At 66.8% G+C, this 230,686-nt stretch carries 206 protein-coding genes, 1 tRNA gene, 1 other RNA gene and 6 pseudogenes (1 of these 214 cut by a window edge); 128 read left to right on the plus strand and 86 right to left on the minus strand.

Going from position 1 to position 230,686, the window contains the following annotated elements; all coding sequences use genetic code 11:
* Positions 1–193: 193 nt before the first annotated feature.
* Both AWC16_RS06135 and AWC16_RS06140 read left to right on the plus strand, forming a co-directional pair.
* Complete coding sequence (locus AWC16_RS06135) at positions 194–1,423, plus strand: IS256 family transposase (RefSeq protein WP_085264103.1); 1,230 nt, start codon at positions 194–196, stop codon at positions 1,421–1,423.
* Positions 1,424–1,481: 58 nt separating this feature from the next.
* Positions 1,482–1,853: pseudogene (locus tag AWC16_RS06140) on the plus strand (integrase core domain-containing protein); the annotation flags it as partial.
* Positions 1,854–2,926: 1,073 nt separating this feature from the next.
* Here the strand turns inward: AWC16_RS06140 and AWC16_RS06145 are convergent.
* From AWC16_RS06145 to AWC16_RS06165, 4 genes are all read right to left on the minus strand, one after another.
* The gene (locus tag AWC16_RS06145; protein WP_085263917.1) at positions 2,927–3,685 is read right to left on the minus strand and encodes a PE-PPE domain-containing protein; all 759 of its coding nucleotides are present in this window, start codon (positions 3,683–3,685) and stop codon (positions 2,927–2,929) included.
* A 605-nt stretch (positions 3,686–4,290) separates the two neighbouring features.
* Positions 4,291–5,994: a hypothetical protein gene (locus tag AWC16_RS25510; protein WP_165759172.1), complete on the minus strand. Its 1,704-nt coding sequence runs from the start codon at positions 5,992–5,994 to the stop codon at positions 4,291–4,293.
* A 662-nt stretch (positions 5,995–6,656) separates the two neighbouring features.
* The gene (locus AWC16_RS06160) at positions 6,657–7,049 is read right to left on the minus strand and encodes a type II toxin-antitoxin system VapC family toxin (protein ID WP_085263918.1); all 393 of its coding nucleotides are present in this window, start codon (positions 7,047–7,049) and stop codon (positions 6,657–6,659) included.
* The gene (locus AWC16_RS06165; RefSeq protein ID WP_085263919.1) at positions 7,046–7,291 is read right to left on the minus strand and encodes a type II toxin-antitoxin system Phd/YefM family antitoxin; all 246 of its coding nucleotides are present in this window, start codon (positions 7,289–7,291) and stop codon (positions 7,046–7,048) included. Before AWC16_RS06165 ends, AWC16_RS06160 begins: the two co-directional genes overlap by 4 nt.
* A gap of 127 nt (positions 7,292–7,418) precedes the next feature.
* On the opposite strand from AWC16_RS06165, the gene AWC16_RS06170 reads away from it, so the two are divergent.
* The 7 genes from AWC16_RS06170 (at position 7,419) to AWC16_RS06200 (ending at position 14,218) form a co-directional block, all read left to right on the plus strand.
* Positions 7,419–8,411 carry an alpha/beta hydrolase gene (locus AWC16_RS06170; protein ID WP_085263920.1) on the plus strand — a complete coding sequence of 331 codons (993 nt, stop codon included), beginning with the start codon at positions 7,419–7,421 and terminating at the stop codon, positions 8,409–8,411.
* On the plus strand, positions 8,411–9,280 hold the full coding sequence (locus tag AWC16_RS06175; RefSeq protein ID WP_085263921.1) for an SDR family NAD(P)-dependent oxidoreductase: 870 nt from the start codon (positions 8,411–8,413) through the stop codon (positions 9,278–9,280). Before AWC16_RS06170 ends, AWC16_RS06175 begins: the two co-directional genes overlap by 1 nt.
* Before the next feature lie 38 nt (positions 9,281–9,318).
* A complete protein-coding gene (locus AWC16_RS06180; protein WP_085263922.1) occupies positions 9,319–10,239 on the plus strand; it encodes a reductase in 921 nt (306 codons plus the stop codon).
* 12 nt (positions 10,240–10,251) lie between these two features.
* The gene (locus AWC16_RS06185) at positions 10,252–11,736 is read left to right on the plus strand and encodes a flavin-containing monooxygenase (RefSeq protein WP_085263923.1); all 1,485 of its coding nucleotides are present in this window, start codon (positions 10,252–10,254) and stop codon (positions 11,734–11,736) included.
* Between the two features lie 9 nt (positions 11,737–11,745).
* Complete coding sequence (locus AWC16_RS06190) at positions 11,746–12,525, plus strand: MerR family transcriptional regulator (RefSeq protein WP_085263924.1); 780 nt, start codon at positions 11,746–11,748, stop codon at positions 12,523–12,525.
* Positions 12,526–12,594: 69 nt separating this feature from the next.
* Positions 12,595–13,449 (plus strand): sigma-70 family RNA polymerase sigma factor, encoded by an 855-nt coding sequence (locus AWC16_RS06195; protein WP_085263925.1) that lies wholly within the window; start codon positions 12,595–12,597, stop codon positions 13,447–13,449.
* A gap of 34 nt (positions 13,450–13,483) precedes the next feature.
* Complete coding sequence (locus AWC16_RS06200; RefSeq protein ID WP_085263926.1) at positions 13,484–14,218, plus strand: DUF2652 domain-containing protein; 735 nt, start codon at positions 13,484–13,486, stop codon at positions 14,216–14,218.
* On the opposite strand, the pseudogene AWC16_RS06205 reads toward AWC16_RS06200, so the two are convergent.
* Positions 14,215–14,767: pseudogene (locus tag AWC16_RS06205) on the minus strand (TetR/AcrR family transcriptional regulator). The gene AWC16_RS06200 and the pseudogene AWC16_RS06205 overlap by 4 nt on opposite strands.
* Before the next feature lie 197 nt (positions 14,768–14,964).
* Between AWC16_RS06205 and AWC16_RS06210 the strand changes: the two are divergent.
* Positions 14,965–16,173, plus strand: a complete 1,209-nt coding sequence (locus AWC16_RS06210; protein ID WP_085263927.1) for a cytochrome P450 — start codon at positions 14,965–14,967, stop codon at positions 16,171–16,173.
* Positions 16,174–16,217: 44 nt separating this feature from the next.
* Here AWC16_RS06210 and AWC16_RS06215 read toward each other — a convergent pair whose 3' ends face one another.
* Positions 16,218–16,904: a cutinase family protein gene (locus AWC16_RS06215; protein ID WP_085263928.1), complete on the minus strand. Its 687-nt coding sequence runs from the start codon at positions 16,902–16,904 to the stop codon at positions 16,218–16,220.
* 19 nt (positions 16,905–16,923) lie between these two features.
* A complete protein-coding gene (locus tag AWC16_RS06220) occupies positions 16,924–17,556 on the minus strand; it encodes a TetR/AcrR family transcriptional regulator (RefSeq protein ID WP_085263929.1) in 633 nt (210 codons plus the stop codon).
* A 108-nt stretch (positions 17,557–17,664) separates the two neighbouring features.
* Between AWC16_RS06220 and AWC16_RS06225 the strand changes: the two genes are divergently transcribed.
* The 3 genes from AWC16_RS06225 to AWC16_RS06235 are packed head-to-tail and all read left to right on the plus strand — an operon-like array spanning position 17,665 to position 20,947.
* Entirely contained in the window at positions 17,665–18,693 is a 1,029-nt protein-coding gene (locus tag AWC16_RS06225) for a Rieske 2Fe-2S domain-containing protein (RefSeq protein ID WP_085263930.1), read from the plus strand.
* Positions 18,690–19,778, plus strand: a complete 1,089-nt coding sequence (locus AWC16_RS06230; RefSeq protein WP_085263931.1) for an NAD(P)H-dependent amine dehydrogenase family protein — start codon at positions 18,690–18,692, stop codon at positions 19,776–19,778. The genes AWC16_RS06225 and AWC16_RS06230 overlap by 4 nt, the downstream gene beginning before the upstream one ends.
* Before the next feature lie 35 nt (positions 19,779–19,813).
* On the plus strand, positions 19,814–20,947 hold the full coding sequence (locus tag AWC16_RS06235; protein WP_085264104.1) for an acyl-CoA dehydrogenase family protein: 1,134 nt from the start codon (positions 19,814–19,816) through the stop codon (positions 20,945–20,947).
* A 12-nt stretch (positions 20,948–20,959) separates the two neighbouring features.
* Here AWC16_RS06235 and AWC16_RS06240 read toward each other — a convergent pair whose 3' ends face one another.
* The 4 genes from AWC16_RS06240 to AWC16_RS06255 all read right to left on the minus strand — a co-directional run bounded on the left by AWC16_RS06240 (position 20,960) and on the right by AWC16_RS06255 (position 26,027).
* The gene (locus AWC16_RS06240) at positions 20,960–21,667 is read right to left on the minus strand and encodes an MPT63 family protein (RefSeq protein WP_085263932.1); all 708 of its coding nucleotides are present in this window, start codon (positions 21,665–21,667) and stop codon (positions 20,960–20,962) included.
* A gap of 144 nt (positions 21,668–21,811) precedes the next feature.
* Positions 21,812–22,855 (minus strand): MPT63 family protein, encoded by a 1,044-nt coding sequence (locus AWC16_RS06245; RefSeq protein ID WP_085263933.1) that lies wholly within the window; start codon positions 22,853–22,855, stop codon positions 21,812–21,814.
* Between the two features lie 129 nt (positions 22,856–22,984).
* Positions 22,985–24,787: a serine/threonine-protein kinase gene (locus AWC16_RS06250; RefSeq protein WP_165759173.1), complete on the minus strand. Its 1,803-nt coding sequence runs from the start codon at positions 24,785–24,787 to the stop codon at positions 22,985–22,987.
* A gap of 127 nt (positions 24,788–24,914) precedes the next feature.
* A complete protein-coding gene (locus AWC16_RS06255) occupies positions 24,915–26,027 on the minus strand; it encodes a cellulase family glycosylhydrolase (RefSeq protein ID WP_085263935.1) in 1,113 nt (370 codons plus the stop codon).
* Between the two features lie 149 nt (positions 26,028–26,176).
* On the opposite strand from AWC16_RS06255, the gene AWC16_RS06260 reads away from it, so the two are divergent.
* The 5 genes from AWC16_RS06260 to AWC16_RS06280 all read left to right on the plus strand — a co-directional run bounded on the left by AWC16_RS06260 (position 26,177) and on the right by AWC16_RS06280 (position 34,172).
* Positions 26,177–27,013: an SDR family oxidoreductase gene (locus tag AWC16_RS06260; protein WP_085263936.1), complete on the plus strand. Its 837-nt coding sequence runs from the start codon at positions 26,177–26,179 to the stop codon at positions 27,011–27,013.
* A gap of 20 nt (positions 27,014–27,033) precedes the next feature.
* Complete coding sequence (locus AWC16_RS06265; RefSeq protein ID WP_085263937.1) at positions 27,034–28,632, plus strand: class I adenylate-forming enzyme family protein; 1,599 nt, start codon at positions 27,034–27,036, stop codon at positions 28,630–28,632.
* Between the two features lie 160 nt (positions 28,633–28,792).
* Positions 28,793–31,141: a Tex family protein gene (locus AWC16_RS06270; protein WP_085263938.1), complete on the plus strand. Its 2,349-nt coding sequence runs from the start codon at positions 28,793–28,795 to the stop codon at positions 31,139–31,141.
* Positions 31,142–31,147: 6 nt separating this feature from the next.
* On the plus strand, positions 31,148–32,539 hold the full coding sequence (locus tag AWC16_RS06275; RefSeq protein ID WP_085263939.1) for an FAD-binding oxidoreductase: 1,392 nt from the start codon (positions 31,148–31,150) through the stop codon (positions 32,537–32,539).
* Positions 32,540–32,612: 73 nt separating this feature from the next.
* Positions 32,613–34,172 (plus strand): acetolactate synthase large subunit, encoded by a 1,560-nt coding sequence (locus tag AWC16_RS06280; protein ID WP_085264105.1) that lies wholly within the window; start codon positions 32,613–32,615, stop codon positions 34,170–34,172.
* Between the two features lie 6 nt (positions 34,173–34,178).
* Here the strand turns inward: AWC16_RS06280 and AWC16_RS06285 are convergent, their stop codons facing one another.
* A complete protein-coding gene (locus AWC16_RS06285; RefSeq protein WP_085263940.1) occupies positions 34,179–34,838 on the minus strand; it encodes a cutinase family protein in 660 nt (219 codons plus the stop codon).
* Between the two features lie 99 nt (positions 34,839–34,937).
* Entirely contained in the window at positions 34,938–35,627 is a 690-nt protein-coding gene (locus AWC16_RS06290) for a cutinase family protein (RefSeq protein WP_085263941.1), read from the minus strand.
* 513 nt (positions 35,628–36,140) lie between these two features.
* On the opposite strand from AWC16_RS06290, the gene AWC16_RS06295 reads away from it, so the two are divergent.
* Positions 36,141–37,664 carry an Hsp70 family protein gene (locus tag AWC16_RS06295; RefSeq protein ID WP_165759174.1) on the plus strand — a complete coding sequence of 508 codons (1,524 nt, stop codon included), beginning with the start codon at positions 36,141–36,143 and terminating at the stop codon, positions 37,662–37,664.
* A 3-nt stretch (positions 37,665–37,667) separates the two neighbouring features.
* On the opposite strand, the gene AWC16_RS06300 is transcribed toward AWC16_RS06295, so the two are convergent.
* Complete coding sequence (locus AWC16_RS06300) at positions 37,668–38,747, minus strand: class I SAM-dependent methyltransferase (RefSeq protein WP_085264106.1); 1,080 nt, start codon at positions 38,745–38,747, stop codon at positions 37,668–37,670.
* Positions 38,748–38,829: 82 nt separating this feature from the next.
* Between AWC16_RS06300 and AWC16_RS06305 the strand changes: the two genes are divergently transcribed.
* Positions 38,830–39,573 (plus strand): SHOCT domain-containing protein, encoded by a 744-nt coding sequence (locus AWC16_RS06305; protein WP_085263943.1) that lies wholly within the window; start codon positions 38,830–38,832, stop codon positions 39,571–39,573.
* A 180-nt stretch (positions 39,574–39,753) separates the two neighbouring features.
* Here the strand turns inward: AWC16_RS06305 and AWC16_RS06310 are convergent, their stop codons facing one another.
* From AWC16_RS06310 to AWC16_RS06320, 3 genes are read right to left on the minus strand one after another with little or no spacing between them, the layout of a single operon-like run.
* The gene (locus AWC16_RS06310) at positions 39,754–40,386 is read right to left on the minus strand and encodes an MBL fold metallo-hydrolase (protein WP_085263944.1); all 633 of its coding nucleotides are present in this window, start codon (positions 40,384–40,386) and stop codon (positions 39,754–39,756) included.
* Positions 40,383–41,468 carry an S-(hydroxymethyl)mycothiol dehydrogenase gene (locus tag AWC16_RS06315; protein ID WP_085263945.1) on the minus strand — a complete coding sequence of 362 codons (1,086 nt, stop codon included), beginning with the start codon at positions 41,466–41,468 and terminating at the stop codon, positions 40,383–40,385. Before AWC16_RS06315 ends, AWC16_RS06310 begins: the two co-directional genes overlap by 4 nt.
* A gap of 10 nt (positions 41,469–41,478) precedes the next feature.
* On the minus strand, positions 41,479–43,263 hold the full coding sequence (locus tag AWC16_RS06320; protein WP_085263946.1) for an N-acyl-D-amino-acid deacylase family protein: 1,785 nt from the start codon (positions 43,261–43,263) through the stop codon (positions 41,479–41,481).
* Positions 43,264–43,357: 94 nt separating this feature from the next.
* Here AWC16_RS06320 and AWC16_RS06325 point away from each other — a divergent pair, with 94 nt between their 5' ends.
* From AWC16_RS06325 to AWC16_RS06340, 4 genes are all read left to right on the plus strand, one after another.
* Complete coding sequence (locus AWC16_RS06325) at positions 43,358–44,401, plus strand: AraC family transcriptional regulator (protein ID WP_085263947.1); 1,044 nt, start codon at positions 43,358–43,360, stop codon at positions 44,399–44,401.
* A 71-nt stretch (positions 44,402–44,472) separates the two neighbouring features.
* Positions 44,473–45,807: a PE-PPE domain-containing protein gene (locus tag AWC16_RS06330; protein WP_085263948.1), complete on the plus strand. Its 1,335-nt coding sequence runs from the start codon at positions 44,473–44,475 to the stop codon at positions 45,805–45,807.
* A 20-nt stretch (positions 45,808–45,827) separates the two neighbouring features.
* Positions 45,828–46,652 carry a serine hydrolase domain-containing protein gene (locus AWC16_RS06335; protein WP_085263949.1) on the plus strand — a complete coding sequence of 275 codons (825 nt, stop codon included), beginning with the start codon at positions 45,828–45,830 and terminating at the stop codon, positions 46,650–46,652.
* Positions 46,653–46,777: 125 nt separating this feature from the next.
* Positions 46,778–47,299 carry a DUF3145 domain-containing protein gene (locus AWC16_RS06340; protein WP_085264107.1) on the plus strand — a complete coding sequence of 174 codons (522 nt, stop codon included), beginning with the start codon at positions 46,778–46,780 and terminating at the stop codon, positions 47,297–47,299.
* Positions 47,300–47,371: 72 nt separating this feature from the next.
* On the opposite strand, the gene AWC16_RS06345 is transcribed toward AWC16_RS06340, so the two are convergent.
* A complete protein-coding gene (locus AWC16_RS06345) occupies positions 47,372–48,277 on the minus strand; it encodes a diacylglycerol kinase (RefSeq protein ID WP_207572268.1) in 906 nt (301 codons plus the stop codon).
* Entirely contained in the window at positions 48,274–49,857 is a 1,584-nt protein-coding gene (locus AWC16_RS06350) for an FAD-binding oxidoreductase (RefSeq protein ID WP_207572274.1), read from the minus strand. Before AWC16_RS06350 ends, AWC16_RS06345 begins: the two co-directional genes overlap by 4 nt.
* A 56-nt stretch (positions 49,858–49,913) precedes the next feature.
* Here AWC16_RS06350 and AWC16_RS06355 point away from each other — a divergent pair, with 56 nt between their 5' ends.
* Both AWC16_RS06355 and AWC16_RS06360 read left to right on the plus strand, forming a co-directional pair.
* Entirely contained in the window at positions 49,914–50,492 is a 579-nt protein-coding gene (locus tag AWC16_RS06355) for a TetR/AcrR family transcriptional regulator (RefSeq protein ID WP_085263951.1), read from the plus strand.
* The gene (locus AWC16_RS06360) at positions 50,492–52,039 is read left to right on the plus strand and encodes a glycerol-3-phosphate dehydrogenase/oxidase (RefSeq protein ID WP_109561305.1); all 1,548 of its coding nucleotides are present in this window, start codon (positions 50,492–50,494) and stop codon (positions 52,037–52,039) included. The genes AWC16_RS06355 and AWC16_RS06360 overlap by 1 nt, the downstream gene beginning before the upstream one ends.
* A 10-nt stretch (positions 52,040–52,049) precedes the next feature.
* On the opposite strand, the gene AWC16_RS06365 is transcribed toward AWC16_RS06360, so the two are convergent.
* Complete coding sequence (locus tag AWC16_RS06365; RefSeq protein ID WP_085263953.1) at positions 52,050–52,616, minus strand: methyltransferase family protein; 567 nt, start codon at positions 52,614–52,616, stop codon at positions 52,050–52,052.
* A 101-nt stretch (positions 52,617–52,717) separates the two neighbouring features.
* Positions 52,718–53,587: a LysR family transcriptional regulator gene (locus AWC16_RS06370; protein ID WP_234812145.1), complete on the minus strand. Its 870-nt coding sequence runs from the start codon at positions 53,585–53,587 to the stop codon at positions 52,718–52,720.
* 106 nt (positions 53,588–53,693) lie between these two features.
* Here AWC16_RS06370 and AWC16_RS06375 point away from each other — a divergent pair, with 106 nt between their 5' ends.
* Entirely contained in the window at positions 53,694–54,443 is a 750-nt protein-coding gene (locus tag AWC16_RS06375) for an SDR family oxidoreductase (protein WP_085263955.1), read from the plus strand.
* Positions 54,444–54,449: 6 nt separating this feature from the next.
* Here AWC16_RS06375 and AWC16_RS06380 read toward each other — a convergent pair whose 3' ends face one another.
* The 8 genes from AWC16_RS06380 to aceE form a co-directional block, all read right to left on the minus strand.
* A complete protein-coding gene (locus AWC16_RS06380) occupies positions 54,450–56,912 on the minus strand; it encodes a sulfatase-like hydrolase/transferase (protein ID WP_085264109.1) in 2,463 nt (820 codons plus the stop codon).
* A 178-nt stretch (positions 56,913–57,090) separates the two neighbouring features.
* Positions 57,091–58,512, minus strand: a complete 1,422-nt coding sequence (locus tag AWC16_RS06385; protein WP_085263956.1) for an acyl-CoA carboxylase subunit beta — start codon at positions 58,510–58,512, stop codon at positions 57,091–57,093.
* Between the two features lie 48 nt (positions 58,513–58,560).
* Positions 58,561–59,829 (minus strand): 3-oxoacyl-ACP synthase KasB, encoded by a 1,269-nt coding sequence (kasB, locus tag AWC16_RS06390; RefSeq protein WP_085263957.1) that lies wholly within the window; start codon positions 59,827–59,829, stop codon positions 58,561–58,563.
* 34 nt (positions 59,830–59,863) lie between these two features.
* Complete coding sequence (gene kasA, locus AWC16_RS06395; protein ID WP_047319473.1) at positions 59,864–61,117, minus strand: 3-oxoacyl-ACP synthase KasA; 1,254 nt, start codon at positions 61,115–61,117, stop codon at positions 59,864–59,866.
* Positions 61,118–61,119: 2 nt separating this feature from the next.
* Positions 61,120–61,419 carry a meromycolate extension acyl carrier protein AcpM gene (gene acpM, locus AWC16_RS06400; RefSeq protein ID WP_024440584.1) on the minus strand — a complete coding sequence of 100 codons (300 nt, stop codon included), beginning with the start codon at positions 61,417–61,419 and terminating at the stop codon, positions 61,120–61,122.
* A 90-nt stretch (positions 61,420–61,509) separates the two neighbouring features.
* The gene (locus AWC16_RS06405) at positions 61,510–62,430 is read right to left on the minus strand and encodes an ACP S-malonyltransferase (protein WP_085263958.1); all 921 of its coding nucleotides are present in this window, start codon (positions 62,428–62,430) and stop codon (positions 61,510–61,512) included.
* 144 nt (positions 62,431–62,574) lie between these two features.
* Entirely contained in the window at positions 62,575–63,906 is a 1,332-nt protein-coding gene (locus tag AWC16_RS06410) for a PucR family transcriptional regulator (protein ID WP_085263959.1), read from the minus strand.
* Positions 63,907–63,950: 44 nt separating this feature from the next.
* A complete protein-coding gene (aceE, locus tag AWC16_RS06415) occupies positions 63,951–66,740 on the minus strand; it encodes a pyruvate dehydrogenase (acetyl-transferring), homodimeric type (RefSeq protein WP_085263960.1) in 2,790 nt (929 codons plus the stop codon).
* Between the two features lie 188 nt (positions 66,741–66,928).
* Between aceE and AWC16_RS06420 the strand changes: the two genes are divergently transcribed.
* The 4 genes from AWC16_RS06420 to AWC16_RS06435 all read left to right on the plus strand — a co-directional run bounded on the left by AWC16_RS06420 (position 66,929) and on the right by AWC16_RS06435 (position 68,710).
* Positions 66,929–67,516 (plus strand): hypothetical protein, encoded by a 588-nt coding sequence (locus AWC16_RS06420; RefSeq protein ID WP_234812146.1) that lies wholly within the window; start codon positions 66,929–66,931, stop codon positions 67,514–67,516.
* Positions 67,517–67,617: 101 nt separating this feature from the next.
* Positions 67,618–68,040 carry a DUF3052 domain-containing protein gene (locus AWC16_RS06425; RefSeq protein WP_085263961.1) on the plus strand — a complete coding sequence of 141 codons (423 nt, stop codon included), beginning with the start codon at positions 67,618–67,620 and terminating at the stop codon, positions 68,038–68,040.
* Positions 68,040–68,501 carry a peroxiredoxin gene (locus AWC16_RS06430; protein ID WP_085263962.1) on the plus strand — a complete coding sequence of 154 codons (462 nt, stop codon included), beginning with the start codon at positions 68,040–68,042 and terminating at the stop codon, positions 68,499–68,501. The genes AWC16_RS06425 and AWC16_RS06430 overlap by 1 nt, the downstream gene beginning before the upstream one ends.
* Positions 68,502–68,638: 137 nt before the next feature.
* Positions 68,639–68,710: transfer RNA gene (locus tag AWC16_RS06435), tRNA-Val, on the plus strand.
* 259 nt (positions 68,711–68,969) lie between these two features.
* On the opposite strand, the gene AWC16_RS06440 is transcribed toward AWC16_RS06435, so the two are convergent.
* Both AWC16_RS06440 and AWC16_RS06445 read right to left on the minus strand, forming a co-directional pair.
* Positions 68,970–69,122, minus strand: coding sequence for a hypothetical protein (locus tag AWC16_RS06440; protein WP_207572269.1), 153 nt, complete (start codon positions 69,120–69,122; stop codon positions 68,970–68,972).
* Between the two features lie 6 nt (positions 69,123–69,128).
* Complete coding sequence (locus AWC16_RS06445) at positions 69,129–69,545, minus strand: ArsR/SmtB family transcription factor (RefSeq protein WP_085263963.1); 417 nt, start codon at positions 69,543–69,545, stop codon at positions 69,129–69,131.
* A 119-nt stretch (positions 69,546–69,664) separates the two neighbouring features.
* On the opposite strand from AWC16_RS06445, the gene fadD8 reads away from it, so the two are divergent.
* Positions 69,665–71,257, plus strand: a complete 1,593-nt coding sequence (gene fadD8, locus AWC16_RS06450) for a fatty-acid--CoA ligase FadD8 (protein ID WP_085263964.1) — start codon at positions 69,665–69,667, stop codon at positions 71,255–71,257.
* A gap of 2 nt (positions 71,258–71,259) precedes the next feature.
* On the opposite strand, the gene AWC16_RS06455 is transcribed toward fadD8, so the two are convergent.
* The 5 genes from AWC16_RS06455 to AWC16_RS06475 all read right to left on the minus strand — a co-directional run bounded on the left by AWC16_RS06455 (position 71,260) and on the right by AWC16_RS06475 (position 74,918).
* Entirely contained in the window at positions 71,260–72,120 is an 861-nt protein-coding gene (locus AWC16_RS06455; protein ID WP_085264111.1) for an LLM class F420-dependent oxidoreductase, read from the minus strand.
* Positions 72,121–72,154: 34 nt separating this feature from the next.
* Positions 72,155–72,994 carry an SURF1 family cytochrome oxidase biogenesis protein gene (locus AWC16_RS06460; RefSeq protein WP_085263965.1) on the minus strand — a complete coding sequence of 280 codons (840 nt, stop codon included), beginning with the start codon at positions 72,992–72,994 and terminating at the stop codon, positions 72,155–72,157.
* Positions 72,994–73,473 (minus strand): low molecular weight protein-tyrosine-phosphatase, encoded by a 480-nt coding sequence (locus AWC16_RS06465; RefSeq protein WP_085263966.1) that lies wholly within the window; start codon positions 73,471–73,473, stop codon positions 72,994–72,996. Before AWC16_RS06465 ends, AWC16_RS06460 begins: the two co-directional genes overlap by 1 nt.
* On the minus strand, positions 73,466–74,119 hold the full coding sequence (locus AWC16_RS06470) for an HAD-IA family hydrolase (RefSeq protein ID WP_165759175.1): 654 nt from the start codon (positions 74,117–74,119) through the stop codon (positions 73,466–73,468). Before AWC16_RS06470 ends, AWC16_RS06465 begins: the two co-directional genes overlap by 8 nt.
* A 127-nt stretch (positions 74,120–74,246) precedes the next feature.
* Positions 74,247–74,918, minus strand: a complete 672-nt coding sequence (locus AWC16_RS06475) for a ribonuclease HI (RefSeq protein WP_234812147.1) — start codon at positions 74,916–74,918, stop codon at positions 74,247–74,249.
* A 118-nt stretch (positions 74,919–75,036) separates the two neighbouring features.
* Between AWC16_RS06475 and AWC16_RS06480 the strand changes: the two genes are divergently transcribed.
* Genes AWC16_RS06480 through AWC16_RS06490 form a run of 3 tightly spaced genes read left to right on the plus strand, consistent with a single transcriptional unit; the run spans position 75,037 to position 78,005 of the window.
* Complete coding sequence (locus AWC16_RS06480) at positions 75,037–76,170, plus strand: Nif3-like dinuclear metal center hexameric protein (protein ID WP_085263968.1); 1,134 nt, start codon at positions 75,037–75,039, stop codon at positions 76,168–76,170.
* On the plus strand, positions 76,167–76,901 hold the full coding sequence (locus AWC16_RS06485; RefSeq protein ID WP_085263969.1) for a zinc ribbon domain-containing protein: 735 nt from the start codon (positions 76,167–76,169) through the stop codon (positions 76,899–76,901). The genes AWC16_RS06480 and AWC16_RS06485 overlap by 4 nt, the downstream gene beginning before the upstream one ends.
* Before the next feature lie 6 nt (positions 76,902–76,907).
* On the plus strand, positions 76,908–78,005 hold the full coding sequence (locus AWC16_RS06490; protein ID WP_085263970.1) for a bifunctional RNase H/acid phosphatase: 1,098 nt from the start codon (positions 76,908–76,910) through the stop codon (positions 78,003–78,005).
* Positions 78,006–78,021: 16 nt separating this feature from the next.
* Here the strand turns inward: AWC16_RS06490 and AWC16_RS06495 are convergent, their stop codons facing one another.
* A complete protein-coding gene (locus AWC16_RS06495; RefSeq protein WP_085263971.1) occupies positions 78,022–78,597 on the minus strand; it encodes a helix-turn-helix domain-containing protein in 576 nt (191 codons plus the stop codon).
* A gap of 236 nt (positions 78,598–78,833) precedes the next feature.
* Between AWC16_RS06495 and AWC16_RS06500 the strand changes: the two genes are divergently transcribed.
* Together AWC16_RS06500 and AWC16_RS06505 are read left to right on the plus strand one after the other, a co-directional pair.
* Positions 78,834–79,955, plus strand: coding sequence for a YeiH family protein (locus AWC16_RS06500; RefSeq protein WP_085263972.1), 1,122 nt, complete (start codon positions 78,834–78,836; stop codon positions 79,953–79,955).
* Between the two features lie 73 nt (positions 79,956–80,028).
* Positions 80,029–80,655, plus strand: a complete 627-nt coding sequence (locus AWC16_RS06505; protein ID WP_085263973.1) for a class I SAM-dependent methyltransferase — start codon at positions 80,029–80,031, stop codon at positions 80,653–80,655.
* A 31-nt stretch (positions 80,656–80,686) separates the two neighbouring features.
* Here the strand turns inward: AWC16_RS06505 and AWC16_RS06510 are convergent, their stop codons facing one another.
* Positions 80,687–81,427, minus strand: coding sequence for a 2OG-Fe(II) oxygenase (locus AWC16_RS06510; RefSeq protein ID WP_109561307.1), 741 nt, complete (start codon positions 81,425–81,427; stop codon positions 80,687–80,689).
* A gap of 332 nt (positions 81,428–81,759) precedes the next feature.
* Here AWC16_RS06510 and AWC16_RS06515 point away from each other — a divergent pair, with 332 nt between their 5' ends.
* The 13 genes from AWC16_RS06515 (at position 81,760) to AWC16_RS06575 (ending at position 93,217) form a co-directional block, all read left to right on the plus strand.
* Positions 81,760–82,524: an MlaE family ABC transporter permease gene (locus tag AWC16_RS06515; protein ID WP_085263974.1), complete on the plus strand. Its 765-nt coding sequence runs from the start codon at positions 81,760–81,762 to the stop codon at positions 82,522–82,524.
* A gap of 38 nt (positions 82,525–82,562) precedes the next feature.
* Positions 82,563–83,372, plus strand: coding sequence for an ABC transporter permease (locus AWC16_RS06520; protein WP_276062571.1), 810 nt, complete (start codon positions 82,563–82,565; stop codon positions 83,370–83,372).
* A gap of 13 nt (positions 83,373–83,385) precedes the next feature.
* The gene (locus tag AWC16_RS06525; protein WP_085264114.1) at positions 83,386–84,657 is read left to right on the plus strand and encodes an MCE family protein; all 1,272 of its coding nucleotides are present in this window, start codon (positions 83,386–83,388) and stop codon (positions 84,655–84,657) included.
* Positions 84,654–85,682, plus strand: a complete 1,029-nt coding sequence (locus AWC16_RS06530; RefSeq protein WP_085263976.1) for an MCE family protein — start codon at positions 84,654–84,656, stop codon at positions 85,680–85,682. Before AWC16_RS06525 ends, AWC16_RS06530 begins: the two co-directional genes overlap by 4 nt.
* The gene (locus tag AWC16_RS06535) at positions 85,679–86,947 is read left to right on the plus strand and encodes an MCE family protein (protein WP_085264115.1); all 1,269 of its coding nucleotides are present in this window, start codon (positions 85,679–85,681) and stop codon (positions 86,945–86,947) included. Before AWC16_RS06530 ends, AWC16_RS06535 begins: the two co-directional genes overlap by 4 nt.
* Position 86,948: 1 nt before the next feature.
* Positions 86,949–88,253 carry an MCE family protein gene (locus tag AWC16_RS06540; RefSeq protein WP_272937807.1) on the plus strand — a complete coding sequence of 435 codons (1,305 nt, stop codon included), beginning with the start codon at positions 86,949–86,951 and terminating at the stop codon, positions 88,251–88,253.
* Complete coding sequence (locus tag AWC16_RS06545; RefSeq protein WP_085263977.1) at positions 88,250–89,368, plus strand: virulence factor Mce family protein; 1,119 nt, start codon at positions 88,250–88,252, stop codon at positions 89,366–89,368. The genes AWC16_RS06540 and AWC16_RS06545 overlap by 4 nt, the downstream gene beginning before the upstream one ends.
* A gap of 1 nt (position 89,369) precedes the next feature.
* On the plus strand, positions 89,370–90,806 hold the full coding sequence (locus AWC16_RS06550) for an MCE family protein (RefSeq protein ID WP_085263978.1): 1,437 nt from the start codon (positions 89,370–89,372) through the stop codon (positions 90,804–90,806).
* Positions 90,773–91,309: a tetratricopeptide repeat protein gene (locus AWC16_RS06555; RefSeq protein ID WP_109561308.1), complete on the plus strand. Its 537-nt coding sequence runs from the start codon at positions 90,773–90,775 to the stop codon at positions 91,307–91,309. Before AWC16_RS06550 ends, AWC16_RS06555 begins: the two co-directional genes overlap by 34 nt.
* The gene (locus AWC16_RS06560) at positions 91,306–91,770 is read left to right on the plus strand and encodes a hypothetical protein (protein ID WP_085263979.1); all 465 of its coding nucleotides are present in this window, start codon (positions 91,306–91,308) and stop codon (positions 91,768–91,770) included. The genes AWC16_RS06555 and AWC16_RS06560 overlap by 4 nt, the downstream gene beginning before the upstream one ends.
* A gap of 13 nt (positions 91,771–91,783) precedes the next feature.
* The gene (locus AWC16_RS06565; protein WP_085263980.1) at positions 91,784–92,275 is read left to right on the plus strand and encodes a CAP domain-containing protein; all 492 of its coding nucleotides are present in this window, start codon (positions 91,784–91,786) and stop codon (positions 92,273–92,275) included.
* A gap of 18 nt (positions 92,276–92,293) precedes the next feature.
* An RNA gene (rnpB, locus tag AWC16_RS06570) (RNase P RNA component class A) lies at positions 92,294–92,682 on the plus strand.
* A 145-nt stretch (positions 92,683–92,827) separates the two neighbouring features.
* Complete coding sequence (locus AWC16_RS06575; RefSeq protein WP_234812149.1) at positions 92,828–93,217, plus strand: hypothetical protein; 390 nt, start codon at positions 92,828–92,830, stop codon at positions 93,215–93,217.
* Positions 93,218–93,245: 28 nt separating this feature from the next.
* On the opposite strand, the gene AWC16_RS06580 is transcribed toward AWC16_RS06575, so the two are convergent.
* The gene (locus tag AWC16_RS06580) at positions 93,246–94,739 is read right to left on the minus strand and encodes a CYTH and CHAD domain-containing protein (RefSeq protein ID WP_085263982.1); all 1,494 of its coding nucleotides are present in this window, start codon (positions 94,737–94,739) and stop codon (positions 93,246–93,248) included.
* A gap of 144 nt (positions 94,740–94,883) precedes the next feature.
* Between AWC16_RS06580 and AWC16_RS06585 the strand changes: the two genes are divergently transcribed.
* A complete protein-coding gene (locus AWC16_RS06585) occupies positions 94,884–95,816 on the plus strand; it encodes a DMT family transporter (RefSeq protein ID WP_085263983.1) in 933 nt (310 codons plus the stop codon).
* On the opposite strand, the gene AWC16_RS06590 is transcribed toward AWC16_RS06585, so the two are convergent.
* On the minus strand, positions 95,813–98,155 hold the full coding sequence (locus tag AWC16_RS06590) for an MMPL family transporter (RefSeq protein ID WP_085263984.1): 2,343 nt from the start codon (positions 98,153–98,155) through the stop codon (positions 95,813–95,815). The genes AWC16_RS06585 and AWC16_RS06590 overlap by 4 nt on opposite strands.
* 222 nt (positions 98,156–98,377) lie before the next feature.
* Here AWC16_RS06590 and AWC16_RS06595 point away from each other — a divergent pair, with 222 nt between their 5' ends.
* Positions 98,378–99,616, plus strand: a complete 1,239-nt coding sequence (locus AWC16_RS06595) for a GNAT family N-acetyltransferase (RefSeq protein WP_085263985.1) — start codon at positions 98,378–98,380, stop codon at positions 99,614–99,616.
* A gap of 17 nt (positions 99,617–99,633) precedes the next feature.
* Here the strand turns inward: AWC16_RS06595 and panB are convergent, their stop codons facing one another.
* On the minus strand, positions 99,634–100,482 hold the full coding sequence (gene panB, locus AWC16_RS06600) for a 3-methyl-2-oxobutanoate hydroxymethyltransferase (protein WP_085263986.1): 849 nt from the start codon (positions 100,480–100,482) through the stop codon (positions 99,634–99,636).
* A 193-nt stretch (positions 100,483–100,675) separates the two neighbouring features.
* On the opposite strand from panB, the gene AWC16_RS06605 reads away from it, so the two are divergent.
* The 4 genes from AWC16_RS06605 to AWC16_RS06620 are packed head-to-tail and all read left to right on the plus strand — an operon-like array spanning position 100,676 to position 107,278.
* Complete coding sequence (locus AWC16_RS06605; protein WP_085263987.1) at positions 100,676–102,211, plus strand: alpha/beta hydrolase; 1,536 nt, start codon at positions 100,676–100,678, stop codon at positions 102,209–102,211.
* Positions 102,212–102,231: 20 nt separating this feature from the next.
* Positions 102,232–103,572, plus strand: a complete 1,341-nt coding sequence (gene glnA, locus AWC16_RS06610; protein ID WP_085263988.1) for a type I glutamate--ammonia ligase — start codon at positions 102,232–102,234, stop codon at positions 103,570–103,572.
* Positions 103,573–103,588: 16 nt separating this feature from the next.
* Positions 103,589–106,618 (plus strand): bifunctional [glutamine synthetase] adenylyltransferase/[glutamine synthetase]-adenylyl-L-tyrosine phosphorylase, encoded by a 3,030-nt coding sequence (locus AWC16_RS06615; RefSeq protein WP_085263989.1) that lies wholly within the window; start codon positions 103,589–103,591, stop codon positions 106,616–106,618.
* Between the two features lie 12 nt (positions 106,619–106,630).
* Positions 106,631–107,278: a PaaI family thioesterase gene (locus tag AWC16_RS06620; RefSeq protein ID WP_085263990.1), complete on the plus strand. Its 648-nt coding sequence runs from the start codon at positions 106,631–106,633 to the stop codon at positions 107,276–107,278.
* A gap of 15 nt (positions 107,279–107,293) precedes the next feature.
* Here the strand turns inward: AWC16_RS06620 and AWC16_RS06625 are convergent, their stop codons facing one another.
* Both AWC16_RS06625 and AWC16_RS06630 read right to left on the minus strand, forming a co-directional pair.
* Entirely contained in the window at positions 107,294–107,479 is a 186-nt protein-coding gene (locus AWC16_RS06625; protein WP_085263991.1) for a hypothetical protein, read from the minus strand.
* Positions 107,480–107,491: 12 nt separating this feature from the next.
* Positions 107,492–108,058, minus strand: a complete 567-nt coding sequence (locus AWC16_RS06630; RefSeq protein ID WP_085263992.1) for an ADP-ribosyltransferase — start codon at positions 108,056–108,058, stop codon at positions 107,492–107,494.
* A 168-nt stretch (positions 108,059–108,226) separates the two neighbouring features.
* On the opposite strand from AWC16_RS06630, the gene AWC16_RS06635 reads away from it, so the two are divergent.
* A complete protein-coding gene (locus tag AWC16_RS06635; RefSeq protein WP_234812150.1) occupies positions 108,227–108,976 on the plus strand; it encodes a hypothetical protein in 750 nt (249 codons plus the stop codon).
* A 15-nt stretch (positions 108,977–108,991) separates the two neighbouring features.
* On the opposite strand, the gene glnA (AWC16_RS06640) is transcribed toward AWC16_RS06635, so the two are convergent.
* Positions 108,992–110,437 carry a type I glutamate--ammonia ligase gene (glnA, locus tag AWC16_RS06640; protein ID WP_085263993.1) on the minus strand — a complete coding sequence of 482 codons (1,446 nt, stop codon included), beginning with the start codon at positions 110,435–110,437 and terminating at the stop codon, positions 108,992–108,994.
* Between the two features lie 124 nt (positions 110,438–110,561).
* Here glnA (AWC16_RS06640) and AWC16_RS06645 point away from each other — a divergent pair, with 124 nt between their 5' ends.
* The gene (locus AWC16_RS06645) at positions 110,562–111,029 is read left to right on the plus strand and encodes an RDD family protein (RefSeq protein ID WP_085263994.1); all 468 of its coding nucleotides are present in this window, start codon (positions 110,562–110,564) and stop codon (positions 111,027–111,029) included.
* 5 nt (positions 111,030–111,034) lie between these two features.
* Here AWC16_RS06645 and AWC16_RS06650 read toward each other — a convergent pair whose 3' ends face one another.
* Genes AWC16_RS06650 through sucB form a run of 5 tightly spaced genes read right to left on the minus strand, consistent with a single transcriptional unit; the run spans position 111,035 to position 115,782 of the window.
* The gene (locus tag AWC16_RS06650) at positions 111,035–111,787 is read right to left on the minus strand and encodes a DUF4191 domain-containing protein (RefSeq protein WP_085263995.1); all 753 of its coding nucleotides are present in this window, start codon (positions 111,785–111,787) and stop codon (positions 111,035–111,037) included.
* 43 nt (positions 111,788–111,830) lie between these two features.
* Positions 111,831–112,787, minus strand: a complete 957-nt coding sequence (locus AWC16_RS06655) for a lipoyl synthase (RefSeq protein WP_085263996.1) — start codon at positions 112,785–112,787, stop codon at positions 111,831–111,833.
* Entirely contained in the window at positions 112,784–113,479 is a 696-nt protein-coding gene (gene lipB, locus AWC16_RS06660; RefSeq protein WP_085263997.1) for a lipoyl(octanoyl) transferase LipB, read from the minus strand. Before lipB ends, AWC16_RS06655 begins: the two co-directional genes overlap by 4 nt.
* A gap of 21 nt (positions 113,480–113,500) precedes the next feature.
* A complete protein-coding gene (locus AWC16_RS06665; protein ID WP_409370684.1) occupies positions 113,501–114,403 on the minus strand; it encodes a TIGR01777 family oxidoreductase in 903 nt (300 codons plus the stop codon).
* A gap of 11 nt (positions 114,404–114,414) precedes the next feature.
* Positions 114,415–115,782: a 2-oxoglutarate dehydrogenase, E2 component, dihydrolipoamide succinyltransferase gene (sucB, locus tag AWC16_RS06670; RefSeq protein ID WP_272937808.1), complete on the minus strand. Its 1,368-nt coding sequence runs from the start codon at positions 115,780–115,782 to the stop codon at positions 114,415–114,417.
* A 152-nt stretch (positions 115,783–115,934) separates the two neighbouring features.
* Here sucB and AWC16_RS06675 point away from each other — a divergent pair, with 152 nt between their 5' ends.
* Positions 115,935–116,840 (plus strand): hypothetical protein, encoded by a 906-nt coding sequence (locus AWC16_RS06675; protein WP_234812152.1) that lies wholly within the window; start codon positions 115,935–115,937, stop codon positions 116,838–116,840.
* Here AWC16_RS06675 and AWC16_RS06680 read toward each other — a convergent pair.
* Together AWC16_RS06680 and AWC16_RS06685 are read right to left on the minus strand one after the other, a co-directional pair.
* Positions 116,837–118,396, minus strand: a complete 1,560-nt coding sequence (locus tag AWC16_RS06680; RefSeq protein ID WP_085264000.1) for a leucyl aminopeptidase — start codon at positions 118,394–118,396, stop codon at positions 116,837–116,839. The two genes, AWC16_RS06675 and AWC16_RS06680, sit on opposite strands and share 4 nt — an antisense overlap.
* Before the next feature lie 11 nt (positions 118,397–118,407).
* On the minus strand, positions 118,408–119,496 hold the full coding sequence (locus AWC16_RS06685; protein ID WP_085264001.1) for an adenylate/guanylate cyclase domain-containing protein: 1,089 nt from the start codon (positions 119,494–119,496) through the stop codon (positions 118,408–118,410).
* A 32-nt stretch (positions 119,497–119,528) separates the two neighbouring features.
* Here AWC16_RS06685 and gcvT point away from each other — a divergent pair, with 32 nt between their 5' ends.
* Complete coding sequence (gene gcvT / locus AWC16_RS06690; protein WP_085264002.1) at positions 119,529–120,623, plus strand: glycine cleavage system aminomethyltransferase GcvT; 1,095 nt, start codon at positions 119,529–119,531, stop codon at positions 120,621–120,623.
* 23 nt (positions 120,624–120,646) lie between these two features.
* Positions 120,647–121,753, plus strand: coding sequence for a branched-chain amino acid aminotransferase (locus tag AWC16_RS06695; protein ID WP_085264003.1), 1,107 nt, complete (start codon positions 120,647–120,649; stop codon positions 121,751–121,753).
* A 6-nt stretch (positions 121,754–121,759) separates the two neighbouring features.
* Here the strand turns inward: AWC16_RS06695 and AWC16_RS25515 are convergent, their stop codons facing one another.
* From AWC16_RS25515 to AWC16_RS06715, 5 genes are all read right to left on the minus strand, one after another.
* Positions 121,760–123,061, minus strand: coding sequence for a PGRS repeat-containing protein (locus AWC16_RS25515; protein ID WP_165759177.1), 1,302 nt, complete (start codon positions 123,059–123,061; stop codon positions 121,760–121,762).
* A 238-nt stretch (positions 123,062–123,299) separates the two neighbouring features.
* Complete coding sequence (locus tag AWC16_RS24260) at positions 123,300–123,458, minus strand: hypothetical protein (protein WP_165759178.1); 159 nt, start codon at positions 123,456–123,458, stop codon at positions 123,300–123,302.
* A 130-nt stretch (positions 123,459–123,588) separates the two neighbouring features.
* Complete coding sequence (locus AWC16_RS06705; protein WP_085264004.1) at positions 123,589–124,320, minus strand: adenosylcobinamide-GDP ribazoletransferase; 732 nt, start codon at positions 124,318–124,320, stop codon at positions 123,589–123,591.
* The gene (gene cobT / locus AWC16_RS06710; protein WP_085264005.1) at positions 124,317–125,381 is read right to left on the minus strand and encodes a nicotinate-nucleotide--dimethylbenzimidazole phosphoribosyltransferase; all 1,065 of its coding nucleotides are present in this window, start codon (positions 125,379–125,381) and stop codon (positions 124,317–124,319) included. The genes AWC16_RS06705 and cobT overlap by 4 nt, the downstream gene beginning before the upstream one ends.
* Positions 125,382–125,404: 23 nt before the next feature.
* Positions 125,405–126,028, minus strand: coding sequence for a DUF3043 domain-containing protein (locus tag AWC16_RS06715; RefSeq protein WP_234812168.1), 624 nt, complete (start codon positions 126,026–126,028; stop codon positions 125,405–125,407).
* A 126-nt stretch (positions 126,029–126,154) separates the two neighbouring features.
* Here AWC16_RS06715 and AWC16_RS06720 point away from each other — a divergent pair, with 126 nt between their 5' ends.
* The 3 genes from AWC16_RS06720 (at position 126,155) to AWC16_RS06730 (ending at position 128,852) form a co-directional block, all read left to right on the plus strand.
* Positions 126,155–127,282: a glycerate kinase family protein gene (locus AWC16_RS06720; protein ID WP_085264007.1), complete on the plus strand. Its 1,128-nt coding sequence runs from the start codon at positions 126,155–126,157 to the stop codon at positions 127,280–127,282.
* Between the two features lie 115 nt (positions 127,283–127,397).
* Entirely contained in the window at positions 127,398–127,754 is a 357-nt protein-coding gene (locus tag AWC16_RS06725; RefSeq protein ID WP_085264008.1) for a HesB/IscA family protein, read from the plus strand.
* Positions 127,755–127,877: 123 nt separating this feature from the next.
* Positions 127,878–128,852: a carbohydrate kinase family protein gene (locus tag AWC16_RS06730; protein ID WP_085264009.1), complete on the plus strand. Its 975-nt coding sequence runs from the start codon at positions 127,878–127,880 to the stop codon at positions 128,850–128,852.
* Positions 128,853–128,961: 109 nt separating this feature from the next.
* Here AWC16_RS06730 and asnB read toward each other — a convergent pair whose 3' ends face one another.
* A complete protein-coding gene (gene asnB / locus AWC16_RS06735) occupies positions 128,962–130,929 on the minus strand; it encodes an asparagine synthase (glutamine-hydrolyzing) (protein WP_085264010.1) in 1,968 nt (655 codons plus the stop codon).
* A 215-nt stretch (positions 130,930–131,144) separates the two neighbouring features.
* Between asnB and ctaC the strand changes: the two genes are divergently transcribed.
* From ctaC to AWC16_RS06755, 4 genes are all read left to right on the plus strand, one after another.
* The gene (gene ctaC / locus AWC16_RS06740) at positions 131,145–132,203 is read left to right on the plus strand and encodes an aa3-type cytochrome oxidase subunit II (RefSeq protein ID WP_085264011.1); all 1,059 of its coding nucleotides are present in this window, start codon (positions 131,145–131,147) and stop codon (positions 132,201–132,203) included.
* Between the two features lie 10 nt (positions 132,204–132,213).
* Complete coding sequence (locus AWC16_RS06745) at positions 132,214–132,633, plus strand: cytochrome c oxidase subunit 4 (protein WP_085264012.1); 420 nt, start codon at positions 132,214–132,216, stop codon at positions 132,631–132,633.
* Between the two features lie 139 nt (positions 132,634–132,772).
* On the plus strand, positions 132,773–133,636 hold the full coding sequence (locus tag AWC16_RS06750; RefSeq protein ID WP_085264013.1) for an MmpS family transport accessory protein: 864 nt from the start codon (positions 132,773–132,775) through the stop codon (positions 133,634–133,636).
* On the plus strand, positions 133,636–134,268 hold the full coding sequence (locus AWC16_RS06755; protein ID WP_085264014.1) for a DUF2561 family protein: 633 nt from the start codon (positions 133,636–133,638) through the stop codon (positions 134,266–134,268). Before AWC16_RS06750 ends, AWC16_RS06755 begins: the two co-directional genes overlap by 1 nt.
* A gap of 37 nt (positions 134,269–134,305) precedes the next feature.
* Here AWC16_RS06755 and AWC16_RS06760 read toward each other — a convergent pair whose 3' ends face one another.
* Genes AWC16_RS06760 through ctaE form a run of 5 tightly spaced genes read right to left on the minus strand, consistent with a single transcriptional unit; the run spans position 134,306 to position 139,265 of the window.
* Complete coding sequence (locus AWC16_RS06760; protein ID WP_109561310.1) at positions 134,306–134,932, minus strand: pyridoxine/pyridoxamine 5'-phosphate oxidase; 627 nt, start codon at positions 134,930–134,932, stop codon at positions 134,306–134,308.
* A gap of 58 nt (positions 134,933–134,990) precedes the next feature.
* Positions 134,991–136,619, minus strand: coding sequence for a cytochrome bc1 complex cytochrome b subunit (qcrB, locus tag AWC16_RS06765; protein ID WP_085264016.1), 1,629 nt, complete (start codon positions 136,617–136,619; stop codon positions 134,991–134,993).
* The gene (gene qcrA / locus AWC16_RS06770; protein ID WP_085264017.1) at positions 136,616–137,785 is read right to left on the minus strand and encodes a cytochrome bc1 complex Rieske iron-sulfur subunit; all 1,170 of its coding nucleotides are present in this window, start codon (positions 137,783–137,785) and stop codon (positions 136,616–136,618) included. Before qcrA ends, qcrB begins: the two co-directional genes overlap by 4 nt.
* The gene (qcrC, locus tag AWC16_RS06775; RefSeq protein WP_234812154.1) at positions 137,782–138,657 is read right to left on the minus strand and encodes a cytochrome bc1 complex diheme cytochrome c subunit; all 876 of its coding nucleotides are present in this window, start codon (positions 138,655–138,657) and stop codon (positions 137,782–137,784) included. Before qcrC ends, qcrA begins: the two co-directional genes overlap by 4 nt.
* A complete protein-coding gene (gene ctaE, locus AWC16_RS06780) occupies positions 138,654–139,265 on the minus strand; it encodes an aa3-type cytochrome oxidase subunit III (protein ID WP_085264018.1) in 612 nt (203 codons plus the stop codon). The genes qcrC and ctaE overlap by 4 nt, the downstream gene beginning before the upstream one ends.
* 171 nt (positions 139,266–139,436) lie before the next feature.
* Here ctaE and trpD point away from each other — a divergent pair, with 171 nt between their 5' ends.
* Positions 139,437–140,519: an anthranilate phosphoribosyltransferase gene (trpD, locus tag AWC16_RS24975; RefSeq protein WP_234812155.1), complete on the plus strand. Its 1,083-nt coding sequence runs from the start codon at positions 139,437–139,439 to the stop codon at positions 140,517–140,519.
* Between the two features lie 261 nt (positions 140,520–140,780).
* On the opposite strand, the pseudogene AWC16_RS06790 reads toward trpD, so the two are convergent.
* Positions 140,781–142,397, minus strand: a pseudogene (locus AWC16_RS06790) (DEDD exonuclease domain-containing protein); the annotation flags it as partial.
* 97 nt (positions 142,398–142,494) lie between these two features.
* Between AWC16_RS06790 and AWC16_RS06795 the strand changes: the two are divergent.
* The 4 genes from AWC16_RS06795 to AWC16_RS06810 all read left to right on the plus strand — a co-directional run bounded on the left by AWC16_RS06795 (position 142,495) and on the right by AWC16_RS06810 (position 146,041).
* Positions 142,495–142,761, plus strand: coding sequence for a hypothetical protein (locus AWC16_RS06795; protein ID WP_085264021.1), 267 nt, complete (start codon positions 142,495–142,497; stop codon positions 142,759–142,761).
* Between the two features lie 157 nt (positions 142,762–142,918).
* Positions 142,919–144,079: a peptidoglycan hydrolase RipC gene (gene ripC / locus AWC16_RS06800; protein WP_234812156.1), complete on the plus strand. Its 1,161-nt coding sequence runs from the start codon at positions 142,919–142,921 to the stop codon at positions 144,077–144,079.
* A gap of 25 nt (positions 144,080–144,104) precedes the next feature.
* Positions 144,105–144,908 (plus strand): hypothetical protein, encoded by an 804-nt coding sequence (locus AWC16_RS06805; protein ID WP_085264023.1) that lies wholly within the window; start codon positions 144,105–144,107, stop codon positions 144,906–144,908.
* Positions 144,905–146,041: a glycosyltransferase family 4 protein gene (locus AWC16_RS06810; RefSeq protein ID WP_085264024.1), complete on the plus strand. Its 1,137-nt coding sequence runs from the start codon at positions 144,905–144,907 to the stop codon at positions 146,039–146,041. The genes AWC16_RS06805 and AWC16_RS06810 overlap by 4 nt, the downstream gene beginning before the upstream one ends.
* A gap of 18 nt (positions 146,042–146,059) precedes the next feature.
* Here AWC16_RS06810 and AWC16_RS06815 read toward each other — a convergent pair whose 3' ends face one another.
* A complete protein-coding gene (locus tag AWC16_RS06815) occupies positions 146,060–147,862 on the minus strand; it encodes an AMP-dependent synthetase/ligase (protein WP_085264025.1) in 1,803 nt (600 codons plus the stop codon).
* Positions 147,863–148,015: 153 nt separating this feature from the next.
* On the opposite strand from AWC16_RS06815, the gene AWC16_RS06820 reads away from it, so the two are divergent.
* From AWC16_RS06820 to AWC16_RS06840, 5 genes are all read left to right on the plus strand, one after another.
* Complete coding sequence (locus AWC16_RS06820) at positions 148,016–148,411, plus strand: polyketide cyclase / dehydrase and lipid transport (RefSeq protein WP_085264026.1); 396 nt, start codon at positions 148,016–148,018, stop codon at positions 148,409–148,411.
* Positions 148,412–148,491: 80 nt separating this feature from the next.
* A complete protein-coding gene (locus tag AWC16_RS06825) occupies positions 148,492–148,929 on the plus strand; it encodes an SRPBCC family protein (RefSeq protein WP_085264027.1) in 438 nt (145 codons plus the stop codon).
* Between the two features lie 35 nt (positions 148,930–148,964).
* Positions 148,965–150,224 carry an ArsA family ATPase gene (locus tag AWC16_RS06830; protein ID WP_234812157.1) on the plus strand — a complete coding sequence of 420 codons (1,260 nt, stop codon included), beginning with the start codon at positions 148,965–148,967 and terminating at the stop codon, positions 150,222–150,224.
* Positions 150,221–150,610 carry a hypothetical protein gene (locus tag AWC16_RS06835; protein ID WP_085264029.1) on the plus strand — a complete coding sequence of 130 codons (390 nt, stop codon included), beginning with the start codon at positions 150,221–150,223 and terminating at the stop codon, positions 150,608–150,610. The genes AWC16_RS06830 and AWC16_RS06835 overlap by 4 nt, the downstream gene beginning before the upstream one ends.
* A gap of 134 nt (positions 150,611–150,744) precedes the next feature.
* Positions 150,745–151,479: a lysophospholipid acyltransferase family protein gene (locus AWC16_RS06840; protein ID WP_085264030.1), complete on the plus strand. Its 735-nt coding sequence runs from the start codon at positions 150,745–150,747 to the stop codon at positions 151,477–151,479.
* Here AWC16_RS06840 and AWC16_RS06845 read toward each other — a convergent pair.
* Complete coding sequence (locus AWC16_RS06845) at positions 151,440–152,711, minus strand: glycosyltransferase 87 family protein (protein ID WP_085264031.1); 1,272 nt, start codon at positions 152,709–152,711, stop codon at positions 151,440–151,442. The two genes, AWC16_RS06840 and AWC16_RS06845, sit on opposite strands and share 40 nt — an antisense overlap.
* A gap of 93 nt (positions 152,712–152,804) precedes the next feature.
* On the opposite strand from AWC16_RS06845, the gene AWC16_RS06850 reads away from it, so the two are divergent.
* From AWC16_RS06850 to AWC16_RS06860, 3 genes are read left to right on the plus strand one after another with little or no spacing between them, the layout of a single operon-like run.
* Positions 152,805–153,818 (plus strand): hypothetical protein, encoded by a 1,014-nt coding sequence (locus tag AWC16_RS06850; protein WP_085264032.1) that lies wholly within the window; start codon positions 152,805–152,807, stop codon positions 153,816–153,818.
* A 7-nt stretch (positions 153,819–153,825) separates the two neighbouring features.
* On the plus strand, positions 153,826–154,314 hold the full coding sequence (locus AWC16_RS06855) for a polyadenylate-specific 3'-exoribonuclease AS (protein WP_085264033.1): 489 nt from the start codon (positions 153,826–153,828) through the stop codon (positions 154,312–154,314).
* 34 nt (positions 154,315–154,348) lie between these two features.
* Positions 154,349–155,734, plus strand: coding sequence for a class II 3-deoxy-7-phosphoheptulonate synthase (locus tag AWC16_RS06860; RefSeq protein ID WP_085264034.1), 1,386 nt, complete (start codon positions 154,349–154,351; stop codon positions 155,732–155,734).
* 85 nt (positions 155,735–155,819) lie between these two features.
* Here AWC16_RS06860 and AWC16_RS06865 read toward each other — a convergent pair whose 3' ends face one another.
* Positions 155,820–157,004, minus strand: a complete 1,185-nt coding sequence (locus AWC16_RS06865; protein ID WP_085264035.1) for a protein kinase domain-containing protein — start codon at positions 157,002–157,004, stop codon at positions 155,820–155,822.
* Positions 157,005–157,056: 52 nt separating this feature from the next.
* On the opposite strand from AWC16_RS06865, the gene AWC16_RS06870 reads away from it, so the two are divergent.
* Complete coding sequence (locus tag AWC16_RS06870) at positions 157,057–157,461, plus strand: Rv2175c family DNA-binding protein (protein WP_085264036.1); 405 nt, start codon at positions 157,057–157,059, stop codon at positions 157,459–157,461.
* A 2-nt stretch (positions 157,462–157,463) separates the two neighbouring features.
* Here the strand turns inward: AWC16_RS06870 and AWC16_RS06875 are convergent, their stop codons facing one another.
* Positions 157,464–159,050, minus strand: coding sequence for an alpha-(1->6)-mannopyranosyltransferase A (locus AWC16_RS06875; protein ID WP_085264037.1), 1,587 nt, complete (start codon positions 159,048–159,050; stop codon positions 157,464–157,466).
* 16 nt (positions 159,051–159,066) lie between these two features.
* On the minus strand, positions 159,067–160,116 hold the full coding sequence (gene idsA2, locus AWC16_RS06880) for a bifunctional (2E,6E)-farnesyl/geranyl diphosphate synthase (protein WP_207572270.1): 1,050 nt from the start codon (positions 160,114–160,116) through the stop codon (positions 159,067–159,069).
* Positions 160,117–160,341: 225 nt separating this feature from the next.
* Between idsA2 and AWC16_RS06885 the strand changes: the two genes are divergently transcribed.
* Positions 160,342–161,259, plus strand: a complete 918-nt coding sequence (locus AWC16_RS06885) for a mycobacterial-type methylenetetrahydrofolate reductase (RefSeq protein ID WP_085264038.1) — start codon at positions 160,342–160,344, stop codon at positions 161,257–161,259.
* A 123-nt stretch (positions 161,260–161,382) separates the two neighbouring features.
* On the opposite strand, the gene AWC16_RS06890 is transcribed toward AWC16_RS06885, so the two are convergent.
* Entirely contained in the window at positions 161,383–162,090 is a 708-nt protein-coding gene (locus tag AWC16_RS06890) for an LppM family (lipo)protein (RefSeq protein ID WP_085264121.1), read from the minus strand.
* A 56-nt stretch (positions 162,091–162,146) separates the two neighbouring features.
* Entirely contained in the window at positions 162,147–162,773 is a 627-nt protein-coding gene (locus AWC16_RS06895) for a GNAT family N-acetyltransferase (protein WP_085264039.1), read from the minus strand.
* A 243-nt stretch (positions 162,774–163,016) separates the two neighbouring features.
* On the opposite strand from AWC16_RS06895, the gene AWC16_RS06900 reads away from it, so the two are divergent.
* The 17 genes from AWC16_RS06900 to AWC16_RS06980 all read left to right on the plus strand — a co-directional run bounded on the left by AWC16_RS06900 (position 163,017) and on the right by AWC16_RS06980 (position 183,161).
* Positions 163,017–163,418 (plus strand): DUF3040 domain-containing protein, encoded by a 402-nt coding sequence (locus AWC16_RS06900; RefSeq protein WP_085264040.1) that lies wholly within the window; start codon positions 163,017–163,019, stop codon positions 163,416–163,418.
* Positions 163,419–163,728: 310 nt separating this feature from the next.
* Complete coding sequence (gene mraZ / locus AWC16_RS06905; RefSeq protein ID WP_085262741.1) at positions 163,729–164,160, plus strand: division/cell wall cluster transcriptional repressor MraZ; 432 nt, start codon at positions 163,729–163,731, stop codon at positions 164,158–164,160.
* Positions 164,135–165,346, plus strand: coding sequence for a 16S rRNA (cytosine(1402)-N(4))-methyltransferase RsmH (gene rsmH / locus AWC16_RS06910; protein ID WP_085264041.1), 1,212 nt, complete (start codon positions 164,135–164,137; stop codon positions 165,344–165,346). Before mraZ ends, rsmH begins: the two co-directional genes overlap by 26 nt.
* Positions 165,343–166,437 (plus strand): cell division protein FtsL, encoded by a 1,095-nt coding sequence (ftsL, locus tag AWC16_RS06915; protein WP_409370682.1) that lies wholly within the window; start codon positions 165,343–165,345, stop codon positions 166,435–166,437. Before rsmH ends, ftsL begins: the two co-directional genes overlap by 4 nt.
* Positions 166,434–168,446: a peptidoglycan D,D-transpeptidase FtsI family protein gene (locus tag AWC16_RS06920; RefSeq protein WP_085264043.1), complete on the plus strand. Its 2,013-nt coding sequence runs from the start codon at positions 166,434–166,436 to the stop codon at positions 168,444–168,446. Before ftsL ends, AWC16_RS06920 begins: the two co-directional genes overlap by 4 nt.
* A gap of 592 nt (positions 168,447–169,038) precedes the next feature.
* A complete protein-coding gene (locus tag AWC16_RS06925; protein WP_085264122.1) occupies positions 169,039–170,598 on the plus strand; it encodes a UDP-N-acetylmuramoyl-L-alanyl-D-glutamate--2,6-diaminopimelate ligase in 1,560 nt (519 codons plus the stop codon).
* Positions 170,595–172,103 carry a UDP-N-acetylmuramoyl-tripeptide--D-alanyl-D-alanine ligase gene (locus AWC16_RS06930; protein ID WP_085264044.1) on the plus strand — a complete coding sequence of 503 codons (1,509 nt, stop codon included), beginning with the start codon at positions 170,595–170,597 and terminating at the stop codon, positions 172,101–172,103. The genes AWC16_RS06925 and AWC16_RS06930 overlap by 4 nt, the downstream gene beginning before the upstream one ends.
* Positions 172,100–173,179 (plus strand): phospho-N-acetylmuramoyl-pentapeptide-transferase, encoded by a 1,080-nt coding sequence (mraY, locus tag AWC16_RS06935; RefSeq protein WP_085264045.1) that lies wholly within the window; start codon positions 172,100–172,102, stop codon positions 173,177–173,179. Before AWC16_RS06930 ends, mraY begins: the two co-directional genes overlap by 4 nt.
* Position 173,180: 1 nt before the next feature.
* Complete coding sequence (gene murD, locus AWC16_RS06940) at positions 173,181–174,650, plus strand: UDP-N-acetylmuramoyl-L-alanine--D-glutamate ligase (protein WP_085264046.1); 1,470 nt, start codon at positions 173,181–173,183, stop codon at positions 174,648–174,650.
* The gene (gene ftsW / locus AWC16_RS06945) at positions 174,647–176,170 is read left to right on the plus strand and encodes a putative lipid II flippase FtsW (protein ID WP_085264047.1); all 1,524 of its coding nucleotides are present in this window, start codon (positions 174,647–174,649) and stop codon (positions 176,168–176,170) included. Before murD ends, ftsW begins: the two co-directional genes overlap by 4 nt.
* A gap of 3 nt (positions 176,171–176,173) precedes the next feature.
* Positions 176,174–177,319, plus strand: coding sequence for an undecaprenyldiphospho-muramoylpentapeptide beta-N-acetylglucosaminyltransferase (murG, locus tag AWC16_RS06950; protein WP_085264048.1), 1,146 nt, complete (start codon positions 176,174–176,176; stop codon positions 177,317–177,319).
* 61 nt (positions 177,320–177,380) lie between these two features.
* Positions 177,381–178,865 (plus strand): UDP-N-acetylmuramate--L-alanine ligase, encoded by a 1,485-nt coding sequence (gene murC / locus AWC16_RS06955; protein WP_085264049.1) that lies wholly within the window; start codon positions 177,381–177,383, stop codon positions 178,863–178,865.
* Between the two features lie 38 nt (positions 178,866–178,903).
* Positions 178,904–179,845 (plus strand): cell division protein FtsQ/DivIB, encoded by a 942-nt coding sequence (locus tag AWC16_RS06960; protein ID WP_085264123.1) that lies wholly within the window; start codon positions 178,904–178,906, stop codon positions 179,843–179,845.
* 250 nt (positions 179,846–180,095) lie between these two features.
* Positions 180,096–181,259: a cell division protein FtsZ gene (gene ftsZ, locus AWC16_RS06965; protein ID WP_085264050.1), complete on the plus strand. Its 1,164-nt coding sequence runs from the start codon at positions 180,096–180,098 to the stop codon at positions 181,257–181,259.
* An 18-nt stretch (positions 181,260–181,277) separates the two neighbouring features.
* Positions 181,278–181,985, plus strand: coding sequence for a peptidoglycan editing factor PgeF (gene pgeF / locus AWC16_RS06970; RefSeq protein ID WP_085264051.1), 708 nt, complete (start codon positions 181,278–181,280; stop codon positions 181,983–181,985).
* Between the two features lie 152 nt (positions 181,986–182,137).
* Entirely contained in the window at positions 182,138–182,800 is a 663-nt protein-coding gene (locus AWC16_RS06975) for a cell division protein SepF (protein ID WP_085264124.1), read from the plus strand.
* Positions 182,801–182,870: 70 nt separating this feature from the next.
* The gene (locus AWC16_RS06980) at positions 182,871–183,161 is read left to right on the plus strand and encodes a YggT family protein (protein ID WP_085264052.1); all 291 of its coding nucleotides are present in this window, start codon (positions 182,871–182,873) and stop codon (positions 183,159–183,161) included.
* Positions 183,162–183,192: 31 nt separating this feature from the next.
* Here the strand turns inward: AWC16_RS06980 and AWC16_RS06985 are convergent, their stop codons facing one another.
* On the minus strand, positions 183,193–183,969 hold the full coding sequence (locus AWC16_RS06985; RefSeq protein WP_085264053.1) for a DUF2249 domain-containing protein: 777 nt from the start codon (positions 183,967–183,969) through the stop codon (positions 183,193–183,195).
* Positions 183,970–184,506: 537 nt separating this feature from the next.
* Here AWC16_RS06985 and wag31 point away from each other — a divergent pair.
* Both wag31 and AWC16_RS06995 read left to right on the plus strand, forming a co-directional pair.
* Positions 184,507–185,313, plus strand: a complete 807-nt coding sequence (gene wag31 / locus AWC16_RS06990) for a DivIVA-like cell division protein Wag31 (protein WP_085264054.1) — start codon at positions 184,507–184,509, stop codon at positions 185,311–185,313.
* A 65-nt stretch (positions 185,314–185,378) separates the two neighbouring features.
* Complete coding sequence (locus tag AWC16_RS06995) at positions 185,379–185,732, plus strand: hypothetical protein (protein ID WP_085264055.1); 354 nt, start codon at positions 185,379–185,381, stop codon at positions 185,730–185,732.
* Here AWC16_RS06995 and AWC16_RS07000 read toward each other — a convergent pair whose 3' ends face one another.
* Complete coding sequence (locus AWC16_RS07000; RefSeq protein ID WP_085264056.1) at positions 185,733–186,410, minus strand: phosphoribosyltransferase; 678 nt, start codon at positions 186,408–186,410, stop codon at positions 185,733–185,735.
* A 386-nt stretch (positions 186,411–186,796) separates the two neighbouring features.
* Here AWC16_RS07000 and AWC16_RS07005 point away from each other — a divergent pair, with 386 nt between their 5' ends.
* Entirely contained in the window at positions 186,797–187,249 is a 453-nt protein-coding gene (locus AWC16_RS07005) for a hypothetical protein (protein ID WP_133055918.1), read from the plus strand.
* 264 nt (positions 187,250–187,513) lie between these two features.
* The gene (locus tag AWC16_RS07010) at positions 187,514–188,623 is read left to right on the plus strand and encodes a hypothetical protein (protein WP_133055919.1); all 1,110 of its coding nucleotides are present in this window, start codon (positions 187,514–187,516) and stop codon (positions 188,621–188,623) included.
* A 266-nt stretch (positions 188,624–188,889) separates the two neighbouring features.
* Here AWC16_RS07010 and AWC16_RS07015 read toward each other — a convergent pair whose 3' ends face one another.
* The 9 genes and pseudogenes from AWC16_RS07015 to AWC16_RS07060 form a co-directional block, all read right to left on the minus strand.
* Positions 188,890–189,597, minus strand: a complete 708-nt coding sequence (locus AWC16_RS07015; protein ID WP_234812159.1) for a hypothetical protein — start codon at positions 189,595–189,597, stop codon at positions 188,890–188,892.
* On the minus strand, positions 189,587–195,934 hold the full coding sequence (locus AWC16_RS07020) for a hypothetical protein (RefSeq protein WP_085264060.1): 6,348 nt from the start codon (positions 195,932–195,934) through the stop codon (positions 189,587–189,589). Before AWC16_RS07020 ends, AWC16_RS07015 begins: the two co-directional genes overlap by 11 nt.
* A 113-nt stretch (positions 195,935–196,047) precedes the next feature.
* Positions 196,048–196,791: a hypothetical protein gene (locus AWC16_RS07025; protein ID WP_085264061.1), complete on the minus strand. Its 744-nt coding sequence runs from the start codon at positions 196,789–196,791 to the stop codon at positions 196,048–196,050.
* Positions 196,788–197,633: a hypothetical protein gene (locus AWC16_RS24640; protein ID WP_234812160.1), complete on the minus strand. Its 846-nt coding sequence runs from the start codon at positions 197,631–197,633 to the stop codon at positions 196,788–196,790. Before AWC16_RS24640 ends, AWC16_RS07025 begins: the two co-directional genes overlap by 4 nt.
* A 746-nt stretch (positions 197,634–198,379) precedes the next feature.
* Positions 198,380–198,814 (minus strand): type II toxin-antitoxin system VapC family toxin, encoded by a 435-nt coding sequence (locus AWC16_RS07035; protein ID WP_012394840.1) that lies wholly within the window; start codon positions 198,812–198,814, stop codon positions 198,380–198,382.
* Between the two features lie 3 nt (positions 198,815–198,817).
* A pseudogene (locus AWC16_RS24980) lies at positions 198,818–199,272 on the minus strand (type II toxin-antitoxin system Phd/YefM family antitoxin).
* Between the two features lie 486 nt (positions 199,273–199,758).
* A complete protein-coding gene (locus AWC16_RS07050) occupies positions 199,759–200,337 on the minus strand; it encodes a carboxymuconolactone decarboxylase family protein (RefSeq protein WP_012394838.1) in 579 nt (192 codons plus the stop codon).
* Positions 200,300–201,472, minus strand: coding sequence for a zinc-dependent alcohol dehydrogenase (locus tag AWC16_RS07055; RefSeq protein ID WP_012394837.1), 1,173 nt, complete (start codon positions 201,470–201,472; stop codon positions 200,300–200,302). The genes AWC16_RS07050 and AWC16_RS07055 overlap by 38 nt, the downstream gene beginning before the upstream one ends.
* Positions 201,469–201,837: pseudogene (locus AWC16_RS07060) on the minus strand (hypothetical protein); the annotation flags it as partial. The gene AWC16_RS07055 and the pseudogene AWC16_RS07060, both read right to left, overlap by 4 nt.
* A gap of 275 nt (positions 201,838–202,112) precedes the next feature.
* Here AWC16_RS07060 and AWC16_RS07065 point away from each other — a divergent pair.
* From AWC16_RS07065 to AWC16_RS24985, 5 genes and pseudogenes are all read left to right on the plus strand, one after another.
* Entirely contained in the window at positions 202,113–202,637 is a 525-nt protein-coding gene (locus AWC16_RS07065) for a TetR/AcrR family transcriptional regulator (RefSeq protein ID WP_008256180.1), read from the plus strand.
* A gap of 53 nt (positions 202,638–202,690) precedes the next feature.
* Positions 202,691–203,128, plus strand: a complete 438-nt coding sequence (locus tag AWC16_RS07070; protein ID WP_041325313.1) for a PaaI family thioesterase — start codon at positions 202,691–202,693, stop codon at positions 203,126–203,128.
* Positions 203,128–204,039 carry an alpha/beta fold hydrolase gene (locus AWC16_RS07075; RefSeq protein ID WP_012394833.1) on the plus strand — a complete coding sequence of 304 codons (912 nt, stop codon included), beginning with the start codon at positions 203,128–203,130 and terminating at the stop codon, positions 204,037–204,039. The genes AWC16_RS07070 and AWC16_RS07075 overlap by 1 nt, the downstream gene beginning before the upstream one ends.
* A gap of 92 nt (positions 204,040–204,131) precedes the next feature.
* On the plus strand, positions 204,132–204,710 hold the full coding sequence (locus tag AWC16_RS07080) for a TetR/AcrR family transcriptional regulator (RefSeq protein WP_172827193.1): 579 nt from the start codon (positions 204,132–204,134) through the stop codon (positions 204,708–204,710).
* Positions 204,711–204,857: 147 nt separating this feature from the next.
* Positions 204,858–205,283, plus strand: a pseudogene (locus tag AWC16_RS24985) (IS1380 family transposase); the annotation flags it as partial.
* A 69-nt stretch (positions 205,284–205,352) separates the two neighbouring features.
* On the opposite strand, the gene AWC16_RS07090 reads toward AWC16_RS24985, so the two are convergent.
* Entirely contained in the window at positions 205,353–206,318 is a 966-nt protein-coding gene (locus tag AWC16_RS07090; protein ID WP_046188922.1) for a helix-turn-helix transcriptional regulator, read from the minus strand.
* A gap of 162 nt (positions 206,319–206,480) precedes the next feature.
* On the opposite strand from AWC16_RS07090, the gene AWC16_RS07095 reads away from it, so the two are divergent.
* The 7 genes from AWC16_RS07095 (at position 206,481) to AWC16_RS07125 (ending at position 214,280) form a co-directional block, all read left to right on the plus strand.
* Positions 206,481–206,801 (plus strand): 2Fe-2S iron-sulfur cluster-binding protein, encoded by a 321-nt coding sequence (locus AWC16_RS07095; protein WP_012394830.1) that lies wholly within the window; start codon positions 206,481–206,483, stop codon positions 206,799–206,801.
* 71 nt (positions 206,802–206,872) lie between these two features.
* Positions 206,873–208,213 (plus strand): cytochrome P450, encoded by a 1,341-nt coding sequence (locus AWC16_RS07100; RefSeq protein ID WP_046188902.1) that lies wholly within the window; start codon positions 206,873–206,875, stop codon positions 208,211–208,213.
* Positions 208,210–209,412, plus strand: a complete 1,203-nt coding sequence (locus AWC16_RS07105; RefSeq protein ID WP_012394828.1) for an NAD(P)/FAD-dependent oxidoreductase — start codon at positions 208,210–208,212, stop codon at positions 209,410–209,412. The genes AWC16_RS07100 and AWC16_RS07105 overlap by 4 nt, the downstream gene beginning before the upstream one ends.
* Before the next feature lie 261 nt (positions 209,413–209,673).
* Entirely contained in the window at positions 209,674–210,084 is a 411-nt protein-coding gene (locus AWC16_RS07110; protein ID WP_016889191.1) for an SCP2 sterol-binding domain-containing protein, read from the plus strand.
* A gap of 48 nt (positions 210,085–210,132) precedes the next feature.
* A complete protein-coding gene (locus tag AWC16_RS07115) occupies positions 210,133–211,749 on the plus strand; it encodes a fatty acid--CoA ligase (RefSeq protein ID WP_081288818.1) in 1,617 nt (538 codons plus the stop codon).
* Between the two features lie 46 nt (positions 211,750–211,795).
* A complete protein-coding gene (locus tag AWC16_RS07120) occupies positions 211,796–212,902 on the plus strand; it encodes an NDMA-dependent alcohol dehydrogenase (RefSeq protein ID WP_046188899.1) in 1,107 nt (368 codons plus the stop codon).
* Positions 212,903–213,179: 277 nt separating this feature from the next.
* On the plus strand, positions 213,180–214,280 hold the full coding sequence (locus AWC16_RS07125; protein ID WP_046188921.1) for a BtrH N-terminal domain-containing protein: 1,101 nt from the start codon (positions 213,180–213,182) through the stop codon (positions 214,278–214,280).
* A 333-nt stretch (positions 214,281–214,613) separates the two neighbouring features.
* Here AWC16_RS07125 and AWC16_RS25720 read toward each other — a convergent pair whose 3' ends face one another.
* A complete protein-coding gene (locus tag AWC16_RS25720) occupies positions 214,614–214,898 on the minus strand; it encodes a hypothetical protein (RefSeq protein WP_012394823.1) in 285 nt (94 codons plus the stop codon).
* On the opposite strand from AWC16_RS25720, the gene AWC16_RS25520 reads away from it, so the two are divergent.
* Complete coding sequence (locus tag AWC16_RS25520) at positions 214,866–215,243, plus strand: PaaI family thioesterase (protein ID WP_016889187.1); 378 nt, start codon at positions 214,866–214,868, stop codon at positions 215,241–215,243. The two genes, AWC16_RS25720 and AWC16_RS25520, sit on opposite strands and share 33 nt — an antisense overlap.
* 162 nt (positions 215,244–215,405) lie before the next feature.
* Here AWC16_RS25520 and AWC16_RS07145 read toward each other — a convergent pair whose 3' ends face one another.
* Positions 215,406–216,095, minus strand: coding sequence for a TetR/AcrR family transcriptional regulator (locus AWC16_RS07145; RefSeq protein WP_012394821.1), 690 nt, complete (start codon positions 216,093–216,095; stop codon positions 215,406–215,408).
* Between the two features lie 73 nt (positions 216,096–216,168).
* Between AWC16_RS07145 and AWC16_RS07150 the strand changes: the two genes are divergently transcribed.
* On the plus strand, positions 216,169–217,038 hold the full coding sequence (locus AWC16_RS07150; RefSeq protein WP_012394820.1) for a metal-dependent hydrolase: 870 nt from the start codon (positions 216,169–216,171) through the stop codon (positions 217,036–217,038).
* A 166-nt stretch (positions 217,039–217,204) separates the two neighbouring features.
* Here AWC16_RS07150 and AWC16_RS07155 read toward each other — a convergent pair whose 3' ends face one another.
* Positions 217,205–217,837 carry a TetR/AcrR family transcriptional regulator gene (locus tag AWC16_RS07155; protein ID WP_074319847.1) on the minus strand — a complete coding sequence of 211 codons (633 nt, stop codon included), beginning with the start codon at positions 217,835–217,837 and terminating at the stop codon, positions 217,205–217,207.
* Positions 217,838–217,966: 129 nt separating this feature from the next.
* Here AWC16_RS07155 and AWC16_RS07160 point away from each other — a divergent pair, with 129 nt between their 5' ends.
* The 10 genes from AWC16_RS07160 to AWC16_RS07205 all read left to right on the plus strand — a co-directional run bounded on the left by AWC16_RS07160 (position 217,967) and on the right by AWC16_RS07205 (position 230,429).
* Positions 217,967–218,833 (plus strand): SDR family NAD(P)-dependent oxidoreductase, encoded by an 867-nt coding sequence (locus AWC16_RS07160; RefSeq protein ID WP_012394818.1) that lies wholly within the window; start codon positions 217,967–217,969, stop codon positions 218,831–218,833.
* Position 218,834: 1 nt separating this feature from the next.
* On the plus strand, positions 218,835–219,758 hold the full coding sequence (locus AWC16_RS07165; RefSeq protein ID WP_012394817.1) for a hypothetical protein: 924 nt from the start codon (positions 218,835–218,837) through the stop codon (positions 219,756–219,758).
* Positions 219,755–221,254, plus strand: a complete 1,500-nt coding sequence (locus tag AWC16_RS07170; RefSeq protein ID WP_012394816.1) for a flavin-containing monooxygenase — start codon at positions 219,755–219,757, stop codon at positions 221,252–221,254. The genes AWC16_RS07165 and AWC16_RS07170 overlap by 4 nt, the downstream gene beginning before the upstream one ends.
* Positions 221,255–221,301: 47 nt before the next feature.
* Positions 221,302–222,819 (plus strand): flavin-containing monooxygenase, encoded by a 1,518-nt coding sequence (locus tag AWC16_RS07175; protein ID WP_012394815.1) that lies wholly within the window; start codon positions 221,302–221,304, stop codon positions 222,817–222,819.
* Positions 222,816–223,781, plus strand: a complete 966-nt coding sequence (locus AWC16_RS07180; protein WP_012394814.1) for an alpha/beta hydrolase — start codon at positions 222,816–222,818, stop codon at positions 223,779–223,781. The genes AWC16_RS07175 and AWC16_RS07180 overlap by 4 nt, the downstream gene beginning before the upstream one ends.
* A gap of 61 nt (positions 223,782–223,842) precedes the next feature.
* The gene (locus tag AWC16_RS07185) at positions 223,843–225,378 is read left to right on the plus strand and encodes a flavin-containing monooxygenase (RefSeq protein ID WP_012394813.1); all 1,536 of its coding nucleotides are present in this window, start codon (positions 223,843–223,845) and stop codon (positions 225,376–225,378) included.
* 115 nt (positions 225,379–225,493) lie between these two features.
* Positions 225,494–226,951 carry a cytochrome P450 gene (locus tag AWC16_RS07190; RefSeq protein WP_012394812.1) on the plus strand — a complete coding sequence of 486 codons (1,458 nt, stop codon included), beginning with the start codon at positions 225,494–225,496 and terminating at the stop codon, positions 226,949–226,951.
* Entirely contained in the window at positions 226,948–227,601 is a 654-nt protein-coding gene (locus tag AWC16_RS07195) for a transglutaminase-like domain-containing protein (RefSeq protein ID WP_012394811.1), read from the plus strand. Before AWC16_RS07190 ends, AWC16_RS07195 begins: the two co-directional genes overlap by 4 nt.
* Positions 227,602–227,615: 14 nt before the next feature.
* Entirely contained in the window at positions 227,616–229,241 is a 1,626-nt protein-coding gene (locus AWC16_RS07200) for a fatty acid--CoA ligase (RefSeq protein ID WP_016889183.1), read from the plus strand.
* 66 nt (positions 229,242–229,307) lie between these two features.
* On the plus strand, positions 229,308–230,429 hold the full coding sequence (locus tag AWC16_RS07205; protein ID WP_207572272.1) for an acyl-CoA dehydrogenase family protein: 1,122 nt from the start codon (positions 229,308–229,310) through the stop codon (positions 230,427–230,429).
* A 136-nt stretch (positions 230,430–230,565) separates the two neighbouring features.
* Here AWC16_RS07205 and AWC16_RS25000 read toward each other — a convergent pair whose 3' ends face one another.
* Positions 230,566–230,686 carry the end of a transposase gene (locus AWC16_RS25000; protein ID WP_078321963.1) on the minus strand. It continues 359 nt past the right edge of the window, so only the last 121 of its 480 coding nucleotides appear in the window; the start codon falls outside the window, past its right edge — the gene reads right to left on this strand; its stop codon occupies positions 230,566–230,568.

Raw genomic sequence — 230,686 nt, forward strand, 5'->3', positions numbered from 1 at the left:
GCAGTTTGCGTGCTGAATTCCTCAGTACACGAATGCCTTTCACTAACTTAAAGGCTGCACAGCAGGCGTTGGACGAGGGCGTGTCTCATTGACTGTGTAAGGGGTTGGGCCTGAATGGTGGTCAGGCATACTGACCGCCGGACAGGAGTGAGTGTTGTCCCGATCTGATTCACGTGACGAGGCGGCCAAGCGGCTGTCGCAAGTGTTGCCGCCGGCTGCGGTGGACGCGTTGTTGGCCGATGCAGAAGCCTCAGGCACCCCGATCGACGGCCCCGAGGGTCTGCTGGCCCAGATGACCAAGGCGGTGCTCGAACGGGCCCTTGATGTCGAGATCGCCGATCATCTCGGCTACGAACACGGCGATCCAGCCGGAAACGGGTCCGGCAATTCCCGCAACGGGCATGGCCGCAAGACCGTGCTGACCACCGCTGGCCCGGTCGAACTCGAGGTTCCCCGCGACCGCAACGGCAGCTTCACCCCGGCGATCGTGCCCAAACGCCAACGGCGCCTGGGCCAGGTCGAGGACATGATTCTGTCGCTGTACGCCCGCGGAATGAGCACCCGTGACATCACCGAGCACCTCGAGGAGGTGTACGGCGCGACGGTGTCGGCGGCCACGATCTCGCGGGTCACCGACGTCGTGCTTGAGGAGATCGCGGCCTGGCAGTCCCGACCGGTCGATCCGGTGTATCCGATCCTGTATATCGACGCGATCCGGATCAAGATCCGCGACGGCGGCGTGGTCGCCAACAAGGCCGCCCATATCGTGATCGGGGTCGATGTCGAGGGGATCAAGCAAGTCCTCGGGATCTGGATTCAGCAGACCGAAGGGGCCAAGTTCTGGCACGGGGTACTGACCGAGCTGCGCAACCGGGGCTGCCGGGATGCGCTGTTCGTCTGCTGCGACGGGCTGGCCGGCCTGCCCGAATCGATCGCCGCGGTCTGGCCGGATGCGGTCATCCAGACCTGCGTGGTGCATCTGCTGCGGGCCTCGATGCGCTACGCCTCCTACACCGACCGCCGCGCGATGGCTAAAGCGCTGCGGCCGATCTATACCGCGGCCACTGAAGAGGCCGCCAAGCTGGCCCTGGAGGATTTCCGGGCCGAATGGAAGACCAAATCTCCTGGAGCGGTGGCTGTTTGGGATCGGGCGTGGGCGGAGTTCACACCGTTTCTGGCGTTCCCGGTCGAAATCCGAAAGATCATCTACACCACCAACGCCATCGAGTCGTTGAACTACCAGCTGCGCAAAGTCACCAAAGCCCGCGGCTCATTCCCCTCCGATGCGGCCGCGATCAAACTGCTCTACCTGGCCATCCGCAACATCAACCAGAAACGAGGAAATCAAGGACAAGGAACCTACCGCTGGACCGAAGCGCTAAACACCTTCGCCATCCAGTTCCCCGACCGACTCCCGCTATAAGAACCGATCCACATGAAATGGTCCGAACTCCTTACACAGTTATCTTGACAAGCCCTCGGACGAGTGGGTTGACTATTACAACACCGCCCGCCCGCACCAAGGAATCGACATGATCACCCCGGTTGAGCGGTTCACCCCGGGCCCGGCGGGGGCACCGGCGCGGCCCAGCGCGCCGATGGTCGTCGATCGCAGCGGTGATGACTGGGTGTCACGTCGGGTCACCACCAACGGGGTCGTCAGCGTGGCCTGGCAGCAAGTCAGCGTCGGAGCCCACCACGCCGGCGCCCGCTGCGATGTCCACGTCGACGGCGACCTGCTGCGATTTTTCATCGGCGACGATCTGGTCAAGACCGCCGCGCGAACCAGCCACGGCGAGGTAAGAAACAAACGGGCCTTCCGCACCCGCGAACAGGCCCCATCATTAACCTAGGGTGTCAAGGATCAACCGAAGACGATCCGTCAAGGATCAACCGAGGTCGAACAGCCCTACCACAAAACAGCCCTACCACAAAACAGCCCCACCACAAAACACAGTTCAGAGCGGTTTGGACGAGACGTTGGCCGTCGGGTAGTTGCCAAACATGGTGCCAGCGCGTTGCCGCTTTATACCGTGCCCGCGGCCCGCTGAAACGGAACCCCGCAGGGTGCGCGGCGGCACCATCCCGACCATTGCCCTGGCCATCGGCGCGACCATGAACAGCGCGGCCATTTATCGCGCGACCCCGCAGGCCAACGCTAGTGCGATCGACGCTTGCAGTTCCAATCTGTCCAAGCGCAATTAGCCGACTCGCCAAGGAATCGCTTCGTATGCTTTCCCAATGGAGTTCGTAGTGCTTGTGCTGTTCTGGGGTGCGTTCTGGGGCGCGATCTCGGCGGTCGTCGGACAGCGCAAAAACCTGTCTGGTGAAGGCTCATTCTGGTGGGGGTTCTTCCTTGGGATCATTGGACTGGTGGTCGTCATTGCCAAACCGCCAGCACTCCCAGCGGCGCCGCCTGGCCTGTACGCGACAAAGTGCACACGTTGTAATGCCGTGCAGAACATTCCGATCCAAGCATCGACGTTCGAATGCTGGCAGTGCCATCTGACGATGACGCTACCCACACGACAGCCGCTATCACCGGCCAAACCGCGACCGTCACCGGATGGCCGCATCCATGTGACGTGCCTTCATTGCGGTGCCAAGTTGACAACGAAAGCGGAAGCAAAGCGCTTCAAGTGCGTGAAGTGCAATGAGACTTGTGCGCGCGTCACCTGTCCACAATGCGGAGCAAAGCTCACAGCAAGGGCAGGCTCAACACACTTCAAGTGCGCGAAGTGCAGTGAGCGAAGCCCGATGCCCGCCTAGCGGCGGAGCGGACCGCGCTCGCCGATCGCCTACATGGCCCCACGCGGCACCACACGCTCCAGCGACCTGCGAAAACGGCCGTCGAACACGGCTCGGCGGATGGCACCCGGTGCCTTGAGCCGAGCGCAGGCGCTCGGCTCAAGGCCTCACCCGCGCATCACACGTTAAAGAAAGCGCTGAATAGCGCTTGCCACAGCTCGGCGGTGGTGAGCATCGGAATCTCGTTGAACGTGGTCATTCCGTCGACAACCGAGGTGGCCGACGCGATTTGCTCGGCCGTCAACCCAAGGTAGGTCTGATGGAGCGCCAACCCGTACAGCAGTTCCTGCCAATTTGTGTTCCCGAACAGCAGGTCTATCCAACTTTGGCCTAGGGACGCCGCGAATGCGTCGCCTTGGATGTTGAAGACTTCGGTGGGGTAGAGGTCGGTGGGGACTGCGTCGGGGTTGGCGCCGAGCATCACGAAACGTAGAGCGTCGCTGGGGACGCCGGCTTCAGCGAGTTGCTCCTGGGCGTAGGAGGCGATGAGGCTGCTTTGTGAGTAGGTGAAGATGGTCAGCGGGTCGGTGCACACGCCGGAGGAGTCGCAGCCCATCTCGCCGGCGGCGTAGTCGGCGAGGATGGCGTCGACGAGGATGGTTTGCCCCTGCGTGACGCTGTCAAAGAAGTCCCAGCTATTCGGGATGGTCAGCGCTACCGTCGATGCGTCGGTGCCGCCGTATCCCAGCGGCTCGAGATACAGGTCGATCCCGTTGCTGATGTAGTTGGCGCTCGGTGTCGGGATGCCGGTCGGGCCCAAGACCAATGCGTCGGTTGAGCCGTAGAGGAAATCGTAATTGTTATTGGCCGCGTTGGCTCCAGCGGCCAGCGCCAGCGCGGCGCCACACAGAGCGGCGCCGACGATCACTCGCTTCATAGGTAACCCCTTGTTCGCATCGAGCACGGATGATCTCGTCCAGCGCTGTGCTGGACGGGCGATTACGTTGTTCGACATCCCCCGGGTAGATGTCGATCATGCGCTGCGAACCGGTTGCAACGACAGAATTATTACAACTGGAATCAATTGATTTCTGCGGAATCGAAATATTCGCCCCCGAAGACGATCGGCCCCCGCCGGAAAGGCGTTAAGCGTCGCCGTGCGGAGGACGCCTTGGGCGCGGTGTTCGGTGACGGCGTTGAATGCCAACCGATCTGGTGCTCCCCACGAAGCATCTGTCGACCAGAACGGTAGGCCTGGTGTTTCGTGCCGCAGCCGCGCACGCCGTTGTCCAGAATGCCCCCTGATCGCCGCGCGGACTACATCAGGCGGGCAGTGGGAGGCTGACGTCTAAGTGAAGCGTCACTCCAGTAAGTGATTTGCCATTTCAGAATTTGTGCACAAATTTGTGCACAATGGTCCATTAAAGCGCTTCCGCGGGACTCTCTGACCCGCACAACGGAGAGAGCCCCGCACGCGAGGCGTGCGGGGCGCTCACCGTGAACAGCAGACCTGCCGGCTACCGTCAGATTTCCTTTCCGGCGTTAGTGGTCGTGGTCATGATCGTGGTCGTGATCATGGTCATGATCGTGGTCACCACCGGGGTCACCACCGGGGTCACCGCCGTGGTCGTGGTCGTGGTCATGGTCGTGCGGGTGCCCGGCCCCTCCGGCACCGCCAGCGCCGCCGGTTGCGCCGTCGGCCTCGCCGCCGGCTTCGCCCGGGTCACCCAGGAGGCTCCCGGATGCTCCGCCGTTGCCACCGGCACCACCGTCGCCACCGGGCGCAAGGACCTCGCCGAATTCATCGAGGGCACCGTTGCCGCCGTTGCCACCGGCACCGCCGTCGCCACCGACGTCATGGCCGTCGGCGTTGTCGCCGCCGTTTCCACCGGCACCACCCTGGCCGCCGGCACCGTGGATGACGCTGCTGTCGGGCAGCGTGATGCTCTCGCCGGCAGAGCTGCCGCCGTTCCCACCGACGCCGCCCTGACCACCACTACCCGTGTTGCTGTCGCCACCCGCACCACCGGCGCCGCCGTTGCCGCCTAGGACGTCGGCATCGCCTCCGTTGCCGCCGGCGCCACCGGCGCCGCCTGCGACCGCGGTGCTGGTACCGCCGTTGCCGCCCGCACCACCCACGCCGCCGATGATGCCTGCGCTGCCATTGCCACCCGCTCCGCCTGCGCCGCCGATGCTCCCATTCCCGCCGTCGCCGCCCGCGCCGCCTGCAGCACCCGCGGAGATGAAGCTGTCACCGTCGACCGCGCCGGCACCGCCGTTGCCGCCTGCCCCGCCGTCACCGCCGGTCCCGAGGGTTCCGGCGTTGCCGTTCGTGCCGAATATGCTGCGTGCAGCTCCGGCTGCACCCGCAGCGCCGCCTTCGCCGCCGTTGCCGCCGTTGCCGCCCTCGGTGGCCTCGTGGACGTAGTGGTCGTGGTCGTGATCGTGCGCGAGACTGTCGGCACCGGAGCCCCCGATCCCGCCGTCACCACCGTCACCACCGGCACCCGCGTTGCCACCGTTGCCGGTGATCCATCCGCCGCTGCCGCCGGCGCCACCGGCACCGCCGGCTCCGCCGTGACCACCGGCGCCGCCAACCTGGTCCAGCTGGGCGGCGGTGCCCGCGCTGCCGTTTCCTCCCGCACCGCCAGCACCACCGTTACCGCCACTGCCGAAGAGGAAGGCGCTGCCCGCCGCGCCACCAGCAGCACCGGCGCTGCCGTTGAGCCCGTCGGCGAGGATCCCACTCCAGCCGGAACCACCGGCGCCGCCGTCGCCGCCGTCGCCGAACAACCAGCCACCGGAACCACCGGCACCACCGGCCGTGGCCTCGATCAGGGTGTCGCCGCCGTAGTAGCCGGCGTCCAACCCGGCGCCGCCGGCGCCGCCGTTGCCGATCAGTCCGGCGTTGCCGCCCGCCCCGGCAGCGATGACCAGGTTGTCCACGAAGGCGGCGTCGCTGCCGGCGCCACCGTTGCCATAGAGGAGCCCGCCGTCTCCGAGATCGCCGATACCGGGCAGCCAGCCGAATAGCGAGGTGTTGTCGCCGGTAAAGCCGTCGATTCCGTCACCGACCAATAACCGACCGAAAAGAACCTCATAGAGTCCGAAACCGTTGATCAGGTCAAGGAAGAAGTCATCCGAGCCCGCATCGGCGGGGCCCACCGCATCGACGGATACCGCGCTGACGTCCAGAAAATCGACCAGCCAGTCGAAATCGGCGTGCGCTTTCGGTGCCGTTGCCATCGTCCCCAGGCCGAACGCCAAGAATGCACTGACTGCGCTGGTGGCGCCGATTGCACGACGACGCTCTCGGACGCGACTCCGCGCTTCATAGCGACCGTTCATATGTACTCCTCCGTAGTGTTGTGTGGCCCGTTGAACCTGTTAGAGCTGCATAGATGCATCCGCATATGCGCCTTTTTGCATATATGACTATTCGCATATACGCCCTTCTGCATATGCGATACCCCTCATATGTTCCCTTTCGAATATCTATCGTTCCGCATATTTACCCCTCCGCATATATGCCCTTCTCCATATATGTAGTTCCGCATATATATGCTTCAGCATGAGCTAATGCAGCCGTAACGTTGGTCAATATAGTCACAGATTTATGGCCTGGACAAGGAGGCGGGAAAGGGCCGTCAAGCGATACGCGACAGCCTTACTTGGGATTTACCATTGACGCTGCTAGAGGTATGTATTGTTGATATGCAATATGTCTGCTGCGCAATATGTGAAACGTGATCGGAACTGCCGTTGGTTCCAGATTCGGTCGCCAAACGGGGGTAGCCATGGGAGGCCGGGCGCGCCTGCGGTGACTCAGCGTCTGTTAGGTCGATCAGTCGGTGTCGCGATCAAGGCGACCATGCAGTGGTCGGGATGAGACCCGGTTCAGCTATGACTCAAGCGCCGAGCACCGCGACGTCGTACTCGGACAACTGCCCGTCGGCGGTGATGATGGTCAGATCGAGGAGTTGCGCCTGCGCGATCAAGACGCGGTCGAACGGATCTCGATGATGATCGGGAAGCTCGGCCGTCCGCAACGTGTGGGCATGGTCGACCGGCAGCGGGGAAGTTCCCGAGCGGCGCATGCGGTCGGGCACATAGACGGTCGGTGGCTCGGGCAGCGGGAGCTTTCCGAGCCGGTACTTGATCGCGATCTCCCAGGCGCTGGCGGCCGAGAGCAGCAGGGTGTTGCGGACATCGTGGACGAGTGCCCGGGTTTCATCGCCAAGCCGGCCGGGGTCGGTCTGCATCCACAGCCAGACGTGGGTATCGACCAGGTAGCGACTCACCGGTAGAAGTCTTCGAGTACGTCATCGGGCAGCGGTGCGTCGAAATCATCGGGCACCGCGAACACGCCCTCATCGATACCCAACTGCCGTGTCTCGCGAGGGCGGATCGGCACCAGCTTCGCCACGGGGTCGCCGCCGCGGGCGATCTCGATCTCCTGCCCGCTGTCGATGAGCCGCAGCAGCTCCGACAAGCGTGTTTTCGCTTCGTGGACTCCCACTCGCAGCACGGTGGACTTAGTCATTAGCTTAGTTTAGTCGCGCGAGCTCAGCAGCGATAGGAGTCGATACTGCAGCGGCTGTCCGAGCGCGCAAGGTACACCGCTGATTGCGCCATTGACAAATGGCACAATCGATGGTGTCCTCACTGTCGTGACAGAAGCCGATGGCTCAGAACTTCCGGCTGTACCCACCCGCGCAACGTCGCGTGCGGTGGTCTCGGCCACCGCAACCCGCTGGACGTTGCGCCACCTCAACAACGTCATTCCGATGAATCGACCCGGTGTCTGGTTCGCGCGCGGATTGATCGCCACCATCATGGGCACGCTCGGGTCGATGCCGGACGGGACCAGGATCCTTCCGGTCCGCGGCCCAGGAGTACGGGGTGAATGGGTGCTCGGGCCCGGCGTCGAGTTCGGCCGGCGGGCCGGCTACTACGTGCACGGAAGCGCCTACGTGATCTGCTCGGCGCGCACTCACCGCAAGCTGGTCGCCAGGCTGTCGCAGGCCACCGGCCTGCCGATGTTCGTGGTCGACTACCGGTTGGCGCCCGAGCACCGGTTCCCCACAGCGGCCGACGATGTTGAAGCCGGCTACCGATGGCTGTTGGGCCAGGGGTATCTGGCATCGGACATCGTGATCGGGGCGGACTCCGCCGGGGGCCATCTGACCTGCGACATGCTGCTCGCGCATGCCGGTGAACCGGAGTTTCAGCCTGCCGGTGTGGTGCTGTTCTCGCCGCTGATCGACCTCACGCTGGGGCTGGCCGAACAGCAGGAAGCCGTGCGGCTGGACCCCGCGATATCGGCGGCCGCTGCGCGCGGCCTGGTGGCGCTCTACGTTGCAGGACAGGATCCCGACAACGTGCGTCTTCGGCTCGACTTCAGCCGCGCGGATCGGCTACCGCCGGTGCTCACCCAGGTCGGCGGTTTCGAGATGCTCAGCGCCGACGCGCGATACCTGGACGCCGAGATCCGCCGGGCCGGCGGCGTCAGCACCCTGGAGGTGTGGCCGGGCATGGTCCACGTCTTCCAGGCCCTGCCGCGGCTGGCCCCGGAGTCCAAATCCGCACTGCGCCGCGTGGCGGCCTTCATCGCCGAGGTCTACAGCGACCAGCGATCTGACGAAATCGGAGCGACCTGCTGATGTTCGGAATCGACACGGTGTTCGACACGGTGCTCAGCATCTTTCGCGGCCCGCCCCGCACGGCCAACGCCAAGGCCGTGGTCACCGGCGCCGGCAGTGGCATCGGACGTTCATTCGCCCTGGAACTGGCCCGCCGCGGCGGCGACATCATCTGCGCGGACATCGACGCCGAACGGGCCGCCGAGACGGTCGCCCTGATCGAGCAGCTGCCCACCGGCACCGGGCATGCCGTGCAGTGCGACGTGTCGGACCGCAGCGCGATCGAACTTCTGGCCAAGCAGGCCCAGGAGATCTTCGGCGGCGCGCCCACCCTGGTGATCAACAACGCCGGCGTCGGCATCGGCGGCAAACCCGTCGGCGACATCGGTTTCGAGGACTGGGACTGGGCGCTCGGGATCAACCTGTGGGGCGTGGTGTACGGCTGCGAGATCTTCACGCCGCTGCTGCGGGAAGCCGGTCGCGGCGGGATCATCAACGTGGCCTCGGCGGCCGGATTCGCCGCCGCGCCGTCAATGGCGGCCTACAACGTGTCGAAGGCCGGCGTGATGTCGCTGTCGGAGACCCTGGCCGCCGAACTGGACGGCACCGACGTTGCCGTCACCGTCCTGTGCCCGACGTTCGTGAAGACCAATGTCTTCACCGACGGCCGGATCACCCCCAGCTCGATGAGCCTCAGCCAGCAGCTGGCCCGCTGGACCGGATTGTCTGCCGACAACGTTGCGGCGCGAACCTTGGACGCGCACGACGCCGGCCAGCTGTACGTGGTGCCGCAGCTTGACGCCACCGTCATCTGGCACCTGAAGAGACATTTCCCCGCGCTCTACGCCCGCGGTGCCGGGCTGCTGGGCCGCGTCCTTCCCAAGAACTGACCTCCCACCGACCGCCTCATGAAAGGACACCGCTGATCATGGCGATGGATCTGGACGAAATGCTGCAGAAGATCAAGGACAGGCAATGGGCCTTGGTCGACATCGACTGGGATGCGCCGGGCGCCGAGCTGATCGAGCCGGAGCTGTGGGCCAAGCTCAAGCCGTTCATGACCGACCTGATGTGGATCGAGAATGTCGGCGCCCGCGGATTTGCCGCGCTGGCCAAGAAGGCCCCGACCCCGACGCTGAAGAGCATCTACGAGCACTTCCACGCCGAGGAGCAGAAGCACGCGAACGCCGAGCTGGCGTTGATGCGCCGCTGGGGCATGCTCGACGGCGACGAGATTCCGGCCCCGAGTGTCAACGTGCAGTTGGTGATCACCTGGCTGGACAAGTTCTCCGACGGCATGTCGCTGTCGATCCTGGGCACCGTCATCCCGATGCTGGAAGTGGCGCTGGACGGCGCACTGATCAAGTTCATCACCGACGAGGTCAAAGACCCGGTGGCGCAGGAGGTGTTCAAGCGGATCAACTCCGATGAATCCCGGCACCTGGCGGTCGACTTCGAGGTGATGGACATTCTGGGCCACGCCGACATGCGAAAGCTGCTCGTCGAGTTGGTCGGCAGCTGGATGAACCCCGCACTGCTGATCGGGACGCTGAGCTACTTCCCGCTGCTGAACAAGATGCGCGACAACATCGTGGCGATGGGCGTCAACGAAGAACGCCTCTACCAGGCCATGCGGCGTTTCCAGAACGTCGGGGAACGAAGCGCTTTCGCCCGCCGGGTGCCGATGTACCGGTTCGTCTCCTGGCACGCCAAGAAGGTGATCGACCGCAGTTCCAAGTACCACTGGCTGGCCGACTCGCTGGTGAAGGTCACCGGCGTCATCCCGATGCCGTTGGTGCGGTACACGCCGACCTGGTCGGACGAACTGACCTACGAGCCGGTCGCATAGGGGACTGCATCAATGACCATCTCAGTAGCCATCATCGGCGCCGGCTTCGCCGGAATCGGTGCCGCCATCCGTCTCAAAGACGAGGGCATCACCGATTTCGTGATCTTCGAACGCGATTCGCGTGTCGGCGGCACTTGGCGCGACAACACCTATCCCGGTGCCGCGTGCGACATTCCGTCGCGGCTGTACTCATACAGCTTCGCGCCGAATCCGGAGTGGTCGCACACCTACTCGGGCAGCGACGAGATCCTGTCCTACATCGACCACATGGTCGACTCGTCGGGCATCGCGCCGCACATCCGGTTCGACCACACGGTCACCGGCATCGCCTACGACGCGGAGGCCGGCGAGTGGACCGTGGACCTGGAGGGCCGGGACCCGGTGCGGGCCCGCACCGTGATCGTCGCCTCCGGGCCGCTGGCCAACGCCAGCTTCCCCGAGATCCCCGGGATCGACAGCTACCAGGGGCACAAGATCCACAGCGCGCGTTGGGATCACGACTACGACTTCACCGGCAAGCGGGTCGCGGTGATCGGAACCGGCGCCAGCGGGGTGCAGATCATCCCGGAACTGGTCAAGACCGCCGAGTCGGTCAAGGTCTTCCAGCGCACACCCGGGTGGGTGCTGCCGCGGATCAATCGGTCGACCAGCGGCTGGCTGAAGCGGCTCTACCGGGAACTTCCCGTGGCCCAAAGCCTGACGCGGGCGGCGTGGTTCTGGGGTCACGAGTCGGTGGCCGTCGGCGTGGTGTGGGACACCCCGTTCACGCGGCTCGTCGAAGCGGTGAGCCTCGCGAATCTGCGCATGCAGGTGAAGGATCCGTGGCTGCGCCGCCAGCTCAAACCCGACTTCTCGGCTGGGTGCAAGCGGCTGCTGATGTCCAGCGACTACTACCCGGCGCTGCAGGCCGACAACTGCAAATTGGTGACCTGGCCGATCGCCCGGATTTCGCCGAAGGGGATCCGCACCGTCGAGGGCATCGAGCACCAATTCGACGCCATCGTGTTCGCGACCGGTTTCGACGTGTCCAAGGCCGGGACCCCGTTCCCGGTCTCCGGTCTCGACGGCAGGGACCTGGCGTCCGAATGGAGCCGCGGCGCCTACGCCTATCGCAGCGTTGCGGTGTCGGGATATCCCAACCTGTACTTCACGTTCGGCCCGAATTCTGGACCCGGGCACAGCTCGGCGCTGGTCTACATGGAGGCGCAGATCGACTACATCGTCGACGCGATCGGGGCCCTGCTCCGGTACGGCTGGAAGTCGCTCGACGTGCGGCCCGAGGTCCAACAGGACTACAACGAGGACATCCAGCGCCGGCTGAAATCCACCACCTGGAATTCCGGCTGCCAGAGCTGGTACCTGACCGAGGACGGGTTCAACCCCACCATGTTCCCGGGGTTCGCCACTCAATACGTCAACCAGCTCAAGAAGCTGGACCTGCGCGACTACAAGATCACCGCCCCGCAGGTCAGCGATGAACCGGTGCTGACCGCATAGGCTGCCACGATGACCGAGTACCGGATCGACGACCTCGCGCGGGAGGCGGGGACGACCACGCGCAACGTGCGGGTCTACCAGGAGAGCGGTCTGCTGCCCCGGCCCCAGCGCCGGGGCCGGGTCGCGATCTACACCGACCGGCATCTCAAGCAACTGGAGGCGATCATCCGGCTGCTCAGCGAGGGTTTCACGGTCAAGCACATCCTGAAGTTCCTGACCGGGCTGCAGCGCGGCGAGGATCTGGTCGAGGTGCTCAATCTGGCCGATCTGGGTGAGCTGGTGACCGCGCCGTGGTCACGTCCGGTGTCGCAGACCATGACGCGCGAACAGTTGGAGACCCGGCTGGGACGGCTGGACGCGCCGATGCTGCGTCGACTGACCGACGGCGGCGTGATCGAGCCGACCGACGCCGAGAACGTCTATCGGGTGGCTGATCTTCGTCAGGTCGATGACTTCGCCACGCTGGTTTCGCGCGGTATGCCGCTGACGGCGATACTGCAGGCCACCACCGCCGTCGACAAGAAGCTCGACGAAGCGGCCAGTGTCCTGACCGGCAGCGGATATTCGGAGGTTGTGCGCCAGCGAGGACCCGGCTGGTTGCCGAGCAACGAGACCGAACTCGCCTGGGCGGCCGACCTGGTGGACGCCATGCGCCGCGTGGCGAGGCGATCCGCGCACGCGAGTTTGGACCGGGCCTTCGATGCGGCCGTTCGCGCCGAGCTGCGGCGCTACCGGCAGGAGGGCCAGGAGGGTGAAGAGCACGACGTTCGCCTGGAGGGCAACGCCTGACTCCTTGTCACGTTCTCACCGGTCCATCCGTCACACAATTGACGGAGAGCGACCCGAGGGATGTGACCGGTGGACGACGCGGACTGGCTGGCGAAGCGGTTCGAAGACAAACGCGCCCATCTGCGTGGGGTCGCCTACCGGATGCTGGGGTCACTCGCCGAAGCCGACGACGCGGTGCAGGAGGCGTGGCTGCGGCTGACCCGCACCGACGTCGAGCAGGTCGACAATCTGGCCGGATGGTTGACGACGGTGGTGGCGCGGGTATCCCTGGACATGCTTCGGGTTCGCCATTCGCGGCGTGAGGATCCTCTCGACGCCCGGCTGCCGGACCTGATCCTGGCTTGCGACGATCCCGCTCCCGAAGACGAAGCGGTGCTGGCCGACTCGCTCGGCCTGGCTTTGCTGGTGGTGCTCGACACCCTCACCCCGGCCGAGCGGGTCGCGTTCGTGCTGCACGACACCTTCGGCGTCCCGTTCGAGGAGATCGCGCCCATCGTGGACCGCTCACCGGTCGCCACCCGGCAGTTGGCCAGCCGCGCCCGCCGTCGAGTCCGGGGCGTTCCGGTACCCGACGCGGATCTCGCCCGCCAGCGACAGATCGTCGACGCATTCCTGGCCGCGGCCCGAGGCGGTGACTTTGACGCCCTGGTGGCCACCCTGGATCCCGATGTTCTGGTGCGCGCCGACACCGGAGCGCCACAGCCGCAGGAACTGCGCGGCGCGCACTCCGCCGCCGAGCATGCGCTGCTGTTCGCGCGCCATGCCGAATCCGTTCGGCCGGTCCTGGTCAATGGTGTGGCCGGCGTCGTCGCGCTCGCAGATGGGCGACCGATGTCGGTCATGGGATTCACCGTCGTCGCCGACAAGATCGTCGAAATCGACATCCTCACCGCTGCCGAACGTCTCCGGGAACTCGACATCTGACGTCGTCGGAAACCCGGACTAGACTGTTGATTCCATGGCCCTCCGGCGCGCGGTGCTCGTCATCGCCGACATCGGCGGCTACACCGCCTACATGAACTGGAACCGGACCCATCTGGTGCATGCTCAGATGGCGGTGGCCACGCTGCTCGAATCGGTGATCGACGCCGCCAAGGGCATGAAGCTGGCGAAGCTGGAGGGCGACGCGGCCTTCTTCTGGGCGCCCGACGGTGATGCCCGAAGCCTGGTCAGTGAGCGGCTGACCCGAATGCATCAGGCGTTTGTCGATCGCCGAGCCCGGGTCGAGAACGGCCGCAGCTGTCGGTGCGAGGCTTGCGAGCAGCTGATGAACCTGTCCCTGAAGTTCGTCGCGCATCAGGGCGAGGTGGCCGAGCACAAGGTCAAGCGCCACACCGAACTCGCCGGAGTCGACGTCATCCTGGTGCACCGGATGCTGAAGAACCAGGTGCCGGTACCGGAATACGTGTTGATGACCGAAGCCATCGCGCAGTGCCTCGACGAACCGATCCGCCGAATCTGCACGCCGCTGGTGCACGACTTCGAGGGTCTGGGTGAAACGCCCACGTACTACCTGGATCTGGCGAACTCGGCGGTGCAGCCGTCCGAAGTCGCCATGGGCTTGGGCGACCGCCTGAAATTCCTCCTCAGCGCGCTGCCGTTCGTCTTCGGCGCCAAGGAACCCTGCGAGGGATTCCGCGGCCTGGGCCGCGGTGCCCGGAGCCCTCGGTGGGCTGAGTTTCCGGCACGTTAGGCCTGGCTGTAAGCCGGACCGAGAAACCGCTCCACCATGCTGCGCTGGGCAGCGGGATCACTGAGCGGCCAACACCACAGCGCCAGGAACACGCGTATCAGCCACTGGCCGGCCAACGGATCGTCGTTGTCGTAGCCCAGCATCTCGGCGGCGAACCGGATGACTGTTGGAGAGCTGGTGATCCATTCGCTGACCGGGCCGGTGTGCTTCGGGCGCATGAACTGCGCCAGCGGGTCGGACTGCAGGCGCCGCAGCGCGACCAGGGTTGCGGTGACCACCCGGTCCGGGCCGTCGAGGTCTTCAATGGCTTCGCGTGCCGACTCCACGATGCGTTCGGCGTGTATCGCCACCACAGCGTCGCGGATGGCCGCCTTGCCACCGGCATGCCGGTAGATGGTCGCCGGCGAACAGTGCACCGCGGCCGCCAGGTCCTCGATCGTGAAGGACTCATACCCGCGACGAGCGATGAGACCAGCCGCCGCGGCGTGGTATCCGTTCGGCGGCTGCGCTGCGACGATCCTGTCCCACCAGCCAATCGGTGCGTGCCATCCGTTTCCCCAATCCGAGTAGGCGAAAGCAGTCATCCAGTTTCTCTCAGTGTGAGAATTTTTGCCACAATTTCTCACCCTGATGTGCTGGTGGTTCCCGGTGGCCCGGTCTGGCGGCCACGCGTCGAGCCTCAATGTGTCCGTCAACTTCGTCTTGGCCCGTTGACGGTTCGTTGCGAGCGCCGTCAGCCTGACCTCATGACGGTCGACCCGGTCCGGTTCTTCGGCGCGGACACGATTCAAGATCCGTATCCGCTGTATGACCGGCTACGTGCCGAGGCGCCGGTGCATCAGGTGGGGGATTCGGTCTTCTACGTCGTGTGTGCTTGGGACGCCTTGCTCGAAGCCGTCGAACGTGTCGATGACTTTTCGTCGAACCTCACCGCGACCATGGTCTACCACCCCGACGGCACTGTCACCCCGTTCGACATGGGGCCGCCCGGTGGCCCGGTTCATACCCTTGCCACCGCGGACGACCCGGTGCATGCCCAGCACCGCAAGATCTTGCTGCCGCACTTGTCAGCCAAGCGGGTTCGTACCATCGAAGAGTTCGCGGTAGGCACGGCGGATCGTTTGTGGGCGGAGAACCTACGCGATGGCCACATCGAATGGCTGGGTGCGGTGGCCAACCGGTTGCCCATGATGGTGGTCGCCCGGTTGTTGGGGTTGCCCGACGACGACGTCGACAAGCTCATCCGGCTCGGCTACGCCACGACCACGCTGCTGGACGGCATCGTCACCGCCGAACAGCTCGAAGCGGCCGGCGTGTCGGCGATCGAGCTGTCCGGCTATGTTCTGGAGCACTTCGAAAATGCTGATACCGCAACGGAGTCTGGTCTGATTGCCGACCTGGCCGCCCGCTGCGCCTCGGGGGAGTTGGATCAGTTGCCGGCGTTGGCGATAATGCTGACGCTGTTCAGTGCGGCCGGCGAGTCCACGGCGTCACTGCTGGGTAGTGCGGCGTGGATCCTCGTTGACCGTCCCGACGTTCAACGCCGACTACGTGAGAACCCGGGACTGTTGTCCGCGTTCATCGAAGAGACCCTGCGTCTCGAATCCCCGTTCCGCGGCCACTATCGGCATGTGTGGCGCGACACCACGCTGGCCGGAGTCGACGTCCCCGCCAACTCGCGACTGCTGCTGTTATGGGGCGCAGCCAACCGCGACCCACAGCAGTTCGCCGTACCCAACGAGTTTCACCTCGACCGCGACAGCGCCAAGAATCATGTGTCGTTCGGCAAAGGTGTGCACTTCTGTGTCGGAGCGGCGCTGGCCCGACTGGAAGCCCAGGTCGTGTTGCGGATGTTGTTGGATCGCACCAGCTGGATCGAGGCCGACGACGTCGGCGAGTGGTTGCCCAGCATCCTGGTCCGCCGTCGCTGCAGCCTGCGGCTCGCCGTCAGTTGACGCGGGCCCCTTCGTGATAGGCGACCAGCGCGAAATAATCCCGGCTACAGCCTTCCGGCGACGAAGTCGGCCGCTTGGCTGACCATGCCTGACGAGATATAGGCGCTGGCCAGGTGTTGCGGCCAGTTCTCTCGCCAGGTGTTCGGGTCGGCGGGGTTGCAGACGGGGTCGGCGCCGTGACACTGCTCGATGGTGCGGTCGTTGTAGATCGGATTGAAGTTCGTGATGGGGCCGACCCACTGACTGCCGTTGCCGAACAGCGCAACCGCGGCGATGTGCTCGTCGGCACCCGCCGGCAGCGGATTTCTGAAGCTCCATACCTTGAAGGGGACCGCGAGCACCACGTCGGCGACGGCCGCGCCCAGCGAGTAGCCCCCCGGCACTATGCGGGTGTTCGGGCATCCGTTGATCGTGTTCTGGATGTGGGCGCTCATGTCGTTGGCGCCCTGGTCGATCTGATTGTCGGCGGGGTAGTTCACCGCATACAGACTGACGTTCTTGGAGGTCTTGGAGCGCAGCGCGCTGACGAACGCGTTGCCGACCGCGCCGGCCCCGGGTGATTCCAGGCGCCCGCGGGCGAACACCACTTCGACGTCGGGGCAGGCCGCGCCGGCCGGTGCAACGGCGCCGGGTGCGCCGGCGGGAATCATGACGGGCCCGGTCAGCAGGGCTGCCGCCAACACGATGCCCAGACTTGTGAGTCGCAACCGGCGGGTCGAGGAATCGCTCACGAACTGGATAGTAGTGGGCTCACCCGCTCCGCGACCGATCCAGATACCCGGCCAGCGCATTGGTCAGACCGCGACGGGCCTCGTCGAGATCGGCGTAGGAACCCAGCTGGCGCTCGGAGACCAACCCGCGCATCGCACCGGGGATCAGCGCGGCCACCTCGCGCACCCGTTGGGGATCGACGTCCAGATCGGCGAATGCCTGGTGGCAGGTCGCAAGCCAACTGCGGCCCCAGGAGAACAACTCCGCCGCGGTGCGGGGATACAACCGTTCCAGCTCGTGATGGTCGCGGGGGAGGGCGGCCCGTAGATTCTCGATCGCCCGCGAATCCTGCGACGCCAGACCGTCGTACAGCGTGTCGATGATCGCCGCAACCCGATCCCGCAGCGGCGCATCCGATTTCACTCCGGCAAACGCCGCCATCGCGGCGTTGCGACGTTCGGCGGTGCGGTGCAACACCGCCGCCCAGAAGCCGTCGACGTCGCCGAACTGGTACTGCACCGCACCCCAGGTGGCGCCGCTCTCCTTGGCGATCCGGCTGGCCGACACCGCACCCGGGTCGCCGGTGGCCAGCGAACGCACCGCCGCGTCCAGCATCGCCTCGCGGGTGGCCTGCCCCCGCTTGTTGCTGCGCCGCGGCACCGGTTGCGTCATCCCACGGATCCTAACAACGTTTCCATAGTGACCACTATGATTCTGTGTCGAAGCGCACTATGCTGCGGAAGTCGGCCCGGTCGGAGACCACAGAGAGGACACGTTGACATGGCCAAACCACCCTTGTCGATGAACCCGACAGGCTGGTTTCAAGTGGCCTGGTCCGACGAGATCGGCGTCGGCGACGTCCACACCATGAAGTACTTCGGCCGGGAGATGATCGCCTGGCGCGCGGAGTCCGGTCAGCTCACCGTGATGAACGCCTACTGCGAGCACCTGGGCGCCCACCTTGGCTACGGCGGCACCGTCTGCGGCGAGGTACTGCAATGCCCGTTCCACGGCTGGCAGTGGAACTCCCAGGGCCGCAACGTCTGTATCCCCTATCAGGACAAGCCCAATCGCGGCCGGCGCATCACCACCTATCCCGTCGTGGAACGCAACGAGTCGGTCTACATCTGGAACGACGCGCAGGGGCGCGAGCCCTATTTCGACGCGCCGGACGTGTTCGCCAGCTTCGACGATCGCAGCGCCGCCGACTACTACCCCCAACAACGACTGTTCCGGGCGGGTCTGGAGCTGCATCCGCAGTACGTCCTGGAGAACGGCGTGGATTTCGCCCACTTCAAATATGTGCACCGGACCCCGATCGTGCCGGTGTTCACCCGACACGACTTCGCCGAACCGGTGTCCTACGTCGACTTCACCATCACCTTCGAAGGCGACGACGGGCAGAAGATCGAAGACGTCAACAGCGGTGTGGAAGCCATCAACGGCGGCTTGGGCATCGCGGTGACCAAGAGCTGGGGAATGATCGACAACCGCACCATCTCGGCCATCACCCCCGTCGACGAATCCACTTCCGACGTCCGCTTCATGGTCTATATCGGCCGCTCACCGGCCGGCGGTGATCCGGCCCGCGCCGAGGCCAGGGCGGGCGAGTTCGGGCGGGAAGTGATCCGTCAGTTCGAACAGGACATCCACATCTGGTCGCATCAGCGCTATTCGGACCCGCCCGCCCTGGCGACCGCCGAATACGAGGGATTCACCGCGATCCGCCAGTGGGCCAAGCAGTTCTATCCCGACGGCATCGGCGGCAGCGCTGCCGAGGTCTATGCCCAGAAAGGTTTCACCGCATGAACACAGCCGCCGCACCGGTCCGCGTTTTCCAGGTCGCCACCGGCAACGTCGGGACCGAGATGATCCGGCGGTTCGCCGCCCGGGACGACTTGGAACTGGTCGGCGTGCACTGCTATTCGCCGGACAAGATCGGCAAGGACACCGGCGAGCTGGCCGGAATCGCGCCCAACGGGGTGATCGCGACGGGCAGCGTCGAGGAGATCATCGCGGCCAAGCCGGACGTGCTGACGTTTCACGGCGTGTTCCCCGATGAGGACCTCTACGTTCGGATCCTCGAGGCGGGCATCAACATCGTCACCACCGCCGACTGGATCACCGGCTGGCATCGCGACAAGAACCACCCCCACCCGTCGGGCAAACCGGTGACGCAGCTCCTGCGGGAGGCCGCTGAGTTGGGCGGTGCGACGTTCTACGGCACCGGGATGAACCCGGGCCTCAATCAGATTCTGGGCGTGGTGTGTTCGGCCGACGTCGCCGAGATCGAGAACGTCACCACCATCGAATCCGTCGACGTGTCGTGCCACCACTCCAAGGACACCTGGATCGAGGTCGGCTACGGTCAACCGGCCGACGATCCGGAGATCCCGGCAAAGCTGGAGAAGTTCACCCGGGTCTTCGCCGACAGCGTGCTGATGATGGCCGACTGCTTCGACCTCACTCTCGATGAGGTGACGTTCAACTACGAACTGGGCGTCTGCACCAAGGACGTCGACCTGGGCTGGTACACCCTGCCCAAGGGGTCGTTAGGCGGCAACTACATCAAGTACCAGGGCATGGTGGACGGTGTGCCGCGCATCGAGACGCATCTGGAATGGCAGATGACGCCGTTCACCGAGCCGAACTGGAACATCAAGGGCTGCTACATCACCCGGGTCACCGGCGATCCGTGCGTCTACAACAAGCACATGATCTTCCCCAAACCCGGTGTGGACCTGTCCAACCCGGACAACTTCGCCTCGATCGGAATGACGGTCACCGGGCTGCCCGCCCTCAACGCGATCAAGTCGGTGGTGGCCGCACCGCCCGGCCTGTTGACCAGTGCCGACCTGCCGCTGCGCGGATTCGCCGGGCGCTTCCGCAGGTGACCGTGGCGGGCCGGGTTGTCGCGTTGGCGCGGGGCATGCGCGAGCTGGTGGCCGCCGAGGCCGCCGCATCCGAGCAGGACCGCACACTGACCGCCCCCATCGTCGACGAGATGTGGCGCACTGGTCTGATGTCGGCGTTCAATCCGGCCGCCGCCGGTGGAGTCGAACCGTCCTTCACCGAGATGATCGAGACCTGGATCGAAATGGCCTGGCAGGACGGGTCATTCGGCTGGGTCGGGATCGCCAACATGCCGTCCTCCTTCGCAGCGGCGGCATATCTTCCCGACGACGGCTTCGCGGAGGTGTTCTCCGCGCACGACAACCACGTCACGCTGGGTGGCCAATACTTCCCCAACGGGCAGGGCACCGCCGTCGACGGCGGCTACCGGCTGAGCGGAGCGTGGAGTTTCGGCTCGGGCATCGGCCACTCGCAGTACGTCGCCGCCGGCTTTTTCCCGATGGACGACGGCGAGATGCGCTGGGTCAGCGACGGTGTGCCCGACATGCAGGTCGCGGTCATCCCGCGTGAGCAGATCTCGTTCAACGACGGCTGGCATGTCCAGGGGCTCAAGGCAACCGGCTCCTACGACTACAGCGCGCAGGACGTGTTCGTGCCGCGGCGCCGGACGTTTCGACTGTTCTGTCGCGAACCGTTTCGGGGTGGATCGCCGGCCGCCCGGATGGGGTTGATGCCGGTGACGGCTGCCGGACACGCATCCTGGGCACTCGGTGTCGCCAAGAGCATGCTTGACGACGTCACCGAGCTGGCGGCCACCAAGTACCGCATGAGCGATATGGCGGCGTTGGCCACTCGCCAGACCTTTCAGAAGGGCCTGGCCCACCACGTCGCCGCCTGGCGGGCCGCCCGGTTGCTGGTGCTTGACGCCTTCACCACCGCCGAGGCCACCGTCGCCGCGGGCGAAGACCTGACGCCGGGCTTGCGGGCCGATATGCGGGTGGCCGCCGTCTACGCTACCGATACAGCCAGAAACTGTGCCGAATGGGCACATCTGGTCGCCGGAACCACGGCGATCCGGGAGGGCAGCCGCTTCGAACGCGCATTCCGAGACATCTACACCGGAACCCAGCACGCCTTCATCAGCGAGAAGGTCGCCATCGACGCGGCCCAGATCTGGCTCGGTCTTATCGACGACCAGTTCGGGCTCTGAACCGCGGCCGGCTCAGGGGGCCTCGGCGGGCAGCGGCGTGCCGGAGCTGCCTTCGGGCAGTGGGGTTCCGGAGCTGCCGGGCGGCGGTGCGGCAGGTCCCGGCCTGGAGGGGCGCTGCGATGGGGGGCGGACCTGGGCCGGTGCCGGTGACCGCTGGCCGCTGCCGCCGCTGGCCGGAGCCTGCGACGACCCGGCGGCCGGCGGCTGCGACGGAGCCTGGGGCTGGGGCGCGGGCGGCGGAGACTGCGGTGCCGGCGCCACCCACCGGATCTGGTCGGCGCCGCCGACCTGGTACACCATGCTGTTGGGTGCGTCGCCGGTGACGTCGAAGTAGACCTTGCCGGTGGTCTTCTGGCCCTGGGCGAGGCCGGTCGGCACGATGCCGTGCGCCGTGGGCACGGTGAACAGCGATTGATAGTTCTGGCCGCTGGCCGAGCGGGCACTGAGGTTGGCGACGATCGGGAAAACGGTGCCCTGGATCGCCTCGTCGGTGGCGGTGGCCTCCCACAGGGTGCCGCGCGGCTGGTAGGGGATGGCATCCGAGCTGGGCCGCAGATCGTTGACCGTCCAGCCGTGGACCCCGGGGCCCTCCGCCACGGTGCCCTGGGTGCCGATCGGGTGGGTGGCCGGGTCAGGTCCTTCTGCCGCGGCGATCCCGGTGCTCAATATTCCGGTGGCGGCCAGCGCCCCCGCGGCCAGGGCGATCGAGATGGACTTCATGGGTCTGACTCCTCGGTTCGGCTGCGTCCCGATGGCATTGGTACTCAAGTACTGAATCGTAACGGGCTACCGACCAGGCTACCCAGAAACGAGTCCGGCCCGGCCCCGCAGGAGCGGAGGCCGGGCCGGGCTGACGATCCAGAACTAGCCGGCGGAGTGGCTCGCGCCGCTGGCCGAGGGGGTCCCGGGGGTGGCGGGGATCGGCGTGCCCTGGCTTCCTGGGCTTCCTGCCGAAACCGATGCCGCGCCCTCCGAACCCGCCGTCGGCGCACCCGGGGTCTCCGGCGGCAGCGGTGTGCCCGAGCTGCCGGACGCCGCGGCCGGCGTCTCGGGCTTGGCGGGGGCACCCGGGGCCTGCTGCGAGGACGGGGCCGAGCCGGCGGCGGGAGCCGACGACTCCGCGGCGCCCGAGGTGGCCGGGGTCTCGGTGCTACCCGTGGCAGAGGTGCCGCCCGTGGCAGAGGTGCCGCCCGTGGAAGCCGGGGTTTCCGAACCGGCCGCCGATGCCGGGGTGCCGTCGGCCTCGGCCGGAAGCGGGGTGCCCTGGCTGCCGGCGGTGGCCGGCGTGGTGCCGGTAGCGGCCGGCGCGCCCTGGGTGCCCTGGGTGCCCGACTGGGCGGGCTTCGGGCTGGTGGCCGCCGGAGTGGACGGGCGCTGCGCACCGGTGGCGGCCGGAGTCGACGAACCACCGCCGGTCGGCGCGGCCGGTGCCGCGGGCGTCCAGACCAACAGGTCCTTACCGGCGCCCTGGTAGACCGCACTGTTGGGAGCGTCGCCGGTGACGTCGAAGTAGACCTTGCCGCTGGTCTTCTGACCCTGCGTCAGGTTGGAGGGGTTCACACCTTGCGGGGTGGCAACCGTGAACAGGGCCGGGTAGGTCTGACCGCTCGGTGAGCGGGCGCCGAGGTTGGCGACCACCGGAGTGACAGTGCCCTGGATGGCAACGTCGGTGGCGGTGGCCTCCCACAGGGTGCCGCGCGGCTGGTAGGGGATGGGGTCCGAGCTGGGACGCAGGTCGCTGACCGTCCAGCCCTGGATGACCCCGCCGTTCTCCACCGTGCCCTGGGTGCCGATCGGGTGGGTCGTCGGCGCCGGGTCACCGGCGTCCGCGCTGGCGATCGCGGCGCTGAAGGCTCCGGCGGCGGCCAACGCCCCGGCTGCTGCCACGGCGGTAGTGATCAACTTCATCGTTGGTGGACTCCTCGGTTCGACTGGATCTCGGGGTTGATGCGGGTTGATGTGTGCGGCGGTGCAGTGATTCCAGACCGTGAATCCTAACGGATTTGACGTCGCGGTTTATTCGCCTCGGCGGGTTCGTCAGGAATGCGAACTCCACCAGGTATAGAACTGCTCCAGGGTGGGCGTGCTGCGTTCGGTGTGCAGCGAGCCGATCACCAGGTTGTCGTCGTTGGTCCACGCCAGCGTGGGGGAGCCCTGGCGCATACCGCACACCAGCATCCCGCTCGACTTGTCCGGGGTTGCGGTGCGATGCCAGGCGCCCGGCGACTGGATTCGTCCCGGGCAGGTGACGACGGTGGTGGCCTGCACCGTGTTGTCGAAGCTCAGGCGCAGCGCGCCGGCATCCGGAAACAGTGAGTAGGTCGCCGAAGGAGGCCCGTCGAGGTCGACGTTGCGGCCGCAGTTCACCTCCGCGATGGCGCCTCCCAAGGGTGTGGTCGACGTACAGGTGCCCTGCGGATAGCCCGAGGGCAGCAGTTTGAGCAGTCGCGCCTGGGCCTCAGCGGATGACACGGTCGTCGTGGGCTGACTCGCTCCCGCGGCCGAACCCGAGGTGTCGGTGTCGGCGGCCAGTTCGTCGGAACGCGATCGGTTCATCATCCAGGTGATCAGCCCCACGACTACGAGCAATACCGCGGCGATACGCAGCATGAGTCGGCGTTTGCCGGGATCTTGATGCAGGGGAAGCTGCCGTGCCGAGTTGAACCAGTCGTCGTCGGCGGTCGAGATGCGGGGCACGCTGTGTGGCGCGGCCAGGGAGGGCGCGGTGCTGGGCTCCGGTATCGGTGCGGGCTCGGATGGCGGGTCTGAGTGCACCGGCGGCACTTCGATCTGCGCCGGGGGCGGCTCGGCCGGCACGGTGGGCGGGATCGCAGGTTCGGCGGGCGGCACCTGCGCAGTCGGATGCGCCACCGGGGGCTCAGGCCGTTCGGCGGGGGGCGTCTCGGTCGGAACCGATGATGGCGCACTCGGACTCGGCTGCTCGATCAACGGCGGGGTGGCCTGCTGGCTGGTCTCGTAGATATGCAGCGTCCGGTGCTGATCGGGCGCGCTGAGTGCCTGGTAGGCCGCGGTGGCCAACTCCGCTGCGGTGGCATAGCGCTCCCGAGGGTCCTTGGCCATGCCCTTGGCGATCACCGCGTCCAGGGTGGCCGGGATAGTCGCTCCGGCATGGCTGGGTCGCGGAATCGGCTTGTTCTGGTGTGCGTTGGCCAGCATCTTGTAGCTGTCCGCCCGGTACGGGGGCGAGCCCGTAAGGCACTGGTAGAGCACACACGCCAGCGAGTAGATGTCCACGCCGGGACCGAACTCACCGCCGGAGAACAGCTCCGGTGCGGCGTACTTCCAGCGGGCGCCCGCATTGTCCGCGTCGGCCGCGCCGGCCCCGGGGGCGCCGTTCAGCCCGAAGTCCACCAGATAGACGAAGTCGTCGTCGGTCAGCAGGATGTTGCGCGGTTTGACGCCCTGATGGATCACCCCGGCACCATGCGCGGCGTCCAGTGCGGATGCGGCCTGCCAGACGATGTTCACCGCGCGGGGTGGCGGCAGTACGCCGGTGCGCTTCAGCAGCGCGGCCAAGTCGACGCCCGAGACCAGGGGCATATCGATGAACACTTCGCCGTCCAGTTCGCCGTAGTCGCGGACGGGAACCACGTGCGGCTCCTGGACCCGCCCGACGACGAGCGCCTCACGCTGCAACCATTCCCGGAACGCCGGGTCCCGGCCCATCGCCGGTGCGAGCAGTTTGACTGCGGCGGTGCGGTCCTTCTGCGTGTCGAATGCCTCGTACACCTCACCGGTGGCTCCGCGCCCCAGCAGTCGTTTGATGAGGTAACGCCCAACGCGTGAACCGGTCCGCGAACTCGACGCGGTCTCGCCCATCACCGACTCCTCAAGCAAACCCATGAACCCCGATCACCGGAACTGCGAGCCCGGCGACATTGCCGTCAATGATTTCATCATTGAACCCGGCGGCGATCAGCCGGTAGCGACAACTTCTGCCGATTGGTCACCGGCCGGTGAGGTTGCTGATCGTCATGATCTCCAGATTGCGGTACGCGCGCCCGGTGGGCTGCACAAGATCGTGGAACCAGACCTGCGGCTCCGCGGTGTAGGGATTGTCCCAGGAGTCCCATGGCAGGTAGGTCTGCGTTCTGCCGGCGACGAAACCCCAGTTGTAGGCGCCGACATTGTGACGCTTCATGATCGGCAGAATTCCGTCAATGGTGTTGCCGCGGGTGCGGGCCAGGTACTCGGTACACATCATCGGCCGGCCCAGCGGCGCGAGCTCGGCGATGCGCTCACTGAACGTCGCGGGTTGGTCGTAGGAGTGGAACGTGATGACGTCGGAGTTGTTGAGCTGGGTGTTGACGATCGCACTGCCCTGTCGTGAGCCCTCCCAGATCCCACTGGTCAGCGGCTGACGGGCATCGACCGACCGCGCCCAGTTGAACACCTGTGGGAGCAGGTCACTGATGAGGTCCAGCTTGTCGGACCGTTCGACGCTGCTGTACTCGCGGGCCATGTTGTCCGGTTCGTTCCACAGATCCCACGCCAGAATCCGCTCGTCGTAGCGGAATTGGGTCATCACGCCGGTGACGTAGTCATACAGGGTGCGGTAGTAATTGCGGTCGCCGAGTCGCTCGGCTCCCGGACTCTGGACCCATCGCGAGTTGTGGATACCGACCCGGGGAGCGGGCTGCGGTCCGGCCTTGGGGTGCGGGTCCCAGCAGGAGTCGAACAGCACGAACGTCGGCTTGATGCGGTGGCGGGCGGCGACGGAGACGAACTGCGCCAGTCGGTACTGGAAGCCCTTGCGGTCGGCGGCCCACAGCTGGTCGTGCAGGAACACCCGCACGGTGTTGAAGCCCGCTGACTGGGCCCAGCCCAGCTCGGCGTCGATGCGCCGCAGATCGAAGGTCGCGGGCTGGAACATCTCGAGCTGGTTGACTGCGGTCGAGGTGATGTAGTTGGAGCCGACGGGCCAGCCCTGCGCCTGGTACCAGCGGTTTACCCGGTCGATCGACCAGCGGCCGGGGTCTGCACCGGCTCTCGGGATCCGGCTGAGCGTGGGACCCGCCGCCAACAGGAGGGGGAGCCCCAGTGCCGTTCGACGTTTCACGAAGTGACCATAACGTCCGGACCTGTGGCATGGTGTCCGAACGTGCGGCCTGTCGCGGAGCAAATCGGGCTGTCGCAACAGTGGCAACAGCAGCCCCCTAGACTGCACCGATACTCCTCAGTCCCATTCGTGTTGCCGGGAGGCCGACTATGTCGCAGCACCTGCAGGACAAGGTCGTCGTCATCACCGGCGCCGGCGGTGGATTCGGCAAACTGATCGCCGAGAAGTGTGCCGCCGGGGGTGCCCGCGTCGTCGGCGTCGACATCGGCGCGGAGAGCCTCGCGGCGGTCTTCGACGGGATCCGTGAGGCCGGACAGTCCGGTACTTACAAGGTCGCCGACGTCACCGACATGGAGCAGATGAAAGCCGTTGTGCAGCATGCGGTGCAGACCTTCGGCGCGGTGGACGTCATTGTCAACAACGCCGGCGTGATGCCGCTGGCCTACTTCGCCGACCACGAGAAGGCCTGGCAGCAGTGGCACCGGGCGATCGACATCAACATCAAGGGCGTGGTGAACGGGATCTCCGCCGTCTACGACCAGATGATCAGCCAGGGCCGGGGGCACGTCGTCAACATCTCGTCGATCTACGGCAACGCCGGGGTGGCCGGATCCGGGGTCTACAGCGCCACCAAGGCCGCGGTCACCGTGCTGTCGGACTCCCTGCGCAGCGAGGCGAAGGGAAAGATCAAGGTGACCACGGTCAAGCCGACCGGCGTGCTGGGCACCAATCTCGGCCGGGGCGTGGTCAACGGCGCGGCGATCATGGGCATCGTCGGCTCCCGCGGCCAGAGCTACATGCAATCGGTCACCGCCTTCGCCGAGGGCACCCTGACAGCAGAACAGACCGACGTCGACTCGGTGAAGTACTGGCTGATCACCCCCGACGATCTCGCCGAGGCGGTGGTACACGTCATCGACCAGCCCTGGGGCATCAGCATCAGTGACATCACCGTGCGGGCCAGCGGCGAAGACTACATCTACTGACGCCGAGGCGGTACGTGACGATGTCTCCGGAGTCTCCCGACACCGACTGGGATTCACCGGCCTACACCGCAGCCGAAGCCGCCCACTATCACGCCGTCGGCTGGTGGTCGCAGACCACGCTGTCGGATGCGGTGCGCCGCAATGCGCAACGCTTCCCCGACCGGGGGTCCTATACCGACTACCTCGGCGGGGCACTGAGCTGGCAGGAATTCGACGCCGCGGTCGACGAGCTGGCTGCTCGGCTGGCGGGGGCGGGCGTGCGGCCCGGCGACCGGATCGCGGTGTGGCATCGCGATTCCGCGGCGATTCATGTGCTGTTCGTGGCGCTCGAGCGGTGCGGCGCGGTGGTGGTGGGTAACGGAGCGCGGGCCGGAACGCGGGAGGTGAACGCGATCCTGGCCGCCTCGCAGGCGAAGCTGTTGATCACCGACGAGCAGCGGTACGCGGCCGCGACCGACCTCGACATCGAAACGTTGAGCATCGATGAGCTGAACGGGGCTGCCGTAACCGGTGTGCCGGGTCCGCAACTCGGCCCGGACGAGGTCTTCCTGATCAACTCCACCTCCGGCACCACCGGACTGCCCAAGTGCGTGGTGCACACCCAGAACCGCTGGCACTACTTCCACCAGCTGGCCGTCGCCAATGGGCAGCTGGGCGCCGACGACGTCTTTCTGCCGATCATTCCCACCCCGTTCGGCTTCGGGCTCTGGACCAGCCACACCACCCCGATCCACCTCGGTGCCACCGCGGTCTTGCTCGACCGCTTCACCGCGGCGGCAACCTGCGCTGCGATCGAGCGGCACCGAGTCAGCGTTTTGTGCTGCGTCAGCACGCAATTGACGATGATGATGGCGGATCCGGCCAGCCGCGCATGTGACCTGAGTTCGCTGCGCGTGGTGTTCACCGGCGGCGAGGCATTGCCCTATCGGCCCGCCGCGGAGTTCGAGGAGCTCACCGGCGCGAAGATTCTGCAGTTCTACGGCTCCAACGAGACGGGGCTGCTCAGCGCGACCACTCTGGACGACCCGCTGGAGCGGCGGCTGCGTACCGGTGGGCGGATCGTCCCGGAGATGGCGGTCCGGCTTTTCGGCGGCGAAGACGGCAACACCGACGTGACCGACACGGGTCGGGGACAACCCGCATGCCGCGGACCCGCGACCAGCCTGGGCTACCTGAACGGGGTCGACCACGACAAGCTGTTCACCCCCGACGGCTGGATGCGGATGGGGGACATCTGTGAGATCGATGCCGACGGCTATCTGAGTGTCACCGGCCGGACATCGGACTTCATTCTGCGAGGCGGCAAGAACATCAGTGCCGCCCAGGTCGAAGATGCGGTCATGACCCATCCCGCGATCGCGGTGGCCGCCGCGGTGCCGATGCCCGATGAGGTGTTCGGCGAAAAGGTCTGTGTCTTTGTTGAACTGGCGGGCGTCGAACCGGCGGGCGAGGGCACTCTTGAGTTGCCCGAACTCGTCGAGCATCTGCTGGCGCTGGGGGTGTCGAAGGAACTGCTGCCGGAGCGCTTGGTCGTCGTCGATGAACTGCCGCGCTCCTCGGGCGGCAAGATCGCCAAGGGCCAGCTGCGGGAAGAGATTCAGTCCGGGGAGGATCGCTGAACGCCACGTGCGCCAGCCGTTGCATCGTCGTCATCGAGGAGCTCGGGGTGCATCACCGTCGGCGGCTTGAGCTGCTTGTCGCCATGCCTCCCGTACGGTCGGACGCGCTAGACGTGTCAGAGCCGGGAGTTGTCAGCGGCGTTCGGTAGGGTCCGTCGGCGTGACCGCGAATGTGACCCTCAAACCGGTGAATGCCCGCCTTGCCGACGAACTCGAAGTAGCCGAACGGCAGGTCGCGGCCGCGGTGGCGCTGCTCGACGAGGGGGCGACGGTTCCGTTCATCGCCCGCTACCGCAAGGAGGTCACCGGCAGTCTCGACGACGGCCAGCTGCGCACCCTCGAGGAGCGGCTGCGCTACCTGCGTGAGCTCGACGACCGTCGGGCCGCGGTGCTGTCCTCGATCGAGGAGCAGGGCAAGCTCACCGACGAGCTGCGAAACGCGCTGCTGTCGGCCGACACCAAAGCCCGCGTGGAGGACATCTACCTGCCCTACAAGCCCAAGCGACGCACCAAGGCGCAGATCGCGCGAGAAGCCGGCTTGGAGCCGCTGGCCGAGCGGCTGCTCGCGGACCCCGCACTGGACCCCCAGCAGCTCGCGTCGGAGTACACCGGCGAGGAGGTCGCCGACGCCGCGGCCGCACTGGGGGGTGCCCGCGCGATTCTGGTCGAACGCGCCGCCGAGGATGCCGAGCTGGTGGGCGCGGTCCGGGAGAAGTTCTGGACCTCCGGTTCGCTGCGGACCGCGCCACGATCCCAAGAGGCAGCGAAAAGTGCCGCGGCACAGAAGTTCCGGGACTACTTCGAGTTCACCGAAGCGCTCGATTCCATGCCGTCGCATCGTGTGCTGGCCGTGCTGCGAGGTGAGAAGGAGGAGGCCCTGGCGTTGTCCTTCGAGGGCGGCGGTGACGAGCCCTACCAGGCGATGGTGGCGAAATCGCTCGGTGTGGACATGACCGGACCCGGCCAGGCGACGCCCTGGCTGGCCGAGACCGTGCGGTGGGCGTGGGACACCCGGCTGGCGTTCTCGGCGGCGGTCGACGCCCGAATGCGGCTCAAGCAGCGTGCCGAACAGGACGCGGTGGCGGTGTTCGCCAAGAACCTCAAGGATCTGCTGCTGGCCGCGCCGGCGGGCAACCGCACCACCCTCGGACTGGACCCGGGATTTCGCACCGGGGTGAAGGTGGCCGTCGTCGACGGCACCGGCAAGGTCCTCGACACCTGCGCGATCTTCCCCCACCAACCCCAGAAGCAGTGGGATCAGGCCAAGGCGGCGCTGGCCGCACTGGTTGCCCGCCACGGTGTCGACCTGATCGCCGTCGGCAACGGCACCGCGTCGCGGGAGACCGACGCCCTGGCCGCCGAGCTGATCGCAGACCTCAAGGCCGCCGGCGCCCCCGCACCGGTCAAGGCGATGGTCAGCGAGGCCGGCGCCTCGGTGTACTCGGCGTCGGCCTACGCCGCGCATGAACTGCCGGAGCTGGACGTCACCCTGCGCGGGGCGGTGTCGATCGCCCGTCGGCTGCAGGATCCGTTGGCCGAGCTGGTCAAGATCGAGCCGAAGTCGATCGGCGTGGGCCAGTACCAACACGACGTGACGCCCGGAACGCTGGCGCGCAGCCTCGACGCCGTGGTCGAGGACGCCGTGAACGCCGTCGGCGTCGACCTCAACACCGCGTCGGCGCCGCTGCTGGCCAAGGTGTCCGGGGTGTCGGAATCGCTGGCCGAAGCCATTGTGGCGCACCGCGACCAGACCGGGCCGTTCCGCAATCGGGCCGCCCTGCTCGACGTGCCACGCTTGGGGCCCAAGGCATTCGAGCAATGCGCGGGCTTCCTGCGCATCCGCGACGGTGACGACCCGCTGGACTCCTCGGGGGTGCATCCCGAGGCATACCCGGTGGTCCGACGCATCCTGGACCGTGCGCAGGTCACCCTGGCCGAGATCATCGGTGACGAACGGCTGCTGCGATCGCTGCGACCCGGCGACTTCGCCGACGACCGGTTCGGGCTGCCGACCGTGACCGACATCCTCGCCGAATTGGAGAAACCGGGCCGCGACCCGAGGCCGGCATTCTCCACGGCCACGTTCGCCGCGGGTGTGGAGAAGGTGGCCGACCTCAAGGTGGGCATGGTGCTGGAGGGCGTGGTGACCAACGTCGCGGCCTTCGGCGCGTTTGTGGATGTCGGCGTGCACCAGGACGGTCTGGTGCACGTCTCGGCGATGGCGGACCGCTTCGTCTCCGATCCACACGAGGTGGTCCGTTCCGGCCAGGTGGTCAAGGTGAAGGTCGTCGATGTCGACATCGACCGTCAGCGGATCGGGCTGAGCCTGCGGCTGGGGGACAACGCGAACAAGCCGGCCCGCGGCCCGGTCGCCAAACCCGCTGCGCGCGGGGACACCGCCAAGCAGAATCGGGGACGGCGCCCCGGCAACGGTGCCGGTCGCCGGGACACGGCCCCGGCAGGCGGGTCGATGGCTCAGGCGCTACGTGACGCCGGGTTCGGAAGGTAGGGATGGATGGCCACGGTAGACAGCTCATCCCTTGAGGCCACGCAGAAGTTCGCCGACATCGTCGGCGCGTCCGGGCTCCTGACCGGCGAGCAGATCGGCCCCGACTACGCCCACGACGAGGCACTGGTCGGTGCACCGGTGACACCGCGTTACGTCGCCCGCCCGCAGACCGCCGAACAGGTCGCGGAGCTGCTGGCCGCGGCGACCGAAGCCAAGGTTCCGGTGACCGCCCGCGGATCGGGCACCGGACTGTCCGGTGGAGCGCGGCCGTGCGCCGACGGTCTGTTGATCTCTTTCGAACGAATGAACGCGATCCTGGAGATCGACACCGACAACCAGGTCGCGGTGGTGCAGCCCGGGGTCACCCTGGCCGACCTTGACACCGCGACCGCCGAGGCGGGGTTGATGTACACCGTCTTCCCCGGCGAACTGTCCGCCAGTGTCGGTGGCAACGTCGGCACCAACGCCGGCGGCATGCGCGCGATCAAGTACGGCGTGACCCGCCACAACGTGCTCGGGCTGCAGGCCGCGCTGCCGACCGGTGAGCTGATCCGCACCGGTGGCCGGATCACCAAGCTGTCCACCGGATATGACCTGACCCAGTTGATCATCGGCTCGGAGGGCACCTGCGCGCTGGCCACCGAGGTGACCGTGCGGCTCTATCCGCGGCTGGCGCACTCCGCGACCCTGCTGGCGCCGTTCACGGACCTGCCCGCGGTGATGCGTGCCGTGCCGACGGTGGTGCGCAGCGGCGTGGACCCGGTGATTCTCGAATACGTCGACAAACTCACCCTGGCCGCGATCAGCTACTCCCAAAGCCTCAATCTGGGTATCCCCGACGCGGTCCGCGAGACCGCCGAGGCGTACCTGGTGATCGGGGTGGAGAACCGCGACCGCGACCGCCTCGACGACGACGTGGCCATGCTGGGCGAACTGCTGGGCTCACTCGGGGCGGTCGATGTCTATGTGCTGGAGGGTAATTCGGCACACGCCCTGATCGAGGCCCGCGAAAGGGCGTTCTGGACGGCCAAGGCCGCCGGCGCCCACGACGTCATCGACGTGGTGGTCCCGCGTGCGGTGATGCACCAGTTCTTCACCCGGGCGCAAGAATTCGCCCAAGCGGCGGGCGCCGGGGTGGTCGGCTGTGGCCACGCCGGCGACGGCAACGTCCACCTGGCGGTGTTCTGCGCCGACGACGATGCGCGGCACCGGCTGTTGCACGACATCTTCTCGGCTGCGATGACGCTGGGCGGCGCCATCTCCGGTGAGCACGGCCTGGGACGGGTGAAGACCCAGCATTTCCTGGAACTCGAGGATCCGGTCAAGATCGCCCTGATGCGCCGGATCAAAGATGCCTTCGACCCGGCCGGGATCCTCAACCCCGGCGTGCTTCTATAGGCAGCAGATCGCGAGCGTCCGGCAAGGCAATAGGCCGGTGCACATTTCGGTGCCCGGCAAGAAAGGCAGCCACATGACTAACGGAGCGCAGGCCCTGATCGCCACCTTGGTCGACAGCGGTGTGCAGGTCTGCTTCGCCAACCCCGGCACCTCCGAGATGCACTTCGTGGCCGCACTGGACTCGGTGCCGCAGATGCGCGGGGTGTTGTGCCTGTTCGAAGGCGTGGTGACCGGAGCCGCCGACGGGTATGCCCGGATCGCCGAGAAGCCGGCCGCCACCCTGCTGCACCTCGGGCCCGGGCTGGGCAACGGCCTGGCCAACCTGCACAACGCCCGCCGCGCGCATGTGCCGGTGGTCAACGTCATCGGGGACCACGCCACCTACCACAAGAAGTACGACGCGCCGCTGGAATCCGACATCGAGCCGCTGACCGACTGGACCCACGGCTGGGTGCGCCGCACCGGTTCCGGTGGTGACGTCGGGCGTGATGCCGCCGAAGCGGTGGCGGCATCGATGGCCAGCCCCGCGCAGGTGGCCAACCTGATCCTGCCCGCCGACATCTCCTGGGACGAGGGTGCGCAAGCGGCCAGCCCGGTGGACCCGGTCCCCGCGGCTGCGCCCGACGCGCAGGTCATCGCCGAGATCGCCGATGTGCTGCGCAGCGGTGAGCCGGTGGCATTGCTGATCGGTGGACCCGCCGCGGCCGACGTGGGCGCGCTGGAGGCCACCGACCGGATCGCCGCCGCAACCGGTGCCCGCGCGCTGGTCGAGACCTTCCCGGCCCGGCTGACCCGCGGCGCCGGGGTTCCGGCGATCGACCGCCTCGGCTACCTGGCCGAGCAGGCCGCGTTCCAACTGGACGGGATCAAGCACCTGGTGGTGGCCGGTACCCGGGCCCCGGTGTCGTTCTTCGCCTATCCCGGCAAGCCCAGCGACCTGGTTCCGGAAGGATGCGCCGTCCACAATCTGGCCGGCCTCGAGACGGATGTGGCGGCCGCGCTGGTGCAGCTGGCCGAGGCGGTGGCGCCCGGGGCGCAGCCGCGGCCGGCGCCCGCGGCCGTCCCCGACCTGCCGACCGGGCAGCTCACAGCGCAGAACTGGGTGCAGGTGATCGCGGCCCTGCTGCCGGACGACGCGATCATCTCCGATGAGTCCAACACCTCGGGCCTGATGCTGCCCGCGACCACGGCCGGCGCACCGCGCCACGACGTGCTCACGCTCACCGGCGGGGCGATCGGCCAGGGCCTGCCGGTCGCGCTGGGCGCCGCCGTCGCCGCGCCGGATCGGCCGGTGATCGCGTTGCAGGCGGACGGCAGCGCGGCCTACACCATCTCCGCGTTGTGGTCGATGGCGCGGGAGAACGTCAACGTCACCACGGTGCTGATCAACAACAGCTCGTATGCGATCCTGCGCATGGAACTGGCCCGGGTGGGCGCCGAAGGCGGGGGGCCGAAAGCGAACAACCTGCTCGACCTGTCACGGCCGAACATGGACTTCGCGAAGATCGCCGAGGGGTTCGGGGTGCCGGCGACGGTGGCGACCACCTGCGAGGAACTCGCCGAACAGTTCCGCCGTGCCCTGGCCGAGCCGGGGCCGCACCTGATCGACGCGCGGATCCCGGCGCTGTTCTGACGCGTACTAGCCGATGCTCTGGCCCGCGGTGAGGCGGCCCGCGACGAAGCTGGCGGCCTCGTCGGCCTTGCCGTCCTGCACGTACATCAGGTGCGGGACGACGCTGCCGCTGTCCTCGCAGTAGATGTCGCCCGCGAGGCAGAAGTCGATGGCCTTCGGGCGGTAGGACGCGGCCAGGACCGGCAGCGGGCCGCCCCACAACGAGGTCGAGTACGGACTCGACGGCGGGCCGAAGAGCGCCACCGCGGCGACGTGGTTGGCGACCTGGGCCGGCAGTGAGTTGCTGGACATCTCGATGACGCTGGCGCCCTGAGAGTAGCCGCCGAGCACGAGCTTGGTGTTCGGGCAGTTGGCGACCGTGCCCTGGATGTGGGAGGTGGCGTCCGCTTCACCGAGCTCTGCGCTGTTGCGGTAGTCGGTGCTGGCCGGGTACGCAACCGGGTAGACGTGGACGTCGCGGCCGGGGAGCTGGTCCCGGAGTGCAGCCACGAATGCCTCGCCGACGTCTCCGAGCCCGACGGGCTGACCGGAGCCGCGGGCGAAGACCACCTCGGTGTCCGGGCAGGCCTCGGCGGCGGCGATCGGCATGCCACCCGGGGCGCCCACCAGCGTTCCCGTCAGCATCACGGCGGCAGCGACGGTGCGAACAGTGTTACGCAAGTTCATCCTTCAAATGCTGCCATGCTCCGGTCTGGCGACCGGCTCTCGGGTCGGAGTTCAGCGCTGCGGGCAGGGCGAACAGCAAATCACAAAGCCGGTGCCGCATCACGAAGGCGGTGGTTGCAGCCGGTTTGCCGCGTAGGCCGCGCCCTCGTCGGCGATCCCGTCGTAGGCGCCGGGGGCGTGCGCGGCGAAATTCATGCCCTCGGAGCAGACCGGGTCTTCCGGTGCACACAGCTGGATGGTCTTGGCCAGGTACGCGGGGCCGATAGCCAGCGGCGGCTGGCCGAGGAAATTCATCGCCCGATCGTTCGGGGTGCCGAACAGCACCACGGCGGCGACGTGGTCGGCCACCTCCGGGGGCATCGGCTGTGGTACATCGATGCCGTGCACCCCGTCGGGGATGACGCTGGCGGTGGAGAAACCCATCACCGCGGCGCCCTGCGAGAAGCCGCCCAGCACCATCTTGGTCTTGGGGCACGTCGCCGCGGTGGCCTCGATGTGGGCGGTGGCGTCCCTGATGCCCTGAATGCCGGTCGGCCAGTCATTGGTGGCGGGGTAGTCGATCGCGTACACCTCCACCGAGCGGTCCGGTACCCGGGCCCTCAGAGCGTCGACGAATGCTTGCCCGGTCTCGCCGAGCCCGGCCTCCTCGCCGGTACCCCTAGCAAACAACGTCTGGACGTCCGGGCACGGCTCGGCAAAGGCGGATGGGGTCGTGATGGCGGTGCTCTGCAGCAGCCAGGTCAGGGCCAGCGCAACACCGAGAATACGAAGGAGCTGACGTGTGTTCACCGGACCATGGTGGCATACGAATCTGGTGGTGCGAAGCCGACACCCCTGGGAGAAAACGTATTTGAAAATTACCGACCGGCTGCGTAGCCACACGCTGTGTAGCCCGTAGCGGCCATCTGAGTCGTCGCTGAGATCAACTCCAACGGGCCTACGGTCGCCTCAGCGTGTTGCTCGGTGTCGATGAAGTGACCACCGGTCCGTCGTTCTGGAGCAAACTCCAAGGGCGGCCGCGACGGTGGGTGCGAGCAGCAGAATCCTCAGCCCGGTCGCCCCGAATGAGGCCGGTCAACGCTCGGGTGAGGGCGACAGACCACTTATCAATTCAACGCGGCGCGGCGCACAACGCGGTTCACCGCGCGCATGGGATTTGACGGTAAACGCTTCCGAAAGGACCGTTGCGAGTTACCCGCCGCACCAATGGCACTCGAATGCCGGGTAAACCGGACAGGCGTCGATAAAATTGCGACGACCGGTGTCTTTCTGATCGCCGGACCACACCGTGGATGGGACAGCATGGCGCAAGAGACAGGCCCCGCGATGGGGATGTCCGTGGGGGCGACCACTTTGGCGGCAGTTACCGCCGACCGCGCGATCACCCGACGGCCTGTGCTGACTCTGTTCCGGGATCGGCCGTCCCAGGTCGGCATGCCGTCGGAGAATTCGGCGGTCAGTTCCGAACTGCACGAACGCGGACTCGTGGTGAGCGATTTCGTGGATCGCGTCGGCAGTGACAGGCCGGTTGTGGCGGGCGACGGGTCCACCCACCGCGCGGACCAATTGCTTGGTGACGGGCTGCATGCGCTGGCCTACGCGGTGACCGAGGGGCGTCCGATACCACCCGCGGTGGCGGTCGCCCATCCCGCCCATTGGTCGCGCGAAGCCGTCGCTGCGTTGCGCACCGCGTTGGGGCGGGTATCGGAGTGGGCGCAGCATCCGGTGACGCTGATCTCCGACACCGCAGCAGTTCTGACTGCGCTGCAAGCGAATCCGGGTCTGCCGGATCACGGCATCATCGCCGTGTGCGACTTCGGGGGCAGCGGGAGCAACATCACGCTCGTCGATGCCGGTCGCGGTTTTGAGCCGATCAGTGCCACTCGGCGCTGCACCACGTTCTCCGGGGACGTGATCGACCAGGCGCTGTTGGATCACGTGGTGGCCGATCTGGGCGGCAACGGCGACGGGCCCCCGACGGTGGGGTCGTTGACCAGGCTGCGCAATCAGTGCCGTGACGCCAAAGAACAGCTGTCGTCGGAGACGGTGGCCGAACTGGCGGGATTCCACGGCGGCGTCTGGCTGACTCGGGCAGAACTCGACGAGGCATTGCGCCAGCCGCTCGAAGGGTTCTTCACGGCGCTGCAGAACACCTTGGACGACAACGGAGTTGCGCCCGGTAACCTGTCGGCGATCGTCTCGGTCGGCGGCGGGGCGAATATGCCGACCGTCACGACGGGTCTGTCGCAACGCTTCGGCGTTCCCGTCATCAGCTCTCCGCGACCACAGTTGACCGCGGCCATCGGTGCCGCGCTGAGTGTTGCCGGCAATGTGGTGGCAACCCCGAAGAGGACGCCGCCACCGGCCGAGCCGGCGGCGTTCCCCGAGGCTGCACCGCCGCCTGAACGCACACCGCCACCGGCTGCGGACGGTCCACCGAATCCGCCGCTGCAGCCATTGATGACGCCACCGCCGCCTCGCCCGGCGCCGCCGCGGCCGCCCGCCCCACCGGAGCCCGACGAAATCGGCGGCCGGGTGGGCGTGGCGTGGTACCGGAGGCCGGTCCCGGTGGTCATCCTGGCCGCACTCGTGGCGATGGCGTTGGGCACGGTGGCTGTGCTGGTGCTGCGCCAAGCCGCCGACAACGCACCGGAATCCGGAGTACTGACGACGGTGTCGACCACCGCCTCCACACCGTCATCGACGTCCGAGGCGCCCCCGGCGTTCGCGCCCCGCCCCGAGCCCTCTCCGCCGGCCATCCCGGAGTTTCCGGAGACCCCGGTCTACCCGGTTCCGGAGGGCCCCGAGATCCCGGCCAGTCCCTAGGCCCTACGCCGCGGGCTTGGCCAGCACGACCAGCGCCAGCGGAATCTGCACCTGCTGTGGGTTGCCCGCGATCCGGGCAGCGACACCGGCTTCGAGGTGGCGCACGAAATCGCCCGCCCGCGGGTCGTCGACGCCACCGGCCAGCGCGGCTGCCAGGGTGGGGAAGATGGCGGCGCTGGTGAACGCCGCCCACTGGGCGCCGAGCGTGCCCGCGTTGCCGTCGAGCTGGTACTGGCTCCAGAACCGGTCCTCGGCGTCGAACACCTCCAGTCGCTCGATCGTCAGGGACTCGAACCGCCCGGCGGGGGCGAACGGCGCGCGAAGTTCCTTCTCACTGCGTCCGAGCACCGGGATCGTCATCCGGGCGACCTCGGCGCGGGTGAGCAGGCCCTGATCCACCTGCTCGTCGAGCACCGCGACGATCGCGTCGAGCAGGGGCTGGTAGCCGGACCGGCCGGCGGCGTCGACGGCCGCGGTCAACACCAGGAGCTTTCCGCCCGGGCTCAGTTCGCGGCCGCGGAACGCGACGAAGTCGTGCCAATCCTGCGCGGCCTGGCGCGCGTAGGCGCGCCGCGCGGCGGTGTCGTCGCTGTGCTCGACATGGACGTGATCGTCAAATGTGGGCAGTTCTGCTCCCGCCCGGCGCAGCCACATCGTCGACCAGGAGGTCCAGCCCAGGGTGACGCTCTGCGACGGCAGGATCTGGGCGTAGAAGGACCGGCCGATCGCCGAGGGGAAGCTGGCCGCGTCCTTGCGGGCATAGCTGTCGGGATCTTCGGCCAGTGTGGTGAACAGCGCGGTGAAGTCGTTGTCGGGCAGGTCGGTGTGGGCGACCAGCACGGCGTGGTCGGGCCGGGTGCGCCGGCGAAACGCCGCGATGGCGGCGCCGATCGGCAGCAGTGAGTTGTAGCCGGTGGCCGCGCCGTAGTCGGCGACGACGATCGGCCGCGGCGCGGGCGGCAACGGAACCGTCGCCGCCAGCTGCTCGAACACGCTGGTGGCGTGCGTCAGCCCTGCCGCCTGCAACCGCTTCGAGGGGTTTCCGGCGGGCTCGGGGCGCACGACGATGCTCGACTCCGGCATGTACACCTCCGACCGTCGCGGCCCGCAACCGACATCACCTTTGACGGTAGCGGCATGAGCAATCCGTGGCACACTTCCGAAGGTGAGCGCGCAGCGGGCGATCGGACGCATTCCGGTCGTGTTGGCCGCAGGTCTCATGGCCGTCGGGGTGATCGGTTTCGTGGCTGCGCTGATTCTCAACGTCTTCGTACTGGACCGATACGACGCCTACGGCGAGGTGCCGATCCCGGGGACGGGCACCGTGCACCTGCCGGCGGGCGAAGTGACGGTGAATCTGCACACCCGGGTCGTCTCCAGTCCGTCCGGCGGCGGGCTGCCGGTGCCTCCGCTGAGTCTGCGGGTGACGTCACCGCCCGGGGTGGCCGAGCCGGAGTTCGAGGAAAGCGTCGGGATGACCACCACGGTCAACAACGACTCACGGCGGCGGCTGTGGCGGATGCGGGTGGAGACGGCCGGCGACTACCAGATCACCACCGACGGGCAGGTCGGCGCGTACATCGCACCGCACCTGGCCTTCGGGCGGCCCGCCGGCCACTGGTCGTTGGTCGCGCTGTTCCCGGTGGTGTTCGGGGTCGGTCTGGTGAATTTCGTTGCGGCGCAATGGTGGGCGGCACGCCTGCGACGCCGGCCCACGAGGGCGGGCCGCACCGACGCATGGGAAATCCCCGACGACGCGCGGTACGTCCCCGACGACGCCCGCTACGTCCCCGACGGCCAGGCGCTCCGTATCCAGCAGCTCAAAACCATAACGGCCCTGCGTGATTGCGGGGCGTTGACGCAGAAGGAGTTCGCCGAAGAGAAGCGGCGCATCCTTCGCGAGCACTGACTGGTCAGTGGCCGCGCTGGATTGGCCACTTCCTCTTCGCCGCTCGTTCCTCGCGATGCATCGTCAGTGGCCGGCCTGGATGGGCCGCTTCCTCCGCACGCTCGTTCCTCGCGATGCATCGTCAGTGGCCGGCCTGGATGGGCCGCTTCCTCCGCACCGCTCGTTCCTCGCGATGCATCGTCAGTGGCCGCGGGCCACCCATTCGTCGTAGTGAACCAGTTCGTCACCGATGCGGGTGCTGTCACCGTGCCCGGTGTAGACGACGGTGTCGGCTGGCAGTTTGCCGAGCCGCTCGGAGATCGACGCCAGGATCGTCGGGAAGTCCGAGAACGAACGTCCCGTCGCACCCGGACCGCCGCAGAACAGGGTGTCGCCGCTGAACACCGCGCCCAAGTCCGGTGCGTGCCAGCACACCGAACCCGGTGAGTGACCCGGCGTGTGCAGCGCCCGCAGTTCCAGCCCTCCGACGGCGAGGGTGTCACCGTCGCCGACCGCGCGAAAGTCGCTGTCCGGATGCGTCATCTGCCACAACATGTCATCGCCGGGATGCAGCAGTACCGGCGCGTCGAGCCGTTTGCCCAACTCGGGTGCGACGGTGATGTGGTCGTTGTGGCCGTGCGTGCAGACCACGGCCACCACATTGCGCCCGCCGACGGCGTCGATGATCGGGGTCGCGTCGTGGGCGGCGTCGAAGACCACCACATCCGAGTCGTCGCCGACGATCCAGATGTTGTTGTCGACTTCCCAACTGCCACCGTCTAGTTCGAAGGTCCCGTGGGTGACCACCCGCTGGATCGCGTCGCCGGCGGTCATAGCACCACGACCGACCGCAGCACCTCGCCGTCGTGCATGCGATGGAAGGCCTTCTCGACGTCGTCCAGCCCGATGCGCTCGGAGACGAACTTCTCCAGCGGAAGCCGGCCCTGCAGATACAGGCTGATCAGGGTGGGGAAGTCGCGTTCGGGCAGGCAGTCGCCGTACCAGGACGACTTCAGCGAACCGCCGCGGGAGAAGAAGTCGATCAGCGGCATCTCCAGGCGCATGTCCGGGGTCGGAACTCCCACCAGCACAACGGTTCCGGCCAGGTCGCGGGCGTAGAATGCCTGCTTCCAGGTCTCCGGGCGGCCCACGGCGTCGATCACCACGTCGGCGCCGAAGCCGTCGGTGAGATCTTGGATGGTCTCGACCGGGTCGAGCTCGCGGGCGTTGATGGTGTGAGTGGCGCCGAAGTCTCGGGCCCAGTTCAGCTTGGTGTTGTCGGTATCGACCGCGATGATGCGCCTGGCGCCCACCAAAGCGGCACCGGCGATCGCCGCGTCACCCACACCGCCGCACCCGATCACCGCGACGGTGTCATCACGGGTGACGCCACCGGTGTTGATCGCCGCACCCAGACCGGCCATCACCCCGCAGCCCAGCAGTCCGGCTACCGCGGGATCGGCGGTCGGATCGACCTTGGTGCACTGGCCTTCGTGGACCAGGGTCTTGTCGGCGAACGCTCCGATGCCCAGCGCGGGAGTGAGCTCGGTGCCGTCGGTCAACGTCATCGGCACCGAGGCGTTGAAGGTGTCGAAGCACAGGTGCGGGCGTCCGCGCTTGCAGGCCCGGCACTGGCCGCACACCGCACGCCAGTTCAGGATCACGAAGTCCCCGGGTTCGACCGCGGTCACCGCGGATCCCACCGTCTCGACGGTGCCGGCCGCCTCGTGGCCCAGCAGGAACGGGTAGCTGTCGTTGATGCCGCCGTCCCGGTAGGTCAGGTCGGTGTGGCACACCCCGCAGGCGGTGACGGCGACGACGACGTCGTGCGCGCCGGGGTCGGGGATGACGATGTCGGTCAGCTCGACCGGTTTGCCCTTCTCACGGGAGATCACGCCGCGCACTGTCTGACTCATGCGCTCAACCCTATGTTCCCGGTGCGGAGGCGTGCGCGGCGACTGCCGGAGTGCGGGTGTCGGCACGCAGGAAGCTTCCGGTGCGTTGCGACCCGAGGACGTCGGTGGGCTGCCCGTCGAGGACGACGGCGCGCCCCGAGATGAAGACAGCGGTGACGGCGTCGTCGTTGCGGTTCACCATGCGTGACATTCCGCCGTACTGGGCGAAGGGTTCCTCGACATAGGCGTCCAAGGCGGCGTCGAGGTGGTCGGGGTCGAGCACCAGGATGTCGGCGCGGTCACCGACCCGCAGGTGCCCGGCGTCGATCCGATACCAGTCGGCCAGTTCGCCGGTCAGCCGGTGCACCGCCTGCTCGACCGAGAGGAACGCCTCACCGGCCCGCTGGGCGTCGACGACGTGGCGCAGCAGCCGCAGGCCCATGTTGTAGAACGCCATGTTGCGCAGGTGCGCGCCCGCGTCCGAAAAGCCCATCTGGATGCCCGGTTCCTGGGCGATCTTCTTGAGCACGTCGGGCCGGTGGTTGGAGATCGTGGTGCGCCAGCGCAGCGCGCTGCCGTGTTCGAGCACCAGGTCGAGGAACGCGTCGACGGGATGCACGCCGCCGCGGTCGACCCCGACCTGCCCGAAGGACTTCCCGATCACCGACTCATCGGGGCAGTCGACGATCTCGGCGTCGAAGAAGTCGCGGTGCCAGACCCGCGGGCCATACTTGTTTCCGTAGTCCTTGCGGAAGCGCCGCCGGTAGCTTTCGTCGCGCATCAACTCGTCACGTTCCACCGACTCCTTGAGGTGCAGCGCCTCCGCGCCCGAGCCGAACTCTTCGAAGATCACCAGGTCGATGCCGTCGGCGTACACCTCGAACGGCACCGGCAGGTGCTGCCAGCGGAAATCGCCGCCCAGCTTGTTCAACATGCGCGACGCGCGCGACATCGCCGGAATCGCCAGCGGATTGCTCTTGACGTCGGCAGCGGCCAGCAGGCTGGTCTTGAGTGGCCGGCGGAAGATCCCCAGGGCCTGGGCCAGCTGGGACACCACGTCGAACGGATTCTTGACGTCCGGGCCGGCCTGCAGAATCCGTCCGCTGCGGCGCAGTTTCGACTTCAGCCGGCGCAGTTCTTTCGGTTTGGCGTACGTCGACGGCAAGGTGCGCGAGCGGCAGGTGTCACCGTCGATCTTGTCGAAAAGCAGCTGCTGGGAAGACATTCCGACGAACCCCGCCTGCAGTGCCTCGTCGAGCATCTGTTCCATCCGGGCCTGCTCGGCCGCGGTGGGGCGGACGTCGGCGCGGGTGGCGCGATCCAGTCCCATGGTGGCGGTGCGCATGTCCGAATGTCCGATGAGCGCAGTGACATTCGGACCGAGCGGCAGCCGCTCGAGGCTGGCGATGTAGTCCGCACAGCTCGACCAGGTCTTGAACCGATCGATGGTGTCGACCACGTACTGGCGCGGGATGGCCTCCACCCGCCCGAACAGGTCGCCGGCATCCTGGCCGTCGACGTGGATGGTGGACAGTGAGCAGGATCCCACCAGCACCGTCGTCACGCCGTGCCGGACCGACTCCGACAGCGACGGGGCGGCGAGCACCTCGACGTCGTAGTGGGTGTGGATGTCGACCAGCCCGGGCAGCACCCACTTGCCGGCCGCGTCGATCACCTGGCCGCAGCCGGTCTCATCGAGCGGTTCGGTGGTGATGGCGGCGATGTGCCCGTCGCGGATGCCGATGTTGCGGATCGCCGACGGCGCGCCGGTGCCGTCGAACCACCGGCCGTCACGGATCACGGTGTCAAAGCTCACGGGTGTCCCTTTCCGCTGGATGCCGTTCCCAGCATGGTCCGCGACACCCGCTGAAGTCTTGACATCTGAGGACATTTCTTTGATATTTGCGGACATGTCGGTGGTGCGCGGCACTGCGCTGTCCGGTTATCCGGAGCTGGTCACCGAGCTCGGCGGTGATCCGGCGGCGTTGCTGGCGGCGGCCGGGGTGCCCGCCGGAGCGGTCGGGACCCATGAGGTGTTCGTGCCCTACCGCGCGGTGATCCTGGCCGTGGAGACGGCAGCGGGTGCGACCGCCTGTCCGGACTTCGGGCGACGGCTGGCGCTGCGTCAAGACATCGGCAACTTCGGCCCGCTCGGGGTGGCCGCGCGCACCGCGGCCACCGTCGGCGGCGGGTTCGCGATCGTGGAGCGGTTCCTATCCGCTTACAGCCCGGCGATCTCGGCGCGCATCACCCCGGGCGCCAACAGCGACGAGTCGTTCTACGCGTTCGAGGTGCTCATCGAGCGGTCCCCACCGCACCCGCAGACCACCGAACTGTCCCTGGGGGTTTCGCTGGGGATCATGCGGATGATGTTCGACGCCCCGTACGCGCCGCTGTCGGTGCATCTGCCACACGAGCCGCTCACCCCGGTGCGTGATTATCTGGCCTACTTCGGCTGCCGGCCCTATTTCGCGCAACCGATCGCCGGGTTCACGTTCCGTTCCGCCGATCTGGATCGCCCGCTGCACCGCGACGACCATGCCCACCAGGCCATGGTGCGTTATCTGAGCGCTATCACCGCGGAGTCGCCGGGCGTCGCGGCATCGGTGCGCGTCATGGCTCGCCAGCTGCTGCCCACCGGCACGGTGAGCCTGGAGCTGATCGCCGGCGAGCTCGGCCTGCATCCCAAAGCGCTGCATCGGCGGCTGGCCGCGGAGGAGACCACGTTCGCCGCGCTGGTCGACGGAGTTCGCCGTGACACCGCCGACCGCTATCTGCGTGACACCGACATCAGCCTCTCGCACCTGACCCGTGAACTCGGCTACGCCGAGCAGAGCGTGCTCAGCCGGTCTTGTCAGCGATGGTTCGGTTGCAGTGCGAGCAGCCGTCGCAAGGCGGTCCGCGCCGCGACCGGTTTCGCCGGAAGGTCTGGTGATCTGAAATCGTTCTTGTAGGCCACCGCGTTCGTGGTTTCCTGTTCCAAGAAATCGACTCTGTGCAGATTGCGCGTCGTTCGGGAGATGTCATGCGTCTTCGCCGCCGGGTGGGCCACCTCCTAGTTATCGCGCTGCTGATCGGGCTGTTGGCCGCGGTGCCCCAGCCGGCATCGGCGTCCACCGCCGCGGCGCCGGTGCGGATCCCGGTGCGCCTGACGGATTCGGTCACCGAGAGCCTGCCGGTCGATGCCGACGGCGTATTGACCGCGCTGATCTTGGGCGGCACCTTCATGCCCAGGCCCAGTGCGCGGTGGCTGGATGCGGTTATCGCCGACTACATCAACCCCGCCACCGGCGACTCCTACAGCCCGGTCACGGTCGAGTATCCCGCGACGCTTGCCAGCTACTCGTTTCCGGACGGGTTCGCGAACCTGTCGAACGCGATGGCCCAGCAGTTGGCGAACCATCCCGACGATCCCTTCCTCATTGCTGGTTATTCGCAGGGTTCGGCCATCGTGACCCTGATGAAACTTCAGCTGATGGAGATGGAAGCTGCGGAGCGACCTGACGTCACTTTTCTACTGCTCGGCTCCGGCGACCGCCCCAACGGCGGCATTTTTTCGCGGTTCTCCGATGAGGTTCCCACCTTTAACCCCGACTCAATCGGGTACTTTCTCGGCACGCAACCCACCGACGGCGGTATCCGCACTATCGACATCGCGCACCAGTACGAGCTCACCAGTGATCTCCCGCGATACCCACTCAATCTGGTAGCAACTCTGAACGCATTTCTCGGGCTGATCTACTCCCATGCCGCCTATGCCAACGGCCCGCTGCCTTTCGAGTTTCCCGCCGTGTGGCCGGAATCAATGCCGCTGGCCGGGCCGTTCGCCGACGAATACGTTCTCGGGTCGATGGACATCGTCAAGCAGACCACCGGCGACACGGACTTCTATTTCATCCCCGTTGACATGTTGCCGCTGCTGGGCCCGCTGCGGACTCTGGGGGTGCCAGACTCACTGCTCAACATCGTGCAACCGGCGCTGCAGGTGATCGTCGAAGCGGGCTACGACAGATCGGTCGACTTCGGGGAACCGGCGCTGGCGGGGTTGATTCCGGTGCTCGACCCGGTCACGTTCAGCCTGCAGTTCGCCCGAGCGGTTGCCCAAGGGGCTGACAACGCCGCCGGACTGTTGGGCATCAACCTGCCGTTCAGCGCCGAGGTGCAGGATCTGCTGACGCTGTGGACAGCGCGGTCCGCGGAGTTGATCGGCGAGCCCTACTATGTCCTGGCGAACACCGTCAACGAGCTGTTCCCCCTGGCTTTGGGCGGGGGCGCGATAGACCTCAGCGGCAACGGGCTGCTCGATCCCTTGATGGAAGTCCTCGGCGCCTTGATCGGACCGTTCACCAGCGGTGAATAGTCCCGATTAGGCTGACGCCGATGTCCGCCCTCGCCGCTGTCGATGACTGGCCCGTCGATCACGTTGCCGCCGCCGTCGTCGGCCCGCAAGGGGTGTTGGCCACCCACGGCGACACGGCGCGTCCGTTCTATTTGGCATCGGTGACCAAACCGCTGGTGGCCCGGGCCGTACAGGTGGCGGTCGAGGAGGGGGCCGTCGAGCTGGACACCCCGGCCGGGCCGCCCGGCGCCACGGTGCGGCATCTGCTGGCGCACGCCTCCGGGCTCTCGGCGGACTCCGACCGGGTCTTGGCCAAACCCGGCACCCGGCGGGTGTACTCCAACCACGGCTTCGCGGTGCTGGCCGAGGCGGTACAGCAGGCGTCCGGGATCGAGTTCGGCCGCTACCTGAGCGAGGCGGTGTTCGAACCGCTGGGCATGTCGGCCAGCCGGCTGGACGGGGGAGCAGCGGCGGCCGGTTTCGGGGGCACCTCGACCGTCGCCGACCTGGCCGCCTTCGCCGGTGACCTGTTGGTGCCGGTCACGGTGTCGCCGCAGCTGCACGCCGAGGCCACCCACGTGCAGTTCCCCGGCCTGGGCGGGGTACTGCCCGGATACGGGCCGCAGCGGCCGAACGACTGGGGGCTGGGTTTCGAGATCCGGGACGGCAAGACACCGCATTGGACCGGTGTGTCCAACTCGGCGCATACCTTTGGGCATTTCGGCCAGTCAGGCACCCTGATCTGGGCTGATCCGGTGATCGAGCGGGCGCTGGTGGTGCTCACCGACCGTGACTTCGGCGATTGGGTGAAGGACCGGTGGCCGGCACTGGCTGACGCAGTGGTGGCGCAGTACGACCGGGACTAGCCAACAGGCGTCACACAAGGCACAATAGACACATACGACACTGAATACTTGGCAGCATCACCGCTCAGCACGGTCCCACCAGGTCGTTGGGGAAGACGTCCCTCGTGGAGCCGAAGGAGCAACTGATGCGCGCGACGAATCAATTCGCCGACGTGACCAGCGGCGTGGTGTACATCCACGCCTCGCCCGCGGCGGTCTGCCCGCATGTCGAATGGGCACTGACCGCGGCTTTGGGTGCTCGCAACGGCCAGGCCAAGCTCAACTGGACGCCGCAACCGGCCATGCCGGGACAGCTGCGGGCGGAGGTCAACTGGGTCGGGCCGGTGGGTACCGGAGCTCAGCTGGCCAGCGCGTTGCGCTCCTGGTCGGTGTTGCGGTTCGAGGTCACCGAAGACCCCAGCGCCGGGGTGGACGGCCAGCGCTTCTGCCACACCCCGCAGCTGGGTTTGTGGAGCGGGGCGATGAGCGCCAACGGCGACGTGATGGTCGGCGAGAATCGTCTGCGCACGCTGATGGCGGCCGGCGCCGACGCGTTGGCCGCGGAGCTGGAGACGGTGCTGGGCACCGCCTGGGACGATGCGCTGGAGCCCTACCGCAATGGCGGCGACGGCGCGGAGGTGTCCTGGCTCAGCCGCGGCGTGGGCTGATTTCCCGGCGCGAGCAGACACAGAATCGCACGGCGCAGGCCCTGCGCGTGCGATTCTGTGTCTGCTCGCGGGTCAGGGGCGACGCAGGATCTGCAGCGCGCCCGGCACCGCGGAGACCGTCACCGGCAGCGGCCCGACGTAGTCGCCGTCGGCGTAGGCATTGATCCCGGGGCATTCCACCCGAACCGAAGCGGCCCGCCTGGTGGTCACCTCGTCGAGGAGCACATGGGTGCCCTTGAACACGGTGGGGAACAGCCGGATCAGCTTGGTGCGCGAGCCCGAGCGCACCATGGTGACGTCGAGCAGGCCGTCGGCGTGGTCGGCGCCCGGGCAGATCAGCATGCCGCCGCCGTAGCTGCGGGTGTTGCCGAAGGCCGCCAACGTCAGATCCGCGGTGACGGGCTCGTCGTCGTCGAAGGTCAGCCGGAACGGCAGCGGTCGCAGCTTCGAGATCTCCGCCACCATGGCCACGTTGTAACGCATCCGGCCGTGCGGCCAGCGCATCCGGTTGACCCGATCGCTCACCAGTGAGTCGAAGCCGGTCGCCATCACGGTGCCGAACCAGGACACCGCGCCGTCGTCGTGTGTGATGCGGCCCAGATCGACCGTCTCGGTCCAGCCGTCGGCGACGACATCGGCGGCAGCCTCGGGATCACCGGTGGGTAAACGGTATTCGCGGGCGTGATCGTTGCCGGTGCCGGCCGGGATGATCCCCAACGGCACGTTGCCGAGCGCCAGCGACTGCAAGGCCAGCGAGATGACACCGTCGCCGCCGGCTACCACCACGGCGTCCGTTCCGGCCGCCAACGCCTCGTCCAGCAGCTGTCGCGCGTGGCGGGGATCGGAGCCGACGATGTGATTGACGTCGACGCCGCGCTGTTGGAAGCGTGTCAGCGCGCGCTCTGCCGCATGCCGGGCATTGCCGTGCCCCGCCGCCGGATTGGTCAGCAGCGTGATCCGGTTGATCTCGTGGGTCACGGGATCAGTTTGCCGGGGTTGAGGATTCCGGCCGGGTCCAGGGCGGCCTTGACCGCCCGCAGCACCTGCACGCCCAGCTCGCCCACCTCCTCGCGCATCCAGGGCCGGTGATCGGCACCGACGGCGTGGTGGTGGGTGATGGTTCCGCCGGTGCGCATGATCGCGTCTCCCGCAGCGGTTTTCGCGGCGCGCCACTGTTCGATGGGATTGCCGCGCTGCCCGGCGACGACGGTGAAGTACAGCGACGCCCCGGTCGGGTAGACGTGGGAGATGTGGCACATCACCAGTGCGGGGGTGCCGCTGTCGGCCAGGGCGGTGGTCAGCGCCTCGGTGACCGCGGCCTTGAGTGCGGGAACCCCCGACCACTCGATGGCGGTCTCCAGCGTCTCGCACAGCGCGCCGGCGGCCAGCAGCGAATCACGCAGGTACGGCGCGGAGAATCGGCCGTGCTCCCAGGCCCGTGCCGGTTCTTCGCCCAGCGAGGTACCGCCGTGGGCGACCAGCACCGCCCGGGTCTCGGCGTGCCGACTCTCGGTGTGCTCGGCGGTTCCCTCGAACAGGGTGATCGCCAGGCAGCCGCCGGTGATCTGCTGCTCGCCGATCTGCTCGGTGCTGGCCAGGTTCACGCCCGTCTCGGCTTCGTCGGAGAGCCGGATGACGGTCGGTCCGGTGCCGGTCTGGGTGACCGCGCGCAGCGCCGCGGCGCCGGTGGTGAAGTCCGGGAACGCCCACGCCTCATAACGGGTGGTCGCCGGAACCGGATGCACCCGGACCCGCACCCGGGTGATGACGCCGAACACCCCTTCCGAGCCGAGCAGCAGCTGACGCAGGTCCGGGCCGGCCGCCGAGGCCGGGGCGCGGCCCAGCTCCAGCACCCCGGCCGGGGTGATCGCCCGCAGCCCGCGGACCATGTCGTCGAACCGGCCGTAGCCGGCGGAATCCTGGCCGGAGGACCGGGTGGCGGCGTACCCGCCGATGGTGGCGAACTGAAAGCTCTGCGGAAAGTGGCCCAGCGAGAAGCCGCGCTCACCGAGCAGCCGTTCGGCCTCGGGGCCGGTGACCCCGGCGCCGAGTTCCGCCTCGCCGGAGATCTCGTCGAGGCTCAGCAGCTCATCGAAGCGGCGCAGGTCCAGGGCCACCACCGCCTCGAAGGTTCCGCCGCGGATCGGGTCGAGCCCGCCGACGACGCTGGTGCCGCCGCCGAACGGGACCACCGCGATGCCGTTGCGGCTGCAGTGGCTCAGGATCGCCGCAACCTCATCGTCGTTGCCGGGCAGCAGCACCGCGTCAGGCGCGTCCTGAACCCCGGAACCGTTGCGCCGCAGCAGATCCAGGGTGGATTTCCCCCCGGCGTGCAGTAGTCGCGAGGCTTGATCGTCGCGGCAGAACTGCTCGCCGACGATCGCCGCCAGCGCTTGGCGGTCGGCCTCTGCCAGCGACGACGGGGTGAGTGTCACCTGGTCGGGATCGGGTTCGGCGGCAGCGGTTCCCTCGACGCCGAGTGCGGCCTTCAACAGTTGGCGGATGCCGTCGGACAGCGGTTTGGCCGCGGCGGGGTCGCCCCAGGCGTTCCACTTCATCGGAGGAGTGAGGGCATCCTGCGCATCCGAGCGAGTCATGCGTTACAGTATTACATATGTTGTCAACCAGTAATGACGAACAGGTGGAGGTCGGGGAGCGGATCCTCGACGCCGCCGCGAGCTGCCTGCTCGCAATGGGCGTCGAGCGGGTGACGTTGGCGGCCATCGCACGCCGCGCCGGGGTCAGCCGTCCAACGGTGTACCGGCGCTGGCCCGACAGCCAGTCGGTGATCGCCGCGCTGCTCACCGCGCGGATCACCGACGCCTGGGCGGGGCTGGAGCAACCGGGAAGCGGCCGTGAGGCACTGGTGCGGCGGATCGTCGCGGTGGCAGCACACCTGCGCCACGACGAGGTGGTGATGCAGGTGCTGCATCACGCACCGGACCTGGCGATGGTCTACATCGCCGAGCGGATGGGCGCCAGCCAGCGACGGCTGGTCGACCTGGTGGCCGACGAGCTCGCCCATGCCCAGACCGGAGGGGGCGTGCGGGCCGGTGATCCACGCCAACTGGCCGCGATGTGCCTGCTGATCACCCAGTCGGCCATCCAGTCGGCACGAGTCGTCGCACCGATCCTGGACGAAGACGCCCTTTCCGCCGAACTGGCCTACACACTGAACAGGTACCTCTCGTGATGCCCGACACCGCTGCCCTGAACGCCACCCGCCGCACCGCCGAACTGACGGGGCTGGCGGAGCGCCCGGCTGTTGATGTCGTCGTGATCGGCGGGGGCATCACCGGCGCCGGCATCGCCCTGGACGCCGCCACCCGCGGACTGCGGGTGGTCTGCGTGGACAAGCACGACCTGGCGTTCGGCACCAGCCGCTGGAGCTCCAAACTGGTGCACGGAGGACTGCGGTACCTGGCGACCGGCAACGTCGGCATTGCCCGGCGCAGCGCGATCGAACGCGGAATCCTGATGACCCGCAACGCCCCTCACCTGGTGCGGGCGATGCCGCAGCTGGTGCCGTTGCTGGGTTCGATGCGCCGGCGCGACCGTGCCCTGGTGCGCACCGGGTTCCTGGCCGGTGACGCGCTACGCCGGCTGGCCGGAACGCCGGCCACGGTGCTGCCCCGCTCGCGACGGATCTCCCGGGACCACACCGTGGAACTGGCGCCGACGGTGCGCCGAGACGGCCTCGACGGCGGCCTGCTGGCCTACGACGGGCAGCTGATCGACGATGCCCGACTGGTCGCGGCGGTGGCGCGCACCGCGGCCCAGCACGGCGCGACGATCCTGACCTATGTGGCGGCGTCGCAGGCCACCGGTGATGCGGTGCGGCTGACCGACCAGCTCTCCGGTGAGTCGTTCGACGTCTCCGCGCGGGCCGTGATCAACGCGACCGGGGTGTGGGCCGCCGACATCGACCCGGCGCTGCGGCTGCGGCCGAGCCGCGGTACGCATCTGGTGTTCGACGCGGCCGCCTTCGGCAACCCGACCGCCGCGCTGACCGTCCCGATCCCCGGTGAACTCAACCGGTTCGTGTTCGCCATGCCCGAACAGCTCGACCGGGTGTATCTGGGGCTCACCGACGAAGAGGCGCCCGGCCCGGTTCCCGATGTGCCGCAACCGACTTCGGCGGAGGTCTCCTTCCTGCTGGACACCGTCAACACCGCGCTGGGCACCGCCCTGAGCACCGAGGACGTCCGCGGCGCCTACGCCGGACTGCGACCGCTGATCGACACCGGCGAGGGCCGCACCGCGGACGTCTCACGCAACCACGCCGTCGTCGAATCGGAGTCCGGGGTGCTCAGCGTGATCGGGGGCAAGCTGACCGAGTACCGGCACATGGCCGAAGACGTGCTGGACCGGGCGGTGCGCCTGCGCGGTTTGACCGCCACGGAGTGCCGCACCCGCGACCTGCCGCTGATCGGCGCACCGGGCAACCCGGGATGGCAGGTGCCGGCCGGGTCCTTGCATGCGTGGCTGCCGGACTCGCTGGTGTCGCGCTACGGCGCGGAGGCGGCCAACGTGCTGGCCGCCGCAACCTGTCAGCGGCCCGGCGACCCGGTGGCCGAGGGGATCGACGTGATCCGTGCCGAATTCGAGTACGCGGTCAGCCACGAGGGTGCGTTGACCGTCGAGGACATCGTGGACCGCCGCACCCGGATCGGCCTGGTCGCCCACGACCGCGACCGAGTGCTCGGGGTGGCCGGGGAGTTTCTGGCCGCCGCCGATTGAGGCGTGTCGCCTACAGGTACCGGCGGACCCGGCTGCAGTAGTCGGCGTAGTCCCGGCCGTAGTGCTGACGCATGAAGGCTTCCTCCCGCAGCACCTGGCGGTTGAACAGCCACAGCGCGACGAGCAGGTAGACCAGCGGAATCCAGGTGGGGAACACCAGGAACTCGCCGAGCAGCACAAATGCGAATCCGACGTAGATGGGGTTGCGGCTGATCCCGAACACCCCCGATGTCACCAGCTTGTCCGGTTGATCGACGTCGATGCCGACGCGGAAGCTGGTGCCGAAGGCGACCAGGCTCAGCAACACCAACAGCAGGCCGCCGAAACACAGCACGACACCGGTCCACGCGACGGCGTCGGAGGTGAAGAACCGCTCGGCACCCACCAGCGGCCAACCGAGGGCGCCGGCGAAGATGACGTAGAAATAGATCAGCGCGAACGGCGGGATCAGGAAGTCCTTCTTGTCAATGTTCGCGAAGTGCAGCGCCTGTGTCCCGCCGCGCCGCAACATCATCAGGCGGGCTACGACCATGGCCGGGCACAACGCGAGCGCCAGGGCGGCCAGATATCCGGGCATCGGATTCCCCTTCGTTCAGGTGGTGCAGTTCAGGTGGCGTGGTCCAGCTAATTCACTACATGATGAATATTCTGCGGCCGGCGCGGTGGCTGTCAAGGGCGTCAGCGCAGAATGAGATCGCGAATCGGCGAGCTGGTATGCGGCTGCCACAGTCCCTGCAGCGGTACCAACAGCGGTTCGTCGAGATCGACCACCGTGACGGCGCCGTCGATGGCCGGGCCCGCCGGCGCGGTGACGAAAGCGGCGGCGTTCTCGGTCAACGCAGCCACCTCGGGCGGGCAACCCTGCACCCGGCTGACCCGGTACTGCGGTTCGAATCCGGCACGCCGGCAGGCGTTGATCAGGAAGTCGCTGTAGTAGGAAGCCCCCGGCGGTGCCCACAGCGCGATCACCTCGTCGGCCAGGTCGGCGATGCGCAGCCGGGGACGGGCTGCCAGCGGGTGGTCGGCCGGCACCGCGACCCGAAGCGGGTCGTAGCGGATCACCGAGCCGGCGAGCTGTTCCTGGGGCACCACGGCACGCCGCAACCCCAACTGCACGACGCCCTCGCGCACCCCGGCGGTCAGCCGGTCGGGAAACAGTTGCATGACGGTGAATGACGTCTCGGGCGCCGCGGCGATCACCGGCGCGATCAGCGAATAGACGGCGTGGCTGCTGATCGCAGGGGAGTGGCCGACGATGAATTCGTCCGGCTGTGCGCTGGCCGCGGCTCGGGTGTGCTGGGTGATCGTACGGGCTGCCGCCAGCAGGGCTCGGCCCTCGTCCACCAGCGTCTGGCCGGCCGGGGTCAACGCGATGCGGCGACCGGAGCGCACCAGCAGCGGCGCGCCGACCTCCTTCTCCAGCTGTTGCACCGAATGCGACAGCGCCTGCTGCGACAGGTGCAGGCGCTTGGCAGCGCTGGTGAAGCCGGCGGCCTCGGCGACGGCGATGAAGTGGCCGAGCCGGCGCAGGTCTGGGACCGGGGACACTGGCCCAGCTAACCACAAATGATCGTTGTTGATAATGCGCAAAATACTGTTTCCCATTTGTGTATCACGGGGCTAACTTCGTGGCGTGAGACAGGAGGGGACAACCATGAGCAACTTGACCGGAAAATCCGCGGTGGTGGCCGCCGGGGCCAAGAACCTGGGCGGCTTGATCAGCACGACATTGGCGCGCAGCGGCGTGAACGTCGCGGTGCACTACAACAGCGACAGCTCCGAGTCCGACGCCGACAAGACCGTGGCCGCCGTGCAGGCCGCCGGCGCCAAGGCGATCAGGGTCCAGGGTGACCTGACCGTTCCGGCCAACGTCACCGCGCTGTTCGACGCCGCGGTGGACGCTTTCGGCGGGGTGGACTTCGCGGTCAACACCGTCGGCAAGGTGCTGCGCAAGCCCATGCTGGAAACCACCGAGGCCGAATACGATTCGATGTTCGACATCAACGCCAAGTCCGCCTACTTCTTCCTGCAGCAGGCCGGCAAGCGCCTCAACGACAACGGCTCGGTGGTGACGATCGTGACCGCGCTGCTCGGCGCGTTCACCGACGGCTACTCCACCTACGCCGGCTCCAAGAGCGCGGTTGAACACTTCACCCGGGCCGCGGCCAAGGAGTTCGGGACCCGGGGAATCAACGTCAACAGCGTCGCGCCCGGGCCGATGGACACCCCGTTCTTCTACGGGCAGGAAACCCCGGAGCGTGTCGAGTTCCACAAGTCGCAGGGGATGGGCAATCGGCTGACCCTGATCGAGGACATCGCGCCGTTGGTGGAGTTCCTGCTCGACGGCGGGCATTGGATCACCGGGCAGACGATCTTCGCCAACGGCGGTTACACCACTCGGTGAGCCCGGTCAGTCGCGGGCGAGTGCCGCTGCGGCCTCCCGTTGCAGATCGACGAAGGCTTCCTTGCTGACGTCGATGACGACGGCCTGGATGCTCCCGCCGGTGAAGGTGCCCGGGTTCCGGTATTGGCCCGAGACGTTGTCGCCGCTGTCGTATCCGACGCACAGGCCGTCGCCGGCGAGGGTGAACTTGCCCACCTGGGCGCGCATGGGACCGGTGTCCACGGGCTTGTCATCAACGTAAAGCGTTGTGGTGCCGATCGATTCTCCGTACTGACCGGCCTCCTTGCGGACGAACTCCATGCCGAGGGTGTGCTTGCCGGGCGTCAGTTGCCGCGAGACGAACTCCTGCTCGGGCTTGATGCCGAGGAAGTTGTAGACGTAATGCAGCTTGCCGTCCTTGATGAACAGGACATGCCCGCCGAACCGGGACCCGTGGGCGAAGAGCACCCCCTGGGCGTCGCGGGTGAGATCGACGTTCGCGACGATCTTGTACGACCGGCCGCGGATGTTGGCCGCCACACCCTCCGGGACGGGCGCCGTGTCCGGATAGTAGATGTAGCGATCGCGCGGTGGTTCGAACTGCGGCCGGGCGATGTTGATCATGTCGGTCGGTAGGCGATCATCCAGCGGCAGCACGAAGTTGTCCTTGGCCTCCTGATGCCACGCGTCGATCAGCGCCTTGAGTTTGTCGGGATGCTTGTCGGCGACGTTCGTGGATTCGGAGCGGTCCTCGTCGACGTGGTAGAGCTCCCAGCGGTCCTGGTCGAAATGGCCCTGGCCGCTGATCGGTGCGTGCAACGCCGACGCCTTCCAGCCGTCCTCCCAGATTCCGCGAGTGCCCAGCATCGCGTAGTACTGCCGCTTCTTGGTGGTCGGCGCGTCCGCGGCATCGAAGCTGTAGCGCATCGACACCCCGTTGAGCGGGTACTGCTTCACGCCCCGGTACTCCTTGGGCATCGGGATGCCGGCCGCGTCGAGGATGGTCGGCACGATGTCGGTGGCGTGGTGATACTGATGGCGCACTTGGCCTTTGGCCTTGATGCCGGCGGGCCAGTGGATCACCATCGGGTCGCAGGTGCCTCCGGAGAACTGCGAGTAACGCTTGAACATCTGAAACGGGGTGGAGAACGCAGTGGCCCAGCCGGTCGGATAGTGGTTGTAGGTGTCGGGTGTCCCCAGCGTGTCGAGGTAGCGCATGTTCTCGGCCAGCTCGTCGGGGTAGCCGTTGAAGAACTTGTTCTCGTTGACCGAGCCGTTGGGGGAGCCTTCGCCCGAGGCGCCGTTGTCGGCGCAGTAGAAGATGAGCGTGTTGTCCAACTGGTCGGTGTTCTCCAGATAGTCGACGATCCGCCCCACCTGGGCGTCGGTGTATTCGGAGAACCCGGCGAAGACCTCGGCCATCCGGGAGAAGAGCCGTTTCTCGTCGGCGTTGAGGGAATCCCACGGCCGCACCGCATCAGCCGGCAACGCGACGTCATCGGGAAGGGGATTCAGCGGCGTCAGCTGGGTGCCTTTGGGCATGATGCCCTTGTCGATCATCCGGGCCAGCACCCACTCTCGGTACGCTTCGTAGCCGTCGTCGAACTTGCCGCGGTATTTCTCGGCGTATTCGTGCGGGCTGTGGTGCGGGGCGTGATTGGCGCCCGGGCAGAACCACATGTACCAGGGCTTGGAGGGATTGCTGGACCGCTGATCGCGCAGCATCCGGATCGCATTGTCGGCGAGGTCCTTCGACAGGTGGTAGCCGTCTTCCGGGCTGTAGGGCTGTTCGATGAACCTGTTGTCCTCCACCAGATCCGGGTACCACTGGTTGGTTTCACCGCCGAGGAACCCGTAGAACCGGTCGAAGCCCTTCTGCAGCGGCCACTCCGATTTGCTGCCCCCGCTGGACACATCCTCCTCGGGCACATTGTGGTTCTTGCCCACCCAGAACGTGCTGTAGCCGTTGTCCTGGAGCACCTGCCCGACCGTCGCGCATTGCGCAGGCAGGCGGGCAGCAGCACCGGGGAATCCGTCGGATCCCTCGGTGATCGAGGCGAAGCGGTTCACGTGGTGGTTGCGGCCGGTCAAAATGCAGGACCGGGTCGGTGAACACAACGCCGTGGTGTGCCACTGCGAGTACGTCAGCCCGTTGTCGGCAAGGCGCTGCATGACCGGCATCTCGATCGCCCCGCCGTACGGCGACCACGCCGCCATCCCGGTGTCGTCGTAAAGCACCACCAGCACGTTGGGGGCGTCCTTGGGCGCATGTTTGAGCTCGAACGGACCCCAGTCGGGTTCCGAATCGCGCACGTCGAGTTCGATCTTGCCGTCGAAGCCGTCGTTGATTCCGGTCCCATAACCCGGGGGGCCGGCGGTGCCGGTACTGCCGTCTTTGACCTCGCCCTGGCAGGCGGCCAGCGCGGAAACGCCGGCGCCGCCCACTCCCAGGGCCGCTAGGCCGCCCAGTACCTGCCGCCGCCGCAGCATCGCGCGGGGCTGGCCGCTCTCGGCTTCGGACTCGCCAGGTGCGTCTTGCGGTGCCTCGTCGAATGACTCCATGGAATTGGAGTATTCGCCGTTGCCGCCGCGAGCGTGCGCAGATGTACGTGATTTGCGGCGTGTCGGCGCACAGACACGCACGCTCGCGTGGGAAAAAAGGGGCGGGCTACAGCGGGATGTTCTTGTGGCGGCCGCGGCGGGCGGGCGCCTCGGCCAGGGCCTGGGTGATCTTGCCGCGAGTGTGCGACGGATCGATCTTTTCGTCGACGACACCGATGTCGATGGCGCTGTCCACCCCGCCGGCGATCCGCTCGTGCTCGGCCGCCAACTCCTCGTGCAGCGCGTCGCGCTCGTGATCCGGGGCGGCGGCCAGCTTCTTCTTGTGCAGGATGCCGACCGCGGCCTTGGCGCCCATCACCGCGACCTCGGCGTCCGGCCAGGCGAACACCTTGGTGGCGCCCAGCGAGCGGGAGTTCATCGCGATGTAGGCCCCGCCGTAGGTCTTGCGGGTGACCAGCGTGACCCGGGGCACGGTGGCCTCACCGAAGGCGTGCAGCAGCTTGGCGCCGCGGCGCACCACGCCGCCCCATTCCTGGCCGACGCCCGGCAGGTAGCCCGGCACGTCGACGATCACGATCAGCGGAATCCCGAACGCGTCGCACAGCCGCACGAAACGTGCCGCCTTCTCGGCGCTCTCGGAGTTCAGGCAGCCGCCCAGCCGCAACGGGTTGTTGGCCAGCACCCCGACGGTGCGACCCGACAACCGGCCCAACCCGACCACCATCGACGGTGCCCACTTGGCCTGGAACTCATCGAACGGCGCGTCCGCATCGAGCAGCCCGTGCACCAGCGGGTGCACGTCGTAGGCCCGCCGGGCCGACTCCGGCAGCAGGGCGTGCAGGTCGATCTCGCCCGCCTCGGCCTTGTTGCGGTCGAAATGGCCCTGCTGGCAGAACAAACCGACCAGCCGACGGCCCCGCTCGTAGGCGTCCAGCTCGTCGTCGGCGACGATGTGGCACACGCCGGACTTCTTGTGGTGGGTGTCGGGGCCGCCGAGCGCGGCCATGTCGACGTCCTCACCGGTGACGCTGCGCACCACGTCGGGACCGGTGACGAACACCCGGCCCTCCGGCGCCATCACGATGACGTCGGTCAGCGCCGGGCCGTAGGCGGCGCCGCCGGCGGCGAAACCGACCACCACCGAGATCTGCGGGACGTAACCGGAGGCCCGGATCATGGCCTCGAAGACCCGCCCCACCGCGTGCAGGGCCCGCACACCTTCGGCCAGCCGGGCGCCGCCGGAGTGCCACAGGCCCACGATCGGGCTCTGCTCGGCGATCGCGGTGTCGTAGGCGTTGACGATGTGATCGCAGCCCTCGATACCCATCGCACCGCCCATCACGGTGCCGTCGGTGCAGAACGCGATGGTGCGCACTCCGTTGACGTTGCCGCCGGCGGCCAACACCCCGGAGCGGTCACGCTCGTGGAGCAGCTCGACGGTGCCGTCGTCGAAGAACGTCGACAGACGCAGCAGGGGATCGCGCGGGTCGAGTGATTCGCCCACCGTCTCGGGAGCCATGGTCGTCATCGCGCCTCTCCTTGGTTGATTGTGATCGCGGATCTCGTTGCGGGGCCGTCAGTACCGACCGAAGACGAGCGCGACGTTGTGCCCGCCGAATCCGAACGAGTTGTTGATCGCGTATTCGTAGTTGCCCGGGCGTGGTTCACCGGCCACCACATCCAGGTCGATCTCGGGGTCGAGATTCTCCAGGTTGAGCGTCGGCGGGACCACCTGGTCACGTAGTGCCTGCACGGTGAGGATGGCCTCGACCGCCCCGACCGCCCCGACCGAGTGCCCCAAGGCCGCCTTGGGTGCGTACACCGCGGCGTTGCCGCCATGCGGTCCCAGGGCGAGGTTGATGGCGTGGCCCTCGGCCACGTCACCCACCGAGGTCCCGGTGGCGTGTGCGTTGACGTGGCTGATGTCGCCGGGCGTCAGGCCGGCGAGCTGGATCGCCCGCGACATCGCCCGCCCGGCGCTCTGGCCGTCGGGGTCCGGCGCGACGATGTGGTAGCCGTCGGAGGTGATCGAGGCGCCCATGATGCGCGCGAGGATGTTGGCCCCGCGTGCCTTGGCGTGCTCCTCGGTCTCGATCACCATCAGCGCCGCTCCCTCACCGAAGACGAACCCGTTGCGGTCACGGTCGAACGGTCGGCACGCGCCCTCCGGGTTGTCGTTGGTGTTGGACAGCACGATCCGCATCTGGGCGAAGCCGGCGATCGGCACCGCTTCGATACGGGTTTCCACCCCGCCGCAGATGGCGATGTCGGCTTCGCCCAGCACGATCTGCTGCCAGGCGTGGGCGATGCCCTCGGAGCCGGACGCACACGCCGAAATCGGGGTGATCACCCCGGCTTTGGCCTGGCGGTCCAGACCGACGGCCGCGGCGGCCCCGTTGGGCATGTACTTCTGCACGACCAACGGCGAGACCGCCTTGAGGCCGCGTTCGCGCATACCGTCGTAGGCCCAGATGAGCTCTTCGCTGGAACCCATCCCGGTGCCGATCGAGACCAGCAGCCGGCGGGTGTCCACCTCGGGTTCGCCAACCTGTGCCCAGACCCGGCGGCCGAGCACGGTCGACAGCTTCTGCAGGTAGGACAGTCTCCGCAACTCGGTCCGATTCAGCCCCTCGTCGAAGCACTCCGGTGTCTCCACCAAATGCCCGCCGATGCGAACCGGCAGGTCATACTCCTCGATGAACGAATCGGTGAGCGTGCGGATGCCGCTCTGGCCGTCCAGCAGCCGTTTCCACGTCTCTTCCTCGTTGGCCGCCAACGCCGTCGTCATCGTGATGCCGGTGACGACGACGTTGGGGAGGCCGTTCCCCGTTGCCAGCGTTGACATGGCTGTTGCGAACTTCCCTCCCGTGATACTGGTGTCAGTACCGCCCGAAGGCGAGCGCGACGTTGTGCCCACCGAATCCGAATGAGTTGTTGATGGCGTACTTGTAGTCGCCGTAACGGGGCTCGCCTGCGACGATGTCGAGGTCGATCTCGGGGTCCGGCGTCTCGTAGTTCAGCGTCGGCGGGATGACCCCGTCACGCAGCGAGAGCACCGTCAGCACCGACTCCAGCGCCCCGACCGCCCCGATGGAGTGGCCCAGCGCCGACTTGGGCGCATACACCGCGGCGTGCTGGCAACCGGCTTCCCGGATCGCGTTCGCCTCGGCGGTGTCACCGATCGGAGTGGCAGTGCCGTGGGCGTTGATGTGGTCGACGTCCTTGGCGGACAGGCCCGCCAACTCCAGCGACCGCGTCATCGCCCGGCCGGCCCGCTTGCCATCGGGGCCGGGAGCCACCATGTGGTAGGCGTCGGAGGTGATTCCGGCACCCATCAGCCGGGCCAGCGGCTTGGCGCCGCGCGCCTTGGCGTGCTCCTCGGTCTCGATGATCATCATCGCGCCGGCCTCACCGAACACGAACCCGTCCCGGTCCTTGTCGAACGGCCGCGAGGCACCCTCGGGGTCGTCGTTGCGGGTCGACATCGCGCGCATCATCGAGAACGTCGCGATCGGCAGCGCCTCGATGCCGCCTTCGACACCACCACACACGACCATGTCGGCGTCACCCATGACGATCTGCCGCCAGGCGTGTGCGATCGCCTCCGAGCCCGACGAACAGGCCGACACCGGGGTGATGACCCCGGCACGGGCGCCGACCTGCAGGCCGACCACCGCGGCGGCGCCGTTGGGCATGATCATCTGAACGGCCAGCGGCGACACCTTGCGGGGGCCGCCCTCGTTCATCAGGTCATAGGTCTCGACGATCTTCTCGCCGCCGCCCAGGCCGGTGCCGATGACCACGGCGAGCCGGTCCTGGTCGACCTCGGGAGAACCGGCGTTCTCCCAGAGCCGGCCGCTGAGCAGCTTGGCCATCCGCTGGACATAGGACATGCGGCGCATGTCCAGTCGGCCCATGTGGTCGTCGACCGGGTCCTTGAGATGCCCGCCGATCTTGACCGGCAGGTCCCACTTGGTGACGAACTCGTCTTCGAGGACGTGGATTCCGCTTTCGCCGGCCAGCAGGCCCTTCCACGTGCTCTCGATGTCCGCACCGATCGAAGTCGTGGCCTCAACGGCGGTCACCACCACACTGGGGTAACCGCCGTTGGCCGTCGAAAGTGAGGAGGACACGATCAGCTCTCAGAACCGAACTTCTCGCGCAGCGCGGCGGCGGCCTCGGGGTTCTCGGCCTCGAGCTTCTGGATGTAGCCCACCACGTCACCGACGGTGCGCAGACCGGCGAGGTCTTCGTCGGGGATCTTCACGCCGTACTTGTCCTCGGTCTGCACGGCGATCTCCACCATCGACAGCGAGTCGATGTCAAGGTCGTCGACGAACGACTTCTCGACGGTGACCTCCGACGGCTCGATACCGGTCACCTCTTCGATGATCTCGGCGAGACCGGCGATGATTTCTTCCTGACTGGCAGGCACTGTGTTTCCCTTCGGTTGGATCCCGTACGGGGTGTACGGGCTGATTACTGCGTATCTGGTTGTGCAGGTTGGAAGCGGGCTCGAAAAGGATTAGAACTCGGGGAGCCCGTCCAGATCTGCGGGGGATTTGACGGCGTGCGTCGGGGTCCCCCGAAGTTCGCGTTTGGCGATGCCGGCCAGTGTTCCCGCGGGCGGGAACTCCACTATCGCGGTGACCTCGCGGGCGCGCAGCGTCTCGGTGCACAGGTCCCAGCGCACCGGCCGGGTCAGCTGCGCGACCAAGTGCTCGATGGCTTCGGCCGCCGATGCCACCGGCTGCCCGTCGCGGTTGGACAACAGGATAGTGGTGGGCTCAGAGGTAGCGACCTGCTCCGCGGCGGCCGAGTAGGCCTCCAGCGCGGGGGCCATGTACTGGGTGTGGAACGCCCCGGCGGTGGCCAGCTTGCGGACCCGGGCCTTGGCGGGCGGGTCTTCGGCGAGCTTGTCCAGCGCGGGCAGCGGGCCTGCCGCGACGATCTGGCCGACGGCGTTGCGGTTGGCCGGGGTCAGGTCCAGCTGCTCGAGGCGGGTCAGCACCTCGGCCTCGTCGCCGCCCAGCACCGCGGCCATACCGGTCGGCTCGAGCGCGCACGCCTTGGCCATCTCCCGGCCACGGGTGGCGGCCAGCATGACGGCGTCGTCGGGGGAGATGACGCCGGCGATGGCGTAGGCGGCGATCTCGCCGACGGAGTGGCCGGCCACGATGACCTCACTGCCCAGCGAGCCGTTCTTGCGTCTGAGCAGCTCGGCGTGGGCCAGCAGGGTCGCCGCCACCACCAGCGGCTGGGTGACCGCGGTGTCGGTGATCTCCTCGGCGGTCGCGGTGGTGCCCAGCGCGACCAGGTCCAGCTCGCTGATCTCCGACCAGGAGGCCAACTGCGCGCGCGCGGCATCCGAGCCGGGCGACTCCAGCCACGGCGAGAGCATGCCGGGGGTCTGCGATCCCTGTCCGGGCGCGAGCAACGCAATCACGTCTTTAAGAGAACATTGTGAAGCCCGATTTGCAGGATGTCCTAGATTATGAACATTGTCTTATGTTTTTGTGGAGACCCTACAAACCTGCCGTTCGATGCGACGGTTTCGATACCGAACTGCGACAACTGTCGGCCGTTGGGTCTAGCCGACTTGAGGTTCGGCGGGCTCGCTGTCGGCCACCAATGGCCCGGCGTAGGACACGCCGGCGTTGCTGAAGCTGGCATGCTGCGCCTGGTTGGCCAGCCGCCCCACCGTCGCGGCAACCCGCAGGACATAGGCGTCGCGCGGCACCGAGGGGTCACGCCCGGTGAAATCGGCGATCCGCTTGAGCCGGTAGCGGACGGTGTTTGGATGAACGAACAACTTGCGGGCGCAGGCTTCGATCGCGCCGCCACAGTCCAGATAGGCGTCCAGCGTCTCGGTCAGCGTCGGCCCGGCCTCGGCCAACGGTCGCATCACATCGGTGTGCAGGGCCGCGATCGCCGACGCGTCCCCGATCAGGGCCCGCTCCGGCAGCAGTTCGCGAGCCAACACCGGGCGCGGCGCGCCGGTCCAGCCCACCACGGCATTCATGCCGGAGATCGCCTCGCTGGCGCTGTGGTAGGCCGCCGTCAGGGTCGGCGCGGTCGGGCCGATCACCACCGGGCCCTCGGAGAAGGCGCCGAGCAGATCGGCGAAGAACTTCTGGGTGGGCGAGAGCGGGCCCGACACGATCGCCACCAGCCAGGTGCCGTGCACGTCGGTCAGGGCGGCCCGGCCGTGGCGTTCGGCGACGTCGCGGACGTCCTGGCTGGCCTTCTGGCCGGAGAGGGCGTCCGGGCCGGGCGGCGCGGTGCCCACCACGACGGTGGCCGGGGCGGTGGTGTCCCAGTTCAGCGCCGCTGCCCGGCTCAGCAGCTCCGGGCCGGTGTCGCCGCGCACCACGGCGTCCACCACGCTGGCCTCCATCCGGGAATCCCAGGTGCCCCGGGCCTCGGCGGCGTCGGCATAGGCGGAGGCCGCGGTGAAGGCCAGGTCGCGGCTGTACTTGAGGATGCCCACGGTCAGCGCGGTCACCTGCTCTTCGGAGCGGGCCAGCAGCGGCACGACCTCCTCGAAGAACTCCATGGTGACCCGGACCATGTCCACGGTGTGCCGCAGCGCGATGTGGCGGGTCAGGTCCTGGGGCACCAGCTCGAATGCCTGCGCGGTGTGGCTGACGTTGCCGTGCGGGTCATGCATCCACTCGGCGAAGTTGACCACCGCGGTCTGCACCACCAGTGCCACGCTGGCCCGCTGAGAGGCCTCCAGGTCGGCGAAGAACGGCAACCGTTCGCCCATCGCCGACACCGCCTCGGTGGCCAGCCGGCCCGAATAGTGCTTGAGCCGGCGCAGCAGGGTGTCCGGGACGGCGCTCAACAGGTCCAGCGTGGAACGCGGCAGGACCGGGTTCCCGGGCCCGCTCGGCGCAGCCGAAACGGAGTTGTCAACCATTCCTAAAAGCTACGCCCATTTTCTGGCTGGAACCGACAAGACCGCTAGGCCACGCCCGAGTCGGAGGTCTGCTCGGGGGCGGCCAACACGTCGTCGATCTGATACCGCGTGGCCGCCGTGACCGCCACCGACGCGTCGATGGCCCCGCTGCGACCCAAAGCGGCCAGCACCGCGACCACCACCGACTCCGCATCGGTGTTGAAGTAGCGTCGCGCGGCCGGGCGGGTGTCGGAGAAGCCGAACCCGTCGGTGCCCAAGGTGACGTAGTCGCCGGGCACCCAGGGCCGGATCTGCTCGGGTACCGCGCGCATCCAGTCCGAGACCGCGACGACCGGGCCGGTGGCGCCCGCCAGCGCCTGCGTCACATAGGGCTCCTGGGCCGGACGCTCCGGGTGGCGCAGCCGCTCGCGTTCGATGGCAACGCCGTCCCGGTTGAGCTCACCCCAGCTGGTCACCGACCACACGTCGGCGGCCACATCCCAGTCGGCGGCCAGCAGGTCGGCGGCGCGCAGCGCCTCGGGCACCGACACCCCGGAGGCCAGGATCTGCGCGGTGTGCGAGCGGGGTTCGGGGGCCCTGCGGAAGCGGTAGATGCCGCGCAGCAGGCCCGCTGGGTCGAAGCCGTCAGGCTCGGCCGGCTGGACGTAGGGCTCGTTGTAGAGCGTGACGTAGAAGTACACGTTCTCCGGGTTCTCGCCGAACATGCGCGCCAAGCCGCTTTCGATGATGTGGGCGACCTCGTAGGCGAAGGCGGGATCGTAGGAGACCACCGCCGGGTTGGTACTGGCCAACAGCAGCGAGTGCCCGTCGGCGTGCTGCAGGCCCTCGCCGGTCAGCGTGGTGCGGCCCGCGGTGGCCCCCAGCACGAAACCGCGCGCCATCTGGTCGGCGGCCGCCCACAGGCTGTCGCCGGTGCGCTGGAATCCGAACATCGAGTAGAAGATGTAGATCGGGATCATCGGCTCGTCGTGGGTGGCATACGACGTCCCGACCGCGGTGAAGGAGGCCGTCGAGCCGGCTTCGTTGATGCCCTCGTGCAGGATCTGGCCGACTTCGCTCTCCTTGTAGGCCAGCATGAGGTCGGCGTCCACGGAGGTGTAGAGCTGGCCGTTGCGGTTGTAGATCTTCAGGGACGGGAACCACGAGTCCATCCCAAACGTGCGGGCCTCGTCGGGGATGATCGGCACCAGGCGCGGGCCTATCTTCTTGTCCCGCAACAACTCCTTGAACACCCGGACGGTGGCCATGGTGGTGGCCACTTCCTGGGTGCCGGATCCCTTCTTGACCGCGGCATAGACATCTGAGCCGGGCAGCTCCAGCGGGCGGGCCTGGGTGCGGCGCTGCGGAACGAATCCGCCCAGGGCGCGCCGCCGGTCCAGCAGGTAGCGGATCTCGGGTGCCTGTTCGCCGGGGTGGTAGTAGGGCGGCAGGTACGGGTTCTCCTCGAGTTGGGCGTCCGAGATCGGAATCCGCATCTCGTCGCGGAAGTCCTTGAGATCCTGCAGGCGGAACTTCTTCATCTGGTGGGTGGCGTTGCGGCCGGCGAAGTAGCTGCCCAGGCTGTAGCCCTTGATGGTCTTGGCCAGGATCACGGTCGGCTGACCCTTGTGCTCGACGGCTGCCCGGTAGGCCGCATGGACCTTGCGGTAGTCATGCCCACCGCGCTTGAGGTGCCAGATGTCCTGGTCGGACAGGTTCTCCACCAGTGCCTTGGTGCGCGGGTCGCGGCCGAAGAAGTGCTCCCGCACGTAGCCGCCGTCATTGGCCTTGTAGGTCTGGTAGTCCCCGTCGGGAGTGACGTTCATCAGGTTGACCAGGGCGCCGTCCCGGTCGGCGTGCAGCAGGGCGTCCCACTCGCGGCCCCACACCACCTTGATCACGTTCCAGCCCGCACCGCGGAAGAACGATTCCAGCTCCTGGATGATCTTGCCGTTGCCGCGCACCGGGCCGTCCAGGCGCTGCAGGTTGCAGTTGACCACGAAGGTCAGGTTGTCCAGGCCCTCCAGCGCGCCGACGTGCAGCAGGCCCCGGCTTTCCGGCTCGTCCATCTCGCCGTCGCCCAGGAAGCACCACACGTGCTGATCGGAGGTGTCCTTGATGCCCCGGTCGTGCAGGTAGTGGTTGAACCGGGCTTGGTAGATGGCGTTCATCGGGCCCAGGCCCATCGACACCGTGGGGAACTCCCAGAAGTCCGGCATCAGCCGCGGGTGCGGGTAGGACGGCAGGCCACCGCCGGGGTGGCTGTGTTCCTGACGGAAACCGTCGAGGTCGTGGGTGCTCAGCCGGCCCTCGAGGAACGCGCGCGCGTAGATGCCGGGGGAGGCGTGGCCCTGGATGAAGACCTGGTCGCCGCCGCCGGGGTGGTCCTTGCCGCGGAAGAAGTGGTTGAACCCGACCTCATACAGCGTCGATGACGACGCGTAGGTCGAGATGTGCCCACCGACCCCCACGCCCGGCCGCTGGGCACGGTGCACCATCACCGCGGCGTTCCAGCGGATCCAGCTGCGGTAGCGGCGCTCGGTGTCCTCGTCGCCGGGGAACCACGGTTCCAACTCGGTGGGGATGGTGTTGACGTAGTCGGTCGAGGTGAGCGCCGGGATGGCCACCCGCTGCTCGCCGGCACGTTCCAGCAGACGCAGCATCAGGTAGCGGGCGCGGGCCGGACCGGAACGGGCCAGCAGTTCGTCGAAGGACTCCAGCCATTCGGAGGTCTCGTCGGAGTCGATGTCGGGAAGGTAGGACGCCACACCCTCGCGGATCACTCGGACCCGGTCGGATTCGCCTGTGCTGCTTGGTTTTTTGGCCAGATCTTGGTGCACGGCCTCAGTGGTCAACGCATTGCTCCTTGGTTCGGAGGTCAAGAGGTGCCTGCCGGCTTGTGGCCAGAACGACACCGGACCGATCGCTTCGTCGGTCCTGTCTTTCTATCCTGCCCCACCGAGCGCTCCGACCGGCAGTGGGTGAGGGGCCACCGGGTGGGTGATCTCCGCGGGATGCCGGGTACGCGGTAACGTTTGAAGTTGTGCTAACCGGATGGCGGACCGTCTCGCGCGCGCGGGTGCGGCAACACGCCCGAGTTGGCGCGCTGGTGGCAGGCGGTGCCGCGGCGCTGGCGATGGGCGTCGTCGGGTGTACCAGCATCATCGGTGGCAACCCCACGGCGGACACCGCCGAAGCCCCGGCCTACCGCTCCTCGGTGTCGGCGTCGGTGTCGGCCTCCGAGGCGACGTCGAGCATTCGCGAGACCCAGCGGCAGCAGTCCATGACAACCCAGGCGGTGCGCGGCGCGTGCGGCCGGTTCGCCTCGAGCAGCAGCGACGCCGTGGACGTGGTGAACAAGTACGTGGAGGCGTTCAACAAGGGCGGCGACATCCCCGGAACCGCAGGGCCGGCCGTCGAGGCGCTCAACCACAGCGCCGACGAGGTGGCGGCTGCCATCAACGAGAAGATGTCGCCTGAGCTCACCGAGGCGTTCCACGCCTACGTCGAAGCCGCGCGCGGGGTCGCCAACGCGATTTCATCCAAGGCGCCGGTCTCGGTGTACAACGCCCGCAAAGACGAACTCAACCGGGCCAGGGAGCAGGGGATGCAGCTGTGCAAAGCCTTCTGAGCCTTCTTGTCCTTCTGAGCCCACAGAACCCCCGGCGCCCCGGTGCTGTGCAACGATGATGCGCAACACACGGCGCGCTGAGATTCGAAGGAGGTCACACGGTGGTCGCGGCGGATAACGCCCCGAACTTCGCCCGCAAATTGGGCATCGGAAGCAAGCAGTTGGTCCAGGAGTTCGGCTGGGACGAGGACGCCGACGACGATATCCGTGCCGACGTCGAAGAGGCCTGCGGCAGCGAACTGCTCGACGAAGACACCGACGAGGTGGTGGACGTCGTGCTGCTGTGGTGGCGCGACGGCGACGGTGACCTGGTGGACACCCTGATGGACGCGATCACCGCGCTGGCTGACGACGGCGTGATCTGGGTGTTGACGCCCAAGACCGGCAGGTCCGGCCACGTCCAGCCCGCCGAGATCGCCGAAGCGGCCCCGACCGCCGGCCTGATGCCGACGTCGTCGGTCAACCTCGGTGACTGGAGCGCCAGTCGCCTGGTTCAGCCGAAATCCCGGACGGGAAAGCGTTGATGCTGGAAGTCGGTGCGCAGGCCCCTGACTTCACTCTCAAGGACCAGAACCAGCAGCCGGTGACCCTGAGCAGCTTTCGCGGCGAGAAGAACGTTCTGGTGGTCTTCTTCCCGCTGGCCTTCACCGGCATCTGCCAGGGCGAGCTGGACCAGTTGCGGGACCACCTGCCCAGCTACGTCAACGACGACAGCGTGGCCCTGGCGATCTCGGTGGGCCCGCCGCCCACCCACAAGATCTGGGCGACCGAGAGCGGGTTCCTGTTCCCGGTGCTGTCCGACTTCTGGCCGCACGGCGCGGTCAGCCAGGCCTACGGAGTGTTCAACTCCGACACCGGCTTTTCCAACCGCGGCACGTTCGTCATCGACAAGTCCGGGATCGTCCGCTTCGCCGAGATGAAGCAGCCCGGTGAGGCGCGCGACCAGCAGCTCTGGCTCGACGCCCTGGCCGCGCTCAAGGGGTAGCCCTGACGCCGTGACCCGCGAGGGTGCGTGTTTGCACGTCGCCACGCCGCCGTCGGCGGCATTCTGTGCACGCTCGCAGCGGGAGTTGTGACCGTTTTGGGTCTGCGGTTCCGATCCGGGTAACCTGCCCGAGGCAGGGGCGCGTAGCTCAGTGGTAGAGCTCTGGTTTTACACACCAGCGGTCGGCGGTTCGATACCGTCCGCGCCCACAATTGGTTTGATGCGGCGGCCGACGGTCAATGCAGCGGGCATGACCGCATATCCGACCCCAGAAGACCCCGCACCTGGATCCGCACCGTTCCCGCCCGTGCCACCCGCGGGGAACCCGGTGCGCGGCCGCACCGTGCTGTGGACGGCACTGATTGTGCTGATCGGGATGATCGCCCTGCTGATCGTCCTGTCGGCTTAAGCGCTGATAGCGGAAACCCGCCCGGGCAGGCACCCGGACGGGATCGCTGGGCGGCGTGCTCAGTGCGAATGAGCGTGGCCGGCGTGCTCCAGGCCCACCTGATGAACATGCGGATGGCTGTGCACGGTTCCGTCCTCGTGGGTGTGCTCGTGGGTGTGCTCGATGTGGTCGTGCTCATGGGTGTCGTGGTGCTCGTGGACATGGTGCGACATGGTGGCTCATCTCCCTTTCTCGATGGCTCGTTGTCCCAAGGAGGGCAACGCCTGTCCGGCAGCAGCCGGCAGGTTGTTGGCGGCACGGTGATGCGGGGGCACCCCCGGACCGGCATGCTCGGCGTTGAAGACGGCGTCGGTGACCAGTTGGCAGACGTGCTCGTTCTCCATGCTGTAGAAGATCGTGGTGCCCTCTCGCCGGGTGCGCACCAGCCGCGCCATCCGCAGTTTCGCCAGGTGCTGTGACACCGACGGCGCCGGCTTGCCGACGTGCTCGGCGAGTTCGTTTACCGACATCTCCCGGCTGGTCAGCGCCCACAGCACCTGTACCCGGGTGGCGTCGGCCAGCATCCGGAACACCTCGACGATCAGGCCGACCTGATCCTCCGGTAGCCGATCCGCTGGACCATTATCTGCATGCATACGCAAATAATAAGTCTTGGAGCCTCCGGGGTGTCAACCCTCGGCTCGTCCCAGGAGCGGACGGGGCGGTCGGTAGTCTCCAGCGGGCAAGCCGTCAGCACACCAGCGGAGGTAGCCCGATGTCGACGCAGTCCATGCGGCAGCCCATTCACTCCGGGCATCTCACCATCGGCGGCCTCAAGCGCAACAGGGACAAACCGGTGCTGTTCCTCGGCGACACCACGTTGACCGGTGGTCAGCTCGCGGAACGCATCAGCCAGTACATTCAGGCGTTCGAGGCGCTCGGCGCTGACACGTTCGGCCTGCTGTCCCTGAACCGCCCCGAGGTGTTGATGATCATCGGCGCCGGCCAGATCCAGGGACACCGGCGCACCGCGCTTCACCCGCTGGGCTCGCTGGACGACCATGCCTACGTGCTGGCCGACGCCGAGGTCACCTCGCTGATCATCGATCCCACACCGGCTTTCGTGGAACGCGCCCTGGGTCTGCTCGAAAAGGTGCCGACGTTACGACAGGTGCTGACCATCGGCCCGGTGCCGCCGGAGCTCGAAGGGAAGGCTGTCGACCTGGCTGCCGAGGCGGCCAAGTACGACCCGCAGCCGCTGGTGGCCGCGGACCTGGCCGCGGATCACATCGGCGGCCTCACCTACACCGGCGGGACCACCGGCAAGCCGAAGGGCGTTATCGGCACCGTGGGGTCCATCACCGCGATGACGACCATTCAGCTCGCGGAGTGGGAGTGGCCGGAGCGCCCGAAGTTCCTGATGTGCACTCCGCTTTCGCATGCGGGTGCGGCGTTTTTCGTGCCGACGATTGTCAAGGGCGGTGAGCTGGTGGTGCTCACCAAATTCGATCCGGCCGAGGTGCTGCGGGTGATCGAGGAACAGAAGATCACCGCCACCATGCTGGTGCCCTCGATGATCTACGCGCTGATGGATCACCCGGACTCGCACACTCGCGACCTGTCTTCGCTGGAGACGGTGTACTACGGCGCCTCGGCGATGAACCCGGTTCGGCTGCAGGAGGCCATCGACAGGTTCGGCCCGATCTTCGCCCAGTACTACGGCCAGTCCGAGGCGCCGATGGTGATCACCTACCTGTCCAAGGGCGACCACGACCAGAAGCGGCTCACCTCATGCGGCCGCCCGACGCTGTTCGCCCGGGTGGCGCTGCTGGGCGACGACGGCAACCCGGTGGCCCAGGGTGAGGTCGGGGAGATCTGCGTGTCCGGGCCGCTGGTGTCGGGCGGCTACTGGAAGCTTCCGGAGGCCACCGCCGACACCTTCAGGGACGGCTGGATGCACACCGGCGACCTGGCCCGGGAGGATGAAGACGGCTTCTACTACATCGTGGACCGCACCAAGGACATGATCGTCACCGGCGGTTTCAACGTGTTCCCCCGCGAGGTCGAGGATGTGATCGCCGAGCACCCGTCGGTGGCCCAGGTGTGCGTGATCGGAACCCCCGACGAGAAGTGGGGCGAGGCGGTGACCGCAGTTGTGGTGCTGCGTCCGGGCGTCGACAGCGATGACGCCGCGGTGGCCACGATGACCGCCGAGATCCAGTCCGCGGTCAAGGAACGCAAGGGTTCGGTTCAGTCGCCCAAGCAGGTGATCGTCGCCGAATCGGTGCCGGTGACCGCGCTGGGTAAGCCGGACAAGAAGGCGGTGCGTGCCCAGTTCTGGTCCGGCGCAGCACGTTCCGTCGGCTGAGATCAGCTCAGGGCGTCGGCCAGCTGTCGCCACTGCTCCCGTGGGAAGGCGCGCGGGTCGGCGTCCAGCAGCTGGACGCAGACGTGGTCGGCTCCGGCGGCCCGGTGCTCGGCGATCCGGCTGGTCACGGCCTCCGGGGTTCCCCAGGCGATGATCGCGTCGAAGATCCGATCGCTGACGGAGGCGATGTCGTCTTCGGAGAACCCGGACCGCAGCAGGTTGTTGGCGTAGTTGGGCAGCGCCAGGTAGGAGCCCAGCCATTTGGTGCCGATCTCGCGTGCCTCTTCGCGGCTGGAGCACAAGATGGCGGTCTGCTCGGGCAGCAGCAACGGGCCCACGCCGAGCTGTTCGCGGGCGAACCGGGTGTGCTCGGGAGTGACCAGATAGGGGTGGGCGCCGCGGCTCCGGGTGGCGGCCAGCTCCAGCATCTTCGGGCCGAGCGCCGCGAGCACCCGGGAGTCGACCGGGACGGGTGTGTCGGCGGCGTCGAGGCCGTCGAGAAACTCGCTCATCGCGCGCAGCGGTCGGCGGTAGCGCCCGGGATCCCCGGCGTCGATCAGCGGAGCATGGCTGACACCGATGCCGAGCAGGAACCGATCACCGTGGGCTGCAGTCAGTGATGCGTATGACGCCGCCACGTCGGCCGGTGCGTGCATCCACAGGTTCAGGATGCCGGTCGCGATGACCGCCTGGCGGGTGGCTGACAGCAGGTTGCCCACCGAGTCGAACACCGGCCCGCCGACATCGGGTATCCACAGCACGCCGAAGCCCAGTTGCTCCAATTCGGCGGCCGCGTCGGCGGCCTCGCCCTGATCGCCGTAGCGCAGTGGCGCACTCCAGATCCCGACACCCGAGATGTTCACCATCGCCCCAGGATGGCATAGCCGTGCCGGTGGTCTACCGGCGCCGGCCGTACCGGTCGGCGAGTTTCTGCTCGACGCTCATCGGTGGCGCCGGCTCGCCGGTATCGGTCTCGCCGGTCGCGGCCTCGGAGTTCTCCGACCGGCGTGCACGCAGCTCGGCGAAGGCGAAGTAACCCAGTCCGATCGGGGCGAGGATTCCGAACGCTATCCATTGGATGCCGTAGGACAGGAACGGCCCGTTGTCCCGGCGCGGCAGCGCGATCACACCCAGCCCGCCGGGCTGGTCGTCCACCAGTTGCAGGTAGGACCCGGCCAGCGGAATGTGGGTAAACGCCGCGATCTGGTCGGTGTTGATCGAGTACACCTGACGAAAACCGTTCTCGGTGAACGGGTTCTTGCCCGGAATTGCCGGCTGCGAGTCCCGCAGCCGAGCGGTGACGGTGACCTCCGCATCCGGTGGCGGCGCAATCTCCGGCAGCCGCGCCCCGCCGTCCTCGGTGCGCACATAGCCGCGGTTCACCAGCACCGTCGGCCCACCTTTGACCGCAAACGGCGTCAACACCTCGATGGCCGGCACGCCGTCGATCACCCGCAACCGCACCAGCACCTGCGCCTCGGGAAGGTAGCGGCCGGTGGCGGTGACCGGCCGCCACTGCTCATCCGGCGCGAACGAATCCTGATGCGGCAGCAGCGTTGTCAGCGGCACGGGTTCGGCGGTCAGCGCATGTTCGAGCTGGCTGTTCGCCCGGGATGTGGTGGTGTTCTTGCCCAGTTGCCATGGCGCCAGCACGGTGAAGCACAGGTAGGCGAAGGCCAGCACCACCGCCGCCAGGGCCAGCCAGCTCGGGCGCAGCAGGAAGGCCAGGCGTCGCATCAGCTCAGCCGCTCATCGACCCAGGCGTGCAGACCGGGCAAGGCAGCGGCGATCACCGTAAACGACTCCTCGAAATCGTCCAGATCGCCGTAGTAGGGGTCGTCGACGTCAAGGGCAACCGCGCCCGAGCGCGGGTCGAAAGACCGCAGCATCCGGATCCGCTCGGCAGGCGCACCGAGATCCTGCAGCAGCCGGATGTGGTTGCGGGCCAATGCCACCACCAGGTCGGCGGTCGCGTGTTCGTCGCCGAACTGCGCGGCGAAGTGGTCGGTGGGGTAGCCGTGCGCGCGCAGCACCCGGTTGGTGCGCTCGTCGGCGCCCTTTCCGATATGCCAGCCGGCAGTGCCGGCACTGCTCACCCGCACCGCGGTATCCAAGCCCCGTTCGGCGATCTGGTGGGCGAACATCTTCTCGGCCATCGGCGAGCGGCAGATGTTGCCGGTGCAGACGAACGTGACGTGCAGGAGCAGGTCAGACACCGAGCACCTCCCGAAGCTCGGCGATGTCGCCAGCCCGCGTCGTGGCGTCGTCGACAGCATCGTCTCGTCCGTATCCCCAGCCGACCAACACGGTGTCGATACCGTGCGCGGCCGCGCCGTCCACGTCGTGACGCCGGTCCCCGACCATCAGCACCCGCTCCGGCAGCGGTGCCAGTTGGGTCAGGGCATGAGCCACCACGTCGGACTTCGCCGCCCGGGTGCCGTCCACGCTGGCCCCGGCGACCACCTCGAAATACTCGTCCAGCCCGAAGTGGGCGAGGATCTTGCGTGCGGTCGGCTCGACCTTGGAGGTGGCCACGGCCAACCGGACCCCGGCGGCCCGCAGATCGCTCAGCAGCGCGGGGACGCCGTCGAACAGCGTGTTCATCGCCCACCCGCGGCTGGTGTAGTCGGCCCGGTAGGCGGCCATCGCCTGCTCGGCCTGATCACCCAGGCCCATTGCGGCCAGAGTGTGGTGCATGGGTGGGCCGACAAGCTGCGCGGCGAGATCACCCTCGGGCACCGGTGCGCCGATCTGGCCCAGCGCGTGGCGGAAGCTGGCGACGATCCCGGCTGCGGAGTCGGTCAAGGTGCCGTCGAGGTCGAAGATCACCAGTTCGGCGGCGGCGGTGGTGGTGCGTGTCACGGATCTATTGTCCCCGATCGCGTGATGGCGTTTGAATCGCTGCCAGATGCGCGATGGGGACCATGTGTCGATGTGCCCGGCTCTGCGCGACAACGCCCGACGCGCGCATTTCAGCCAGGACGTGCGGTTACCGGTGTGCCGCTGTCGTGCGGGCGAACTCAGCGACGAAATGCCTGGCCAAATCGGCAGCGTGGCGGCGGTATTCGATTTCGCCGATGTTCAGGGCGCCACTGGCGTAACGCGACGAGAGGCGGGCCAGTGCATGGGCTCCGCTGTTGAGCGGATCGCCACGATGCCCCTTCACCCAGACGGGGGTGATCGCGTTCCGGCGGGCATGAATCAGCTGTTGGACCCGCACCAGCCCGGCCGTTTGTCCACCAGCCCGCATGGTGGTGTAGCCGCACGGCAGGTCGTCGTAGCCGGCCATCCAGCGCGTCAACATGGCGATTGCCGCCTGACTATCGCTGATGACGGTGAGCCGACGGTTACGCAGGTGTTGTACGGCCGCGCCGATGGCGCGCAGCTCCGAGATCATCACCGTGTTGGATCCGATCAGCCGCTGCGAATGCCGGAACCCAGCCATCCCGTACTCGCTGGTAGAGGCCAGCCAGCCGTAGCCGGTGAACGTCCCGCGCACCGAGCCGTCGGTAGCCACCCAGATCGGGTCGGCATAGGTAGTCGACGCGGGGAGAGTGCACAGGACCTCGTGCGCCCATAGCGGCCCCTCGTCGAACGTCGTGTTCTCGCCCTGTGGGTGAGGACGAGTACGGTCGCGGGCCTTGTCCGTAGCTGTGCTCATGTACCGGACGCTAGGCGGGGGGTCGGACATCGTTGGCCGTCCGACTCTGCGACTACGGCGGAGAAGTTCGAGAAGAGTCCGCCGTGAACGCAGAGTCGATGTGGGTACTGTTGCACGCGTGACTGCGCGGCTGGCTGACGTCATCGACGTCCTGGATACGGCCTACCCGCCGGAACTGGCCCAGTCCTGGGACTCGGTCGGGCTGGTCTGCGGTGACCCCGACGACGTGGTGAGCTCGGTGACGATCGCCGTCGACGCCACCGCCGCGGTGGTCGACGAGGTCCCCGACGGCGGCCTGCTGCTGGCCCATCACCCGCTGCTGCTGCGCGGGGTGGACACCGTGGCGGCCAGCACCCCCAAGGGTGCCCTGGTGCACCGGCTGATCCGTACCGGCCGAGCCCTGTTCACCGCGCACACCAATGCCGACGCGGCAGCGCCCGGGGTCTCCGATGCGCTGGCCGAGGCGCTCGGGCTCACCGTGGAGGCGGTGCTGGAACCGGCGACCAGGGCTCCTGACACCGACAAGTGGGTGATCTACACCCCGGCCGAGCACGCCGAGGCGGTGCGGGCCGCGGTGTTCGCGGCCGGAGCCGGGCAGATCGGCGACTACGCACAGTGCAGTTGGAGCGTCACCGGTATCGGCCAGTTCCTGCCCGGCGACGGCGCGGCGCCGACGATCGGGCAGGTGGGTGCGGTGGAGCGCGTCACCGAAGACCGCGTGGAGGTGGTGGCGCCGGCACGGGCACGCGGCGCGATCCACGCGGCGCTGCTGGCCGCGCATCCCTACGAGGAGCCGGCGTTCGACATCTTCGCGTTGCAGCCGCTGCCCGCCGGGGTCGGGATCGGGCGCGTCGCCAGCTTGGCAACACCGGAACCGCTGAGCGCGTTCGTCGCCCGCGTCGCCGCGGGGCTGCCGGCCACCTCGTGGGGAGTGCGCGCTTCAGGAGACCCCGACCTGCCGGTGTCGCGGGTGGCGGTCTGCGGTGGCGCCGGCGATTCCCTGCTGAATGCGGCGGCCGCTGCCGACGCCCAGGTCTATGTCACCGCGGACCTGCGCCACCACCCGGCCGACGAGCACTCCCGCCGGTCGGAGGTGGCGCTGGTCGACGTGGCGCACTGGGCCAGCGAATACCCGTGGTGTGCGCAGGCCGCCGACATACTCCGCTCGCATTTCGGTGCGGCCCTGCCGGTGCGCGTCAGCGGGCTGCGCACCGACCCCTGGAATCTCGCGCTCGAAGGAGACCGGCCATGAAGGCTGAAGTGGCACAACAACGTTCGCTCCTGGAATTGTCGGAGCTGGACGCCGAACTGTCCCGGATCGCGCACCGCTCCGGGCACCTTCCCGAGCAGCAGGACCGCGAGCGCATCCAGGCCGACCACGTTGCGGCCTCCGACCGGCTGGCCGCACTGGAATTGGCCCTGGAGGACTTGGACGCCCAAGCCGGGCGCTTCGAGTCGGAGATCGACGCGGTACGCCAGCGCGAGGACCGCGACCGCGCCCTGCTGGATTCGGGACAGACCAACGCCAAACAGGTGGTCGACTTGCAGCACGAGTTGGAGACGCTGCAGAAACGTCAATCCAGCTTGGAGGATTCGCTGCTCGAGCTGCTGGAACAGCGCGAGCAACTGCAGACCCAGGCGACCACCGAGGCCAAAGCGGTCGAGGAGCTCGCCGCGGACCTGACCCGGGTGCAGGAGACCTTGGACACCGCGCTGGCAGAGATCGAGACCACCCGCGGCCAGCGCGCCGCGAGTCGCGACGAATTGGCCGCCTCGATCGACGGCGAGCTGCTGACGCTCTATGAGCGCCAGCGCGCCTCCGGTGGGGTCGGCGCGGCACCGCTGCGGGGCGGCCAGTGCGGGGCCTGCCGGATCGAGATCGACCGCGGCGAGCTGGCCCGGATCTCCGCGGCGGCGCCCGAGGAGGTGCTGCGCTGCCCGGAGTGCAACGCGATCCTGCTGCGGGTCAAGGACTTCGGTTAGCCGCCGATGAAGGTGATCATCGAGGCAGACGGCGGGTCGCGCGGGAACCCTGGACCGGCCGGCTACGGGATGGTGGTGTGGTCCGCCGATCACACCGAGGTGCTCGCCGAAGTCAAGGAGGCGATCGGCGTCGCCACCAACAACGTCGCCGAATACCGTGGCCTGGTCGCGGGATTGACCGAGGCGGCCCGGTTGGGTGCGGCCGAGGTCGCGGTGTTCATGGATTCCAAGCTGGTGGTCGAACAGATGGCCGGCCGGTGGAAGGTCAAGCATCCGGACCTGATCCCGCTGCACACCCAGGCGCGCGAGCTGGCGTCGAAGTTCGACCACGTCCGCTATACCTGGATACCTCGGGAGAAGAACTCGCACGCCGACCGGCTGGCCAACGAGGCGATGGACGCCGCCGCCGGGATCGAGAGGCCCGCCCGGAAGAACCGGGAGAAGGGGCAGAATCCCTCGGCGCCAAAGGCTCCCGGCTGGACCGGCGCAACCGGTACGGCCACTCGGCTGTTGTTGCTGCGGCACGGGCAGACCGAACTGTCGGTACACCGGCGCTACTCCGGGCGCGGCAACCCGCCGCTGACCGACATCGGCCGGCGCCAGGCCGACGCTGCCGCGGACTATCTGGCCCAGCGCGGCGGCATCTCGGCGATCATCAGCTCACCGCTGCAGCGGTGCCGCGAGACCGCCGGTGCGGCGGCGAAACTGCTGGGCCTGGATGCGACCGTCGATGAAGACCTGACCGAAACCGACTTCGGGGCCTGGGAGGGCCTGACGTTCGCCGAGGCCGCCGAGCGCGATCCCGAATTGCACCGACGCTGGCTGAAGGACACCTCCACCGAGCCGCCCGGCGGGGAGAGCTTCGACGCGGTGCAGCAACGGGTGCTGCGCGCGCGCGACCGGATCATCGCCGAACACAGCGGGACCACGGTGTTGGTGGTGTCGCACGTGACGCCGATCAAGACGATGCTGCGGCTGGCGCTCGACGCCGGCCCGGCCATCCTGTATCGGCTGCACCTGGACCTGGCGTCGCTGAGCATCGCCGAGTTCTTCGGCGACGGGCCCGCGTCGGTGCGTCTGGTGAACCAGACGGCCTACCTCTAGCCGGACGCCCCGCGCCTCAGTCGCGCAGGTGCACGCGTTCGCCGTGCGCGCCGAAGATCACGATCGCCTCGGCCGGTCCGCCGACCGCGCCGAACCAGTGCGGCGTCCAGGTGGAGAACTCGACAGCCTCGCCGGGCCCGATCAGGAAATCGTCGTCGCCCAGCACCAGCCGGAGCCGGCCGGACAACACATACATCCACTCGTGCCCCTCATGCACCGGCAACTCCGCCGGGCGGCGGCGCCGCACGCCGACCCGGATCTTGAAGGCGTGCAGACCCCCGGCCGGCCCGTGCCGGGTCAACGGCCAATAGGTGATGCCGTTGTGGCTGTGTGAGGTGCCCCGCACCCGCGGGTCCGGCTGCTGCGGGGCACGCAGCAACTCGTCGGTGCTGACCGACAGGGCCTCGGCCAGCCGGGGCAGGTGATCCAGCGCCAGCCGGCGTTTGCCGGATTCCAGCCGGCTCAGCGTCGATACGTCGATGCGCGCGCGGGTGGCGACGTCCTCCAGGGTCAGACCCTGCTGGGTGCGCAGCTCACGCAGCCGGCGCCGCACCCGAAGATCAACCCCGCCGTCATCATTGCTTGCCTGCATAGCAAGCCACGTTGCCACCACTCGTTGCGAGCCGGCAAGGGCAGGTGCACTTTTCCAGCAACGTTGATTTGAACTCTGTCGCCCAGCAGCGGCCGTGTCATACCGTTACGCCGGAACGGCTGAAGAGAGGTCGCAGATGAAGTGGTTGGGCCCGGACGGTTGGGCGAACCTGTTGGTGGGCGTGCTCGTTGCGTTGGCCATCGCCGACCTGCTGCCCAGGATTCCGTGGTGACGATATGACCACGACTCAAACGGATTCAGACGAGTCCGCATCGGATGCGATCTTTACCAGCAGTCGCCCGCTGGACTACCTGCCCGGCATCGTCTTGCTGCTCACGGTGGGGTTGCTCGGCAAGTACGCCCAGCGGTGGTGGCTGGCATTGGGCCATCACCTGGGCTGGACGGTGCCCGACATCGAATACGTGTTGTGGGCGATTCTGATCGGGCTGGTGATCCGAAACAGCGTCGGACTGCACCGGATCTTTCATCCGGGAGTGCAGACCTATGAATTCTGGCTCAAGGTCGGCATCGTGGCGCTGGGTTCTCGGTTCGTGCTCGGAGACGTCGCCAAACTCGGCGGTATCAGCCTGGTCCAGATCCTGCTCGACATGACGATTGCTGGGGCGATAATCCTCGGTGCTGCACGTCTTTTCGGCTTATCCGGAAAGCTCGGGTCACTGCTGGCGATCGGAACGTCGATCTGTGGGGTATCGGCCATCATCGCCTCGAAAGGCGCTATCCGGGCGAAGAACTCCGACGTCAGCTATGCGATCGCTGCCATCCTTGCCCTAGGGGCGGTGGGCCTGTTCGTATTGCCGCCGTTGGGCCACCTGATCGGCCTGAGCGACCATGAGTTCGGACTGTGGGCGGGGCTTTCGGTGGACAACACCGCGGAGACGACGGCCACCGGGTACCTGTTCTCCGATGAGGCGGGCAAGATCGCCGTGCTGGTGAAATCGACCCGCAACGCCCTGATCGGGTTCGTGGTGCTGGGTTTCGCACTGTACTGGGCGGCGCGTGGGCAGGCAGATCAAGTGGCTCCCGGCTATCGGGCGAAGGCGGCATTCATCTGGCGGCAGTTCCCCAAGTTCATCCTCGGGTTCCTGGTGGTGTCGACCGTGGCGACCGTCGGATTGCTGGACAAGAGTCAGCTCGTCAGCCTGGGCAACGTGTCGAAATGGGCTTTCCTGCTCACCTTCGCCGGCGTCGGCCTGTCCACGGACTTCCGCCAGATCGCCCGCGCGGGCTGGCGGCCACTGCTGGTTGCCGTCATCGGCCTGGTGGTGGTGGCCACGGTGTCCTTGGGGCTGGTGCTGGTGACGTCGCGGGTGCTTGGTTGGGGTGTGGCCGCGGCCTGACCGGCCCTTCACCGGAATTGCCCAGATGGCAAATTGACGTGCCAATCTTTGCTGGGTTCTGCATGCTCGAGGCATGACTGAGTCGGTGCGGGACGTCCGCGAATTCTGGGACGAGTTCTACCTCCAGAAGGTATGGAGTGGCCGGGTGAACGCCCGCCTGGTGGAAGTGGCCACGGAGCTGCCCGCCGGGCGAGCCCTGGATGTCGGTTGCGGCGAGGGTGCCGATGCCATCTGGCTGGCCGAACACGGTTGGCAGGTGGTCGCTGTGGATGTGTCGGCAACCGCGCTGCAACGGGCGGGTGCAGCGGCGCGGGAATCCGATGCCGGGCCGCGCATCCGGTTCGAGCGGCACGATCTGCCGGAGAGCTTTCCCGAAGGCGAGTTCGACCTGGTTCAGGCGCAGTTCCTGCATTCCCCGGTGCACCTGGATCGTGACGCGGTGTTGCGGCAGGGCGCCGCGGCGGTGGCGGTGGATGGAACGTTGCTGATCGTCGACCACGCCGCCGCACCGCCGTGGGCCGGTGATCATGCCAGTAACCACGAATTCCCCACGGTAGAAGGCGTCTCGGCGGCGCTCGGGCTCGACGACACCCGGTGGAACCGACTGCGGGCCGAACGTGTCGAGCGGCCGGCGGTGGGACCCGAGGGGCAGTCGGCGACGATTGCCGACAACGTGTTGGTGCTGCGCCGCGTCGGGTAGTCCCTAAGCGGCGTCTTTCACGCGGTATCTTTCACGCGGCGTCGTGAAAGATCAGACCGAGTGTGTAGCGCTCGCCGGAGCGGATGGGCGAGACACCGTGCCGCACCGGCGCGGTGGACCAACCCCGGGTGGAGCGCACCGGCCGATCACGGGTGGTGAATACATAGCCGTGCCCGTGCGGCAACTGCACGGCAGTGCCCCGGGATTGGGCACGCGGCCGCTGCTCGACGAGCAGGAACTCGCCGCCGGTGTAGTCGGCCGCCGGGTCACTGAGGTTGATCACCACCTGCAGCGGAAACACCAACTCGCCGTAGAGGTCCCGGTGCAGTGCATTCCAGTCCCCGGGGCCATAACGCAGCATCAGGGCGGTCGGTTTGGTCTGTCCGGCCCGGTGGCAGTGATCCAGCCACTTGTCGAAGTCATCGGGCCAGGGGGCGTTCCGCCCTAACCGGGCCGCCCAGTCCCGGGCGATCGGCAGCAGGTGCGGATACAGCGCCCGCTTGAGTTCATCGACCGGATCCGGTGCCGGGGCCGAGAAATACCGGTACTGCCCGGAACCGTAGCGGTGACGCTGCATGTCGACAGTGGCGCGGAACCGGTTGTCGTCCGGGTAGACCCGGCGCAGCCGGGCGGCCTCCGCGGCCGTCAGCAACCGGGGCAGCAATGCGCCGCCGCACTCGTCGAGCTCGGCGGTGATGGAGTCCCAGTCGCCGGCGGCCACCCGCCGCTCCCAGCGCGTCACCGTCGTCGCCACCTGGTTCCTTCCGGTCATGTCCCGTCAAGTGTGCGCCACGGCGCCCAGCAGACGGTGCCGTGCCACGGTTTCGGTCGGTTCGATTAAATCGCCGTGCGCTTAATCCCCGGCGCGTGGCAACCAGCAACTTCCGCGAACGACGCGTTACCAGGCCATTTGGGGGCGTTGACAGCTAACTCGCGCCCTCTTACTGTTCGCCCAACCTTGTCTGAGGAGGGGAGTGACGAATGCGCGGGATCTCAGCAGTGGCATGCGCGCCTGGTGGGGCAGTGGCGGAGCCGTCGTCGGCCGGACGGCTCGTTCGTGCGCGAACGGGGTGACACGTTGGCGCACACCATAGGCAGGCAGCGATGAGCGGGTCCTCCTGGTCCAAGCCCGCAGTCGCCGTCGGCGATTTTGTCGTGCTCGCCGGCGAAACGTTCGCGGCGATGGTGCGACCGCCGTGGGCCTGGGGCGAACTGATCCACCAGATCTGGTTCGTGGCGCGGGTATCAATCGTTCCGACGATCATGCTGTCGATCCCGTACACAGTGCTCATCGTCTTCACGCTCAACATCGTGCTGCTGGAGATCGGTGCCGCCGACCTGTCCGGCGCCGGTGCAGCCCTGGCGGCGGTCACCCAGGTGGGTCCGGTGGTCACCGCGATCGTCGTCTCCGGGGCCGGCGCCACCGCGATGTGCGCTGATCTGGGTGCGCGCACGATCCGCGAGGAGATCGACGCGATGAAAGTCATCGGCGTCAACCCCGTGAACGCGCTCGTGGTGCCCCGCGTGATCGCGGCGACATTCGTTGCGGTGATGCTCTATTCGGTCGTCGCGGTGGTGGGGCTGACCGGAAGCTACGCGTTCGTGGTGTTCGTACAGCACGTCACACCGGGCGCTTTCGTCGCCGGGATGACATTGTTGACGGGCCTGCCGCAAGTAGTGGTGTCGCTGTGTAAGGCGCTGCTGTTCGGTCTGTCCGCCGGGCTGATCGCCTGCTACAAGGGGCTGTCCGTGGGCGGTGGTCCGACAGCCGTCGGAAACGCGGTCAACGAAACAGTGGTGTTCGCGTTCATGGCACTGTTCCTGATCAACATTCTGGCCACCGCGTTCGGCGTGAAGGTTGCGCCGTGACGACTGCCGAACAGGCCACCGCGCAGCGCGGAGCTGAATTGCGGACGGCGATCATCGACGCCACCCGCAAAATCGGTGAGCAGACCGCCTTCTACGGCAGTGCGCTGGCCGCCGTCGGGGACGCGGTCCGCCGATACCCCGGCGAGGTGTTGCGGTTGATCGCGGTCATGGGGATGGGGTCCGGGGCGCTGGCCGTCATCGGCGGCACGGTGGTCATCGTCGGGTTCCTCACCCTGTCCACCGGCGCGTTGATCGCGGTGCAGGGCTACAACACCTTGTCCAATGTCGGGATCGAAGCACTGACCGGCTTTCTCGGCGCGTTCCTCAACGTCCGGTTCATCGCCCCGGCCACCGCCGGGGTGGCATTGGCCGGGACCATCGGGGCCGGCGCGACCGCTCAGATCGGCTCGATGCGGATCAGCGAGGAGATCGACGCGCTGGAGGCGATGGGTATCCGGTCGATCACCTACCTGGCCGCCACCCGGATCGTCGCCGGAGTCCTGGTGGTGATACCGCTCTACACCATTGCCGTGCTGATGGCGTTCTTGGCGACCCGCTTCGGCACGACCGTGATCTATGGACAATCGCGAGGGGTCTACGACCACTACTTTTCGACGTTCCTGGAACCCACCGACCTGCTGTGGTCGTTTCTGTCCGCGTTGACGATGGCTGCCGCAGTCATGGTGGTGCACACCTACTACGGCTACACCGCGACCGGCGGCCCGGCCGGTGTCGGCGAGGCCGTAGGCCGCGCCGTGCGCACCTCGGTGACCGCAACGGTTTTCGTGCTACTGACCATCACCCTGTCCGTGTACGGACAGTCCGGCAACTTTCACCTGGCGGGGTGAGGCCGTGTCCACCGTGAATCGCAGCGCACCCCGCCGGCGCGGGATCGACCCGATCTGGTGGTCGCCCGTGTTGGTTGTGGTGGTCGTCGCACTGTCCGCCCTGACCGTTGTGCTGTTCTCCGGAACGTTCCGCGGGTACGTCCCAATCACCCTGGTGTCGGATCGATCTGGGTTGGTGATGGAAAACGGCGCCAAGGTGAAACTGCGGGGCATTCAGATCGGTGAGGTGAGCTCGATCGGAACCCAACCGGGATCCGATCAGAGCAGGCTCTCCACGCTCAAGCTGAAGATGTACCCGCGCCAGTTCGCCTACCTGCCGAGCAACGTCGAGGCCGAGATCAAGTCCAGCACCGCATTCGGCGCCAAATACGTCGACCTCGTCGTGCCGTCGGACGGTCCCAGCGGCCAGCGACTCCAAGCCGGTGCGGTGCTGCACTCTCGCAACGTGACGGTGGAAGTCAACACCGTCTTCGAGAACCTGCAGGCGGTGGTGCACGCCGTCGATCCGGCCAAGCTGAATTCGATCCTGTCGGCGGTGGCCGAATCCGTTCGGGGCAGGGGAGATGTCATGGGCCGGGCGATCACCGGTGCCAATACGGTACTGACGGCGGTGAACCCGCGGATGTCGACCGTGCAGCGCGACTGGCAGTTGTTCGGCCAGACTGCCCAGGCGTATTCCAATGCCGCGCAGGATATCCTGACCGTGTTGGACTCCGCTGCCACCACCAGCACGACGCTGTCCGCCCAGGCAGGCGAACTGGATGCGTTGCTGCTCGCCGCCGTCGGATTCTCGACGACCGGAGTGAACACCCTCGGTGCAAACGAGCGCGGACTGGTGCAGGCGCTGAATCTGATGGTGCCCACCACCGACCTGCTGGAGGAGTATTCACCGACCTACACCTGCCTGTTCCAGGGAGCTCAGTGGTTCTTGGAGAATGGCGGCCGGGATGCGATGGGCGGCAACGGAAGATCGGTCATCATGGACGCCGCGATGCTCGCCGGCGATGATCCGTACCGGTACCCGGACAACCTGCCGCTGGTCAATGCCCGGGGCGGCCCGGGTGGCAGGCCGAGTTGCGGGTCACTGCCCGACGTGAGCAAGAACTTCCCGGTGAAGTATCTGGTCACCGACACCGGTTTCGGTACCGGCCTGGATGTACGGCCCAATCCGGGGATCGGTTTTCCGGGCTTCGCCAACTATTTCCCGGTGACCAAGGCGGAGCCGGAACCGCCGAGAATCCGCTATCCCGGTCCACCCGCGCCAGGCCCGGAGCCGCCGCCATGACCCGCAACGTGGGCCGCACCCTGATCTGGGTGCTGCTGTTCACCGCGACGTGCCTGGTGTTCATCTTCATCCTGGTCACCGTGTTCGGACAGTTCCGATTCGACTCCCGAGTCGGCTACCGCGCCGAGTTCACCAACGTCTCGGGCCTGAAGGGCGGCAACTTCGTCCGTATCGCCGGGGTGGAGGTCGGCAAGGTGACGAACATGGCCCTGCGCGCCGACGGCACGGTCACGGTCGATTTCTCCATTGACAAGAGCCTGACCCTCACCGAGGGCACCCGGGCGGCGGTGCGCTACGAGAACCTCATCGGCGACCGGTACCTGTCCCTTGAGCAGGGCCCGGGCTCAGTGCACACACTGCGGCCCGGCCAGACGATTCCGCTGACGCGGACCCAACCCGCGCTCGATGTGGACGCGCTCATCGGAGGCTTCCGGCCACTGTTCCGCGCTTTGGATCCCGACCAGGTGAATGCGCTGAGCGGTGAACTGCTCACCGCACTGCAGGGCCAGGGCGGCACCATCGCATCGGTCCTGGCCCAGACCTCCGCCTTGACGAGAACGCTGGCCGGCCGCGACGAACTGATCGGTCAGGTGATCACCAACCTCAACACCGTGCTGGGCACCTTCAGCGCCCGCGATCATGAATTCGGCCGCGGGCTGGATTCGCTGGCGCAGCTGGTCCGTGGACTGGCCGAGCGCAGAACCGACATCACCAACGGGGTGGCCTACATCAACGCCGCGGCTGGATCGGTCGCCGACTTGTTGACGGTGGCCCGTGAACCGATTCGCGACGTCGTGCTGCAGACCGACCGGGCCGCCGGCCAGGTGCTGGAAGACGGTGACTACGTCGACGATCTGGTCAGGACGCTCCCCGATGCCTACCAGATTCTCGCGCGGAACGGACTCTACGGCGACTACTTCGGCTTCTATATGTGTGACCTGGTGATCAAGGTGAACGGTAAAGGCGGCCAACCGCTTTATTCCAAGATCATGAACCAGACAACCGGACGGTGCGCACCGAAATGACCAGACTGACACTGCCGCGGGTGACCATCAAGCCGCTCGCCGAACGCAACCGGCTCGCCGTCGGCGCGACCGGGATACTGCTGCTGGTCGCCTTGGTGGTCGCGGTGTTCAGCTACGACAGGTTGCCGTTCATCAAGGGCACGTCGGACTACGCCGCCTACTTCACCGAGTCGGGAGGCATCAAACCCAACAGCGACGTGCGGGTGTCGGGACTCGATGTGGGCCGGGTCGTGGGCCTGCGCCTGGAGGGCACGCGGGTACGAGTGATCTTCAGCGTTCGCAAGGGCGTCGCGCTCGGAGACAGGACCGAGGCCGCGATCAAGACCGAAACGGTACTGGGCAACAAATTCCTGGAACTCACGCCGCGCGGCGACGGCCGGCTCGCAGGTCCGATCCCGATTGAACGTACGACATCTCCGTACGACCTCCCGGAGGCCCTGGGAGATCTGACCGCGGTCATCAGCGGACTGGACACCATGCAGTTGTCTTCGGCGCTCACCACGTTGGCGGAGACGTTCAAGGACACCCCTCCGGATCTCAAGCTCGCGCTCGAAGGTGTGGCCAGGTTCTCCGACACGCTCGACAAGCGCGATGCCAAACTGCGCCAGTTGCTGGCCAACGCCAACAACGTCACCGGTGTGCTGGCCCAGCGCAGCGAGCAGATCGCCGGCCTGATCAGCAACAGCAACGCGCTGCTGGGCGAGCTGCTGTCGCAACGAAACTCCGTCGACGCGTTGATGACCAACCTGACCGCTGTGTCGCGGCAGATTTCGGCCGTGGTCGACGACAACCGTCAGCAGCTCAAGCCCGCAGTGGACAAGCTCAACGGCGTGCTGGGAGTCCTTGACAATCGCAGGGCCGAATTGCAGCGCACCCTATACCTGTTTCGTCGTTACGCCATGTCGTTCGGTGAAGTGCTGGGTTCCGGACCGTTCTTCAAAGCCTCAGTGGTGAACCTGATTCCGGGCCAGCTGGCTCAGCCGGCCATCGAGGCCGCATTCTCCGAACTGGGACTGGACCCCAATGTGCTGCTGCCCTCGGAGTTGACGGATCCGGGCGACGGCCAGCCGGGTACCCCGCCGCTGCCGATGCCGTTTCCCCGCACCGGGCAGGGCGGCGAGCCGAACCTGACCTTGCCCGACGCCATTACCGGCAATCCCGGAGACCCGCGATACCCGTACCGGGAGCCACTGCCGGCACCGCCACCGGGTGGACCGCCACCAGGGCCGCCCGCGCTCGGCCCGGCGAGCGGCGGGGGGAGCTGACGTGAGCAGTCATCGTGTGGCCGAATGGAATCAGTCGGCGAGCCGGGTGCGGCTGTTACGGCCGGCGACCGCGACCGCCCTGGTATTCATTCTTGTCGCGGCACTGATGCTGGTGGCCGGTCCGGGGGCGCATCTGCGCAAGCACGTCTACACGGCCTACTTCGCCAACACCAACGGCCTGTACACCGGGGACGAAATCCGCATCCTGGGGGTTGCCGTCGGAACGGTCGAACGCATCGAGCCGCTTCCTGACACGGCCAAGGTGACCTTCGCCGTCGACGCCCGTTACCCGGTCCCGGCCGATGTTCGGGCGGCGATTCTGTCACCGTCGTTGGTCAGCGCCAGGGCGATTCAGCTTGTCCCCGCCTACTCGGGCGGCCCCGAGCTGGCCGACGGTGCCACCATCACGCAGGACCGCACGGCAGTTCCCGTCGAGTGGGACGACTTCCGGCAGCAGCTGGAGAAGCTCACCGATTCCCTGCAGCCGACCAGCGGGGGAGAAACGAGCGCGGTGGGGGAGTTCATCAACACCGCAGCGGCCAACCTCCGAGGACAGGGTGATACCGCGCGCGACACGGTGATCAAGCTGTCGCAGGCGATGTCGGCGTTGGGGGACCACAGCACCGACATCTTCAGCACGGTCCGAAACATGCAGTTGCTGGTGTCGGCGCTGACATCCAGCAGTGATCTGCTGGCGGCGTTCAACGTCAACCTCGCGGATATCACCACCCTGCTGAGTAATTCACCCGGCGAGTTCGCCCAAGCGATGACCAGTCTCGACGGTGTGGTCAACGACCTACGAGGCTTCATCGCCGAAAACCGCGAGGGGTTCGGTGTCACCGTCGACCACCTCAATGCGATCACCACCGCGCTCAACGACAGCCGCGGCGACCTCAAACAGGTCCTGCACGTCGCCCCGACGGTGTTCCAGAACTTCGTGAACATCTATCAGCCGGCCCAGAGTGCCATCACCGGTATCATGGCGATGTCGAACTTCGCCAGCACCGTCCAGTTCATCTGCAGTGGAATCGAGGCGCTGGCGCGGGCGAACTCGCTGCAGGCATCGAAGATGTGCGTGCAGTATCTGGCGCCGATCATCAAGAACCGGCAATACAACTTCCTGCCCTTCGGGGTCAACCCGTTCGTCGGAACCGCGGCGCGGCCGAACGAAATCACCTACAGCGAAGACCGACTCAGGCCGGACCATCCTCAACAACCGGCCGAGTCGACTCGACAGCCCGTCGACCCCGATCAGGGCCTGCCCGGCCTGCTGCTTCCCCCGTCGCCGCCGGAAGGCACGCCGTGAAGCGCCTACTGGTCACCCTGTTGAGCATCGCCTGCTTGTCGGCCGCCACCGGCTGCCAATGGCGGGGCCTCAATTCGCTGAGCCTGCCCGGAACCGGACACGGTGACAGTTTCTACACGATTTCGGCCCAGCTGCCCGACGTCGTGGTCATTGAGCAGAACTCTCGCGTGCGAGTCGCCGACGTCAATGTCGGCAATGTGACCAAAATCGAGGTCCAGGACTGGCACGCGCTGGTCACCATGCGAATTGACCGCGCCGTGCGCCTTCCGGCGAACAGCACTGCCAAAGTCGGACAGACGAGCCTCCTGGGCTCGATGCACATCGAGTTGGCGCCTCCCACGGATGAACCACCGCAGGGCGAACTCCAAGACGGTGCCGTCATCCCGCTGTCGAGGGCCGCCACTTATCCGACCGCTGAACAGACTCTGGCGTCGGTCTCGGTTCTGCTCAACGGGGGCGGGCTCGCCCAGCTGCAGGAGATCAACCAGAGCTTCGCTCGCGCGCTGGCGGGGCGCGAGAACGACCTGCGCAGCTTGCTGAGTCAACTGGACACGTTCATCGCTGCGCTCAACGATCAGACCGGCGACATCATCTCGGCCAGCGAGAAGCTGAACGCGCTCGTCGGCCAGTTCGCCCAGCGGAATCCGACCGTCGACAGGGCGCTGACAACGATCCCGCAGGCACTGGCCGTGCTTTCCGATCGGCGCACCAAGCTCGCCGATGCCGCCGACGCACTCGGAAAGTTCAGCGCCATCGCCGTCTCGACCGTGAATCAGAGCAAAGGGGCCCTGGTGGCCAATCTGCGCAATATCGCGCCGGTACTGAGGTCCCTGGCCGACGCCGGTCCCGCGCTGACCCAGGGGCTGGACTTCCTGTCCACGTACCCGTGGGTCAAGAGCACCGTGCCCAACTGGTTTCGCGGTGATTTCGCCAACATCAGTCTCGTCGTCGACCTGACTTTGAGCCGGCTGGACAGCGGTCTGTTCACCGGAACACGGTGGGAAGGCGACCTCACCGAGCTGGAACTCCAGTGGGGGAGAACCGTCGGCCAGATGCCCAGCCCCTACACCGCCGGGAACCCGCTGATCGCCCCGTACCACTTCGGAGGCTACTGAGATGTTTCGGTTGTCACGGGCGGTGTGGACGCAACTGGCGATCCTGGCCACAGTCACCGTCATCGCCGGAGGCGTGATGGCGTTGGGCTTTGTGAAAGTACCGGCACTGTTCGGGATCGGCCGCTACACGGTGATAGTCGAACTGCCGGCGTCGGGCGGGTTGTATCCGACGTCGGTGGTGACCTACCGCGGCACCGAGATCGGCAGAGTCAAGGCTATCGACGTCGACCACGACGCCGTGCGTGCCGTGCTGAAACTCAACTCGTCGATCAAGGTGCCGGCGCCGGTGAAGGCGGCGGTGCACAGTCGCTCGGCGATCGGCGAGCAGTTCATCGAACTGACTCCGATCGGAACGGGAGAGGGCAGGCGGACCCTGCGCGCCGGAGATGTGATCCCGGTGGACAAGGTGCAGATCCCCGCCGATATCGCCGAACTGCTTGACGCCACAAACCGTGCGCTACAGGCGATCCCGCACGACAATCTGCAAACCGTCGTCGACGAGGCGCACAAGGCAGTGGGCGGCCTCGGCGCTGAACTGTCTCGTATCGTGGCGGGATCGACATCCTTGGCGATCCAGGCCGGCGAGGCCGCAGAACCGATTGCGCAGCTGATCGACCAGACGCCGCCGGTGTTGAACTCGCAAGTGCAGAAAGCAGATTCGATCGCGACGTGGGCGAAGCGGTTGGCGTCGATCACCGACCAGCTCAAGGCCGAAGACCGGGCGTTCTCGGGCTTGCTCAGCGTCGGCCCTGCGGCACTGGACGAAGGCAACGCGATGCTGGACAGGGTGGCTCCGGCGCTGCCGGTGTTGCTGGCCAACATGGTCAGCCTCGGTCAGATCGCCGTGACCTTCCACCAGGGCATCGAGCAGCTGCTGGTGTTGTTCCCGCAGGGAACCGCGGTGATGTCGGCGATCACGGTGGCCGATTCACACCTCGACACGCCGTATCGCGGCATCTACCTGGACTTCAACCTCAACATGAACTATCCGCCGCCGTGCAATACCGGGTTCCTGCCCGTTCGCCAGCAACGTGCACCCAGCCTGGTCGACTATCCGGATCGGCCCGCAGGTGAGCTGTATTGTCGGGTGCCGCAGGATTCGGACCTCAATGTGCGTGGCGCACGCAATATTCCCTGCGAGAACAATCCGGCCAAACGTGCTGCCTCGGTGGAGTTGTGCGAGAGCGACGAGCCATACATTCCGCTCAACGACGGCTACAACTGGAAGGGCGATCCCAACGCGACCCTGTCCGGCCAGTCCGTTCCCCAGGATCCGCCGAGGGTAGTCGCGCCTGAGCCGCCGGTTGCGTTCGTCCCCTACGACCCGCAGACCGGAAGTTACATCGGTCCGGACGGGAAGCGGTACACCCAGAGCAACGTGATCTCCGATCGGAAGGACCAGACATGGCAGACCATGCTGATGCCCCCGAGCGAATAGTCGACATACCTGCGCAGCAAGGGTTTTCAAGGGTTCGCATCCTTGCTGTGGCCGGCCTTGTCGTCCTGGGTCTGACCGCTGTGCTCGGCTGGCTCGGCTACCGAGACCACCAGGTGCGGCAGGCGCAGGCGCAGCGCGAGCAGTTCGTGCAGGTGGCGCGCCAGGCAGCGATCAACCTCACGACGATCAGCTACACGCAGGCCGACGCCGATGTGCAGCGCATCATCGACTCGGCGACCGGAGCATTCCAGGACGATTTCAGCCAGCGATCCCAACCGTTCCTCGACGTGGTCAAGCGTGCTCAGTCGGAATCGGAGGGCACCGTCACCGAGGCCGGTCTGGAGTCGGTGGACGGTGACCGCGCCGACGTATTGCTGGCGGTGTCGGTTCGCACCTCGATCGCCGGAACAGCTCAGCCGGAGCCGCGCCGGTGGCGGATGCGAATCAGCGTGCAGCGCACCGACGATGGCACCAAAGTGTCCAACCTGGTGTTCGTCCCGTGATCAGGGGTGCGCTGGCCGGCTTGGTCCTGATCCTGGCGCTCGCTGCCGGTTACGTGAGATGGCAGGAGGCTTCAGCGCGGGTGTCTCAGGAGGCAGCTGCGCAGTCCGTCAGCGCTGCAACCGATGCCACCATCGCCATGCTGTCCTACCGGCCCGACACGGTCGACACCGCCACGGCGGCAGCCGCCGATCAGCTGACCGGGTCATTCCGTGACGAATACACCCAGCTGATCGAGAATGTCGTTGCGCCGGGTGCCAAACAGCAGCACATCTCCACCGTGGTCCAGATCCCAGCGGCGGCCTCGGTGACGGCGAATACCAACCACGCGGTGGTCCTACTCTTCGTCGACCAGACCACGACCGTCGGAAAAGATCCGCCCACCAATACCGCATCGAGTGTGCGGGTCACCTTGGACAAGGTGGGCGGCCGGTGGTTCGTCTCGCAGTTCGATCCGGTGTAGGGGGAGGTGGCAGATGAGATACCACGTGAGTCGCCTGGCGGTGCTGCTGATGGTCATTGCCGGGGCGTCGGCCGCACCCCTGGCCGCTGCCGACAATTCGCGTCTGAACGACGGCGTCGTGACCAACATCTACACCATTCACCGCGACGCCGGTTGTGCCGAGCGGGTTGCGGTCGATCCCCGGCTACGGCTGGCGGCCGAATGGCACGCCAAAGATGTTCTCGGGCATCGTGATCTGGACGGCGACCTCGGTTCGGACGGATCCACACCGCAGACCCGGGCTCAGGCCGCCGGATTCCCGGGCGCGGTCGCCCAAACCGTGGCGATCAACCCCGCACTGTCGATCAGCGGCATCGAGATCCTCAACCGCTGGTATTACAACCCGGCCGATCTTGCTGTCATGTCCGACTGCGCCAAGTCTGCCGTCGGGGTGTGGCCGGAGAACAGCTTCGACCGCTCCGTCGTGGTCGCCGTCTACGGTGCGGCGGCTGGCGGCGCCGCGTAGTACCGTGATCAGCGCGGACGAGTTGGCCGGGCGGCCGCGGCTCGCGTTGAGCGGGTCGAGGAAAGTCCGGACTTCACAGAGCAGGGTGATTGCTAACAGCAATCCGAGGTGACTCGCGGGATAGTGCCACAGAAAACAGACCGCCACCTTTTAGGTGGTAAGGGTGAAACGGTGCGGTAAGAGCGCACCAGCGTGCCGGGTGACCGGTACGGCTTGGTAAACCCCACCCGAAGCAAGGCCAAGAAGGCCGCACTTAGGTGCGGTCGCGCAGGTGTTTGAGGGCTGCTCGCCCGAATCTGCGGGTAGGCCGCTTGAGGTACCCGGCGACGGTGTGCCCAGATGGATGGTCGCCGCCGCACCGCATCCGCGGTGCGGAACAGAATCCGGCTTACAGGCCAGCTCGTCCGCCCCAGGGCTGGCCGCCGGCGGCGACCGCTCCTGCGGCCGACTGTCGTCCCGATGGGGGCTACTTTGTCGTCCATGACGAACGAAGAACAACTCCGGCAGATAGCCAGGGACGTATTCCCGGACTGGTCGCGGCCGCCCAGGATCGTGGTTGAGCAGATCCGCGAGCTGGTCAGGCGATGGCCGGTTGAAGGCTTCGCCCGCGCGAAGCTGCCCGATCAGCAGCGCCGTCTGGTGTGGATCGACAGGCAGGCGATCGGGCAGCTGGACTACATCGCGGACGCTGCGGAGGAGCAGAATCTGGCTGCGGTGGTCCGGCCGCTGAGCCAGGTCACGGGGGTCGACGTCAACGCCTATGGATCAGCGGACGGTTTCGGGGAGCGGACGTACCGGCGTGCAGCGATGGTGTGCTTCGCATCGGGGGATCCGATCGTGGTCGACACGACCCAACACACGAACGACAGCCTTCGTGGTCACGCCGACCGGTTCATCGATCGAGTACTGGACGCACTGGCGGGCATACCCGCCGGGGAATAGCCGCGCTCTGAAGCGAACAGAGTCCGGCCTAGGGGCCGGCTCGTCCGCCCCGGAACGTCGCCATCGATTCGGCGAGCTCATCGAGTGCCTGGTCGAGTTGGGCGCGGCAGTCGCGGGCGATGTCACGTTCCTGCTGATAGAGCAACCCGTAGGTGAAGGTGTCCTCGCCGGCTTCCTCGGCGGCCCGGGCCTCGGTGAGCAGATGCTCCCGGCTGACCACGCTGTCCTGATGTTCACCCAGCAGGGTCTGAATGGTCTTGGCCTGTTTCGCGATCGACGGTGCACCCATGGCCGAGGCGGTGTAGCGCAGCCGTTTGGCCGCCTTGCGGATCCGGTGCAGGGCGACGTCTTGTCGCGCCCGGTCTCGGCCGGCACCGCTGACGCGGGTGGCTTTGGCGGCCTTGCGAACTCGCCGGTACGCGGCTCGAATGGTGCCGGGGGAGCGGTCGCCGGGATCTCCAGCGGTGGACTCGGCGGCCAAGGTCTCGAGGCGATCGAGCAGTTGCCGATACCGGGGCGAGTCCATCGCGGCCACCGATTCGGCCCAACCGGCCCGGTACGCCTCCTCGGCGCCACCCACCAGACGCTCGACGACCCGGCCCCGCACCAGCTGCGGCGCCATCCGGTCCAGTGCCCGGCGGTATCGCTGCGCCAGCACCTCGGCGTCCCGGGCGGTCCCGAGTACTCCGGCCAGCCAGCGCAGGTCGGCATCGATGGCGCGACTGTCGGTGAACCGGTTGGGCTCCGCTCGCAGCAGACTGCGGATCCGGCGAATGGTCACCCGCATCTGGTGCACCGCGTCGTCGGCGTCGGCCCGCACCGCGTGCTCGATCACCGGCAGTTGCTCGACCTGTTCGGCGACGGCCTGCAGCAGCGGGTCCGGATCGGCCAGAGCGTCGGCGGGTGGCGAGCCCAGTGCCCGCGCCAGCTTCGAACCGTGTCCGGCCGGAGTGGCGCCGGAGTCGACCAGCCGGCCGCTGAGCCGGTCCAGCAGGGTGGCGTCCGGGTCGCCGGCCCGGAGTTCGATCTCCCACTCCCGCCACCGCTGCTCACCGGTACCGGGTTGGAATGTCGAAGCGGTGACATGGTCGTCGCAGAATTCGGCCGCCACGGCACCGTCGTCGCCGTGCAACAGATATACAACGCGGGTGGTGCTGATCCGCGCCACCGGCGCCAGCGGCCGGCCACGCACCACGGCGCGCACCATCTCGGCCAACTCGGCGGGGACCTCGTCGTCGGCACCGCCCAGCGGCAGACGGACCTCGGTGCGAGCATCCGGACCGGCCGGCAACTTCAGATGCCAGCCGGCGTCGACGCCCCCGGTCCGGCGGCGCAAGGTGAGCTTTCGGCGTGCCAGATCTTGGGCGGACGTGTCGAAATACACCGCCTCCAGGGCCTGCACCGGCCATTGCTCGACTCGTGCCACCCCGGCGACTCCGGTGAATGCCGGTGTCGGTGTCTCCTCGGTGACGTCGAACTTGCGTTCCACTTCCCGATGATGCGCTGCGCGCGTGCCAGGCATCTTCGCCTCCTTACCCTGCACAGTGCCCCATTCAACGGCACCGGCGGCGGGTGCGGGGATAGGGCGGTGCAAATGGGGTAACAAAGGGGGTAGCCCAGGAAGTGGTGACCTGCGGGATCCCTCGACCTCGACGGAGAAAGCGCCATGGCCATCCTGAATATCGCTGTCCTGCTCGCCTTGAGTTCGGCGTTGTGCGTCGCGATCGGTGACGTACTGCAGCAACATGCCGCGCATCGGGTCACCGACAAGTCCATCGGCCACATCGGACTGATTGCGCACCTGCTCCGCAACCGGCGGTGGCGATGGGGCACGCTGGCGCTGATCGCCAGCCTCGGTCTGCAGGCAGCGGCGCTGGGCCGGGGTTCGGTGCTCCTGGTGCAGCCGCTGCTGACACTGTCGCTGCTGTTCGCCCTGCCGATCTACGCGAGGATGTCGCGTCGCACCGTGGCGGCCCGCGAATGGATCTGGGCCGGCCTGCTGACCGCCGCGGTGAGCGTGATCGTGACCGTGGGCAACCCGCAGGCCGGTCTTTCCAAAGCTTCGGTTCAGACGTGGGCCGTCGTGGCCGCGGTCTTGGGTCCGCTGCTGCTGGTGTGCGTCGTCGTGGCGCAGGTCCGCGGCGGCGCCCCGGCAGCGGTGCTGTTCGCCTTGGCGTCGGGTTCGCTCTGGGGCGTCTTCGCCGTGCTCACCAAGGAGGTCGTCCACACGCTGGGGGACGGGGTATGGGCGGTGGCCCGGACACCGCAGCTCTACGCCTGGCTGCTGGTCATGCTGGGTGGCGTCATCTGGAGTCAGGCGGCATTTCGGGCCGGGCCCCTGACCGCGTCGATGCCGGCCCTGCAGGTTTCGCAGCCGGTGGTGGCGGCGGTACTGGGGGTCGTCGTGCTCGACGAGACGCTGAACACGGGCCCCGCCGGAATGATTGCTTTGGCAGCGGCAGCGCTGGTGATGGCGGCGTCGATCTTCCAGCTTGCGCGCGACGACGCCGTCGCGACGTGCGGCCCGGCAGACCGGGACGGTGGCCGGGCTGAACCGATAGCTCCAGCGACAGGCGCGCGCGGGGGCCTGAGACGCTAACCGGTGTCGGACCGGGCCGCCGGTTGCAGGTCACGGCTCGCCGTCGCCTCCGGCGCCTCAACGGCCCAATGTCGGCGCCCCACCGCGACCGCCCCGGCTTCACCGGCTCCCAGCCAGTCGTGCAGCCGCGTCAACGGTTTGGGTGCCCACCAGCTCCGCGGGCCGATCAGGTGCATGAAGGCCGGGACCAGGACCATCCGCACCAGGGTGGCGTCGGCCAGGACGGCAAGGGTCAGGCCGACACCGAGCATCCGCATGAAAGACACCTGGGCGGGGATCAACGCGGCGAACGAGATCGACATCACCAGGGCGGCCGCGGTGACCACCCGGCCGATTCCGGCCAGGCCCAACGCCGTGCTCTCGTCGTTGGCGGCACGCGGGTCGGTCGCCCGGTCCGCGCCCGCGGCCAGCCAGTATTCCCGGATCCGCGAAACCAGAAACACCTCGTAATCCATGGACAGCCCGAAGGCGATGCAGAACAACAGCATTGGGATAGTGGCGTGCAACGTCCCGGTCGGGCTGGTGCCCAATGCGCCGAGGTGACCGTTTTGAAAGATCCACACCATGGCGCCGAATGCCGCCGTCAGCGACAACAGGTTGCACACCCACGCCTGCAGCGGCAGCACTGCGCTGCCGGTGAGCAGGAACAACAACGCAAAGGTGACGACGGCGATCAGCCCCAGCACCAGCGGAAGACGCTTGGCGATCGCGTCGACGCTGTCGCGGCTGGTCTGCGCCAAGCCCGCTATCTCCACCGACCGTCCCGCCGGCCCGATGAACGTGTGCAAACGGTCCAGCTGTTCGGCAGAGGCCGGCGAAAACAGCGGCGCGGAGCTCTCGACGGTCAGGAACGCGCTGCCGTCGGCGATGCCGGCGGGACCGGCGCGCGGGCCGACGCGCCGGCCGGCCACGAAAGTACCCCCGGGTGCGGCCACCGCCGGCACGTCGGGAATCCGCGACAGGTCGGCGGCATAGCGTTGCAGGTCAGCGGGGTCTAAGTCACGAGCGTCGGGCACCACCACGGAATGCGCCACGCCGAAGTCCTCGGCGAAATCGTTCTCCAACATGTCGGCGACTTGGCGGGCCGATGCGGACGGGGGAAGAACGCGTTCGTCGGGAAAGCCCCAGTGCACCCCCAGAAACGGAATGCCGAGCAGCAGCAACAGCCCGATCACCGCCGCACCGACCGGCGCGGCATGGCGCAGCACGAACTTCGTCGACCGGTACCAGAAGAAATTCGACTTGATCTGCTTTCGCGCGCCGTCGGGTCGCCACTTCACTCGGGGCAGCACCCGGCGCGCCAGCGTGTGCACATCGAGCGCGTCCAGGCGCGATCCCAACACTACGATCAGCGCCGGCGCCAGCACGACGGCAGCGACCGCGACAATGACCGCGGTAGCCACCACCGTGTAGGCCGACGATTTCAGAAAGGACATCGGAAACACGATCAGCACCGCCATCGACAGGGCGACGGTGGTCGCCGAGAACAGCACCGTGCGCCCGGCGGTGGCCATGGTCCGGTACAGCGCCCGCTCCGGGTCGCTGTCCGAGGCGAGCTCTTCGCGATAGCGGCTGATGATCAGCAACGTGTAGTCGATCGCCAGGGCCAGCCCCATGGCGATGCTCAGGTCCAGTGCGTACGTCGAGACGTCGGTGGTGAAACCGATCAGCCGCAGGATCGACATGGTCCCCACGATTGCCAACGCGCCCAAGGCAATCGGCAACGCTGCCGCCACCAGTCCGCCGAACACCCAGACCAGCACCGCGAAGCTCAGCGGAATCGCTATGGACTCCATCAACAGCAGGTCGTGCGCGTTCTGCCGGTTGATCTGGTCGTAGGCCACCGCCATGCCCCCGGCGCGGACGGTCACGTCGTCACGGTCATACACCAGTTCGGCCGACAGGGTCTTGGCGTATTTCTGCGCGGCGTTCTCGTCGCCCTCGAGGTTGGCCACGATCAGCCCGGAGTTGTTGTCCTTGCTGACCAGCCGGGCGGCGGTCCGAGGCGGCTGGGTGGTCCACGGCGACGCGACGTTGCGCACCCACGGCGACCGTTGCAGCTGGTCGACGATCTCGATGCCGACCCGGCGCGCCGGAGCACTGCGGGCGCCGGCGGGGGTGGTCACCATGATCATCATCTTCTGATCGGTCTGGCCGAACTTGTCCCTGAGCACCTGGGTCGCCCGTGCCGATTCCGACGTCGGATCTTGAAAGCCGCCCGCCGACAAACTGTGGACCACAGGAAGGCCGAACACGGTTGCCGCGGCCGCGACCAGGACGGCGAGCGCGATGATGCGGCGCGGCGCGACGATGGCCAGTCGCGTGATCGCATGCAGCATCTTGTCGTCCCTCCGCTGCGGGTTCTCGGACCTGATTCGTATACCCATGCGGCGCGTTATCCATCCCGGGCCGCTGGCCTGCGGGTATCGGTGATTGATTGCGTCATTCGGCGGGTACGTGTGGGATAGAGGCCACCCACCTCGGCGAATGCGTTCGACGCATTTCGGCGGGCGCGGTGAGCGCAGGCGGCGTCGCCGCCTAGACAATCGATGGGATAACTGGTGAGCACAATGGACGACGCCATCCGGATACGGCTCGCAGCCGAAGATGACTGGCACGCGGTCTACGAGCATCAGGCCCGCACATTCGGGGTGAATGTGGAATTGCGGGACATCGAGGCCTGGAAGAAACGGGTCCAGCTGGAGGACATCCTGGTCGTCGAGGACATATCCGACCCGGAACACCCGTACCTGGTGGCGACATCGCTGTGCTACCGGCTGCGACTCACCGTTCCGGGTGGGGCAAGTCTTGACGCACCACTGCTGGCGATGGTGACGGTCGCCGCAACGCATCGGAATCGAGGAATCTGGCAGCAGGTCAGCGCCCGGGGGTTCGGGATGCTCATGGAGCGCGACTACCCGATTCTGTGCGGCGTTCCCACCCGGACCCCCATGTACGAGGTCTTGGGTGCCGGCGTCGCGACCTATACCCGGACCTACAACGTTGATCCGCGTTCCGCGAAGTTGCGAACCGCGCCAGGTCCCAGCCGGGCGCGGGAAGTCACCGCCGCCGAGGCGGCACGCTGTCTGCCCCCGATCTACGACCGATGGTGCGAACAGACCCATGGTGCGCTGAGCCGGGACAGCGCCTGGTGGGGCGACTATCTGCAGGACAGGTCGACACAGCGGGACGACGGATCGTCACTCAGTTTCATCGTTCATCCCGACGGTTTCCTGACATACCGGGTGCTCGGGGCTTCGCCACACGCGTACCGGCCACCTTTCGGCACGGTCGTGGTCCAAGATTTCTGCCCCATTACCGCCGAGGCGCACACCGAATTGCTTTCGGCCCTCTTGGTGCTGGACCTATTCGACAATATTGCGATCCAAGTCCCGGTCGATGATCCGCTTCCACTCAAGCTCAAAGACCAGCGTGCCGCTGCGACCGCGGGGATAGACGATTTCCTCTGGTTGCGAATCATGAACATTCCCGACGCGCTCAGTGCGCGGCAATACGGCGCCGACGTCGATATCGTCCTGGAAATCACCGACCCACTCAATGTCGCAGGCGGAACGTTTCTGCTGCAGACCGGCGACGGGTCCGGAAAATGCACGCCCCACGACGGGCCTGCCGACATCAAAATCGGCCTGGGTGACCTGGGAAGCATCTACATGGGCGCGCACCGGCCGGTCGAACTCAGCCGGGCCGGCCGCATCAGCGAACTGCGCAGCGGCGCGTTGGCCGACCTGGATGCCGCGTTCAGTGTCGAGCGAGCGCCCTATTGCGGGATGCTGCTGTAACGGTCGAGCTGTCGCGCTTAGAAGCAGTGCTCCTCGGCCGGGAACGTTCCCGCCGCCACCTCGTCGGCATACTGTGCTGCCGCACGGCGCAATTCAGCGCCCACGTCGCCGAAGCGCTTGACGAATCGGGCGGTCTTGCCGGTGGTCATGCCGGCCATGTCCTGCCACACCAGAACCTGAGCGTCGCAGTTGGGCCCGGCGCCGATCCCGACGGTGGGGATGGTCAGCTTGCCGGTGATCTGGGTGGCCAGCTCGGCGGGCACCATCTCCATCACCACCGCGAACGCGCCCGCTTCCGCCACCGCGATCGCGTCGGCGACGGTCTGCTCGGCGGCGTCACCGCGTCCCTGCACCCGGAAGCCGCCCAGGGTGTTGACGCTCTGCGGGGTGAACCCGATGTGCGCCATCACCGGGATCCCGGCCGCGGACAGCGTCGCGATCTGCTCGGCCACCCGCTCGCCGCCCTCCAGCTTGACCGCGTGCGCGCCGCCCTCCTTCATGAACCTGGTGGCCGTCGCCAGTGCCGCCGCCGGGCCGCCTTCATAGGAGCCGAACGGCAGGTCGGCGACCACCAGCGCATGCGGGGCGCCGCGCACCACCGCGCGGACCAGCGGAATCAGCTCATCGATCGAGATCGGCACCGTGCTGTCGTAGCCGTAGACCACATTGGCCGCCGAGTCGCCGACCAGCAGCACCGGGATACCGGCGTCGTCGAAGATCCGGGCGGTGGAGTAGTCGTAGGCCGTCAGCATCCCCCACTTGCGGCCCTCGCCCTTCATCTGCTGCAGATGGTGGACGCGGGTTTGCGGAGCTCGGGCGGGGCCGGATTTCACATCGGGCGAAGAGCCGTAAACGTGCTCAGACATCGTTGTCCCTCGAATTGGTCGGGTCGATCCTCGAGGCCCTTGACCGGGTCCCCGGGTCGTCTGACATCAGCCAGTGTGCCACCTGCGGCGGTGCAGCTGAACCTCCAGGTGCAGTGGATTTCCTCACACCGCCACGCGCTGAGCGCACCAGGTGCCGGGGCTTGCCCGGACGTGCATGGCAGCATGTGGTGTCATGAGCCTGACCCGCGACAGGATCGCGCGCACCACCCTGACCTGCCTCGCGATCGCGGTGGTGGCCCTCACGGTCGGCAGTTGCACCCGGATGACGCCGGGGCACGCGGTGCTGGCCGTCCCTCAGCTCGGCCAGCCGGTCCAGTGGGACAAATGCCGATTCACCGCCGACACCAACATCAAGGTGCCCGCCGACGCCCAGTGCGGGTTCATCGGGGTGCCGGTCGACTATTCCAAGCTGCAGGGCGCCGTCGCGCGGCTGGCGATGATCAGGTTCCCGGCCACCAAGGACAAGATCGGTTCGCTGGTGATCAACCCCGGCGGGCCGGGGGAGTCCGGTATCGAAACCGCGGTTGGCCTGGTCAACACGCTGCCGCGCCAGGTCCGCGAGCGTTTCGATCTGGTCGGGTTCGACCCGCGCGGGGTGGCGTCGTCGCGGCCGGCGGTCTGGTGCAACTCGGATGCGGAGAACGACCGGCTGCGTGCCCTCAACCAGGTCGACTACAGCCCCGAGGGTGTGGAGCGCATCGAGAACGAGACCAAGGACTACGTCGAGCGCTGCCTGGACAAGACCGGCAAGGAGTTCCTGGCCAACGTCGGCACCGTCAACGTCGCCCGCGACCTCGACGCGATCCGCGCCGCGCTGGGCGACGACAAGCTGACCTACCTGGGCTACTCCTACGGAACCCGGATCGGCTCGGCCTACGCCGAGGCTTTCCCGCAGAACGTGCGCGCGATGATCCTCGACGGCGCGGTGGACCCGAACGCCGACCCCATCGAGGAGGATCTGCGGCAGGCGCAGGCCTTCCAGGGCGCGTTCGACGATTTCGCGGAGGACTGCGCCAAGGACACCGACTGCCCGTTGGGCACCGACCCGGCCAAGGCCGTCGACGTCTACCACAGCCTGGTCGACCCGCTCGTCGAAAAGCCCGCCAAGACCAAGGATCCGCGCGGGCTCAGCTACAGCGACGCGATCGTCGGCACCATCATGGCGCTGTACTCGCCGACGTTCTGGACCCATCTCAACGACGGCCTGGCGGATCTGGTCGACGGACGCGGCGACATCATGTTGAGCCTGGCCGATCTGTACATGCGTCGCGACGCCAACGGTCACTACACCAATGCCACCGATGCCCGGGTCGCGGTCAACTGCGTCGATCAGCCGCCGGTCTCCGACCGCGAAAAGGTGATCGACGAAGACCGTCGTTCGCGTGAGCTGGCGCCGTTCATGAGCTACGGAAAGTTCACCGGCCACGCGCCGCTGGGCACCTGTGCGTTCTGGCCGGTGCCCCCGACCACCGAGCCGCACACCATCTCGGTGCCCGACCTGCCGCCGACGATGGTGGTGTCCACCACCCGCGACCCGGCGACGCCGTATCAGGCCGGCGTGGACTTGGCCAAGCAGCTCGGCGGCGGTCTGCTGACCTTCAACGGAACTCAGCACACGGTGGTGTTCCAGGGCAACGAATGCGTCGACGGATTCGCCACGCGTTACCTGGTCGACGGCACCTTGCCGCCTGCCGATGCGAAGTGCTGAGCGCTGATACGCTTCGCGGTATGGACCGTCAGAAGGAGTTTGTGCTCCGCACGCTGGAGGAACGCGACATCCGTTTCGTCCGGCTCTGGTTCACCGACGTACTCGGATATCTGAAGTCCGTCGCGATCGCCCCCGCTGAACTCGAGGGCGCCTTCGAGGAGGGCGTGGGCTTCGACGGTTCGGCGATCGAGGGCTTCGCCCGGGTCTTCGAATCCGACATGGTGGCCCACCCCGACCCCTCCACCTTCCAGTTGCTGCCGTGGACGTCGGACAACGGCCGGCAGTACTCGGCCCGGATGTTCTGCGACATCACCATGCCGGATGGATCCCCGGCCTGGGCGTCGTCGCGGCATGTCCTGCGCCGGCAGCTGGCCAAGGCCGGAGAACTGGGTTTCGCCTGCTACGTGCACCCCGAGATCGAGTTCTTCCTGCTGGAGCCCGGGCCGTACGACGGCTCGGTGCCGGTGCCCGCCGACGACGCCGGCTACTTCGACCAGTCGATCCACGGCTCGGCCGCCAACTTCCGCCGGCACGCCATCGACGCCCTGGAATCGATGGGCATCTCGGTGGAGTACAGCCACCACGAGAACGCCCCGGGCCAGCAGGAGATCGACCTGCGCTACGCCGACGCGTTGTCGATGGCCGACAACGTGATGACGTTCCGCTACCTGATCAAGGAGATCGCGCTCAAGGAGGGTGTGCGGGCCTCGTTCATGCCCAAGCCGTTCCGCGAGTATCCCGGTTCGGCCATGCACACCCACATGAGCCTGTTCGAGGGTGAGGTCAACGCCTTCCACAGCCCCGATGACCCGCTGCAGCTGTCGGCCACCGCCAAGTCGTTCATCGCCGGGATTCTTCAGCACGCCAGCGAGATCAGCGCCGTCACCAACCAGTGGGTCAACTCCTACAAGCGCCTTATTCACGGTGGGGAAGCACCCACCGCGGCATCCTGGGGCGCATCCAACCGTTCAGCACTGGTGCGGGTGCCGATGTACAGCCCGCACAAGACGTCGTCGCGTCGCGTCGAGATCCGCAGTCCGGACTCGGCGTGCAACCCCTACCTGGCGTTCGCGGTGCTGTTGGCCGCCGGCCTGCGCGGGGTGGAGCAGGGCTACGAGCTCGGTGCGGAGGCCGAGGACAACGTGTGGGCGCTGACGCCCGAGGAGCGCCGGGCGATGGGCTACCGCGAACTGCCCGGCACCCTGGAGCGGGCGTTGACCGAGATGGAGAACTCCGAGCTGGTGGCGGAGGCGTTGGGGGAGCAGGTCTTCGACTTCTTCCTGCGCAACAAGCGTCAGGAGTGGGCGAACTACCGCAGCCACGTGACCCCCTACGAGCTGCAGAACTACCTGGCGCTGTAGGAGCCTCCGACGCCTCATGGCCCATCCCGGAGTGCAGCGCCGTAAGTTGCCCAGCGTCGGGCGGCTCGGTTTGGTCGACCGGTCCGCCGCGGCGGACCTGACCCGGCTGGGCTGGTACAGCACCTACAGCCAATCGCACGTCGACGTGCTCTGGGCGTTGTCGCGGGCACCCGACGCCGATGTCGCGTTGCGCGCCCTGGTCCGACTGTCCGAGGCGCCGGGAATCGACTGGGACGAACTGAGCGCGGCGCTGTTGGCCGATCGGGGTCTGCGTGGGCGGCTGTTCGGGGTGCTGGGATCCTCTCTGACACTGGGGGATCACCTGATCACCCACCCGTACGCCTGGAAACTGTTGGCCAGCCCCGAGAACAACGACGGCTCTGACCCTTGGACGATCACCCTGCCGCCGGCGGATGTGCTGCGCGCCATGTTCGCCGACTGCATCGCCGCGACGACGGACGGCTGCTACGCCGAGCGGCTGCGGTCGCTGTACCGCGATCGGCTGTTGGTGCTGGCGGCACGGGACCTGGCACCCACCGTGGAGCACCTGCCGGAGCTGCCCTTCGTGGCGGTCGGGGAACACTTGGCCGACCTGGCCGACGCGGCCCTGGCGGCCGCGCTGCAGGTGGCGGAACTGACTGTGTGCGGGGTCGACGGAGCCGACGCTGCGCCTCGCCTGGCGGTGATCGCAATGGGCAAATGCGGTGCGCGGGAACTGAATTACGTCAGCGATGTCGACGTCATCTTCGTCGCTGAAGACGCCGACTCGGTGACCAGCCGGGTGGCCGGTGAGCTGATGCGGGTGGCCGGCGAGGCGTTCTTCGAAGTCGACGCCAATCTGCGGCCGGAGGGCCGCCACGGCGCATTGGTGCGGACCTTGGAATCGCACATCGCCTACTACCAGCGGTGGGCAAAGACCTGGGAGTTCCAGGCGCTGCTCAAGGCCCGGCCCGCGGCCGGTGACCTCGAGCTGGGCCGGGCCTACGTCGACGCCCTGCTGCCGATGGTGTGGACCGCCTGCGAGCGTGAGGATTTCGTCACCGACGTGCAGGAGATGCGCCGGCGGGTGGCGCAGCTGGTGCCTGCGGACATCCGGTCTCGTGAGATCAAGCTGGGTCCCGGCGGATTGCGTGATGTGGAGTTCGCGGTGCAACTGCTGCAGTTGGTGCATGGCCGCGCCGACGAGTCGTTGCGGGTGGCGTCCACCGTCGACGCGCTGGCCGCGCTCGGCGCGGGCGGCTACGTCGGCCGGGAGGACTCGGCGGATCTGACCGCGTCGTATGAGTTTCTGCGCCTGCTCGAACACCGGCTGCAGCTGCAGCGGCTCAAGCGCACCCACACGCTGCCGCCGATCGATGACGACGAGGCACTGCGCTGGCTGGCCCGCGCCGCCCACATCCGGCCGAACGCCCGCCATGACGCACTGGGGGTGCTGCGCGAAGAGCTCAAGGCCCAGAACCTGCGGGTGTCGCGGCTGCACGCGAAGCTGTTCTACCAGCCGCTGCTGGAAGCGGTCGGCCCCGCCGGGTTGGAACTTGCCGGCGGCCTGACGCCGGGCGCCGCCGAACGCCAATTGGCCGCGCTGGGCTACGAGGCGCCGCATAACGCCCTGACGCATCTGGCCGCGCTGACCAATCAGAGCGGCCGCCGCGGCCGGGTGCAGACAGTGCTGCTGCCCAAGTTGCTGTACTGGCTGTCGGACACCCCCAACCCCGACGCGGGGCTGCTGGCCTACCGGCGGCTCAGCGAGGCACTGGCGATGCAGCGCTGGTATCTGAGCACCCTGCGCGACAGCAGCGCCGTCGCCAAACGTCTCATGCGAGTGCTGGGCACCTCGGCCTACATCCCGGATCTGCTGCTGCGGGCACCCGACGTCATCCAGGCTTACGGCGACGGCCCGGCCGGCCCGAAACTGCTCGATTCCGAGCCGGAGGCGGAGGCGCGGGCGCTGATCGCCTCCGCAGCGCGTTACCGCGACCCGAAGCGTGCGATCGCAGCCGCCCGCAGCCTGCGCCGCCACGAGCTGGCCCGCATCGCCTCGGCGGACCTGCTGGGCATGCTCGAGGTCCGCGACGTCTGCCGGGCGCTGACCGCGGTGTGGGTGGCGGTGCTGCAAGCAGCCTTGGACGCGATCGTCCGGGTCAACCTGCCCGACTCGCCCGACACAGGCGCGCAGGCGGCGGCCCCGGCCCGAATCGCGGTCATCGGCATGGGCCGGCTCGGCGGCGGCGAACTCGGCTACGGCTCGGACGCCGACGTGATGTTCGTGTGCGAAGCCGCCGACGGGGTGAGCGATACCGACGCGGTGCGCTGGGCGACGTCGATCTTCGAGCAGGTCCGAGCGCTGCTGGGGACCGCCAGTGCGGACCCGCCGCTGGAGATGGACATCAATCTGCGTCCCGAAGGCCGTAACGGCCCGCCGGTACGTACCTTGGCTTCCTACGCGGCCTACTACGCGCAGTGGGCGCAGCCCTGGGAGATTCAGGCGTTGCTGCGGGCGCACTCTGTCGCCGGTGATCCGGATCTGGGCCGCCGCTTCCTGTTGATGGCCGACAAAACCCGGTACCCGGCCGGCGGGGTGTCGGCCGACGCCGTGCGCGAGATCCGCCGGGTGAAGGCACGTGTCGACGCCGAGCGGCTGCCGCGGGGAGCCGACCCCAACACGCACACCAAACTGGGCCGGGGCGGGCTGGCCGACGTCGAGTGGACCGTGCAGCTCTTGCAGTTGCGCCACGCCCACGAAATCCCGGAGCTGCACAACACCTCGACGCTGGAAACCCTGGACGCCATCGCCGCCGCCGGGCTGCTCGAAGAGGAAGAGGTGGACCGGCTTCGGCAGGCCTGGCTGACCGCGACCCGTGCCCGCAACGCTCTGGTGCTGGTGCGCGGCAAACCCACCGACCAGCTGCCCGGACCGGGACGTGCGCTCAACGCGGTTGCGGTGGCCGCCGGCTGGCCCGGCGGTGACGGCGGTGAGTTCCTGGACAACTACCTGCGGGTGACGCGACGCGCGAAGGTCGTGGTGCGCAAGGTATTCGGAGATTGAAGGAGAACATCTGTGGTGGATTTCCGGGCTCGCTCGAAGGTACCGACGATCAGCGGCGACGAGCGCGCGCGGTTGTTGGACCGCTATGGGCCGCTGGCCCAGGCGGTACGCGACCTGATCGACGCCACCATTCGCACCCAAGCCGATGACACCACAGCTCGGGAGGTGACCGCCCAGGTGCGGGAGCTGACCGAGCGACTCCACGCCGGAACCCTCAGCGACCAACCCGGACTGCGCTACGTGGTCGATGGGCGGCCGCTGGCATGGGGTAACGCCGTGGTGGGCCTGCGTAATCCGATCGCCCCGCCACTGGTGATCCAGCACGGGGAGAACGGTCACTGCTGGAGCGACTTTCACCTCGGCGCGGCCTACGAGGGCCCGCCATCGCTGGTCCACGGCGGGGTCAGCGCCCTGGTGCTCGACCATCTGCTGGGTGAGGCGGCCAGCGACGGCCTGACCAAACCGCTCTACACCGGCACGATCACGGTGAAATACCTGCGCGGGACACCCCTGGGGCCGCTGCACGCCGAGGCGTCGATATACCGCAAAGACGGCGTCAAAACCTATGCCCGCGGGCATATCTCGGACGCGTCCGGGGTGACCGTGGAGGCCGACGGGGTTTTCATCACGCCGTCCTGGGCCCGCGACGGGGTGGGGTGACGGGGCCTTCGGGACTTACCCGGCTGCGGCCGGGGAGTCGAGGAACCGCCAGATGTCGGCGTCGGTGAGTCCGGCTTCGCGTTCAGCGTCCTGGAGAGGCATGCGGATACCCCTGGCCAAGAACGTGCGCCGATCACGCGCGAGCGTGGCAAGGTCAGTCACGAGCTCGGCGCCGAACTCGCCGTCGTCCAACGCACTCATTCGGTTCACCTCCTACGCAACCTCGATCGTGGCGCGCCACATCCCAATCTTGGCATCATACGCCGCCGTCGTGACCAGGTATCGAAGTCCGCGGCCGAGCAATATCTCACCTTGCCCGGGATACACCGAGATGTCCTCGATTGCTGCGGCTGGAACCCCAGCCGGAGCGTGGATAGCTAGCCGAACTGGCGCCTTGTATTCCCTCGTCGATCCGCCGCCGGGTAGCCGAGTGGTCGACATGTATCCGAGTTCTGTTCGCTGAGTGCCAACGATTTTGGACAGGTCTTCGCCTCGGGCGATTTTGAACGTCTCTTGCATGTCGATGGTGCGAGTGAGGACTGTTGGCTGTGCGAGTGGATTCGTCGCCAGTACCGCGTCGATGTCCTTCACCTTCGCCGCCACCGCGGGTTCAACGGGAACCTGCCCGCGTCGCAACCACTGGTTGATGCGCTTGTGCCCGTCGCCGGTGTAGTCGACCACCGATTGGCGATACCGCCCAGTGATGCCCTTGGCGTGTGTCCGACTCACCTTCAACCACTGTGGGTCCGGTCCGTGCGGACCGCCTCCTTTGCCGCGCATGGTTGTCTCCGTGCTGTTGCGGCCGCGTTGAGCTCGGCCTCAACACCGGTGTCTTCACCAGCACTGTTGCCATAACCCGACGCTAAAAACCACTCCCGACAACACCGGCGAACCAGACCACGTCGACACCCCGGACTGTGGATGAAACCCCAACTGGGGATAACCCGCATGCGGGCTGACCAGCGCGAACGCGCTGGGGAGGCGATCTTTCTGATTGTTTGCTATGGTTTTTCTTCAGAAATACTCATGTCGCTGCCTGGTTGGCGGCGTGGGTTCGGCCAAATGGGGGTTGTGCAGATGTCAGGTCATGTCCGTCGGTTCGGTGTCGGAGTCGGCTTGGTCAGTGGGGCCGTAGCGGTTGCGGTGACGCTCGGGCTGGGCGCCCCCGCCGGTGCCACCGATCAGCTCGTTGGTCTCACGGCCGCTGCCGGGAGCGCCGATTCGACCGATCTGTTGATCATCGCCAGCACGAATTTCCTCGATGCCAAGGACATCTACACCGGGATAGACACCTCGGAGTTGTCCGACACGTTGCTCCGGGCGGTCGAGTCGATAGAGCGCATTCCAGACATTCTGGACAGGGTTGTGACCCTCGTGGACGACGGGCTTGCACCGGCCCAATCGGTGATCCTCGCGCATTCCGGTTCGCTGGCGGAGTTGATCGATCAACTGTTCTTCGCGCCCCTCAACCAGCAGTGGGTGGATGCCAGCGAGTCGATGCTCGGTGCAACGCAGGCGCTCGACAGTGCAATTGCAGACGGATCAGTCACCGACGCCATGAGCGCTCTGCTTGAGGCGAGCGGGGTCAACCTCTTTCAGTTGCTCCCGGCGATGATTGCGTCCGCCCCCGTCCTGTGGATCGGCGGCCTGTTCGATGATGCCGTGGCCGCCTCGGACTTCTCCGGCTTCTTGTTCTGACTGGCCAACCTGGCCTCAGCAGTCGTAGTACAGCGCGAACTCGTAGGGGTGTGGGCGCAGGTTCACCGGGGCGATCTCGTGGTCGCGCTTGTAGCTGATCCAGTTCTCGATCAGGTCCGTGGTGAACACGCCGCCTTCGGTGAGGTATTCGTGGTCGGCCTCCAGGTTGTCCATCACCTGGGCCAGGGTGCCCGGCGCCTGCGGAATACCGGCGGCCTCGTCCGGGGGCAGCTCGTAGAGGTCCTTGTCGATCGGAGCGGCCGGTTCGATCTTGTTCTTGATGCCATCGATACAGGCCATCAGCATCGCCGCGAACGCCAGGTACGGGTTGCCCGAGGAGTCCGGGCAGCGGAACTCCAGGCGCTTGGCCTTCGGGTTGGTGCCGGTGATGGGGATGCGTACACACGCGGAGCGGTTGCGCTGGCTGTAGACCAGGTTGATCGGAGCCTCATAACCCGGGACCAGTCGCTTGTAGGAGTTGATGGTCGGGTTGGTGAACGCCAGCAGCGACGGCGCGTGGTGCAGGATGCCGCCGATGCAATGCCGCGCCACATCCGACAACCCGGCGTAGCCGGCCTCGTCGTAGAACAGCGGTTCGCCGCCCTTCCACAGTGACAGGTGGACGTGCATGCCCGAACCGTTGTCTCCGAAGAGCGGTTTGGGCATGAAGGTGACGGTCTTGCCGGCCTGCCAGGCGGTGTTCTTGACGATGTATTTGAACAGCATCACGTCATCGGCGGCGTGCAGCAGGGTGTTGAACTTGTAGTTGATCTCGGCCTGCCCACCGCTGCCGACCTCATGGTGACCGCGCTCGATGGTGAAGCCGGCCTTGATCAGGTTGGTGGTCATGGCGTCGCGCAGGTCGACGTACTGATCGTTGGGCGCCACCGGGAAATAGCCGCCCTTGGGACGGGTCTTGTACCCGCGGTTGGGCCGCCCTTGCTCAGCCGGGCCCTCGGTAGGCGAGCCGGTGTTCCACCAGCCCGAGTCCGAGTCGACCTCATAGAAGGTGCTGTTCATCTGCGAGTCGAAGCTCACCGAGTCGAAGATGTAGAACTCGGCTTCGGCACCGAAGTAGGCGGTGTCGGCGATACCGGTACTGGCCAGATAGTTCTCTGCCTTGCGGGCGACGTTGCGCGGATCGCGCGAGTAGGGCTCGCGGGTGAACGGGTCGTGCACGAAGAAGTTCAGGTTCAGGGTCTTGGCAGCCCGGAACGGGTCGATCTGGGCGGTGGAGAGGTCGGGCAGCAGCATCATGTCGGATTCGTGGATGGACTGGAATCCGCGGATCGATGATCCGTCGAACGCCAACCCGTCCTCGAACACGCTCGCGTCGAGGGTGGACGCCGGAATCGACAGATGCTGCATCATGCCCGGCAAGTCGCAGAACCGAATGTCGACATACTCAACGGACTCATCGGCGACGAGCTTGAGAATGTCGTCGGCCGTCTTGTCGGTCACAGAAATGTTCTCCTCCGCTGGTAGACCCGGGTCGAGGCACTGGGGTTGCCGCCGTTGACGTTACGCAACCGCGGCGGGGCCGGTCGGCGGCGGGTCGTAATCCGGCCCGCCTAGGCTAGGGACCATGAGCGGTTCGTTCTCATCGTGGCTGTCCGGGCCGGAGTCGGCCGGACCTCGCCGGCCCGACAGCGCCCCGGGGGAAGGTCTGGGCCTACCCGCCAGCGGGCCCGGTTCGCTGGCCCCGATGGGCCGCCGACTGGGGGGCCTTGCTGTCGATTGGCTGGTGGCCTACGGGCTGGCCGGCCTGGGCGTGGCGCTGGGCGTGGTGACCCCGGAGTACCTGGCGACCGTGGTGCTCGTGATCTGGCTGGTCCTCGGCGTGGCCGCGGTGCGGTTGTTCGGCTTCACGCCGGGTCAGTACGCCTGCGGGCTGCGGGTGATCCCGGTAGACGGCGGCATCGGAGTGGGTATCGGCCGAGCCACGGTGCGTGGGCTGCTGATCGCGCTGGTGGTGCCCGCGCTGTTCGCCGACGCCGACGGTCGTGGTCTGCAGGATCGGGCCACCGCGACCGCCGTGGTGCGCAGCCGCTGAATCCTCTAGCGCCGGCGCACGGCGCGCTGGACGCCGCGCACCTTCGCACCGCCGGGCAACGGGCCCTTCGGCATGGCCGCGGTGCCGGTGCGCGTACCAAGCGCAGCCAGCCGCGATTCCAATGAATCCATCTGCTTGGCGGAGATATTGGCCGGCAGCTTGGTCAAGAACCGCTCCAGCTTGGCCAGCGGCACCTCGCCCTCGCCGGTGCCCACCACCACGTCGTAGATCGGCACGTCACCGACCAGTCGGGCGGTGCGCTTCTTCTCCTGGGCGAGCAGGGGTTTGAGCCGCGAGGGGGAGCCCTCGGCGACGAAGATGATGCCCGGCCGCCCGACGACCCGGTGTACCGCGTCGAGCTGGCCGGTGGCGGCCACCCCGGGGGTCACTCGCCACTTGCCGCGTAGGTTGTCCAGCGCCCACGCCGCCGCACCGGCCTGCCCCTCGGCCTTGCTGTAGACCGATCGCTGAGCGCGGCGGCCGAAGATCACGAACGCCACCAGTGCGCCCAACACCAGGCCGAGCGGAATCGTCGTCACCTTGGCGAACGTGCCGCCGTTGAGCGCCAGCGCCGTCGTCACCCCCGAGACCAGCAGGAAGGCGCCGACCATATACGGCACCAGCCGCTTGTCCTCCTTACGCTGCAGCTGGAAGGCCTGCCACAGCTGGGCTCGGCGCTGCCTGGAGGCGGTCTTGCGGGCGGCTTTCGCCTCCGCCCGGGCGGCCTTGTTCTCGGCGGTGTTGCGCGGTCTGGGCATAGTTACCAAGGATACGCAGCCGGGCTTGCCGTCAGCCGGGGCATCAGCCGCGCGCGGGGGCGGCGCACTGGCCGCGACGCGACCGGTTCTCCAGCGCCTGCCGGTAGAGCCGGCCGGCCCGATACGACGAGCGCACCAGCGGCCCGGACATCACCCCGGCGAAGCCGAGCTCCTCGGCATACCGGGCGTGCTCGACGAACTCCTCGGGCTTGACCCATCGTGCGATCGGGTGGTGCCGTTCGGTGGGGCGCAGGTACTGGGTGATGGTGACCAGTTCGGTGCCGGCGTCGTACATGGCGGAGAGCGCATCACGAATTTCTTCGGGGGTCTCGCCCATGCCCAGGATGAGGTTGCTCTTGGCCACCAACCCGGCGTCGCGGGCCTGGGTCAACACGTTCAGGCTGCGCTCGTAGTTGAAGCCGGGCCGGATCATCTTGAAGATGCGCGGAACGGTTTCGACGTTGTGCGCCAGCACTTCCGGGCGAGAGTCGAACACTTCGCCGAGCAAGTCGGGCCGGCCGCCGAAGTCGGGGATCAGCAGTTCCACACCCGTCTCCGGGTTGAGCGCCTTGATGGCCCGAACCGTTTCGGCGTAGAGCCAGGCTCCCTGATCCGGCAGGTCGTCGCGGGCGACACCGGTGACCGTCGAGTACCGCAACCCCATCGACTGCACGCTCTCGGCCACCCGGCGCGGCTCGTCGCGGTCCAGCTCGGGGGGCTTGCCGGACTTGATCAGGCAGAACGAGCAGTTCCGGGTGCAGACCTCACCGCCGATCAGGAAGGTGGCCTCCCGGTCCTCCCAGCATTCGTAGATGTTGGGACAGCCCGCCTCCTCGCACACCGTGTGCAGCTTTTCCTGCTTCACCAGGACTTTCAGCTCGGTGTAGTTCGGCCCCATGCGGGCGCGGGTCTTGATCCACGACGGTTTGCGTTCGATCGGCGTCTCGGCGTTGCGTGCTTCGGCACGGCTTAATCTACGGCCTTCTCCGACGGCGCTCACGGCGTCGATGTTACGCGCGGCACGGAATGCTCGCGCACCGGCAGCACGCCGTCGAGCGCGTCGACGACCGCGTCGGCCACCGCCTGCCGCACATCGTCGACGCTGGTCAAAACGCCCAACTCCGACGTCAGCGAGGTCACGCCCGCGTCGGTGATCCCGCACGGCACGATCGAGCCGAACGCACTGAGGTCACAATCACAGTTGAGCGCGAACCCGTGCAGGGTGGTGGCGCGGGCCACCCGCACACCGATCGCCGCGATCTTGCGGGCAGGCCGGCCGCCCCCGGCCGGCAGCCATACCCCGGACCTTCCGTCCACACGAATAGTGTTCAGGCCCAGGGTGTTACACACCTCGATGAGTGATTCTTCAAGCCGTCGCACGTAATTCACCACATCCAAGGGCTCGGCGAGACCGATCACCGGATATCCCACCAGCTGGCCGGGACCGTGCCAGGTGATCTTGCCGCCCCGGTCGGTGTCGACCACCGGCGTCCCGTCCAGCGGGCGTTCGTGCGGCTCGGTGCGCCGGCCGGCGGTGTAGACCGCGGGGTGCTCCAACAGCAGCAGCGTGTCGGGGCCGCCGTCCGCCCTGGCCTCGGCCAGATCACGCTGTAACTGCCAGGCGGTGCCGTAGTCGACGGTGCTCAGCTGGCGCACGTCGATCGGCGCGGAGCTGGACCGGATGGACACCATGTTCGCAGGCTACTCGCCGAGCTACAGCGGGGTCGGGCGGGCGGTGGCGTAGGCGAGGGCCTCGCCGATGGTGTTGTGCCGAAACTGGAATCCGGCCTGTTCCAACGCGGCGGGAATGGCCCGCTGGCCGGTGAGGAGGCTGTCGGCGAATTCCCCGAGCCCGGCGCGCACCACGAAGCCGGGCAGCAGCATGGGGGTGGGGCGGTTGACCGCGCGTCCCAACGCGGTGGTGAACTCGGCGTTGGTCACCGGCGCCGGGCCGGTCAGGTTCACCGGGCCGGACAGCGCGTCATCCGAGATCGCGAACAACAGCGCCCGCACCTCGTCCTCCATGCTGATCCACGACATGTACTGCCGGCCGCTGCCCAGCCGGGCGCCGAGCCCCAGGGAGAACAACGGCCGTAACCGTCCCAGGGCACCGCCCGAGGCAGCCAGCACGATACCGGTGCGGGCCAGCACCACCCGGGCTCCGGACGCCTGGGCCGACGCGGTCGCGGCTTCCCAGTCCTGGGCGAGCTGGGCCAGAAATCCGGTTCCCACCGGAGCGGACTCATCGACCGTGCGGTCGCGACTGTCGCCGTAGTAGCCGACCCCGCTGGCGTTGACCAGCACCGGAACCCCGGCATCGGCCACCGCGGCCGACAGCACCTCGGTCGGGGTGATCCGGCTGTCGCGCAGGTTCTGCTTGAACGCCCCGGACCAACGGCGGTCGCCGATGCCGATGCCGCACAGATTGACCACCGCGTCCACCCCGGCCAGGGCGTTGACGTCGATGTCGCCGGCCTCGGGATCCCAGCCCAGCTCGGAGTCGTTGGCAGGGGCGCGGCGCACGATCCGCAGGACCTGATGGTCGGCGGTACGCAGCGCCGACACCAAGGCAGAGCCGATCAATCCCGAGGACCCGGCGATCGCGACCCTGGCCACGCGCAAACCCCCTACAGCCCGAGTTCGGCTTCGAATTCGCCTTCCTCAAGCCGGTTGCGGATCGTGGTGACGAACCTTCCGGCGTCGGCGCCGTCGATCAAACGGTGGTCGTAGGTCAGCGGCAGGTAGCAGATCGAGCGCACCCCGACCGACTCGTTGCCGGCCTCGTCGATGACCACCCGCGGCCGCTTGACGATGGCCCCGGTGCCGAGCATGGCGGCCTGCGGCGGAACCAGGATCGGAGTGTCGAACAGCGCGCCCTGGCTGCCGATATTGGTGATCGTGAAGGTGCCGCCGGACAATTCGTCCGGTTTCAGGCCGCCCGACCGCGCCCTGGCGGCGATGTCGGCGATGGCGCGCGCCAGCCCCGCCAACGACAGGTCGCCGGCGTTGTGGATCACCGGAGACAGCAGACCCTGATCGGTGTCCACCGCGAAGCCGAGGTGTTCGGCGTCGTAGTAGGTGATCTCACCGGCGTCCTCGTTGTAGCTGGCGTTGACGTTCGGATGCGCCTTGAGAGCGTCGATCACCGCGCGGGCGATGAACGGCAGGTAGGTCAGGTTGACGCCCTCGCGTTCGGCGAAGTCCGCTTTGGCTCGGGCCCGCAGCGCCACGATCCTGGTCATGTCGACCTCGTGGGTCTGGGTGAGCTGAGCGGTGGCCTGCAGCGACTCGCGGGTCTTCTTGGCCGTGATCTGCCGGATCCGGTTGGCCTTGGCGGTGGTGCCGCGCAGGTGTGCCAGCGCCGACGCCGGAGCCGCGGCCGCTGCCGGGGCCGGGGCTGCGGTCGGCTGGGCCGCCGGAGCGGCGGGTGCCTTCTGCTTCTCGGCTTGCTTCTCTGCGAAGGCCAGGACGTCCTGCTTGCGGATCCGCCCGCCGACCCCGGTGCCGGTGACCTGGCTCAGGTCGACGTTGTTGTCGGCGGCGAGTTTGCGCACCAGCGGGGTCACGTACGGAGTGGCATCCGCGGCAGGCTGCGCCGGCGCCGCGGGGGCCGGTTCGGGTGCCGGTGCCGCAGGTGCTGGAGCGGGGGCTGCGGGCGCCGGAGCGGCGGCCGGTGGTGCCGGTTCCGGTTTCGCTTCCGGTGCGGGGGCCGGCTCGGCTGCGGGGGCGGCCGGGGCACCCGAACCGATCAAGGCCAGCTCGCCGCCGACCTCGACCGTGGTGTCCTCGCCGGCGATGATCGTCAGCAGGGCCCCCGAGACCGGTGCCGGGATCTCGGTGTCGACCTTGTCGGTGGAGACCTCGACCAGCGGTTCGTCGATCTCAACGGTGTCGCCGACCTGCTTGAGCCAGCGGGTGACGGTGCCCTCGGTGACCCTCTCACCGAGGGCCGGCATCTGAACTGAGAACGCCATCGCAGTTGACTCCTGGTTGATCGGTGGGCCGTCACGGGTTCGCCTACTGGCTTACCACAGCGGCGCGCGGCGGCCCGCGCTCCGGTGTGGGGTCGCCGTAATCCTTTCATTGCGACGACGCGGCCGCCATCCAGGGCCGGTCACCACGCCGACGCTGCATTAGCATCCCGATGATGAGCACCGGGCGATTCGCTGATGCCTGCATCCTGTGGTCCGGTTATGACATCTCCGGGGTGGCCAGCAATTACCAGCACATCGGCGGGATACTCGCCGGCTTCACCTTCGCCTCGATCACGATGGTGTTGGACCGATTCCATCGCAGCCGTATCAGCACCCATCCACCGGACGCGCGCGAGATCGAGTACGAGAAGCTCACGGGGATCGCGCTGGTGAGCGCGTTTCTGGGCCTGCTGTTCGCAAGTTTCCAATACGGGATACTCGCCGGGGAGCGCGGCTGCGCCCTGACCGCAGGACGTGCCGCGTCCGAGGAATTGCTCGGCGACGTGATGTTCGCGGCGTCGATTTACATCCTGATTTACGGGCTTGTCCAGTTGTCGGCGAATTCAGCTGTCAGTCTGGCCAAACACGCCCGATTCATCGTGGTCGTTCTGGTACCGGCCATTGCCGTCAGCTTCGCCGAGATCAAGCTCATGGATCTCGCGATCTCGCTTGGGTCGGAGGAGGAACAGCAGCCGCTGCAGCCGTTGTGGGACCACGCGAACCGATTGGCCGCACCGATCGGACTGACGGTCATGGCCGTCTGCGGTCTGATGTGGTTGCTCGGCGCACAACGACGACGGGCGGAACCGTCTCCGGGCCGGACAGCGCGTGCCGCGCAGACGGCGCTTCCGTATCTGACGATCGCCTTTGTCATCTGCGCGCGGATCCGTTCCGTGGTGGCCTTGCCCACCGTGAACCCGGAAGCGCACATCACTCCCGGCGAAGGCTGGCTCTGGGTCAGCTTGCTCACCGCAGTGGTGCTGGTTCAAAGCATGGCGCTGTCGTTTCAAAAGGGCTCAGAGCATGTCGACGCCGACGACGCCGCCGCGAAGGAGCTGCGGCCCGCCGGACCGGCCTAGCCGTTCGCCGCGATGTCCTCGAGCACCCCGAACATGGTGCGGGTCGGCACTCCGGTGCCGCCCTTGACGGTGTAGCCCCACGGGCTGCCGGTGTTGTAGGCCGGCCCGGCCACGTCGATGTGCGCCCAGGCCACCCCGTCGGCGACGAACTCGCGCAGGAACACCCCGGCGACCAACATGCCGGCGAAGCGTTGCCCGCTGACGTTGGCCAGGTCGGCCACCGTCGACTTCAGGTCCTCTTTGAGCTCGTCGGGCAGCGGCATCGGCCAGCCGTTCTCACCGACCGCCTGCGAGATCGCCGCCACCCGGTCCCGGAACTCGTCTGAGCCCATCACCCCGGGGGTGCGCCCGCCCAGCGCCACCGTCTGCGCGCCGGTCAGCGTCGAGGTCTCGATGAGATAGTCCGGGTTGTCCTCGCAGGCCCGCACGATCGCGTCGGCCAGGATCAGCCGACCCTCGGCGTCGGTGTTGAGCACTTCGACGGTGGTGCCGCCGTACTGCGTGAGGACGTCGCCGGGCCGCTGCGCAGTGGCCGACGGCATGTTCTCGGCCATCGGCACGGTGGCGGTCACATCGATGGGCAGCCCGCGGCGGGCGGCCAGCACCACCGTCGCGATCACCGCGGCGGCCCCGCCCATATCGGAGGTCATGTGGTGCATCGAGGCGGCCGGTTTGATCGAGATGCCTCCGGTGTCGAAGGTGATGCCCTTGCCCACCAGCGCCACCTTCTTGACCGGGGCGTCCGCCGGTTTCGAGGCCAGCCGGGAGCCGTGGTGGATCAACCGCACCAGCCGCGGCGGGCGGGAGGAGCCCTGTCCGACACCGATCACACCGCCGTAGCCGGCGTCGGCCAGGGCGTGCTCATCGAGCACCTCGACCTCCAGGCCCGCGGCCTCGCCCAGCTCGCGGGCTCGGTCGGCGAATTCGGCCGGATACAGGTGGCTCGGCGGGGTGTTGACGAAGTCACGCGCGGTGGCCACCGCCGAGGCGATGTCGGCCCCGCGTGCCGCGCTCGCTTCGGCGCCCGCGGCACCGCTCAGCACGGTGAGGGCCTGCAGCCCCGGCTCTTTCGGGGCGGTCTTGTCGGTACGGAAGGCGGTGAAGCGATAGCTGCCCAGCAGCAGTCCCTCGACACTGGCGGACACGACATCCTCGTCACCCGGGCCGGGCAACCCGCTCAGCGCGCTGATCGCCACGGCCGTGCCGTTCAGGGAGCGTGCCGCCGTGCCCGCGGCGCGCCGGATCACGTCGGCGGGCCAGGAGTCGCGGGCTTTGCCCAAGCCCACGGTCAGCACACTGGCCACCGGCAGCGACGCCACCACCAGCCGGTGTACCTGCTCGCTGCCGCCCTTGGCGCCCAGCGCCCGCAGCCCGGCCTCGATCTCGGCGACCGCCTCGGCGGGCAGGGCGGGCTCGGTCGCGGCGACCGAGGCGCCGGACTCGGAGTCGTCATCGGCGGCAATGACCGGCACGATCAGCACGGCTTCGTCTGCGCCGGAGGGCAGCGAGTCGGCGACGGTGACGGAGGGGGAACGGTGTCCGGGTGCGGTGCTCACAAGCACTCACCCTAACCAGCGGGGTTCGGCTGCAGTTCGTATGCCGGTACGGGCTCGTTGAAACCCTTGAGCGTCAATGGTTCCTGGCGAATGGCCGGCCAGTCGGGCAGGTTGTCGCGGACGCAGGTAGAGGCCAGAACCTGCCTGGGCGCGGCAGCATCCACCAGGCGCGCGGCGAGGTTCACCGGGGTGCCGAAATAGTCGCCGTTGATCGCCAGCACCTCGCCGTAGGCCAGGCCGGCACGCACCTGGAGTCCGGCTGCCTGCGCCTCCGGGTGGTTGACCAGGTCTGCCGCCGCCTTGGCCAGCAGCCTCGGCGTCGAACTCACCCACATCACCGCGTCGCCGATGAACTTGACCACCCGCCCGCCGTCGGCGTGCACCACGTCGGCGACTTCGCCGCCGAATTCGGTGAGCAGGGTGGCCAGCTCGGTGGAGGTCAGCACCTGGGTCAGCGCGGTGAAACCGGTCAGGTCGGCAAACCCGACACCGCACACCGTGCTGGCCGACGGGCCGTCGGTCAGCGCCTCGAGGAAGGTTCGGGCGCCGACCTGGTGCTGGCGGTGCACGGCGTCGATCATCGCGCCCAGCCGTGGGATGAACTCCGCGACCGATCGCCAGGCCTGGGCGGTGCGGAGTTCGTCGTGGGTGTGGCCCAGCCACATATTGGGCTGGCTGATCCGGATCATCGACGACTCGGCCTCGGCCAGCCGCGCCATCGCCGCCCCCAGCACCCGCAGGAAGCCGTCAACGGGCTCCCCGAGAGTCGACCGCATCTCGGCCCAGGTGGCCAGCCCGTCGACGTCGGCTTGACTCAGCGCAGGGGCGTCTGGATCCGGGACATTCAACCCGAGCATCGCCCAGGCACGGGCGACGTCGTCGAGCGGCAAGCCCAACGCCTCGGCGGTGGTCCGCAACGTGTAGTCCGGCGGACCCGAGCGCCCCACGACGTCGCCGGCCAGGCCGAACAGCCGACCCTGCCGCTCGGCGTCGGCCATCTCCTCGACGGTGAAGCCCAATCCGGCGAGGTACTCGATCAGTCCGGCGCGGCTCCGGACGTCGGCGATTCCGGCAGCTTCGAGCGCGTCCCAATCAACCACCCATACCAGTGTGCCGATTAGGCTGGCTCGTCGTGAGCGAACTGCAACACGGACCCTTGGAAGATCGCCATCGTGCGCTGGGCGCCAGCTTTGCCGAGTTCGGTGGCTGGCTGATGCCGGTGTCCTACGCCGGGACCGTCGCCGAGCACAACGCCACTCGCAGCACCGCGGGTCTGTTCGATGTCAGCCATCTGGGCAAGGCGACCGTACGCGGCCCGGGCGCAGCGGCCTTCGTCAACGCGACGCTCACCAACGACCTGGGCAGGATCGGTCCGGGCCAAGCGCAATACACGTTGTGCTGCAACGAATCCGGGGGCGTCATCGACGACCTGATCGCCTACTACGTGGCCGATGACGAGATCTTTCTGGTGCCCAACGCCGCCAACACTGCGGCGGTCGTGGTCGCTCTGCAGGCGGTGGCGCCGGCCGGGGTGACCATCACCGACGAACATCGCTCGCGTGCGGTGCTGGCGGTGCAGGGACCGCGATCGACCGAGGTGCTGACCGCCCTGGGTCTGCCGACCGAGATGGACTACATGGCGTTTGCCGACGCCGGTTACGCCGATGTTCCGGTACGGGTGTGCCGCAGCGGCTACACCGGTGAACACGGCTACGAGCTGTTGCCGGAATGGGAGTCGGCTCCGGTGGTGTTCGACGCTCTGGCGGCGGCGGTGCAGCAGGTCGGGGGCGAGCTGGCCGGCCTGGGCGCGCGGGACACGCTGCGCACCGAGATGGGCTACGCACTGCACGGTCACGAGCTGTCGCCGGAGATATCGCCGCTGCAGGCTCGCTGCGGTTGGGCGATCGGCTGGAAGAAGGAGTCGTTCCTCGGCCGCGATGCGCTACTGGCCGAAAAGGCGGCCGGTCCGGCGCGGCTGCTGCGCGGGTTGCGCGCGACCGGCCGGGGTGTGCTGCGGGCCGATTTGGCGGTACTCGACGGAGATCGCCGGATCGGGGTCACCACGTCCGGCACCTTCTCGCCGACCCTCAAGGTCGGCATCGCACTGGCGCTGATCGACGCGGACGCCGGCATCGATGACGGCGCGCGGGTCACCGTCGACGTGCGCGGGCGTGCGGTCGAGTGCGAGGTGGTGACGCCGCCGTTCGTGACGGCAAAAACCCGGTAGCGCACCGGTTATACAATCGCTGCATGACAAGCCGCGTCCTCGATTTCCACCTGTCGGCCACAGCGAATCCGACTCCTGACGAGGTGCGCGAATCCATCTTGGCTGAGCCGGGTTTCGGCAAGTACCACACCGATCACATGGTGTCGATCGACTACACGGTCGAATCCGGTTGGCACAACGCGCGGGTCATGCCCTACGGGCCCATCGAACTGGACCCGTCGGCGATCGTCCTGCACTATGCGCAGGAGATCTTCGAGGGGCTGAAGGCCTACCGCTGGACCGACGGCGCGATCGTCTCGTTCCGGCCGGAGGCCAACGCGGCCCGGATGCGCGCATCCGCGCGCCGGCTGGCGATCCCGGAGCTCCCCGACGACCTGTTCATCGAGTCACTGCGGCAGCTGATCGCAGTGGACAACGCCTGGGTGCCCGCGCCGGGTGGGGAGGAGTCGCTGTACCTGCGCCCCTTCATCTTCGCCACCGAGCCGGGGCTGGGGGTGCGCCCGGCCAACGAGTACCGCTACCTGGTGCTGGGGTCGCCCGCCGGGGCGTACTTCAAGGGCGGTATCAAACCGGTGAGCGTCTGGCTGTCGACCGAGTACGTGCGGGCCTGCCCGGGCGGCACCGGCGCCGCCAAGTTCGGCGGCAACTACGCCGCGTCGCTGGTCGCCCAGGCGCAGGCCGCTGACAACGGCTGCGACCAGGTGGTGTGGCTGGATGCGGCCGAGCGGCGCTACGTCGAAGAGATGGGCGGTATGAACCTGTTCTTCGTGTTCGGCACCGGCGGGTCCGCGCGCCTGGTCACTCCAGAGCTGTCCGGTTCACTGCTGCCCGGTATCACGCGGGATTCGTTGCTGCAGTTGGCAACTGATGCCGGGTTCACCGTCGAAGAACGCAAGATCGATGTCGGGGAATGGCAGAAGAAGGCACTCGCCGGCGAGATCACCGAGGTCTTCGCCTGCGGCACCGCCGCCGTCATCACCCCGGTGTCACAGGTCAAATCCGCAGACGGAGAGTTCACCATCGCCGACGGCCAACCCGGCGAGGTCACCATGGCGCTGCGCGACACCTTGACCGGAATCCAGCGCGGCACCTTCGCCGATACCCACGGGTGGATGGCCCGGCTGGACTGAGCGCGGTCACTCGACCGGGGCGGGTGTCCCGGGGGTGCCGTCGGCGCCGGCAGCGCCCCAGGTCGGCAGACCTTCTCCGCCGCCACCGCCGGTTCCGGCGGCACCACCAACGGCACCGCCGGTGCCGTTTCCGCCATCCCCGCCGCGGCCGCCGTCGCCGCCAACGGCGCCGAGGCCGCCGGCTGCGCCGTACCCGCCGTTGCCGGCCCTATTGCCCACGCCGTAGCTGTCGCCGCCGTCCCCGCCGCGCCCGCCGTCGCCGCCGTGGCCCAGGTTGTCGGCTGCCGTGGGCCCGAGCAACCGCGTGCCCCAACCGCCAAGGCCACCCGGGCCGCCGTCGCCGCCGTTGCCTGATGTGGTGCCGCCGTTGCCGCCGCGCCCGCCGTCGCCGCCGTCGCCGCCGTCGCCGGACAACACGAAGAGTCCGCGCCCGTAGGCGCCGCCGACCCCGGCGTAGCCGCCCCAACCGCCGGCCCCGCCGTCACCAATGGCGCCTGCATCGGCGCCGTCGGCGCCGCGCCCGCCGTCGCCGCCGTTGCCGCCCTTGCCGAACAGCAGCCCCGGTCCATGGCCGCCGTACCCACCAAGCCCGCCGTCGTTTCCCATCCCGTTTGTGCCACCGGCCCCGCCCGATCCGCCGGTGCCGCCCACGCCCATCAGCCATCCACCGTTCCCGCCGGTGCCGCCGCTTGACCCGCCGCCGCCCCCGTCGCCGCCGTTGCCGATCATTCCGGCGTCGCCGCCACGGGCACCGAACTGACCATTGTCATAGGTGTATCCATTGCCGCCGTCGCCGAACAACAGCCCGCCATGACCGCCTTGCGGATTCGACCAGGTGCCGTCCGCACCATTGCCGATCAGCAGCTGTCCGCCACCGAACGTGTCGTTGATCCAGGTGCTGGTGGCGATGCCGAACGGGGTGGCCAGCCAGGCCTGGCCGGCGTCGTGTATCGGGGTATAGATCCAGGTGTCGAACAACTGGGCCATGGTGGGGTCAGTGGCCGCGGCTGCCGGCAACAGCGCACCGGGGTCACCGAAACCAGCCAGGACGGACTCCCAGCTACCGCTGTCCAGGGCTTCGGCGGCCGGGTCTGGGGCCAGCCATGCCCAGCTCGCCGGATCGAACAGATCGAGGATCCAGTCGGCTAGCGGGTCGGCCTGGGCCGGTGCTCCGGCCAGCGGGCTCATCCCAAGTGCCAGGAACGTACTTGCCGCGCTACCCAGGCCGATTCGGCGGCCGCGGCGGATGACCGCTGGGGCGTGGCGATGGGTGTGACGGCGATCGGTACTGCGCCAATGACCAGACATGATCCGCCCCTCAAGAGAATCTAATTATCCGATAAGCGCCGATGCTAGGGCCGCTGAGAAGGAGGGGCTGCAGTAGTCGACTACTGCACTTTCGGGGCTGGGACAGCGGCCGCGGAGCGCTGCCTACTCTCAACCGGCGAGGTCATCGCGGTGCGCGCCACTTTCACCGGAATCCAGCGCGGCGCCTTCCCCGACCCCACGGGTCGATGGCCCTGGCTCGGCTGGACGGCGCGGCCGTTCAGCTCGCGGGGTCCGATGGGAGGCCGGATTCCTCGTCGTCCGGTGGCCAGATTTCGGCCTCTTCGGCGTCCGGGTAGTCGGCGGGATCGCCGGCCCCATCGGACCTGGCCTTGCGTGATTCGCGACTCCGCTTGCTGAACTTGTTGTGGCGCGCCATTCGTAGATCCCCTCCCGCCGGACCGGATGTTAATACCGAGTCCGTTTCTACAAATCTACCCTGTAGGTAAGAGACAGGCGGGAGAAATGTCTGTAAGTCCTGAGAAAAATGTTGGATTTTGTCCAGGGGGTCAGAGCGCGGCGAGCGAGACCGCGACCACCGCCGTCGTCCACTCGACGGCAGCGCCCAGCACATCACCGGTGACACCGCCCAGGCGGCGCACGCAGTGTCCGACGAGCACGGCCACGCAGACCAGGGCCAGCGCCACGGCGACCGGACCGTGCCATGGCGGCGAACCGGACGCTGTCGCTCCGGCGGCCAGTACCAGCACCCAGGCCGCCGCGACCGACGGTGGCTGACTGCCCGCCACCGTGGCACCCAGCGTGCTGCCCGCCGCGGCGGGCACCGATCGCAAGCAGGCCAGCACGGCGGCGACCCGGCCCGCGCAGACCGCGACCACGATCTGCCCGGCAGTCAGCATCGGAAACGTCAACGCCTGCAGGCCGATCACCAGCACCACCGCGACCACCCCGAACGGACCGGTGGATCCGTCGCGCATCACCTGCAGCGCCTGTGGGGCAGGCCGATAGCAGCCCAGCCCGTCGGCGGTGTCGGCTACGCCGTCGATGTGCAGTCCGCGAGTCGCGGCCAGCAGCGCCGCCACGGCGAGCAGGCCCGTCACCGGGCTGCCCGGGCCGAAGGCCAGACCGCCGGCCCAGACCACCGCCGCGGCCAGCGCGCCGAGAGCGGCCCCAACCACGGGCAGCGCCGTGAGTGCCCCGCGGCCCGGCGGGCGGGCAGCCCCCGCGGGAAGTCGCACGGCGGTACCGAATGCGACCGCGTCGGCCAGCGACCGGATCACCTGCCGGCCCCGCCGTCCGGTCCCGACACGCCGGCCTCGTCGAAAGTGGACATCGATGCCAATGCGGCCACGGCCGCCTGCAGCACCGGCAGCGCCACCGCCGCGCCGCTGCCTTCGCCGAGTCGCATCCGCAGATCGAGGATCGGCTCCAGGCCCAGCGCCGCGCAGGCCAGCGCGTGTGCCGGTTCGGGGGAGCGATGCCCGGCCTGCCACCAGGCCCGTGCTCCGGGTGCCAGCCGCTCGGCCACCAGAGCGGCGGCCGTCGACGCCAGGCCGTCCAACAGCACCGGGGTCCGCCGCACCGCGGCCTGGGCGCAGAAGCCGGCCAGCGCCGCCAAGTCGGCACCTCCGCAGCAACGCAGCAGCCCCAGCGGATCGGTGTGCTGCGTCCGGGACCGGAATAGGGCGTCGCGCACCACCGCGGTCTTGCGGGCCCAGCCGGCGTCGTCGATCCCCGTCCCGTGGCCGACCGCCTCGGCTGGTTCGGCACCGGTCAGGGCAGCGACCAAAGTTGTTGCCACAGTGGTATTTCCAATTCCCATGTCGCCTGGGATGAGCAGGTCCGCTCCAGTGTCCACCTCATGGTCGGCGATTCGGCGGCCCGCCTCGACGGCGGCGATGGTCTCCTCGGCGCTCAGGGCGTCTTCGGTTGCGATGTCGCCGCTGCCGCAGCGCACCTTGTACGCGCTGATCGCCCCTTGCGTGGCCGCTCCGTTCACCGCCATGTCCACCACTCGCACACCCGCCCCGGCGACCGTGGCCAGCGCATTGATGGCCGCCCCGCCGCGGTCGATGTTGGCCACCATCTGCGCGGTCACCTCGGCGGGGTAGGCGGACACCCGCTCGCGGGTGACGCCATGGTCGCCGGCGAACACCACAACCCGGACTCGCTCGAATTGCCTTGGTGGGCAAAGGCCTTGACAAGCGGCCACCCAGACCGACAGGTCCTCCAGGCGGCCCAGCGAGCCCGGCGGCTTGGTCAGCAGGATCTGCCGCGCACGGGCGGCAGCCGCCACCGCGGCATCAGGCGGGCTGATCGGCGCGAAATCTGGGAAGTCCAAGGCTGTCGGCCCCCGAGCCGAACTCAGTCGAGGCGTTCGCCGCGCCGCACCTGCGGGCGCGGTGCCCGCATCCGGCGGAGCGTTGATGCCCGGCTGGCGGCGTACAGCCCCAACTTCCACCGGGACTCGACGTTGTCGGGATACTTGGTGTCGACCCGTCGGCCTACCTTGCGGGCCAGCAGGACCCCGTCGACGGCCATCAAGATCATCAGCAGCATCATCGCCGGTGAGATGTAGAGCTGGATCTGGGGGAGCGCCATCATGATGAACATCAGCCCCAGAGCCACCGGCATGAAGAGGCCGAGCAGGTTGTAGCGGGCGTCCACGATGTCGCGGGCATACCGGCGCACCGGGCCGCGGTCGCGCTCCAGCAGCGCCGACTCGTCGCCGGCCAGCATCCGCTCCCGGCGCTGGGCCATCCGCTCGCGACGCTGCGCCTTCGCGGCTCGACGTTCCTCCTTGCTGAGCTTCGGCCCGGCCAGGGACTTGCGCCTGGCTCGGGCCTCCGCAGAGGTCATCGGAGCCGGCGTCACGGGGCCACGACGCTTGGTGGCCGCGCTGCGCTTGGGCGTGGGCCTCCCCTTGGGGGCGGTGACGCGGGCAGGTGCGGCTTCCCCGGAACCGTCGACGTCGACGGCGGCAGTCACGGACTCAGGGGTCTTGGCGGACCGGGTCTCGTCGTGTCGGCGTCCGGGCAACTTCACGCCCGCAAGATTACTTGCCCGGCCCGCCCGGGCTGCGCCGCCGTCCGTCCGGCTCTATACCCTGCCGATATGGCTCACGACCCGGGTACTGGCTCCGGATCGCGGGTGCTTCGGGTCCTGATCGCGCCGGACTGCTACGGCGAGAGTCTGACCGCGGTGCAGGCTGCCGCTGCGATCTCGACCGGATGGCATCGCAGCCGGCCCCACGATCGGCTGGCGATCGCGCCGCAGTCCGACGGTGGCCCGGGTTTCGTCGCGGTGCTGGCCGAGCGGCTGGGCACGGTGCAGCGGTCGCGGGTCAGCGGTCCACTGGAGCAGCCGGTCGACGCGGACTGGCTCTGGGACGACGCATCGAAGACGGCGTACCTGGAGTGCGCCCAGGCCTGCGGGTTGGCGCTGCTCGGCGGCCCACCATCGCCGCGGACGGCACTGGCGGCTCACAGCAGGGGGGTGGGACAGCTCGTCGACGCGGCGCTGGCGGCCGGGGCGGAACGGATCGTCGTCGGACTCGGTGGCAGTGCGTGCACCGACGGTGGCCGCGGCATGGTCGACGAGCTGGGCGGGCTGGCGGTCGGGCGCCGACGGCTCGCCGACGTCGAACTGACCGCTGCTTGCGATGTCGAATATCCGCTGCTGGGTCCGTGGGGCGCAGCACGGGTGTTCGGGCCGCAGAAGGGCGCCGATGCCGCCACGGTGGCGGTGCTCGAGAGCCGCCTGGCCGCCTGGGCGACCGAGTTGGACGCCGCCGCCGGGTGGGAAGTGAGCGCCGCCTCGGGTGCCGGTGCGGCCGGGGGGATCGGCGCGGCACTGCTGGCGCTGGGCGGCGTGGTCGAATCCGGGGCCCAGATCGTTGCCCGTCACACGGATCTGGAGGCCGCACTGGCCGCCGCCGATGTCCTGATCACCGGCGAGGGCCGGTTCGACGAGCAGTCATTGCACGGAAAGGTGGTCGGTTCGCTGGCGTCGGCGGCACGTGCCCGGGAGCTCCCGTTGCTGGTGTTGGCAGGCCAGATCGGCCTCGACGAACCGGCGCTGAGGTCGGCCGGCGTGTTGGCCGCCCGGGCGATCGCCGACCACGCCGGCTCGGTGGGATTGGCCCTGATCGACGCCGCCAACCAGCTGATCGACCTCACGGCCGTCCTGGCGGCACAGGTCGGTGCCAGCCCGGTGGATCCACCCCGTCCGGCGGGTCAGTAGGAGTGGGAACCCGTTGACGCAGGGTATCGTTGTTCCGGTGGGCCTCCGCACGTCGGAAGACGCCTCGGAGTCGAGGCGGGCTCACCCCCGTGATCAACCGCAATAGGGAGACGCAATGACTGTTCAGGATCAGTCGGCCACCGAGTCTCACGGCGTGGTCTTGACAGATGAGGCCGCAGCAAAGGTGAAGGCGCTGCTCGAGCAAGAAGGCCGTGACGACCTGACCCTGCGTATCTCGGTCCAGCCGGGCGGCTGCGCCGGCCTGCGCTACAACCTGTTCTTCGACGACCGCACCCTCGACGGGGACGTGATCGCGGAGTTCAACGGGGTGAAGCTGGCTGTCGACCGAATGAGCGCGCCGTACCTGCAGGGTGCCGAGATCGGCTATGCCGACCAGATCGACAAGCAGGGCTTCACCATCGAGAACCCCAACGCCGGCGGCTCGTGCTCGTGCGGCGACTCGTTCAACTGAGCACCTAGTACCACCTGATTCCCGGTGGGCTTGGCGCTGCCCGGCGGCGGACCGGTGGCACCGGACCGCTACCGTGGGTACCCACATCCAGGCCCATGGTGAAGATATGAGGGGGACAGTTCAGTGACGATTGCGGTGACCGGCTCGATCGCGACCGACCATTTGATGCGTTTTCCCGGTCGGTTCTCCGAACAGCTGCTGGCCGATCACCTGCAGAAGGTCTCGCTGAGCTTCCTGGTCGACGACCTGGTGGTGCACCGCGGCGGAGTGGCGGGCAACATCGCCTACGCGATCGGTGTGCTCGGTGGTGACGCCGCCCTGATCGGTGCGGCCGGCGCCGACTTCGCCGACTACCGGCAGTGGCTGGTCTCGCACGGGGTCAACTGCGACCATGTGCTGACCTCGACGACGGCTCACACCGCCCGGTTCGTCTGCACCACCGACCAGGACATGGCCCAGATCGCGTCGTTCTACCCGGGCGCGATGTCGGAGGCCCGCAACATCTCGCTGGCCAAGCTCGTCGAGGCCGTCGGAAAGCCGGAACTGGTGATCATCGGGGCCAACGACCCCGAGGCGATGTTCCTGCACACCGAGGAGTGCCGCAAGCTCGGTCTGGCGTTCGCCGCCGACCCGTCCCAGCAGCTGGCCCGGCTGACCGGCGAAGAGACCCGCAGGCTCATCGACGGCGCGACCTACCTGTTCACCAACGACTACGAGTGGGACCTGCTGCTGTCCAAGACCGGCTGGACCGAAGACGACGTCATGAAGCAGGTCGGGCTGAGAGTGACGACCTTGGGCGCCAACGGCGTCGACATCGTCAACCCGGACGGCTCGAGCATCCACGTCGGCGTGGTCCCGGAGAAGTCTCAGACCGACCCGACCGGGGTCGGTGACGCCTTCCGCGCCGGTTTCCTCACCGGTCGCAGCGCCGGGCTGGGCCTGGAGCGGTCCGCGCAGCTCGGTTCGCTGGTGGCGGTGCTGGTGCTGGAGTCCACCGGAACCCAGGAGTGGACCTGGGACCGCGACTCCGCGGCGAGCCGGCTGGCCGACGCCTACGGCGACGCCGCGGCCGCCGAGATCAGCGCCGCGCTCAGGTAATGGTGAGTGATTGCGTCGAGCCTGTAGTTAGCGTGGTTCCTTCTCGCACTTTGCCGCGCCAATTACAGTCTCGCGAGCGGGGGGTGCCCCCGCTCTCGCGAGTCTCGTGCTACAGCCGCACCGGGTAGTCCGGCTCCCTGATGGCGGGCACCACGCTGTGCTCGATGAAGATCGCGTACCACAGCATGAAGATCAGCACGGTCCACAACCGGCGGCTGTGATCGGCGGTGCCGGTGCGGTGCTCGTCGAGCATCGTGCGTACTGCGGCGACATCGATCAGGTGATCCGCGCCGGTGGTGTCCACCGTGGCGTACGCCCATTCCAACAGCTCACCGGCGCGCAGCCAGTGCCGCAACGGCACCGGGAAGCCGAGCTTGGGCCGGTGCAGCACGTGCGCGGGAATGATCGGCTCCAGCGCCCGGCGCAGCGCGTACTTGGTGGTGGTGCGAGTGATCTTGGCCGACACCGGCAGGCGCGAGGCCACCGCGAAAACCTCGGGGTCCAGGAACGGCACCCGCAGCTCCAGTGAGTTGGCCATGGTCATCTTGTCGGCCTTGACCAGGATGTCGCCGCGCAGCCAGGTGAACAGGTCGATGTGCTGCATGCGGGCCACCGGGTCCCAGCCGGTCGATTCGGCATACAGCGGCGCGGTGACGTCGGTGTGGGTCCAGTCGGGGGAGAAGCCGCGCAGCACCGCGCGCAGTTGCTCGTCGGAGAAGCTGCGCGCGTTGCCGTAATAGCGCTCTTCCAGTGTCAGCGAACCGCGGTGCAGCAGGCTCTTGCCGCGCATCCCCTCGGGCAGCGGCCTGGACACCTTGCCCATCGACCGGCGCACCGGTGCCGGCAGGTAGTCGAACGGGCGCAGCGACAGCGGCTCGCGGTAAATCGTGTAGCCGCCGAACAACTCGTCGGCGCCTTCGCCGGAGAGCACCACCTTGACGTGCTTGCGGGCCTCGGCGGCGATGAAATACAGCGGGACCAGGGCAGGGTCGGCGACCGGGTCGTCGAGATACCAGACGATCTCGGGCAGGGCGGCGACGAACTCGGCCGGGCTGACCACCTTGACCACATGCCGGGCACCGATTGCCTCGGCGGAGGCGGCGGCCACGTCGATCTCGGAGAAGCCCTCCCGCTCGAACCCGGTGGTGAAGGTGATCAGCTTGGGATTGTGGCGCATCGCCAGTGCGGCGATAGCGGTGGAGTCGATCCCCCCGGACAGGAAGGCGCCGACGGTGACGTCGGCTCGCATGTGCTTGGCGACCGAATCCTCCAGCACCGCGGTGATCTCGTCGTAGCGAGCCTGCTCGGCGTCGCGGGTGATCGGGGTGGCGTCGAACCGCGGCCGGAAATAGCGGGTGGTCTCCGGCGCCTGTCCGGGGCGGATACGGGCGTAGCAGCCCGATTCCAGCCGGCGTATCCCGCGGTGCAGCGTCTCGGGCTCGGGCACGTACTGCAGGACCGTGTAGTGCTGCAGCGCGCGAGCGTCGATTCCGGTGGCCCCGACGTCGAATCCCACGACTTCAGCCAGATCCAGCAGGCATTTCTTCTCGCTGCCCACCACCGTGCCGCCCGGTCCGCTCGCTATGAACAGCGGTTTGATCCCGAACGGGTCGCGGGCGCAGAACAGCTCCCCGGCCACGTTGTCCCAGATCGCGAAGGCGAACATGCCCCGCAGCCGGGTCAGGACCTCCACACCCCAGTAGTGGTAGCCGGCGACTATCGCCTCGCCGTCGCCGTCGGTGGCGAAGACCGCGCCGTGGTCGGCGGCCAGCTCCGCCCGCAGTTCCAGGTAGTTGTAGATCTCGCCGTTGAACACCAGTTCGTAGCGGTCCGGCGCCTCCGGGGGCCCCCACCGCATGGGCTGGTGCGAATGGGCGATGTCGATGAACGACAGTCGGTTGAAGCCGAACACCACGTGTTTGCCGGCCCAGATGCCGCCCGGCTCGTCGGGCCCGCGATGGCGCATCAGATGGGTCGCACGGGAAACAGCACCGGCGACCTCGGTTAGGTCCGAAGTCACATCCGGGCCGGGTGTCGTGCCGGCCGGGGCACACACGAAGGCCAGCAGTCCACACATCGGGTCCCAGTATGCCGCACCGGTATCGGCCCCGAACCGCGTAGGCCTGCGCAGCGCCGGTGCGGGCGGGGAAGTTCAGGTGCGGCGGCCAACACACCGGGGCGGCCAACCGGCAGGTACGTCGTACCGCGGTGATCCGGGTGGTCTACGCTGCGTAGTATTCGACTGCTCCGCCGGGTCAGTCGGCCTGGTCTGTGACTCGAGGAGGCACCAACGTGACACGTCGCGGGCAGGGCGTTGTGCTTAGCCGTCTGCGTCGACCGCTGGCCGTGGCCGGCGCGCTCGGGCTGCTGGCGGTGACGCTCAGCGGTTGCAGCTTCGACTGGACCGACGTGGTCGGTTTCGGCTGGCCCAAGGGCATCACGCCCGAGGCCGAGGCCAACTACCAGCTGTGGATCGGCATGGTCATCGCTTCGGTCGTGATCGGTGGCCTGGTCTGGGGAATGATCTTCTGGTCGATGATCTTCCACCGCAAGAAGGCGACCGACACCGAGCTGCCGCGCCAGTTCGGCTACAACATGCCTCTGGAGCTCGGGCTGACCGTCCTGCCCTTCCTGGCCGTCGCGGTGATCTTCTACTTCACCGTCGTCGTGCAGGAGAAGATGCTGCACCAGGAGCCCGACCCCGAGGTGGTCGTCGACGTCACCGCGTTCCAGTGGAACTGGAAGTTCGGTTACCAGAAGGTCGACTTCCACGACGGTACGTTGCGCTACGACGGCGTGGACCAGGCCCGCAAGGATGCGATGGCATCCAAGCCCGAGGGCGTCGACAAGCACGGCGAGGAGCTGGTCGGCCCGATTCGCGGCCTCAACACCGACGACCGGACCTACCTGAACTTCGACAAGATCGAGACGCTGGGAAGCACCAACGAGATCCCGGTGCTGGTGGTGCCCAGCGGCAAGCGCATCGAGTTCGTGTTGAACTCCGCCGACGTGATCCATGCCTTCTGGGTGCCGGAGTTCCTGTTCAAACGTGACGTCATCGCCTGGCCGGAACGCAACAACCAGGTGAACACCTTCCAGGTCGCCGAGATCACCAAGGAAGGCGCGTTCGTCGGCCACTGCGCCGAGATGTGCGGCACCTACCATGCGATGATGAACTTCGAGGTCCGGGTGGTCTCACCCAACGACTTCAAGGCCTACCTGGGTCAGCGCATCGCCGGGAAGACCAATGCGGAGGCGCTGGAGGCGATCAAGCAGGAGCCGCTGGCCACCACCACATTCCCGTTCGAGAGCCGCCGCGGCCTGCTAGCCCCCCAAGCCAGCGACAAGTAGGGACAACCTCATGCGCATCGAATCCAGGCTGTTCGAGTTCGTCGCCACCTTCTTCCTGGTGGTCGGGGTGATCTACGCCGTGCTGACCGCGAAGTTCGCCACCGGTGGAGTGGAATGGGCCGGCACCACCGCGCTGTTCCTGACCGGGATGATGGCCATGATCGTGGCCACCTTCTTCCGGTTCGTGGCACGCCGTCTGGACACCCGCCCCGAGGACTATGAGGCAGCCGAAATCAGCGACGGCGCCGGGGAATTGGGTTTCTTCAGCCCGCACAGCTGGTGGCCGATCCTGATCGCCCTGTCGGGGTCGGTGGCCGCCGTCGGGATCGGGTTGTGGCTGCCGTGGCTGATCGCCGCCGGTGTGGTGTTCATCTTGTCGAGCGTGGCCGGGCTGGTCTTCGAGTACTACATCGGCCCCGAGAAACACTGACCACACCTCCGGCGGGGACGCCGTGTCGACCCGTTTGGGTAGGGTTGCCGGTGCACAATGACCAACGGCGGGTGATGTTTACCGCCATCGGTTACGGCGGTGCGCCGTGGGCGCGGCGGTTTGAACAGGATAGGCGGGAATGAGCGGGCCGAATCCCCCGGAGGCGGGCTCTGGAGACGAGGACCCCGGCAACGGTCGGCCGGACTCGGAACTGGCACCAGAGGCGTCTCCGGACGCCGCCGGTGATGACGTCCCGGCGATCGATGAGCTGGCGACCGCCACCCCTGACAACACGGCGTATTCGCAGGCCTATTCGGCCCCGGAGTCCGAACAGTTCTTGAGCGCCCCCTACGTGCCGGTGGATCCGCGACTGTACGACTACGACAACTACGACACACCCGACGAACCGGATCCGCACGGCAAGACTCCGCGGTGGCCCTGGGTGGTCGGCGTCACGGTGATCATCGCCGCGGTCTCCCTGGTGGTGTCGGTGGCACTGCTGTTCGCCCGCTCCGAGTCCAATGACGTGGCCACCCCGGCCACCACGAGCAGCACCGTCTCGGTGCCGCCGGTGCAGGACGAGCTGCCCCGAAGCAGCAGCCCGACCGCGCCGCCGCCGCCTCCGCCGCCGAGCAGCGAGGAGCCGCCGCCTCCGCCGCCGCCGCCGCCCAGCGAGGAACCCTCACCCGAGCCGTCCACGACGCAGGAGACCACCACGACCACGCAGGCGAAGCCGATGCAGGTGACCTATTCGGTGACCGGCACCAAGGCCCCGTTCGACCAGATCACCATCACCTACGTTGATGCGTCCGGGCAGCGCCGGACGCAACGCAACGCCTACATCCCATGGTCGCTGACGCTGACGCCGATCTCCCAGTCGGAGATCGGCTCGCTGGAGGCAACCAGCATGCTTCGGCTGAGCAAGCTCAACTGCTCGATCACCAGCAGTGATGGCAGGGTGCTGTCCTCCAACAGCAACGACGCACCGGCGACGAGCTGCTGATGGTCAGCAGGAACATCGGAGATCGATTCTTCCGGACGGGACAGTCACCGGAGGTGGTGGACCGGGTGCTGCTCGGCGTGTGCGCAGCGATCTGGCTTTCCCTGCTGGGTATGAGTGTGGCGGCGCTGGTGGCCCTGGTGGATCTCGGTCGGGGTTTTGACCAGCCGGCGGAGAGCTCGCATACCGGCCTGCTTTACATCGTCATCGGAGTCTCGGCACTGGTGATCCTTGCCGCCATCCCGGTGCTGCTCCGCGCGCGCCAGACCGGCGCCCCGAGGCCTCCCGGCTTCGCGCCCCAGGCGCAGGCCAAACCGCCGCGGCAAGGCGGGCCGCTGCCCCAGCGGGGATTCGACGCCCCGGGACGGCGTGCGGCCGCCACGCGCGCGCCGTTGCCCAACCAGGCCCAGGTGGACCGGGTGCTGCTGCGCGGGGTGACGGTGCTGGCCAGCGCCGTGGGTGGTGCGCTGACCGTGGTGGCGTTGGCCACCTATCTGATGGCGACCGGCAAGGACACCGGCTCGTGGGTCTGTTACGGGCTGGCCGGGGCCATCACCTTGGCGATGCCGGTGATTCCGTGGTTGTACCTGCGCCGCCTGGGCGAGGTGCTGGAGCTGCCCTCCCGGTTCGGCTGAGCCTTTTTATGGCGCTCCTTCACGCGCACAGCCTCTTTCAGGGCCACAGCAGCGTCGGCGACCAGCCTGTCGCGTCGCGTTCATAGCGCAGCCTGCGGTGCCGGCGAGTGGGGTCGGCCTGCCAGAACTCGACGGTGTCGGCCCGCACGGCATACGACGCCCACTCCAGCGGAACCAGGGTGGGGGACTGAGCGAGCTCCAGGCGCGCCTTGTCCAATGCCTCGCTGATCTCGGCCGGATCGGAATAGGGCTCGCTCTGGCGCCCGGTCAGCACCATGGCCCGGGCGTCCTCGGAGCGGGTCAGGAAGTCGTCGGCCGTCACCTGAGGTGGATCGGCCTGCGCGATGCCCTCAACGCGGACCTGCCGGCCCAGTGCGGGCCAGTAAAACGTCAGCGCCACAGTCGGATTGCGGTCGAGCTCGGCACCCTTGCGGCTTGCCGAGCTGATCGCGAAATGCCAACCGGCGGCATCGACGTCTTTGAGGATGAGCACCCGCGCCGATGGCCGCGACCCGGCCGTGGGAACCGTTGCCACGGTAGACAACGTCATGGCGTGGGGCTCGGCGACACCGCTGTCGACGGCATGTAACAACCACTCGGTGAACAGCTCGACGGGATCGTTCGGTGCCCGCGACGGATCGAACTCCGGTGCGGAACCGGCCAGGACGGGCAGCCCGCGCAGCAGGCTGCGCAGGCCGCCCGGCGGCTCAGGACCAGTGGGCCTAGTGGTGGCCGTTGGTGCTGCCGTCTTCCTGATGCTCGGCCAGCGCGGTCAGCGCGCGCCGTTCGCTGGCATGCGCGGCCTCGGTGAGCGCGGCATCCTCGGACACCGGGTCGGCGGTCAGGAAACTGCCGCGGCCGGGGGAGCCGGCCGAGCCGAGCTTGTTCATCCTCTTGGGCAGCGGCGCCCCGGCGTATTCCAGCGGAATCGGGTGGCCGTGCTCGTCGACCGGGCCCAGCGGCTGGTGCAGCTCGATGTAGGCACCGTGCGGCAGCCGCTTGATGATGCCGGTCTCGATACCGTGCTCGAGCACGTCGCGGTCGCTGCGCTGCAACCCGATGCACCACCGGTAGGTGGCGAAGAAGATGAGCGGCGGCAGCACCACCATCCCGATGCGGCCGATCCAGGTCGTCGCATTCAGCGAGATGTGGAACTTCCACGCGATGATGTCGTTCATCGCGGCCAGCGTCAGCACCATGTAGAAGCTGATCGCCATGGCGCCGATCGCGGTGCGGACCGGGGCGTCCCGGGGCCGCTGCAGCAGGTTGTGGTGCGCGTAGTCCCCGGTGAACTTCTTCTCCAGGAACGGGTAGATCGTCAGCAGGGTGAAGACCGCGCCCATGATCAGCCCGACACCGACCGGGCCGGGCACGGTGTGGCCGAAGGGGTAGAACTCCCACGCCGGCCACAACCGGGCCATCCCCTCGGTCCACATCATGTAGAAGTCCGGCTGGCTGCCCGCCGACACCTGTGAAGGCCGGTAGGGGCCCAGGTTCCAGATCGCGTTGATCTGCAGCAGGCCGCCCATCAGGCCGAGGATGCCGGTGATCATCGCGAAGAACGCGCCGGACTTGATCGCGAAGACCGGCAGCACCCGCACACCCACGACGTTGCTCTCGGTGCGGCCGGGCCCGGGGAACTGGGTGTGCTTCTGGAACCACACCAGCGCCATGTGCACGCCGATCAGGGCCAGGATGATGCCCGGGATCAGGAGAATGTGCAGGGCGTAGAGCCGGGGGATCAGGATGGTGCCCGGGAAGTCGCCGCCGAACAGCGCCCAGTGCAGCCAGGTGCCGATGACCGGCATACCCAGTGTGATCGACGACAGCGCAGCCCGCAGGCCGATACCGGACAGCAGATCGTCGGGCAGCGAGTAGCCGAAGTAACCCTCGAACATGGACAGGATCAGCAGCAGCGACCCGATCACCCAGTTCGCCTCGCGGGGCCGGCGGAACGCGCCGGTGAAGAAGATGCGCGCCAGGTGCACCATGATCGACGCCGAGAACATCAGCGCCGCCCAGTGGTGCAGCTGCCGCACGAACAGGCCGCCACGGACCTCGAAGGAGATGTCCAGCGCCGACTCGTAGGCCCGCGACATCTGCACCCCGTTGAGCGGCTGATAGACACCGTGATAGATGACCTCGGCCATCGACGGGTCGAAGAACAGTGTCAGGTAGACGCCGGACAGCAGCAGGATGATGAAGCTGTACAACGCGATCTCACCGAGCAGGAACGACCAGTGCGTCGGAAAGACCTTGTTGAACTGGCGTCGCAGGGCGGCCGCCGGGTGGTAGCGGGTGTCGATGTCGTCTGCTTGGCGGGCGAGCAGGTCGCCGATTGCAGGGCTCATGAGGTGCGCTCCCAGAATGCCGGTCCGACAGGTTCGACGAAGTCGCCGTTGGCGACCAGATGCCCGTTGGCGTCAACGGTGATCGGCAGCTGTGCCAGTGCGCGTGCCGCCGGGCCGAAGACCGGCTTGGCGAAGTGCAGCGCGTCGAACTGCGACTGGTGGCACGGGCACAGAATCCGATAGGTCTGCTGCTCGAAAAGGGAAGACGGGCAACCCAAGTGCGAGCAGATCTTCGTGTAGGCGAAGAAGTCTCCGAAGTTGAAGCTCTCCTGGCCCGCACGCTTGACCACCTTGGCCATGTCGTCGGGCCGGATGCGGATCAGCATCACCGGGTTGCGGACGCCCATCATGATCTCGGTGAGCTTCTCGTGCGATTCCGGGGTGGTGCCGTCGCCGTCGGACTCCCGCCACGGGAACACGGTCTCCATACCGCCGGCGTCCAGGTCCTCGGGCCGCATCTTGACGAACGGAGAGTTGGTGCTCTGCCCGGTCGCCCGGGCCAGGTAGATGGTCTCGCCGGCGTAGCGCGGGGTCCACCCGGAAGTCCACAGCACGGCTTTCTTGCCTTCGGCGGTTTCGACGACCGGTTTCCAGGGGTTCTTGATGAGACCGCCGGCACCGGCAACCAGGGTGCCCAGCCCGAACGCGCCGAATCCGACGCCCAGCGAGGCACCGAGCAGCTTGCGCCGTCCGATCGTGGAGCCCTCGAACGCGTCGGTCAGCTGGGCTGCGACCGTTTTGCGGTCCAGCTCAGCCGAACTGCCGTCGTGGCGTTCCTGGATGGTGATCTCTTCGGGGATGAACTTCTTGACGAACAGCACCGCGCCGATCGCGATACACAGCACGGAGAGCCCGAAAGTCAGGCCGTACAGCGGCGTGGCCAGCGAGTAGGCCAACCCGTCCGCGGACTCCAGGGGCGCGTACTGCCAGGGCCAGAACAGGAAGATCAGCAGCAGGGCCAGCCCGAAACCGCCGCCGGCAAGGAACCATGCGGCGACCGTGCGCTCGGCGCGCTTCTCGGCGCGGGTGCCCTCGACCGGCCAGCGCGGCTCCTTGTAGATGGTCTCCACACCGTCGATGTCGCCGCCGAGAGCCAGGAGCTCATCGGTGGTCATCGTCGCCAGTGCGGCGTCATCCGGGATGTCGATCTTGTCGTTGCTGCTCATGCGCGTGCCCCGATCCACAATGCTGCGGCGATGGCGGCGACCATGCCGATAATCCACATCGCCATGCCCTCGGGCGCCGGGCCGAACCCGCCGAGCCCGTAGCCGCCCGGATCACGTTCCTCGGTAACGGATTTGACGTAGGCGATGATGTCCTTCTTCTCCTCCATCGAGATCTGCCGGTCGGAGAAGCGCGGCATGTTCTGCGGGCCGGACAGCATCGCGGTCAGGATCTGCTGCTCGTTGGCCGGCGCCAGGTCGGGCGCGTACTTGCCCGAGGACAGCGCGCCGCCCCTGCCGGTGAAGTTGTGGCAGGACGCGCAGTTGAGCCGGAAGAGGTCGCCGCCGCGGCCCAGGTCGTCGCCGCGCAGCGAGGCCTGCGCGATGCTGCCGTCGGCGTTGCGCACCACCGACGGGCCGCCGCCGTTGGCCTGCACGTAGGCACCCAGGGCGTCGATCTGCTTGTCGTCGAACTTCGGGTCCTTGCGGGGGGCCTGGGCCTCACCGCGCATCGCGGGCATCCGCCCGCTGGAGACCTGGAAGTAGACGGCGGCTTCGCCGACACCGATCAGGCTCGGTCCGCGGCCCGGCTCACCCTGCAGGTTGGCGCCGTGGCAGGTCACACACGAGGTCTCGAACAGCTGCTTGCCGGTCCGCAGCAGCGCCGAGGCGGACTCGTCGGCGACCGCGACCTGTGGGGTCGGGGTCAGCAACGCGGCCATCCCGCCGGCCATGGCCAGCGCGACCAGCAGCAGCAGTCCACCGGAGAGCCGACGCCGCAGGCGCCGCCGGGCGACGGTTTCGTTGTGGCGAGGTCGGGCCCACTTCTTCAGTGTCTTCAACCGGACACTCCTGTTCATCGGGCGGTTGCTCATCGGATGAAGTAGATCGTGGCGAACAGTGCGATCCACACGATGTCGACGAAGTGCCAGTAGTAGGACACAACGATCGATGCGGTGGCCTGGGCCGGGGTGAACTTGCTCATCGTGGTGCGCAGCATCAGGAAGATGAAGGCGACCAGCCCGCCGATGACGTGCAGGCCGTGGAACCCGGTGGTCAGGTAGAACACGGTCCCGTAGGCGCTCGACGAGATGGTGGTGCCGTGCGTGACCAGGTGGGTGTACTCATAGGCCTGACCGCAGACGAAGAACAGCCCCATCAGGAAGGTCAGCAGGTACCACCGGCGCAGCCCGAACACATCGCCGCGCTCGGCGGCGAACACGCCCATCTGGCAGGTGAACGACGACGCGATCAGCACCAGCGTCACCGGGACCGACTGCCACAGGTTCAGCTCGGTCGGCGGCGGCGGCCAGGCGCCACCGGACTGCGCGCGGGCGGTGAAGTACATCGCGAACAGCCCGGCAAAGAACATCAACTCACTGGACAGCCACACGATGGTGCCGACGCTGACCATGTTGGGCCGGTTCAGCGAATGCACACGAGAAGTGATGGCAGTACCCGAGGACCCCACAGCGCTCGTCACATCCGCAAGTATGACGCTATGTAGTTGTAGAACTCCACCCGGGGCGGGCAATTCGTTTGAACTGGTCACGTCTGTGCTGTTACGCGCGCGTCAGCGCGCTGTCAGCGCTCCGTCCCCGGCGTGTCTCCGGCTGGCTTTGGCCACGTGGAGGCGGCGTGCGACGATCGGCGCGTGGTCGAGCCAGGCAGCGACGCGCAGCCGAAAACGCAGATAGTGCAGTGGCGGCAGGTACTGGGCGCTCTGACGTCCGGTGCCGATCTGGCCCGGGGCCAGGCGGCCTGGGCGATGGAACAGATCATGGCCGGATCCGCCACGCCCGCCCAGATCGCGGCGTTCGGCGTGGCGATGCAGATGAAGGGGCCGACCGCGGCCGAGGTGGGGGAGCTGGCCGAGGTCATGCTGGCCTACGGCCGCAAGGTTCCCACCGAGGAGATCGGCACCGACACCGTCGACGTGGTGGGCACCGGCGGCGATGGCGCCAACACGGTGAACCTTTCCACGATGGCGGCGATCGTGGTGGCCGCCGCCGGTGTGCCGGTGGTCAAACACGGCAACCGGTCGGCGGGTTCGCTGTCCGGGGGCGCCGACACCCTGGAGGCGCTGGGGGTGCGCATCGACCTGGGCCCGGACGACGTCGCGCGCAGCGTCGCCGAGGTCGGCATCGGATTCTGTTTTGCGCCCCAGTTCCAGCCGTCTTACCGCAACGCCTCGGCGGCGCGGCGCGAGATCGGCGTGCCCACGGTGTTCAACCTGTTGGGACCGTTGACCAATCCGGCCAGACCGCGGGCCGGGCTGATCGGGTGTGCGTTCGGCGAGTTGGCCGAGGTGATGGCCGGCGTGTTCGCGGCGCGCCGGTCCAGCGTGCTGGTGGTGCACGGTGATGACGGCCTCGACGAACTGACCACCACCACGACCAGCACCATCTGGCGGGTGCAGGCCGGCACCATCGAACGGCTGACCTTCGACCCGGCTGGGTTCGGGTTCGCCCGCGCCGAGGTGGAGCAACTGCTCGGCGGTGATGCGCAGGCCAACGCCGAGGCGGCCCGGTCGGTGCTCGCCGGGACCAAGGGCCCGGTGCGCGACGCCGTGGTGCTCAACGCGGCCGGGGCGATCGTCGCCCATGCCGGGCTATCCAGCAGCGCTGAATGGTTGCCGGCGTGGGAGGACGGGCTGCAGCGCGCTGTCGCGGCGATCGACAGCGGCGCGGCCGAACAGCTGCTTGCCCGTTGGGTCCGCTTCGGCGCCCAGCTCTGAGGCGAGCCGCGCGGAGCGGGCCATCGCCGCCCACGGTGCCCACGGCCCGGCCGAACCCAGCGGAGAGGCCCACCCGTCGGGTTCATTCGGCGGTTCCAGCTTCGGCTCTCCGTCGTCGAGCCTCGCTGAACCGCGGGGTTGATGCGGCGGTTCCAGCTTCGGCTCTCCTTCGTCGAGCCTCGCTGAACCGCCGGCGGCGGGTACGACGCGCACGATGCGCACCCCGGGCGCGGCCAGCCAGCGGGCGATGAGCGCGGTCTCCTCGACCAGAGCGCCGGCCAACGGTGCCGGCTCGGGTACCACGGCCTGGGCGCCCAGCGTGATCGCGTCGACGACGGGCATCGGCGGCACGCCGCGTGCCGCGCACCCGGCTGCGGCCAGCCGGCCGTACCGGATCACCGCGAGTTGCCACCCGCCGGCACCGTCCGGCGCGGCGGCCACCATTTCTGGCAGGGCAGCCAGCGCGCGGGCACGCTGGCTGCGCCACAGCGCGTCGATCGCGGCGGCGGTCTGGTCGCGCAGCCGAGCCGCGCTCTCGTAGCGCCCGCGGTCGGCCAACGTGGTCACCTGCTGCACCGCCGCACGCAGCGCGCCGTTGTCGCTGCCGTCGATCAATGCCGCGGCGCGGTGCACGGTTTCGGCGTACTGCACGGCGGTGACGCCGGGCGTGGCGGGGCAGGGGCAGACTTCGGCCGGCGGGCAGGCGTGCCGGCCGTTGCGGCCCAATCGTGTTGTACAGGTGCGGATTCCGGTGAATCGCGCGAGCAGTGCGGCCGTTTCGGCGGCATCGGCGCGGGAGCGGAACGGGCCGATCACCCGGTCGTGACGGGGGGTGCGCACCACCGTCAGGCGGGGGAATGCCTCGTGGGACAGCGTGATCCACCACCACCGCCGGGGGAACTTCGATCGCCGGTTATACGGGGGAGCGTGTGCGGCCAGCAGGCGCAGTTCACGCACCCCCGCTTCCAGGGGATGCGCGCATTCGACGTGGTCGATCCGGCTGGCCAGGGCGACCATCTCGGTGATGCGGCGGCGGCGATCGGACCCGTTGAAGTACTGTGCGACCCGACGGCGCAGGTCGGTGGAGGTGCCGATGTAGAGCACCTCGTCGGAGGGACCGTGGAACAGATAGACCCCCGGACGGCGTGGCAGCCCTTGCGCGAGGGTGCGCTTGCGGCGCTGGGCCGGTGTCGCATGCGACAGGTAGGCGCGCAGGTCGACGAAGGTGTGCACCCGCTGGTTGCCGACCCGGTCGATCAGGGCGTGCAGGACATCGACGGTGGCGCGGGCGTCGTCGAGGGCCCGGTGGGTGGGTTGGGTGCTGACCCGGAACAGCCGGGACAACTCGGCCAGCCGCACGCTGGGCGCCTCGTCGCGGCTGAGCACCCGTCGTGCCAGCCGCACCGTGCACAGCACCGGTGGCCGCGGCCAGCCCACCCCGCAGCGCTGCGCGGCCGCGGTGAGGAACCCGACGTCGAACCCGGCGTTGTGGGCGACCAGCACTGTGCCGTTGCCCACACTGCGGCCCAGGCCGAATCCGGCGAACTCCAGGAAAGCCGGCAGGACGGCATCGATGGTTGGCGCGTCGTGCACCATCGCGGTGGTGATGCCGGTCAGCCGGACGATCTGGGGCGGGATGCCGCGCTGCGGATTGATCAGGGTGGCGAACTCGCCCTGGACCACGCCGCCGCGCACCTTGACCGCACCGATCTCGGTGATGGCGTCCGCGGTGGCGTCACCGGCGGGGGAGGCGCGCCCGCCGGTGGTCTCCAGGTCCACCACCACGAACGTGGTCTCCCGCAAGGTGGCCGGGGCGGCCTCGAGTTCGGCTTCGAGTTCAACCAGGCTCAGCTGCCCGCCATAAGCGCCGGAGATCATGCGGTGACCGTAGGCGGGCGCACCGACATCACGTTGTCGGCTCTGGGTTGTCGGTGGCCGGGGTTAGCGTGCCGGCAACCGATCGAGAGGAATCGCCATGGGACAGATCTCGGGTTACTCGGACCACCGGGGTGCGCACGGGAGCGATCCGGAGCCGGTGGTGATCGACTGTGACCACTGCGCGGTGCACGGACCCGCCTGCGGGGACTGTGTGGTCAGCGTGCTGCTCGGTGTCCCGAACGAGCTGCTCGAAGACGAGCGCGCGGCGCTGGATGTGCTCGCCGAGGCCGGCATGGCACCTCGGCTGCGGCTGGTGCCGATACGTCGTGACCAGGGATCGAGCCGCCGTTACGGCGTCGCCTGAGCCCGGCGCGTCGCCTTAGAATTTTCACAATCCGGGCTGTTAGTGTGACAGCTCGTGATGGACAACGCTGTTGCCATTCCGTAACCTATTCGAGACCTTACGTTTCGGCGGCGGCACGTCCCCCCGTGCCTCCCTGGGCAGTGTTAAGGATGCAATCTTGGAGCTCGAACGTATGCAGTGGCGTCTGCGTGCTTTTTGGCGTCCGGGCGTGGGCGCCTTTTCCGGTCCTCTGGCCGGTGTGGTGGCCGGCATCACAGTTCTGAGCGGCGTGTTGGTCGGCAACGTGCACGCCGATCCCGCAGATGACGCGTTGGCCAAGCTCAGCGAACTGTCCCGGCAGGCCGAACAGACCACCGAAGCCATGCACACCGCGCAGCTCAATCTCGATGAGAAACTCGCCGAGCTGCAGGCCGCCGATGCCGCGCACGCCGGCGATCAGGCCGCCCTCGACGCCGCCCGCAACCAGCTGTCCACCTACCGGTCGGCCGTCAACCGATTCGCCGCCACCACCTACATGGGTGGCCGGGTGGGAGGCATGGACGCCATCCTGACCGCCGAGTCCCCGCAACAGCTGATCGACAAACTCGGCGTGCAGCGGGTGGTGGCCGGCGACCTGGCGGTCCAGCTGGACCGCTTCCGGGCCGCCACGGCGCAGGCCGACCAGGCCGAGCAGGCCTCCGCCAAGTCGGCTGAGGACGCCCGCACGGCGGCCGAGCAGGCCGCCGCGGTGCGCGCGGAACTGCAGGCCCGCCAGAGCCGTCTGCAGCTGCAGATCTCGGTGGTCAAGTCGCAGTACTACGCCCTCACGCCCGCGCAGCGCACAGCGCTGGCCGCGCCCGGCCCGGCGCCGGAAGCCGCGCCGGGGGAGCCCGCGCCCGAGGGCCCGCCGCCGGCGCCCGGTTTCCAGCTCCCGGGATTCCCGGCTCCCGACGCACCGTCGCAGGGTGGTGTGGCGATGGGCGCGCCTGGTGGTGGAGCCGCGACTGCCGTACAGGCGGCGTTGACCCAGGTCGGCACGCCCTACGTCTGGGGCGGGGCCGCCCCCGGTGGGTTCGACTGCTCCGGGCTGGTGATGTGGGCGTTCCACCAGGCCGGGATCAACCTGCCGCACTCCAGCCAGGCGCAGGCCAACGGCGGGCAGCCGGTGTCGCTGTCCGACTTGCAGCCCGGCGACGTGCTGACGTTCTATTCGGACGCATCGCATTCGGGCATCTATGTCGGCGACGGCATGATGATCCACTCGTCCACCTACGGTCAGCCGGTCCGGGTGGTGCCGATGACCTCCTCCGGCCCGATCCACAACGCCCGCCGTTACTGAGCGCCATCGGACCCGCATCCGCCGCCTGCTGGCCGCGCTGCTGGCAGCCGAGTCGATCGCCGGCGCGGCGGTAGCGGTAGCGGTCCGTCCTCCGGCGGATGCGCCGCTGATCGTGGGGGATCACCGCACCGTCGTCTTGGAGAATTTCGGAGGGCGCTCCGGCGAGGAACTGCTGTCCCGGGTGGCCGCGAACATCGGACCGGCCGTCGATGCGGTGGAAGCGTTCTGGGGGACCGACTGGGCGCACCGCATCCAGTTGACGGCCACCGGCTCGGACCGGCAGTTCGCGGTCTTGGCCGACGGTGACGGCGCCGATGTGGGGCGGTGGTCCGACGTCGCCGCGGTCGCGGTAGCCGACCGGGTGGACCCGGAACGCCGGCTGGCGACCGGTCAACGGATCGTTTTCGCTCCCGGCGCGGACGCGATGAGCCCACTGGCGCTGCGAATTGTGTTGACCCATGAGCTTTTTCACTACGCGGCCCGCGCCGATACCGCCATCGATGCGCCGCGCTGGCTCACCGAGGGGGTGGCCGACTTCGTCGCGCGGCCAGCCCAGGAACCGCCGGGCGTCGAGGTGGGCCCGGTCGCGCTGCCCTCGGATGCCGACCTGGATGCGCCCGGGCCTCGGCGCACGCAAGCCTACGACCGGGCGTGGCGGTTCGCGCGGTTTGTCGCCGATCGTTACGGGACCGCCAAGCTGCGCGAGCTCTACGCGTCCGCCTGCGGTCCCGGGCATGTCGAGCCGGCCGTCGCCGTGCCCCTGGTGCTCGGTGTGGACCTACCTGATCTGCTGGCAGGGTGGCAGGCTTGGCTAGCATCCCTGCAGTGAGCCGGGTCCTGCTGGTAACCAATGATTTTCCGCCGCGTCCCGGCGGCATTCAGTGCTACCTGGAAGAGCTGGTGCGCCGCATCGCCGGTGCCGGCCACCACGACGTGACGGTGTATGCGCCGCAGTGGAAGGGCGCCGAGGCCTTCGACGCGGACGCCGCCGGCTATGCGGTGGTGCGCCATCCGGGCACGCTGATGCTGCCGGGCCGAGCCGTCGACACCCGGATGCGCCGGCTGATCGCGGACCGCGGCATCGACACCGTCTGGTTCGGCGCGGCCGCCCCGTTGGCGTTGCTGGCGCAGCGAGCGCGCGCCGCCGGAGCAAGCCGGGTATTGGCCAGCACGCACGGCCATGAGGTGGGCTGGTCCATGCTGCCGGTGGGCCGGTCGGTGCTGCGCCGGATCGGCGAGTCCTGCGACACCGTCACCTTCGTGAGCCACTACACCCGCGGCCGGTTCGCGTCGGCCTTCGGCCCCGCCGCCGCGCTCGAACACCTACCGCCCGGGGTGGATACCGACCGGTTCCGTCCCGACCCGGGCGCCCGCTCCGAACTGCGGGCCAGGCATGGACTCGGCGGGCGCCCCACGGTGGTGTGCGTGTCGCGGCTGGTGCCTCGCAAGGGCCAGGACATGCTGATCAGGGCTCTGCCGGCGATCCGGCAACGTGTCGACGGGGCGGCGCTGGTGATCGTGGGCGGCGGTCCCTACTCCGAGAGGCTGCACAAGCTGGCCGCCGAGTGCGGGGTGGCCGATGCGGTGATGTTCACCGGCGGCGTCCCGGCCGCCGAGTTGCCGGCGTACTACCTGCTGGGCGACGTGTTCGCGATGCCGTGCCGCACTCGCGGCGCGGGGCTTGACGTCGAGGGCCTGGGCATCGTGTTCCTGGAGGCGTCGGCGGCCGGTGTGCCGGTGGTCGCCGGCAGTTCGGGCGGCGCACCCGAAACCGTGCTGGACAACCAGACCGGGCGGGTGGTCGACGGGCGAGCCGTGGACCAGATCGCCGACGCGGTCAGCGAATTGCTCGCCGACCCGGATCGGGCCGCCGCGATGGGCGCCGCGGGACGCGAGTGGGTGACCGGTCACTGGCGCTGGGACACGCTGGCCGACCGGATGGCCGCGCTGCTGCGGCCCTGAGGAGAGGTCTTTGCGGGCTCAGTCCTTGATGTAGATCGCCTCGATGGCGTCGGCGAATTTCTCCGCCACCACATTGCGCTTGACCTTCATGGTGGGGGTCAGCTCGCCGGTGGCCTCGGTGAAATCGACCGGCAGGATCCGGAACTTACGGATCGACTCGGCGTGCGACACCACCAGATTGGCCTGCTTGACCGCCGCGTCCACCTCGGCGAGCAGGTCCGGGTCGGTCGCCAGGTCGGCGGGCGTGGCGGTGCTGGCCTTGCTGTTGCGCTGCTTCCAGCCCTCGATGGCTTCGGGGTCGATGGTGATCAGCGCCCCGATGAAGGGCTTGGCGTCGCCGACGACCATCGCCTGGCTGATCAGCGGGTGGGCGCGAAGCTGGTCCTCGAGTACGGCCGGGGCGACGTTCTTGCCGCCGGCGGTGACGATGATCTCCTTTTTGCGGCCGGTGATCTTCAGGAAGCCCTCGGCGTCGATGTCGGCCAGGTCGCCGGTCCGAAACCAGCCGTCGACGAACGCGTCGGCGGTGGCCTGCTCGTTGCGCCAGTAGCCGTGGAACACCACGCCGCCGCGAACCAGCAACTCACCGTCGTCGGCGATCCGCATGCTGTTGCCCGGCACCAGTTTTCCGACCGTCCCGACCTTCATGCCGTCGACCTGGTTGACGGTGATGGCGGCGGTGGTCTCGGTCAGCCCGTAACCCTCGTAGATGGACAGGCCGACGCCGCGGTAGAAGTGGCCCAGGCGTTCGCCCAGCGGTGCCCCGCCGGAGATCGAGGCGTTGCAGTTGCCGCCCAGCGCCGCCCGCAGCTTGTGGTAGACCAGCTTGTCGAACAGAGCGTGCTTGGCGCGCAGCCACAGCCCCGCACCGCCGTGGTCGAGGGCCTCGCTCCAATCCACCGCGGTCTGGGCCGCCATCTCGAAGATCCGCCCCTTGCCGTCGTTGGCGGCGTTCTGGGCGGCGGTGTTGTACACCTTCTCGAACACCCGGGGCACCGACACCACCACGGTCGGCTTGAACACCGAGAACATCGGCACCAGGTTCTTGATGTCGCTGGTGAACCCGACGGTGACCCGGTTGCTGAACGCGCCCAGGCTCAGCGCCCGGGCCAGTACGTGGGCCAGCGGCAGGAAGACCAGCAGGCGCTGCCCGGGAACCATCAGGGTGGGCAGGGCGGCTTTGGTTCCGCGCACCTCGTGGATCACGTTGGAGTGGGTGAGCTGACAGCCCTTGGGACGCCCGGTGGTGCCGGAGGTGTAGATCAGGGTCGCCGGGTCGGTGACCCGCAGTGCCTCCAGGCGTGCGGTGACCTGTGCCGGGTCCTGACCGGCGCCGGCTTCGGCGAGCTCGTCGAGGGCCTTGGGCCCGGAGCCGTCGATGGTCAGCACCCGCCGCAGCGCGGGCAGGTCGGCGGCGAGTTCGTTGACCATCTGCGTGTGGGCGTCGGTTTCGGCGAACGCCAGCACCGCGCTGGAGTCCTGCATCACCCATCGCACCTGCTCCGCCGACGATGTCTCGTAGATCGGCACGGTGACCGCGCCGATGGACAGGATCGCGAAGTCCAGGATGGCCCACTCGTATCGCGTCGCGGAGAAGATGACCACCCGGTCACCGGCCGCCACCCCCTGGGCGATCAGACCCAGTGCGGCCGAACGGATCTGCGCGGCGGCCTCGGCACAGGTGACGTCGGTCCACGCCCCGTCGACCAGGCGCTGGTAGATGACGAAGTCGGGATGGTCGCGCTCGTGTTCGAAGACGACTGCGGCGACGTTGTCGTGCTCCTCGACGGTGAACGGCGCGGGAACACTGAACTCACGCATTGCGATGACCTCTCTAGGCAGCCTGCTGTCGTTCGCCCAGCCTAGTCGGCACGCCGCCACGGGTGTGACGGTGTTCACTGGAGAGGCCGCAGCCGGCCCGTGCGCGCCCGGGGCGTTCCATCCCCGGTGGACGTCATATGTGAAGCTGGGGCGATGAACAGTATCCAGGTGGCCGACCAGACGTTCGTCGCGGCGTCCGGTGCACAGGTCGGCGCCGCGGTCTCCGACCGGTCGAGTTGGCAGCGGTGGTGGCCGGACCTGCAGCTCCAGGTGGTTGAGGACCGTGCCGACAAGGGCGTTCGATGGACGGTGAGCGGACCGCTGACCGGCACCATGGAGATCTGGCTGGAACCGGCGCTCGACGGCGTGCTGCTGCACTACTTCCTGCACGCCGAGCCTACCGGCGTGACCGGCCGGCAGCTGGCCCGGATGAACCTGGCGAAGCTCAACCACCGCCGCCGGGTGGCCGGCAAGCGGATGGCCTTCGAGGTCAAGGAACGACTCGAGCGGTCCCGGCCGGTGGGGGTCGCCCCGAACGCCGTCGGTTGACCCGCTCCGAACGGGGCCGGCGAGGTACCGTCTCTGCCGAGGGCCTCCTGGCGGGCGCGAGTGAGTTAGGGAAGAACCACGTGGCGGACAAGACATCGCAGACGATCTACATCGCGGCCGATCCGGACACCGTGATGAAGGTGATTGCCGACATCGGCGCCTACCCCGACTGGGTGTCGGAATACACCGAGGCCGAGGTCCTCGAAACCGACTCCGGCGGGTATCCGAAGGTGGCCCGACTGGTGCTGGATGCCGCCGTGCTCAAGGACACCATGGTGCTGGACTACACCTGGTCGGCGGACCGCCGCACGGTGCGCTGGTCGTTGGTGTCCAGTTCGTTGCTGAAGGCCCTGGATGGTGAATATCGGTTGTCGCCCAAGGGATCCGGAACCGAAGTCGTCTACGAGCTGTCGGTGGATCTGATGATTCCGATGATCGGACTGCTCAAGCGCAAGGCGGAGCGGCGCCTGACCGACACCGCGCTGAAAGACCTGAAGAAGCGAGCCGAGGCTGAGTGAGGCCGGAGCAAGGCGCGACGTCCACAGTGCTCCCAGTGGCCCGGATCAGTCTGTTCGTCGGTAAGGGCGGCGTAGGCAAGTCCACGTGCGCGGCCGCCACAGCCGTCGCCGACGCACTCGCCGGAAGTCGGGTGCTGCTGATCTCCACCGACCAGGCCCACTCGGTCGGTGATGTGCTCGGACAGGAAGTGGTGCCCAGCGGCCACCGTGACCCCATCCCGGTGCCACTCGACGACGCCGGCCCGTCGTGCGGCCGGCTCGACGTGCTGGCGCTGGACACGTTGGCTTTGCTTGAGACGCACTGGGCAGACGTGGTCGATGTCCTGGCCCAGCGGTTCCCCGAGTCAGACCTGGGCAGCCTTGCCCCCGAAGAACTTTCGGCCCTCCCCGGGGTCCAGGAGGTGCTGGGCCTGCACGAGGTGGGCGAGTTGGCCGACAGTGGGCGGTGGGAACGCATCGTCGTCGACTGCGCATCCACCGCCGATGCGATGCGGATGCTGACGCTGCCCGCCACCGTGGCGCTCTACGCCGAGCGGTCCTGGCCGCGGCACCGCCGGCTCAGCGGGACCGAGGACCCACGTTCGACGGCTCTGATCGAGCTGATCGAACGGGTCAGCCGCGCCGCCGAGCGCCTCGCCGCACGGCTGACCGACGAGTCGCTGGTCGGTGCGCACCTGGTACTGACCGCCGAGCGTGTGGTGGCCGCCGAAGCCATCCGGACTCTTGCGTCGCTGTCCCTGACGGGCGTGCGGGTGGAAGAATTGATCGTCAATCAGATTTTGTTGCAGGATGATTCGTACGTCTACACCAACCTGCCGGACCACCCGGCGTTCGACTGGTACGCCGAGCGGATCGGCGAGCAGCGCAGTGTTCTCGAGGAGGTGGACCGCGCCATCGGCGATGTGGCTATGGTGCTGGTCCCGCACCTGGCGGGCGAGCCGATCGGTCCCAAAGCACTGGCGAACCTGCTCGATTCGAGCCGGCGCCGCGACGGGTCGGCGCCGCCCGGCCCCGTACGGCCGGTGGTCGACCGGGAGTCCGGCTCCGGGCTGGGGGCGGTGTACCGGTTGCGGCTAGAGTTACCCCAGGTGGATTCCGGTTCGCTGAGCCTGGGCCGGTCCGGTGACGACCTGATTGTCGCTGCCGGTGGCACCAGGCGGCGGGTTCGCTTGGCATCGGTGCTGCGGCGATGCACCGTCGTGGACGCAACGCTGCGCGGCAGCGAATTGACGGTGCGTTTCCGGCCGGATCCGGATGTGTGGCCGGTTAGTGGTGACAAGGAGGTGCGACGTTGACCGCTGGCGCGCACCCCGATCTGGGCGAGCTGGGGCCCGAGCTGCGCAAGCTCGCCCAGGCGATCCTGGATCGCCTCGACCCCGCGGTGCGGGCGGCCGCGATGCTGGCGGCCTCCGGCGACGGTCCGGGCAAGTGCCAGCAGGTGTGGTGCCCGGTGTGTGCACTGGCCGCGTTGGTGACCGGGGAGGAGCATCCGCTGCTCACCATCGTCGCCGAACACAGCGTCGCGTTGTACGAGGTGATCCGTGCCGTGGTCGGTGAGACCGGGGGAACCGGCGGGGCTCCACCCCCGCCCGACGGCTCGCCGCCCAGCGGGGGCGGTGACGGCGGCGAGACGCCGGCCCGGCCCGGCTATCAGCACATCCCGGTGACCGTAGAACGCTGAAAACCAAGCAAGCTAAGCAAACTAAGGAATTCCGCCGAATTCGCGGTGTGACGAATCACCGTGTGGCCCTAGCCACGCCCGGTCGGTAAAGTTGGCGCGAACACGGCCGCTGGTCGGGGCAGGAGGGAGGGGCCATGTGGTATTGGCTGTTCAAGTACGTACTCCTGGGACCCTTGTTGGCCCTGATCGGCCGTCCGAAAGTCGAGGGGCTGGAGAACATCCCCGACGAGGGTGCGGTGATCCTCGCCAGTAATCACCTGGCCGTCATGGACAGCTTCTACCTGCCGCTGGTGGTGCGCCGCCGGATAACCTTCCTGGCCAAGTCCGAATACTTCACCGGTACCGGGATCAAGGGCTGGTTCACCCGCTGGTTCTACACCGCCGTCGGCCAGGTGCCCATCGACCGCACCGATGCCGATGCCGCGCAGGCGGCGCTGACCACCGCCGAGCGGATCCTCAAAGGCGGCAAGCTGCTGGGCATCTACCCCGAGGGCACCCGGTCGCCCGACGGCCGGTTGTACAAGGGCAAGACCGGCTTGGCCCGGCTTGCGCTGCACACCGGTGTTCCGGTGATTCCGGTCGCCATGATCGGCACCAACGTCGTCAACCCGCCGGGCACCAAGATGCTGCGTTTCGGCCGCGTCACGGTCCGGTTCGGCAAACCGATGGACTTCTCCCGCTTCGAGGGGATGGCCGACAACCGCTTCATCGAGCGCGCCGTCACCGACGAGGTGATCTACGAGCTGATGGGCCTGTCCGGCCAGGAATACGTCGACATCTACGCGGCCAGCCTCAAAAACGGTGTCCCGCAACAAGGCGGGACGGCTGGTCAGCCGGCCGCCAGGTTTCCGGAGACCGCGGCGGGCTGATCCGGGGCCGTCTGGCGGTCGCGATTGAGCGTCGCGCCGGCCGTGACGATCACCGCCAGGGCCCACCACACATACGACGTCCCCGCCAGTTGGCGCCACCACGCCGCGCCGGCCTCGTGATGTTCGGGCAGCAACTCGATCGGACTGCGCATCATCAGCGCCACCCCCGCCGCGCTGAGCGCGCCCAGCGCGACCGCCCGGTACCGATAGGCCAGCACCGCAGTCACCACCACGGTGGGCAGCATCCACACCCAATGGTGTGACCACGACACCGGCGACACCACCAACCCGAACAGCGCCACGCAGATCAGCGCCAGGATCGGCTCCCCGGCGCGAAGCACCCGGCGAGCCGCCCAGACCATGACCGTCAGAACCAGCAGAGAGCCCGCCACCCACAGCAGGGAGCGCTGATGCTCGCTCAGCGGCAGCCGAGCCAGCGCGCCGGCCAAGTTCTGGTTGGTGTTCAGCGTCGCCCCGCCGATGCGGTCGGTGTCGCTGACGGTGTGTGTCCAGTACTGCCAGGAGTCGCTCCAGGCAGCGGCGAAACCGATCAGGGTCGCCGTCAGGAAGGACGCCACGGTGGTCACCGCGGCGCGCCCGTCGCGGCGCAACAGGAAGTACAGCAGGAAGACCGCCGGGGTCAGCTTCAGCGCCACCGCCACCCCGAGCAGCGCGCCGCGCGGCCAGTGGGTGCGCCGTGGCACACAATCGGCGATCACCAGCGTCATCAGTATCGCGTTGACTTGGCCGAAGTCGAAGTTGGCCCAGATCGGTTCGGCGTTCAGCCAGATGGCCGCCGCCACGATCGCCGCGGCTACCACGGCCCGGCGCCACCAGATCTCGCCGACCCGCAAGCCGGTCAGCACGATCGTGATGGACACCACCAGCAGCAGCGTCGAGGCGATCGTCAGCATGGCGGTGCCGGCACCCAACGACACCCAGGTCAGCGGGGCGAACAACACCGCGGCGATCGGGGGATAGGTGAACGGCAGGACCGTCCCGTCGATCTGGGTGGCAAACCAGTCGTCGCCGTAGAGGGCCCGTCCGTCACGCCACGCCTGCGCGGCCATCCGGTAGACGTCGACGTCGATGTGGTACGGCGTGCTGCCAAGCGCCCGCCACGTCGTGTAGCCCAAGGCTGTGATCGCCAGCAGCGCGAAGATCCACCAGACGGCCCAACCGCTGATGCCCCCGTGCCGACGGCCCAGGTCGGGCGGCCGCGATGTAGTCATGTCGCAGCACAGCCTATCGGGTGGGCATGTTTTAGCGGGCCATGCCGGTGGCGATCCGGGCGTGGTGTGCCGCGAGGGCGTACGTTGCATTAGGTGCTGGAATGGTTCCGCGACGACATCATCGGCCGTGGCCGACTGCCGTTGTTGTGCTGCCTGCTGGCGTTTCTGGTGACGTTTCTGGTGACCCGCTCCGTGGTGCGCCACATCCGCAGTCAGGCCGCCAGCGGCCGCACCCCACGCTGGTGGCAGCCGCGCAACCTGCACATCGGGTCCAAGCACATTCACCACGTGGTCTTCGGGGTGGTGACGGTGATGGTCTCCGGGGTGACCCTGGTGACCCTCGGTGGCGCCGGGCATGAGCGGGCGTTCACCCTCGCCGCCATCGGTTTCGGGATCGGGGCGGCGTTGGTGCTCGACGAGTACGCGCTGATCCTGCACCTGTCCGACGTGTACTGGGAGGAGGACGGGCGCGCCTCGGTCGACGCCGTGTTCGCCGCGACCGCGGTCACCGGACTGTTGGTGCTGGGTTTTCACCCGCTGACGTTCCTGCTGTCGACGTCGTACGACACCTCCTCGCCGCTGATCCGCGCCGGGGTCTTCACTGGTCTGGTGACGGCGCTGCCGCTGGGCGTGGTGGTGCTGTTGAAGGGCAAGGTGTGGACCGGTCTGATCGGGATGTTCTTCTTTCCGCTGCTGGTGATCGGCGCCATCCGGCTGTCGCGACCGCACGCGCCGTGGTCCCGCTGGCGTTACCTGGGCAAACACGAGCGGATGCGCCGTGCGCTGGAGCGGGAACGGAAGTTGCGCCGCCCGGCGATCGCGGCCAAGCTCTGGCTGCAGGACGCGATCGCGGGCCGGCCCCAGGTGCCCGACGAACGGGAGATCGACGCCGAGCTCGACAAGGAGGTGCGGGCGGCGTCGGCGCCGACGGTGCAGTTCATGGCTCCGCGACAGCAGGTCCCCATCGGCCGGCCACCTCGGCCGGCACCCGTCGGGCGACCGCCTGACCGGCCGGTGCCCCCCAACCGTGTGGTTGCGGAGGCGTCGGCACCGACCAGACCCGTCTCGCTGCCGCAGATCCACCGGCCCGGCGGGCCTCGGAGATGAGCCGGCGGTGAGATATTTCTACGACACCGAGTTCATCGAGGACGGCCGCACCATCGAGCTGATCTCGATCGGCGTGGTCGCCGAGGACGGGCGGGAGTACTACGCGGTCTCCACCGACTTCGATCCGAGCCGGGCCGGGCGATGGGTGCGTACCCACGTGCTGCCCAAGCTGCCCCCGCCCTCGTCGCAGGCGTGGCGAACACGGCGCCGGATCCGCGCCGATCTGGAGGCCTTCCTGGGTGTCGGCAGCGGTGTGCCGATCGAGTTGTGGGCCTGGGTCGGGGCCTACGACCATGTGGTGCTCTGCCAGTTGTGGGGCACGATGCCCGATCTGCCGACGTCGATCCCGCGCTTCACCCACGAGCTGCGTCAACTGTGGGAGGACCGCGGCTGCCCGCGCCTGCCGCCCCGCTCGGCGGGAAGCCACGACGCGCTGGTGGACGCCCGCGACCAGTTGCGCCGGTTCCGGGTGATCACCCAGACCGAACTGGCCTGATCAGTGCGGGTCCGCACCCGGCTACCATGGTCGGGTGAACTGGACCGTTGACGTACCGATCGACCAGCTGCCGGCGCTGCCGCCGCTGCCCGCGGATCTGCGCGCGCGCCTCGACGCCGCGCTGGCCCGGCCGGCCGTCCAGCAGCCGAGCTGGCCCGCTGACCAGGCCAAGGCGATGCGCACCGTGCTGGAGAGCGTCCCGCCGATCACGGTGGCGTCCGAGATCGTGCGGCTCAAGTCGCTGCTGGCACAGGTAGCCCGCGGGGAGGCCTTCCTGCTGCAGGGCGGTGACTGCGCCGAAACCTTCACCGACAACACCGAGCCGCACATCAAGGGCAACATCCGCACCCTGCTGCAGATGGCGGTGGTGCTGACTTACGGCGCCAGCATGCCTGTGGTCAAGGTGGCCCGCATCGCCGGCCAATACGCCAAGCCGCGGTCGGCCGATATCGACGCGCTGGGGCTGAAGTCCTACCGCGGCGACATGGTCAACGGCCTGGCCCCGGATGCCGAAGCGCGCGAACACGATCCGTCCCGGCTGGTGCGGGCCTACGCCAACGCCAGTGCCGCGATGAACCTGGTGCGGGCGCTGACGTCGTCCGGGCTGGCCTCGCTGGAACTGGTGCACGACTGGAACCGCGAGTTCGTCCGTACCTCGCCGGCGGGCGCACGTTATGAGGCGCTGGCCGGTGAGATCGACCGCGGGCTGAAGTTCATGAGCGCCTGCGGGGTTGCCGACCGTGAGCTGCAGACCGCGGAGATCTACGCCAGCCACGAGGCACTGGTGCTCGACTACGAGCGGGCCATGCTGCGGATGGCCGACATCGAAGGCACACCGCAGCTCTACGACCTGTCGGCGCACTACGTGTGGATCGGGGAGCGGACCCGCCAGCTCGACGGCGCGCACGTCGCTCTGGCGGAGGTGATCGCCAACCCGATCGGCATCAAACTCGGGCCGACGACCTCGCCCGAGCTGGCGGTCGAATACGTCGAGCGGCTCGACCCGCACAATGTGCCGGGTCGCCTGACGTTGGTCAGCCGGATGGGCAACGCCAAGGTGCGCGACCTGCTGCCGGGCATCATCGAGAAGGTGCAGGCCACCGGTCACCAGGTGATCTGGCAGTGCGACCCGATGCACGGCAACACCCACGAGGCCTCCACCGGCCACAAGACCCGGCACTTCGACCGGATCGTGGACGAGGTGCAGGGGTTCTTCGAGGTGCATCATGCGCTGGGCACCCACCCCGGTGGTATCCACCTGGAGTTCACCGGCGAGGACGTCACCGAGTGTCTCGGTGGCGCACAGGACATCTCGGATGCCGACCTGGGTGGGCGCTACGAGACGGCGTGCGACCCGCGGCTCAACACCCAGCAGTCGCTGGAGTTGTCGTTCCTGGTCGCGGAGATGCTGCGCGGCTAAGTCTCTCGCCGAGCAGACACAGAATCGCACAGATCACCCTCCCGGGGTGCGATTCTGCGTCTGCTCAGCGAAGTGGGCGAGGGGATTACAGCAACGCGCCGACGTTGTTGCCCAGCGTCCAGGCCACCGCGGCCACCAGCCCGGTGAGCGCGAACACCACGGCCAGCCAGATCATCACCATCCGGCGCGCATGTTGGCGTTCCAGCACGAACCGGCTCAGTTCGATCCCGGCGAATTCGCCTGTCACCACCTGATATTGGGTGTCGGTGTCATCCACCCAGTCCCGTGGCTCGCGGGTCATGTGCAGCGTGGGGCGCTGCGGCGGCACGGGAGGCTCCCCGCCGCGGTGGGTGGGCGCTGAAATGTGCTGGGCGGAGTTGCGCGGGGCCGGCACCCGAAACGCCGGCAGTTCCAACCGCTGGGCGATCGCATCCACCTCGTGGACCATCTCGAGCCCGTCGGCATATCGGTCAGCGGGCTCCCGGGCGGTTGCACGAGCTACAAGGTCATCGAATTCTCTTGGGACGCCATCGATTTCCGAGCTGGGCGGCGGGACGTCGTGATCCAGCCGCTGATAGGCCACCGTCAGCGCGGAGTCGCCGGTGAACGGCGTGTGGCCGGTCAGAAGCTCGTAGGTGAGCACTCCGACGCCGTAGACGTCGCTGGCGGGGCCGGCGTTTCCGTCCCGCACCTGCTCGGGCGAGAGGTAGGCCGCGGTGCCCAGAATGACGTTGGTGGAGGTGATTCCGGCCGCCGCGATGGCTCGCACCAATCCGAAGTCGACCACCTTCACGTCGCCGTCGTCGGAGATCAGGATGTTCTCGGGTTTGACGTCGCGGTGCACGAGGCCGGCGCGGTGTGCGATCCCCAGCGCTCCCAGCACCGGCCGGAGCACGGCGACGACGGCATGCGGCGGCATCGGGCCGCGTTCGTTGAGCAGCTCCCGCAGGGTCCCGCCCTCGATGAGTTCCATCACCAGAAACGGCTGCCCGGGGTCCTGCGGAGTGCCGAACCCCTGGTCATACACCGCCACCAGCCCGGGGTCCTTGAGCCGGGCGACCGCTCGCGCCTCGAGCTGGAAGCGGGTCAGGAACTGCTGATCACCGGCGTAGCGCAGGTCCATGACCTTGACCGCCACCGGGCGGTCCAGGCGCTCGTCCATACCCCGGTACACCGTGGACGTGCCACCGGTCGCGATCCGGGTGCCCACCCGGTAGCGGCCGTCGAGCAGCGCGCCCTCCAGCACGTCGCCGCCCCATATGGAAGTCACCTGGTCATGGTATGTGTGCGGGCGGCCGGCCCGGCGGTTCTAAACTTGTGTCGTGAGCAGCATTCCGGCCGCCGAAGACGTACTCGATCCCGATGAACCGACGTTCGACCTGCCCCGGGTCGCCGAAATGCTCGGAGTTCCCGTCACCAAGGTGCACCAGTATCTGCGCGACAATCACCTGGTCGCGGTGCGGCGAGCCGGCGCCCTGGTGGTGCCGGAGGTCTTCTTCACCGAGCACGGGGACGTCGTGAAAAGCCTGCCGGGGTTGCTGGCGGTGCTGTACGACGGCGGCTACCAGCGGACCGACATCGTGCGGTGGCTGTTCACCCCGGATCCGTCCCTGTCGTTGACCCGCGACGGCGTGCGGGAGTCGGTTGCCAACGGCCGCCCGATCGACGCACTGCACTCCCACCAGGCCCGTGAGGTGATGCGCCGGGCCCAGGCCATGGCGTACTGACCTCAGGCGGTCTCCGCGGGTGTCGGTGCCTTTGACAGTCGGTGCCAGGCATACAGCGCGCACCCGCTCGCACCGATCACGTGCAGCCAGGTATACATGCCGTGCGACCCGTCGGGCTTGAATATCACCATGATCCAGGTTGAGGCGGCGGCGATCCCGGCGATGGCAGCCGGTGAGCGCACCAGGGTGGCCGCCACCGCCAGCGGCCAGGTGTAGTACCAGGGCAGCGCGGCCGGTACGAACAACACCACCACCAGCATGGCCCAGGCGATGCCGGACACCGCCGCGCGATCGTCACGGCGGGACCGCCACCACAGCACCGGAAGCGCCAGCGCGATCACCAGCACTCCGGTGATCCGGGTGATGTGCAGCACGGCGTAGAAGTTGACCGGTGCGAACACGCCGCCCACGGCGTGGATCAGGTTGGCCGCCGCGGTCGGTACCGTCAGCCAGTTGATGATCTTGACGTTGCCGGCAAGCAGCGCGGTAAGCCAGCCGAGACCTACCCCGGCCAGGCTCGACAGCAGGGCGAAGACGGCGACCACGATCGCCGCGGAGATGGTCGCCGCGGTTACGAACGCCGCCGCCGTCGGGTAGCCGCGGCGTCCATGTCGCGGTTCCAGCTTCGGCTCTCCTTCGTCGAGCCTCGCTGAACCGCGGGGTTCCCGCAGCCGGCGCATCCATACCCACACCAGAAACGGCAATGCGATTGCGGCGGTGGCCTTTACCGCCGCGGCCAGCGCCACCAGCGTTATGCCCGCCAGGTGGTGGCGTTCCAGGGTCAGAGCGATCCCGGCGATCACCAGGCCCACCATCAGCATCTCGTTGTGCACCCCACCCATCAGGTGGATGATCACCAACGGGTTGAGCACCGCCAGGAACAGCGCCGCCGGCGCACTGCCGCCGACCCGCCCGGCCACCCGCGGCGCAGCCCAGATCAGCAGCGCCAACCCGGGCAGCATGCACAGCCGCAGCACCATGGTGCCGACCACCACGTTGTTGCCCACCAGCAACGTGACGAGTTTGGCGACCAGGATGAAGGCCGGGCCGTAGGGCGCCGTGGTGGCCGCCCAGATCGGGCTGACATCGTCCAGCAGCGGGTTGGGGTTGTCGACCGGGCCGACTTGGTAAGGGTCGAAGCCGTCCCGCAGCAACGCGCCCTGGGCCAGATAGGAGTAGGTGTCGCGGCTGAACACCGGTACCGACAAGAGCAGCGGCGCCAGCCAGAAACCGGTGGTGGCGATCAGCGTGTAGGTGGTCACGGTCCCATCGATCACCCGTCGGCCCAGGCCGAGCCAGGCCGCCAGCATCACCGCGACCCCGGTCCACAGCAGCACCGAGGACAGCACCAGGCCGTGGCCGAAACGCAGCCACGACAGGTGCAGTGACTCCAGCAACGGGTCGTGGATCCGGGTGCTTCCGGCGCCCAGCCCGCCCAGGGTGATCAGCAGTGCGCCCAGGCAGCCGAGCCACGCCGCCCGGGCCTGCTGACTGGCGGCGAACTGCCGCAGCCGCGACAGCGCCCCGGACAAGGTCTTGCTGGGGTCCGTCGACACGGTCGTGACCGGGGGGGTGGTGGGGTTCGACATCGGTGCTCCGGGACGTTCAGGCGGACCGGTCGGCGACCCGGCGAGCCAGGTCGGTCAGGCCGGCTTTGGCAACCTCGTCGATGGGTGCGGCCGTCAGCGCGGCCATGGCGCGGCGGGTCAGCACGTCGATACGGTCCTCGACGGCTGCCAGTGCGCCCACCGCCTCGATCATGTCGCACAGTTCGCGGACCTGCGCGTCGGTCAACGCGGTGCCGATCGAGGTACGTAACTGATTGGCCGCCAATGGATCCGACTTGTCGGCCAGCTCCATCGCCTCGGCCACCAGTACGGTGCGCTTGCCCGAGCGCAGGTCGTCGCCGGAGGGCTTGCCGGTCACCGCGGGATCGCCGAACACGCCCAGCACGTCGTCGCGCAGCTGGAATGCCACGCCCAGGTCGGTGCCCAGCTCCCCGAACAGCGCCTGGATATCGGGCCGGTCGGCTGCGGCGGCGACACCGAGTTGCAGCGGGCGCACCACGGTGTAAGAGGCGGTCTTGTAGGTGTTGACCCGCATGGCCGCGGCGATGGAGTCGACGCCGCCGGCTTCGGTGACGATGTCGAGGTATTGGCCGCCCAGCACCTCGGTGCGGATGTCCGACCACACCCGCCGCACGCGCCGCCGGGCATCCGGGGGCAGGTCGGCTCCGGCCACGATGTCGTCAGCCCACACCAGGGCCAGGTCGCCGAGCAGAATGGCGGCCGACATCCCGAACTGCTCGGCCGAACCCCGCCACCCGTGGGTGCGGTGCAGCTCGGCGAACATGCGGTGGGTCGTCGCTCTGCCCCGACGGGTCGCCGACGCGTCGATCACGTCGTCGTGCACCAGCGCGCAGGCGTGCAGCAGTTCCAGCGCGGAGAACAGCAGCAACTCGCCGTCGTCGGCATCCCGGCCGGTGATGGCTCGCCAACCCCAATAGGCGAAGGCCGGGCGCAGCCGCTTACCGCCGCTGAGCACGAACTCCTCAAGGCCGGTGATCAGGTCTTCGTAGTCCTCGCCGATGTAGGCGGTGTCGGTGCGGCGGGTGCGCAGGTGGCAACGCAACTGCTCGGTCACGGCGCCGGCCAACGCGGCGGCCGACGGTACTGTTGCTGCTGTTGACTTGGAGCTCAGCTCGGCGCCCCTTTCTGCGCTGCCCTCACCGGGGACCCCCAGCGTGCGTTCAGCGTAGAGTGTGCCACCACGCCCGGGGGGACTCAGGCCGGTAACGGCCGAGGGGGCTGCCAGCGGCCGGCAGTGGCAGGCCCCGGCTCCCTGCGGCACCGTTGACCATCATCGATGAGGAGCAACTGCGTGACCTTGAACACTGTCGCACTCGAGCTTGTTCCGCCGAATCTGGACAGCGAGAGCCCGCAGGGCCACGAAAAGGCCTTTGCGAAGGCTCGCGAGGAGGCCCACAAGGTCCTGCGGTTCGCGGCGGAGTCCGATATCGAAGGGCGAATCCGGCACATCCTGATGCCGGGGATGATCGCCGAGGAGGACGACCGCCCGATCGAGATGAAGCCCAAGCTCGACGTGCTGGACTTCTGGAACGCGATCAGGCCTGAATTGCCCGGCGTGGCCGGATTGTGCACCCAGGTCACCGCGTTCTCCGACCAGGCGGGTCTGCGGAGTCGGCTCGATGATCTGACCGCGTCCGGCATCGAGGGCGTCGTCTTCGTCGGCGTGCCCCGCACCATGGCCGACGGGGAGGGCTCGGGCGTGCCGCCGACCGATGCGCTGGCGACCTTCCGCGCCGACGTGCCCAACCGCGGCGCCATCCTGATCCCCACTCGGGCCGACGAGATCGGCCGGTTCAACTTCAAGTGCGAGCGCGGGGCGACCTTCGCCCTGACGCAACTGTTGTACTCCGATGCGATCGTGCCGTTTCTGACCGAGTTCGCCAAGCACAGCGACGCCCGCCCGGAGATCTTGCTGTCGTTCGGCTTCGTGCCGACGGTCGAGAACAGGGTCGGTCTGATCAACTGGCTGATCCAGGACCCCGGCAACGCGGCGGTGGCCGCCGAGCAGGCCTTCGTCAGGACGCTGGCCGACAGCGAACCCGACCAGCGGCGCAAGCTGATGCTCGACCTGTACAAGCGGGTGGTCGACGGGGTCGCGGATCTGGGCTTTCCGCTGAGCATCCACTTGGAGGCGACCTACGGGGTGTCCGCGGCAGCGTTCCGGACCTTCGCGGAGATGCTCGACTACTGGTCGCCGCAGACCGGCTGAATCGACCGGTCCATCCCGCGGTCCAGCTTCGGCTCTGCGCCGTCGAGCCTCGCTGAACCGCCGGGTCCATGCGGCGGTCCCAGCTTCGGCTCTCCTCCGTCGAGCCTCGCTGAACCGCCGGGTTCAGCCGGCGTCGTCGTCCGGGGCGCGCAACCGCGGCGAGCGGTCCCGGCCCTGCCAGGCGATGAGCGCGACCACCCCGACGGCGGCGAACGTCGACAGCACCAGCCACATGGCGGCGTGGACGAACGAGCGGGTGCTGGGATCGGTGTAGCGGGCCTGTGCGGTCATCGTGCTCACCACACCCGGCTTGAGGCGCCACTGCACCGTGTCTTCGCCGATGCGTTCGCCGTTGGTGGAGGTCACCTCGCCGGGGAACGCGACGCTCAATTCGACGTCGGCCTCGGGGTCGCTGAGTGATGTGAGATCCACCCGGCCCTCCAAAATCACCAGGTTGCCGGCGCGGCGCAGCGCCAGGTTCACCCCGGCCGCGTCGCGGTTCATCTCGGCCAGCTGCGGCAGTTCGGCGAAGGTCAGATCGGAGAACACTGCCTGGGAGCCGACGTAGCCGTCCCTGTTGTAGCCGGAGATCGCGATCTTCTGGGCGAACGGCAGGTCGGCGCTGAGCTTGGGCCCGGTGTCGGTCTCGTTGCGGGGCTTGGCCGCCGCGACGATCTGGCCGGAGACCTGGTCGTTGGGGGAGACGGTGATGTTGGCCCTGATGCGCACGCACCCGGTCAGTGGTGCGGCGATCAGCAGCAGCGCGAACAACGCCAGCAATCGGCGAAGTGCGGTGAACCGCCGAACCCGTTGCGAACCCCGAACTACCACGACGTCATCGTGCCAGACCCGTTGGCCCGCGCGGGTGACGACGCGGCGCGTGGCCGTCACAGGGGCAGGGTCCGGCCCAGGATGGCGAAGGGCCGGGGATCGCCGGCGAAGTGGTGGCCCCGGATGACATCGATGAAGCCCAGGCGCCGGTACAGCCGCCAGGCCCGGTTGCCTTCGCCGCTGATCTCCGGCGTGGAGAGCAGCACATTGGCCTCGGGCCGCCCGGCGAGCAGCCGTCGCGCCAGCGCCTCGCCCAGGCCGCTGCCCTGGGCGCGCGGTGCGACGTGCAACTCGGTCAGCTCGAAGTAGCTGGTCATCAGGCGCATGATGTCGGAGCGGGCCAGGCCGCGGCGCTGCAAACCCAGCACCACCTGCTGCTGCCACCACTGGTCGGGTGCCCCGCAGTAGCCGTAGGCCACACCCAGCAGCTCGGCGCCGCCCAACTGCGCGGGCGCCGCGCCCGGCTCCAGAACCTCCCCGACCGTTTCGCCCTTCCCGCCTTGTCCACTCTCGAACGCGGCCACCGCCTGCCAGCCGCGGCGGCGGGTGTGTTCCAGCCACATCGCGGCACGTTGGCTCTCGGTACCCGGCGGGTAACCCATCGCGGTGACATAGACGCGCAGAGCCTCGCCCAGGTGATCCGCCATTTCGCGCGGCGACATGTCGATGAGGAATGTCACCAACGTGCAGGTTCCTTTCCTGGCGGGTGGTGGGGTGCCTACCCACTTTCCGGAGTCCCATTATCCGGAATCGGTGTTGCGGCGTCGGCGGTTGTGGATCAGCATTGCAGGACCGCCGCTACAATCGGCGGGTGAAGCCTGTGGTACGGCGCAGGTCGACCTCGTATTATCAGTGTTAGTTGCCCGCACCAGTCCGTATGCAGCCGTGGGCAGTGGTTATGAGCGGCCGTCGGCAAGGAGGGACGAATGCCACTCTCCGATCATGAACAGCGCATGCTCGACGAGATCGAGAGCGCCCTCTACGCCGAGGACCCCAAGTTCGCTTCCAGCGTTCGCGGTGGCGCCCTGCGTACTCCCACCACCCGGCGCCGGGTGCAGGGTACGACACTGTTCGTGGTCGGCCTGGTGATGCTGGTGTCCGGTATCCCGTTCTACGCGACCGTCAATCCCGGGTTCCTGATTCTGAGTGTGCTGGGTTTCGTGGTCATGTTCGGTGGTGTGGTCTTCGCCATCACCGGCAACCAGGCTGCCGCCGGCCGGGATGGTGCGGAGAAGTCGGCCGGGAACGCACAGCGGCGGGTCAAGGGCGCCAGCGGCACTTTCGCCAGCCGGATGGAGGACCGATTCCGACGCCGGTTCGAGCCGTAGATCCAGCGGCACGTTTGACGTGAAGGGGCAGCCGATCGGCTGCCCTTTTTCATGCGCGCATCTGGTCGTACGGCCGCTGTATTCCATTGGGGCCTGACTGGGCCTCGGCGGCCCCCCACCGGGCCCCACTTCGTCCCCACCTGCTCTGAACTGGGAATTTCCGGGCCAAGGGGGAGTCTCTGGGGCCTTTCGGGGCCAGAAAACGCCGGTCGTGTGGGGCGTAGGGGTGAGTAGCACCCTTTAAATGGTGCATAGTGGGGGATTGTGGGGTATCGTGGGCTGACGATGTCGACTGGGCGGGAGGTGGCCGGTGTTTCTCGGCACCTACACGCCCAAGCTCGACGACAAGGGGCGGCTGACACTGCCCGCGAAGTTTCGTGATGCGTTGGCAGGAGGGTTGATGGTCACCAAGAGTCAGGACCACAGCCTGGCCGTGTATCCCCGGGCGGAGTTCGAGCAGTTGGCCCGCCGGGCAGCCAAGGCGTCGCGCAGCAACCCGGAAGCGCGGGCGTTCCTGCGTAACCTGGCCGCCGCCACCGACGAACAGCACCCGGACGGCCAGGGCCGGATCACCCTGTCGCCCGACCACCGCCGCTACGCGAACCTGTCCAAGGAGTGCGTGGTCATCGGGTCGGTCGACTACCTGGAGATCTGGGATGCGCAGGCCTGGAGCGACTACCAGCAGACCCACGAAGAGAACTTCTCCGCGGCCAGCGATGAAGCACTCAGCGACATCATCTGAGGCGCACGCCCGTGCCTCGTGGCCTCTGTCCGAACCGACCCTGACGTACTTCCCCAACGTCAGGTTCGTGCCATCGGGCAGGGACCTCGAGGCAGGAGCGGCTGGCGGGCGATCGCAAGCGCGGCGGAGCCGGGCGCAGCGGGTCGACCGCCACCAGACCGGATCGGGAGGTCTTGCCGTGGCGGAGCAGGGCGAGTTCGGCCATGTGCCGGTGCTGCTGGAGCGTTGTGTAGAGCTGCTGGCCCCGGCGCTGACCGCGAAATCACCCGACGGCAGCGGCGCGATCCTCGTCGATGCCACTCTCGGCGCCGGCGGGCACACGGAACGATTTCTGACCGAGTTCCCCGGCCTGCGGGTCATCGGCCTGGACCGTGACACCACCGCCCTCGAGATCGCCGGTGACCGTTTGGTCCGCTTCTCCGATCGCCTGCAGACAGTCCGCACCCGCTACGACGGGATCGCCGCCGCGTTGTCCGAATCAGGTTTGGCCGCAACCGGATCAGTCGACGCGGTGTTGTTCGATCTCGGTGTCTCCTCGATGCAGCTCGACCGGACGGAGCGGGGCTTCTCCTACTCCCACGACGCCCCATTGGACATGCGGATGGACCCGGAGGGCGAACTCACCGCCGCCGACATCGTCAACACCTACGACGCCGCAGCGCTGACCGACATCCTGCGCCGCTACGGCGAGGAACGTTTCGCATCCCGAATCACCGCGCACATCGTCCGGCGCCGGGCCCAGACCCCGTTCACCTCGACGGGGGAGTTGACGGCCCTGCTCTATGACGCGATTCCGGCGCCGGCGCGGCGTACCGGGGGGCATCCGGCCAAGCGGACGTTTCAGGCCCTGCGCATCGCGGTCAACGGCGAGCTGGACTCGCTGCGCGATGCGCTGCCGGCGGCGCTGGATGCGCTGGCGGTGGGGGGTCGGGTGGCGGTGATGTCCTACCAGTCGTTGGAGGATCGGATCGTCAAGCAGTTGTTCGCCGCGGTGACCACGTCGCGCACACCGGTCGATCTGCCGGTCGAATTGCCCGGCGACAAACCGAAGTTCATCACGCTGACGCGCGGCGCCGAACAGGCCGACGCGGATGAGGTCGAGCGCAATCCGCGAGCGGGCTCGGTCCGGTTGCGTGCCGTCCAGCGTGTCCAGTCCGGTTCGATCGCGGCATCGAGGGGGAATTGATGGCGTCTAAGCGCAAACCTGTGGTGCGGCAAGGCGATCGGCGTCGTGGCCCCGAGAGCGTGACCCGCACCGGGCAGCGTCGCACGAACGAGGCTTCGCAGGCCCGGGGTCCGCGCCGGCAGCGCGGGACCGCGCCCGCACCGGGGCGCGAAACGCGGCCGCGGTCCGGGCCGCAGAACGCGGCGGCGCTTCGTCCCGACACCAGGCCGGCTCCGCCGAAGAGCACCAAGCAGGCCAAAGCGCGGGCCAAGGCGCGGAAGGCCAAGGCGCCCAAGGTGGTGCGGGTCCCGTTACGCGAACGGCTGATCACCCGGCTGGCGTCGATCGACCTGCGGCCACGCACTTTGGCGGCCAAGGTTCCATTCGTCGTGTTGATCATCGGCGCGCTCGGCATCGGGCTGGGGATCACGCTGTGGCTGTCGACGGACGCCGCCGAGCGCTCCTACCAGCTGGGCAATATCCGGGAACGTAACCGGGTTCTGCTGCAGCAGAAGGAGGCGCTCGAACGTGACGTGCTCACGGCCGAGTCCGCGCCGGCGCTGGCCGAGGCGGCTCGCGAGTTGGGCATGATCCCGAGCCGGGACACCGCACACCTGATCCAGGACCCGGTCGGCAACTGGGTGGTCGTGGGAGTTCCGAAGCCCGCCGAGGGGGTGCCGCCGCCTCCGCTGAACACCAAGCTGCCCGAGGCCCCCGCGCCGCCCCCGGCGGAGGTGCCGGTCCGGGTGCCGCCCGCCGGACCGAAGCTGGACAGTCGGCACCTGCCTGTCGCCGGCCCGCCCGCATCCGCGGTGCCGGGTGCGCCGCTGATCATTCCCGGCATGCCCGGTGCGCCCGGTACGCCTGTGGCCGGGCCCGCGCCGGGTCCCGCCGCGCTCGAGATCCCGCCCGTCGCGTTGCCCCCGGGGTCCGTGCTGCCGCCCGAGGCCGTGCTGTCGCCTGAGGCGGTACTGCCGCCGGACGGATCGCTTCCCCCGGAGGCCGTGTTGCCACCGTCGGCGGTGCTGCCGCCCGAGGCCGTGTTGCCGCCGCAGCCCCCGCTCCCGCCGGAGTCCGCGGGGTTGCCGGTGGTCCCGGGAGCCGCGCGATGAGACGGGCCGAGCGGGGTACCGGGCCGGCGCGACGCGCCGACAGCTCGGCCAAGGCCGCCAGGCGCAAAGCCGGCCGAGCCGTCAAGCCCACCCCGCCGGCCAAGACCGCTAAGACGGCCAAGTCAGCCAAGGAGCCGAAAGCAACTCCGACAACCGGACATTCGGCCCGCGAGCGTCGTACCCGGCCCGCCGCCGAGCTGGGTCTGCGCAGCGCGTCATTCGTCTTCCGGCACCGCACCGGCAACGCGGTCATCTTCCTGGTGCTGGCGCTGTCGGCGGCCCAGCTGTTCTACCTGCAGGTCCCGCGCGCATCCGGACTGCGCGCCGAGGCCGCCGGACAGCTCAAGGTCACCGACGTCCAACAGGCGATGCGTGGCGACATCATCGACCGCAACGGCGACAAGCTGGCGTTCACCATCGAGGCGCGGGCACTGTCCTTCCAGCCGGTCAAGATCGGCAAGCAGCTCGCGGAGGCCAAGAAGAAGGACCCCGCCTCCCCGGACCCACAGCTGCGGCTGCAGGAGATCGCGAAGGAGATCGCCGTCCGGCTCGGCAACAAACCGGACGCGGCGACCTTGCTCAAGAAGCTGCGCAGCAACGACACCTTCGTCTACCTCGCCCGCGCCGTCGACCCGGCGGTGGCCGAGGCGATCACCGAGAAGTGCCCGGAGGTCGGCAGCGAGCGTCAGGACCTGCGGCAATACCCGGGAGGGTCGCTGGCCGCCAACATCGTCGGTGGCATCGACTGGGACGGCCACGGCCTGCTGGGCCTGGAGGACTCGATGGACGCCGTGCTGGCCGGAACCGACGGGTCGGTCACCTATGACCGCGGCTCCGACGGCGTGGTGATCCCGGGCAGCTACCGCAACCGCCACCGAGCCGTCAACGGCTCGACGATCCAGCTCACCCTCGACGACGACATCCAGTTCTACGTTCAGCAGCAGGTGCAGCAGGCCAAGAACGTCTCCGGTGCCCACAACGTCACGGCGGTGGTGTTGGACGCCAAGAACGGCGAGGTGCTGGCGATGGCCGGTGACAACACCTTCGATCCGTCCCAGGACGTCGGGCGCCAGGAGGACCGGGAGCTCGGCAATCCGGCGGTGTCCTCGCCGTTCGAGCCCGGCTCGGTGAACAAGATCATCACCGCCGCCTCGGTCATCGAGCACGGCCTGTCCAACCCCGACGAGGTCCTGCAGGTCCCCGGATCGATCAACGTCGCCGACGTCACCGTCAGCGACGCGTGGGAGCACGGCGTCGCGCCCTACACCACGACCGGGATCTTCGGTAAGTCCTCCAACGTGGGCACCCTGATGCTCGCGCAGCGGGTGGGGCCCGAGCGTTGGTTCGACATGCTGGAGAAGTTCGGGCTGGGACAGCGCACCGGTGTGGCTCTGCCCGGCGAGAGCGCCGGCCTGGTCCCGCCGGTGGATCAGTGGTCGGGCAGCTCGTTCGCCAACCTGCCGATCGGCCAGGGACTTTCGATGACATTGCTGCAGATGGCCGGGATGTACCAGGCCATCGCCAACGACGGGCTGCGGATCCCGCCGCGAATCATCAAGTCCACCATCGCCGCCGACGGCAGTCGCACCGAGGAACCGCGGCCCGAAGGCGTCCGGGTCGTGTCGGAGCAGACCGCGACGACCGTGCGCAACATGCTGCGCTCGGTGGTGCAGCGCGATCCGACGGGTGTTCAGCAGGGCACCGGGTGGCAGGCCGCGGTCGACGGCTACCAGATCGCCGGGAAGACCGGTACCGCGCAGCAGATCAACCCGGCCTGTGGTTGCTATTACGACGACGTCTACTGGATCACCTTCGCCGGGATCGCGCCTGCGGACAATCCGCGCTACGTCATCGGCCTGATGATGGACAACCCCCACCACGCCGCCGACGGATCACCGGGCACCTCGGCCGCCCCGTTGTTCCACAACATCGCCAGCTGGCTGTTGCAGCGCCACAACGTGCCGCTGTCGCCCGACCCCGGCCCGCCGCTGATCCTGCAGGCGATGTAGAGGTTCTCCTACGCCGGACGCTCGCCTTCACACTGGGGTTTCCGAGACGAGAATGTCTGGATTTTCGGATCTGAGCAGTGGCTTTGTGCTTATCGTTCGGACATCGCTGGAACAAGTGGATTCCGGCACCGAAAGAAAGGGTCGATCATGGCCCGAAAAAGAATTGCGAGCGGTAACCGAATTCCGGCGATCCTGGCAGCCGCGACCGGCATCGTTGCTGTCGGGTTGCTCGGTAGCCCCATCGTGAGTGGATATGAAGCCGGCGTCGCGAGCGGATATCAAGCCAGCGGCTGCTTCATGACCAAGTCCGGTGACCGCTGTGTGGACCTACCGGATCCGACCGAGTATGGGTGCGCACCCGGGGACTTCAAATGCATGTTTGACAAAAGGGCTCAGCAGCCGCCACCTTCCGACGGCTGAATTGTCGGGTTCATTCGGCGGCGGGGCGGGACGGAACCCGCCGCCCAGCCCGGACAATCGCCACCGTTGTGACCCGCCGTCGGCCCAAGGCGGATCGCCTGCACCGCGGTCGCCGTCCGCCTAGGTAGTCTCAGGTCCGATCCTGACGACCTGGCCGTGGCCGATGGAGGTGATGGCGGTGCCTGCTGCTCTGCGCCCTGACGTCGGTGCAGGCACGTCGCTGCGTGCGCTGGCGGCCCAGATCGGGGCGGTCGCGGCCACCGGCGACGTGGTGCCGGAGCTGCCGATCACCGGGCTGACCCTGCGTGCCCAGGATGTGCGCCCGGGCGACCTGTTCGCGGCGCTGCCCGGCACGACCACCCACGGGGCACGGTTCGTGGCCGACGCGGTCGCCCGGGGCGCGGCAGCGGTGCTCTCCGACGGGACGGGAGTCACCGAAATCGCCGACAGCACAACCGCACCCGACACCCCGGTGCTGGTTCATCCGGCTCCCCGCACCGTCTTGGGTGAACTGGCGGCCACCGTCTACGGACATCCTTGCGAGCGGGTCACGGTCATCGGGATCACCGGGACATCCGGCAAGACCACCACCACCTATCTGGTCGAGGCGGGGTTGCGTGCCGCGGGCCGAACCGCCGGGCTGATCGGCACGGTGGGGGTCCGCATCGACGGCGCCGACCTTCCCAGTGCGCTGACCACGCCGGAGGCGCCGGCTCTGCAGGCGCTGCTGGCGCTGATGGCCCAGCGCGGAGTCGACACCGCGGTGATGGAGGTGTCCAGCCATGCCCTGACGCTGGGCCGGGTGGACGGCACCCGGTTTGCGGTGGGTGCCTTCACCAACCTGTCCCGTGACCACCTCGACTTTCACCCGACCATGGCGGACTACTTCGAGGCCAAGGCCCGGTTGATCGATCCGGCGTCACCCCTGCACGCCGCCCGGGCGGTGGTCTGTGTGGACGACGACGCCGGCCAGGCAATGGCGGCGCGCGCCACCGCACCGATCACTGTCAGCGCGACGGGCCGCCCGGCGGACTGGGGCATCGAACAGCTGAGCACCGGTGGCGCGGGCTCACGCGGAAGGGAGTTCGTGGCCGTCGACCCGGCCGGCGTGCACCATGAGATCGGTATCGGGCTGCCCGGGGACTACAACGTCGCGAATTGTCTTGTGGCGCTGGCCATCCTCGATGCGGTGGGGGTGTCGCCGGAGCAGGCGGCCCCCGGCCTGCGTGACGCGCGGGTTCCCGGCCGGATGGAGCCGATCGACCGCGGGCAGAGCTTCCTGGCGGTGGTCGACTACGCGCACAAACCGGGTGCCCTGGCCGCGGTGCTGCAGACCCTGCGCCAGGAGTTGGGCGACACGGCCGGGCGGCTGGCGGTGGTGTTCGGCGCCGGCGGCGACCGTGATCACGGCAAGCGCGAGCCGATGGGCCGGATCGCCGCGGAGACGGCCGATCTGGTGGTGGTCACCGATGACAACCCGCGTGGGGAGGACCCCGCCGATATCCGGCGCGCCATCCTGGCCGGTGCCGCCGCCGGTCCCGCCGAGGTGGTCGAGATCGGTGACCGGCGGGCTGCGATCGAGCACGCGGTGCGCTGGGCACGACCCGGTGACGTGGTGCTGGTCGCGGGCAAGGGACACGAAACCGGTCAGACCGCCGGCGGGCGGACTCAGCCCTTCGACGACCGGGTGGAGTTGGCCCAGGCGCTGGAAGCGCGGGAGCAGCACAGATGATCGCGCTGACGGTCGCGCAGATCGCCGAGATCGTCGGCGGCCGGCTGGCCGACATCTCCCCGGAGCAGGCCGCACGCACCGTCGTCACCGGGACCGTCGAGTTCGATTCCCGCCGGATCGCCCCGGGCGGGTTGTTCCTGGCGTTGCCCGGGGCGCGTGCCGACGGCCACGACCATGCGGCGGCGGCAGTGGCCGCCGGTGCGGCCGCGGTACTGGCTGCCCGTCCGGTCGGGGTGCCGGCCATCGTTGTCAGCCCGGCGGACTCGGCACCGGACAGTCGCTCCGGTGCACTCGAGCACGACGACGCGGCCGGATCCGGCGCGGCGGTGCTGGCGGCGTTGGCCAAACTGGCCGCGGCGGTCTCCGCCGTCCTGGTGGCCAAGGGCCTCACGATCGTCGGTATCACCGGATCGTCGGGCAAGACCTCGACGAAGGATCTGATCGCCGCGGTGCTGGCGCCGCTGGGGGAGGTGGTGGCCCCGCCCGGGTCGTTCAACAACGAGCTGGGCCACCCGTGGACGGTGCTGCGGGCCGACGAGAACACCGACTACCTGGTGCTGGAGCTGTCCGCGCGGCATCGCGGCAACATCGCGGAGCTGGCGGCCATCGCCCCGCCGCAGGTGGCGGTCGTGCTCAACGTCGGGACCGCGCACCTGGGCGAGTTCGGCTCCCGCGAGGCGATTGCCGAGACCAAAGCCGAACTGGCGCAAGCTGTTCCGGAGTCCGGCGTAGTGGTCCTCAACGTCGACGACCCGGCGGTCGCGGCGATGGCCGGCAAGACCGCCGCCCGGGTGGTGCGGGTCAGCCGCGCGGCCCCCGCCGACGTGTGGGCCGGGCCGGTGGCGCTCGACGAGCTGGCCCGCCCGCGGTTCACCCTGCACTCGGGGCAGGGTGAATCCCAGGTACGGCTCGGGGTGTCCGGGGATCACCAGGTCGGCAACGCGCTGTGCGCGGCCGCGGTCGCCTTGGAATGCGGTGCCACGCCGCAGCAGGTGACCGACGCCCTGGCCGGTGCCGGACCGATATCGCGGCACCGGATGCAGGTCAGTACCCGCGCGGACGGGGTGACTGTGATCGACGACTCCTACAACGCCAATCCGGACTCCATGCGGGCGGCGCTGCAGGCGCTGGCCTGGATCGCCCGCGGTGAGGATCCCGGCGCCGAGGTACGGCGCAGCTGGGCGGTGTTGGGGGAGATGGCCGAGCTGGGCGAGGACGCGATATCTGAGCATGACCGCATCGGACGGCTCGCGGTGCGCTTAGATGTGTCTCGTCTCATTGTCGTCGGAGTAGGGAGATCGATGGGCGCGATGCTGCACGGCGCGGTCATGGAGGGATCCTGGGGCGCCGAGGCCACCGCGGTACAAGACGTCGATGCCGCCCTGGCCCTGTTGCGCTCCGAGTTGCGGCCCGGCGACGTGGTGCTGGTCAAGGCTTCCAACTCGGCGGGGTTGACCGCCCTGGCTGAGGCTCTGACCAGCGAAGACCCAGGAGATCGCCGATGATAATGATCCTCGTCGCCGCGGGCGTCGCGCTGCTGGTCGCGATCCTGCTGACCCCGGTGCTGATCCGGGTGTTCACCAAGCAGGGGTTCGGCCAGGAGATCCGCGAGGACGGCCCGGCCAGCCACCAGAGCAAACGCGGCACCCCGTCGATGGGCGGCGTGGCGATCGTGGCCGGGATCTGGGCGGGCTATCTGACCGCTCAGCTGGCCGGCCTGGTGTTCTACGGCACCGGGCCGACGGCATCGGGCCTGCTGGTGCTGGGCCTGGCCACCGCGCTGGGCGGGGTCGGTTTCGTCGACGACCTGATCAAGATCCGCCGGTCGCGCAACCTCGGCCTGGACAAGACGGCCAAGACCGTCGGACAGGTCACCGCGGCAACGCTGTTCGGGTTGCTGGTGCTGTGTTTCCGCAACGAGTCCGGGCTGACCCCGGGAAGCCTGCAACTGTCCTACGTCCGCGACATCGCCACCGTGACGCTGCCGGCGGCGGTGTTCGTGTTGTTCGTCATCCTGATCGTCAGCGCGTGGTCCAACGCGGTCAACTTCACCGACGGCCTGGACGGCCTGGCCGCCGGCTCCATGGCGATGGTCAGCGCCGCCTACGTGTTGATCACCGTGATGCAGCATCGCAATGCCTGTGCGATCGCGCCCGGGCTGGGCTGCTACAACGTGCGCGATCCCCTGGACCTGGCGCTGATCGCCGCCGCGACCGCGGGCGCCTGCATCGGATTCCTGTGGTGGAATGCCGCACCGGCGAAGATCTTCATGGGCGACACCGGGTCGCTGGCGCTGGGCGGGGTGATCGCCGGCATGTCGATCACCACCCGCACCGAGATCCTCGCGGTGGTGCTCGGCGGACTCTTCGTCGCGGAGATCACCTCGGTCGTGGTGCAGATCCTGGCGTTTCGCAGCACCGGGCGCCGGGTGTTCCGGATGGCGCCGTTCCATCATCACTTCGAGTTGGCCGGCTGGGCCGAGACCACCGTGATCATCCGGTTCTGGCTGCTCACCGCCATCGCCTGTGGATTGGGCGTCTCCATGTTCTACGGCGAGTGGTTCACCGCCGTAGGCGGCTGACGTGCTGGGCGAGCTGTCCGCCGGCGCGCGAGTGCTGGTCGCCGGCGCCGGCGTGACCGGCCGGGCGGTGCTGAAGGCGTTGGCGCCGCTGGGCCTGGACCTGACGCTGTGCGACGACGACCCTGCCGCGCTGCGTGCGTATGCGGGTGTGACGACGCTGAGCCCCGCCGCAGCCGTGGCGCAGATCGCCGATTACGCCCTGGTGGTCACCAGCCCCGGATTCGGCCCCGCCACACCGGTACTGGCGGCGGCGGCCGAAGCCGGGGTGCCGGTGTGGGGCGATGTGGAACTGGCCTGGCGGTTGGATGCCGCCGGCCACTACGGACCACCCCGGCGTTGGCTGGTGGTGACCGGCACCAACGGCAAGACCACCACCACGTCGATGCTGTACGCCATGCTGGTCGCCGCGGGCCGGCGTGCCCAGTTGTGCGGCAACATCGGCAGCCCCGTCCTGGATGTGCTGGGGCAGCCGGCCGAGCTGTTGGCCGTCGAGCTGTCCAGCTTCCAGCTGCACTGGGCCCCGTCGTTGCGCCCGGAGGCCGGCGCGGTGCTCAACATCGCCGAAGACCACCTGGACTGGCACGGCAGCATGGCCGCCTACACGGCCGACAAGGCACGTGCCCTAGGCGGGCGGGTGGCGGTGGTCGGCATGGACGACGCGCGTGCGGCAGCGCTGCGGGACACCGCACCGGCCCCGGTGAAAGTGGGTTTCCGGCTCGGCGAGCCGGCGCCCGGCGAACTCGGGGTGGTCGACGGCATGCTGGTCGACAGGGCCTTTGCCGATCAGGTGGCAGTCGACGGTGTGGCGCTGGCGCCGGTGGCGTCGATACCGGTGCCCGGACCGGTCGGCACCCTGGACGCGCTGGCCGCCGCCGCCCTGGCCCGCAGCGTGGACGTGCCTCCCGAGGCGATCGCCGATGCGCTGGCGTCGTTCCAAGTCGGCCGGCACCGGGCCGAACTGGTCGTCGTCGACGCCGGCATCAGCTATGTCGACGACTCCAAGGCCACCAACCCGCACGCGGCAGAGGCTTCGGTACTGGCCTACCCGCGGGTGGTGTGGGTGGCCGGCGGGCTGCTCAAGGGCGCCTCGGTGGAGGCGACCGTGGCCAGAATCGCCGGTCACCTGGCCGGGGCCGTGTTGATCGGTCGGGATCGCGGCGAGGTTGCCAAGGCGTTATCACGACACGCACCGGATGTCCCCGTCGTCCACGTTGTGACAGGCGAGGATATTGGTATGGGTGATACTGCTGTGCCTCCAGTTACTAGTGTGAGACGAGTAGCTGATGGGCCTGAGGAGTCGCTGGGCGCGCGGGTGATGACGGCTGTGGTGGCCGCGGCCCGCGACCTGGCCCGGCCGGGCGACACAGTGTTGCTGGCTCCCGCGGGGGCGTCCTTCGACCAGTTCTCCGGGTACGGCGCCCGAGGCGATGCGTTCGCGGCCGCGGCGCGCTCCGCGGCAGGGTCGGTGTGATCGGCGTCCTGGCCCGGCTGCGGCGCAATGCCGGGGCCGCCGCCTCCGCCGATGAGACGACAGCGGACAAGCCCGTCAAGGCCGAGCCGCGCACCCGGTTCGGCGCCTGGCTGGGCCGGCCGATGACGTCGTTTCACCTGATCGTCGCGGTCGCCGCCCTGCTGACCACGCTGGGCCTGATCATGGTGCTGTCCGCTTCCGGGGTGGAGTCCTACGGTGTCGACGGCTCGGCCTGGCGGATCTTCGGCAAGCAGGTGCTCTGGACGGTGATCGGGCTGTTCGGCTGCTACGTGGCGTTGCGGATGCCGGTGCGGCTCATGCGCCGCCTGGCTTTTCCCGGCTTCGCGTTCACCATCGTGCTGCTGGTGTTGGTGCTGATCCCGGGCATCGGCACGCTGTCCAACGGCTCGCGCGGCTGGTTCGTCATCGCCGGCTTCTCCATGCAGCCCTCCGAGCTGGCCAAGATCGCCTTCGCGATCTGGGGCGCACACCTGCTGGCGGGACGACGCATGGAGCGGGCGACGCTGCGCGAGATGCTCATCCCGCTGGTGCCGGCCGCCGTGGTCGCCCTGGCGCTGATCGTCGCCCAGCCCGACCTGGGGCAGACCGTCTCGCTGGGCATCATCCTGCTCGCGCTGCTGTGGTACGCCGGTCTGCCGCTGAAGGTGTTCACCAGCTCGCTGTTCTCGGTCGTTACGGCCGCGGCGATACTCGCCATCTCGGAGGGCTACCGCTCCGACCGGGTGCGATCCTGGCTCGACCCCGACGCGGACCCGATGAACGCCGGCTATCAGGCGCGGCAGGCGAAGTTCGCACTGGCCAACGGCGGCATCTTCGGCGACGGGCTGGGCCAGGGCACCGCGAAGTGGAACTACCTGCCCAACGCCCACAACGACTTCATCTTCGCCATCATCGGTGAAGAACTCGGCTTCATCGGCGGGTTCGGGCTGCTGGCGCTGTTCGGCCTGTTCGCCTACACCGGAATGCGGATCGCGAAGCGCTCCGCGGACCCGTTCCTGCGGCTGCTGACCGCGACCACCACGATGTGGGTGATCGGCCAGTCGTTCATCAACGTCGGCTATGTGATCGGGCTGCTGCCGGTCACCGGAATCCAGCTACCGCTCATATCCGCGGGTGGAACCTCCACCGCGACAACCTTGTTCATGATCGGCATCATGGCCAATGCGGCCCGGCATGAGCCGGAGGCGGTCGCGGCGCTGCGTGCCGGCCGGGAGGACCGGATGAACCGGATCCTGCGGCTGCCGCTGCCGGAACCGTATGCGCCGACCCGGATCGAGGCGCTGCGTGACCGGCTGCGGTCGCGGCCGCAACCGGCCGGACGGCAACGTGCGGGCGGGCGCACTCCAGCCGGCTCGGGACGGCAGCGCACCACCACGCAGCCGCAGGCCCGGGCGGCGAGTCGAGGCACCGGCCGCGCAGGGCAAAATGGAGGCGCCCGGCGTCACGCCGGCGCGCGTCCGACAGGCGGTCGCGCACGAGCGTTGGAAGGTCAGCGATAGGCGGTGAACGACTCGGTCATCAAGCCGGACCGCGGTGTGCCGCTCTCGGTGGTCCTCGCCGGCGGTGGCACCGCCGGCCATGTCGAGCCTGCGATGGCGGTCGCCGACGCGCTGCGCTCCCTGGACCCGGACGTCCGGATCACCGCGCTGGGCACCGCCCGCGGTCTGGAGACCAGACTGGTACCCGCACGCGGTTATGACCTGGAGTTGATCACCCCGGTGCCGTTGCCGCGCAAGCTCAACGCCGACCTCGCCCGGCTGCCGCTGCGAGTGCTGCGTGCCGTCCGGGAGACCCGGGCGGTGCTGCGCGCCGTGCAGGCCGACGTGGTGATCGGCTTCGGCGGCTACGTGGCGCTGCCGGCATATCTGGCCGCGCGTGGCCTCGGTGCGCGGCGGGTTCCGGTGGTGATCCACGAGGCCAACGCACGCGCCGGTCTGGCCAACCGGGTCGGTGCCCGGGGTGCGCAGCGCGTGCTCTCGGCCGTCCCCGACTGCGGCCTGGCGCACCCCGAGGTGGTCGGGGTGCCGGTCCGCGCGGCGATCACCACGTTGGACCGGGCGGCGCTGCGCGCGGCGGCGCGCGCTGAGTTCGGCTTCGCCCCGGACGCCCGGGTGCTGTTGGTGTTCGGCGGATCGCAGGGCGCCCAGTCGATCAACCGGGCGGTAGCCGGGGCAGCCAAACATCTTGCCGCGTCTGGTGTTTCGGTGTTGCACGCGCACGGCCCGAAGAACACCCTGGACCTGCCGCAGCCCGCCGAGGGTGATCCGCCGTATGTCGCGGTGCCCTATCTGGACCGGATGGACTTGGCGTATGCGGCCGCCGACCTGGCGATCTGCCGGTCCGGGGCGATGACGGTCGCCGAGGTGTCGGCGGTCGGGCTGCCGGCGGTGTACGTGCCGCTGCCTATCGGCAACGGCGAACAGCGCCTCAACGCCCTTCCGGTGGTCAACGCCGGCGGCGGGGTGCTGGTCGACGACGCCGCGCTGACACCGGACTTCGTCGCGGAGACCGTCGCCGGGCTGCTCACCGACACCCCGCGACTGGCCGCGATGACAAGCGCCGCGGCCCTGGCCGGGCACCCGGAGGCGGCACGGCGGGTGGCTTCCGTCGCGCTGGATGTCGCGAGCGCAGCGAGGGACGGCCGGTGAGCGGCATGAGCGCCGTCGCGCTGGATGTCGCGAGCGCAGCGAGGGACGGCCGGTGAGCGGCATGAGCGCCTCGCCGCTGCCGCCGGAACTGAGCCGAGTGCACATGGTCGGCATCGGGGGAGCGGGCATGTCCGGTATCGCCCGCATCCTGCTGGACCGTGGTGGCCTGGTGTCGGGCTCGGATGCCAAGGAGTCACGCGGGATCCACGCGCTGCGGGCCCGCGGCGCGCAGGTCCGGATAGGCCACGACGCCTCCGCCCTGGACCTGCTGCCCGGTGGGGTGACCACCGTGGTGACCACCCATGCGGCGATCCCCAAGACGAACCCCGAACTCGTCGAGGCCCGCCGACGCGGCATCCCGGTGGTGTTGCGGCCGGCGGTGCTGGCCAAGCTGATGGCGGGGCGCACCACGCTGATGGTCACCGGCACCCACGGCAAAACGACCACGACATCGATGCTGGTGGTCGCCTTGCAGCACTGCGGGCTGGACCCGTCCTTCGCGGTCGGCGGCGAGTTGGGTTCTGCCGGTGCAGAAGCCGGCACCAACGCCCACCATGGCAGCGGACCGCTCTTTGTCGCCGAGGCCGACGAGAGTGACGGCTCACTGCTGGAGTACACCCCCAACGTCGCGGTGGTGACCAACATCGAAGCCGACCACCTGGACTTCTTCGGCAGCGCGGAGGCCTACACGCAGGTGTTCGACTCGTTCGTCGAGCGCCTCACTCCGGGCGGGGCGGTGGTGGTGTGCGTCGACGACCCCGGAGCCGCCGCACTGGCCGACCGCACTGCAGCACAGGGCATCCGGGTGTTGCGCTACGGCACCGAAGGCCGCGGCCAGCAGGAGCTGGCCGGCTCGCTGCTGAGCTGGGAGCAGCAGGGCACCGGCGCGGTCGCGGAGATCACGCTGGCCGGGTCGACTGAGCGCTTGGCGATGCGGCTGTCGGTGCCGGGCCGGCACATGGCGCTCAATGCGCTGGGCGCGCTGCTGGCGGCCATCGAAGTCGGCGCACCGCTGGAGGCGGTGCTCGACGGCCTGGCCGGGTTCGACGGGGTGCGCCGCCGGTTCGAGTTGGTGGGCTCGGCGGGTACGTCCGGCTCGGTGCGGGTTTTCGACGACTACGCGCACCATCCCACCGAGATCGCCGCGACACTGACCGCGGTCCGCGCCCTGCTGGCCGAACGCGGAACGGGCCGCAGCCTGGTGGTGTTTCAGCCGCATCTGTATTCGCGGACAAAGGCTTTCGCCGCCGAGTTCGGCCAGTCGCTGGACGGCGCCGATGAGGTCTTCGTGCTCGATGTCTACGGTGCGCGCGAGCAGCCGTTGCCCGGTGTGAGTGGGGCGAGCGTCGCCGAGCACGTGAGCGTTCCGGTGCATTATCTGCCGGACTTCTCGGCGGTGCCCGAGGCGGTGGCCGCGGCGGCCGGTCCCGGTGACGTGATCGTCACCATGGGCGCCGGCGATGTGACCGTGCTGGGCCCGGAGATCGTGACCGCGCTGCGGGCGAGGGCCGACCGGACCCCTCCCGGCCGCCCGGGCGTGCTGTGAGCGTGCCGCCCGAAACCCCAGCGGATGAACCGGAGTCGGTGGGGGAGAACGGGGACGTAGCGAAGGACCACGCGGTCGGCGACACCGACACCGCCGACCCCGCACCGGACCGCCCGGATGCCCCGGACACCGGGGAAGCCGCGGGCGCCGACGAGCCCGCCGAGGTCGAGGGCCCGCGGCGGCGGGCCCGCCGCGAGCGGGCAGAGCGCCGCGCCGCGCAGGCGCGTGCCGAGGCGATAGAACAGGCCCGCCGAGAGGCCAAGCGGCGACTGCGTACTGGTTCTGCGGAGCCGCCGAAACGTGTTTCGCGGGGCACCATCCGGGGTCTGAAGATGGTGCTGGCCGCATTTCTGGCGGTGGTGCTCGTCGTCGGGCTCGGGCTGATCCTGTACTTCACACCGGTCATGTCGGTGCGCGACATCGAGGTCACCGGGATCGCGGCGGTGACTCGCGAAGAGGTGCTGGACGTGGCGCAGGTGCGGCTCGGAACGCCGCTGCTGCAGGTTGACACCGGAGGGGTTGCCGAGCGGGTCGCCGCGATTCGGCGGGTCGCCAGCACCCGGGTGCAGCGGCAGTATCCGTCGTCGCTGGGTATCGCGGTGATCGAGCGGGTTGCCGTGGTGTACAAGGACTTTCCGGACGGACCGCACCTGTTCGACCGAGACGGCGTCGACTTCGCGACGGCAGTGCCTTCGACGATGCTGCCGTACTTCGACGTGGACAACCCCGGCCCGACCGATCCTTCCAGCCGCGCCGCACTGCAGGTGATGACCGCGCTGGCCCCCGAGGTCGCCGGGCAGATCAGCCGGGTGGCGGCCCCGTCGGTGGCGTCGATCACCCTGACCCTGGCCGACGGCAGAGTGGTGGTCTGGGGCAATACCGACCGCACCGTGGAAAAGGCTCAGAAGCTCGCGGCGCTGCTCACCCAGCCCGGCCACACCTACGACGTGTCGAGTCCGGATCTGCCTACCGTTCGGTAGCTCGGCCGGCGGTTCCTCAGCGAAAATTCGTGGCCTTCGAGGAAAACTCGCGCGGCGTGTCTCGGCGCGTCGGCGCCGATGACGGCGGGGGCGGCCCTACTGTGGCGGTTGCGCGGGCCAACTTGACATAACTCTAAGCCTTTGGTTGAGGTTGAGGGTTTGGCGAGGTTTGACGCAAGGCAGATCGGGAGTTCCGCGCCAGGCCCGGCCCCAGAGAGGACTCCAATCCCACCAGGGAGGAAGACGAACGATGACCCCACCGCATAACTATCTGGCCGTCATCAAAGTCGTGGGTATCGGTGGTGGCGGCGTCAACGCCGTCAACCGGATGATCGAGCAGGGCCTCAAGGGCGTCGAGTTCATCGCGATCAACACCGACGCGCAGGCACTGTTGATGAGCGACGCCGACGTCAAGCTCGACGTCGGGCGCGACTCCACCCGGGGCCTCGGCGCCGGCGCCGACCCGGAAGTGGGCCGGCGGGCCGCCGAAGACGCCAAAGATGAGATCGAGGAGCTGTTGCGCGGCGCCGACATGGTGTTCGTCACCGCCGGCGAGGGCGGCGGCACCGGAACCGGCGGCGCACCGGTGGTCGCGACCATCGCGCGCAAGCTCGGGGCGCTGACCGTCGGCGTGGTCACCCGGCCGTTCTCCTTCGAGGGCAAGCGCCGCAGCGCCCAGGCCGAGAACGGGATCAGCTCGCTACGGGAGAGCTGCGACACCCTGATCGTGATCCCCAACGACAGGCTGCTGCAGATGGGCGACGCCCAGGTCTCGCTGATGGACGCGTTCCGCAGCGCCGACGAGGTACTGCTCAACGGTGTCCAGGGCATCACCGATCTGATCACCACCCCCGGCCTGATCAACGTCGACTTCGCCGACGTCAAGGGCATCATGAGCGGCGCCGGCACCGCGCTGATGGGCATCGGATCGGCCCGCGGTGACGGCCGGGCGCTCAAAGCCGCCGAGATCGCGATCAACTCGCCGTTGCTGGAGGCCTCGATGGAAGGCGCCCAGGGCGTGCTGATGTCGGTCGCCGGCGGCAGTGACCTGGGGTTGTTCGAGATCAACGAGGCGGCATCGCTGGTCCAGGACGCCGCGCACCCCGAGGCCAACATCATCTTCGGCACCGTGATCGACGACTCGCTCGGCGACGAAGTCCGGGTAACGGTGATCGCTGCGGGCTTCGACTCCGCCGGCTCGGGCCGCAAGCCGGTGACCGGGACGCCCGGTCAGGCCCGGCACGCGATGGCGTCCGGGCAGGCCGGCAAGGTCACCTCATCGCTGTTCGACCCGGTGGATGCGGTCAGTGTGCCCGCCCCCACCAACGGTGCGACGGTCAGCGTCGGCGGACGCAACGGCGATGACGGAGTCGATGACGATGACGTCGACGTTCCGCCGTTCATGCGCCACTAGCAACAGGGTCGCGGGCCGGTGAGTTTTCGCGTCCGGCGGGTGACGACCACCCGCTCCGGTGGCGTGTCGGCGGCTCCGTTCGACAGCTTCAACCTCGGCGATCACGTCGGCGATGATCCGGCGGCGGTAGCGGCCAACCGTTCGCGGCTGGCGACGGCCACCGGGCTGGGACCCGACCGGCTGGTGTGGATGAACCAGGTGCACAGCGATCATGTGGTGGTCGTCGACGGGCCGCGCGACACCCCGGTAGACGCGACCGACGCACTGGTCACCGCGGTGCCCCGGCTGGCGATGGTGGTGGTGACCGCCGACTGCGTCCCGGTGCTGATGGCCGATGCGCGTGCCGGGGTGATCGCCGCGGTCCATGCCGGCCGGGTGGGCGCGCAGCACGGCGTGGTCGCTCGCGCCCTGGAGCAGATGTTGGCGGCCGGTGCCCAGATCGGCGACATCTCGGTTTTGCTGGGCCCGGCGGTGAGCGGGCCGAACTACGAGGTGCCCGCTGCGATGGCAGACGAGGTGGAGGCGGCATTGCCGGGCAGTCGCACCGTCACCGCCGCGGGCACGCCAGGCCTGGATCTGCGGGCCGGAATCGCCCGGCAATTACGGGAATTGGGCGTTGAAGCGGTCGACGTCGACCCGCGCTGCACGGCGGCCGACCCCAACCTGTTCAGCCACCGCCGCGACGGGCTCACCGGCCGGCTCGCATCACTGGTATGGCTGGAATGAGTCCGTAATGGATGTCGCTGGCGGGGGTGGGTGAAACCGGTTGTGACTGTCCGCGTGTCGTTGCCACGCCAAGGCGCTCGCTGCCGTTACCGTCACCGTTATTAGTCACTTCAGTCACACCTTCATCACAGTCATCAGAGAAGGGTCCAATGATGAGCACACTCCACAAGGTCAAGGCCTACTTCGGGATGGCTCCAATGGAGGACTACGACGACGACTACTACGACGACGGCGATGACCGCGCGGGCTCGCGCGATTACGCCCCTCGGGCGGAGCGGTTCGCCGAGGACGTCTTCGACCGGGTCGGAGGCCGTTCGGAGGGCCGCTACGACGACCGATTCGAGGACCGGGACTACGACGACGCGCCCGCCGGTTACCGGGGCGGCTACGAGGACGACCCCCGCTACCGCACCCGCGAGTTCGACCGTCCTCGCGACTTCGAGCGCTCACGCTTCGCCTCGCTGCGCGGTGCCACCCGCGGCGCCCTGGCGATGGAGCCACGCCGGATGGCGATGATGTTCGACGAGAGCAGCCCGCTGTCGAAGATCACCACGCTTCGGCCCAAGGACTACAGCGAGGCGCGCACCATCGGTGAGCGATTCCGCGACGGCACCCCGGTGATCATGGATCTGGTGTCGATGGACAACGCCGACGCCAAGCGGTTGGTCGACTTCGCGGCAGGCCTCGCCTTCGCCCTGCGCGGCTCATTCGACAAGGTCGCGACCAAGGTGTTTCTGCTCTCGCCGGCCGATGTCGACGTGTCGCCCGAGGAGCGTCGCCGGATCGCCGAGACCGGTTTCTACGCTTATCGGTAGGCTGGGCTGACAGTCGGGCCGGTCAGCGATGCTGATGCGGGCACACCCTCGTCAGTAAGGTCGCATTCCGTTGGCGCTGTTCTTCACGATTCTCGGTATCGCGCTGTTTCTCTTCTGGTTGCTGCTGATCGCCCGGATCGTCATCGAGTTCATCCGCTCATTCAGCCGTGACTGGCACCCGCGGGGCGCCACGGTGGTGATCCTGGAGTTGATCATGAGCATCACTGATCCACCGGTGAAGCTGCTGCGGCGCCTCATACCGCAATTGACCATCGGTGCGGTGCGCATCGACCTGTCGATCATGGTGCTGCTGCTGATCGCCTTCGTCGGAATGGAACTGGCGCTACAGCACGCCGCCTGAAACACGCCCGCTTGAGGCGCCCGGGTCGGCCTCAGACCCGGGTCAGCCGCAGTCGCCAGGCATGGGGCCCGCGCTCCTCATAGCCGACCGCCAGTCGGCCACCGCTGCGCTCGGCGAGCTGGTGCAGCAGGGGGATCGGGTCGTGCGGCGCCACCAGCAGCATCGATCCGCCCACCGGAACCGCGTCGAAGGCGCCGAACACCGTCGCATGCCGGATGGCGTGCGGAACCTCCCGCACGTCGAGCTCGGGCACCTCGTCGTCCTCTTCGCCGCAGCCACAACCGCCGTGGCTGTGGCCCTGTTGCTGCGCGGGACCGCGGTCGTGCTCGACCTGCGGCAGTTGAGCGGCCAGTTCGGCCAGCGAGATGCCGCTGGCTTCGGCGAGCGCGGGCAGCAGCAGGTCGGCGACCTTGCCCAGCAGCGCCTCCAACAGCACACGTAGCGCCTCGGCATGCGCGACGATCTGCACCCGGTCGCTGTCGCGGGCGATCCGTGCCGCCGCCTGCTCGATCAGCTGGGTCTCGCCGAGCAGGCCCTCGACCAACAGCCGCGAGCGCTCGACGGTGGCCGCGGCCGGATAGATCAACTCCATCGCGGCGCGCAGTTGTGGCCGCACCGCCTGATCGATGAACGACTGCACCGCGCGGTGGGCGTCGTCGAACGCCGGGCCCGCCGTGCCGATGCTGGCGAGCACCGCCGCTCCCAGGGCGGCCTGGCGGCCCAGTAGCTCGGCGTAGCGCGACCGTACGTCATCGACCGCCGCCGAGTCCGCTGCGCTGGTCGCCACCACCACGTCATTGGTTGTCATTCGGAGTGTCCTTCCGGTTCGTCCCCGATGGATCTCAACCCTCCGCAGGCCCGCGGGCCGGCCGCCACCAATTTTCACAGGTTGGCATTGTGAATAATACGGCGTGGCCGGCCGGGCCGGTACCCGGCGCCCGGGAGCGTCGCCGGGATCGGCTGGGGACACGTTTGTGCGGGAGTGAAATACGCCGTGTTTCGCGGGCCGGATACCTAACGGCTTTGCTGCCCGCGGCGGATGGGCGGAACCCTCTGGAGCTGTCGACGGTCGCAGAAATCCCTGATCCGGTGGCTTCGAGCCCCCCGTGGAGGCCTGACGGTACCGCTCACCGGCGAGGATCGATGATCGCGCTCATCGGCTGCGTTTGCCAAAGCGTGATTTCTGTGGCAGCAATTTGAAATTCGCTCTTAATATCATTCTCATTGCCGAGCACAGCGGCGGATGTGACAGGATGGACGGCAGTTACAACACGGCTAGCGTATTCCCGGTCGACCATCCTTGCCTGATCGGCGCTACCTACTACCTGACTCGAGGGGGCAGACGATGCCACTAACACCGGCAGACGTGCATAACGTCGCGTTCAGCAAACCGCCGATTGGGAAGCGCGGCTACAACGAAGACGAGGTCGACGCGTTCCTCGACCTGGTCGAAACCGAGCTGACGCGGCTCATCGAGGAGAACGCCGACCTCCGCCAGCGGGTCAGCGAGCTCGATCAGGATCTGGCGGCGGCCCGCGCCGGTGGTGCCCCACAGGCAACCAGCTCGATCCCGGTCTACGAGCCCGTCCCCGAACCCGTGGCGCCGCCGCAGCCGGTCGTCGCCCCGCAGGCGGCCCCCGACTTGTCCACCGAGGAGCAACACCTCAAGGCGGCGCGGGTGCTGAGCCTGGCCCAGGACACCGCCGACCGGTTGACCGGTACGGCCCGGGCCGAGTCCGAGAAACTGATGGCCGACGCCCGCGCCAACGCGGACCAGATCGTCAGCGAGGCCCGGCACACCGCCGAGACGACCGTCGCCGAAGCCCGTCAGCGCGCCGATGCCATGTTGTCGGATGCGCAGACCCGCTCGGAGACCCAGCTGCGCCAGGCCCAGGAGAAGGCCGACGCGCTGCAGGCCGATGCCGAGCGCAAGCATTCCGAGATCATGGGCACCATCAACCAGCAGCGCACCGTACTGGAAGGCCGCCTGGAGCAGTTGCGCACGTTCGAGCGGGAGTACCGCACCCGGCTCAAGACCTACCTGGAATCGCAGCTTGAGGAGCTGGGTCAACGGGGCTCGGCCGCACCGGTCGACAGCAGCGCAACCGGTGACGGCGGCGGCTTCAACCACTTCAACCGCGGCACCAACTGAGCGCCGGAATCGAGCGGTAACACGGCGGAATCGAGTAGTTCGCCCGTCGAGCTGGAGGTGAATCGATGCTGATCATCGCGTTGGTGTTGGCGGCAATAGGACTTGCCGCGCTGGTGTTCGCCGTGGTCACCAGCAATGCGCTGGTGGCGTGGGTCTGTATCGGCGCCAGCTTGCTGGGTGTGCTGCTGCTGATCGTCGATGCGCTGCGGGAACGGCGCGCACACGTGTCAGCGGGCGCGGTCGAGGCCCCCGAGGAGTCCGTCGATGCGGACCTCGATGCAGACGTTGCCGAGGTCGAGAGCGCCGATACCTCCGATGCCGCTGAAGCGGTGGGATTCGATGCTGCGGTGGGTTTCGACGCCGAGGCGACCGATGAACCCGTCGACGAGTCCGCCGTACACCCCGCAGATCAGCCCTGATCAGCCCGTAGTCGGCGTGGCCAGAAGGTCGCGGACTTCATCGTCGCTGACCTGGTGAAAATCGAGGTAAGCCTGGCCGACGGCATCGAAGGCGGCGGGCATCGTGGCGCAGACGACGTCGTCGGCCTCCTGGGCGATCTTGCGGCAGGCCGACAGCGGGCCCACGGGTACCGCGACGACGATGGACGCCGGCTCGGCCGCTTGAACGGCTCGCACGGCCGCCAGCACGCTGGCCCCGGTTGCGATGCCGTCGTCGACCAAGATCACCACCTGGCCGTGTAGGACAGCTGCCGGCCGATCCCCGCGGTAGGCGCGTTCGCGCCGACGCAGTTCGGCGGTCTCACGTTCGATCACGGCCTGTACGGCCTCGTCGCTGATGCGCAGGTCGGTGATCACCTGGTCGTTCATCACCACCTGCCCGCCGGCCAGCGCGCCCATCGCCAGTTCGGGCTGCTGCGGCACGCCGAGCTTGCGCACCAGGAACACGTCCAGCGGTGCGTGCAGGGCGGCGGCGACCTCCCAGGCGACCGGCACGCCACCCCGGGCCAGCCCCAGCACCAGCAGACCGTCGGCGTTGCGGTAATCGGACAGATGCCCGGCCAGCACCCGGCCGGCGTCGCGGCGGTCTCGGAACGTGCGGGACGCCGGCTGGCGTAGAAAGGCGCCTGGTCGAGTCATCTCCCCATCGAGCCTACGACGGTAGGGCCGGGCCATGACGGGTGTTCGTGAGGTGGAAGCGATTCATTCCACGCGGTGTCCGAGGGGGGAGTTGGCCACCTGCGACACGGGTTGAGATCTTTGAGTTAAGTCGTTGACCAGCAAGTTTCTGGGGCGGTGATGCGAGGCTGACTTGCGGCCGACTGCGAATTTACCCGACTACGAATTTTGGGGAGTCCCTGGTGCAACAGCTACCTTCGCGCCAACAGCAGGAACAGGGCTGATTCCGGGTCGTGTCCGTCGCCATCGCTCGATCGACTCACCGATAATCGACACGGCCACGACGAACCGCGGGCCGTTTCCTGTTGTTGCCCGCCGCGTCGGTGCCCTGTGCGACTCTTGCGAACGTGACCATCAACCCGCACCGCGACGAGATCGCCGACTATCTCCGCCGCGCTTCCTGCCACTTCGGCCACACCTTTCGTGAGGAGCGAGACGGGCTGTCCGTGGACGAGGCCGCCGAGAAGCGGGATGTTGGACGCGATCAGGTGGCGTCCTGTCGCCGCGCCGTGTACCGGGTACTCGCCGGAGAGTTCTCCGCCAACGAGACGCAGGCCACCTACGACGAGGCCGTGTATCGCGCGCTGCTGCACTTCCGTGGCGAGATGTCGGATGGGCTGCGTCAGTACGTGCTCGGGCAGCTGACGCGGTTCAAGGCCGAGTGGTTGCCCGATCTGAAGGTAGAACCATTGCAGTGCCCATACGCCGTCGGGAGCCCAGCGAAGGCAGGCGCGGTCAAAGTCCGGGAACCACACGTGTGCCCCGACTGCCACATGGCGCATGCGGGGGATTGCTGGTGATTGGGTATACCGCAGGGATGCGTCTGCCGCCGGGGCTTGCATGAGCGAGCTGGGGAGGGACCAGGGATAAACAAGCTCAACTGCCCGTGGAATTTGCGGGACGGCGTGCTGGCGTGGCTGTACGGTCTGTGGGTCGACGGGATCACCATGGCTGAGGCCCGGAAGGACAGGGGCGGTGTCGCGAGACGTTCGTCGATGATTGGCAGGGCACGCAAGACGCGCTGACTTGGACAGCGCCAATCGTAATTTTGGCGGACATAGACGATGACGAGCGATCCTGTTCAGCAAGAACAAGACTCGGTTTTGTTCGGCCCCGATGCGCCGAGTGCTCGGGCGTGGCCACGCGTGCCTGATGCCTGGGCTGACAATCCGCACATTCTGCGGTGGTGGACTCCTGCGTGCGACAAAGCGATCAGTGAGCTGATCCGACGCTGGCACTGGCACTATCCGTGGCAGCTGTCAGACGCAGTCGCCACGGTCGTTGGCAAGTCCACCATTGACCGATGGGCCGCGGAGGACCCGAAGTGTCGCCACTACGCCTACTACAACGTGTTGATGTATTTCGGCATCGCCCGTGCGCGACGGGTCGGTCTGGAACGCGCAATGCCGATGCCGCGGGAACGAGTCTGCCTACTGTGCGATACCGGCTTCGACGAGGATCAGGTGCCGATGAGCCAGGTCCGGCGCCTCGGCAGCCTCGACATCGTTGATTACTGTAAGGACTGCTTCAGCAGTGCGGCTTACGGCGGTGACGTCAACGATCCCCGGATGACCGCCCGTGACGTTGAAACCTACATCCAGCGGCTGGCACAGATCACCGACGCTGTGCCTACCCAGAATTTTTTCGACGAAAGCGGCGTGTACCTGGGCTGGGACTGCGAAACCCGGACGCGGCTACTACTTCTTGCAGCGGATCGGCCATTTCCTGAAGTGGTCAAGCGCACCCACGGCAGCTGGCTCGCCGCACTCACCGCGGCAGGCATCCTCGATGGCGGCGTCCACAAGACCGCACGCGGACATCGCGCGCTTGCCGTTGACGGCCACGTCTGTCACTCCCTCGGGGAGAAAACGATTGACGACTGGTTAGCCCTTCATGACGTACCTCATGAGCGGGAGCCGTCGTATCCCGGTAGCAACTATCGGGCCGACTTTCTGGTAAATGGCAAATTCGTGGAGTACTTCGGCCTGGCTGGCGACGCCGAGTACGACGAGAAGATCCGATGTAAGCGCGCCTGGCCAAGTCCGACCACCTGGACTTGGTGGAGATCAGCCCGAAAGACCTCGCCCACTGGGGTGTGGCGCAGCAGCGGATCGCCACCAAACTTGGGATCGAACTCCTTTCGGAAGGTCAGGTCGTCGGCCGACGGCGTGTGATCACTTCACGCCGTGAGTCGATCGACCCGGCTCCGTGACCGTCATAGCCCGGCCAGCAGATCTCACCTGGATCGCCGCGGCCCGGAGTTTGTTCCATCTCGACTGTTCCGAAACGGTGGGGATAGAACGGTGGGGATAGATCAGTAGGTTTCATTCATCGGGAACACGCCAGAGTCGGACTGGGACCATGCAGAGCTAGCGTGCCGATCGGGGTCAGGCGACAGGATCACTGCTCTTGGCGTGACTCATATGCGGCGGGCAGTGTTCTAGGCATGCGGAGTGATCGCGACCGCGCTCGCCTTCAGGTCATTGAGCGCCTGTACCAAACTGTCGACCGCAGAGACCAATTCGTCGCGGAGCACCGATATCTCATCGTCGTCAACGCCGCCGTCGTCTGTTGGGTCTTCTTCCCCATCCCAATCTTCATCTTCGGTGGTGCCTGACGCCGCACGCATTCGGGCAAATCGTCGAAGGTGCCGGAGCGACCGCTGGTATTCGTCGTCAGCTACATCCTGGCCGAGCCGGATCCACTCTGCCTCTCGTGCGGTCGCGGAGGTGGCAGCCAGTGCCACGGCCAAACGCGCAACTCGATAGGCGCCTCCATCAACAGAGCATGCTCCGGCCAGCACCCCGATGTCTGCAGTCTCGTGCTCAGACGGAGCCTTCGTTCCATCGAAGATCCCTAGTCGTCCCCACGGTTTGTAGGCCTCTTCGAGCCGAGTCAGTGCGGCAAACACCTCATCAAAGCTCTGAAATGGATAGCGATGGACTGGGAGGTGGCCGCGATGGGCCCAGACTTGAAGGATCACTTCGGAGACCTCTGCCTTCAGGGTCGCTTCATGTTCGGGAGGGCAACCTTCAACCTTCGCCAAGAGCTCTGCAAGGTATTGCGCCATCCAGTTTCCAAGTATGTCGCGGTCCCGCAGTTCGGCAGCCAGTCGCGTTCCCAACGAGAGAACGTCGTCAGAGTTCATGTACTTCACCATCCTGTCCGTAGATGTAGTACATCGCGGATGGCTCGGGATTACCGCGCTGGTCGTTGTCTTCGTCATCGCCGTGTCGATGTCGGAATGACGGGTCGGCGCTTGAGTACCGGCGGATCTCAACTTCGACCAGCAGCGACATCTTCTCGGCCCTTAAAAGTTCACGCAGAAACACGGGATCGATGGTGAGTTCATCGCCCGACGCTCCGGCTCTCTCATTCTGACCAATGGGCCGCGTGTCGTCCCATACTGTTGATCTAAGGACGTCTGCACCCTGGCGCGTCCAATGCCGCAGGTCTGCATCCGAACTCAGATGCATGGAATTTACGACTGCCTGGGCGGGACGTGCTGGTGGAAATGAAACGTCGCCTGAATAGGGATCATGCGCATCTAGACCCCTGGTATGACAGGCACTTTCGATCCACCCGCTCAGCTTGAACAACCCAGTATCCGACCAATCATGGTCTTGCGCATCAGGTATACGGAGCGGCGTGACTGACGGTGCCAAACGAAGTGCGCGCAGTAGAGACTCAGCTGTCTGAGGGTTTATGAGCGCGCTGGTTACGTTGGTGTACTCCGATCGCGTGCGGCTCAAAGATGTGCGTCGACCCCATACCGTCGGCCATCCGACACCAGGTTCGAAGTGGGCGTCGAAGTCACGCCGGCTGATCTGGTACACCCATTCATCGAACTTGGAGTCGCGACTTCCTCTGTCGTAGTCACCGATGGACTCCACCGCAGGACCAGCATCACGACGATCCGAGAGCCAACGACCGTCCGAGCGAGTCGGTATGTGATGCTGCAAAAAACTGGCCCACCCATCATCGCCATCGTCATAAATACGTACGGTCGGCAGGCACGCTACGAGCCGTCCGGCGATCTCATAGAGGGCGTGGATCGACAGATAGAAGTCAAGGTCGTCGTTTTCAGGCCAGTCGGCTTTATAGGTCGAGGTGCCCGAGGGATACAGGCCAAGAACATGACGAGTGTCCTCTTCGAATCCTCCGCGACTCGAAACCTGCCATACGCCTACCAACAGGTCGTTTGCGAGGTGCTCTACTACGTCTTTATGGAGTCCGAAAGCGTCTGCGAGCGGGTCGCACCAGTAGTCTGTGTAGTCCATATAAAATCGGAAGTCATTGTCTCCAAGGAAGTCTTCTAATTCATCTTCATTACTGAAACAAGCATGCTTCGCATCGGGAAACTCGCCGCGGCCGTCAACGGACAGGAGGTCTGACAGCGTTATAGCCCTCAGTTCGTGCCGTGAGGCCGGGTCCACCCGCCGAGTACTAATCGGCTCGCCAAGCGTGCCAATGTAGCGAATTTCGTCCTCCGACAGCTGGATTGAATGACTTTGTGCCAACGCGATGAGGACCTTCTTGGCTGTGCGCTGCATTACCACGTGAGGAGATTCAAGGAAGACGACGGAACGCAAGAATCCCTCGAAGGTCGACACCGTCGTTCGCCCATTGGAGGTGCATGCCGCGCCTTCGATCGCGAACAACAACCACTGCCGAGCGTGCTTCTCATAGAAGACTAAGCGAGAATCCACAAAACCATCCACGGCCCGATGCGCCTCAGCGATCTCCCGCAACGCTGATACTTCCTCCGCCGCACCCGACTCAAATAACCACCGAGCCGCGTGTGCGGCACGCCAGCGGATGGCCACCGATGGATCGCCTAAAGCTGCCCAAATAAAGCTGGCTACAGCGATTGGGACGTTGTCCTGAATCTGGGCCGGGGTGTCGCCATCGCCATCGTCTCTTAGAGCGATGTCGGTGAACAACTCGGCGCAGTCGTCGTACATCGCATTTAGGTCTGCGGCATCCAGACGTGCTGCGAGATGGATTGCCAGTGCGTAACACTCACCCGATTCAAGGCGTTCAGGTACGTTGCCGACTCCCTGGATCGCTGCGCCCATTAGTTCAATTGCTGGAATTCCTGTGGAGGCTGCCAGTGGCGCAAGCTGGTCGTACTCAATACAGGCGATTTGGCGGGCGAACCTCTTGACCGCCACACCGCTGAGTGTGATCACCTCGTCGCGAACGCCGTTAGGGAGGCTGGGGCGCGCGTCGAGGACCGAGAGCAGCTTTTTACAGTCGAACAGGTTGAACTGGGTGCTGGCATGGAACGCGGCGACGACATTTGAGAGACGTGAAGGTTGAACTGCAGTCGCAAGTTCGATGATGTCGTCGTTGTATACCGGCGTATCTCGGTCGCGCACGTATGCAAACGCCGCGTCCCAACCTGTCGGCGTATCGAAGTCAAGTTTCTTCAGCGCGTTCAGCGCGGTCTCTCTCCCATCCTTGGGATCCATCCAGGATCGGGAAGTCTCATAGCCGCCTGATGCTTCCCGCGCACTAACGACGTTCCTTTCGTCAGGGTCGTAGATGGTCCCGGTCAAATCGAGACTGATCTCCTCCGCGACAGCGTCAAGTTCCGCGTAGAACGCAGCAGTGCATCTTGTCGATCGCTCTAAACCTCCCAATGCCTCAAGGATCCGTCGTCCCTGCGCGGGATGCTTCGTGAGTGCCTGAATCAACAGCGTCGACGTATGCGCTTCTTCGTCGAAAGCAGTCAGTGCGATGGATGAAAGAGGCCAATCACGAAGGGGGCCATTAGACTTCGTGAAAGCGTTACCAATTTCTGCGAGGGTTGCGGCTCGGCGATCTCGCCACCGGGATGCCATCGCAAGCGCTTGACATGGATTGAGCAGGCCCGCCACGGTCATCGGCTCAACCAGATCGATTTCGTCTTGATAAGAGCGCACACTCTCTGCAATGTGTAGCAGCCGGAATGCGCGGGGGCCACTTGATCCGAGTCGAGCGGCGGATTCGGCGAGTTTCATCAGCGTCCGCCATCGGACGTGCAGATCGTCACCTGCCCGTTCGGTGGTCTCTACCGCATGCTGAAAGTGATGGCGGCACTCGCGATAATCAAAGTTGTACGTTGCCCGCGCAAGCGCCACGAGGTCGTCGCAGAGGGTAGATGATTCCTCACGAGCACGTTCGATGCTCGCTCGCAGAGTCTGTGTGAGTGCGATCGCTAGGCTATGCAACTCGGGATTTGCTGCCGCGATTCGAATAACCTCTGTGAGTGTCGAGCGGGACAGGAAACGCACGTTCTCGGCGCACCATGCCGCGAGTTCTGCCGAAGCCTGAGGAGCTGACGGATCTGCAAGAACTCGCACCGCGATCCGAGCTGAAGCGTTTATGAGCAGCCTGGGAGTCTCATAGTCCGAGTAAGTGCGCATCGTGTTGGCCGCGAGTGTTTGGTAGGACGTTGCCACGTCGACGCTGAGCCCGAGAGCGACTGAGGACCACAAATCCAACCACTTGCAGAGTGGAACAACGTTTTGCCGGTATTCACGTAGCGACTGAGAGTCTCTGTGCGGCTTCTCTTTCGCACGTTGGATGTCGGGACCGGCGACCGTATCCGCGTCAAGATCCCGTTCTTCGAGGCGCGATCGTATGGCGAAACCGCGCAGTGCGGACACTGTTTTTCCGCGATACCACGAGCTTGTGGTGACACCTATGTTCTCGGGTAGGTACAGATCGAGGATACGTATACCCTCTGCTTTTTCCAGCAGGTTGAGTCTTGTCCCGAGCGCAACAATCCACCAGATGCCATCTAAGCCAGGGGTCGGGCTCAAATAGTCTGAGCGATCCTCGCTGAGATCGATTGCGTGCTTGTGTCGTTTCAACATCGTGACGATCCGTCGAACAGTCGGCGTCGACAAAGCGATGTCAGATTCCCAGCTCGCTTGTGCTACAGCAAGTTGGAGATACTTGAGCGGCTTTGATCCGCTCGCTAGCTCTTGCAAGTCATCAAGACGTCCGACGTTGGCCAAGCGACGTGCCACGACGATCCCTGCATCGAACCCGATGGTTCGTGGCGTCCATCGTGCAAGGAACGCGGCACAAGCCTGGGGACCGTCAGTATTGATGTAGGCCCAAGCGAGTTCGGCAATGTCTGAAATTCGAACGTGGCTTTCTTCGTCGGCAAGGACCGAACGGTCAACCCATGCTTCGGTCCATTCCACCGCACTGCGGAGGCGGTTGCGCGCGAGCGCTTGCTGGCCCGACGCTTTGGACAGTAAAGATGCTTCGATGACGAGATCGGATCCGGGCCACTTGCCCGCTAATGCTCGAGTCGCGATGAGGTGTTCAAGGAGACTCGGTTCGAGAAACTCGGCTGCGAGGTCCGGATTTTGGCGGATAAGCTCTAGCCGTCGGCCGTGTCCCGCTGCGAGATTCCCGGCCTTCAGAGCCAAGCGCCCGGCCGGAGCATTCATCCGTGCACGCAGGGCCCCCTTAAGCGCCAACTGCACAGTATGTTGAGCAATCTCATATCGCTCCAAGTCTTCCTCGCGGGGCGAGGACACGGCGAAGAGCCCTTCAGGTTTGGTTTCTGACAGCGCGAGCTGGACAAGATCGTCAATGCGGCCGGCATCGAGTAGCAGGTCCGGCAGCGACGTTGCGACGTACGGGTCTTGTCCCGCCAGTTGCATGACTCGACCAAGGAAATCGGTGAGAGCTGCACCTGTTGGCTTGTAGTGCTTCTGAAACCAGGTCTCGGTCGGTTCATCGCGAAACTGCACCGCGCCGCCATCAATGACAAGCGGTCGCCTGAGGTCGGTTACCAACGACTCCGGTACGCCAGCGACAGACGCCAGCACCCTGATTGGAATCATTGGCCGGAGAGCTGCCATACATTCGCACATGCGATCGACATCTCTCGGTGCATCGCGATGGGCGTCTTTGGCGTTTTCAATCGCAGTCCGGATTGATTGATCGATGATTTGCTCGCTGGATTGCTCGCGACCCCCGAAATATTGGAGGACTTCGTGCGCAGATGTTTTGGATTCCATGGCGTCGGCTTGACCACGTGGATTTCCGCCGGACACTCGGTGGAACTCAGCTCCATCTTCGGAGCTGACATCTGGGAAGCGGGTTGCCAGATGTTGCATCGATTCGGATTCGTCAAACCCTTTGAGTTCGATCGTGAGTGCGTTGGGAGGAGGCTCCAACAGGCCCAGCCGCTCAGTTCTGCAGAGGATAACCAGGCGACAATTCCCAGGTAGTGACTCTCGAAGTAGTTTGGGGACAAAAGATTTGGCTTCTAGATCTCGCGCCGCAAGGCACGCGTTGTCTGCTGCATCGACGACAACAACGAGCAGTGCCTCATCGTGGGCTGCACGCAAGAAGGTGCAAGCGTCGTCGATTCTGCGATTAAACGTGCGGAAGTAGTCGGAGGAATGAGCCGATGCAGATGGAATGACTTGTTCGCATAGGCCCTTAGCCGCCAACTCGTTACAAATCTGTATGAGCCCCTGTCGGTCTTCATGGCGTGGACTGCTCGGCCGACGATACGTTCCGTTGCCGAAGCAGTCATACACCACAGACGTGGAGCCTGCCGGCATGCGACTGCCCAACTGTTGCGCAAACATGCTTTTCCCTACGCCACCTGCCGCGTGCACGATGACGGGTGACGAGGTTGGACGTGCGATCATCTCGGCCAACAGTTCGTCTTGATGAGTCACGATCATGGAATCCGGCATAACGATCATGTTCTGTGCTGGCATGAGTTGTTCTTCGGTGACCCTCAGTGCGGCCAGTACGTCACGGCGCAGAACGCGCGGGTTCGCTGAGTGCAGAGATGTCGCGCGAATCGCGATCATCTCCTTGAGGAGAATGTGGTCATTCGTGGGTGCGCCTGGCAACAGGCCAGCAAGGTGATTCTCGAATTGCTCGCGCAGTAGCTGGAGGTTGGGTGTGCTGTCCTCAATCGCTACCTGTCGAACGAATGATGCGATTTGTTTGTCCGTAATGACCGTACGCAGCCACTTTCGGAGGTTAGTGGCGGCTCGTTTGGCGTTGGGCTCCGCGTCGCGCACCCCGTGTCCGAGTATGGCCAGCGCTGTATGCACGTCCGGCACTGCCGGACGGTTGGTAGTGAGCGTGAAGGTGACGCGCTCGACTGAATCCGGGTGCTCATCGAGAAGCTCTTTGTATCGCTCGGCGAAGCCGAGCAGAGTCTTCTTGAACCACGACGCAGTCCACGGACTGTTCTCTTGAAGCGTCGTGTGCTTGAACTGGCGGTAGACCACCCGCTTGGCTGTGGCAAGCTCCGACGAGCCGTAATACTCCGCGAGGTCGATTACCTGCTCACCGCGTCTCTTGCGAGTGTCGTTGTCGGAAGATCCCTCGACGACGATCATCACCAAGTCGCCGTTCGGCTCCAGGAGTTTCAACGAGTGCCGCGCGGCCCAGACATAGTGGAATTGATCGCCGTCGCGGCTTGGGCGCACAGGGTCAAGCAGTTCCATTGGGCGCAAGTAAACCCGCTAGTTGCCGTTGACGGGATGAGGACGCGCCGGATGCCGGCCCGAGTCCGGACTCGGCGTAGTCGCGCTTGCGCAGCAGACGTTGGTTGTGGGGGTCAGCGGGATGGCAGGGCGACGTGGCGCCGTAGCAGGGCACGTATGCGGGCTGGCACCATGGTCGGTGGGCTGGCGATCATCCGGGCGGCCACGCGTGCCGCATCGCCACGCTCGCCACGCCGGGTCGTCTTGGGATCGTCCATGTGCCATTCCGCAGCGAGGTATTCGGGCTGGGTCGCGACTATCTCTAGTAGGGTCCCGATGTCCTGGAGGTCGTGCTCGACGGCGCGGACTGTGCGTGCCAGCATTTTCAGTACGAACGCGGCTTCGACGTCGGGGACGGGTATCTCAAACCCGATGGTGTCGCCGTTGGTTAGCCGGGCGGTCACTGCCACGCGGATTGGGCTTGACGCCAGCGCCAAACGCAGCCCCGGCGCCCCGTCGAACGCCCGCTCGCCGATGTAGCACACACCCGGTTTTGCCTCGGTCGGGACTAGGAGGTCGATTGCCTGATCGCCGCGTACGTAGCGGTTGCTCGACTCGGGGGTGTATCCGAGGTGGGTGAACTGGTCGTGAAATTCGCCTTCGGAAGCCACATTGACGTCGATTCCGGTGTCGGCGTCCGAGGTCAACCGAGGCGTGCCCGGCACGTTGTAGATGTGGCGCAGGAGCCTGACCATGTGACCGCCGATGATGAGGTACTCGCGGTCGCCGGCCGCCGTGGCCACGTCGCGAAGGGCAAGCATGCCGTGGTCGTCGGCTGCCGCGGTGCATGCCAGGACGACCGATACCGGTGCGGTCATCTGGCCGCGATCCAGTTAGCGAGCCGGTCCGGGGCGCCGTCACCAAGGTCTGCGCCAGCAGTGAGGTCTTTGAGTACCACTATCGGGTCCACGGTCGGCAGGTCGAAGTGTTCGCCTTCGCAGGTTTGATGCCACCAGGCCGCGGTCGTCCAGACGGTCGGGTCGGCCGGAACCCGTAGCGTCAACGTCGCTTCGTCGGCGGTGGACTCCACCAAGTCAGAGACGGACAGATCGATCAATTCCTCGGAGTAGACGAGGCCTCGGGTCGGTATCCGCCAGGGCCGCAGCGCATCCGCGGCGACTTCGCCGCCGGCGAGGATCCGCACTGTCAGCTCGTGACCGAGTTTGATGGCGCTGCGGACCTGCTGTACTACCGGTTCCATGCCGTACCAGTAGGTTTCGACAAGTCCGTCGTCGGCGGGGATCGACGCGAGTGCAGCAAGGCACTCACGTCTGGCATCTTCGGGCATGGGGGTCTTCGGCAGGGGATCTTTCTCGGCCATCTGGGATACGGCCTGCTGACTTATTCCGACCGCCGTGGCGATGTCGCGCTGGCGCAGGTGTTCGCGCGTCAGCACGCAGACACGCTCCGCGGCGTGTCGCCGTCGCCGGCGCTGGCTTACTGCGCGAAGTTGATGACCCGCTTTGGGGTTTCGGTAGACCTTCCCGGAAAGCACTAGTTCACCGGTATCGCCGATGCTGAGATCGACTGCGCCCTCGTCTAGGAGCGCAGTGCGAGCCTCGTCTGCGATGGTTTCGCAGATGACCAGAAGTCGGTGGCGGGGATGGTGGCGAAGATGCTCACGTACCGGTGCTGGTGACGCGAGGCGTTCGGTGACCAAGAACTCCGCTGTAACTGTGTGATCTCCGAGGCGGTAGGTGACGCTGTGAGCGTCACCCGCTACGACAGGGACACCTGCGTCGGCTAGTCGCGCGGGAACCGAGGTTGATCTCACTGAGATACAGTATCAAATGATCTTCGTCAAACAAGCTATTTGGCAAAAGTCTTAGTTTGCTTGTTTGACGATACATCTAGCATTTGGTATAATTCATCGCTTTGGTTGCGGGCCCGTACAGTCGGTGACGGGTCCGCCGACCCGTTCGACATGTCGGGATCGGATCGTTCCATAGCCTTGGTAGGCGAATCCCTTGGAACGATCACTGGCCTGGCCATATCACCGGGGTCAAAGCCGGGGTGGTTCAGGGTCACGTCCTTTACGCTCCGCCAGAATCTCAGACTGTGGCGTAGTTAGTCCCGTCTGACCGCCTGAGTGAGTTCGCCCCGTCGGAGCGGGTACGGGTCGTTGCGGTTGATCAGCGCAAGAAGACACCTCGTTACGTGGTCGAGTTCCTCAATGGCGAGAAGGCCGGCGCCGTCGAAAACGTAACTGCTGGGCGTCTGTGTGGCCCCTGGTGCGGGTTGAGGGCTACGACGAGTTACATGGCGCACCTTGCGAATTGCTTAGCTAACCTAAATTGTGTCCGAGGGGGGACTTGGCCACTTACGACACGGGTTCTGACCTGGCGAATCGGTACCTGATCGTCATCCATGCCGGGGTCGACCCACCTCTGACGTCGAGCGGTCGGATTAGGGGTCGAGTTGGGCGGGGGCGAGTCGGCACCCGGCGGCTTGGGCTCCGGCGTGCAGGCGTCGGTCCCAAACGGCGACGATCAGGCCGGGTTCGCCGACTGCCAACGCGCTGGCCAGATGGACAGCGTCGGCTTCGCGCAAGGCATGGGCGCGGGCGAGGCGGCCGGCGTGCTGTTCAACCGTGGCGGTGAGTTCGATTGGGCGGGTGGCGGCCCAGAAGTCCTCCCAGTCACGCTCGGCGTCGGCGAGCTCGGATTCGGTTAGGTCGTGATTGCGGGCTGCTGCAGCGAGTGCGGCGCGGACTTCGGGGTAGGCCAGGCGGCTGGACAATGCGGCGTCGCAGCCGTCCCACAGCGCGGATGCCAGCGAGCTTCCTGTCTCGGTGGTGAGAAGTTTAACGAAGGCGCTGGCGTCGAAGTAGACGAGCGGCACCGGTCAGCGCCGCTGGTCGCTGACCTGGTCAGACACCGGCCGCCGCGGTCGGGGCCGGGACCGTCCCGCAGCGACGGGCCGCTGCGCGGTGGCCCTGGCAATCACGCCTTCGGCCGTGAGACGCTCCAAGGTGCCTGCGCTGTCCAGCGCAGCGAGTCGCGCGACCGGAATCCCGCGGTCGGTGATGACGACCTCATCACCAGCCCGAACTCGATCGAGCCAATCGCTAAGGTGCGCGCGCAACTCGGTCACGGATACCTCCACACCGTGAACTGTACACTCGCTGAACCGTGATTTGTACATGTCACTTCTGAGTGTGGCAACGACGACCTGAGAGATTGACCCGCGCAAGCCGGAGGCGAGGTGGCAACGGGCCGGTACACCGATTCGTCCGCGGTGCTGGCGACGCCGAGACGGTCGATATTATGGTGGCTGGTGGCCTTCCGTCCAAGCTGCATCCGAAGGTGTTGCGGCGGAAGGTGTTTGCCGTCCCCGGTGGGACTTCGGCGCGGCTGGCGTTCGTGGTCAGCTGTATGAAGACGGCAGCGCCTCGGTGTCGGACGCCGGGTCTAGCTTGCAGCAGCGGGCTCTTGAATTCTCTGCGTGAGGTGCTGTGTGCGGTGACTGCCGACGATCGCCTTCATTGGCGTTCTGTTGCCAGCGACCCGATTGAACGACTCTCCCAGTAGTAACAGTTGGCCTGAGTCGCGAAGAACCTCGACATCCCTTGGATCGTATTCGTATGACGGAGCGTGCTTCAAGCTGGTGTAGGCGTCCCAGAACAGTTGGCTCCACATGTCCAGTTGGTGGCATTACCCCGAGACCGTGGCTAAGAGACCGAAATCACAACTACCCGTTTGAAATTCAATAGCCCACAACTGACTAGGAACATAAGGGGTAACCGAGCTTCAACTTGGGTGCGATTGCTGAACAACCGTTTTTACTCAATCGTCACGTCGAGGGGCTCGCCCATCGGGCGGCCAGGAGTCGGTACCCGACTCAAGCGGAATATTCAAGGATCGAAGCAGGATCGAAAAGAGCCGCCAATTGGCGATCGCTCCGACAAGTTCGACCAAAACCGCGTGATCGCCATTGAATGCCTTGTGGCACGCGGCCCAGTTTTCCTCGGCAATGACCCCGTCACGTACCACATCATCGGTCGCCGCCAGGACCGCACGCTCGGCATGGCCCAGACGATTGGAACTCTGCCAGTCACGCACCGCCAGAAGGTCATCCGAAGCCACACCGAGCAGCGTCGCGATTCGCCAATGCTGTGTCCACTCATATACCGACCCCGTTACCCAGCCGATGCGCATGATGATCAATTCGCGTAGCCGGGCGTCGAGCACACCGTTAAATAGCAGCGCCTCAAGCATTCCGTACAGGGCCACTGCGAGGCTCGGCTGGTGAAGTGCCACGCGAAATACTGACAGTTCTGCCATCTCTGCGGGCAGCCCACACTCGGCAGCCCGCAGCCGGGCCTGCTCAAGGTCGAGCATCGGTACGCGTTCCGTTCTCGTCACGTGTGACCTTCCTCTGTTGAAGCTCCGCATGCTGTGAGGGCGTGGGCACGAAGACGTTGTGCAGGGCCGCACTCGATTTGGCATTTTCATCTGCAAGCGAACTGAGCAGCGGCGCGAGACCAGCGAATCCGGTTGATTCTCTTGTGATCCGGTCGAACGGCCAGCGGCGCGTGGCCAGAATCTCGAGGGCTGCCCGGTAGGCGGGATACTCCACGCCGAGTGCACCGGCGATGTGTAATTCCTTATACACCAGCGTGTCTGGTTCAAAGCCGGGCGCGCCGCCTCCGCCGCGGGTGCCAGCAACCACGACCCTGCCGCCAGGCCTGGCAAGGGCGACGGCGTCGGCGAACGCGGAGGGTGCTTTGGCGGTGACATCGATGACCACGTCGGCAAGCTGTCCGCCTGTCTCACGCTGGAGCGCTGTCACTGCATCGTCCTGCGATACGTCGATGGGCAGGTCGACACCGAATGATCTGGCTATGGCCAGTCGCTGATCGTCGCGTGGACCGATGCCGGTCATCGCGACGAAAGCGGCTCCCGCCTCTTTCGCCGCCACCGCCGCGCAGATCCCGCGGATGCCCGGTCCCAGTATCGCTACGATACCCCCCGCCTTGGTGTCGGGAAGAGTTTTCCCCCATTGGATACCGGCCCCGAGAGGGTTGAACAACGTGGCGAGAACGGGGTCCATGTCTTCGGCAATCGGGAGTAGCATCGCGTCCCACGGAAGCTCCACATGGGTGGCGTATCCGCCCCATAACCCGGCGCCGATCTCCACGTCGACGAACCCGAACATGGTGGCGATGCCGTTCACCGCACATCGCCGGTATTCGCCGCGGCGACACTCCGGGCAGTCTCGGCAGGACCGGAACACCTCGACGGCCACGCGCTGGCCGGCCCGGACGCACCAGCGTTCGCTGGCCGCATTGCCGACATGTTCGACGATGCCGACGATTTCGTGACCTGGAACGAATGAGAAGCCGGCAGGCAGGTGTCCGGTGAATTGTTCGTGATCTGTACCGCATAGACCACATGCTTCAACTCGCAGGATCGCACCGCGGTCACCGACGTCGGGGATGGTCATCTGGCGCCGCTCCAGATTCCGCGGTCCGGTCAACACCATGGCCTCGGCGATCATGGAAGCTCGAATCCCGTGGACGACCCTGTGTTTCGGAGGCAAACCGTTCTGCCAACGTACATCTCGCCCGCCATCGCCTCGGCAATCTGCGGATCGTCGCTGCGTGCGACGACTCTTCGCCCGTCGGACAGGTGCGCGATGGTCGGTGTCCATCGAGGTCGCCCGTCTCGGTCGTATTCGACCGTGTACCCGTCCACTGTCGCGCGACCGGTCGCCTCGTCGACGCCTGCGACGGCCAGCCGCGATGAATCGATCGGAGTTTGTTCGTCTGCCGTGTCGATCAGTCGCCACCCGGTTGGTGGAGGGGTGGCCGACCACACACCGACCGAATGTTTCGTCGAATACCAACCGAGGCCGGTGACGACGTCGTCCCCGCGATGGGTGACTTCGCCTACGCCGACCGCCACCGGAGTACGCGCTTCTACCGACAATCGATCACTCGCTCAGGGCCACGGGCTGTTGTGAGACACGAATGCGATGGTGTCATATCTGCAGTCAAGCCACAATGGTGTGCGCCCGCGGCATACTGGCTGTTGTGTCGACGAAGTTGGTGCGATGGGGTGCCGCCGCGCCGTCAGATCGTGATTCCGCTCGCGACCGATTGCTAGATGCTGCCGAGCGGTGCCTAGAGAGTTGCGGCGTGGTAGGCACGACCATGGAGGACATCGGCAGAACAGCGGGTGTCTCCAGGGCAACGGTGTATCGCTACTTCCCTAATCGGGAGGCGGTGATGTCGGGCGTCATCATTCGCGCCGCCGAGCGCTATCTCGATCGCATCAACCCCCGGATCGCGGAGCACACCGATCTGGGCTCCGCTCTCGTCGATTTCGTGGAATACACAGTTGAGGCCGCGCGCCGCGAAGAGATCATCGGATTGTTGTTCGGCAGCGACGAGGAACTCGCCGGCGTTGGCCTCGCGGCGGGGACCTCGACGTCACTCTTCGAACTCGTCACCGAGTTTCTCCGTCCCATCTTCAGGAGACACTGGAGTTACGTAGAACCGGGCGTCTCCGTCGACGACGCCGCCGAGTGGGTTCTCCGCACGATACTGAGCCTGCTGACTGTTCGAGGACCGCGGGAGCGCAGTCGTGACGGGCTCCGGACATTTCTTTCAAGGTTTCTCCTTCCCGCAATCCTGGCGAGCGACCATTGTCGACCGATGTGACAGACAAGGCGTAATGTCTCAACCACAGCTGAGGTAGGAGGCCGGACATGTCTGTGCAGTTCACCGCGTTCAACCAGCAGGTCGCTGAACAACTGCAGAGCGCAGCAGAAACCACGGGCGGGCTGGCCGGTTACCTCGGCTTCCGGCACACTGAATTCACTGCTGGACGGCTCGTCGCGGAGATGGACGCACGCGACGACCTGAAGACGCCTTTCGGCAACTTGCATGGCGGCTGCTTGTCGGCCATGGTCGACCATTGCCTTGGAGTGGTGTTTTATCCCGTGATTCCGATGGGATCCTGGGTCGCGACGACGGAGTTCAAACTGAATTTGCTTCGTCCAGTCTCCAGCGGAACCTGTGTAGCCACGGCTGAGATCATCTCGCTGGGCAGAACCAGCGGTGTGGCACGTATCGACATCTGCAACGACGGCAGAGCGGTGTGTGCGGCGCAGGGCACCGTCACCGTCGTCGCACCGAAGGCCATCTCTTGATGTCTGCAAACAGAGCACATGATTCGTCCGCTCCTGTCGTCGAGCGCGTGCCCACGGTGGATGGGCTCTCGCTGGCGGTCGACTTCTACCGCTGTGACGGACCGCGGGCGGTCGTGTTGCTCCTTCACGGCGGTGGTCAGAGCCGGCACGCCTGGGATGTCACCGCCCAACGATTGCATCAGCGGGGCTACACCGTTGCCGCCTACGACGCAAGGGGACATGGTGACAGCGACTGGGATCCAGACGGACGCTATGACATCGAACGGCTGGGGTCCGACCTGTTGGCCGTGCGCGCGTACGCCGGCTCCGCCCGCCCAGTTGCCGCGATCGGGGCATCGTTGGGCGGTTTGACCATCCTCGGCACGCACTTGCTCGCCCCATCGGAGCTATGGCAGGCCGTCGTCCTGGTTGACATCACTCCGCGAATGCAGATGCACGGCGCCCGCCGAGTCCTATCGTTCATGTCGGCCCATCCCGAAGGTTTCGACAGCCTAGAGTCGGCCGCTGACGTGATCGCCGCCTACAACCCGCACCGCCCTCGCCCCGAAAACGTCGACGGCCTTCAAAAAGTCCTCCGCCGACGTGGAGACGGTCGCTGGGCCTGGCGATGGGATCCGGCGTTTGCGACGTCGAATTTTCAGTTCCTGCAGAGTGATTCAGACGACGGCGCAGAGGAGTTCGAGATGATGAGCGCATTCCTTGTCGATGGCGCGCGACAGGTGTCCGCGCCGGCGCTGCTGGTCCGCGGCCTGCTGTCGGACATAGTCTCCGAAGAGACAGTGAAGGATTTCCTCACCTTGGTTCCCCACGCGCAAACCGTTGACGTGTCGGGCGCGGGCCACATGGTTGCTGGCGACAACAACGACGCATTCTCGACGGCGGTCGTCGACTTTCTCGACCGTACCGTTTGACGCCAGTCGTCGGGCTGCGCGGGAGATCCCAGTTCGCCACCTATTCTGCTCGTATGCCAACTGATTCGGCGCGGATGTCGTTTCGCCGACATATCCGCGAGCAGGTCTTGAGGGCGACACGGGAACTCACCATTGAGAAGGGCTGGGAACAAGTCCGAGTGAGTGAGGTCGCCGAACTTGTCGGCGTCTCCCGACCGACGCTATACAAGGAGTTCGGCGATAAGCAGGGACTTGGTGACGCGCTCGTGGTGGCCGAGGGTCAGCGCTTCCTGGAGGGTATCCACGCCATCCTCGCCGAACACACCGGCGACGTTCAGGGCGGCATCACCGCAGCGGTGCGGTTCACCCTGCGTGAAGCAGAAGCCAGTCCGCTCCTGAAGTCGGTGCTGACGTCCAGCCACTCAGGGGATGATCGCGCCGGTGCGCCGACGACGGGCGTTCTTCCTCTCCTGCCGACATCGGCGTCCCTGCTCCAGCTCTCCTCCGCGGCTTTGGTCGCGTGGTTTCACGACCACTTCGCCGATCTCGACTCCGAAGACGTCGAGGAGGTCGCAGACGTTCTGGTGCGGCTCACCGTGAGTCACGTCGTCCTTCCCTCCGCGGACATCGCCACCACGGGTGCGCGGATCTCGCGGGTGGCGCTCCGCTACCTCGGCGTTGGCTATAGATAGCTGTGACTTGAGCGGTCTTAGCCTCGATCCACTGACAATGGACTGTTTGTCGGGGTGTCGGGATAAGGAAAGTGCGTTCTGAGCTGGGAAGATTGATATTGTTCAGGCAACAATCGGTCCAGTTCGAGAACGGCACTTCCGGCGCGAGTGTCCCACACGTTCACCCCGCGGTCCGATGTGTTCGATGAGGACATCTGGTGTCGTGCGCGGGCCTGGTGCCGGTGATGGCGCTGGCTGAGCAGGCAGGCCTATCGGAGTTGTTGGCCAACAAGATTCACATCGCAGCTCCCAGGGTCAAGTCGAGGTCGGCCAATCCGGCTCCGAAACTGGCCACCCTGATCGCGAGCATGTACGCGGGCGCGGATTACATCGATGATGTCGACCTGGTCCGCGCTGGCGGCATAAAAACCCTTTTTCCGCCGGGTGTATCCCCCGTCAACGATGGGAACGCTGTTGCGGGAGTTCACTTTCGGTTATGCCCGCCAATTGGATTCGGTGCTGGCCGAGCATCTGGCCGGCTTGTGTGACCGGGTGAATCTGCTGCCCGGCGCGCAGGCTCGGGCCTTCATCGAACACCCGGGGAGAGGCGACGCTGCAGAAAGACGCCGCAAAGGTCGGGATCTCCGGACCCGCCGGGACAGCTCAATGTGGTGAGAGCCGAAACTCGCTCGGAGAGCGGCCGGTCCATCGCTTGAAGGCGTGTGAGAAGTTGGCGAGGTCGCTGTATCCGAGATCCGTGGCGATCTCACTCACCGATAGGGATCGGTCGAGTAGCTGCAGCATCGCGCGCTCGCGCAGGAATGCTTGGCGCAACTCGCGAAAGGTGGTCTCCTCTTCGGAGAGGCGCCGCTTGAGTGTGCTGGTGGACATCGACAGCTCATGTGCGAACCAATGTTTACTTCGGCGTCCGGGCTCCTTCTGCAGCAGCCGTCTCACCTTCTCCGAGAACGACGTGGTTTCGCTCCGCTGGTCGAGAGTTCGCTGCAGATCGACGATGGCGAGTCGGTATGCGACGGGATCGGAGAACCGGCACACCTCGTTGAGCGTGTCCGCGGGAACATGGAGGAAGGACATCGGAGCGTCGAAGAACAGGCGCCCGGCGGTAAGGTCGTCCTCGCGATCTTTCAAGGCGGCGGGCGCTGGCCAACTCAAGTGGAGTGTGAGGGTCGGCGCCGCACGGACGAGCATGTCCAGCAGTCGCAACAACGCCAACCCGGCGTACGTGACGGCGAGGCAGTCCAGGGCACGATCGCTGGTGTGTCCCCAGAGCCCGACGGTGAGGCCTTGGTCATCTGGATGAAACTGTGCTTTGACAGCCGTCGTGATCAACGGCAGATAAGTCAGCAGCTCTACGATCTCGGCCACTGAGCCCGCGCTGACCAGCGGAACACTCAGCGGGCCGAAGGACGTCAACTGTGCCTGTTCGGCTAACGCAAATCCGAGCAGCGTTGCCTGATCGATGTCTAGACCGGGGTACGCCTCACGAAACCACCGTAACGGGGCCTGGATATCACGCTGAATCAGCGTCGCCTCGTCGGTTCCTTCGCGAGCCATGATGTTGCGAAGCCGCGCGACGGCGTCTGGGTCAAACGCCGGGCTCTCGAGCATTTGCACGAATGCGAGTGGGGGCACACCCGCGTCATTGGGGTTCACTGACCATGGCCCCTTTGAGCCGAAATCACAAGTTTCTGACTCCGGCGAACATAGCCGCAGCGCTCATCTGGCGCAAGACTTGTGTCAAGTAACTGAGGACACGCAAGGAGCCTGGCTATGGCAGTTGTCACATTTGTCTCCCACGGCGGCGAGAAGTATGAGGCGCCTCTCGAGGAAGGTCAGTCACTGATGCGGGTCGCGACCAACAATGCGGTGCCCGGCATCGACGGCGACTGCGGAGGCGAAGCCGCGTGCGGCACCTGCCATGTGATCGTCGATCCGCAATGGTCCGATCGGGTCGGCCTCTCCGGGGCCAATGAAGAGGAGATGCTCGCGATGAACCCCGAGCGTCAGCCGACCTCCCGGCTGTCCTGCCAGATGCAGGTCTCTGAGGCGTGGGACGGTTTGATCGTCCATCTGCCCGAGTTCCAACTGTGATGACGAAAGAGAGGTGAGACGTGAGCAATATTCGCGAGGCAGTCACTGCCAAGGCTCAGGCAACAATTCCGATGGACCGAATAATCCAGGGCGCCCACCTCTACGACAGAACGCGGCGCTGGGTCACCGGCACCAACGGTGAAAAAATCTTCATCGAGCGACCGATCCCGCCGGCTGACGAGGTTGAACTGACCGACATCGACCTTAGCAATCCTTTCCTCTATCGTCAGGGTCGCTGGAAGTCCTATTACGAGCGCCTACGCAACGAGGCTCCCGTGCACTATCAGGCCCACAGCGCGTTCGGCCCGTTCTGGTCGGTGACGCGGCATGCCGACATCGTGGCCGTCGACAAGAACCACGAGGTCTTCTCCTCCGAGCCGTTCATCGTCATCGGGAGCCCGCCGCGCTTCCTCGACATTGCGATGTTCATCGCGATGGACCCCCCAAAACACGACCGGCAACGGCAGGCTGTCCAGGGTGTGGTCGCACCGAAGAACCTGCGTGAGATGGAGGGCCTCATCCGCGAGCGGGTGGTAGACGTGCTCGACGCTCTGCCGCTTGGCGAACCGTTCAACTGGGTGCAGCACGTCTCGATCGAGCTAACCGCGCGCATGCTGGCCACGCTGCTGGACTTCCCGTTCGAGCAGCGGCGCAAGCTCGTCCAATGGTCCGATCTCGCCACCTCCATGGAGCAAGCCAACGGTGGGCCCTCGGACAACGACGAGATATTTCGCGGCATGGTCGATATGGCTAGAGGTCTCAGCGCTCACTGGCGGGACAAGGCAGCCCGGACAGCTGCCGGAGAGCTGCCCGGCTTCGATCTGATCACCATGTTGCAGAGCGACGAGAGCACCAAGGACCTGATCGATCGCCCGATGGAGTTCTTGGGCAACTTGGTATTGCTGATCGTGGGTGGCAACGATACGACCCGCAATTCCATGAGCGGTGGTGTTCTGGCGCTGAACGAGTTCCCTGACCAGTTTGAGAAGCTGAAGGCGAACCCCGAGCTGATCCCCAACATGGTCTCGGAGATCATCCGGTGGCAAACCCCGCTCGCGCATATGCGCCGGATCGCCAAGGCCGACACTGTGCTCAACGGGCAGTTCATCCGCAAGGGCGACAAGGTCCTGATGTGGTACGCCTCGGGCAACCGCGACGAGCGCGTGTTCGATCGGCCCGATGACCTGATTATCGATCGGGCCAACGCCCGTAACCACATCTCCTTCGGTTTCGGCGTGCACCGCTGTATGGGTAACCGGCTGGCCGAGATGCAGTTGCGGATCCTGTGGGAGGAGCTGCTTCCGCGGTTCGAGAACATCGAGGTCGTCGGTGAGCCCGAGTACGTGCAGTCCAACTTCGTGAGGGGGATCAGTAAGCTGATGGTCCGCCTCACCCCGAAAGGTGGCGCATGACCGTGCAGCGAGCGGTCATCGCGGGGGCCAGCCACGCGGGCACCCAGCTCGCCGCCAGTCTTCGCCGAGAAGGGTGGGACGGCGAAATCGTCCTCGTCGGCGATGAGTCGGCGTTGCCCTACCAGCGGCCCCCGCTGTCCAAGTCGTACCTGGCCGACAAATGCGAACTGGCCGAACTCGCGATCCGCAACTCGGATTTCTACGCCAAGCAGCGGATCCGACTCCTGGATGCGACGGTGGCGGCGGTCGACCGCTCGGCTGGTCATGTCGTGCTGAGTACCGGCGACGCACTGCCCTACGACAAGCTCGCGCTGTGCACTGGCGCCCGGCCTCGTCGGCTCCCCACCCCGGGAGCGGACCTGGCCGGAGTCTTCTACCTACGCACCGCCGCGGACGGCGAGATGATCCGAGAGGCCGCCGGCCCCGGGCGTCGGGCGGTGATCGTCGGCGGCGGCTACATCGGACTGGAGACAGCCGCCTCGTTGCGTGCACTGGGTCTGGAGGTCACCCTGCTCGAGGCGACCGGGCGCGTCCTTGAACGGGTCACCGCCCCGGAGGTATCGGAGTTCTTCGACCGGATCCACCGGGAGGAGGGCGTCAACATCCGGACGGGCACGCTGGTCGAGGCTCTGTCCGGCGACGGCAGGGTCCGCGAAGTAATCCTGGCCGGTGGCGAATCAATTCCCGCCGACCTCGTCATTGTCGGCATCGGCGTGGAGCCGAACACCGAGCTCGCCGCCACCGCGGGCCTGGTCGTCGACAACGGCGTCGTGATCGACGATCAGGCCCGGACTAGCGACCCCGACATCGTGGCCGCCGGGGACTGCGCCAGCCACGACATGGCCCGTTACGGCCGTCGCATCCGCCTGGAGTCCGTGCCGAGCGCGGCCGAGCAGGCCAAGGTCGCCGCCGCGACCGTCTGTGGGAAGTCCAAGAAGATAGCGGCCCTTCCATGGTTCTGGTCAGATCAATACGACCTCAAGCTCCAGATCGCCGGTCTCAACACCGGGTACGACGAGGTCGTCCTCAGCGGCGACCCGACCCGGGAGCGCGACTTCACCTGCTTCTACCTCCGTGCCGGCGAGCTTCTTGCCGCCGACTGCATCAACCGTCCCCGCGACTTCATGTTCAGCAAGCGGGTCATCACGCAGCAAGTCGCCGTCGAACGGGCCGAACTGGTGCTCGCCGGCTCGGACTGAGGTGCCGGCGGTGCGTAGGCGGTGGGAACGACGACGGCGGATGCGACGCGTGTCTTGGAGAGGTACTTCAGTGACAATTGCCATCCAGCCCCGCTGGCAAAGGAACGCTAGCGGCTGCCCGGCGGTCGCCTTGGCGCAGCGCATCAGGACCTAGTGGGGTTTCCCAACGAGCATGACGATTCTTTCCGGAGGAGCAGCGTCAGAAGTCGGTGCCTGTTCTGTTCTGTTCTGTTCTGACAATGAGGTTAGTTGAGGTTGACGGTGGCGGTATTTAGGGACGAGGACGAGGTCTATGCCTTCCTGGGCGGGATCTTTCGGCGGGGTTTGGAGAAGGAAGGTCTGGCGGACAAGCTCGCGAATTCGGGTGTGGTGTTGCGGGTGCATTACACAGATCCGGATGCGGTTGTGACGGTGGACATGCCGAACAAGGTGGTGGAGACCGGAGCGGCCAGTACCGCGGTGCCCAACGTGGAGTTGTTCATGTCGGCAGACACGGGGAACAAGTTCTGGTTGGGGAAGGTGAACTTGACGATGGCGATGGCCAAGGGAACGGTACGTGCGAAAGGTCCGGTGCCGAAGTTGATCAAGTTGATCCCGCAGGCCAAGAACCTGTTCCCCGAGTACCGGTTGATGCTGGAGAGCCAGAATCGGCAGGACCTCATCGATGCGTGACCCTCGCCTCACCGCGGGCTGTAGGGCGGGTGTGCGATGAGGAGCACGATGCAGGACGTTGCGTTGACTGTGCCCGCGATCGTGGCCCATGCTTCGGCAGTTCATGGCGATCGCGAGGTGCTGACTGCGCGCGGACCCCGGCAGATCTCTGGGGTGTCCTATCGCGAGGTGGGTGAGCGTGCGGCACGGTTGGCAAATGCTCTGCGCCAGATCGGCATCCGTGGAGATGAGCGTGTCGCGACGTTACAGTGGAGCAACCAGGAGCATCTGGACTGTTACGCGGCGGTGCCGTCGATGGGCGCGGTGCTGCATACGTTGAACCTGCGGCTGCCGCCGGAACAGCTGACGTGGATCGCCAATCATGCCGAGGATCGGGTGATCATCGTCGACAGTACGGTGCTGGCCCTTTTGGCGGCGGCGTTGCCGTCGATGACCTCGGTGCGCACGGTGCTAGTGACCGGAACCGGCGATCTTGCCGCGGTCGAGGGGTGCGGAAAGGACGTCCTACGGTACGACGATGTGGTGGCCGCCCAGTCGAGTACGTTCGACTGGCCCGACGTCGACGAGCAGTCGGCCGCAGCGATGTGCTATACGAGCGGTACCACCGGGCACCCGAAAGGTGTTGTCTACAGCCATCGTTCGACGTGGTTGCACTCGCAGGCGGCGTGCACCTCGAATGCCTTGGGCATCGGTCATGACGACACGGTGTTGGCGATCGTTCCGATGTTCCACGCCAACGCGTGGGGGTTGCCGTATGCGGCGATGATGGCCGGCGCGCAGCTTCTGCTGCCTGACCGTTTCCTGCAGGCGGGGCCTCTAGTGGAGATGATCGAGGCGGTGCGACCGACGATGGCGGGGGCGGTGCCGACGATCTGGACCGATGTTCTGCACTACCTGCGCGACAATCCCGGCCATGACGTGAGTTCGCTGAAGATGGTGGCCTGCGGTGGTTCGGCGGTTCCGCGGTCGTTGATGACCGCCTATGACGAGCTGGGCATCCGCATTGTGCAGGCTTGGGGGATGACTGAGACTTCCCCGCTGGCCTCGGTCGCTCTGCCGCGGAGTTCTGATACCCCGGAGAGGTCGCTTCACCTGCGCGCAACCCAAGGCCGGGTGGTGGCCGGTGTGCAGGCCCGCATCGTCGATGACAGCGGTGCAGAACAACCGTGGGACGGAAAATCGGTGGGGGAGATTCAAGTCCGCGGCCCGTGGATCACTCAGTCGTATTACGAGAATGACAGTCCGGCGGCGTCGCCGGACGGGTGGTTGCGTACCGGGGACGTCGGGACGATCAGCGCGGACGCGTTCATCGCGCTGACCGACCGCTCCAAGGATGTCATCAAGTCCGGGGGCGAATGGATCTCCTCGGTGGAATTGGAGAACGAGTTGGCCGCTCACCCTGCGGTGCGCACCGCCACGGTGATTGGAGTGCCCGACGACAAGTGGCAGGAACGGCCGCTGGCGGTGGTCGTCCTGGCTGCCGACCGCACCGCCACCGCGGCGGAGCTGACCGAATTTCTGCGTGCGCGGGTGGCCAAGTGGTGGCTACCGGAACGGTGGGCGTTCGTCACCGACATTCCGCTGACTTCCACTGGCAAGTTCGACAAGAAGAAGCTGCGCCGCCAGTTCGGCGACGGTGACCTCATCATCGAGACGCTGGCGTGAATCATCAATCCACTGCGACCGAAACACTGACGTTAAGGAGACACACATGAAGACACGTGCTGCAGTGCTGTGGGGCCTAGGAGAAAAGTGGGAAGTCGAGGACATCGAGTTGGATCCTCCCGGCCCCGATGAAGTGCTCGTCCAGCTGACCGCGACCGGGTTGTGCCATTCCGACGAACACCTCGTGACCGGCGACCTGCCCATTCCGCTGCCCGTCGTCGGTGGCCACGAGGGTGCCGGCACCGTGGTCGAAGTGGGTGCGGGTGTCGAGAACGTCGCCGAGGGCGATTCGGTGATCCTGACGTTCCTGCCGTCGTGTGGGCACTGTTCCTATTGCGCGCGGGGGATGGGGAACATGTGCGACTTGGGTGCCGCGCTCATGATGGGACCCCAGATCGACGGCACTTACCGTTTCCATGCCCGGGGTGAGGACGTCGGCCAGATGTGCCTGCTGGGCACGTTCTCGGAATACACCGTGGTCCCCAAGGCGTCTCTGGTCAAAATCGACCAGGGGACACCGCTGGACAAGGCGGCGTTGATCGGGTGTGGTGTGACGACCGGGTACGGGTCGGCGGTGCGCACCGGTGAGGTGCGTGCCGGGGATACCGTGGTAGTGATCGGAGCCGGTGGCATCGGCATGAATGCGATTCAGGGTGCCCGCATCGCGGGCGCGTTGAACATCGTGGCTGTCGATCCGGTGGCGTTCAAGCGTGAACAAGCCGGCGGTTTCGGTGCGACGCATGCCGTTGCCACGATCGACGAGGCCTGGTCACTGATCAGTGACATCACCCGCGGCAAACTCGCCGATGTCTGCGTCTTGACCACCGATGTCGCCGAAGGGTCCTACATCGGCGAGGCGCTGTCCTTGGTCGGTAAACGCGGCCGTGTGGTCGTTACCGCGATCGGGCACCCCGAAGACACCTCGATGTCGGGTTCACTGCTGGAATTGACGCTGTATGAAAAGCAGATCCGCGGCGCTCTGTACGGTTCGTCGAACGCCGCCCACGACATCCCGCGGCTCGTCGAGCTCTACAACGCCGGACACCTCAAGCTGGATGAGCTGATCACCCGTGAGTACACCCTCGATCAGATCAACGAAGGCTACGCGGATATGCGATCGGGCCGCAACATCCGAGGACTCATCCGATTCTGATAAAGCAGCCGAAGCGCGGGAGCGCGACCACGGGAGCAAGCGAGCTGAGTACAACGGTTGAGTGCTGCGCGTCTGTGGCTCTTACCGTTGACGTGTTGATGCAGGACTAGCGATCGAAAGTCAATGTGCCCCATCGCCATAGGCGGTCGAGATGCGCGGCTGAGGTTGGCTGCGGTCACGCGTGTTGGTGTTGGCACCTACTGTCAGCCGGGAAGCCGTGATGAAACGTAGCTTTTGACGAGTCTCAACAGTGCTACTGACAAGGAAGGAAGCGGCGATGACGAGGATTCAAATTCCCTATCCCCATAGGAGGGGAGGGCACTGTGGTTCCGGTGCGCTTCGTGACCTTACTGAATGGGCCCAACTCGGATGGGGGACAGAAGCACTCAGTGAAGGATTGGTCTTCACCCTCGGCGGAGCCTTGGACTTCTCGTACGTCCGCTCTACGCAGTTGTTCCCCCAGGTGTACCTGGTAGGACGAGGAAGCGACCTGGAACAGGATTACCTCTCCCGGGTTGGCGCAAAGTTCGTCGTGCGATCGACCGATGACCCGGACGTGGGATGGGCATTTGTGACCGACGAAATCGACAAAGGTCGACCCGTCATGGTCTGGGCTGACATCGGCGAACTTCCTTACCTGCGCGTCCGATTGCACATGAGCCGTCACGACATTGTCATCACCGGATACGATGACGAACAACGGGTCGCCTATGTGGTCGATAATGACCGCGAGACAACCCAGACGGTGGCCTACGACGACCTACGCCGGGCGCGGTCCTCGGTCGGGTTTCCCACACCTACCCGGCACACCACATATCACGTCGACTGGCCAGAGCGAGTGCCAGACCTTGGGCCGATCGCGGCCGCTGCACTCGCCGCGAGCGCAGCGTTCATGCGCGGCGGTGCCGTAGGTGCGCCGCTACTGCGCATCGAGGCAGCTGAAGTCGAATCTTCCGGTTTGAAGGGTGTGCAGGACTTCGCCGATGACGTAGGGCATTGGCCAACGCTGTTCGATGACGATGCCCTGACCGCGGCATTGTTCGGGCTCGGGGCGTTCATCGAGAAAGCCGGTACCGGCGGCGGGCTCTTTCGTACGCTGCAGGCAGACGGTTGCCAGAACATCGCCGATCTCCTAGATGACGCCGCCACTGCCGAAGCGGCTGCCGCGGCCCGACATGCTTCCAAAGCGTGGTCTACGCTTGCGGCCGCAGCCACGGATGCCGGCACATCGCTACGGAGTCGTAGTCTAGCTGCGGCCAAAGTCGCCGCGACGATCCCGGACGCCGAAACGCGCCTCGTCGAAGCCCTCGAAACGGCCAGTCGATCCGTTGGCACTGTCGATACCGGCATCGAAGCTCATCTGAAAGGCTATCCGTGAGTGGCACTTCAAATCAATCGAGTTTCCTGAAGACTACTGGTTTCTCGATTGGCAGCATGACGATGTTCAGCGCTTCGCCCAGAACGCGGTCGGTGACGTTCGTGACCCTTGTGCAGAAGGCGAGGTTGACCGTCACCGCTGTGGGGGACAGGATTTGGTATGACCCCTATAGCACCGACGACGACCCCGAGCATTATCGGGCGAGCTATGCGGCGACAGCGTCGAGGGCGTATTGCGGGGCAGGACCAAATGGCTGATAGTGACGGAACTGGAAGGTGTACCGCAGCGATGATCTCGGCGGGCTAACGAGTCCTTTACATACTCTTCGGGCGATCAGCCCAGCCGACGTCGGCGCAGTTCTTCAGTCGCATGGTGGTCCATGCACTGCGTGGTCCTATTTAGGAGGATTTCGTCATCGACGAGCAAGCGGAAGAAGATTCGGCCATCGCGTGGTGGCATAACTTTCAGAATCGTGTTATCGCCGCCGACGGCGACTACCTCGATGCGCACCATCCGTGGTGCCTTGGTTGCGGCACAGACAATCCGCACGGTCATCGCCTGCGAGCGCGTCGGCGTGGCGACGGGGTGGGCGCCAGGCATATCTTCGACGGCCGACATCGCGGCGCACCCGGGATCGCACACGGCGGCGCAGTCATGACGGTTCTTGACGACACGGTGGGCATGCTGCTCTACGTCGTCGGTGAGATGGCCGTCACCCGTAAGCTCGACACCGAGTTCTTCGCGCCGGTATTGCTGGGGGTTCCCTACGAGGTCAGCGCGGAGCTCGTGTCCAGAACCGGCCGGAAACTCGAAGTGCGGACAGAATTGCGCGAGGAAGCCACCGGCCAGCTGGTCGCGTCCGCGTCCGGGTTATTCGTCGTCGTCACGCTGGATCACTTCACTAGCTCCATACAGAAGGCGTCGTCAATACGCTGCACTGCGCGACCACCCTGGGAAGGATGACTCAACCCGTAAATCTGCTCATTTTTCAACCGGCGCAGGCTGCTCAGGATTGAACCGGGGCCGACAGGGGGTTTGCTAAGCAAACGCGTACTCGACCACATCGTGGTGTACCAGCCTTCGGTAGCGTGACGCCGCAGCGTGTCGGCGAAAATACCGCCGGTCTCATCTGTTGTGGCCCGCCGGGGAGTTGATATCGACCTGGATGTGCGAAGCGGCCGGGTCAGGTTTCTGGCCGAGGGTATACAGGCCAAGACTGCCGAGAAAACCCGCACAATGCTCGATAAGCACTTCGGTCGATAGGTTTAGTTGTCCGTCTATCCAGCGACGGAGAATCTCGAACAGGCCCCCGACACCGTAGGTAGCGGCGAGATCTGCGACCTGAATCACCTCGCTGGGTATATCGAGATGCAGGCGGGCCTCTCTGAGGACGAGCTCCGCAAATTCGGACATCAGTTCGCTTCGCAGCTGCCGAAGCAGGGGTTCAGCGCCCGATTCGACAAACAATATGCGGGCCATGCTGGGATCGTTCTCGATCATCTGAACCAGGGCCTTTATCGGAGCGTAAGCGAGTTCTTGAGGAGCAACGGTGTCATCCGGTATCGCCTTGGTGATCACGGCTTGGAAGGTGGTGGAGATCTTGGTGAACATCGCACGCAGGAGCGCGTCTCTGTCGCGAAACTGCTGGTAGAAGTACCGGCTCGTCACTCCTGACTCCGTACACACAGCGGTCACGGTGCACGCGGCGGCTCCCTGCTTGCCCATGAGCGCGACCGCGGCGTCAATCAGCAGTGCGCGGCGCTGCGCATCGCGTTGAGTTGCGGACAGCCCGCCATAAACACGTGCTGGACTCATGCCCTACATTCTGGCAGTCTCATGTGACAAGGCCTAAAGTCAGATCACGCAACGGAGGAAGGACCCCGTCAAGATGCCGGAAGATCGAGCCTCGACCAAGAGCCGTGTATTGCCAAAACCCCGGCGCGTTCGTTTCCCCATGCCCACCTCCACGAAGCGGCGACACTTCGTGGATGGCGACCTGGTGATGAGCCATTTCATCTCGGTGCTTTCTGCGACCTTCCCGGAAGGGGAAGACTTCTTCATCCGCTCGGTCAAGTATTTCCAGAGTTCCATCGACGATCCCCAATTGCTGACAGCGGTCAAGGGTTTCATCGGGCAAGAGGCCACACACCGACACCAGCATCGGCTCCTCAACGAACGGCTCCAGGCCATGGGTTATCCGACCGCGCGGATCGACCGCCACGTCGCACGCCTGATCAAGCGATTGGAGCGGCGCTTTTCGCCAGAAATGCGGCTGTCGATGACCTCTGCATTGGAGCACTACACCGCGACGCTCGCTGAAATCATTCTCACCAGCGATGACGCGCAGAAGCTCATCGGACAGACAGAGGTTCGACCGATTCTGCTGTGGCATGCGTTCGAGGAGTCGGAGCACAAAGCCGTCGCCTTCGACGCCTATCGGCTGATTGGAGGCACCGAGCGCACCCGCGTACGGGGCATGCGGATCGCCTCTGCAATTCTGTTCGGCGAACTCATTCTGCAGACTGCGCTGTCGATGGCCTCTGACAAGGCCTCGTATAACCCGGTCACGTTGGTGCGTAGCCTACGTCGCTTCAGTCGCACCCCGATGTTCACCGCCGATGCGCTGCAGCGATTCCGTTCGTACAACCGCCCCGGCTTCCACCCTGATGATTGGGACAGCACCGCGGTCCTGGAGCGATGGAGCAAGGAACTGTTCGACCAAGACGGCTCACAGAAGGTCATCGCTCAGCCGGGGTAGCAAAAGTGCGTGAGGAGGGCGACGCAGAAAGACACTGTTTCTGCGTCGTTCCTCCAAACAATCGACAGCGCGCCTGTCGTCACGGATTGGATGCCCGGTGGCGGGTCAAGGCGACAGTCATACAGACAAGTGCAGTCGGCCTCGAAACTCACGGAAAGGTTAAGCCTCAGCCGCTGACGACGTAGCGTTGAGCCAAGGTTTCAGCCAGTCGGCTCGTGTGCGCGACCACTTCCTTTTCGGTCACCGCGAGCAAACCGGAGTGCCAGGCCGTGATGACTTCGACGAACCCCCCCACCGCAACCAAAGTGTCCATACGAAGGGCCGTCTCGTCGGCGTCTTCTCTGAGATGTGGCCGGCTTGCCTCGACGACCAACTGCGTTGCCTCCTGCAGCGCCACAGCGCGGCGATCTTGCAGCGGTGAGCTACCTACATGCTGAGCGAGGAGGATGTGCGCCCGGCCAGGATCGCGTGCGATCCGGTCGACCACGATGGCGATCGCCGCGGTGATGGTTTCGATCGGCGGCCGATCCACACGCTCGTCGAAGAGCGCGGAAACCTCGCCGAGCATGTCATTGCGAACGCCATCCCACGCTGCGACGAGAAGATCCTCGCGCGTCTTGAAGTCCTCGTAGAAGTATCGATCGTTGAGCCCTGTCCGGGCGCACACGCCGCGCATAGTCACTGCGGCCCAACCGCTCTCACTCCAAATCTCGGTCGCAGCCTCGATCAATTGCTGCCGTCGCTCTGCTCGACGCTCAGCACCGGTCCGACCACCCCAGCGCGTGTTTCTCGACCGCACATCAAACATCTTGACAAAACGTCGGGCTCACGACCAAACTGGTGGCATGCGACACCAATGGTGGCTGATGCCCCCAAATCAATGGTCTCCCGCACCGGAAATCAGTGTCGCGATCCGAAAGGCAAGCAGATGAGGTTCTTGCCGTTCGGTAGTTCACCAGGTAGAACCCACCGCGCCCACGCAGTAGTCACAGGCGCAGGGAGCGGTATCGGCCGCGCGTTCGCCGTTGAGCTTGCACGCCGAGGTGGACGTGTTGTGTGTGCGGACAAAGACCCCATCACTGCGAAAGAGTCGGCCGAGTTGGTGAGGCAGGCCGGCGGCGAGGGTTTCGACGTCGTATGCGACGTCACCGACCTTGAGCAGGTCCGTAACCTCGCTGATGCCAGTGAAGACTGGTTTGGCAAGGCGGCGAGCCTGGTGATCAACAACGCCGGAATCGGTGCGGGCGGCAATCGCATCGGCGCTACGTCGGTCGAGGACTGGAACGCTGCGATTTCTGTCAACCTTTGGGGTGTTATCTACGGGTGCGAGACTTTCGTTCCCCGGCTCCGGAGCAACGGCCGTGGCGGAGTGATCAATGTGGCGTCCGCCGCGAGTTTCGGCTCGGCGCCCCGAATGGGGGCATACAACGTGAGTAAGGCCGGAGTGCTCGCTCTGTCCGAGACCTTGGCGGCCGAACTGAGCGGTACTAACGTCAATGTCACAGTGCTTTGCCCCACCTTCGTCAAGACGAACATCGCCAAAAATCCTCAGATTGAGGAGTCGGCGGCGAAACTCGCGACCAACCTGATGAGGTGGACCGGCATTTCGCCGGATCAAGTGGCTCGAACGACCTTGAACGCGCACGATCGCGGACAAATCTATGTAGTGCCCCAACTGGACGCGAAAATTTTGTGGCAACTGAAAAGAGCTTTACCCGGTCAGTTTACGCGGGCGTTGGGGCTGGTGGAGCGCGTGGCCTCATGGAACGATCCAGCCGAACAGAGGGAGCAGTGAAATGGCGTTCGCATATAGCGACATGCTCGAGACGATCAAGAACAAGCAATGGGCTCTCGCCGATATCGATTGGGGCGCCCCTGGTGCGGAGTTGATCACCGACGAACAGCGTCCCAAACTCAAGCAATTCATGTCCGACGTGGTGTGGATTGAGCATGTCGGAGCGCGCGCCTTTGCTGCGATGGCCCCGAAGGCGCCCTTCGAAGCGCTCGGAGACATTTACCGTTACTTTCACGCCGAGGAGCAGCGTCACGCCAACGCCGAACTTGCTCTGATGCGTCGCTGGGGCATGATCGAGGAAGGCGAAAAGCCTGTACCGAATAAGAACATCCGTCTCGTGATCGAGTGGCTAGATCGGTACGCTGAGGCTCTTCCTCTGACTGTCATCGGCGCCGCGATTCCCGCACTGGAGACCGCGCTGGACGGGGCCCTGCTGAAATTTCTCCTTGATGAGGTCGACGACCCAATTTGCGGGGAAGTATTCAATAAGGTCAACAGCGACGAATCGCGGCACCTTGCAGTAGGTTTTCAAGTCCTGAATGACCTCGGCGCCAGTCCCATGCGAATCCATGCAATCCAAACGGTCGGCGCTGTGATGGACCCCCGTATTCTCACTGGCGCGTTGCTGTATATACCGCTTCTCACGCGCATGTTGATGAATCTCAACGCGATGGGGCTATCCGAAGAGAAGCTGTACAACGCGGTGACGCGATATGGCAATGTCGGGGACCGCAGTGAGCACACGCGGAGGGTGCCTGGATATCACATCTTGAAGGCCCACATGTCCTCCTCGATCAAGCGGTCCCAACCCCTTCACTTCGTTTCCCAGCGCTTAGGCAATGCGATCGACATCTTCCCCGTGCAAGTACTCGGGCGACCGCCTTCATGGACGGATGAACTGACCTATGAACCGGTCGCTAAATGACGGACACGGTAACGACTTTGATCGTCGGCGCCGGCTTCGCGGGTATCGGTACGGCGATGAGAATGCTTCAAGCGGGCGTTAACGACTTTGTCATCTTGGAGCGATCACATCGCGTCGGGGGCACCTGGCGTGACAACACTTACCCCGGCGCCGCCTGCGACATTCCGTCATTGCTGTACTCCTACTCGTTCGAGCCGAACCCAGGCTGGACTCGCGCATACTCGGGGAGCGCAGAGATCCTCGCCTATATCGACGCGATTGTCGCGAAATACGATCTTGGGAGGTTCATTCATTTCGGTGCGGACGTGAGTGCACTGGAATTCGACGAGGATGCCGGAGAGTGGGTTGTCGACACGACCGGCGGCAGGCGGTATCGGGGCCGTTCAGTCGTGATGGCTAGCGGACCACTTGCTGACGCCAGTTTCCCGGATATTCGTGGCATCGAGTCGTACGAGGGGAAAAAGATTCACAGTGCTCGGTGGGACCACTCCTATGACATGAGCGGTAAGAGGGTGGCGGTTATCGGGACCGGGGCGAGCGCTGTGCAGATCGTTCCCGAATTGGTCCAGTTGGCGGCGTCGGTCAAGGTGTTTCAGAGGACGCCCGGCTGGGTCCTACCGAGGGTGAATTTCCGGCATCCGGCCTGGGCGCGTTCGACTTTCAAGCGCATGCCGGCAACCGAACAGGCCCTACGAGGTGCGTGGTTTTGGGCGCATGAGGTCATGGCCGTGGGCATGGTTTGGGATACCGCTGCCACATCTGTCATCCAAGCGGCCGCGAAGGCGAATCTGCGTCGGCAGGTGAAGGATACCTGGTTGAGACGTCAGCTAACACCGCAGTTCAGACCTGGGTGCAAACGCATGCTTATGACTAACGACTATTACCCTGCTCTCCAGGCCGATAACTGCAAACTCGTCAGCTGGCCGATCGCCACACTGGCTCCGAACGGAATTCGAACCGCCGACGGCATCGAGCATGAGGTGGACTGCATAGTATTCGCGACAGGCTTCGATGTGTGTAAACGCGGTACGCCATTTCCGATCCTGGGGCGCGACGGGCGAAAACTCGAAGACGCGTGGTCTGAGGGGAGATTTGCCTACAAGAGCGTGAGTGTGGCCGGGTATCCGAATTTGTTCTTCACTTTCGGGCCTAATTCCGGTCCTGGCCACAACTCCGCTCTTCTATATATGGAGGCGGCAATCGATTACATCGTAAAAGCGATCGAGCTCTTGCGCGACCAAGGTAACGGAGTCCATACCCTGGATGTGAAAGAGAATAGCCAAAACGCGTACCACTCCAATATTCAGCGGCGGTTACGACGCACGACATGGAACTCGGGTTGCAGCAGCTGGTATTTAACAGAGGATGGCTATAACGGCACGATGTATCCGGGCTTTGCGACTCAGTTCACCAGGGAACTGTCCCGTCTGGATATGCGGGATTACGATATCACTCGGCGTGACGATGCTGACCTGAAGTTGACACAAACACGCTGAACTGCAGCAGCGGATAGGGTAAACATCAAAGCGCACGTGAGGAAGTAATGGGTTCTGAGTCTGGGCAGCACTACGAAATTGTAATAGTCGGAGCCGGGTTTTCTGGGATTGGTACAGCGATCAGCCTGTTGAAGGCCGGATTTGCGGACTTTCTTATAGTCGATGACGCCGATGGCGTCGGCGGTACATGGCACTGGAATACGTATCCGGGAATAGCGGTCGATATTCCGTCCTATAGTTACCAGTTCTCTTATGAGATGCGAACATCCTGGTCACGTACTTACGCTCACGGGGATGAGTTGAAGGCTTATGCAGAGCGGTGTGTAGAAAAATACGGACTCCAAAATTACATCCGGTTCAACACGACTGTGGACGAAGCCTGTTTCGACGAAGGCGCCGCACTATGGCGGCTGAGCTGCTCCTCTGGTCAGAATCTGACCGCGCGTTTTGTGATAAATTGCTCTGGCGTTCTCAGTCGGCCGAAGTGGCCTGATATTCCAGGAGTGCGCGACTTCGCCGGCGTGACGCTGCATACGGCCAGATGGGACCATACGAAAGATCTCACCGGTAAGCGGGTGGCGGTGATCGGGACTGGGGCATCTGCGGTGCAGCTGATTCCCGAAGTCGCGAAGATCGCATCAAGTCTGACGGTCTTCCAGCGAACGCCGATTTACTGCTTGCCGAAGCCGGATTTCTCCATACCGAGCTGGGCCGCGACAGTGATGCGGTTGGTGCCAGGGGCACAACTGATGACGCGCACTGCGAGTCAGGCGTTCGTCGAGTTCACATTTCCCATCGCAGCTCATTTTCACTCGTTGATCCCTGTGTCGGACCTCATGGAAGAGGCGGCGAAACGCTATATGCGTCGGGCGGTCGACGATCCGGTGACTCGAGACCAACTCATTCCTCGCTATTCGTTGGGTTGTAAGCGACCGAGTTTCCACAATTCCTATCTCGCAACGTACAACCGTCGCAATGTTTCGCTCGAGACCAGCGGCATCACCCATGTCGACCATGCCTCGGTTCACACTGAAGATGGCAAGAGTTATCCGATCGATGTCATGGTCTTGGCCACCGGGTTCAAAGTGATGGAGTCGGGCAATATGCCGACTTATGTGCTGAAGGGACGCGGTGGAGTGGAGCAGTCTGCCTGGTGGGATGAGCACCGCCTCCAAGCCTTCGAGGGTGTGAGCGTCCCAGGGTTCCCGAATCACTTCAATATCTTCGGTCCCTATGGTTACAACGGCTCCTCGTACTTCACACTCATCGAGGCGCAAAGTCGGCATATCGTCCGCTGTCTTCGTCGTGCGCGCACGCTGAAGGCTGATTACGTAGAGGTCAGACAGCAGGCGAACGATCGCTACTTCGGTGACATGGTTAGCCGCCGACATCGACAGGTTTTCTGGCAGCCGAGCTGTTCCAATGCCAACAGTTACTATTTCGACAAACACGGCGATGTTCCGTTGCGTCCGTCAACTACCCTGGAGACTTACTGGCGTAGCCGCACCTTCCGGCTCTCCGATTACCGATTTGAACGTCGCGCAGAATCCGTTGGCGCACGGTGACCAACACTGATGCGGCGGACCGGCGCCCCAGTCTTGCAAGTCATTTCGTGGCAATGACTTCGCGAAACACACTGCGTCCGCTGTCGCAACTCATCCCGTCGAGCGCCCACGGCCTCGCGGTGATGGATCGCGTACTCCGGATGGCGCTTGTGGGATCGCGGCCCCGCCGAAGCGTGGCGGTTCGCACAATAGATACCGAGTTCGCCGGGAATCAGATACGCGGGGATTGGATCACTTCTCCTGCAGTCGATCCACACGCGGTTCCGTTGCTCTACATTCATGGCGGCGCCTACTCCATGTGCTCACCGGCTACCCACCGCGGCCTGCTCGGTGAACTTGCCTCCGCGAGCGGTCGGCCCATCTTTGCGGTGAGGTATCGGCTAGCTCCACGCTATCCCTTTCCCGCTGCCGCCGACGATGCACTGAACGCATACCGCTGGCTCGTCACAGGGCAGCCTTCGGCTTCCGGCGAACGCGGTGTTGCGGTGGCCGGGGACTCGGCGGGCGGCCAGCTCACGATGGCCACCGCCCTTGGCGCACGTAGTGACGGACTGCCGCTGCCGGATTCGATGCTTCTCATGTCTCCGGTCCTGGATCTGACATGTGAACTCGCGAGGGCACGCGAACTTCGCCGCCGTGATCCTTTCGCCTCTGCTCGGTCCGCGGCCCGCGCTCTTGACCTGTACGTGGCTGGTGCAGATCACCGCAATGAGCGAATCAGCGTGCTCGACGCAGACCTCAGGTCCATGCCACCGATCCTGATTCAGGTAGGCGGAAGAGAAATGTTGATCGATGACTCGAGGCATCTTGCCGACCGCCTCCGATCGGCCGGATCAAGCGTTGAGATACAGGTGTACCGGGGACAGATCCACGTGTTCCAAGCCATGTTCCGAATCCTGCCCGAGGCTCGTGAGGCGATCCACCGCGCTGGAAACTTCCTGAAAGCTTCGGCCCACCGGTGAAAGTGTTGGGACCGTGGATGCTCCACTGCCACCGCGCCATCAACTGCTTCTTAGCTGTCTCATGACAGGCGGCTTTGCGAGGGATCCTCGAGGACACGATCCGTCGATAGTGATCATCGGGGCCGGCGTCGCGGGTATCGCCATGGCCCATCAGCTGAAGAGGGACGGATTCACCAACTTCACCATGGTGGAAAAGGCTGCAGACATCGGCGGCGTCTGGCGCGACAACACCTATCCAGGAGCGGCTTGCGACGTGCCGTCAGCGTTGTACTCACTCTCGGACAAGCCCAACACTCGTTGGTCGAGACGTTATGCAGAACAGCCCGAGATACTCCAATATCTTCGCCGACTCGTCCTGGCCGACGGAATGGACCTGCATTTGCGCACGCGGACCGAAGTCGTCGAGATGACCTTCGATGAACAGGCCGGCCGTTGGCGTTTGGTGACCGGATCCAGCGAGACGATCTGGTGCGATGTCGTGATTTCGGCCGTGGGGCAGCTCTCGCGACCTCATACGCCGAATATTGCCGGCGAAGACACCTTCGAGGGGCCGCGTTTTCATTCGGCGCGTTGGGACCATTCGGTATCGCTGCGCGGCAAGGAAGTAGCCGTCATCGGGACAGGCGCAAGCGCGATACAGTTTGTGCCACGGATCGCACACGAGGCACAGCGCGTAACGCTGTATCAGCGCACGGCGCCTTGGATTTTGCCGAAGTGGGACAGCAGGTACGGACGTCTTCACCAACAGCTGATTAAGGTTCTGCCGCTGTGGCTGCGTCTTGAGCGTTTCGCGGTATGGCTGATTTTTGAAGTGCTCGCAGTGACGTTGGTCGACGCGAAGCCCTTGTCACGCATTCTCGGCGCGGTCGCCCGCTACCACCTCCATCGGCAGGTTGCCGATCCAATGCTGCGCCGGCAACTCACGCCATCAGATGCGCCGGGGTGCAAGCGGGTGTTGTTCTCGAATGATTACTACCCCGCGATTGCCAACGGTGAAGTCTCGTTGGTGACCAACGCGGTTGCGAAGCTTTGCGACAAGGGAGTCGTGACCGACGATGGCGTACTCCATCGCGCGGATGTCGTCATTTACGGAACAGGTTTCCGCGCTACCGACTTCCTCGCCCCGATGCGTGTTCGCGGCTGGGGCGGAGTGACTCTGGACGAGGTGTGGGGGACGCAGGCGCACGCATACCTGGGCATTACAGTCCCGATGTTCCCGAATCTCTTTCTCCTCTATGGCCCGAACACGAATGTCGGTTCCGGGTCGATCATTTACATGATCGAGTCTCAGGTCCGCTATGTCGGTGCCCTCATCAAGATTTTGGCGAGTGACCCAGGGCGTACGGTCGACGTCAGGCCAGACATCGAGCAAAGCTACAACACACGATTGAGCCGGCGGCTGCGAAGGTCGGTGTGGGCGCTTTGCGCGAGCTGGTACACGACCTCGAGTGGCGCGATCCCGACGAACTGGCCTGGGCCTACATTTGCCTACCGGATCCTCACCCGCAAACCACGCAGTCACGATTATCTATTCAGGCACGTTGAACGCCTTCAGTTAGACGGCCCGAGTGAGAACCGCGCGAGGCTGCGCAGATGATCCGGGTCGCAGGCGGTGTCTAACATTTCACTGTTAACTGTTCGAATATTGACATTCAGCACATCTATGTAAACTATTACCAGATACCCGTGCAGCAGAGCGCCCAGGAGGCATCGTGGCTAATCAGCTTCTCGCAATCACGCGTCACCCCAAGGAGCGGTTGACGTCTGTCCTGTTGGCGCCCGCCCCCCGCGTCGTCGATGACAAATGGCGACAGTGGAGTCGGGACTGGAGAGTCCGGGAACTTGCGCCGGCCCCCGCCGGATCTGGGCTGAGAGCCGTCCTAGGGGACGCTGGACTCCCGTTGCTGGGGCACACTGTCGACTACATCCGATTTGGTTCAGAATTCAGTCGGGAGCGTTACGAACGTTTGGGCTCGGTGTCGTGGATGGGCGCATTCGGTACCAAAATGGTGGTCATCGCCGGTCCAGACGCAACGCGTGAGGCGTTCACAAGCGAAGCCAAGGCCTTTTCTCAAGATGGCTGGTCCTTCCTGATCGATGCTTTCTTCCATCGCGGGTTGATGCTCATGAGCTTCGACGAACATTTGATGCACCGGCGCATCATGCAGGAGGCGTTCACGCGTCCTCGCCTGACCGGATATGTCGGGCAGGTGGCCCCGTGCGTTCGCGCAGCCGTGCCCGCGTGGCCGACCGGTCCGTCGGTCCGGATCTACCCGTTGTTGAAGAATCTCACCCTCGATATTGCCACGGATGTCTTCATGGGTGGCCGCGGCAAGGACGAGAGCGCTGCTGTCAACGAGGCGTTCGTGTCCACTGTTCGCGCGGCGAGTTCCTTTGTGCGAGTTCCACTCCCGGGCACCAGGTTCCGCGCCGGCGTGCATGGGCGGCGCGTGTTGGAGGACTACTTCTCCCGACACCTGCCGGCCGCGCGTGCAGGCGAGACCGACGATCTATTCGCCGCCCTCTGCCAGGCGACCACAGAAGACGGTGAACGGTTCTCCGACGAGGATGTGATCAACCACATGATCTTTCTCATGATGGCCGCCCATGACACCTCCACGATCACCACCACTGCTGTCACCTACTTCCTCGCTAAACATCCTGAGTGGCAGGAGAAGGCAGCGGCGGAGGCGCGGTCCTTCGGTCACGATTCGCCAGATATCGACGAACTGGAGCGGATGACGGTCCTCGATCTGATCCTCAAAGAAGCTCTGCGTCTGCTGGCGCCCGTTCCGCTGGTGATGCGCAAGACCGTCCGCGATGTCGCCATCGACGGCTATCACATCCCCCGTGAAACCTTGTGCGCAATCACACCCGCCGTAAATCACTTCGACCGCAGAATATGGAGCGACCCGGACCGTTTCGATCCGTCGCGCTTCGATGAGCCCCGGCGCGAGGACCAACAGCACCGATTCGCCTGGGTGCCGTTCGGCGGGGGGGCGCACAAATGCATTGGGATGCAGTTCGGCACACTCGAGGTGAAGGCAATCCTGCACCAGATGTTGCGTACCTACACTTGGACGGTCCCAAACGACTATCACGTGCGTTGGGACAACACCTCGCTGCCCATTCCCGTGGACGGACTGCCTGTGACGTTGCGGCACCGATGAGCGGTGAGAACTCGCCTTACCTGGAGCCCACGGAGTTCCTCGATTGGCAACATGAATCGGTACGCGACTTCGTTGCATCGGCGACCCGCGGCGCGGTCGACGACACCACGAAGGCCATAGCCATCTTCACTGCGGTCCGCGACTCGATTTGGTATGACCCCTACACCGTGACCGATGACCCGCATGCGTATCGCGCCAGCACCATCGCAACTGCAGACCGCGCTTACTGCGTCCCGAAGGCGGTGCTCTTGACGGCGGCCTGCCGAGCAGCAGGCATCCCAGCGCGGCTGGGGTTCGCCGATGTCCGAAACCACCTTCAGACCGAGACATTGCGTGAGCGGATGGGCGGTACCGACGTCTTCGTCTACCACGGATACAGCCTCATGCATCTCTGCGGTGTCTGGGTCAAGGCAACTCCGGCGTTCAATCGCGAGCTATGCGCACGGTTCGGCGTCCCGCCAATTGATTTCGACGGGCGCACAGACGCCCTGCTGCACGGGTTCGCCGGTGACGGCACACAACACATGGAATATCTGAGGGATCGAGGCGCCTTCGACGATCTACCGCTGGCAGAGATCCTGCAAGCGCTCAGAACCCACTACGGGACGCTCATAGGCGATGCGAGTCGCCATCCAGACCTGTTCGCCTGAAGGGCCGATGCGTAATGCACAGCACGATGCAAGACGTCCAGCTCACAATCTCGGCAATTGTCCGCCATGCCGCCTCCATTCACGGAAACAGCGAGGTGATCACCCCCGACGGAATTGGATACCGAAGTATGTCCTACCGTAGCGTCCTGGGGCGAGCGGGCCGACTTGCCAATGCGTTGCGCGGGCTCGGAATAACGGCAGATCAACGGGTGGCCACTTTTCAGTGGAGTAACCAAGAACATCTCGAGGCCTACTGCGCGGTTCCCTCCATGGGCGCGGTGCTGCACACCCTCAACATTCGTTTGGCTCCAGAGCAACTCGCGTACATCGCCAACCATGCCAGCGATCAGATCATCCTGGTGGATGCGTCGGTTGCGCCATTGTTGGCTAGTGCGCTACCAGCGATGGAGTCGGTGCATACGGTCATCGCCACCGGGGGCGGCGACCTCGCTCCGCTGCAGCGATGCGGGAAGACGGTGTTGCGTTACGAGGAGATCCTGGCGCAGCAACCGGAGACTTTCGATTGGCCCGAGATCGATGAGCGTTCCGCCGCGGCCATGTGCTACACCAGCGGGACTACTGGAAATCCCAAAGGTGTTGTCTACAGCCACCGTTCGACCTACCTACATGCACTGACCGCCTGCACGTCGAACGCCCTGGCAGTGAGCGAGGCCGACCGTATCCTGGCCATTGTCCCGATGTTTCACGCCAATGCGTGGGGACTGATCTACGCGGCGTTGATGTCTGGTGCGGACTTGGTATTACCCGATCGCCATCTGCAAGCCGCGCCGCTGGTGTCGATCATCGAAGAGACTCAGCCGACTATCGCCGGTGCAGTGCCGACGATCTGGAACGATGTCGATCGATACCTGGAATCGAATCCCGCCCGGGACATCTCCTCACTTCGGCTGGTTGCCTGCGGGGGATCGGCAGTCCCCGTCTCGCTGATGCGGGCATTCGAAGACAAGTACAACGTGCCTATCGTGCAGGCATGGGGCATGACCGAAACCTCGCCGCTGGCTACCGTCGCACGCGCAGCGCACGGAGTAGGCGAGACCCGTGCGTGGGAGATGCGCGAAAGCCAGGGTCGGCCGATGTGCGGTGTCGAGATCCGGTTGCGTGACGACCACAAGAAGACAGTGCCGTGGGACGGTCGATCAGCGGGTGAAATACAGGCGCGAGGCCCGTGGATCACCGGCGCCTACTTCGGCGACGATGATCCGGACAAGTTCGACGGAGGGTGGCTGCGCACCGGCGACGTCGGCCGGATCGACCCGGACGGGTATCTCACGCTGACCGATCGTGCGAAGGACGTCATCAAGTCAGGTGGAGAATGGATCTCCTCAGTCGAGCTGGAAAACACGCTGATTGGTCACCCGGCGATCTACGAGGCTGCGGTGGTGGCAGTTCCCGACGACAAATGGCAGGAAAGACCGCTCGCCCTGGTCGTGGTTCACCGTGGAGCCGAGGTCGACATCGACCGACTGCGCGCGTTTCTGTTGGACAAGGTCGCCAAGTGGTGGATCCCGGAGCGGTGGAGCTTCGTGTCTGAGATTCCCCGAACAAGCGTCGGGAAATACGACAAGAAGGCCATACGCGCGCGTCACTCCGCCGGCGAGTATCAGATCGAAACGTCCTAAGAAATCAAACCCATTGATATTGAACAGCCGAGAGGGAATCCTGTGACAGCATCAATTTCTCCCTGGATGAGCGCCGAATTGCTCGAGCTTCGTGACCTTGCCGCGAAGTTCTTCTCGACCGAATTGGCCCCACATGCGCAACGTTTCGCAGACCAGCACCAAGTTGACCGAGAATTGTGGCACAAAGCCGGCGAACTAGGCCTGCTCTGCATGTCCATACCCGAAGAATACGGCGGGGGAGGCGGCACATTCGCGCACGAAGCCGTCGTACTCGAAGAGCAAGCCCGAGTCGGGGACAGCTCATGGGGCGCAGGGCTGCACAGCGGAATCGTCGCGCACTACATCCTCCAGTATGCGGCCGAAGAACTACGGAGGCAGTGGCTGCCCAAGATGGCCTCAGGCGAAATGATCGGTGCTATCGCCATGACGGAGCCAGGGACCGGTTCTGATCTGCAGAGTGTCAAGACCAAAGCAATTCTTGACGGTGACGAGTACGTGATCACCGGCGCAAAGACCTTCATCACCAACGGTCAGCAAGCCGACCTGATCATCGTCGTCGCCAAGACAGATCCAAGTCAGGGCGCCGCCGGCATCTCGCTGATCGTCGCCGAAGCCGATCGACCCGGATTCCGGCGCGGCAAGGTCCTCGACAAAATCGGCCAACGCGGACAAGACACCTCCGAGTTGTTCTTCGACGACGTAAGAGTGCCCCGCTCGCACCTCCTGGGCGAGACCGAGGGTCAGGGTTTCATTCAGCTGATGACGCAGCTACCTCAAGAGCGGCTCATCGTCGCGGTTGGGGCGGTCGCGGCGATGGAACTTGCCGTGGAGCAGACACTCAAATACACCCGTGAGCGGGAAGCGTTCGGACGGCCCGTCTTCGGCTTCCAGAAGACGAAATTCATCTTGGCCGAAGCTGCAACCGAAACGCGCATCGCACGAGTATTTTTGGACTACTGCATCGACCTACACCTCGCGGGCCAACTCGACGTCCAGACCGTCGCCATGGCGAAATGGTGGACCACTGAGCGAGCGATGAAGGTGCTCGATGACTGTTTGCAGCTCCACGGCGGATATGGGTACATGACCGAGTACCCCATCTCGAGATTGTGGGTGGACCAGCGCGTGCAGAAAATCTACGCCGGCACAAATGAGGTGATGAAGGAAATCATCTCGCGTTCCCTATGACCCTGAACGATTAGCCACCTGCACATTACTCACCTGGGAGGATTGATGGCATCTACAGAGGTGCCATATCGCCACGAAATGGGTGGACATTGCGGATCGGGTGCCCTTCGGGAGTTGATACCAGATGCTCCTATCTTCAGGCAATGAGTTCTTCAGGCAATGAGTTCGTTGGTTCTTCTGCTGGGTTGGCGGAGGGCGTGGTAGATCTCGCGGGCGATGTACGCTTGATGCAGCGCATGATCTCGTTCTTGGTTTTG

It is taken from the genome of Mycolicibacter longobardus (genome assembly GCF_002102265.1).
In the GTDB taxonomy this organism is placed as follows: Bacteria; Actinomycetota; Actinomycetes; order Mycobacteriales; family Mycobacteriaceae; genus Mycobacterium; species Mycobacterium longobardum.

Bases quoted from the DNA above. Each gene is read 5' to 3' on its own strand.
- AWC16_RS06615 (WP_085263989.1), top strand. From the start codon at position 103,589: ATGGCCCATCCCGGAGTGCAGCGCCGTAAGTTGCCCAGCGTCGGGCGG.
- AWC16_RS06530 (WP_085263976.1), top strand. From the start codon at position 84,654: ATGACCCGCAACGTGGGCCGCACCCTGATCTGGGTGCTGCTGTTCACC.
- AWC16_RS06695 (WP_085264003.1), top strand. From the start codon at position 120,647: ATGACAAGCCGCGTCCTCGATTTCCACCTGTCGGCCACAGCGAATCCG.
- AWC16_RS06460 (WP_085263965.1), bottom strand. From the start codon at position 72,994: ATGCGACGCCTGGCCTTCCTGCTGCGCCCGAGCTGGCTGGCCCTGGCG.
- AWC16_RS06185 (WP_085263923.1), top strand. From the start codon at position 10,252: ATGACCATCTCAGTAGCCATCATCGGCGCCGGCTTCGCCGGAATCGGT.
- AWC16_RS06175 (WP_085263921.1), top strand. From the start codon at position 8,411: ATGTTCGGAATCGACACGGTGTTCGACACGGTGCTCAGCATCTTTCGC.
- rsmH (WP_085264041.1), top strand. From the start codon at position 164,135: ATGAAGCACTCAGCGACATCATCTGAGGCGCACGCCCGTGCCTCGTGG.
- mraY (WP_085264045.1), top strand. From the start codon at position 172,100: ATGATAATGATCCTCGTCGCCGCGGGCGTCGCGCTGCTGGTCGCGATC.
- AWC16_RS06515 (WP_085263974.1), top strand. From the start codon at position 81,760: ATGAGCGGGTCCTCCTGGTCCAAGCCCGCAGTCGCCGTCGGCGATTTT.
- AWC16_RS06755 (WP_085264014.1), top strand. From the start codon at position 133,636: ATGGTCAGCAGGAACATCGGAGATCGATTCTTCCGGACGGGACAGTCA.
- AWC16_RS06190 (WP_085263924.1), top strand. From the start codon at position 11,746: ATGACCGAGTACCGGATCGACGACCTCGCGCGGGAGGCGGGGACGACC.
- AWC16_RS07025 (WP_085264061.1), bottom strand. From the start codon at position 196,791: ATGACCGCACCGGTATCGGTCGTCCTGGCATGCACCGCGGCAGCCGAC.
- AWC16_RS07105 (WP_012394828.1), top strand. From the start codon at position 208,210: ATGACCGTGCAGCGAGCGGTCATCGCGGGGGCCAGCCACGCGGGCACC.
- AWC16_RS25515 (WP_165759177.1), bottom strand. From the start codon at position 123,061: ATGTCTGGTCATTGGCGCAGTACCGATCGCCGTCACACCCATCGCCAC.
- AWC16_RS06590 (WP_085263984.1), bottom strand. From the start codon at position 98,155: ATGCTGCATGCGATCACGCGACTGGCCATCGTCGCGCCGCGCCGCATC.
- AWC16_RS06495 (WP_085263971.1), bottom strand. From the start codon at position 78,597: ATGCAGGCAAGCAATGATGACGGCGGGGTTGATCTTCGGGTGCGGCGC.
- AWC16_RS06360 (WP_109561305.1), top strand. From the start codon at position 50,492: ATGCCCGACACCGCTGCCCTGAACGCCACCCGCCGCACCGCCGAACTG.
- murC (WP_085264049.1), top strand. From the start codon at position 177,381: ATGAGCGCCTCGCCGCTGCCGCCGGAACTGAGCCGAGTGCACATGGTC.
- wag31 (WP_085264054.1), top strand. From the start codon at position 184,507: ATGCCACTAACACCGGCAGACGTGCATAACGTCGCGTTCAGCAAACCG.
- AWC16_RS06375 (WP_085263955.1), top strand. From the start codon at position 53,694: ATGAGCAACTTGACCGGAAAATCCGCGGTGGTGGCCGCCGGGGCCAAG.
- AWC16_RS06635 (WP_234812150.1), top strand. From the start codon at position 108,227: ATGCGGGCTGACCAGCGCGAACGCGCTGGGGAGGCGATCTTTCTGATT.
- AWC16_RS06920 (WP_085264043.1), top strand. From the start codon at position 166,434: ATGAGACGGGCCGAGCGGGGTACCGGGCCGGCGCGACGCGCCGACAGC.
- AWC16_RS06500 (WP_085263972.1), top strand. From the start codon at position 78,834: ATGACCACGACTCAAACGGATTCAGACGAGTCCGCATCGGATGCGATC.
- AWC16_RS06365 (WP_085263953.1), bottom strand. From the start codon at position 52,616: ATGCCCGGATATCTGGCCGCCCTGGCGCTCGCGTTGTGCCCGGCCATG.
- AWC16_RS07200 (WP_016889183.1), top strand. From the start codon at position 227,616: ATGCACAGCACGATGCAAGACGTCCAGCTCACAATCTCGGCAATTGTC.
- AWC16_RS06300 (WP_085264106.1), bottom strand. From the start codon at position 38,747: ATGCCGGAGTCGAGCATCGTCGTGCGCCCCGAGCCCGCCGGAAACCCC.
- AWC16_RS06265 (WP_085263937.1), top strand. From the start codon at position 27,034: ATGTCTCCGGAGTCTCCCGACACCGACTGGGATTCACCGGCCTACACC.
- AWC16_RS06840 (WP_085264030.1), top strand. From the start codon at position 150,745: ATGTGGTATTGGCTGTTCAAGTACGTACTCCTGGGACCCTTGTTGGCC.
- AWC16_RS06200 (WP_085263926.1), top strand. From the start codon at position 13,484: ATGGCCCTCCGGCGCGCGGTGCTCGTCATCGCCGACATCGGCGGCTAC.
- AWC16_RS06725 (WP_085264008.1), top strand. From the start codon at position 127,398: ATGACTGTTCAGGATCAGTCGGCCACCGAGTCTCACGGCGTGGTCTTG.
- AWC16_RS06340 (WP_085264107.1), top strand. From the start codon at position 46,778: ATGCGCGCGACGAATCAATTCGCCGACGTGACCAGCGGCGTGGTGTAC.
- qcrC (WP_234812154.1), bottom strand. From the start codon at position 138,657: ATGAGCAACCGCCCGATGAACAGGAGTGTCCGGTTGAAGACACTGAAG.
- AWC16_RS07020 (WP_085264060.1), bottom strand. From the start codon at position 195,934: ATGGAACTGCTTGACCCTGTGCGCCCAAGCCGCGACGGCGATCAATTC.
- AWC16_RS06230 (WP_085263931.1), top strand. From the start codon at position 18,690: ATGAACACAGCCGCCGCACCGGTCCGCGTTTTCCAGGTCGCCACCGGC.
- lipB (WP_085263997.1), bottom strand. From the start codon at position 113,479: ATGGTGTCCATCCGGTCCAGCTCCGCGCCGATCGACGTGCGCCAGCTG.
- AWC16_RS06925 (WP_085264122.1), top strand. From the start codon at position 169,039: ATGGCGGTGCCTGCTGCTCTGCGCCCTGACGTCGGTGCAGGCACGTCG.
- AWC16_RS06410 (WP_085263959.1), bottom strand. From the start codon at position 63,906: ATGGTTGACAACTCCGTTTCGGCTGCGCCGAGCGGGCCCGGGAACCCG.
- AWC16_RS06815 (WP_085264025.1), bottom strand. From the start codon at position 147,862: ATGCGTGAGTTCAGTGTTCCCGCGCCGTTCACCGTCGAGGAGCACGAC.
- AWC16_RS06380 (WP_085264109.1), bottom strand. From the start codon at position 56,912: ATGCTGCGGCGGCGGCAGGTACTGGGCGGCCTAGCGGCCCTGGGAGTG.
- AWC16_RS07075 (WP_012394833.1), top strand. From the start codon at position 203,128: ATGTCTGCAAACAGAGCACATGATTCGTCCGCTCCTGTCGTCGAGCGC.
- AWC16_RS06900 (WP_085264040.1), top strand. From the start codon at position 163,017: ATGCCACTCTCCGATCATGAACAGCGCATGCTCGACGAGATCGAGAGC.
- qcrA (WP_085264017.1), bottom strand. From the start codon at position 137,785: ATGAGCAGCAACGACAAGATCGACATCCCGGATGACGCCGCACTGGCG.
- AWC16_RS06240 (WP_085263932.1), bottom strand. From the start codon at position 21,667: ATGAAGTCCATCTCGATCGCCCTGGCCGCGGGGGCGCTGGCCGCCACC.
- AWC16_RS06605 (WP_085263987.1), top strand. From the start codon at position 100,676: ATGAGCCTGACCCGCGACAGGATCGCGCGCACCACCCTGACCTGCCTC.
- AWC16_RS07170 (WP_012394816.1), top strand. From the start codon at position 219,755: ATGACGGACACGGTAACGACTTTGATCGTCGGCGCCGGCTTCGCGGGT.
- AWC16_RS06330 (WP_085263948.1), top strand. From the start codon at position 44,473: ATGCGTCTTCGCCGCCGGGTGGGCCACCTCCTAGTTATCGCGCTGCTG.
- AWC16_RS06245 (WP_085263933.1), bottom strand. From the start codon at position 22,855: ATGAAGTTGATCACTACCGCCGTGGCAGCAGCCGGGGCGTTGGCCGCC.
- AWC16_RS07150 (WP_012394820.1), top strand. From the start codon at position 216,169: ATGCCGGAAGATCGAGCCTCGACCAAGAGCCGTGTATTGCCAAAACCC.
- AWC16_RS07095 (WP_012394830.1), top strand. From the start codon at position 206,481: ATGGCAGTTGTCACATTTGTCTCCCACGGCGGCGAGAAGTATGAGGCG.
- AWC16_RS06440 (WP_207572269.1), bottom strand. From the start codon at position 69,122: ATGTCGCACCATGTCCACGAGCACCACGACACCCATGAGCACGACCAC.
- AWC16_RS06445 (WP_085263963.1), bottom strand. From the start codon at position 69,545: ATGCATGCAGATAATGGTCCAGCGGATCGGCTACCGGAGGATCAGGTC.
- glnA (WP_085263988.1), top strand. From the start codon at position 102,232: ATGGACCGTCAGAAGGAGTTTGTGCTCCGCACGCTGGAGGAACGCGAC.
- AWC16_RS06325 (WP_085263947.1), top strand. From the start codon at position 43,358: ATGTCGGTGGTGCGCGGCACTGCGCTGTCCGGTTATCCGGAGCTGGTC.
- AWC16_RS24260 (WP_165759178.1), bottom strand. From the start codon at position 123,458: ATGGCGCGCCACAACAAGTTCAGCAAGCGGAGTCGCGAATCACGCAAG.
- AWC16_RS06385 (WP_085263956.1), bottom strand. From the start codon at position 58,512: ATGACGACCATGGCTCCCGAGACGGTGGGCGAATCACTCGACCCGCGC.
- AWC16_RS07185 (WP_012394813.1), top strand. From the start codon at position 223,843: ATGACAGGCGGCTTTGCGAGGGATCCTCGAGGACACGATCCGTCGATA.
- AWC16_RS06335 (WP_085263949.1), top strand. From the start codon at position 45,828: ATGTCCGCCCTCGCCGCTGTCGATGACTGGCCCGTCGATCACGTTGCC.
- AWC16_RS06565 (WP_085263980.1), top strand. From the start codon at position 91,784: ATGAGATACCACGTGAGTCGCCTGGCGGTGCTGCTGATGGTCATTGCC.
- AWC16_RS06750 (WP_085264013.1), top strand. From the start codon at position 132,773: ATGAGCGGGCCGAATCCCCCGGAGGCGGGCTCTGGAGACGAGGACCCC.
- AWC16_RS06280 (WP_085264105.1), top strand. From the start codon at position 32,613: ATGACTAACGGAGCGCAGGCCCTGATCGCCACCTTGGTCGACAGCGGT.
- AWC16_RS06250 (WP_165759173.1), bottom strand. From the start codon at position 24,787: ATGGGCGAGACCGCGTCGAGTTCGCGGACCGGTTCACGCGTTGGGCGT.
- AWC16_RS06180 (WP_085263922.1), top strand. From the start codon at position 9,319: ATGGCGATGGATCTGGACGAAATGCTGCAGAAGATCAAGGACAGGCAA.
- AWC16_RS06485 (WP_085263969.1), top strand. From the start codon at position 76,167: ATGAAGGCTGAAGTGGCACAACAACGTTCGCTCCTGGAATTGTCGGAG.
- AWC16_RS06675 (WP_234812152.1), top strand. From the start codon at position 115,935: ATGAGCACCGGGCGATTCGCTGATGCCTGCATCCTGTGGTCCGGTTAT.
- AWC16_RS07120 (WP_046188899.1), top strand. From the start codon at position 211,796: ATGAAGACACGTGCTGCAGTGCTGTGGGGCCTAGGAGAAAAGTGGGAA.
- AWC16_RS07165 (WP_012394817.1), top strand. From the start codon at position 218,835: ATGGCGTTCGCATATAGCGACATGCTCGAGACGATCAAGAACAAGCAA.
- AWC16_RS07175 (WP_012394815.1), top strand. From the start codon at position 221,302: ATGGGTTCTGAGTCTGGGCAGCACTACGAAATTGTAATAGTCGGAGCC.
- AWC16_RS06550 (WP_085263978.1), top strand. From the start codon at position 89,370: ATGTTTCGGTTGTCACGGGCGGTGTGGACGCAACTGGCGATCCTGGCC.
- AWC16_RS07100 (WP_046188902.1), top strand. From the start codon at position 206,873: ATGGACCGAATAATCCAGGGCGCCCACCTCTACGACAGAACGCGGCGC.
- AWC16_RS06220 (WP_085263929.1), bottom strand. From the start codon at position 17,556: ATGACGCAACCGGTGCCGCGGCGCAGCAACAAGCGGGGGCAGGCCACC.
- AWC16_RS06350 (WP_207572274.1), bottom strand. From the start codon at position 49,857: ATGAAGTGGAACGCCTGGGGCGACCCCGCCGCGGCCAAACCGCTGTCC.
- AWC16_RS06985 (WP_085264053.1), bottom strand. From the start codon at position 183,969: ATGACAACCAATGACGTGGTGGTGGCGACCAGCGCAGCGGACTCGGCG.
- AWC16_RS25510 (WP_165759172.1), bottom strand. From the start codon at position 5,994: ATGGCAACGGCACCGAAAGCGCACGCCGATTTCGACTGGCTGGTCGAT.
- AWC16_RS07000 (WP_085264056.1), bottom strand. From the start codon at position 186,410: ATGACTCGACCAGGCGCCTTTCTACGCCAGCCGGCGTCCCGCACGTTC.
- AWC16_RS06650 (WP_085263995.1), bottom strand. From the start codon at position 111,787: ATGCCCAGACCGCGCAACACCGCCGAGAACAAGGCCGCCCGGGCGGAG.
- AWC16_RS06580 (WP_085263982.1), bottom strand. From the start codon at position 94,739: ATGCCTGGCACGCGCGCAGCGCATCATCGGGAAGTGGAACGCAAGTTC.
- AWC16_RS06260 (WP_085263936.1), top strand. From the start codon at position 26,177: ATGTCGCAGCACCTGCAGGACAAGGTCGTCGTCATCACCGGCGCCGGC.
- AWC16_RS06315 (WP_085263945.1), bottom strand. From the start codon at position 41,468: ATGAGTCAGACAGTGCGCGGCGTGATCTCCCGTGAGAAGGGCAAACCG.
- AWC16_RS06210 (WP_085263927.1), top strand. From the start codon at position 14,965: ATGACGGTCGACCCGGTCCGGTTCTTCGGCGCGGACACGATTCAAGAT.
- AWC16_RS07205 (WP_207572272.1), top strand. From the start codon at position 229,308: ATGAGCGCCGAATTGCTCGAGCTTCGTGACCTTGCCGCGAAGTTCTTC.
- AWC16_RS06430 (WP_085263962.1), top strand. From the start codon at position 68,040: ATGCTGGAAGTCGGTGCGCAGGCCCCTGACTTCACTCTCAAGGACCAG.
- AWC16_RS06355 (WP_085263951.1), top strand. From the start codon at position 49,914: ATGTTGTCAACCAGTAATGACGAACAGGTGGAGGTCGGGGAGCGGATC.
- panB (WP_085263986.1), bottom strand. From the start codon at position 100,482: ATGTCTGAGCACGTTTACGGCTCTTCGCCCGATGTGAAATCCGGCCCC.
- AWC16_RS07125 (WP_046188921.1), top strand. From the start codon at position 213,180: ATGACGAGGATTCAAATTCCCTATCCCCATAGGAGGGGAGGGCACTGT.
- AWC16_RS06145 (WP_085263917.1), bottom strand. From the start codon at position 3,685: ATGAAGCGAGTGATCGTCGGCGCCGCTCTGTGTGGCGCCGCGCTGGCG.
- AWC16_RS06225 (WP_085263930.1), top strand. From the start codon at position 17,665: ATGGCCAAACCACCCTTGTCGATGAACCCGACAGGCTGGTTTCAAGTG.
- AWC16_RS06475 (WP_234812147.1), bottom strand. From the start codon at position 74,918: ATGAGCACAGCTACGGACAAGGCCCGCGACCGTACTCGTCCTCACCCA.
- AWC16_RS06625 (WP_085263991.1), bottom strand. From the start codon at position 107,479: ATGAGTGCGTTGGACGACGGCGAGTTCGGCGCCGAGCTCGTGACTGAC.
- AWC16_RS06745 (WP_085264012.1), top strand. From the start codon at position 132,214: ATGCGCATCGAATCCAGGCTGTTCGAGTTCGTCGCCACCTTCTTCCTG.
- AWC16_RS06645 (WP_085263994.1), top strand. From the start codon at position 110,562: ATGAGCGGTTCGTTCTCATCGTGGCTGTCCGGGCCGGAGTCGGCCGGA.
- AWC16_RS06505 (WP_085263973.1), top strand. From the start codon at position 80,029: ATGACTGAGTCGGTGCGGGACGTCCGCGAATTCTGGGACGAGTTCTAC.
- AWC16_RS06975 (WP_085264124.1), top strand. From the start codon at position 182,138: ATGAGCACACTCCACAAGGTCAAGGCCTACTTCGGGATGGCTCCAATG.
- AWC16_RS06295 (WP_165759174.1), top strand. From the start codon at position 36,141: ATGGCGCAAGAGACAGGCCCCGCGATGGGGATGTCCGTGGGGGCGACC.
- AWC16_RS06490 (WP_085263970.1), top strand. From the start codon at position 76,908: ATGAAGGTGATCATCGAGGCAGACGGCGGGTCGCGCGGGAACCCTGGA.
- AWC16_RS06845 (WP_085264031.1), bottom strand. From the start codon at position 152,711: ATGACTACATCGCGGCCGCCCGACCTGGGCCGTCGGCACGGGGGCATC.
- AWC16_RS06585 (WP_085263983.1), top strand. From the start codon at position 94,884: ATGGCCATCCTGAATATCGCTGTCCTGCTCGCCTTGAGTTCGGCGTTG.
- AWC16_RS06995 (WP_085264055.1), top strand. From the start codon at position 185,379: ATGCTGATCATCGCGTTGGTGTTGGCGGCAATAGGACTTGCCGCGCTG.
- AWC16_RS06285 (WP_085263940.1), bottom strand. From the start codon at position 34,838: ATGAACTTGCGTAACACTGTTCGCACCGTCGCTGCCGCCGTGATGCTG.
- AWC16_RS06275 (WP_085263939.1), top strand. From the start codon at position 31,148: ATGGCCACGGTAGACAGCTCATCCCTTGAGGCCACGCAGAAGTTCGCC.
- AWC16_RS06795 (WP_085264021.1), top strand. From the start codon at position 142,495: ATGGGACAGATCTCGGGTTACTCGGACCACCGGGGTGCGCACGGGAGC.
- qcrB (WP_085264016.1), bottom strand. From the start codon at position 136,619: ATGAGCCCTGCAATCGGCGACCTGCTCGCCCGCCAAGCAGACGACATC.
- kasB (WP_085263957.1), bottom strand. From the start codon at position 59,829: ATGTCAACGCTGGCAACGGGGAACGGCCTCCCCAACGTCGTCGTCACC.
- AWC16_RS06555 (WP_109561308.1), top strand. From the start codon at position 90,773: ATGGCAGACCATGCTGATGCCCCCGAGCGAATAGTCGACATACCTGCG.
- fadD8 (WP_085263964.1), top strand. From the start codon at position 69,665: ATGTCGACGCAGTCCATGCGGCAGCCCATTCACTCCGGGCATCTCACC.
- AWC16_RS06720 (WP_085264007.1), top strand. From the start codon at position 126,155: ATGGCTCACGACCCGGGTACTGGCTCCGGATCGCGGGTGCTTCGGGTC.
- AWC16_RS06165 (WP_085263919.1), bottom strand. From the start codon at position 7,291: ATGACTAAGTCCACCGTGCTGCGAGTGGGAGTCCACGAAGCGAAAACA.
- ftsZ (WP_085264050.1), top strand. From the start codon at position 180,096: ATGACCCCACCGCATAACTATCTGGCCGTCATCAAAGTCGTGGGTATC.
- asnB (WP_085264010.1), bottom strand. From the start codon at position 130,929: ATGTGTGGACTGCTGGCCTTCGTGTGTGCCCCGGCCGGCACGACACCC.
- AWC16_RS25720 (WP_012394823.1), bottom strand. From the start codon at position 214,898: ATGTCGGCCGTCGAAGATATGCCTGGCGCCCACCCCGTCGCCACGCCG.
- AWC16_RS07145 (WP_012394821.1), bottom strand. From the start codon at position 216,095: ATGAGTCCAGCACGTGTTTATGGCGGGCTGTCCGCAACTCAACGCGAT.
- AWC16_RS07010 (WP_133055919.1), top strand. From the start codon at position 187,514: ATGACGAGCGATCCTGTTCAGCAAGAACAAGACTCGGTTTTGTTCGGC.
- AWC16_RS06930 (WP_085264044.1), top strand. From the start codon at position 170,595: ATGATCGCGCTGACGGTCGCGCAGATCGCCGAGATCGTCGGCGGCCGG.
- AWC16_RS06630 (WP_085263992.1), bottom strand. From the start codon at position 108,058: ATGCGCGGCAAAGGAGGCGGTCCGCACGGACCGGACCCACAGTGGTTG.
- AWC16_RS06510 (WP_109561307.1), bottom strand. From the start codon at position 81,427: ATGACCGGAAGGAACCAGGTGGCGACGACGGTGACGCGCTGGGAGCGG.
- AWC16_RS07160 (WP_012394818.1), top strand. From the start codon at position 217,967: ATGAGGTTCTTGCCGTTCGGTAGTTCACCAGGTAGAACCCACCGCGCC.
- AWC16_RS06310 (WP_085263944.1), bottom strand. From the start codon at position 40,386: ATGACCGCCGGCGACGCGATCCAGCGGGTGGTCACCCACGGGACCTTC.
- AWC16_RS07195 (WP_012394811.1), top strand. From the start codon at position 226,948: ATGAGCGGTGAGAACTCGCCTTACCTGGAGCCCACGGAGTTCCTCGAT.
- AWC16_RS07090 (WP_046188922.1), bottom strand. From the start codon at position 206,318: ATGCTCGAGAGCCCGGCGTTTGACCCAGACGCCGTCGCGCGGCTTCGC.
- AWC16_RS07115 (WP_081288818.1), top strand. From the start codon at position 210,133: ATGCAGGACGTTGCGTTGACTGTGCCCGCGATCGTGGCCCATGCTTCG.
- AWC16_RS07055 (WP_012394837.1), bottom strand. From the start codon at position 201,472: ATGATCGCCGAGGCCATGGTGTTGACCGGACCGCGGAATCTGGAGCGG.
- AWC16_RS06235 (WP_085264104.1), top strand. From the start codon at position 19,814: ATGCGCGAGCTGGTGGCCGCCGAGGCCGCCGCATCCGAGCAGGACCGC.
- AWC16_RS06820 (WP_085264026.1), top strand. From the start codon at position 148,016: ATGAACAGTATCCAGGTGGCCGACCAGACGTTCGTCGCGGCGTCCGGT.
- AWC16_RS07015 (WP_234812159.1), bottom strand. From the start codon at position 189,597: ATGAACTCTGACGACGTTCTCTCGTTGGGAACGCGACTGGCTGCCGAA.
- AWC16_RS06875 (WP_085264037.1), bottom strand. From the start codon at position 159,050: ATGTCGAACCCCACCACCCCCCCGGTCACGACCGTGTCGACGGACCCC.
- AWC16_RS06535 (WP_085264115.1), top strand. From the start codon at position 85,679: ATGACCAGACTGACACTGCCGCGGGTGACCATCAAGCCGCTCGCCGAA.